A 229,677-nucleotide genomic window follows, 5' to 3' on the forward strand; every position below is an offset into this window, starting at 1 on the left:
ATTGCCTACGATCCGCTGCTTATCCCGACCAAGCCCCAGAATGATGATGACGCCTCCCGCCTGGTATTCTCCCAAAAAGCTGCCGGCAGTGCCGCCGATGATCAGCAGGGGGACTTTATCCTTGTAAGCTTTCATATGAATTCCGGCCCGGTATCCGGCATTGTTCCGTACAAAAAGCTGTCCGCCCCGCATAGCGTAACCGGCTGCGTCCCCGATGCTGCCCCGGACGATGATGCGGCCCTCGTTCATGGTGTCACCTACAGCGTCCTGAGCGTTGCCGTCCACAGTGATGGAAGCGCCGTTCAGGTAAGCGCCCAGGGCGTTGCCGGGGATTCCTTCAACCGTCAGCTCCGGCCCGGACATTCCGGCGGCGATGAACCGCTGTCCGCAGCAGCCGGTGAGGGTGACGGGACCGTCCGCCTCCCGCAGTTTTTCATTCAGGGACCTGTGATCCAGTCCCGTCACATCAATGAGCGTCATCTGATACCCTACCTTTCTTTTGCTTCCGGTCCTTTCACCCCGGTGTACTTTTTATGGGCAAATGTGCTGCCCCGGTGTTTTCAGTCAGCGAAGATGAGCGTGTCAAAAAGTTCGACACGCTTCCTGGAGGTATCAAATCCCCCCCAGGATACGCCGCTTGGTTTCTGACGAAACCAGCGGCGCTCCCCCGGTTTCGCGTCCCGGTGGGCGCGGGTCGAGGGATAAAAATCAGGCTTTTCTGCAGTCGTGATCTTCTGCCATGGCAGATTATAAAAGCCAATGCTGCCGCTTTTTTACTTGCTGCTGATGGAGTGTTTTACTCTCCGGCATGAGCAACGCCCAGCACAGACAATTCCCGTTCCGTCAGCCCCAGTCCCCGAAGCATCAGACGATTGCCCCGGAGGGCTTCAATGGAGTTGATGCCCATGCCTCCCATAAACTCCATGATCTCATGATGCCAGGCGGTCATCAGGTTCACCAGCCGCCGGCTGCCTGTGTCGGGATCCAGGCGGCTGACCAGCTCCGGCCGCTGAGTGGCAATGCCCCAGCTGCACTTTCCGCTTTGACAGGTGCGGCAGAGATGGCAGCCCAAAGCCAGTAAGGCCGCTGTGCCGATATAACAGGCGTCCGCTCCCAGTGCCACCGCTTTGACTACATCGGCGGCGCTGCGGATGCTGCCGCCCACCACCAACGAGACGTCACTGCGGATGCCTTCCTCCCGCAGGCGCTGGTCCACTGCCGCCAGGGCCAGTTCAATGGGAATGCCCACATGGTCCCGGATCATGGTGGGAGCAGCTCCAGTACCGCCCCGGAAACCGTCAATGGCAATGATATCGGCGCCGCTGCGGGCGATGCCGCTGGCGATGGCGGCAATGTTGTGGACCGCCGCCACTTTGACGATCACCGGCTTTTGATACCGGGTGGCTTCCTTGAGAGAATAGACCAGCTGACGCAGATCCTCGATGGAATAGATGTCATGATGGGGGGCAGGGGAGATGGCATCGGAGCCCTCAGGGATCATCCTGGTGCGGGAAACATCCCCTACGATCTTAGCCCCGGGCAGATGTCCGCCGATGCCGGGTTTTGCTCCCTGGCCGATTTTGATTTCAATGGCAGCGCCGGCGTTGAGATACCCTTCATGTACACCGAAGCGGCCGGAAGCCACCTGGACGATGGTGTTGGGGCCGTAACGGTAAAAATCCTCGTGAAGGCCGCCTTCGCCGGTATTATAGAGGATGCCCAGTTCCGAGGCGGCCCGGGCCAGGGATGCGTGAGCATTGTAGCTGATGGAGCCATAGCTCATAGCTGAAAACATCACCGGCATGGATAACTCAATCTGAGGGGGCAGCTGGCAGTTTAATTTCCCAGTTTCATCCCGGGTAATCCGCTGGGGCTTTTTCCCCAGAAAAACCTTGGTCTCCATTGGCTCCCGCAGAGGGTCGATGGAGGGATTGGTCACCTGGGAAGCGTTGAGAAGCAGCCGGTCCCAGTACACCGGCAGATCGTTGGGGTTTCCCATGGAGGAGAGAAGAACACCGCCGCTGTTGGCCTGCTTGTAAATTTCACGGATGGCGCTTTCCCGCCAGTTGGCATTGGGGCGGAAGGAGCAGTCGCTTTTGACGATTTTCAGCGCCCTGGTGGGGCAGAAGGCGACGCAGCGCTGACAGTTGACACATTTGCTTTCATCGCTGATCATAATACCCCGCTTGGGGTCGAAACGGTGTACCTCATGAGCGCACTGCTGCTGGCAGATCCGGCAATTGGTACAGCGGTCCCGATTGCGGACCACCTCAAATTCAGGAGCAAGATATTCCATTCCCATACTTAATAAGCACCATCCTTTACCCGGATCACCACCGGTTCGCCTCCCGCGGGAGCCCAAATATGTTCCGCCTCAGGCTCGACGGCCCGGATGGCGGCTTCTTCGCTGGCGATGTAGACCCGGTCCTCTTTTTCACCCACCACCATGGAGCGGAGCTTCAGCCGGTCATTGAGGGCCATCAGCCCCCCGGTGAAGCCCAGCACAATGGAGAAGGGTCCGGTAATGAGCAGACTGGAAAAGAGGGTTCGCAGATACAAATGCTTTTCCCGGTCCGCCAGATCGGTTTTCCGCTGTATGGTGCTCCAGAAGGGAGCGGCGATAACGCTGGCCGCTTCTTCCAAAGTCAGCCCCTGAACCCGTACCAGATAATCCATAATATAGGTAATCACTTCAGTATCGGTCTGGAGAGTGCATTTATAGCCGAACATTTCAATAAAGCGGCGGTTGGCATCGTAGGAGGAAATTTCCCCGTTATGGACCACCGAATAATCCAGCAGGGTGAAGGGATGGGCGCCGCCCCACCAGCCGGGAGTATTGGTGGGATAGCGTCCGTGGGCGGTCCAGGAATAGCCCTCATATTCCTCCAGACGGTAGAATTCCGCCACATCCTCAGGGAATCCCACAGCCTTGAAGGTACCCATATTTTTGCCGCTGGAAAAGACATAAGCGCCGTCCACGCAGGCGTTGATGTACATAACAGTGCGGGCCACAAATTCCTTTTCATCCAGCTGCATGGAGGTCAGCACCGACCGCAGGGGAGCGACAAAATATCTCCAGATCACCGGTTCGCCGGTGATGGCGGGAATTTTACGGGTGGGGATGATCTCGGATTTGATGATTTCAAAGCGTTCCTTGAGGAACACCTCACAGTTTTTTCTGGTGGCCCGCTGGTCAAAAAAGAGATGCAGGGCATAAAAATCCTTATATTCCGGATAGATGCCGTATCCCGCAAAGCCGCCGCCCAGACCATTGGAGCGGTCATGCATGGGTTTCATGGCTTCGGCCATCAGCCCGCCGGAGATGGGACGGCCTTCCCGGGAGATGACCGCGGCAATGGCGCATCCGGAGGGAATTCGTACTTGACCTTCTGGTTTCATGGAGCTTCTTTCCTTTCGGGGAGGATAAAGGCAAAAGGCGCTCATTCCAGCCCGCATCTTTTCGGGGCCGAAATGAACGCCTTTGCTCATTTGCAAGAATTGTACAATGCATCCTGCACTTTGTCAAGAGAATTTTCGCTTTTCCATCAATTCTGTAAAATAGGACAGACTGCTTATTAAAATTTTTGGTCTTTATCTATGTTTTTGATGATAAATGGAGCTTTTAAGAATGAAAGAATAAAAGTTTTTTGATGAATATCAGACGATTGGAAAAATATTTTGCCTGCCAAAAACCGCCTCGGCCACTGGGCTCAGGATGCGGTCAGACTCTTTTTTACTTATAACAGGCAGTGACCGGCACTGCTTTGTTAGGCCATGATTCTTGTCCCGACAGCAGCGCCGGATATAATAAGAGCGGCAGCGTCCGTCCGGTGAGAAGGTTCTTGCTCAGCTGTCCCGAAGGACAAGGCGCTTTGGGGCCTTCCTTTCGTCAAGCTGCCCACAGCGGAGCCGTTTCGGAATGGAATTTTCTGCCGATTTTCTGTTTTTTGCAGGATAAGAAAAAAATGCTGCAAAACCTCTTGACAAATCCCACAGGGGGGCGTATAATTCGGACCCATAAAGGCAAGGGCGTCTTTGAGCTGAATGGCTCAAGGACGCCTTTTCCCTTATCAGGAAAAATTTCAACTGCATATCCGTAAAAAGGCAAAGGCGTCTTTGGAGTATGAGGTACCCAAGGCGTCTTTGCCTTTTTCAGGAGGGCAAAGATGGAGGAAAAGGAGTTTTGAGTATGGCAAACGTACCGGAATATTTTGGAAGCCTGGTTTTTGATGACAGAGTAATGAAAGCCAACCTGTCCGCCCCGGTGTATCAGTCCCTGAAAAAGACCATTGACGAGGGAGCCCAGCTGGATCTGAGCGTTGCCAATGCCGTGGCCATCGCCATGAAAGACTGGGCGGTTGCCCATGGAGCCACCCATTACACCCACTGGTTCCAGCCCCTCACCGGCATCACCGCTGAGAAGCACGACAGCTTTATTTCTCCCTCTCCCGACGGCGGCGTGATCATGGAGTTCTCCGGTAAGGAGCTGATCAAAGGGGAGCCGGACGCATCTTCCTTCCCCAACGGCGGTCTGCGTGCTACCTTTGAGGCCAGAGGATATACCGCCTGGGACCCCACTTCCTACGCTTTTATCAAGGGCAAAACCCTGTGCATCCCCACCGCCTTCTGTTCCTACGGCGGCCAGGCGCTGGATAAAAAGACCCCTCTGCTGCGCTCCATGGAGGCCCTGAACAAGCAGGCGCTGCGGATTCTGCGGCTGTTCGGCAACGATACTGCCAAATGTGTCCGTTCTTCGGTGGGCCCGGAGCAGGAATATTTCCTCATCACCAAGGAGATGTACGATCAGCGTCCCGATCTCCGCTTTACAGGCCGGACCCTTTTCGGCGCCAAGCCTCCCAAAGGCCAGGAGATGGACGATCACTATTTTGGTGTCATCAAGCCCCGGGTGGAAGCCTTCATGGAGGACCTGAACGAGCAGCTGTGGAAGCTGGGAATCCTGGCCAAGACAGAACATAATGAAGTGGCCCCCGCCCAGCATGAGCTGGCTCCCATCTACACTACCACCAACATTGCCACCGATCAGAACCAGCTGACCATGGAGATCATGCAGAAGGTAGCGGCCAAACATGGCCTGGTCTGCCTGCTCCATGAGAAGCCCTTCGCCGGGGTCAACGGCAGCGGCAAACACAACAACTGGTCCATCGCCACAGATTCCGGCCAAAACCTCCTCTCTCCCGGTGAGACACCCTATGAGAACGCCCAGTTCCTGCTGTTTTTGTGCGCCGTTATCAAGGCGGTGGATGATTATCAGGATCTCCTGCGGCTGTCTGTGGCCACCGCCGGCAACGATCACCGGCTGGGCGCCAACGAAGCGCCTCCCGCAGTGGTTTCCATCTTTGTAGGCGATGAGCTGGGGGCTGTTCTGGAGGCCATCGAGACCGGAACACCTTATAAGGGAGCGGAAAAGACCCAGATGACCTTGGGTGTGGATGTATTGCCCGAGTTCAACCGCGACACCACCGACCGCAACAGAACCTCTCCCTTTGCTTTCACCGGCAACAAGTTTGAGTTCCGGATGCTGGGCTCCTCCAACAGCATCGCCTGCGCCAACATCATGCTTAACGCCGCTGTGGCGGAAAGCCTGCGGATCTACGCCGACCGTCTGGAGCAGGCGGAGGACTTTGAGACCACCCTCAACTCCATGATCCGCAAAACCATCAAGGACCACAAGAACATCATCTTCAACGGCAACGGCTATGATGAAAGCTGGATCAGAGAGGCCACCGAGAAGCGGGGACTGCTCAACTATCGCACCACACCCGACTGTATGCCTCACCTGATGGATAAAAAGAATGTGGAGATGCTCACCGCTCATGGTGTTTACTCCGAGGATGAGCTCCGTTCCCGGTGCGATATCATGCTGGAGAACTACTGCAAGACGGTGGTCATTGAAGGCAACACCATGGTGGATATGGCCAAAACCCAGATCATTCCCGCGGTGGAGACCTATGCCGCCGATGTGGCCAGATCGGGCGCCGCCAAAAAGGCTCTGGACCCCACCTTGGCCTGCAGCTATGAAGCGGGTCTGGTGAAAAAGCTGTCTGAGCTTACCGACAGCGCCGCCATGAGGACCCGTGAGCTGGAAGAGGCTCTGGCCCGGCTGAAGGTGGCGGAGGATGTAGTGGGAGAATCCATCCTCATCCGTGACACCGTCCTGCCTGCCATGGAGCATTTGCGGAAGGTCTGCGACGAAGCGGAGACCCTCACTGCCAGAAGCTACTGGCCCTTCCCCACCTATGGGGACCTGCTGTTCAGCGTTCGGTAAAGGACCGTTTCCCTCAGGCGCCGGGCTGTGTCACCAAAGGAAACGCAGCCCGGTGTTTCCGGCTCCGCTCCGGTAAAAGCGGAAAATCAAAGGCGTTTGAGAAAAGAAAAGTATCCCGGAGCGCCTGTCTCCAGCGAGTGGAGGAAGGTGGAAGCTCCATGACAGGTCCGGGGGAAGAACACTTTTCGAGCCGCAATCTGAACGGAAATTTTCTCAGTAGGTGCGCCGCACCGTCCCGCGTCAGTGGACAGAGCCTTGCTTGAGGCTTGGAAAAGGAGAACAAAAATAGGTGGCACAGCGAGCGCAGCACTTGCCCTATTAGGATGCTGAATCAAAAAATAACAACAGGAGGAACGATTCCATGTGTTCTATTATGGGTTACTGCGGCGAAAGTGCCAGCAGAGAGGTTTTTGAGAAGGGATTTGAGCGTACTGTATCCCGGGGTCCTGACGACAGCCGGGTGGTGGATACAGGAAAGGGACTGCTGGGCTTTCACCGGCTGGCCATCATGGGGCTGACCCCGTCGGGGATGCAGCCCTTCCGGCTGGGAAACAGCTATGTGGTGTGCAACGGGGAAATTTACGGCTTTGAAAAGCTGCGGGAAATGCTGCGGAAAAAAGGCTATACCTTCCAGAGCGACAGCGACTGTGAGATTCTGCTGCCTTTGTACCGGGAGTATGGGACGGGGATGTTCGCCATGCTGGACGCGGAGTTTGCCTGCATCATCTATGATGGGGAGAAACGCTCCTATCTGGCAGCCCGTGATCCCATCGGAATCCGCCCCCTTTATTATGGCTACGATCCCAAGGGTACTATCCTTTTTGCCAGCGAGCCAAAAAACCTGGTGGGCCTGGTGGGACAGATCATGCCTTTCCCTCCCGGCTGTTATTACGCAGATGGTGTGTTTCACCGTTATTGTGATATCGCCCAGGTGGACACTTACTGTCAGGACAGTCTGGAGACGGTGTGCGAGAACATCCGCAGGAAGCTCATCGCCGGGGTGGAAAAACGGCTGGTATCCGACGCCAAGGTTGGTTTTCTCCTTTCCGGCGGACTGGATTCCTCTCTGGTGTGCGCCATTGCCGCCCGAAAGACAAACACGCCCATCCGTACCTTTGCCATCGGTATGCGGCAGGATGCCATCGACCTGAAATATGCCAGAGAGGTAGCGGAATATATCGGCAGCCGTCATACGGAAGTCTACATGACCCCGGAGGAGGTAGTGGGCTCCCTGGAAGAGGTCATCCGCACCCTGGGTACCTTTGACATCACCACCATCCGGGCAAGTATCGGGATGTACCTGGTGTGCAAGGCCATCCATAAGCGGACCGATATCCGGGTGCTCCTCACCGGAGAGATCTCCGACGAGCTGTTCGGCTACAAATATACCGATTTTGCTCCTTCGCCCAAAGCTTTTCAGGAGGAATCCCAGAAGCGGGTGCGACAGCTCCATGTATACGATGTACTTCGGGCGGACCGATGCATTTCGGTCAACTCCCTGGAGGCCCGGGTCCCCTTTGGTGATCTGGATTTTGTCCGGTATGTCATGTCGGTGGACCCCTGGCTGAAGATGAACCGGTACGGAAAGGGAAAATATCTTCTCCGCCACGCGTTCGAAAAAGGAGGATATCTCCCGGCGGATATCCTGTGGCGGGAGAAGGCTGCCTTCTCCGACGCGGTGGGCCACTCCATGGTGGACTATCTGAAGGAATATGCCGAGACCCAGTATACCCAGGAGGAATTTGAGGCGGGATGCAGAAAATATTCCCATGCCCGTCCTTTCACCAAGGAATCTCTGTTGTACCGGGACCTTTTTGAGAAATATTATCCCGGTCAGGGGGATATGATCCCCGATTTCTGGATGCCAAACCGCTCCTGGAAGGGCTGCGATGTGGATGATCCCTCCGCCCGGGTGTTGTCCAACTACGGAGACAGCGGCAAATGAGAAAAACAGCCATCTGGAAAAAGCCCTGACGGCGGGAGGGTTATGAGAACAGCCTTTGGAAATCCATGTCTCAGGGGCTTGACCATTTGGCAGGGCAGATAAACTGCCTGCATGGTTTTGACAGGAAAAAGGGGATATTGTTGAGCAGCGCTGTACCGAAGGGAGCGGAATGGACGATAGTGAGAGCTGTCCGCTGCCAGGGGCGGAAAACTGATTTTCCACAAGCTCCATAATCTCTGAGAGCGGCAGTTATGCCCATAGATCGCTTTCTTTCCATGGATGTGGTAAAATAACCAGGATTCCAACAATGGAAAAACCAAGCTTTTTTATCTGCCTTTTGGGCGGCAAACAGCAAATCAGGAGGAAGTAGAATGCGCTTTACCAAAATGCACGGCTTGGGCAATGATTATTTATATGTCTATGGTCCGGTTCCGGAAAATGTGGAGGAGCTTTGCCGCAAACTGTCGGACCGCCATTTCGGCGCCGGCAGCGACGGAATGATTTATATTTCCCCCTCCTCAAAAGGGGACTTTCAGATGCGGATCTTCAATGCTGACGGCAGTGAAGCCAAAATGTGCGGCAACGGGATTCGCTGTGTGGGAAAGTATGTCTATGACAAGGGCTATACCGACCGGACCCAGCTGCGCATCGATACCCTGTCAGGAATCAAAGAGCTTCAGCTCCATCTTATGGGAGGCAAGGTCAAGTCGGTAGCTGTTGAGATGGGCCAGGCGGAAGCGGGAGAGGATCTGTCCCTGGAGGTGGATGGAGAGCAGGTGTGCTGCACTCCTGTTTCGGTGGGCAATCCTCACGCAGTCTTTTTCGTGGAGAGGATGGAGGAAGCCCCTCTCACCACTCTGGGCCCCAAGGTGGAGCGGCATCCCGCCTTCCCTGATGGGGTGAACGTGGAGTTTGTCCAGGTCCTTTCCCCCAATGAGCTGCGGATGCGGGTATGGGAGCGGGGCAGCGGCGTCACCATGGCCTGCGGTACGGGAGCCTGCGCCAGCGCGGCAGCGGCGGTACATAAGGGCCTGTGCCGGAGTAATGTCCCCATTTTGGTGCATCTGGACGGAGGCACGCTGGAAATACAGATAGCTCCCGACGGCACCGTCACCATGACCGGCCCGGCGGAAACTGTTTATGAAGGGGAGACAGACTGATGATCACACCCAACCTGCACTATGGGGATTTGAAAGATTCCTACCTGTTTTATCATATCAGCCAAAAAGTTCAGGCGTATCTGGAGGCGCACCCGGAGGCGGTTTTGTACCGGATGGGCATTGGGGATGTCTCCCTGCCCCTTTGCCCCGCCGTTATTGACGCCCTCCACCAGGGGGTGGCGGATCAGGGCAGTAAAAGCACTTTTCATGGCTATATGCCGGAGTGCGGCGCGCCATTTCTCCGCCAGGCCATTTCCCAGCATTATGGCCGCCGGGGAGTGACCATTTCCCCCGAGGAGGTGTTTGTCTCCAGCGGGGCCAGCGATGAGCTGGGGGATCTGCTGGACCTCTTTGACCGTTCCTCCTCCGCTTTGGTGATGGAACCGGCCTATCCTGCCTATGTGGACGCCAACATTATGGCGGGGCGGAAGATCATCCATCTGGCCGCCGGGGAAGAGAATGGCTTTCTGCCGCTGCCGGATGAACAGACAGAAGGAGATCTGATCTATCTCTGTTCCCCCAACAACCCAACCGGCGCGGTATTCAGCCGGGAACAGCTGCAAAAATGGGTGGATTTCGCCAACAGCCGTGGTTCCATCATCCTATTTGATGCCGCCTATGAGGCTTTTATCCAGGATAAAGCGCTGCCCCACAGCATCTTTGAGCTGAAGGGGGCGGAAAACTGCGCCATTGAGATTTGCTCCCTGTCCAAAACGGCAGGCTTCACCGGCACCCGTCTGGGTTATACCATTATCCCCAAGGGTTTGACCCGTCAGGGGATGAATCTTCATGAAATGTGGGTGCGCAACCGTACCACCAAGACAAACGGTGTCTCCTACATCATCCAAAAGGGCGCGGCGGCGGTATTTACTGCCGAGGGGCAGCGGCAGGTGCGGGAGAATATCCGGGTTTATCAGGACAATGCCCGGATGCTGATGGATGCCTTTGATCAGCTGGGACTGTGGTATTGCGGCGGCAAAAATGCCCCGTATCTCTGGGTCAAATGTCCCGACGGCATGGGCAGCTGGGAATTTTTTGACTATCTGCTGGAAAAAATTCAGGTAGTAGGCACCCCAGGGGAAGGCTTTGGAGCCTGTGGAGAGGGATATTTTCGTTTTTCTACCTTCGGCAGCCCCCAGGATACCAGGGAAGCGGCCCGCCGTTTGGTCAAATTGTTGGGGGGAAAATAAGTCATGCGGGATTATGAGGCTGAATTTGAAAAAAGAATCGCCTTTATCCGCTCTGTGTTGGAGCAAAGCGGATGTGGAGGTATCGTTTACGGCAACAGCGGCGGCAAGGATTCTGCTTTGGTGGGCATTCTCTGCAAAGCCGCCTGTGACAACACAGTGGGCTTGATTTTACCCTGCACCACCAAACGGAATTATGATGAGGACGCGGCAGACGCCGAAGAAGTGGCTCGGCGGTACCACATCGAAACCCGCACGGTGGACCTGACGCCGGTGAAGGAAGCGGAGCGGAAAGCCCTGGATGGGGTGACCGTTCTCAACGAGGGGGCGCTTGGCAACCTGGCTCCCCGGATACGGATGCTCACCCTTTACGCCGTGGCCGCCTCGGAGAATCGTCTGGTAGCCGGTACAGGCAACCGGAGCGAGGCCTATGTGGGGTATTTCACCAAATGGGGCGATGGAGCCTGCGATTTTAATCCCATTGCGGACCTGACCGTTACCGAGATTTATGAATTTCTCCGGTATCTGGACGCTCCCCGGCGGGTACAGGAAAAAGCCCCATCAGCGGCCCTCTTTGACGGACAGACCGACGAGGGGGAGATGGGGGTAACCTATAAGGCGCTGGACGCTTTTCTCAGGGGCGAGGAGCTGCCGGACGGTCAAAGGCAGCGGGTAGAGCAGCTGCACCGGAAGAGTGAGCACAAGCGTCAGGGCGTTATTTGCTATGGAAAAACAGAATAAACGGTAAAAGGGTAGCAATGAAAAACAGCAGTGTGCAGGCCGTCTGTAAGGGGCCACGCACTGCTGTTTTTTGTGGTAGGGAAGGGGAGAAGGGGCATATTTTCTGAAAGCGAAGGCACCGGGATGCTTTCAAACGCCTTCAAAGAGCGCAGCCCATTTGTTTAAAATGGAAAGCGAGAGGACAGCCACGACGTTGTTCCTTAGGGGATGAGAGTGAGCATCTCCCTTCCCGGGCAGGAAAAAAGAGGGATATCCGGTGCATCGGGGCACCATAGACAGGGAAGGGCTATTCAATCACTCTGATGGTGTTTCCGCGTGCGTCTGTAATTTCAGTGGGGACCAGTTCCACTGTGATGGGGACGCTGGATAATGGGTACACACCGGCATGGGAACGGAGGATGGCCCGCAGCTCATCCAAAGCCTGGGAAGGCAGCCGCAGCACCAGAGTATCATTCTCCATGGCAGCGGCGAATTCACCTGGCTGGAAGAAGACAGAAGCGTCCTCTCCCTGAAGATACAGATCACGTCCTTTGCCTACTCTGGCCTGGAGCATATTGAGCAAAGTCTGAATATGGCCGGCTCCAAAACGCAGCGTTACTGTTCCGGCACTGAGCTTTGCGCCGATTTCGTCCATGTACAGAAAACCGGTGGAGGAGCCGTCTTTTTCCACCCCCTGCTGCCATAGGCTGCGGAAAGAGGGGGATTCCATCAAAGATCCTCTGGCCAGATCTGCAATACAAAGGGGGATCTTCTCCTCCATCGCCCTGAGAAACTTTTCCCCATTCCAGCACATCAGCGCTTCCATCTCATCATGGGTGATGCCTACCGCCTGCAGAAAGATCATATGTCCATTGGGGGTATCAAGCTCTCCCAGCTCCGGATCTGTCCGGAAGGCAAGGGCGGTAAGCTGAGTGTCGCTTTCCAGAGCGATGGGGCCGTTGGCGTTCATATGATGTCCCGGACCAAAAACATTTCCGCTGGAAAATACATACCGGGCCAGGTTTTGCAGCAGGTTCACCGGCCAGACAGGAGGCTCTTCCTCCCCCTCCCTTTTCAGGCGAAAGGTCAACTCAAAACCATAGCCGCTTTCCTTAGGATCATCACTTTCCTTTTGGTACAGCTCGGTAAAGCCATAGGTGACATAATGCCAATGAGGGATGCCCCGCTCGCTTTTCCAGACCTCCACGCCATCCAGGGGATCATTGCCGCCCAGGAAAGCGGGAATGACAGTGCCATAGTAAAATCCCTTCTGTCCGGGGTAAAGCTGTCCCATGGCATGGGCGATGGCATCGAATCCTGCTTGGTTCAGTTCAGTTTCGTTACTCATTTTTTCCTCCTTGTTGTCAGGGAATAATTCGAATCAAAAATGCCGGATTCTGCCGGACGATCTCCTCAGGCAGTTTTGGGGGATTGACCATCAGATGCCAGACCCAGTTGGTTTCAGAGGTGGGTCAGCGCTTTCTCAAATATGTCTGACAGCCGCTTTTGCTCCATAACCTCTACCCTTGGCAAAATTCCGTCAAGAGTTCAGCGGATTGACCTCCGTTCCTCCAATGGAACCCGCATTTTCATCCTCCTCAAAAACCGAGTCAAAAATCCTCTTGGTTTCATCGCTCATTTTTCTTACAAAGCCGGATAAAGACATCACCGTCAGTTCACCTTTCTCATTGGTCCGCAGCGGCTTTTGCCTGGATTTGGTAGGACCAAATAAAAGCTGCGGAATCAGGTGCGGGGGAATGGGACGCGGCGCAATAGTGGAACCGTGATTGCCGCTGGCTGCTGTCTGGGTGCAGCAATTAAACGGCTCCTGATGGCAGAGGTGCGGGACCGGATTGCGAATATGTTCAATCCGAATTCCGGCAGGCAGATCCTCCTTTTTCTTTACTGCGCCTGATGCCATACTATACATTACAACATCTTCGCCGCGAAAGGGGCGACACTCCAGGGCAACCCCTTCAGGGATCAAAGCGCCGCTATAATCTCCGGTCTCCCGCAGAAGATAGTCAAATCCGGTCTCCACCCGCTCTACCGGCAACCGGGCCAAGACGATCAATGTTCCCCCGGATAATGTTACGGGATAAATCACATCTCCAACTTTTACCTTGGCGATGGAGGGCATTTTGGTGTGAACGCTGCCCAACACCACTTTGATTGGTCCGTAATCTCCGGCCTTTTTCAGCTTTCTCAGCTGTTCCTGAGGCCAGTATGTTATATAGCCTGCCATATGCGTTTCTCCTTAAAAATCCAGTAAAATCGGTGTCTGGTTTTGTTCCGCAAACCGCATCGCCTGCCAGAACATGGAAAAGGCGAACTTGGCCAATGATTGCGTATCATACTGGGTGTGCTCTTTGATATCAGCTTTGCTGATTTCTCCGCTTGCTGGGATAATGCCGTCTGTAGGATAGCCCTCCGTCTCGCTCCAGCGCAGGACGGTGTCCTCATCCGCCTGCCATGCCAATTGATTCAGCCATTCCAGCTCTTTGCGCAGGCCGCCTGTGGTGCTGAAAGTGGCCGGATTATTGTTGGGCATGGACCCCTGGAACATGATGGCATCTGACAGCGGCAGCCACCAGGTCGCGCCCCGGAACAAGGACCAAGTCCTCTCCGGATCCTCCGCCAGGCGTGCTACTGTGGGATGGGCAAAAAAATCCCAGTCTTTTTCCACAGTGGGCGGTACCGGTTCCCCATACACATGGCAGGCGGCTACCAGCAGCATGGCGCCGAAGGCGTCCCAATCCGGTTTGTCGGTGTAATAGGGGCGTTCGTTGTCCTCCGGCCAGGGGGTATAGGGTGTCTGTCTCGGCTGGCAAATGGCAGCCAGCACCTGATCCCGCCAGCTCTCCACCGCCGTCTGGATCTCTGCTGGGTTCATTTCCTCCTCTTCCACGGATTCTCCGTTTGGGGTGATTTTTTGGAAGGAGTAGCCGTTTGCCTCCGCCCATTGCTGAACAACCGTCTTCCAGTTGTGGGAATAGTATCGGGTCAGTGTTCCCGCATAAATATCAAGTCCCATAATGATGCCTCCTTTTTGCTTTATTAAAGCCATTTCAGGGTACAGTCGTGCCTGGAATTATCCGCATCCAAACTGATTTCCGTAATGGTGTCCACGGTCTCTTTGCTGGGATCATGGACGCTTTTTTCATAGGCCGGCCATTTATATGGATGAGCTGGCCGTATTTATGCCCACCAAAACCGCCCTGGAGGATATCATTGAAGGTGTTCAGGTTCCCGCCGATCTTCCGGTCCTAACCCAAGGTGAACACCCGCTCCAGCTCTTTACAGAAACCTTCCATACTGGAAAAGCGGCGGCCGCTGGTGGTGAGAGCCTCTCTCGTTGATTCCCTGTCTCCTTCAAAGTATTCCGCAAGGGAGCTTCTCTTCCTCATAACAGGCAATCAGCTTGTCCAGCCATTGGTCTGAGCAGTCCAGACGTCTGCTGTCCGCGATCAAACCAAAGTCATCAGAGATGTATCCAGCCAACTCATCATCCTCTGATTTTTCATAGACTGTAAGATATGCTTTCTCTTCAATTTCTTTGGTATCATCAACAACGTTTCCCGTTTTCAGTGCTTCAACGGCTTGATAAACCCGCATCCATTCTCCATCAAAAGGGTCATTGTCCCGCTGTTCCAGAAAATCATCTATGTCCAATTCTTCAAAATTGATTCTGCTCAGATGATCCAGCAGTTCCAACATCTGTTTCTCTATCACAAATTTCACCTCTCATTTCCACTGAAAGTGTTCTTTCAGATGGTGCTCCTGTATGATTCGATCTTCCGGTTTTTATATCAGCATCCATATCCTCCGCCTGGGCGGGGATGGCCTTCTGCCGGTGACAGTGCCCATAACAGATATGCGTCGCCCAGAAACAGCAATGTTCATGACTGTATGACCCAACTGTGGTGATATCATCGGAGGTACAGACAGCGGGGCCTGTTCCACCAATTGGGCGGCAGGCTCGTGGGAGATACCTGCCAGTTCCACCATCAGGTATTTAAGCAGCTCACAAAAGCGGTACGGGCTGAAGATAACTGTTCCTTCCCCGTCCTGCAGGACGATTCTTCCCGGAGGCTATTGCTCATTTGCTGAGTAAAATATTTTTGGTTCCTCCTGAGCAATGACATCCACAATGTGATTTTGTGTGTATATCCCGTAGTGTTTCCAGGGCGCTGGATAAAAGGAGCCGTCTTGTAGTTGCTGTGCATCGGTTACAGTGGACAGGTAGTCCAAAAAACGAGATTTTTCAAATTGTATTAGATATGTTCCGGTCCCTTTTTCTGACTCATCAAAAGAACAGTAGGACTCATTTCTGATTTGATAGATGATGTAGTTCTCAAATACAATATCAAATTTTTGGGACGTGTCAGGGACAATTGGCCTACACTGCGTGAGAATTTGGTCCATAATGGGATTTCCGCAAGAATTGCCGGTGTGGGGATTTTCGTCCACCACTGCGCTCAAAATGGTGATATGAAGTTCATTCTCAGCCCCTTCTTTCAGTTCTGCAAGAAAAGGCATCTGACCTGCTTGTGACAGAATATGATCAGCTTGTGTAAAATAAATGGATTTCTGCATATGCTTTTCCTTACGGGCGAACTGCTTTGATTGCCAGCTGCCCCCATAGCTCAAAATTGAGTTTTGAAATAAAGGTTTCAATTTTGAGCGTTTCCACTTTATCGACAGTATCGGTATTTTTGAAAAATGTTCGATACTTTTTGTGTCGTCGTACTTTTCCGCTTTATCTTGAACTGCGCTTTTTCCGGGCCAAAAGATGATGTCCCATAGTCCATTCCTCTGTTTCAGAGGGCACAGGAATAGATGCTCATGGCCCCATAATCGGTGTGCAGCACAAGAGCGCTCCCCGTAAAGGCGAAATTCACCTGCCGCACCACAAAGGGATCATCGATGGTGGCCAGCAGCTGGCCGCTGCCAAAATCCCACAGCTCTATGGGAGAGCTGCCACGATCCTGCTGAACGGCCATGAGATTGCCTCTTGTCCGCACGATGCAGGTATCTGAAAAGTTCAGTCCCTGTGGGACGGCAAAGGGGAAGGGATTGGCTGTTTCCTCTCCGGTCTGGGTCAGATAGAATTTCCCGCCAACGGAGAAGCACTGATCATCCGGGGAGAAGAAGGGATGCCAGCCCTCATTGGGAATCACTACTTTTTGGGCAGACTTGAGATCGACCAGCACATACTCCCCCTCAGTGACACGGTAGACCGCTTTGCTCTGCCGGGGGGAGAGCATCCCGAAGCAGTAATAGGCAAAATTCGGGTCTTTTGACTTCCTGCATTTTACCGTTTCCTGCCACACCTCTGTACCTCGCCCAAAGTCAAAGACGACGATCTCCTCGCCCGTGTACCACAGGGCCAGGTCGCCGCTCTGGTCCAGCATGGTTCTCATGCTGTTTTTCTTGTTGGCAAAGGGGGTGATCTCATGGGTACGGAGGGAGAACTGCTCCAAAAGATAGCCGTTGTTCAGCAGCAGGGCATCATTGGGGCAGAGGACCTGCTCATAGGTCATCCGCTTGGCACCCAGAGAAAACGTTTCCAGGACCTCCCCATTGCTGCTAAAGTGATAGAGGATCTCGTCCTCAAAATCTCCGGCTACCCTCGTCAGGAAGAAGTCACTCCTGGAGGGAGAGGATGCCAGAGGCATAAAGCTGTTACTGTCCTTTCCAACAAACCGGTGGCACCGAGCTTCTCCAACAGTGGCATCTGGATTCTGATAGACAAATCCTTTCCTCATCTGGCCCATCATGGCGCTGGCTGCCTTGATTTTGACCTGAAAGGCGGAGTCGCACAGGATTTCCTTGATCTTCCCGCCGCTCAGGCAGGTTCGGATGGTATGGCCGTCTATTTCAATCCGCCACTGTTTGTTTGTGGTGGGGTTGAGAAAGGTTTTTTCCATGGGCGCAGGCACCTCCTCAATCAAAATCCATCCAGAGCAGGTGCTTTCCGCAGTGGAGGCACTGGAACAGATAGCATTGCAGATGTCCGCCATTGACGGATTGGCGGATCATTTCCTTCTGCTCCTCATCCCACATGGGGTCATCCAGCACATCCTCCAGCACACCCAGGGCCCGCAGTTCTTTGGCACCCACATAGCCCAGAAAGGCGCAGTAGTCGCCGCAGTGGGCGCGCCAGTATTCCTGCTGCCAGCCCGAGTAACCGGGAGTTCGGTGGATGAGCTCATCCAGCTTCTCCGGATCGTCCACACCATCGTCCAATGAGTATTCATCCTGAAATTCGCCATCAAATTTTCGGGCCGCTTCACCGCTGGCGATGCACGACGGGCACAAATAATCCATGTCTTTTTCAGAGAAGAATGGACCTTTGTAATAGAAAATGTGGGTTGTCTTGCCGCAGCAGTCGCAGACAACACCATCTGCGGATTCCTTAAAAGCACCGGTTTCCACAGGGTTCGGGTGATACCGGAAGAAGGGCAGGCCCAGCTGGACCCAGCGCTCCTGCTCTTTCTGCTTTTCCTCCGGTGTTTCAGGCTTGGGCAGGGCATAATCATTGCCCCAGTGTTCGGCATATTCTTTCAAAACCCCCAGCCGCTTGAGAGTTTTTTTATCGGAGTGATTTCCAATTTGGCAGAGCAGCTCGTAGGCGTCCTTCTTAAAATCCAGCAGATCATATACATCCACCAGTACATCTTTGGCCTGTTTATCCCCGCTCTGTTCCAGTTCCACCTTAAAAGCGTAGAGGGCACGGACGCTGTCCGGATTTCCTTGTGTCTGGCAAAATTGCTTTTGGAGCTCAATGTATCGTTTTAAGTATTCATTCATGAACACATCCTCTTCATCAATCCCACCAGAAGTACCATACAGTGGACTGCCGCAGCACATCGGCCAGAGCGCCCACCGTGGCATCATCCGGATCCTGATCCACCACATCCGGACAGAAACCATACTGCTGCGCGGCTGCCTCCATAGCTTTCTCTTCCGGGACGGGGGCCGGGAGCAGGAACTCCAGCTCATCGTGGCTCATGGCGGCAGGCGCCGCGCTGTACTGTTCGAACCAGTATTTGGCCGCCGCCATCAGCTCAGGAGTATCAGGACACTCGTTCCAGTTTCCGAAAGGCAGCCAGGCGAAAATCTCCCAAGGGTCCTTCACCGGGATTTTTGCCAGAATGAGGGGATAGGTCATGCTGCTATCGGAATCCCAGTAGCTGGAAAAACGGTCATTGTCATAGCCGCCCTTCATTTCACCCAGGATTTCCTCGTCCCAGTCCATATCGTCATCCTCGGCATCTTCCTTGCGCTGGTCAATGAGCTCCTCCAGAACGGCTTTTCCATCCTTGACAGGGGCAGACAGCATCTTCTTCCGATATTCGGCCACCTTGTCCGGGTCAAAGGTATAGTCATCCTCGCCGTCGCTGTCCGGGTCGGAATTCATCACCAGGCACTCCCACAGGGTTTCGTCATCCGCCCTGATGAGTACCGGCACAAAGCCTTCCTGAATACTGTCCCGCTTGGCATAGCTGTAAGCCGCCATGATGGGATCATCATCCTTCATGGAAGGGAAATAGGTGCATTCACAGTCCAGATACTCCATCAAAGCCCTGGCCAGTTCCGAAGGCTCCAGCGTGTCCTCATCAAAGTCCTGCCCCTGCCAGTTGATAAAACGTTTTTCGATCACCTCTGCCATGGCCTGATAGTAGTCCTCGTCAAAGGGGATGAACAGGTAGGCTTCATCCTGGATCTCATCGGAGTAGTTGCGCTCCTGACCGATGACGCTGATGGCATAGTTGTCAATATCGCTGGGGAAATAGGGACTGTCCGGTTCTCCATAGTAGTAGGAGGCAAAGGCCCGGCCTTTCTGGTTGAACAGAGGTCCCACCAGCTGGCCGTCCAGCTCATCCCGGAGAAAGACCCGAAGATCCACACCGGCAGGATCGGACTTGACCTTCTGTACCACTTGGCCGTATTCCGCCAGAAATTCTTCTCCCATCAGGTCGTGCTCCATGCACCAGCGCAGATAGATGGCCATGTGATTGTAGGCGCTGATTTCCTCCACCGGAAGGTCTTTTTCCTCAATGGTTTCCAGATGCCAGGCCGCGTCGTCCATTTCCACAATATAATCCTCTTCACCGCCTGCCAGAGTGCCCATGGTGATGGCGTTGGGGCGGGCAGTGTCTGTAACGAAACTGATGCCTTCCATTTTGTCCAGCAAGGCGTCCGTGCCATGCTTCATCTTATACTCCAATTCCTCCCGGTAAAGGGGGAGCACCTGATAGAAGTTGACCTCCTCGCCGCTTGGCAGGGTACAGACCTCGCTGCCATCTTCGGCGTCCTGGGGACTGATCAGAATGGCGGCGCACAGCTTTGTGTCCTTTGCAAAGTCCTCCTCATTGTCCATGGTATGGCCGAAGCCCAGCCAGGTATCGCTGGCAATGGGCAGGCGGGCCAGGGTTTTCAGCAGACGGATGGGCCAGTACCACCGCTCCTTCTTCAGCTCTTCCTTTTTCAGCTTCCAGTCCTTCGGCAGGGCGATGGTCAGTTCCGCCCGCTCCAGCTTGTACTCCGCCAGTTCTGCCGGCACATTCATCCGGTGGGCGCCCATGCCCATTGTGACCAGAGTATAGTAGTCCCGATCCCCGGAGGGCGGCACCACGCAGATATCCACATGGATGTCCGGGGAAGACAGCTCATGGAACACATTCTCAAACTTGCCGAAGTACTGCTGGATGTGCCCTTCGATGACCTCCATCTCCTCCTGGGTGTAAACCTCGGAAACACCGGATTGTTCATTCTGGGGTTCCTCACCATCCGGGCCGTCCTCACTGTCATCACCCGGATCGCCGTCCGATGATGTCCAGGAGATTTTCAGGGTCATCTGCTCCTCCGGCAGGCCGACGCCGGGGCTGCGGGTGATGGTGTGCTTATCGTCTGCGGCAAAGCCGATAGTCTCGCCATCGTGGAGCTCCACATCGTTCTCCAGCACATAGGATACCAGGCTGGCCAAAAAGTCCCGCAGATCGCCGGGATTGGCATCGGCGCCCAACACCTCCATTTCATCTTTGCCAAATGAATCCATACCGTAGGTGTAGCCGTTCATGCCGTTCTCATCCCGCCACAGGCCGAACCAGATCCAGTTGAAGATAGGCAGCTCGTCCTCCTTCATCATATCGGCAAAGCCCTCATAGAAACGGGGCTCAAACACCACGCCGCTGGTATAGATGCCGGTGGCATAGTTCTGCCGGCAGCAGGCGGCCGCCAACTTTGTGAAGAGCTTGCCCTTCTCCAGCAGATCTTCCTCTTTGCCCAGCACCGCCACCATCAGGTGGGCGCGGTGTTCCCTGGCAATTTTGACCGCATCCTCCCACATATAGTTGTTTTCGGCATTGGCCTCCGCCTCGCCGCCTGGGATGGGGCAGGTCACCAGACTGACAGCGGCGATCATGTCGCCCACTTCAAACACCAGGGCATCGTCGCTCTTGTCCTCGCTTGCGTCATATTCATCCACGGTGATATCCCATTTTTCCTTCATGTCCCGGATGAACTGCTCCTTGTCCCACTTGCCCTTGGACAGCAGAACAAAACCGGTGAAAACGCCCCTGTGGTCCGTGTCATTCTCGTCCTCGTCCTCTGCCTCGGCCCGCTTTTCGATCTCCTCCTGACACGCCTGGATTACCGCTTGGGCGTCCTCGTCCTCCGGGTCCAGTTCCGCCCACCGCTGGGCGTAAGGGATGGCTTTTTCCTCCTGGCCGTGGAGATACTGATAGGCATAAGCCATCCGCATATTCCACTGGGCCTTGTCCTGACCTTCCTCCCGGACGGCCTCCAGCGCCTCAATGGCCCGCAGCAGGGCCTTGTCTCCCTTATAGTTGGGGGTGCCTTCCTGATGGTCGCCCAGGATGGCGTAGTTTTCCAGCGCCCGTGCCATGGCGTAGGCAATGCGGTAGTCCCGCCAATCCTCAGGGATGGCATTCAACGCCTGAATACAGCGGATGTACTCGTCCTCATCGTTCCACTGCTCGATCTGTGCGAAGAAGTCTTCCTCATTCTGTGGGGTGTAAGGGATATAGTCCATGCCTGTCAATGTTTCGTCCAGTTCGTCCTCCTGTTCATCGGCATCCTCAGGGTCCGGGTTATTGTTCTGGGGATTTTTCAGACTCACAGAGGCAGCCTCCCGACGGAAGGTGTGGAAACTGGCCCAGGGCATATCGCTGTCCTCAAAGAATTTCTTGGCCATCTGGAGCGCTGTGCGGATGTCCCAGGCGATAAAGTCCACATAGCCGCAGTAGAGGCCGGTGGCTCCGCCGGTGAGGGTGAGCACTTCCGGGCCGTCCCCGGTGGTGAACAATTCCTCCAGTTTGTCCCGGAAGTCGAAGATTTTTTCCGTTCCTTCCTCCTCCCGCAGGGTATCCAGGGGATAGCAGAAGAAGCCCCCCACCGCGCCGTCGGCATGGAGATCGTCCATAAAGTCGTTGTCGGCGTTCAGGTAACCGTTAATGAGCGGTACGCAGTTGGTGGAACCGGCAATCACATCCAGCCGCCAGTCGGCATCCGGGTCCTCATTGGGCTCCATTTTGTAGCCAGTGTAGGTTTCCAGATACGCCTCCGGGTCAGTGGAGAGCTCCAGCCCCTTTTCCCGCAGCTTGTCTGGCAGCTGAGACATGAGGACGGCCGGTTCTCCTTTGGGGGCCTTCAGTACATCAAAGCTGTCTATGTACCGCATATGAGGGATTTCCCCCAGCACCTGATCGGTGAGGGTGGTGAGCATCCACCAGACCCAGCTTTCCGCCTCCTGGAGCATGGGCAGCAGCTTTTCACAGTAGACGGAGATGGCAAAACGTTTTTCGTCCTGCTGTTCCAGCCAGACCTGTACATCATCGCCGGAGACATCCCACCCATCATAGGCACGAAGGCCGATGTTTTGGCTGGGCTGGCGGCCCACCAGGATGTTCCAGTGCTCCAGCACCTCCTTGGGAGCCTGCTTCTGGAAGTAGACCAGTTCAAACAGTTTGACCTTGTCGCTCTCTGGGGTAAGGATCAGCTCATACTTTTCGCCGTTAAAACCCATCTCAAAAGAGATGTCATCAAAAGCCAGGCGCAGAATCGCCTCGCACTGCTTAATCAGTTCCTCCCCCCGCTCATGTTTTTTGTCCTCATCCATGATGGTACGCAGCTGGACCTCCTGGGCGGTAAAAGTCTTCCATGCCGATTCTGTCCGCTCCCGGAAACACGCCGAGAACTGCGGCAGAGAAATGCCCTTCTTGCACCAGTCGATCAGTTCCTCAATGTCCTGACGGGTGTTGAGCTTGGGATCATCACCGGGATGCAGTTCCAGAGCTTTTTCAAAATACCGCAGAGCGCGGCCCTCCTGATCCAGATAATAATAGGCATACCCCATGCGGAAATTCCAGGAATAAGTGTCTCCCAGTGCCTCCTCATGGGACTGCATCAGTTCCAGTGCCTTTCGCAGCAGCTTTCTGCATTGCGGATTTCCAGGGTTCCCTAAATTATTATAGGCCCGGGCCAGTTCCATATCGATTTCCGGGGTATGCTCCTGGGCGGGGATGGCTTCCAGCGCGTCAACGATCTTCTGGTGTTCGTCCTTCTCATGCCATTTCTGGCACTGCTTCAAAATATCCATATCCTGGTCCTCCTCATCCTGTTCCGGTTTCCAGTCTTTGATTTGCTGAAACTCGCCGTTCTCATCCCGCTCGAAGGCGCAGGGAGCGGGCGTATGCAGCAGCGGAATGATGTCGGGATCGTCATTGCAGATTGTGTTCAGCTTGTAAAGCCCGGCATTGCTGGGGTCGTCCATGTACTCGTCGCTCTCATCGCCGGCGGTGAAGCGCCAGCCGCTGTCCCAGTCGCCGTCCGGCTCCTCCCGGTAGCAGTGGCCCACCTTGCATCCCTCCACCGTGATGCGGTTGGTGGCGATGCAGCCGTCGGCTTTCTCCCAGTCGGTCAGCAGATTTTTCATGTCTTCTGCCTTCACATGGTAGTTCCGGCTGCGGCCGGCGGCCTCGTACAGTTCCTTCCGCAGGGCCCCCACATCCCGAGCCATCTCCTGGATCTCCTCGTCATCCATCATTTCATAGAGATCATAGGACAGGGGATTCTGGGCGAAATCCGCCAGGGCTTTGTTCATGGCGCTGTGTTCCTCTGCCGTGGCGGTGATGCGGATACGGCGGGAGGGAGTGTTGTACTCGTCCAGATCGTGGAGGTTCACACTGCCGCTGACGCTGCACTCCAGGAGGATGGCGGCCAGATCGGTGATTACATCAATGGCAAAATGAAAATCCATCTCCACGCCGTCCGAATGGGTGAATTCCAGATACTCCACCGTTTGACGGAAGTCCCAGTTCTGTTTGTCCAGCCCGATTTTGGCAAAAATCTCATTGAGAGGGATCTCCTCTTTCTTCTGGTCCTCCAAAAAGGCCACAAGGTTCAGGCTGTCATCCGAGCCTCCGATGTAGTTGCCCCAGTATTTGCTGATATACATCATTTACGCCTCCTGTTCCGAAACCGCCCTGTGATGGGCCGGTGTGAATATGCCGACTGTTTCTGATGGAATTTTCCGCTGTTATTGTCAGAAAGGAAATCGGCTTGCGACAGATTCTGCCTCCGTACGATTTCCTCTCCCATCAGTTCAACGAACTCTGAAATCTATCGCCGAATGTTCCCATACATATTTCCTGAAAGTATGCTTGCGTTTTTCCTTGTCACTCCTCACTTTCTGCGAGAATTTGTATCTTTCTTTGTTTTCAGAAATAGCTGAACCAAAAAAGAAAACCCATGATCTTTAATATAGCGTACATTATGTCCCATAAAAATCCCTGTTTGGACTGTGCCGCCTCCATTTTTATGAGCGGAATTGTCCCGCATCCATTGATAAGATCAGGCCGCGGTTCGCCAGCAGCTCCTCCAGCTTTTGGGCCAGCGCTTCCACAATGGCGTGACAGGGATTTTCGTATCCCACAACCTCCAGCTGCTGCAGTTCCACGCAGTGGAGCGTTCCATAAAAGCTCAGCATAAAGTCCGTCAGTTGGCTGATCATTCGATAGCCATCCATATTGTCCGCATCTGTCTGTCCCTCTTTGGCGGTCATCAGCCCAATGATTCCCACCGCTACGGTGAAGGCTCCGCAGCAGGACTGCTCGGTTTGCATTCCCAGTCCCATAACAGAGAACATCTTCCGGGCTTCCTCTGACAGATTCAGCTGATAATACTCATTGCAGGCCATGAACATCGCCTCGGCGCAGGTCAGGCTTGTGCCGATGTGATAGCTGTTTACCAACTCATATAATTTCATGCTTTTCATACACTACTCCAATCACATGGCCGACAGACTTCTCCTGGCAGACTGCCGCCGTATTTTTCGCTGGGCGTCACACAGGTTTTTACCGGATCAGTTCCCAAAGGGATCATCTGTAAAAACGACAGAAATTCCTATGTGTAGGCAGGTGTATTCTAAGTTCATCATCTCTGCCGCTGCTCAGAAGACAAAAAATGCCCTGCGGCGCACTGTCACTTGGACAGGATGCCGCAAGGCGTGAAAAGGCCGCAAAAGGGGACCCCCCACCTGTCTGGGATGAGGGTTCCCCGGTGACCGCTCTTACTTTTTGATCTGGAGGGCAGTTGGAAAAATGCTGCCCGGAGCCGCTGTTCATCAAGATCATACCTCTTTGCCGCCCATGGAAACAAAAATTTCCCGGGAGGTTTCTGGTCTTATGCCGATGATCCTACGCTGCGCAGTGCCACGCTCAAAAAGAGGAGCACTGCAACAACCTGTTTTGTTTCCAGGCGCTTTCCCCTTGGCTGAAGGTGGGAAAAGATCCTGCCGGCGCAGCGTGATACCACAGAGATTACTTTTGTACAGATATGTTTGTTTTTAAGGCAAGTATAGCATACTGTATTGTAATTTTCCATAGAAACATTTAAATTTTATTGCTTATAAGCCTAAAAAAATACATATGTGCATTTCAACTTTTCTTTGAGGAATAGTATCCTTAAACAAAGAGGTGATGGGATGGCAGCGGAAAAAATCAACATTCTGTTTGGAAAGCATTTGAAAAAAATCCGGGCTCAGAAGGGGCTGAACCAGGATGACGTCGCCGCTATGTGTGGAATCGATCCCACCTCTATCAGCAGGCTGGAAAGGGGAGAAACCAACGCCACGCTGACCACATTGTTCCGGCTGTCAAAGGGCTTGTGCATTCCTATGCGTGATTTGGTGGATGTGGAACAAACCTGTTATACTGAAATGATCGATGATGATTTGATTTTTGAGCTGCGGATGCAGTTGGGGCAGCTGACCGACCAGGAGCAGCAATTTGTGCTGGAGTTTATTCAGCGCTTTGTTCAGCTTAAAAGCCGCTCATAGCGTGTGGCGGAAATTCTTTTGCGCCTTATTTGCGGGGGTTATTTTCCCCAGCTTTTGCAGTAAACAAATATAGAAGGGGTCTGTCATACGGAATGTACGGCAGACCCCTTCTGTTTTGATTTAGTGCTGGATGAAGTTATATCCCCGAATATGTGAAATCCAGCAGAACTTCCCATGGGCTCCTGTTATAATTTGCGTCAAAAGGCGGGAGTGCTGTTATGAAGCTGTGCCCCTGAAGAGGAGCGTTCTTCTGGGGGCAGGTATTTTACGCAGAGGTTGTTTTGATTGCCAGCTGTCAGAAAGCTGCTGAGGGCTTTGGGGAAATCTAACAGTCAAAGACAGCGCCAGGGTATCGGTGACGATTTTGGGGCCTGTCCCGCTCAAAGAAGGATTTTTCCGTCCACTGAAATGGTGATGACCTGCCAGGGAATCAGTTTGCCGCTGGCCTTCAGGGCTTTTTTTACAGCCGCTTCCAGACCACCGCAGCAGGGAACCTCCATACGCACTACCGACACGCTTTGGATGTTGTTGTTTTGGAGAATTTGGGTCAGTTTTTCGCTATAGTCTACGCTGTCCAGCTTGGGACAGCCGATCAGGGTAATTCTGCCTCTCATCATTTCCTGGTGAAGATTGGCGTAAGCGTAAGCGGTACAGTCTGCCGCGATCAGCAGATCTGCTCCGTTAAAATAGGGAGCGTTTACCGGAACCAGCTTGATCTGGCAGGGCCATTGTCCCAGCTGCGAGCTGCCGGAAGGGACAGCAGCAGGGGCGGGGGCGGGAGCAGTCTCCTGGTGATGGAGCAGCATAGAGCGGCTCCCGGGACAGCCGGAATGGCCGCCGCTTTGTTTCTGCCGCTCCAGTACCGCCTGCTGATCGTAAGCCGCAGCTTCCCGCTCCACAAATGTAATGGCTCCAGTGGGGCAGGCGGGCAGACAATCTCCCAAACCATCGCAATAGTCATCCCGCAGCAGCTTTGCCTTGCCATCCACCATACCGATGGCGCCTTCATGGCAGGCCTGGGCACAAGCGCCGCATCCGTTGCATTTATCCTCGTTAATATGAATGATTCTGCGTATCATATAATTGAACCTCCTTGTTTTCTTGACTGTAGTATAATACAATAGAAAATGAAAATATGTGGTTATAACCACAAAAAGGGGCTTTTTTAATGTTTCCACCACCTTATCCGGTCTTTCAGGATATTACAGCGGAAGAATATGAAGAAATGCTTTGCTGTGGCTGCATCCGTGCGGCGGAATATAAAAAGGATACCGTTGTGCTCCACATAGGAGACCGAACAAAGGAATTCGGGATTTTGGTTTCAGGTGAAATTTATATTGAAAATATTGATTTGTGGGGAAATCGTTTGATTCTGCATCAAATTTCTCCTGGAGGGGCTTTTGCGGAAACCTATGCCTTCTGCGATGTGCCCATGATGGTGGATGTAACCGCTGTACAGGATTGTACCATCCTGTTTGTCCATTTAGGCATCTTGCAGACCCCTTGTCATCAATCGAAATCCTGGTATAAAAAACTGATTTATAACTTGCTGATTTTATCCACAAACAAAAATCTTCTTTGGTCCAACCGGGTGTTCTGTATCACACCAAAGCACATCCGGGCAAAGGTGATGACCTATCTTTCCTCAGAGGCCATCAGGCGGGGACAGAGGGAGTTCACCATTCCTTTTGACCGCCAGCAGATGGCGGACTATCTGAATGTGGAGCGAAGCGCTTTATCCAAGGAGCTGGGGCGGATGAAAAAGGATGGTATCCTGACCTTTCGCAAAAATCATTTTTGTCTGCTCAAGCTGGATGATTATCATGGAAACAAATAGAGCTATCGGTTTGATACACAAAAAAGCGCTGCTCTGAGAGAAGCCGTCCATGATTTATACAGCGGCGCACAGAACCCAGTTTGGCCTGAATATGCCGGCTTTTTAAATGACCGGCACCATGGAAGAGACTGAAAGAATGTTGACTTGAATCGTAAATCTATGCTATAAGTGTAACAGTTCTTCATGGAAAAATGGGAGTAAGGCAGCCGGGGATGAAACGGTATAAAATTTGGGGACAGGTGAAGGGCACGGTCTGAAAATAAAAAATCCCGTAACCGAAGCACCGGAAACGAGACAAAGGAGGACAAATATGGACAGAAGAGAAATTTATCAAAGAGTGGATCATACCCTTTTAAAACAGTATGCCACCTGGGAAGAAATTCGTCAGATCTGCGATGACGCCGCGGCCTATCAAACCGCTTCGGTGTGTATTCCTCCCTGTTATGTCAAACAGGCTGCGGATTACCTCCAGGGTCGTGTCACTGTTTGTACCGTAGTGGGCTTCCCCAACGGCAATTGTACAACAGGCACCAAGGTTTATGAAACCAAAGAGGCTATTGCCAATGGAGCCGGGGAGATTGATATGGTGATCAATATCGGCTGGCTCAAGGAAGGAAACACCCAGGCGGTTTTGGAAGAGATCCAGGCTTTGAAAGCGGTCTGCGGAGAGCGGGTGCTCAAGGTGATCATAGAAACCTGTCTGCTGACCGAGGCGGAAAAAATCGAGATGTGCCGCATCGTTACACAATCCGGTGCGGACTATATCAAAACCTCCACCGGTTTTTCTACCGCCGGGGCCACCTTCGCGGACATAGAGCTGTTTGCCAAATATGTGGGGCCCGGGGTGAAAATCAAGGCCGCCGGAGGGATCTCTTCCTTTGAAGACGCGGAGCGTTTTATCCAGCTGGGGGCCTCCCGCCTGGGGACCAGCCGGATTATCCAGCTGGCCAAGGCGGAGACAGAGGCAGGGGCACCCCACAGCGGCAATGACTATTGAGTGCCCCGCATCTTCCATCCATTAAAAGCAGGGGAAAGCCCGCTGCTGTCAGGTTCAGAGCTTGACTTACAGGGTGCCTTTTTGGAGGATGAGACAACCATACAGGGAAGTCTCTCCGGTGGCTACCACGGCATAAGCGTGTTCGGCCTCTTTGTAAAAACCGAATCGCTCAACCATGCCGATGCAGTCGTCACCCCGGTCGTCATGGGCCGCCACAATGGCACGATACTCGTCCCAAATGGGAGTGGGAATATCCTTGTCGCACTCCTGCTTGTCAATAATCAGCACAGGCTTTGAAACGGAACGGTCCAGCGGGAAGAATTGCAGGATAGCGTCCAGAAGCTGTGTGGCTCTGACGCCGTCCGCCCGCACCACGATACTGTGCTTGGCGCTGGAAGCGGAGGGATAGAAAGCGTCGGCGATAACCAAGGTGTCTCCGTGGCCCATTTCAGCCAACACCTTCAGCAGTTCCGGGGAAATACAGGAGGGAATACCTCTTAACATGGAATAACCACCTTTCTGTTTTTTTATGATGTCATAGCATACGAACACGCCGAAAACGGTTCGATTGTACCGAATAAGCTGTGTCGGTTGTCCTCATGACCCGATTTTTGGATTTGAGGCGGCATCCCGACGAAACAGGTTTGCTCAAAAAAGAAAACTTTCATCATACTTGCATCGGGCGAGTAAGGAGAGATGCTTTTTTATGCTTTCAAACTTTTACGGAGGGATTTATAGAAAAAATAAGCCTGTCTCAAATGGCTTTCTGTCATGACGCTCCCTGGGGAAATGTTCTTGTACAGGACGTCATTAACCGCAAAAAATAAAACGAAATCCTAAAAATAAATAACAGACACCCCTTGATGCAGAAAAATGCTGTGTGAAGGGGTGTCTTTCTATGAGCCCAAAATGAAACGACAAAAGGTGATGAAAAAAGCACAATTATAAATCCGGCAGAAAACAGGAGCGCTGAAATGCTTTTGTGAGATGCAGGGGGGACACTTTCCGGCAGATGGCTCAGTATCTGCCGCGGAGATGATAAAAGCGGCCCCAATATTATTTTCTGTAATTTTTCCGCACTTCGTCCAGATAACCGTATACGGTCACCGAAGAAATATTCATTTTTGCGGCAACCTTTTCCACGCTTCCTTTAACCAGAAAAACACCCTTCTCATCCATAAAGGAAATGATTTCAAGACGTTCACGCTTGGTCATTTTTTGTGTTTCCACACTCTTCAGGATGCTGTCGATCAGATCGTCCAATACCTGACCAACACTGCTTACCACATTGTCCTTGGCTCCGTTTGCCGTCACGGATGTTGCGAGAAACTCTTCCATCGCGCTGTACAGGGTTTCCATAGGGGTGATGTCATAGTTGATGCAGAGCGCGCCGATCACCCTTCCCTGGGCGTTACGAATCAGGCTGGTGCTGGATTTGATTTTTTTCCCATCCTCCGTCACAAAGGTGTAGTTGCCCCGGTAGTCGTCAGACAGGCTTCCCGAAAGCAAGACGTCCTTGATCAGGTGATCAAAGCTTTGTCCGATGCTGCGTCCTGTAACGGTATTGTTGCAGACAAATACCACTGAATGTTGGGGAACAGCAAGATCATGGAGCACGACTTCGCAGTTGTTCCCAAAGGTGGAAACGATCATTTTGGCGGTGGGAATAAACTGCTTCAGTTCCGGACTGATGTTGTCGCTTGATATAAAATTCATACAGACCTCTCAATGTAGTCAAATAGTAAAACAGGTTCAATAAAATTTTTTATTTTCTTCATTATATCAAGGCCACTATAAAATGTAAAGTTTGGGGGAGAAGGCCTGCCGCTGAAATTTCATTGCGGCAGATACCTGTCTCCCCCAAAAAATCGTTGTGGAATTTAACGCTGTACGGTGTGAAAAGTGATGATGGATCTTGTACAGCACATATGAAACGGTAAAGAATTATTTATTTGGATTTTCCGCGGCAGTCTACAGGAATGGTTCCCACCACAGCCCCATTGGAGACCAGCACAGCCTCATCGTAAAGATTTACGGTGGGGCAAACATGACTGGGAATCACTTCGATTTTATCTCCTACCTGAACGGTTTTGGAAAATTCCGAATCATAAATCAGTCCATGCTCATCAAACAATCCGGCGATGCGGACATTGTTGGAATCTTTGACATACCCAAATCCCGCTGTGGCACAAATTCCGCTGTCACGGTTTTGGCTGACCAAAGCCTTGGCGCCGGCGTCCAGCACAACACGTTCCTCAGTAGGCTTGGAGATGATGGTGGTCAGCACCGTTGCGGCGCAGTGAGAGAAATCCCCGATGGCGCTGGCTTGTCCCAGATCGAAAAATATATAGGTACCCAGGCGCAGTTCGGTGATCCCTTCCAGAAAAGATCCGTTCATGATGGAAGGAGTAGCACCGATACTGACAGTGTCGATATCGGCGCCCAGCTGACGCATCCGGTCGGCGGCCCGCAGGGTGCGGCGGTATGCCTCTTCTGCTTTTTTGACACAATCATCCCGGTTGGAGGCTTTATAAGTATGTCCCTCGTGAGAGAAAATTCCTTTCAGAACCACATGCTTCTTGGTAAGAATATATTCCACCAATGTATCCAGCTGCTCATCGGTAATGATTCCGCTGCGGTTTTCTCCCACCTCATATTCCATCAGGACTTCCAAAGGCTTCTCTTCCTGCGCGAAGACCTTTTCGATCTGATCGATTTGATAAATGTTATCCACGCCTACACGGATATGAATCTTTTGGTGAAGCTGGCGGACCCTCTCATATTTGGATTCACCCATAATTTCGTTTGCAATAAAAATATCCTTGATTCCTGCCGCGGCCATCACTTCCGCCTCGCCGATTTTTGCGCAGGCAATACCTGCGGCGCCGGCTTCCATCTGTTTTTTGGCAAAGTAGGTCATGCGGTGGGTTTTGATATGGGGACGGAGATCAACTCCCAATTCATTGGCCCGCTGCTGCATCATCTGAATGTTTTCCATTGCCCGGTCCAGATCAATGATCAGGGAAGGGGTATCGATCATTTGGTACATCTGTTTCATAGTATCCTCCTTGGTTACCCACAATAGGAAAGGTGCGAAACGCCTTTCAGGTCCAGATGTATCCCCGGAAAGGTTTTTCTCTGCGATTAATACATCTGCCCATATAAAAATTTATGAGAGGCATACAGGAAGAGAAAAAACGGCGCCGTCAAGGCTGCGCAGCGAAGGCAAGCTGACGCTTGTCCAGGACGCAAACGCAGACAACGGCTGCTTTTTTTATTCCGTTCAGCGGTTTTGCCCTTTGTCCACTGGTGGGTATGATTGATAAATAATTTTCTTTATTTATATTAGCATTGAAAAGTCCAAAGTTCAATATTAAATTATCCTAAACTTAATAAAAGATTATATAAATTTGGCTGTCTTCTTTTATTTATTCTGCGAAAAAACCGGATATTTTAAAGAAAATCATATTTTTTTATTGACTTTCGGAAAAAATATTCTATTATTGAGATAAATTTATCTCACTTTCACCAGCGGTGAAGGGGTAAGAGAAATTGGAGGTGTAAAACGGTGGATTATTTTGAGATCGTCAAACAGTCTGTACACTCTCATCAGGAGATGCTCTGCCAGCTGAGTGACCACATCTGGGATTTGGCGGAAACAAAGTTCGAGGAATATCAGTCCTCAGATTTCTATTGCAGGGTTTTGGAAGAAAATGGATTTGCAGTACAGCGGGGCATTGGAGGCTTGCCTACAGCCTTCAAAGGCAGCTTTGGAACAGGAAAACCTGTAATAGGATATTTGGGAGAGTTTGACGCACTGCCCGGACTGGACCAGAAGGCGGGCAGCTGCATTCAGGAGCCTTCCGGAAACGCTCACACCAGCGGGCATGGATGCGGCCACCATATTTTAGGCGGAGGAGCGTTTGGGGCGGCCTTGGCGCTCAAGGACTACCTGATCCAAACCGGACGCTCCGGAACGGTTATTTTTTATGGATGCCCGGCGGAGGAAGGCGGTTCGGGAAAGGCCTGGATGGTACGGGAACACGTCTTTGATGAATGTGACGCTTTGTTCAGCTGGCATCCCGGAAACACCAATATGGTACTTCCCAGAATATTCCTGGCCTCCATCCAGTCTGTTTTTACCTTCAAAGGGGTAGCAGCTCACGCCGCCGCCTGTCCTCATTTGGGCCGGAGCGCTCTGGATGCTGTGGAACTGATGAATGTGGGCGTCAATTTCCTTCGGGAACATGTCCCCACCGACGTCAAGATGCATTATGCCATCACCGACGCGGGAGGCAACGCCGCCAATATTGTGCAGGCTCACGCATCGGTACTGTACCAGCTGAGGGCCCCCAGAATGTCGGAGGTCAACAGCGTCTACGAGCGGGTTAAACGAATTGCTCAGGGTGCAGCTATGATGACGGATACAACAGTGGAGGTGAAGTTTAACCGCTGCTGCAGTGATCAGCGTCTCATTCCAGCTCTGGATGAAATTGTTTATGAGAACCTGCTCCGGGCCGGACCGGTACCTGTGGATCAGCAGGATATTGATTTTGCCAGAGAAATCAGAAAGACCTTTGCTCCCGATGTTTTTGACTCTGACGCCCGTGACCTGGCCAAGCGCTATGGCAAGGAGGGCGCGAAATGCGGCCAGATGATTCAAGACCGGGAGATTGTAGATGTTATCCCGCCGCTGGAAACCGAGGCTGAGGTAAGCTTTGCATCATCCGATGTGGGGGATGTCAGCCAGGTAAAGCCTGTTTCTCAAATCATGGTGTCGTGTTTTGCCAAGGATACCCCTGCTCATTCCTGGCAGCTGGTTGCCCAAGGTAAAAAGCCATTGGCCCATAAGGCGATGCTTCACACCAGCTTGGTCCTTGGAGCAAGCGGAGCTCGATTGATGGAAGATCCCGCTTTGCTGGAAAAGATCCAGGAACAGTTTGATGAAAGCTGCCAAAAGGACCCCTATACATGGCCTATTCCAGCGGATGCACAGCCTCCGCTGCCCACCCGCTGAGAGCACTATTTTCATAGCAAGAAACGGAGAACAGAAATGCAGATTATCAGAAGCGTAGACAGACTTAAATGCAACGGGCATTATGCTTTGGCAGTGGTGGAAGGCGGGAATGTTTACATTTCCGGGCAATTTTCCACAGACCCTGATACCGGAGAGAAAAAGTTTGGTCCCATTGAGCAAGAGGCACGGCAGGTTTTGAAAAATATCCAGCGAATTCTGCAGGCGGCAGGTTCCGATAAAAGCAAGGTGCTCAAATCCACGATTTATTTGGACAGCCTGCAGAACTGGGAAAAAATCGATCAAATCTACTCCGACTTTTTCGGAGACTGTTATCATGCCCGCACCATTGCCTGCGTCAAAGAACTTCATTATGGATTCAAGCTGGAAATGGATGTGATTGCCTCACTGTAAAAAAACAGGAAAGCTGCGTCTGTTTATATGATTTCAACATTCCGGGAATATTTTGCGAAATGAAGCTGGAAGTCAAAAGCTGTACGACTGCGCAATAGTGAAGCGGAATAAAAGCTGCGGAAAAATTTTTGCCTGATGCAGAATTTTTCAAGGGGACAAGCCATTGCTGTCTTCAACATAAGCATTTGTTATTTTACATATTGCTGTCCGGGAGCAGGTGTGTAAAATAAATATTTTTACTGAGCTGACCACAATATAGGAGGGTTTTTTATGCAAGAAACGACCAAGAAAAAAATGTCGATTCCACATTCCCTGACGATTATTGTTGTTGTGATGCTTCTGGCGTCCGTTCTTACTTATGTCATTCCTGCCGGCAGCTATGACCGTGTCGTCAATGAGGCGGGACAGACTGTTGTGGACCCCAATAGCTTTTATTATGTAGAGGCATCGCCGGTCAATCCTCTCTCCATTTTCAATTATGTGTATATTGGTTTGGATAACGCCAGAAGCATCATCTTCGTTCTGCTTGCAGCAGGAGGCGGACTGGGCATTGTTCTGGATACAGGTGTTTTCCAGGCTGCGGCCGGTTTTCTGAGCAGACGGACAAAAGGTAAGGAATCTCTGGTGATCGCGGCGCTGATGACCATCTTTTGTCTGCTCTGTGTACCAATCAATCTCAATACCTTCATTCCCTTTGCTTCCCTGGGAGTATTGATTGCGGCAAGCTTGGGGTTTGACGCAATCGTGGGCGTCTCCATCATTCTGCTGGGAGGCGCGGTAGGATTTTCCTGCGGCGCAATGAATCTTTCCAATACTGGTACCGCCCAGCAGCTGGCCGAACTGGATATCTTTTCCGGTATGGCATACCGCCTGTTCTGCATGATCCCCTTCCTGATCGCCACTATTTTGTATGTGCTGTGGTATGCCAAAAAGATCAAAAAGGATCCCACCAAGAGCTATGTTTATGGTGCCAAGCTGGAGAACAATTTCGACACCTCCAATATTCCTGAATTTACAAAGGCACATATCCTGCCGTCAATTGTAACTGCTTTGGGCATTGGGTACATCATTTATGTCGCTATTTTTAAATCCCTTACCAACCAGACTTCCACCACCATCTTCATTTATCTGGGCTTTATTGTTGGTATCGTAGCCCGTATGCCCATCAATAAAATCTGCCAGTCCTTTGTCAATGGCGCAAAGGGAATGTGCAGCACCGCAATGCTGCTGGGCTTTGCCTATGCCATCAGCGCGATCCTCACCGCGGGCAACGTTATGGATACAGTGGTTTACGCTTTGGCAAGCGCTTTGTCTTTGGTACCTGAGATCCTGCAGGCTCCCGCTATGTTCATGATGCATGTCATTGTCAACTTCTTCGTTACCTCCGGCAGCGGTCAGGCAGCCATCACCATGCCCATCTTTATCCCCGTTGCGGATCTGGTCCATATGAGCCGCCAAACTGCCGTGCTGGCTTTCAATTTCGGCGATGGATTCTGCAACTTTATTCTTCCTCATGCCGCTGCCACCATGGGATTTGTCGGTGCCGCCGGGATTCCCTTCTCCCGTTAGTTCAAGTTTGCCATCAAACTGTTTGCCATCTGGCTTGTGATCGGTTCTCTGCTTCTGATTTTGGCGACGGTAATTGGTTATGCATAACAGACGTCCAAACAAAGCTGTGTCCCGATAAAAGATCGGTACAGAACAATTAATTTGTATGTGAAAAGAGGGCTCTGTCCAGCGACAGAGCCCTCAGACTATAGAAAAACCTATTTTAAAGGGTAAATAAAATTCAAAACCATAAAAATCAGGACATGTGCCTGATTTTTATCCCACGACCCGCGCCCACCGGGGCGCGAAACCGGGGGTATCGATTCTGGTTTTGTCAGGAACCAGAATCGTATCCAGGGGGTATTGGATACCCCCTGGAAGCGTGTCGAATTTTTTCGACACGCTCAGGGCTCTGTCCAGCGACAGAGCCCTTTTACTGCATAATGAGGGCGTTCCCAAAATTCTGCGGTTGCCACCGTCCCAAAGCTGTCTTTATTGGTGAATCGCATTACAAAGCCCGGCTTTTCAGCCCTCTCCCTGACCGTCGCCATAGCCTTATGGATGAAACCGTTGGGATTATCCAGCCCCGGAATTTTTGCGGCATATTTATCAGGAAAGCCGGCAGCTCCTGCCATGGAATCTTTTCATCATTTATCTCCATTTCTCCTTCTGTCAAATGCTCCATTGGGCTTGCAGAAAATTCCATAAAATGCAAGATGCTGCCTTGACAAGCCTTTTGAAAAAACATATACTATAATATTAGACTGCTTCTTGTAAGGAGGATACGGTTATTGCTGATTTGGTGATTCTGGGCTCCATGCGCAAGCGCTTTTTGTTCACACTGCTGCTTGTTTTGGCGCTCGCCTTGACACTTGCCGCGGCAGTGCGCTATACTGTCCCCCTTGCTGCTATTCCTGAGACACAGGTGCGGCAGCTGGATACCGGCTGGTTTTGTCAGGATGGCGATTCCCTGACGCCGCTGTCCCCACTTCCCTGTGAACCGGATTTTTCCGGCAATACACTTACCCTTGTGCGCAGCCTCGCCGATGGGTCCACGGAGGATATGCTGGCGGTGCAGACCAGGTACCAGTCCCTGCGGGTTTGGGCGGATGATACCCTGATTTATGATGCCGCTCAGGGCAGAGAACATGCTTTGGGAAGTATGTGGCATTTCATTCCTTGTGAGGATTATGCCGGAGCATCCACTCTTCGGGTGGAATTTACGAGGTATGACCAAGGGGACGACGGGAAAATTTCCTCTATATTGCAGGGTCATCCGGATGCCCTTCGCCTCTATCTTCTGTCGGCCCATCTGCCTGCCATCATTGTGTGGATGAGCTGTATGCTGTTCGTGCTGCTGCTGACCGCTATTGGAGGATTTATGGCACTGCGCAGGATTGACGGCGCCCCGCTGGCGCTGATTCTGGCAGCTTTTATATTCCTGTCCGGCACATGGATTTTATTGGATTCCAAAGTAACTACTTTGGACGGCGGCAACTATGCGCTTACCTACTTTTTCAGTTACTGCGCATTTTATCTTCTGCCTGTTCCGCTGCTGGCTTATTCACAGCTTCTGCTGCAGCTGAACAGTAAGCCGCTGCGGCTGCTTACCTGGTTTGCCGCAGGCAATGCCGCTTTCTGGATGCTGCTTCATCTTTTGGACGTAATACCCATCCGCAAAACAGCGGTGAGTGTCCATCTCATTATCCTGATATTTGTGGCGCTGTTGGCCAGAGAGCTTTTCTGTCGGCGGACAGATCGCTTCCAGAGGCGGCTCGTCTGCGGCGTTTGGGGTATTTCCATTGTACTGGCTGTGGCTCTGGCGTCTATTGTTCTGGATTATGTCGGCATCCTGCCCAACACCAACAGCTCCGCGCTTTTTGTCTGGGGCCTGCTTGCCTTGATCCTCTCCATGATCATGGACACCATTTTGCAGATTGGCCAGCTGTGGCAGGAACAGCAGAAGATGCGTTTTTACCAACAACTGGCTACCCAGGATCGAATGACGCTGCTGTCCAACCGCAATGCCTACGAACTGCGGATGCGGGAACTTGTTTCCAACCCGCCCGCTGAGGTGGCTTTTGTCCTCTTTGATATCGACAAAATGAAGACCATCAACGATACCCATGGCCACCACTGCGGCGATCAGGTCATCACTATGGCTGCCCAATGCCTTTTGGATGTATTTGGTCCTTTGGGTGACTGTTACCGCATCGGAGGCGATGAGTTCTGCGTGATCCTCACCACATCGGAACCCATTGCCGGAAAACTGGCAGTTTTTGATAAGCTGGTGGCTTCCCGCAATCCTCACTCGTTCCCGGTGCGGGTGTCCCACGGATGGGCAGCGTGCCGCTTTGCCAAAGGCACAGCAGTATCGCTTGAGAATGTGGAAGGGATCAAGTCGGCGGCGGATGCAGACCTATACCGCAGCAAAAGAGCCGGTGAACCCAGCGAGGAACAACAATGAATAAAAAATGGATGATCTTTCTTTTAGGTGCTGCGGCGGTGCTTGCCGCAGCGGGTCTGCTGTTCTGGCGGCAGAGCAGCAGGCTGGAGATGGATTTTTCTTACAGCGGCGAAGCGTTTGGCAACCCGCTGATGGGTTATGCCCCTTCTGCCTGGCATGACGAGGTAGCTGAGGATGTGACGCTGCTGTATATGGATATCACCTGGCGGGAGCTGGAACCTGAGGAAGGGGTGTTCGACTGGGCCGCCATTGAGGAGGAGAACCAGCTGGAGCGCTGGCGGGCGGAGGGCAAGCATATCGTGCTGCGCTTTTTGTGTGACCTGCCCGGCGAAGAAGACCACCGGGATATTCCAGACTGGCTTTGGGAAAAAACCGGCGGTGCCGGGGAGGCCTATGCCAACTCTTATGGCCGCGGTTTTTCGCCGGATTACAGCCACCCGGAGTTCATCGCCTGTCACCAGCGGGCGGTGAAAGCACTGGGCGAGCGCTACGGCGGCGATGACTTTATCAGCTTCATCGAGCTGGGCAGTCTGGGCCATTGGGGTGAATGGCACATACACACCTCTGACGGACTGCCTCCCATGCCGGATCAGCAAGTGAGGGCCCAATACGTGGAGCACTGGGTTGCGGCTTTTCCCAACGCCCGCATTCTGATGCGCCGTCCCTTTGCGGAGGCGCAGGAGCACGGTTTGGGCCTGTACAACGATATGTCTGGCTACCCTGAAGCCACAGCCCAATGGCTGGACTGGATTTACCAGGGCGGGGAATATGACCAGACCGGTGAGGCGGACGCCCTTGTGCCCATGCCCGACGCCTGGAAGACCGCTCCGGTGGGCGGCGAGTTCACAAGCTCCCTGCCTATGGAGCAGATGCTGGATGAGCAGCTGGAGACCACTATCGCCCTTTTGCGGGATTCACATACCACCTTCCTGGGACCAAAAATCGCGGATGAGGAGTACCGGGAGGGTTATGATGCGGTACTTTTGAATCTGGGATACCGGCTCTGGATCTCCCAGGCAGACCTTTCTCCCGGGCTGCTGAAGGGGGTGGAGATCACGCTGACCTGGCAGAATAGCGGCGTCGCGCCCCTGTATGCTGATTGGCCGGTGTATCTTCAGTCTGTGGACGGGGATGGCCGGGTTTTGGAACAGGCAGAGGTGACGCTGCCCCTGTCCCAGCTGCTGCCCGGACAGATTATTCAGACCTCGACCGTTTTGCCCGACACAAAGCTTCGGGGATCCCACCGCTGCGCCGCTTTGCAGCTGGTGATTGTGGACCCGATGACCGGCCTGCCTGCGGTCCGCCTCGCCAACGGGGAGGCGGCGGGGGAGGAACGTGTGATGGTTTTGTGGAAAGCATTGTAACACACGCCGAAACAAAGCAGGAAAAAACGTCACTTTGCCCAGAGGACAGGAGCTTCACAGTCGCCGGATTTTATGCTATGATGTTTTATGTTATCAATATAAAACGTTGGCAAACACGGGTAAATCCGTGGACGCAAAGCCTTAGTGCCTAAACAGAGTTTTTCTGCATGGTTGACTGGCCGCAACAATGCTTGTTGCGGCCAGTTTTTTGTATAGAGGAGATTGGCTATGCTCACCGAATACGATGCTCTGATCATGAAAGAGACCGGCGGCGTGATATCCTTTGTCCATACAAAGATTTCCGCCGACAAAATGCCCGACACAATTAACGGCGAGAGCGGCCACCACATCTGCTATGTGAAGGTTTTGACCGAACTGATCGCCCGGGAACTGGTGCGGCAGACCGACCGCTATGATCTGGATGAAGAAAAGATCCAGCGGATTGCCCTGGCTTCCTGCCTGCACGACATTGGAAAATCCCGCATCCCCAAAGCCATTCTGGAAAAACGGGATATTCTGAGCCCTGTTGAATACGATATCGTAAAAAAACACACCACCTTCGGCGGGGAGATGCTTGAGCGCTTCGGCGGTACATTGGACCCCCAGACCAGAGCCTACGCGATGGATGTGTGTCTGTTCCACCATGAGCGTATTGACGGTACAGGCTATCCCCACGGGCTCAAGGATGATGAAATCCCCATCTGGGCGCAGATCGTTTCCATCGCTGATGCTTACGAGGCCATCACCTCGGAGCGCAGCTACAAAAAAGCGCTCTCCCGGGACGTGGCGCTGGAGATGATTTCCAACGGTATGTGCGGTGTGTTTGACCCGCTGTTGATCCAGTGTTTGATCCGTGTGGCGGACCACCGCCAGCTGGAGGATATCCGCAGCAGCCTTATGGCTTCCAGGGCTTTGTACGTCGATCCCTATTCGCTGCCCCCTAAAAAGGTGCTGCTGATGGGCAACCTGCGCTATGTTACCCCGCAGTTTCTCCAGGACAGCTTTCCTGACGCTCACATCTCCATCATCGGAAAATGTGCGGTGGACCCGGGCCGGGGCGTGAAGGTCTACGACGTTGAGATGCCCAACTACAAGGCAATTCTGAGTACTTACGATTTTGATCTCATTATCTATTTTGCCAACGAGCTGACCTATGACACTATCGCCCCCAGCGATACCGAGACGCTGCGCCAGGTGATGAAGGCGGGCAAATATCTTTCCGGTGAGACCAAGTTTCTCTACCTCTCCTCCCTGGACGCCGTCTTTGACAGCTCCAGCGACCGGGGTATCATCTCCGCCGCCAAGGAGAATGTCTGCCTGTACTGGGCGGAGCAGAACCATATTAACCTCAAGATCGTACGCATTCCCTACCTCTACAACGGAGCCGCAGAGGACGACTTTCTCCACGACCTGTTTGAGCAAATGCGTATTCGCCGTACAGTGCGCCTGCGGGAGTCCGAGACCTCCCAGCTGCACTTTCTCTCCCTGAGCGACCTGTCCGCGCTGATCGTTCGGCTGGCTGATTTATGGGCGCCGGGAGAGGGCGTACTTACGGTGAACGATGATTTTCATATCACCTTCGGCCAGCTGTGCAAGGAGCTGTCCCGGCTGGCGCCGGGTGTGACCTTCGAATTCACCGGCAAAAACCCACCCAAGCGGCTGGATCTGAAAAACACTGCCCTCAAGCAGCAGTACAGCTGGTTTGCCGCCGTCTCGCTGCTCACCGACCTGCCGGACGAATACCACGCTTACAAGGCCAGCCTCGGGTCCGCCGGCTCCCCATGGAAGAAGCTGAAGGCTCTTTGGGGGCGGCATTCCGCCGCGCTGCGTATTGTGGAAACAGTGCTGTTGTTTCTCCTTTGTGAATTTCTGGTGCAGCTCACCGATTCGGCACTGTTTTTCTCCCTTGTGGACTTCCGCCTGGCATACATTGTCATCATTGCCACCCTCTACGGCCTGCCCTATGGCATGGGTGCGGCCACCCTTTGCTCCATTTCCTGGATCGCGGCAAAGGTGCTGGACGGCACCAACTGGCTGACACTGTTTTATGAGCCCACCAACTGGCTCACCTTCATCTTTTTCTACCTGGTGGGGGGCATCTGCGGATATGTGAAGCTGAAAAAGGATGATCAGATCCGTTTCACCACTGAAGAAAACCGTCTTCTGGAGGAAAAGCTGTCCTTTACCCGCCAGATCTATGAGGATACCTTCCGGGAAAAGCAGGATCTGAAAAAGCAGATTATCGGTTCCAAGGACAGTTTCGGCAAGATCTTTGATATTACCCGTCAGCTGAATACCGTAGATTCCCGGGAACTGTATCTCAAAATCGTGGACAGCTTCGAGGGCATTCTGGAAAACAAGACCCTCAGCGTATATTCAGTGAGCCAGGATAGCGCCTTCGCCCGGCTGGAGGTGGCCTCCCGCAGCATCATGCACGACGTCTCACGCTCCATCTCTCTGGACACTTACGCTCCGGTGATGGAGGTGCTCAACCGGGGTGAGGTGTGGCGCAACACCCGCTTTCTGCCCCATATGCCCATGTTCGCCTGCGGTATCCGCCAGGACGACAAGCCCCTGCTGCTGATTTTTATCTGGAGCGCCCAGACGCACCAGCGCTCCCTGTATTATGTGAATCTGTTTCGCATTCTGTGCGATTTGACCCAGATGTCCTTTATCCGCGCCCACGAATACAGCCGCGCTATGCACGACCGGCAGTATGTGAGCCATACCATCCTGCAGAACGCCCCTACATTCCGCAATTCGCTGAATGTTTTCCAAGAGCTGCAAGAGCGGCGGGTGTTTCAGTTTTTGCAGCTGAAAGTGGACGCCGGCGGCCGCTCAAAAGAGGAGATGAGCGAGCTGCTTGCCCGGTGTGTGCGCACCAACGATGTGGCGGGTATTTTGGAGGACGGCAGCATCTGGCTGCTTTTGTCCCAGGCGGGGGATGAGGACCTGAAGTTCATTCTGCCCCGTTTCCAGCGTTTGGGCCTTTCGGCGCAGGTGGCCCAGGTGCCCGACTGGTGCGATATGCCGGTTCAGGAGGCTGTTCTGACGGAAATCACGGAGACGCCGCTGGAAGAGATTACGGATACGCCTCTGACAAAAATCCCGGAATCTTCCACGGCAAAGGAGCAAAAGAATCTTCCGGCAAAATCTCCCAGGATCCCGCCGACAGAAAAGCGCCCTGTTCCGCCGGTCAGAAAGGCGGCTCCGCAGCCTGCCCGCCGGTTCGCCGCGGCCCGCCGGACCAAATCAGCGAAGAACAAGCTCCGTTTGGGAAATCTTCTTGATTCGCTGCTGGGCGGACGCCGGTGGTGACGGGCGTTCCACGGAAAACCATTGACTGCGCAGAGGTAACAAAACAAAATGATTAGGTACGAAGTCATTTTTGGGGGCCTGATGCTCCTTCATCTGATCTGCTGCATCCTTATTTTCATTGGTATCCGGACCAGGGTGCTGAAGGTGCGCCGTCTGATGGTTCCGGTAGCTCTTCTGGTACCCTTTTGGGGCGAGATACTGGTACTGGTGCTGCATTTTCAGATCCTGTTCGGGCAGACCGACCTCAGCGAGGCGGGGGTAGAGAAGTTCCAGGTGGACTCGGAGCTCTACAAAGCCATCCAGCGGGATGAGAGCCGTGTTTCCAACTCCACTGTCGCTATGGAGGAGGCGCTGATTGTAAACACCCCCAAGGAGCGCCGCGCCCTCATTATGGATATCCTCAACGACAACCCCAAGGCCTATGTGGAATTTTTGAAGATGGCCGGCAACAACGATGACACCGAGGTGGTGCACTACGCCGTTACCGCCATGGTGAACATTGCCAAGGAAAACGATCAGACCCTTTGGGAACTGGAGGAAAAGTACACCCAAAATCCCGATGATCCGGTGCTGCTGGCGGACTACTGCGACTTTTTGTGGCGCTGTCTGGAGCAGGGATTGATGCAGGGCCAGGTGGAGCGGATGAACCGCAATCTGTTTGATACCCTCATCCAGAAGAAGATGCGCAGCGGCCCCGCTGTCGCGGCTGATTATCTGCGCTGCATCCAGAACAACATGGCCCTGAAAAACTATGTCGCGGTCGCCTCTTGTCTGGAGAGTGCCCGCCGGCTCTGGCCCCGCAATGAGGATTTTCTGATCCAGCAGATCCAGTACCTGGCAGATCTGGAGCGGGGTGAGGAGCTGCAGAAGCTGCTGCGCCAGCTGGAGGAAAAGGACTTGTATCTCACTGCCAAGGTAAAAGAGGTGGTCGCGTTTTGGAAAGACTGAGGGCAAAATTTGCCTCATTTGAATACAAGGGCCTTGCGGCCATCGTCCTGGTGTTTGCTCTTATGGCGGTAGTTCTGTTCGCCGAACGCAGCGGTATCCGATATCAGTATAACACCTTTTCGCTGTCATTCCTGCCCGCAGGCTCCACCTTGTCCAAGGCGGAGGCACTGGCCGGGGTTCCGCGGGACTGCCTGCTTTTGTATAACAGCGAACGCGCCGACAGCTGTATGGCACTGGAGGAGTTCGAGGTCATCCTCACCGACATGAAGGTGGGCCATGATACGGTGGACCTGGCCCGCACGGACGCCTACGCCTTCAAGGACTACAAGACGGCGGTGCTGCTGCTGAGCAACCTGTCGGATCTGGGGGACAAGCTCACCGAGCTGGACGAATGGGTCTATAACGGAGGCGGGGCGCTGCTGCCTTTGACCCTTTCCAAGGAAACCTACTTCTCGGTCATGGCGCCCAAGTTCGGCATTGTGGAGTCCTCTTACGATTATACTCTGGTGGAAGGTATCTATGTGACGGAGAGTTTCATGGCAGGCGGCGGCCGGGGCTTTGCCATCACCGACCCATGGAATTCGGCCCTCACCGTGCAGCTGGCGGAATCCGACCAGGTGAAGGTACACGCCTGCACCGACAACGAATGGAAGCTGCCGCTGATATGGGAGAGCCGTTATGGCAGCGGCCGTTTTGTGCTGGACAACTTTGGCATCTTCACCAAGGAGATGCGGGGGTTGTATGCCGCGTCCTACAGCCTGCTGACCTCCATTACCGTCTATCCGGTGATCAACGCCTCCTGCTTTTATCTGGATGACTTTCCCTCTCAGGTGCCATCGGGCAGCAACGAGTACATCTGGCGGGATTACGGCACGTCCACCCGGGATTTTTATGTGAACATCTGGTGGCCGGACATGATGAATCTGGCCGACCGTTACGGCCTCAAATACACCGGCCTTGCCATCCAGTGCTACGACGAACGGGTGGATGGCACCACCACCGACTCGGCAGATAAGGAGACTTATTTGAACTTCGGCAATATGCTGCTGCGTATGGGCGGCGAGATCGGCTACCACGGCTACAATCACCAGCCCCTGTGCCTGGATGACTGTGACTACAACGGCGTTTACGACTATAAGACCTGGCAGAGTGAGGAAGCCATGGCCAGCGCTCTGGATACGCTGTTTGAGCTGTGCGACGAGCTGTTCCCGGGAGTGGAGATGTCGGTGTATGTGCCGCCCTCCAACATCATGTCTCAGGGGGCGCAGGAGTTTCTGATCCGGGAATATCCCCAGATCCGTTCCATTTCCGGCATCTATTTCGAATCCAATGACCTGGATTTCTACTGCACCCAGGAGTTTGATGTGGGCGAAAATGGAGTGGTGGAGCAGCCACGTATCATCTCCGGCTGTGCCCTGGAGGATTACATGAAGCTGGCGGCTCTCTCGGAACTGAACTTCCACTATGTCAACAGCCATTTCACCCATCCGGACGACGCGCTGGACCCGCAACGGGGTGCGGAGCTGGGCTGGGAGGAACTGAAGGCTCAGTTCACTTCCTATCTGGATTGGCTTTACACTGCCGCCCCCAACATCCGGAATTTCACCGGCAGCGAGATGGCTGCTGCTGTGCAGCGATACGCCAGTATCACTGTTTCCACCGAAATAAACGGCGATGTGCTGAAGGTCCACCTGGGCAACTTTATTGACGAGGCGCAGCTGATGGTGCGCTTCAATGACGCTGTCCCCCATACGGTGGAGGGCGGAACACTAGAACCGCTCACGGAAACCCTGTATTTTCTGCGGGCGGACCAGCCCGACGTGACCGTAACATTTGCATAGAAAGGCGGCTAGTATCCTTATGCGCATCTGTTTGGTGCTGGAGGGATGTTATCCCTATGTCAACGGCGGTGTTTCCACCTGGATGCATCAGTACATAACCGAAATGCCCCAGCATGAGTTCGTACTGTGGGTCATCGCCGCCAAGCGGGAGGACAAGGACAAATTTGTCTATCAGCTGCCCTCCAATGTCACCGAGGTACATCAGGTTTTTTTGGATGACGCGCTGCGCCTGAAGGGCGACGGCGTGATAGACCATACCTTCACCCCCGCTGAGACCCGGGCGCTGGAGGAGCTGATCGGCTCCGGCAGCCCGGACTGGGATCTGCTTTTTTCCATGTATCAGGTGCGGCGTATCGATCCCATGGCCTACCTGAAAAGTGAAGCCTTTCTGCGGGAGTTTGAGGAGAGCCTGGAGCGGCACTACCCCTATATTGCCTATGCCGACGCTTTTCACTCCACCCGCTCCCGGCTGCTGCCGGTGCTGTACCTGCTGGGGGTGGATGTGCCCAAGGCCGATTGTTATCACGCCATCTGTACAGGCTATGGCGGACTGCTGGCTTGTCTGGGGGCCCATCTGTACAAAAAGCCTCTGCTGCTTACTGAACATGGCATTTACACCCGGGAGCGGGAGGAAGAAATCATCGGCGCCCAGTGGGTGGGAAAAGCCTTCAAGCAGCACTGGATCCGTTTTTTCTATATGCTTTCCTCACTCATTTACACCCGGGCGTGGCGGGTCACCAGCCTCTATCGGGGGGCCATGGAGATGCAGATCGACATGGGCGCGGCCCGGGAAAAATGCTTGGTCATCGCCAACGGTATCAGCTACGAAAAGTTCTGCGAGATCCCCCGCAAGCAGGAGGACGGCATGGTGGACATCGGCGCCGTGGTGCGCTTTGCTCCCATCAAGGATATCAAAACCATGATCTACGCCTTCTATGAGCTGTGCAGCCGGATGGACAACGTACGGCTGCATATCCTGGGCGGTGTGGACGATCAGGAGTACGCGGATGAGTGCCTTACCCTTATCAATCAGCTTAGCCTGAAAGAAAAGGTGGTGATTCCCGGCCGGGTGGACGTGGCGGAGTATTTTCAGAAGCTGGACTTCACCATCCTGTCCTCCCTGTCAGAAGGGCAGCCGCTGTCAGTGCTGGAATCCTTCGCGGCGGGGCTGCCGGTGGTCACCACTGACGTGGGCTGCTGCAGTGAGCTGATTCTGGGTGTTCCTCCGGATGAGTTCGGCCGGGCGGGCTACTTCGTGCCTCCCATGCAGCGGGAAAAGATGGCTGACGCCATGGAGCTGCTGGCTGCCTCCCGCAAGACGCGGCTGGAGATGGGCCGGCAGGGGCAGCTGCGGGCCTGCACCTATTTCCGCTATAACATCATGCTCTCAAAATACTGCGCGCTCTACAAGGAGGTGGAGGAACTTGGCCGGCATCGGCTTCGAGCTGAAGAAACTGTTTAAGCGCACCGGTGTTCTGGCCTCCATGTGGGCCTTTGGTTACGCCACCGTCATCACCACCGGCCCCATGCTGCTGGGCATTGTGCTGCTGCTGGGCCTGATGACCATCTGTGTGTTGGGTGGTATTTCCACCTTTGACCGGGAACTGCTGGTGTGCATGATCACCTATGTGCTGCTGGCCTCGGTAACGATAACCTCCTTTTTCTCCATGGTGGTCACCCGTTTCACCGCTGATATGCTGTTCGAGGAGCAGAACGACCGGGTGCTGCCCTCCTTCTGGGGATCATCCCTTTTGATGCTGGCGGCGGGCGGCGCTTTGTGGGGGGTGTTTCTGGTCTTTTCCGGTGCCACCTTGGTACAGGGTGTGCTTTTATTCCTGCTGTTTCAGGAACTGGTGCTGGTGTGGAACGCCATGAGCTACCTCACTGCCATCAAAGACTACCGCAATATGTTCTGCTCTTTCTTTGCTGCCATCGGTGTGGCGCTGGTGCTGGGCTATGTACTGGTGATGGCGGGCGGGCCGCCTGTGGAATCGCTGCTGCTGGCGGTGTCGGCGGGTTATGGGGTGAAGGCCGTCTGGGATGCGGTGCTGCTCTATCGCCATTTCCCCAGGTCTGATGCACCGGCCTTCGCCTTCCTGGAATGGATGGACAAATTTTCCGCGCTGGCCTGGATCGGTTTTTTCACCAACATGGGTTTGTTTTCTCATCTGGTCATCATGTGGTTCAGCGAGGTGGGTGTGCGGGTAAAGGGATTGTTTTTCGGTGCGCCCTATCATGATATCCCCGCGCTGCTGGCTTTTCTGACCATCCTGATCACCACCGTGAACTTTGTGGTGTCGGTGGAGGTGAACTTTTACCCAAAGTATCGCAACTACAACAGTCTTTACAGCGATAAGGGCACAGGCCATGACATCCTCCAGGCGGAAAAGGAGATGCTGGCGGTGCTCAAAAGCGAGCTCTTTTACACCGCTCTCAAGCAGCTGCTGTTTTCCGCCCTGGCGATCTCGCTGGGCGGCTATCTGCTGGATCTGCTTCCCCTGGGCTTCAACGAGATGATGAAGGGCTATTTCCGTACCCTGTGCGTTGCCTATGGTCTGTACGCCATCGGCAATATGCTCATGCTCATCCTGCTGTATTTCATCGATTACCGGGGCGCTTTGCGGGCGACAGCGGCCTTTGCCGCCGGGTCTGTGGGATTTTCGGTGATCTCGCTGTTTTTTCCGTCAGTGTACTACGGATTTGGTTTTTTGCTGGCATCTTTGATTTTTCTGGTACAGCTGCTGATGAGGCTGAATTATTATATCAAGCGCCTGCCCTATTACATCCTCTGCGTGCAGCCGCTTGTGGAGGAAACATCCCACGGCCCCGGAAAAAGGGCCGCCGGCTGGCTGGAGCGACATTTTGGAGAGGAGTGAAAGGAATGAGGGCAAAACGAACATTGTGCGCTGTACTGGCTGCGGCGCTGATTATCTCGCTGGTGGGATGTGGAGGCAGCACACAGGACCCCAGCGCGTCTCAGAGCGCGATGGGCGGGAACAGCGGCCCTGTGGTGAAAGCAGAGCCTGCCACCCTGGATGAGCTGCAGCTGCGGGACAAAAAGCTGCTCTATGAGAATCTCGATCCCACCGAGGTGGTTACGATGTATCTGACGGTATCCACCGGCAACGCCGCTGAGAACACAGACCACACCTGGGAAGAGATCAACAGCTATTCCGTCTATGACTACGATGCAATGGGGGTGGATCGATACCAGGTGGCAGGGCTGCTTCAGGTGGGAGATGAGAACGGACCGCTGCCCGGCGAGCTGGGTTTCGGACAGTCCGCGCCCAACTGCACAGTACAGATTCGAGGTCAGACCTCCAGCAAGCTGCCCCAGAAGAATTACAAGATCAGCGTGAAGGACAACAAGGGGGAATGGAGGGGCCAGACCACCATTGCCCTGAACAAGCATCAGAGTGATGGCCTGCGTTTTCGCAACAAGATGGCCTACGACCTGATGGCGGGCATCGACGAGATGATGAGCCTGCGTACCACCTTTGTACACCTGTATGTCAAGGACACCACCGCCGGCGGCAGCGGCCAGTTTGTGGATTATGGCCTTTACACCCAGGTGGAGCAGCTGAACAAGACTGCCCTGAAGACCCATGGACTGGACAAGAACGGGCATCTCTACAAGATAAACCTTTTTGAGTTCTACCGTTACGAGGACGTTATCCGCATGGCAGACGATCCGCTCTACGACCTGGATGCCTTTGAGGAGCTGCTGGAAATCAAGGGAGATGACGACCACAGCAAGCTGATCCAGATGCTGGAGGCGGTCAACGACTACGGCAGACCGGCGGAGGATGTGCTGGAGGAGTACTTTGACATCGAGAACATGGCCTACTGGATGGCCTTCCATCTGCTGGTGGGCAACCGGGACACCCAAAGCCGCAACGTCTACATCTACAGCCCTCTTAATTCCAATAAATGGTATTTCTATTCCTGGGATAACGACGGCATGCTCAAACGCACGGAGTACGCCCTGGCTGACCGCTCAGATGGCCAGGGTTGGGAGGATGGAGTGAGTAACTACTGGGGCAACGTGCTGTTCCAGCGGGCACTGAAGACCGAGACCTTCCGCACAGCGCTGGACAATGCAGTGGAAGATCTGCGGGCCTATCTTTCTCCCCAGCGTATCGACGACATGACCGAGACGTACAGTGCCGTTGTGAAGCCCTACCTTTACCAGATGCCCGACATACAGTATGCCCCTCTCACCCAAACCCAGTACGATGAAGTGGCTACCGCACTCAATGGCGAGATCGAGACCAACTACCGCTCCTACAAGGAGTCCTACAAAAAGCCCATGCCCTTCTACATTGGCGTGCCTCGCAAGGAAGAAGAACAGATGGTTTATCAGTGGGATGCTGCCTATAGCTTCAGCGGTGAAGCCCTCACCTACACCTTCGAGCTGGCATCCGACTATACTTTTGCCGACCCCATCATCCGCCAGGAGGATCTGCTGCTGCCGGAATACAAGGGCGATCTTCTGCCCGAAGGACAGTATTTCATGCGGGTGACAGCCGCCAACGCCGGCGGCTATGAGCAATACGCCTTCGACTATTATGTCATCGAGACCGGAAAGGTGTACGGCGTCAAATGCTTCTATGTGGACCAGGACGGCGTCATCACGGAGGATGTGTATGTGGAAAACTGAGCGTTACCGCCACGAGTGGAAATACCTCATCGATACCGCCCAGAAGGAGGCTATATGCAGCCGCCTTGGACCGATGATGCAGCTGGACCCTCATGCTGTGAATGGAGGCTACACCCTGCGCAGTCTGTATTTTGAGGACTACTTCCATTCCGCCTATTCAGAAAAGGATGCCGGTGTTTTGCTGCGCAAGAAATACCGCATTCGCATTTATGACTATTCCGACCGCAGTATCAAGCTGGAGCGCAAAAAGAAGACCGGCAGCTACATCTTCAAGGAGTCCGCCAGGCTGACCCGGCAGCAGGTCTATCAGATTCTGGAAGGGGACTATGGGTTTCTGCTGGTAAGCGATCAGCCCCTTTGCCGGGAGTTTTATTACGAATGCGTCAGCAATGTAATGCGGCCGCGCACCATTGTGGACTACGAGCGGCAGCCTTGGATTGTGGACGCGGGCACTGTGCGCATCACCTTTGACATGGATGTTCGCGCGGCGGTGGGCAGTTTTGACATTTTTGATCCCACCCTGCCCGGTCTGTCGGTGCTGGAGCCGGGCAAATGCGTTATGGAAGTGAAGTTCACGGAGCTTTTGCCGGATTTTGTGCGGCAGGTGCTTCCTGACAGGGCCTCGGAGTTCACAGCCGTATCCAAATATGTGTTGTGCTATGAAAAGACCGCCTATCAAAACGATTTTGAACACTATTGGTTCAATAATTAGGAGCGTGTGAAATGAGCGTTCAAGATTTCATCAAAAAATCTATTCTGGAGTCGGGCGCCTTTGATCAGGCCACCGTGCTGGAAATCTCCGTCGGTTTGCTGACGGCTCTGCTGGTGGGTGCGCTGATCTATCTGGTCTACAGTAAGTTCTATGTGGGTGTGATCTACTGCCGCAGCTTCGCCATCACCCTGGTGGGTATGACGGTGCTTACCGCCATGGTCACCCTGGCCATCAGTACCAATATCGTAATTTCCCTCGGTATGGTGGGTGCGCTGTCCATCGTACGCTTCCGTACTGCCGTTAAAGATCCTCTGGATCTTTTGTATCTGTTCTGGGCCATCACCTCGGGTATCGCTTCCGGCGCCCAAATGTATGTGCTGGTTGCTGTGGCGGCCATCATCATGATCCTGCTGATCGCTCTCTTCCGAAAGCACCAGCTTAAGGGTCGCATCTATATCGCAATCATCCACTACACCGGTGAGGGAACGATGGAGAACGTGATCCGGGCCTTTGGCAAAATGAAGTATTTCGTCAAGTCTCAAACTGTCCGCAAGGATTCCACCGAGATGGCAGTGGAGTTGTTCTTCAAAAAATATGATCCGCTGTTCCTGGAGCGTCTGCGTGCTGTCAACGGGGTGCAGGATGCTACGCTCATTCAGTACAACGGCGAATACCACGGCTGATGTACTGCTGGCCGAACATCCCGTATCCAGAAAATTCGGATGGTTTGTCTCACTGCGTCCCGGGCTGGTTTTGCAGAAAACCGGCCCGGGGTTTTGCCTGGGTGTTTCAGCCTAAAAATCACCAGTCAGTAGTGTAAGCCTTACCTGAAAAGACAGAACAGTGCCAGCGTGTTGGTACCAGGTATTTTCTACGGAAAAATTCCTTTTGGCAGCGATAACGATAGGCCGCTGACAGCCCATACAGGGCAGATATTGCCCCATGATATTTTTCAACATATCCTCATTCGTATATGCTCTGTTTCCGGCCAGGCCCTCAGATCAAACAGGCAGGACGTTATTGCTTTCGTATTCTTCCTGTGCAGCCATGGGGCTTTTCTTCACCCAAAAGAAGGAAAATACATAAAAAGTGATGTGCGGCGGGGCCGAACCCACCGGCCGCGGCGATGAGCTCAGGCTCTGGAGGCTCCGCCAGCTGGATTTTCCCTGCTTTCATGACGGAGTGCTCGCAGCTGATGCAATGAACTCTGCGGCGTCAAAGTGTCCGTCAGTATGGGCCGGTACTGCTGTCCGGCAGGGAGAAGCATTTTGTTCGCTGCGGTTGTGCGCAAACCATTTCAGGTATAAAGGCTTTCAGAAAAAGCCAGAGCTGCAGTGGATACTGTGAGGCGTAAAAGTGTGGGCAGCTCTGGTGTACAATTTCGCCTTTACAAATTAAGGAAGGAACAATATAATAAACATGGTTATTGATAAAGTAAAGCTGCTTCGCAAAACGTTTCTGATGAGCGGTTGCCGGGCAAAATCATTTTACAATGGGGGATCGTGTGTCTGCCTTTTTTGACTACACCGCATCCTCTGTTGACCTGCCGGAGGTTCTGATCGGGTATATGTTTGATGGTGATGCTGCTGACCGGGCAGTGCCGCCACCGCCCTGCACAGCTGGCGGATGGGAAAATCTTCGCCTGGATCTGTCGGCTGTGCCTGCTTTTGTGTCTGCTGGAAGTGATGGGCTTCCTGCTGGACGGCCGCCAATTTTCCGGCGCCAGGTCTGCGGCTATGGGATGCAACGTGCTCCTGTTTATGCTGGGTACGCTGCCGGCCTATCTTTGGGTGTGCTGCCTCAACAGCCACCTGGGGCGGCACCAGCGTCTGCTTGCGGTACTGCCTGCCGCGGTGGTGATGGTGCTGTCGGTGGCCAATCTGTTCGCTGATGTGTTCTTCGGCATCACCGCTGACAATGTCTACTACCGGGGGCCGCTGGCTTGGTTTCCTTATGTGGTTACGGTGGGCTATCTTATCGGCGGAGCAGTGCTCATCAAGCTCAGACAACGGCGCACCGGCCGTTATATTTATATGCCCATAAGCGCGTTTTTGCTGCCGGTTTATTTGGGCATTGTTCTGCAGCTGCTTTTTTATGGACTGTCGTTTATATGGGGAGCGGCAGCGCTGGGGCTCACCAGCCTGTACATCAGCCTGCAGAGTGAGCTGGCCTTCCGGGACCCGCTGACCAACCTTTACAACCGCAGCTTTCTGCTGCACTATATCCACAACCAGAAGAAGAAGGTCACACTGACAGGTATCCTGCTGGATGTGAACAGCTTTAAAGCCATCAATGACACCTTTGGCCATCAAAAGGGCGACTGCATCCTGCAGGCTGTGGCCCATATGCTGCTGGAGGCTGCCACTGACAAAACAGTGGCGGTAGTGCGCTACGGCGGCGATGAGTTCGTGGTGCTGATGATGGACGACAATCAGGAACAAACGCAGCTGTTCCGCCAACGGCTGGATCTGTACCTGGATCAGTACAACCACACCCAGGGCGCCACAACCCCCATCTCCCTCTCAGCGGGCGTGGCCCGTATCGAGCTGGGCACAGGAGCTTCAGAACTGTTCTTCCAGGAAAGGGACCGGAAGATGTATGAGGATAAAGCGGCTTTTTATCAGCGTATGCAGGAAGACGTTGTCTGCGTGGATGAGTGGTATTAACATCGCACAGGGGGCGAAAGAAATGAAAATGCGCAGGGAACGTCACTGGATCAGTCTTGTCCTGAGCGGGGCGCTGCTGGTGTTCGTTGCGGCGCTGCTGGCAGTGACCGTGGCACTGGTGCGCACCAAGCTGCTGAAAAACGCCCAGGACTTCGGTATGGCATTGGTGCAGAGCTACGCCATCGAAGAGGCGATGAATATCGAGAATTTAAAGACCAGCGTGCGGATTGCCAGCCAGTATGTGGATGAGATTGTCAAGGACGGCGGTGACCCTGGGCAGGTACAGCAATGGCTGGCAGGCTATTTCCGCAAAATGGCCGATACCATCGGAGAAGGGCTGATCGATATTTACGCGGTGGTGGACGGCGGCATCGTGGCAGCCAACCCCTGGGAAGGGGACTTGGACGATGATTTTCGTCAGTCTGAGTGGTATACAGAGGCGATCCAGGCTGATGGTGAGCTGGTATGCGGCGAAGTGTACACCGACGCCATTACTGACCAAATGATATTCACCATCTCCGTGGCACTGGAGGATGAGGGAAATGTACTGGCGATGGATGTGTTCGTTCAGAATCCCCAGCTGCATACCACCCTCAACACCCTGCCGGAGAATTTTTCCTATTATCTGTGTGACCGAAGCGGTGATCTGCTCTATGCCAGCACCATCTGGCAAATAGATACCGAGCAGCTTCAAAAATTTGTCACCTATATGCTGGACGGTATTGAGGATGGCTCCCTCACTGGTTATGACAGTTTTTTCAACGACCGCAGCGGTGTGCCCCGCAGCCTGTACTACCACCATATGGAGAACGGTTGGACAGTGATCATCACAACACCGGTGAGAGACATTCTGATGGGCGAGACCAACGCGTTTGTGGTGTTCATAGGAGCCATTGCCCTGGGGCTGTTCTTGTTGCTGGCCTTCTTCACCATACAGGATTTCCTCCACAGCCGCAGTATGCGTATTGCCAACAGGACGGCTCAGCTGCTGGGTGATTCCTTCTATGCCATCTACCGGGTGAATCTGAAAAACGAAACTTACAAAGCGCTCAAATACCATGAATCCATGAAGGGTGTGCTGCCCCCACGGGGGAACTACTCTTTGCTGATGGAGACCATGAGCAAGGTGGTGCGGCCCAGTACTTTCCAGGCGGTGGAGACCAGCTTCTCCATTGAAAATATGCGCCAGCGGGTACATCAGGGTATCACCGATTATGGCGGTGACTTCCAGCGGCAGTTCGCCAGCGGATACCGATGGGTGAATATCCACTCGCTCTACAACGAGGAGCTGGCCCCTGATGAGGTCATCCTCTGTTTCCGGGATGTAGAGGACGAGAAAAAGCGATCGATGCAGCATACCGCGGTACTGCAGGCCGCACTGGACGCCGCCCGCAAAAGTGCCAAAGACCGCTCGGACTTCTTCAGCCGTATGTCACACGATATGCGTACCCCCCTCAACGCCATTTTGGGCTGCTGCAATCTGGCACAGCGCAGTCTGAATGAGGGCGATGCCCACCAAACTCAGGACTATCTGGGCAAAATATCTTTCGCTGGAAACCAGTTGCTGGATCTGGTCAATGATATCCTGGAACTCTCCCGCATGGAGGCTGGCAAGGGCGGCCTGGACCAAAAGCCCATGGACCTGTGCCGCCTGCTCAATGATACCGCCGACCTTTTCCGGGACCAGCTGCGGGAGGCGGGCAAGATCTTCGAAGTGTCCATCCAGTTTGAGCAGAATGAGGTTCTGGGCGATGAAAAGAAGATCAACCAGATACTCAACAACCTTCTGTCCAATGCGGCGAAGTATACAAACCAGGGCGATACCATCCGGCTGGAGGCCCGGCAGTTCCGTTTCCATCACAACAGCAAGTATCAGGTGGTGGTGGAGGATACCGGCATTGGTATGTCTGAGGAATTTCAGGAGCATCTGTTTGATCCTTACGCCCGCGAAACTTCCTTTTCCGCTCATCCCGTGCTGGGCAGCGGACTGGGTATGTCTATTGTCAAGATCCTTGTACAGCAGATGAGCGGCGAAATCTCGGTGGAGAGCAAGCTGGGGGAGGGGACCCGCATCACTGTGACGCTTCCCTTTGCCCCCGCCGGCAATCCGGTTGCCAAAGAGGAAGACGAAAGCCCGGCGTTTTGCTGGGAGGGCCGGTGTGTGCTGGTGGCGGAGGATAATGAACTTAACCGGGAGATGGCCACTGCCATGCTGGAGCAGATGGGCGCCCGGGTCATTACCGCTGACAATGGCGCCCATGCGGTAGAGGCATTCCTGGCCCAGCCGGAGGGCGTGATCGACGCTGTTTTGATGGATATGCAGATGCCGGTGATGGACGGCTGCGAGGCAACCCGCGCCATCCGTGGCCTGTCCCGGTCAGATGCTGCTGATGTGCCGATCATTGCTGTCACCGCCAATGTCTTTTCTGAGGACGTTGACCGCACCATGAGGGCGGGTATGAATAGCCACATCCCAAAACCTGTGGACATGGCCGTCCTGGGAAGGGTTATGCAGCGGCTGATGGCGGAGCGAGAGCGGGGAAAGGGAAGCGGCCGCGCTCCCCAGGACAAAACCGCCGAGGAGATGGAAACGTGAGTGCCGAAGAAAAAAACGCGCTCCTTATCGTGGACGATGAGGAGTTGAATCGGGCGATTCTGGCCAATATTTTTCAGACGGACTACGATATACTTGAAGCAGAGGACGGTCAGCAGGCGTTGGAGCTGATCGAGGGGACAAGCCGTCCGTTGAGCGCCATCCTGCTGGATGTGGTAATGCCCCGGCTGGATGGCATCCAGCTGCTTCGCATTTTGAATGAGCGTAAGCTTACGTCGGTGGTACCGGTGTTCCTTATCACCGCTGATCCCGGCGACGACACTATGCAGAAGGCATACGACCTGGGTGTTATGGACGTCATTGCCAAGCCGGTGGTGCCTTTTGTGGTACGCCGGCGGGTGCAGTCTGTGGTGGAGCTGTTCGCCGCACGGCGGCTGCTGGGCGCAGAGGTAGAGCGTCAGCGGGATCAGCTCCTGTTCCAGGCCGAACAGTTGGCTGAAATGAGCATGGGTATGGTGGAAGCGCTCTCCACTGCCATCGAATTCAGCAGCGATGAGTCGGGGGAGCATGTACGCCGTATCCACGATATTACCTGTATGCTGCTGGGAGAAACGCCGCTGGGTGACGGTCTCTCGGACAGTGAAATACGCCTCATCGGCATGGGCGCCGTTACTCACGATGTAGGCAAGATCTCTATTCCCGATGCCATTTTGAACAAAAAAGGCCGTCTCACCCCCGATGAGTATGAGCTGATGAAGACTCATACCACCCAGGGTGCGCAGCTTTTATCGCACATCCCGCAGATGCGGGAACATTCCGCCTACCGTTATGCTTACGACATTGCCCTGCACCATCACGAGCGTTGGGACGGCGGCGGTTACCCGGAGGGCCTCAAAGGAGATGAGATCTCCATGTGGACCCAGGTGGTCTCTCTGATAGATGTCTATGATGCGCTGGTCAGCGAGCGCTGCTATAAAAAGCCGATTCCTTTTGACCGGGCCACAGAAATGATTCTGGACGGAGAGTGCGGTGTGTTCAATCCCCGCATGCTGGAATATTTCCGCAAAGCGGAACCCTGGATGCGGCAGCTGTATAAAAAAGAGGAATCAAGCCGCTCATGGGTGAAGTGACCTGCCGCCGTTTGGTCAAGGTCAGCGTAAACACAGAGAGCATAAGCACTTTTGGAACAACTGGATGGTGCTGTTTTTTGATTGCATCAATAACGAAGCCGCACGTTACCCACCATCCGGCTGATCTGAGATAGGGGGAAACGGATGGAGCCTTTGATTTTTCGGCATGATGCTCGCCGGAGGAATTTTACAGTGAATAAATATCTTACAGAAGATATGAGTAAAATCAATGTTTTTTAGGACAGCGAAGAACGGGACAGATCCAAACAACGGAATCATCAGGCGTCAATAGGGTGTGATCAGGTATGACAGCGCCCTTTTCTGTTCCGCTGGCCAGGCCGCAGATTTTAAAAGAGTCTGCGGTTTTTTCCCTGAAAGCAGGAGGTGATGGTTTATATTATTACTTCCGGCAAACAATTGGGGTTTTGGTCTTGGCGATAGTAAAAACTTGAGATCACCTGGATATAAATTGCAATTTTGGACAAGAGAAAAGAACCTGAGGCACAATTTGGCTTCAGGTTCTTTTTTGATATAGTTGTTCAGTTTAGACTTGCTGGAATGCGGGCAAGGATTTTGGAAAAAAGAAAAAACCGGGAGCACGATTGAGCTCCCGGCTTTTTGCCTGGTGGGAAGGGTGGTCAGTTTAGATCTCCCAGCCAGCTATAAAGCAGCTCGCAGTCCAGCCCCGTCACATCCATCAGAGGGATGCTTGTGCCGTCCTCCAGGATCAAAGCACGCTCAGTATCTGAAAACTTTTTCAATATCCCGGTGGCAGTAACATAACTGCCCCCGGCCTTCTTTTTGTCAGGGGAAAACCATGTAGCAGTTATCATCGGGTGCTCATCTATCAATTTCCGAAGGATCTGCAGTTTATTATCCAGCAGGGTTTTTTCGTCTTCACTCAGCTCGATTCGTTCCTGAGTAACCCGTGAGGTTTCAGCGATGGCTGCGCCATGACCGGTAAGAGCCGCAAAGGGAGAAAACTGTGCCGCCCGGTCCATCATGGACATTCTCGGATGCCTGGCGGAAGTGGGATGCGGCAGATGGATGATGTCGTCATATTTTCCGTTCACTGCTGATGCCCTCCGATCTGCTGGTTCCGCTCCCTGGCGGTGGCCCCCTCCTCCAGATTCATGCCTTTGAGGATCGCGTTCTTTCCAAATTTCTTCTTGATCCCCAGCATGGCTTCCTGTATCTTTTTCTCCCGGGCATAGGCCGCGTCTTGTTCCGCCTGCTTCTGCTCCTGTGCTGTGTAGTCGGTGAACAGATCCAGCTGCTCCGGCTGCTGCCGCTGCCGTGCAGTGGCTTCGTCCGCCAGATGGTTGGCGCTGATGCTCAGCCGCCGGACCAGCAGAGCTGGGTCTGTGATCCGGTCATAAAGCTCGCTCACCGCTTTCATCAGATCCTGGGCCGAAGAGGAATATTGTCCCAAATTGGCAGTCCCATGGGCGTGCTTTGGGATCTTTCGCCCGTAGTGGTCGGTGGTAACCGGGCCGGTATAGTGTTTTTGGCGTTCCGGGTCGGTAAGGTTTTCAATGTCATACCCCACCGTGAGCACCAGCTGATCGGTGAGCAGCCCCTTGTCCACCAGGTCAAGGGCCAGGGAGTCTGCCATCTCCCGCACCACCAGCCGGGCCTGCTCAAAGGTATAGGGGTTCTGGAGCACCTGCCCGGAAACAATGCTTTTATTTTCCGGCTTGTAGGCTTTCACATCCGCTATGGTGCAGGGTTCCCAGCCCCAGGCGTGGTCAATGAGCAGCTCCGCGTTGACCCCAAACAGGCGGTAAAGCAGTTCCTCGTTGTAAACTTCATCGGGTTTCCCGAGGGAACACCGGGCGATATCTCCCATGGTATACAGGCCATGAGATTCAAGCTTTGAGGCGTAGCCCTTTCCCACCCGCCAGAAGTCGGTGAGAGGGCGGTGGCTCCACAGCTTTTGCCGATAGCTCATCTCGTCCAGCTCAGCGATCCGCACCCCATACTCATCTACCGAAACGTGTTTCGCTTCAATATCCATGGCGATCTTGGCCAGATACAGGTTGGTGCCGATGCCGGCCGCCGCCGTGATACCGGTGGTTTGCAGAATATCCAGGATGATGGCCCGGGCATATTCCCGCCCGGTCATTCTGAATGTCTCAAGGTAGCTGGTGGCGTCGATGAACACCTCATCAATGGAATAGACATGGATATCTTCCGGAGCCGCATATTTGAGATAGACCTGATAGATTCGGGTACTCCACTCAATGTAGTTCGCCATCCGGGGGGGAGCGACAATATAATCCAGAGCCAGGGAAGGATTTCCCTTCACCTCCGGGTCATGCCAGGAAGAACCGGTAAGTTCCCTGCCGGGAGCTTTCCATTTTCGCTGGGCGTTGACCTCGCCAACCCGCTGTACCACTTCAAAGAGCCGTGCCCGTCCCGAGATCCCATAGGCTTTGAGGGAAGGGGTTACCGCCAAACAGATCGTCTTTTCCGTGCGGCGCTTGTCCGCCACCACCAGGTTGGTGGTCATCGGGTCCAGCCCTCTCTCGATACATTCTACCGAGGCGTAAAAGCTCTTGAGATCGCAGCAGATGTAGCAGTTTTCTTTCATACCTCGGTCACTCCCTTCCTGTGGCGTATAATCCTGCGCCTTTTCTTCATTAGTATACCACAGGGGACGGGATTCATCGAGGGTGCTTTGCTCCAAATGAGCAGATTCTGCCAGTTTTTCTTTCAGGACTGTTTTCGTCCATCCGAACCGCAGAACAGCATTCAGATACCAAACCCGTTCCGCCAGCTCCAGATCCGCTTCTAAAATCAAAATGTTGTGTGTCCAGCCGATCTGCATGGCAAGTTCCAACAGGTCAGGATGATCCCCATATGTCTGATAGAAAGCCCGCATCCGCCGCAAATTCCGGGGAGAAAAGCCCGTGAGTTCCGGCCTGTTCTGCTGCAGATATTCCGCCGCTGCCACCGCCGCACCTTTTTCGGATCTCATGGAAACCGCTTTTCCGATGGCGGTATACTGCTCCATTTGGGCGACAGTGCCGGCGATGATCTCATCCAGCAGGGTATACAATTCTGTGTAGTCTACTGGTTTGCGCTTATTCATGGCTTTCCTCCCTTCTGATGCATGGCATCGTTTTACTATGTATTTTTCCAAAAGAAAAAACGCAGCCGAAGCTGCGTCCATCTTTTTCTGTCAAACCACTTTTACGATTTGCTCCCAAAGCAACACATATTTTTCCTCGAAGATCCGGTTGTCATGATAGTGACCGAACAGCCAGTAGTGGAATTTCGCCTTTTGACGAACATCCTCCAAAAAATTGGTCAGGGGATCATAGCCATAAGCGCCCCCGCTGAGTAAATCCACGATGTGATTGGGAGCTGCGTGGGTAATGATATAATCCACTGCCCATCCTGATTGTTCCAGGATCTTGTCCGCCTCCTGGTATTCCCCGCTGGATGGCATTTCCTCCTTCCACCAGCTGCGGTGGTTGACCCGGAACCGTGCCCCTATACTGCGGTAATACAGATACTGCTCCCAGAAATCTTCGCTGAAGGGACTTAAGATTCCATCCTCAATGTCGTGGCTCCTCCCGCCTCCCATGGTGAAGAAGCTGTGTCCCTGCAGCTGGAACACCTGGCTTCGCAGGAGATGGATTACATGGGGACGAATACGCTGTACCTTTCCACCGTTCCAGTCCTCTGCCGGGTATTCCGCCAGAAGGTCAAAGTTTTCATGGTTGCCGGAAACGAACAAGACCGTAAAGGGAAGCTGTTCCAACCAATCCAACCGTTTGTTTTCCTGTTTGCCTCCATCCCAAACCCCGCCAAAATCTCCGCAGATGATTACATAATCATCCTTCGTCATAGTTGCTTGCTCGGGGAAATATGCTTCCCGAAAGCGCTCAAATGTGCCATGGGTATCCCCGGTAGCATAAATCATGGTGATCCCCCCTATGTAGTATTATATCACTTCCTGCCGGATCTCTATGCCGCCCCGCAGGCAGACCAGGATCTCGTGATCCGACAGCACCTTTACTGTTTCCGCTGCCTGGCGGATCAGTTCTTCATCCCATTCTGTAATCTCCGGTGATGCCGAATTCAGCAGTTCCTCTGCCTGCTGAATCCGGCCATTTACTGCCAGATCAGCCTGTTGCGCCTCCAGTATCAATGCTTTTTGTTCCCGCAGATCCCCCATCTGCTCGCTGATTGCTTTAAACTTTTCCGCATAGTCCATGTACCCGCCATTCTCTGCGGCATATTGGAGCAGTTCCTGGAACTCTTGATCCAGCCGGGTCAGTTCTTTGTCGATAACTGCCGGTGTCAAAGATCCTGTGGCATCCGGTGCGAGTCCTGACCGGATAGCGTCGGAGATGGCGGCAACCAGGCGGGTTTTGTCTTCCATCATGGAGTTGACCGCTGCCATGATTGCTCTCTGAAGCGCCCCTTCCTCCATAGTGGGAGAATGCTTGCAGTACCTGCTGCCGTAGTCCAATCGGCTGCTGCAGCGCCAAACGATCTTTTTTCCGCCTTTACGGACCCAGGTACAGCGGCGGTAGAGGGTCCCGCATTCCCCGCAGACAAGCCGGTCACTGAGGGCGTACCGGGAGGTATAGCTGGATAGCCCGGTAGCGGCTGCCCGCTTGTTGGGGGAGCGGCGGGAACCGCGGCGTGCGAACTCGGCCTGAACCGCTTGATAGGTTTCCCGGCTGACGATTCCTTCATGGTGGTTCTCAATGAGGTACATGGGAAGCTGCCCCACATTCTTGATGACCTTCCGGCTGATGCAGTCGCTGATAAATGTCTTTTGCAGCAGCACATCCCCGCAGTACTTCTCATTTTTTAGGATATTCTCAACGGAGGAGAGCGACCATTCCTTACCCTTGCGCGGAGCAATCCCCTCCGCATCCAGCCATCCCTTGATCATCCGGATGCTCTGCCCCCGCAGGAAGCTTTTATAGATCCGGCGGACTACTTCCGCCTCGTCCGGAAGTGCTTGAGGCTGGCCGTTTTCATCTTCGGTGAAACCATAGAGTTGCTTGCAGCGGAGCGATATGCGCCCTTCCCGCATGGCTTGGCGAATCCCCCAGCGGACATTCTGACTGATGGATTCGCTCTCTGCCTGCGCAAAGGCCCCCAGAAGTGTGATAAGCATTTCTCCTTCACTGTCCAGGGTGTTGATGTTTTCCTTCTCGAAGATCACTGCGATACCCAGCTCTTTCAGCGCCCGGATATAGTGGAGGCAATCCACTGTGTTGCGGGCGAATCTGGAGATCGACTTTACCAGTACAAGATCGATTTTTCGTTTCCGGCACAGGCGGATCATCCGAAGAAACTCCGGCCTTTTTTCAGCAGAGGTACCTGTGATTCCCTCGTCTGCAAAGATCCCGGCCATACTCCACTGGGGATTCTGCATGATTTTATCGGTATAGTAAGTTTTCTGGGCCTCGTAGCTGGTCATCTGCTCCTCTGAGTCTGTGGATACCCGGCAGTAGGCAGCCACACGCAGCTGCCGCCGGATAGATTTCTTCTCGGCGAGTTCTGGATTTGCCGGGATAATAGTAAGCTTTGGTACAGTTTCATTCATGATGGATTACCTCCTTCTATGGTTTGTCCGTTTTTTAGCTTTAGGCTTAGAGATCCGTCTGGATGCAGATATACCGCTTTTACAATCATCCGGATCTGGTCAGTCTCCAGTGGTTGTTCTCCTTGCTTCTTCAACAGAGAGCAGATACGGATTGTTTCATACCGTTTCGAATCAATATCCGCCAGCTGCGCCTCAGCCAAGGCCAAGGCGAGTTCTTTGGCTCGGGCTTCATCTTGCCCTGGTTTGCTTAGCAGCTGCTCCAACTGGGTTTCCAGATCCCGGTGATCCCTGGGTTGCCCGGGAGGTTCCACAACCTGACCCGGTTCCCGTGCCAGTGGGAGCAGCAGGCTTTGGATACTTTCCAGCAATGCCTGATCCCGCAGCTTGACGGAGGGGGCGCCGCACTTCAGGCAGGACCAGTTATCGTGTAGGTTTTTAGTCAGACGGCTGCCGCAGCTGGCGCAGACTACCAATTCCCGCAGTTGGCGCATCTCCTTTGCATTTCTTGATGATCCTCCGGTTAAAGGCCGTTTCTGCTGGACTTCCTGGAAGAGATCCGGATCGACTACCAGAGGAAACTCTGTTGTGCCGGTATACCGTTCATCCTGCAGGATACGCGCCACCATGTTTTTGTTCCAGGGCTGGCCAGTTTCCCGGTATGGGATGGGCTGATTGCTGAGAATGCTGACAATCTGATTATAGGAAATGCCTTCACTGTACCTTTGAAAAATCAGTTTTACCAACTCAGCCTCTCGTTCTTTGAGACACATTTTTCCCATTCGCATCTCATAGCCGAAGGGAAGTTTCCGGTTTTTCATCTGCGCACCGACCTTTCAATCGTTTCCCGAAGTTTTATCCCATTCTTCAGGCAGAAACAGAGGGATGTGTTGCTTTCCACCGTGATTTGTTCTACTAATTCCACAAAGATCCCTTCGTCAAAATCGGGAAGGAATTCCGGCATGGAAGATAATGATTCCAGCAGTTCCTTGGTCTGTTCCAGCGTCTGGTCTTCGTTCTCTCCCAGCAGCCTTTCTTTTTGAGCCTGGGCTTCCCGGAGTTTTTGAGCGATCCCGTTTGTCTGGGATAAAAAAAGATCAGAATCGAGGAGGCCATGCTTTTGCATTTCGGCCAACATTCGATTCTGATCCATCAGGCTGCCTATTTGTTTGTTGAGCTCTACAATATCCACCCGCCAGAGAAACCGCTGCTCCCGGATTTTCCGCAGGTTGGCTGCCAATTGTTTTAAGACTGGAATTCCATTCATCCGCAGACGGTGGTAGGCCCGAAGGAAGGCAGCCTGTATCTCCCGCTCAGGAATTTGGGTAATAGGACAATTTGATTGGTTTTGCTCATGACTAACACAAGACCAATAGGTAATATTTCGACAGTTTTTCCTACGAAACCCCCCACCACATATACCACAATATAATTTTTTGTGTAGTGGTGTTATTGGGCCTATTCGTGACCCATTTTTCTGCAGACGATGCTGTTTAAGCTGCTGAACTTGTTGGAACATTTCTTTTGAAATAATAGGAGGATGTGTCTGTTCTGCATAATATTGCGGTTGCTCGCCACGGTTAATGTGCCTTATTCTGGGAAATGTATCGGTCCGATAAGTTTTTTGCCACAGCGAATCTCCGATATATTTTTCGTTAGAAAGAATATACGAAAGAGAATTTATTGTCCACTTTTGTTCAGGATCTGCGGATTTTACAGGAATGTTATCCGCATTGAGACGTTCAATAATGACTCTCATATTGTCCCCAGAAAGATACTCTTGGAAAATACGACGGACAATAGCTGATTGTGATGGATTGAGTTGAATTTTCCCATTGCAAAGCTCGTATCCATAAGGTAGTGAAGAGGGAATATATCCCCCGCTCTCCATCCGGCGCTGATAACTCCACTTCATGTTTTCAGAGATGCTTTCGCTCTCTTTTTGGGAGATGGCTGCAAAAATAGTGGTCAGGAGCTCCCCGCTCATCTGGGCAGTGTCGATGTTCTGCTCCTCGAAATAGACCCCGACACCCAGGTTCTTCAGCTCCCGGATGGTCTCCAGGCAATCGATAGTGTTTCGGGCAAAGCGTGAGATGGATTTGCAAAGTATCCGGTCAATGCGCCCTCGCTTACAGTCGGCGATCAGCCGCTGAAACTCGGTGCGCTTTTCGGCGGATGTTCCGGTGATCCCCTCGTCGGCATAGAGATCCACGAAGGTCCATTCCTCATGGGAGGTGATATAGGTGGTGTAATATCTTGTCTGGGCCAGGAAAGAATTCTGCTGGTCAGCAGAATCAGAACTCACCCGGGCGTAGGCTGCCACTTGCAGTTTTTGAGGGCGGGGTGCCTTATCCGCCTCGATGACGATGACTTGTTTTCTGGCTAAACTGCCCTCTGTCACCGGCCCTTTCCCCATGATTCTCACCTCCTGTCAGCAATACAACATACCACACTCTTTCTCATATAGCTATGTCAAATCGGGTAAAAAAACTTACAAAGATTCCGCTTTAAATTTTGCGAAGATAAGACACTTTATGCCGCTTGTTTCGGCTGGGAAAGGAATAACCCTCTCTCTGCTTCCAGCTCCAGATGGGCAGCGATCCTTTTCAGTTCCTTCTGAGTAAAGCCGTGACCTTCCAGTGCTTTCAAAAGCCGAAGCATTCCAAAGTAATTGATGATTCCTCTTGCATCCATTCCTGATCCTCCTCTATTTTTTGTGAAAGGGCGAAGCTCACAAGCAGCGCCCGGTCTACCTGTTCCTGCTTCTCTGGGGAAAGCACCCCTATCCGGTCCAACAACCGGGACTTGTCTATCGTTCTTATCTGCTCCGTAAGAATAACAGAGGGCTGCCGCAGGCCGCTGTCCCTTCCCACCAGTACATGGGTCGGCAAACAGGGTTTACTGCTTTTGGCAGTGACCGCGGCGACAATTACGGTGGGGCTGAACCAGTTTCCCACCTCGTTCTGCAGAATCAGAACCGGACGGATACCGCCCTGTTCTGAGCCAACCACCGGATTCAGATCTGCGTAATAGAGTTCTCCGCGATGGATAATCCTCTGCGGTCTATTCATAGGGCGGTTTCCTCCTCCCTTTGGGTATGTATCCGGGCCGGCCATCGTTGTCGTGTTTTCATTCTGAAAAAAATGAACCGGCCCGGTTTTATGATCTATTCAAACACCTGGTATTATTACCCGTCCCCCAAGCGGTGGGCAGTGACTGAACTGTGCCTGGCGGCACACTCCGGGAATCTCACCCCCCGAGGATCTCTCCGGGCTGCCCCCATTGGTTGTGTCTGTGGCTGGGCAGGGGTACCATTGTAGGCGGATCGGGTCATGGCGAAACAGCTTGCCAGTGCTGCTTTGGGATAGATGGGAACCGCTCGCCGCCTTCTTTGGCCGTCTTTGATGCAGGGTACCTGCACAGGCGGGTCTTGGCGCATCCTCCGCATCGCTTGTCCCCTCTCGGGGCCGGTCCGCTGATGTGATTCAGTCTGCTGGGTATTCAATTTTCAAAGTTCAGGCGGGGTCTAAAAATACCCCTCACTATTAAGCCGAGTTCAACAGGGGGTTGTACGAAACTTTTTTCAGTTTTCCAAGAGTTTTTTCAATCTTTTCACGACTCGTTCTTTGCGGTAATGGATTGTCATGGTCGGCAAACACAGCAATTGTGCAGCCTGACGAATGGTTTTTCCTTCGTAGTAAAGCATCCGGATCAGCCTGTAATCCTCCTCGGGCAACTGGGTCAGTGCCTTACGCAAAGCTTTCTGCATCACATGGGTAACCGCAACTGTTTCCACGTCGGGGGCATCCGGGTCATAAATCATTTCTTCACCCAATGTTTCCTCGGTGTCCAGGTCGCTGTACCAGACGGTTCCGTTTCGTGTATCTTTCTCTTCCAAAGTCCGCAGATGGCGTTCGAAGCCGTAGTATGCCTGATAGACCTCATGAGTCACCTGTACACGGGTTCCCTCGACAGGGATGGTATATACTTTTGCTTTTTTGGAATTTCGGTTGGATTTCTCTTTCATAGCCCTTTCCTCCAGCTTCAGATGATGGATGGTCGATCTGAGCCAGGGGTCAGGGATAAGCTGCGACAGCAGCCTGCCAGCCTTGCAAATACATGAAAGTTCCTTTCCCGAACAAGCCGGAAAAGGACTCTCATCTCCGTGTAAGGCAAATCGGGCAGCAAAAAAGCGCCGCAGAAGTCGGATAACAGAGATTACTCTGTTATCCGGCCTCACACGGCGCTTGGTAGTCTACGACCCTATAGGGGGTCGCCTCCGCTTGCTCGATTTGAGTGATAGGATGATTCAGTTTTTATGGTGGATTACCAGAGGTTCCATCTCCTGTGCTGCCGGCGGAAGTATGCCAGATTCAGCACTGAGACAGCTTTGCATTTTTGGCACTTGGCTTTGATATGCCCAGCGGAATCGGAGAAGACGATTCCAACCTTATAACCGCAGCAAGGACAATAGAGGACTCTTTCTGTCAGCCGCTCTGACTCCCTTTGGGAGCGGTCTGCTAAAGCCTTTCGCTTTTGCAAATCAGTTGTAGTGGCCATCCGCATCGAAGTCGCCTCCCACTCCAAGTTCCTTGAAAAGATATTCTGACAGGGGATGGCGGCTAAGCACACCCAGGGTTTGCAGCCGGATGACCAGAGCAGTATAGGATACCTCCATTGTTCGGGAGATTTCACTAAGGATTTCCTTTTCCCTGGGACGGAAAACCCGCTCCCCATAGACTGGCAGATATTCTCCGCCGGTGTACTTCTCCAATTCCTGCTTAATCAGAAAGCGAGGCATCAGTAAAGAGGCAGCTAAAGTATTGGCCTGCCACTCTGCTATGGAGAGCCGTTCCCGCAGTTCTCCAATATTGTAGATCCGAGCGGAGTCATAGGGACAATGGAAGCCTGCTGCCTGACTGGAACACATTCGGGACGCTAACACGTGTCCCGCTTCATGAGCCAGTGTAAACCGTCGCCGCCCCTGCTCATCCTCACGAAGCAGGTAACTTTCCAGCACGATGGCCTCTTTTGGGAAGACTATGGCCGCAGGTTTTCCGTTCCGGTATACCTGCAGAGGGGTTTGTCCATCCCCGCAGAAGCCGATCTTATCCAAGTCTTTCTCGGCAAACGACTCATAAAAAACTGGACAGCGTAATGCTTTTTTTACAAAGCTGTCGATATCCACGCGGGAGATCCCGCCTTCCCCACAGAATGGACGAACCAAGCTGTCGCACAACTCGTCCGCTTCAGTTCGGGACAGAAAATTTTTCATACATACCCTCCTTTTTCTGTCACTTCACCTGTTTGATAATATGCTGCGCCACGCCTTGAATATAGCAGTGGTCCACATAGATGTCCTCCATCTCACGGTTCTCTGGATGGAGCCGCACCTGTCGGCGCTTGCTATCCAGATAGAACCGCTTGAGAGTGGTTTCGTTCTCCACCAGGGCCACAACGATTTCTCCCTCTCGAGCGGTATTTTGTTTCCGCACCACCACCAGATCTCCGTCCTCGATTCCGGCCTCTACCATAGAGTTCCCTTGGGCGCGGAGGATAAAATGTGCGTCATCACCGAAGATGATTGTCGGTAAGGCCACATAGCTTTCGAAGTTCTCCTCCGCATATTGGGGCTGGCCACAAGCCACAGTCCCCAGAACCGGGGAAAGTTCTACTTCCGGAGACGCCTTCCGTGTAACAGGGGTCTCCAGGCGCTTTCCATCATACCGGATACGGCCCTCCTGATCCAGCTCCTTCAGGTAATAATAGACCCTCCCACGAGAGAGACCCGCTAAGCCGGTAAGCTCTGTTATTGTAGGTGTCCGGCGATGGGTTAAAAAGAAGGATTCAACGGACGAAATGATTTTTTCTTTCATTTCCTCGCTTTTATACCGCATGGCCTATCTCTCCTATCCAAAACAATTTGTTTCGTTTAGCTTTAGTATAGCAGGTAGAGGTAATGGGTACAAGAGGGTAAAATCAAGGTGGGCGTTTTAGCGCCCACCTTGAAATGAATTTTGAGCTATTTGTCCGCATTCAGGCAGGTCTGCAGCATCTGTTGGTATGCCTTTCGCACTGACTCTGGACTTTTGATTTGGATTCCTCCGCCGAAGGTGAAAACCCATGCATAGAATGTGGGACTGGCGGATAGGTTCACCCTGGCTTCAAAGGTTCCATCTCCAAGTTCCCGTGTATCAACATCTTCACCAAAGCGATCAATGATCTGCTTCATCAAACCACCGGCGCAGCGCAAGGTCACCTGACAGGGCTCCCCGTCATACATCTGGAACACCTGGCGGAAGTATGTTTCTACCGTATAGTCCTCCGGTGGCGTATGAAATGGTTTTTTCAGAAAATCCGGGTACAGCATCCGATCCACTCGGAATTTTACCACTTTTTGATGGCTTTCCGACCATCCTACTGCGTAGTACCGATCACTGTCCCAGACCAAGTCATAAGGGGAAAGCTGATAAACTCGGCCTTGATGCTTTGGGATTTTTTCTTTTTTGTTGGTATAGTCAAGATACTGGAACGATACCGGCTGCCTTTGCCGGATGGCAGTATGAAGCAGATCAATACTGTAGAGAACCGTTTCGTTGGTAGTTTTTGCCTTTCCTTGAACAAATAGCCGTCGGCGCATTTCCTCCTGATCGGAAGGACTGGCCATCTGGGTCAGTTTTTCCAGAATGATCTCTGTTCTGTGGGAGGAGATGAACCGGGCGGCTTGTACCGCATCGATAATGAGCTTGAGTTCCGGCAACTCCAAGCCCCGGTCTCCAATAAAGTATTGATTCTGGCGTCTCCGGTTGCAAACGATGTCCCACCCGCATTCCTGAAGGTCTTGAATGTCTGCCGCCACTGTTTTCCGGTTCGCACGAACACCTTGGGTTTCCAGGTAGGCCAAGATTTCTGTGATGGTAGCTGGGTGGAACTCATCTGTGTGATCCCAGAGGTACCGAAGGATGAGAAGGGGGCGGTTCTTGCTTGGCATAAGGCGGCCTCCTTTCCTGAGACTTTCCGCCTGATTTTCTTCCTGCCGCTGGGAGTTATGAGCGGCCTCCAGCAGCATATTCACCCATACAGATATCCAGCACTCCTCTGGGCGGCTGGATTAGGGCGTCCTCATACTGGCACTTCCACTGGATCTCCCGGCTCATCTGGCCGTTCTCTACACCATCTATGGTTTCCCCATCCTGAATCGGGTTATCATGCTCCAATATGTACGACGCCACATTATAAGCATGGTTTACCACCCAGTTGGGGTCCATACCATGGAAGTGGTACTGGAGATCAGGCAGAAACAGGGTGCTCATGCCCACCGTGTCGATGAGCATATCCTCGGTGCCCTCGATGTTGAAGAATCGGACATTGACGCCAAAGCGGATGAAGCGATCCGGGCCCTCAATCTGATGGGAGCGCACATCCTCTGCCAGAAACAGCTTACCACAGTTCTGAAAATAGAACGCCTCACAGGTGGGATACAGTTCCGCCAGAGCATCCAAAAAGTCGGCATCCAGGTTGGCCCGCTCCAGCGCCGGAAGCGCCGCTGCCAGCATATCGGTGGCCACGACCTGATACCGGCACTCCCGGAAGATCCGCTCCCGATCCTCCTGACAGTCCCACATCTGGCTCATCAGGAAGGAGTCAAAGCCTTTGCCCTTGAACTTGTCGCATTTCATCACCATTAGCTGCACCGGGCATTTGCCGTCCTTGAATTCCGCGATATGATCCAGGGCGGCAAATCCGGCCATTTTTTTATCACGGCAGAAACACTCTACAGCGCCGATGTGCTTTTCCATCACAGCGGTCATCTCATCCTTGTCCGGCATCTCCACCGGCTCTTTAAACAGCATCTGAATGAGATAGGGGCCTCCGGGCTGGGGGCCTTTTTTGTCATCCAGGTTTTGCTGGAACACTTGATTGCTCATTTGCTTTCCTCCTTCTTCTCCGGGAACAGCTTCCACCGGAACTCCAGTTCTTTCTGGACAAACTCTTTCGGCAGGCCCCGGGGATTGGCGATGAGATACCATACCCGAAAGGTGCGCTTCTTCGGATCTGTTTCCTGTTGGTAGAGCTGATAGCCCGCCTCATCCTCCTGCGTCCACTGTCCTGTCTGCCGCTTGGCCTGCACAAAGGGTTCCACCACCTGGTCCAGTTCCTCTTTGGTGCGGCTTGAGGCCCAGGCATGATCCACATCCTTGGCATGGGACTGGTAGAACAGCAGCTTTCCGGTATGGGTCTTCGCCTTGCACTCCGGCGTTCCGCGCAATTCTGCCTGACGGCGGTACTCCTCCATCTGCTCCGCCGTTCCGTACCGTTCCACCATCTGCTCCCGCACATAGATGAACCAGCTGTAGTCCTCCGCCTCGGTGAAGGGGGCGCAGACCGGCTGTAATGCCTCCACGGGGTCTGCCTCGAAGCGGTCGATGAAGTCGAGGTAGTTGGCTTTGACCAGAGGCAGAAAGGTGTCCAGCAGCCCGGTGTTCAGCCGCAGGTCCTCTGTCAGCATCCGAAAGAATGAACCGCCTGTTGTGGGTACAATTCTGAAAGAGTAGAGGTAGTCATCTCCCTGCTTTATGATACAGCTGAAGCCCACCTCCACATTTCCATGGCCGATTTCGTAGTCTATGTAGTTGTAGTGGCTCCGGTCAAACCAGATCTGATAGGTCAGCCCGTTTTTCGTTTTCTTTTTGAAGTCGCCTTTTTTCAGACGCTTCCAGCCCTTTTCCTCCAGGCCCAGGCCGTTCCACAGGTAGTCCAGAAGCTCCTGAAATATATCTGCCGGGCGTTTTTGCTCCACGGTCTCCACCTCCTTGCAACAACTTTTTCTGGGATTCAACTTCTGCCCTCACAGGTCGTCCTTGTTTTGCGCCATTGCTTGGGCGATCTGTTTCATAGCCATGTCGATATAGAGATACACCCCATCACGATCACAGTGGAACAGGTTGGAGTAACATGTGCTTTCGTTCGGGTGAAGGGGATTCGGTTCCACTACTTCGGTGGCTTCCAGCAGACCAGTACCCAATTCAGCCGCAGCAGTAAGAGCCTTTTTCAGAACAGCAAACTGCCCATCGCTCCAATGTCTCTCCAGATCTTCAAGCACTTTGGGGTCCTGCTCCATGTCTTTGAGAAGCTGCATAACTTGATCTGGAGACAGATATACACCGGAGCAATAGTTTTCGATGATTCGGTTCTGCATGGGGTTTGGAAAAGAAACAGGAGTCACTTGATCCCACGAGGTGAAGTACCGCTCATATTCCGGCTTTTCTTCCACCAGGAAAGAAAAGGCACTGCCTCTGGTGTAATAGTAATCCCGGAAAAAACCTTGGATCACTGCAATATAGAAGCCATGGCTTTTGTCAAACAGCTCGTCGGATTCTGTTCCAACCCCAACCCGCAGGGTATCCAGATATTTTTCTGCATAGAAATCTTCGATTCCATGCTGTACGGCAAGGGCCAGCACCTTTTCCTCCTGTCCCTGCCGTATCCAGGTTAGGGGAGTAAAATACCATTCCCGCATTTCCTCTGGTGAAATCGGGTGAAAACTTACATCATATCCCATAAAATTCCTCCTCAGTAATCCAGTAAAATGGGCACCTGCTGTTCCTCGGCAAACCGCATGGCCCTCCAGAACATGGAGAAGGCAAACTTGGCCAGGGATTGGGTGTCAAACTGGGTATGCTCCTGAATATCTGCCCTGCTGATTTTCCCATGCGCGGGAATAATGCCGTCTGTCGGATAGCCTTCCGTTTCGCTCCAGCTCAGAATGGTATCCTCATCGGCCTGCCATGCCAGCTGGTTCAGCTTCTCCAGCTCCTTCCGCAGTCCGCCCAGGGTGGCGATCATCGCCTGATTATCGGTGGGCAGAGGCGCCTGAAAGAAGAAGGAATCCGCCAGAGGCAGCCACCAGGTTGCCCCACGCAGCAGGGACCACACCCGCTCCTCGTCCGATGCAAGACGGGCGACCAGAGGATGCTCCCCGAAGTTCCAGTCCTTCTCCACAGTGGAAGGCACCGGCTCATTGTATGTATGGCAGGCGGCAACCAGCAGCATTGCGCCGAAGGCATCCCAATCCGGCTTGTCGGTGTAATAGGGCTTCTCATTATCCTCCGGCCAAGGAGCATAGGGAGGCTGGCCCGGCTGAGAAATGGCGCTCAAGATCTGATCCCGCCAGTTCTCCACCGCCGCCTGGACCTCAGCCGGGGACATTTCTTCCTCGTTATCAGCAGCTTCTCCATCCGGCGTGATTTTTTGAAAGCCCCATCCATTTTCTTCCGCCCACTGCTGAACAACAGTTTTCCAGTTGTGAGAATAGTACCGGGTCAATGTTCCGGCGTAGATGTCAAGTCCCATAGTGATGCCTCCTTTTGTGCTTGGTCAAAGCCGTTCCAGGGTACAGTCGTGCCCGGAATGGTCCGTATCTAAAATGATTTCCATAATGGTGTCCATAGTCTCTTTCCCGAGATTACGGACGCTTTTTTCATAGGCCAGCCACTGGATGTGGATGGGTTGTCCATACTCATGCCGCCCAAAACCGCCCCGGAGAATATCGTTGAAAGCGTTCAGGTTCCGACCGATCTTCCAGTCCAAACCGGATGTAAATACCCGCTCCACCTCGTCATAAAAGCCGGCCATGTTAGAAAAGCGGCGGCCGTCGATGGTGAACTTCTGCCGCTGTGGTTGCTCCGCTGTAAACACCCGGTCGATCTGCTCCAGATTATACTCCAAGATCCAGCCATGAAACTGATGGTAAAGCGGCAAAAGCAGTTCTCTGGAACTGCCCAGCACATCCAGCCCCCGGTCATCGTATAGGTGGTAGAGGTACGGTCCCGGCCCTGTCAGATAAACGCTGGACACAAAGCCGCTCCAGCCTCCGATATCCCCCAGAATGATCTCCCGCAGAAGTTGCTCCGGCTGAAAGGTAATCCCGCTGAGATCCCAGTAAAACTGCACTTGTGCATGGGTATCCCCATCTTCATCCAGCTCTATGGCTGGAAGTTGCTCATCGGGAACCGGAAGTCCCATTCGCTGCTGGATAACGGTCAGCAGGGACTCGGCAGGTTCTTCATCGGGATACCCGTCGATCCGCAGAAGGTCCGGCATCGCCGGAAGTGCCCGATAGATCGCGGCGGCCCGGTCCAGCGCACCCTGAACATAGGCGGGGTTGGGTCTCAGCTTCGCTGCACTCCTGTCCAGATAGATTGGTTCCTCCCCGCCGATCTCAAACCGAATGCCTACCGGCGCATGGTAGAACAGAGGGTGTTCCAGTCCAGCCATGCCCAGCTTATGTAAAATGTCTTCAAACCGCTTTGCCAGCATGATATCCCTCCGCCTTATAACATTTCATACAGCAGGGCAGCGTCGCCCTGCACCAGTTCCAGATGGGAGTGCAGCGTTTCAAGTCCGCTTTGCACCGCCTCGGCGGGCAGATCCCAGTCTGGGGCAATTTCAGCGGCCAGCTTCGGGAGGTCCTGCTCCCGAAGGGCTGCCAGCGCATTAGACGCCAGCTCTCCCTCCAGCAAAGCGCAGTCCAGGGTGTCCTCCGTCTGGGGAGCAGGAAAACGGACATCCAGATCCAGCTCGCTCTCACACCAGTCCCAGATGGCCATATAGACCGCGCCGGAGCAGTCGCCGTTGGACAGTTCCTGCCGCCGGCCGTCTTTGAGAAGATAAAAGGATGCGATCTGTGACATAGAGATTCCTCTTTTCTATTTCACCCCACATTAGGTGGAACACTGTTTTTTACATTATCTTTTTGTAAGTGTTGAATTAAAGCAATACTTCCTGCGGGCATAATCTCCTTCAATTCTTCCACTGTAAAATCTTTCATAAATCTGATATCACTTCTCTTTTTTGTCCCTGGAGTAAGGAATGCATCAACATAATCTTCCCTACAAAATCCGTCCCATGGCAAAAAACCAAACCACGCATTTAGCAAATGGTCGAAGTCCGTTGATTTGTTTTTATATAAACCAAGCGTTGGGGATATATCACTTTTATAGTTTGGAACATTTGTGTATGAAATAGTTTTATTCCCTATAAGATGTAATCCATATCCTCTTTGCGGGTGTCTATTCAGTGTTGTAATGATGATTGGCTTTGTTAAATTCAAGCTGTCAAGATTCTCTACCAATTCTTCCTCACTTGAAAACAGCACATCAAAGAATGCCATTGTATATTGTTTGTATTTTTGCCCTTCCAACTCAAAACGGCAGCAAAGTTGACCGATTGTCCATGCTGTTTCTTCCAATTGAATACTTAAGATTGCGCCTTCAGTGAGAGCTTTTGACAAGATAAATCCCTCCTTAATCCTCCATCAGCCCTTCTACCTGCATCCGGATCACATAGAAGGCCCGCACCCAGTCCAGCTCCTGCTCCATGGATTTCTCCAAAGCCAGCAGGCGGCGCTTTCCCAGCCTTCGATCCAGGAGAGCAAAGATGCGGACAAGAGGATTCTCGCTGACAAGGCTTTTCTCGATGCTCTGGTTGTCAAAGATCCCAAACGCCTCATAGAACACCTTTTGGTCAAAGGTGCCCTGCTCCAGCGCAAAGGCATGAGCCTGGTTGATGGCCTCTTTTGCGGAGTCGCAATCTTTCAGCGTTGTGGACCGCAGGTGATGAAATTTTGTCCACACATTCTCAAAATAGGTGTAGTAGTTGCTCCGCAGCACTTCCACACCGTCCATGCGAATGGCTGCCCGGCCCTCATGGTCAGCGCTTTTGCTGTAACTGGTGGCAAAATACTGGATGTGGCCCCGGAGCGCCGGGCACAGGTAATCATTTTCCAGCTTGTTCCGGATTCCGCTCCAAGTTGGCATAGCGACCGCCTCCTTTCGGCTGTGGCTGCGGGTAAGGTAAACTTCCCAATTGATTAAAATTTAAAGATTACATACAATCCTCGATATATGATCGTTCTATAAATTCTTTTACTGCAAATAGATCTGTAAACTCCACATACCGGGGAAATCCGTCCGCATTATGTGCTGAGTAAGTCAAATGGAACATATAGTAGATGTCCCTTCCTATTCCGCTTCTGACAACATATAGCACATCATCATTGGAATCACACTTCGCAACCGCCCGGATTTTTTTGCCGGATAAGAAGTGGCCTTGTCCTATTTCTTTGTTTAGTTCAACGACAAATGCTCCGTCCGCCTGTGTGAGGGGAAGCAGATACCAGTTAAAATCCTTACCATATTTATCGTACAGATCACAGAACATTTCTTCTAATGTCATTGTTCATTTTTCCTTCATCCATTTACAGTTCAGCTCTCAACCGCCGCGCTGTTTTTATTGCTCATTGAGATACCTCGCCAGTTTCTTCTCCAGCAGTTCTGTCATATCATTGCAGAGGCGCTTTACCTTGTCCTGCTCATGGGCGTAGTACCAGATGGTTTCCTCTCCGGGGCGGAGCAGGAGCTGGTCGCCGTCCGCTTCTTTCCAGAACTCGCCCAGCACACAATACCTCTCTCCATGGATGGTCAGATCAAACATCCCGGAAAGGGAAAGGATCACGCCTGTGGATGCCTGGATGCCTGCGGTCAGCAGGAAAAACTCCCTCACCTGGGACGGGAGCGTGAAGTCCAGCACGCTTTCTTGATTCCCGATCTGCTCCTCCGTGGCGGTGGGCTTGATCTCATCCGTGGGGTCCAGCACCTTTGCCAACGCCTTGGAGAACTTGGGATAGCGTCGAAACAGCTCCGGGTTGTCGGCCTTGAATTTCGCTTGCTTTTCCCGCTGCACCCGCTCCTGCTCCTTGCAGAAAGCGTCCAGCTCGGCCAAATACCGCTCCTGGTAGAGATTGCTGGCCTCAAATGCTGTGCCGCTCTTTTCCAGAATGGCGATGGCTCCCTTTTGGCTGCCAAACACCGGGACCCACTGAAAACCGTGTCGGCAGGGCTTCAGTTTCAGGAATTCACCCCGACTCAGCAGGGCTTCCAACTCCGTCTCATGTTCGTCCCACCAGTTCCGCCAGGTTTCAGGTGTTTCCCGTCCCTCAACCAAGTCCAGGAGTTTTTCAGTCAATGATTCTTTGTCCATAGGTGCGATTCTCCCTGATAAATGAAAAACTATAAATCCGTAAGAAAGATTTCCGCAGCTCCCTTTTTCCGCAGTTTATACTTCTGCACCTTGCTCAATGGAATTTCAAACGATGCATCTGTCTTAGGAAATCTGTTGTCTAAGATGTCTTCATATAGGACGGTAATAAATGGATTCCACTTTTGCAGCTTAGTTCTTTTCGCTGATTTTTCCAAGTATTCGTACCCGCCGGCCAAATAGAAAATCTCCAACGCCAATGCCAAATCGCAGTCCGGGTCAGCGAGGATTGTTCTTGGGACTTCGAACCCGTCATCCCAGTTATACTCATCAAGTTTATTCTTCAAATCAGCATACGCCATTTCCTCCGCCTCCGTTTCAGAGGGCGCAAGAATAGATGCTCATGGCCCCGTAGTCGGTGTGCAGGACAAGTCCACTCTTGGTAAAGGCAAAATTCACCTGCCGCACCACAAAGGGGTCATCAATGGTGGCCAGCAGCTGGCCGCTGCCGGTATCCCACAGCTCTATGGGGGAGCTGCCACGATCCTGCTGAACAGCCATCAGGCTGCCCCTTGTCCTCACCGCGCAGGTATCCGAAAAACTCAGCCCCTGCCGGACAGAAAACGGGAAAGGATTGGCTATTTCCTCTCCGGTCTGGGTCAGATAGAACCTGCCGCCCACCGAGAAGCACTGGTCATCCGGAGAGAAGAAGGGATGCCAGCCCTCATTGTGAATCACTACTTTTGGGGCGGACTTCAAATCGACCAGCACATACTCCCCCTCGGTGACGCGGTAGGCCGCTTTGCTCTGCCGGGGAGAGAGCATCCCGAAGCAGTAATAGGCAAAATTCGGGTCTTTTGACTTCTTGCATTTTACCGCTTCCCGCCATACCTCCGTGTTGCTGCCAAAGTCAAAGACGACGATCTCCTCGCCCGTGTACCACAGGGCCAGGTCGCCGCTGGCATCCAGCATGGTCTTCATGCTGTTTTTCTTGTTGGCGAAGGGCGTGATTTCATGGGTGCGGAGTGAGAACTGTTGGAGGAGATAGCTGTTGTTCAGCAGCAGAGTATCATTGGGGCAGAGAACCTGCTCATAGGTCATTCTCTTTGCGCCCAGGGAAACTGTTTCGAGGATCTCCCCGCTGCCATCGAAGTGATAGAGGGTTTCGTCCTCAAAATCTCCGACCACCCTTGTCAGGAAGAAGTCATCCCGTGTGAGGACGGCAGCCAGGGGCATAAAACCGTTGCTGTCCTTGCCGACAAACCGATGGCACCGCGCCTGCCCAACAGCGGCATCCGAATTATGGTAGACAAATCCTTTCCGCATCTGGCCCATCATGGCACTGGCGGCCTTGCTCTTGACCTGGAAGGCGGAGTCACACAGGATCTCCTTGACCTTCCCGCCATTCAAGCAGGTTCGGATGGTATGTCCGTCAATTTCAATCCGCCACTGCTTATTTGTGGCGGGGTTGAGGAAGGTTTTTTCAATCATGGTTTTGACCGTTCCTCCTTTCGGATCAGGATGCTTTTTCCTTCGGTGTTGATGCTATACAGGTCATCCAGATGGATGTGGAATCCATCCTCACGAGTGGTTTCTGCCATACCCAAAGCGGCTTTCGCCAATAGAAGCAGCCCCGCCCGGTTTCCCGTTAGCTCCAATTCATTTCCATCGGCATGAGTGGTAAAGGAGAGGTGGGCTTCCGGTTCCACTGGAAGGATGGGCAGTTGTTCATCATTCAGTTGAATGGTCAGTGTTTTGGGTTTCATCGCTTGTATCCCACCTTTTGAAAACTCCTCAATCAAAATCCATCCAGACCAGGTGTTTTCCGCAGTGGAGGCACTGGAACAGATAGCATTGCAGATGCCCGCCATTGACGGATTCCTGAATCATTTCCCTCTGCTCATCGTCCCACATGGGATCGTCCAGCACATCGTCCAGCACACCCAGCGCCCGCAGTTCTCTGGCACCCACATGGCCCAGATAGGCACAGTAGTCGCCGCAGTGGGCGCGCCAGTATTCCTGCTGCCAACCGGAGTAGCCGGGAGTTCGGTGGATCAGCTCGTCCAGGCGGGCCGGGTCCTCTACGCCATCGTCTACGGAGCAATCGTCCTGGAAGCTGCCGTCATATTTCCGGGCCGCCTCGCCGCTGGAGATACACTCCGGGCACAGGTACTCAATATCCTCCACAGCGTAAAAGGGGCCTGTATAGAAAATATGGGTCGTCTTGCCGCAGCAGTCGCAGGCAACGCCATCCGCGGACTCCTCAAAAGCGCCGGTTTCCAGCGGATTGGGGTGATACCGGAAGGTGGGCAGGCCCAGCTGGGCCTGCCGCTCCTTCTCTTTCTGCTTTTCCTCCGGCGTTTTGGGCTTGGGGAGAGCATAATGATTGCCCCAGTTTTCCGCATATTCCTTCAGCGTGCCCAGCCGCTTGAGTGTTTTTTTATCGGAACGATTTCCGATTTGGCAGAGCAGTTCGTAGGCATCCTTCTTGAAGTCCAGCAGATCATACACATCCACCAGCACCTCCTTGGCCTGCTTGTCTTCCGACTGCTCCAGTTTCTCCTTGAAGGTATAGAGAGCGCGGACACTGTCTGGATTTCCTTTTGTCTCTCGAAACTGCTTTTGGAGTTCAATATATTCCTTCAGATATTCGTTCATGGTCACAATCTCCCATCAATCCCACCAGAGATACCAGACAGTGGACTGCCGCAGCACATCCGCCAGAGCGCCCACGGTGGCGTCCTCCGGCTCCTGGTCCACAATATCCGGGCAGAAGCCATACTGCTCCAACGCTGCTTCCATGGCGTTCTCCTCAGAAACCGGTACCGGAAGGTCAAATTCCAATTCATCGTGGCTCATGGCGGCAGGCACCGCGCCATACTGCTCGAACCAGTATTTGGCCGCCGCCATCAGTTCCGGCGTATCCGGGCAGTCGTTCCAGTTTCCGAAGGGCAGATACGCGAAGATCTCCCAGGGGTTCTTCACCGGAATTTTCGCCAGAATGAGAGGATGGGTCATATCGGTGCCGGAATCCCAGTAGCAGGAGAAACGGTTATTCTCATAGCCGCCCTCCATCTCGCCCAGGACTTCCTCATCCCAGTCCATATCATCGTCCTCGGCTTCTTCCTTGCGCTGGCCGGTCAATTCTTCCAAAACCGCCTTTCCGTCCTTGACAGGGGCGGAGAGCATCTTCTTCCGGTACTCCGTTACAGTTTTGAGGTCAAATTCGTAAATGTCTGCTTCATTCTCCGGGTCGGCATTCATTACCAGACACTCCAACAGCGTTTCGTCATCCGCCTTGATGAGCACCGGCACAAAGCCTTCCTGGGCGCTGTCCCGCTTGGCATAGTTGTAGGCTGCCATGATGGGGTCATCATCCTTCATGGAGGGGAAATAGGTACACTCGCAGTCCAGATACTCCATGATGGCCTGAGCCACCTCGGAAGGCTCCAGTGTGTCCTCGTCGAAGTCCTGTCCCTGCCAGTTGGTGAAGCGTTCCTCGATCACCTTTGCCATGGCCTGATAGTAGTCCTCGTCAAAGGCAATGAACAAATAGGCTTCATCCTGGATCTCATCGGAGTAATTGCGCTCCTGCCCAATGACGCCAATGGCGTAGTCGTCGATGTCGCTGGGGAAATAGGGGCTGTCCGGCTCCCCATAGTAGTAGGAGGCAAAGGCCCGGCCGATCTTGTTAAACATCGGGCCCACCAGCTGCCCATCCAGCTCATCCCGGATAAATTCCCGCAGATCCACGCTGGCAGGATCAGCCTTGACCTTTTCTACCACCTCTCCGTACTCCGCAAGGAATTCTTCGCCCATCAGGTCGTGCTCCATACACCAGCGCAGGTAAATAGCCATGTGGTTGTAGGCGCTCAGCTCATCCACCGGCAGATTCTTTTCCTGAATGGTTTCCAGGTGCCAGTCAGCGCAATCCATTTCCATCACGCCGCCGTCCTCCACGCTGCCAAGTTTCCCCATAGTCATGGCATTGGGACGGGTATTGTAAGTCACAAAGCTGATGCCGTCCATTTTGTCCAGCAGAGCATCTGCGTCATGCTCCATCTTATATTCCAATTCCTCTCGGTAGAGGGGGATCACCTGATAGAAGTTGACCTCCTCACCACTCGGCAGGATGCAGACCTCGCTTCCATCTTCGGTGTCCTGGGGACCGGTCAGCATGGCGGCGCACAGCTTTGTGCCCTTTGCAAAGTCCTCCTCATTGTCCATGGTATGGCCAAAGCCCAGCCAGGTATCGCTGGCAATGGGCAGGCGGGCCAGGGTTTTCAGCAGGCGGATGGGCCAATACCACCGCTCATTCTTCAAATCCTCATGCTTCAGTTTCCAGTTCCCCGGCAGCGCAATAGCCAGCTCCGCCCGCTCCAACTTGTATTCCGCCAGTTCCTCCGGCACATTCATCCGGTGGGCACCCATGCCCATGGTGACCAGGGTGTAGTAGTCCCGCTCCTCGGAGGGCGGCACCACGCAGATGTCCACATGGATATCCGGCGAAGACAGTTCATGGAACACATTCTCGAACTTGCCAAAATACTGCTGGATATGCCCCTCGACGGCTTCCGTCTCTTCCTCGGTGTAGACCTCGGGAACACCGGTTTCTTCATCCTCGGGAGCTTCGCCGTCCGGGTCATCGTCACCATCGTCAGGGTCACCGTCCGATGACGCCCAGGAGATTTTCAGAGTCATCTGCTCCTCCGGCAGGCCGACGCCCGGGCTGCGGGTGATGGTGTGCTTATCATCTGCCGCAAAACCGATGGTCTCCCCATCGTGCAGTTCCACATCATTCTCCAGCACATAGGAGGTAAGGTTTGCCAGGAAGTTCCGCAGATCGCCCGGCTCGGCGTCGGTACCCAGCACCTCCATCTCGTCTTTGCCGAACACATCCAAACCGTAGGTGTAGCCATTCATACCATTCTCATCCCGCCAGAGGCCGAACCAGACCCAGTTGAAGATGGGCAGCTCGTCTTCCTGCATCATGTCGGCAAAACCCTCATAGAATTGGGGCTCAAACACCACGCCGCTGGTATAGATGCCGGTGGCATATTTCTGGCGGCAGCAGGCAGCCACCACCTTGGCGAACAGCTTACCCTTTTCCAGCAGGTCCTCCTCTTTGCCCAGCACCGCAACCATGATGTGGGCGCTGTGTTCCTTGGCAACCTTGACTGCATCCTCCCACATATAGTTATTTTCCGCATTGGCCTCGGCCTCGCCGCCGGGAATGGGATAGGTGGCCAAGCTGACAGCGGCCAACATATCGCCCACTTCAAACACCAGTGCGTCGTCGTCTTTCTCCTCGCTGGCGTCGTATTCCTCCACTGGGATGTCCCATTTTTCCTTCATGTCCCGGATGAACTGCCCTTTATCCCATTCTGCCTTGGACAGCAGCACAAAGCCGGTGAAGACACCTGTGTGGTCACTCTCGTCTTCGTTCTCTGCCTCGGCCCGTTTTTCTATCTCCTTCTGACACTCCTGAATCACCACCGGGGCATCCTCGTCCTCAGGGTCCAGCTCCGCCCACCGCTGGGCGTAGGGGATGGCCTTTTCCTCCTGCCCATAGAGATACTGGTAGGCATAGGCCATGCGCATATTCCACTGGGCCTTGTCCTGGCCCTCCTCCCGGACAGATTCCAGCACCTGGATGGCCCGTCGGAGAGCCTTATCCCCCTTGTAGTTGGGGGTTCCCTCCTGATGATCTCCCAAAATAGCGTAATTCTCCAGCGCCCGTGCCATGGCGTAGGCAATGCGGTAATTTCGCCAGTCCTCCGGGATGGCGTTGAGCGCCTGAATGCAGCGGGTGTACTCATCCTCGTCGTTCCACTGCTCTATCTGTGCGAAGAATTCTTCCTCATTCTGCTGTGTATAAGGGATATAGTCCATATCCGTCAGCGTTTCGTCCAGCTCGGGGACCTGATCCTCATCGTCCGGTTCCTCCTCGGGCGGTGTTTTCAGGTTCACAGTGCCTGCCTCCCGGCGGAAGGTGTGGAAGCTGGCCCAAGGGATGTCACTGCCCTCGAAGAATTCCTTGGCCATCTGGAGTGCCGAGTGAATGTCCCAGGCGATGAAGTCCACATAGCCGCAGTAGAGTCCGGTGGCTCCGCCGGTGAGGGTGAGTACCTCCGGCCCGTCGCCGGTGGTGAACACTTCTTCCAGCTTATCCCGGAAGTCGAAGATCTTATCCGTTCCTTCCTCCTCCCGCAGGGTATCCAAGGGATAGCAGAAGAAGCCCGCTACCGCTCCGTCGGCATGGAGCGCGTCCATGAAGTCATTGTCGGCATCCAGATAGCCGTTGATGAGCGGAGCACAGTTGGTGGAACCGGCAATTACATCCAATCGCCAGTCGGCTTCCGGGTCCTTGTTGGGTTCCATTTTGTAGCCAAGGTAGCTGTTCAGATAGGCTTCCGGGTCGGTGGAGAGGTTTACTCCCTTTTCCTTCAGCATATCGGGCAGCTGGGACAGGAGGAAGGACTGCTCTGCCTTGGGCTCTTCCAGCACATTGAAGTCATCAATGTACCACATGTGGGAGATCTCGCCCAGCACTTGATCGGTAAGGGTGGTAAGCATCCACCAGGCTCGGCCTTCCGCCTCCCGAAGCATGGGCAGCAGCTTTTCGCAGTAGGCGGAGATGGCGAAGCTGTTTTCACCCTGCTCCTCCAGCCAGATCTGCACATCATCCCCAGAGATATTCCATCCATCCTCGGTACGCAGACCGATGTTCTGGAGGGGTTGACGGCCCACCAGGATGTTCCAGTACTCCAGCACCTCCTTGGGGGCGTGCTTCTGGAAGTAAATCAGCTCAAACAGCTTGACCTTGTCCCCCTCCGGGGTGAGGATCAGCTCATACTTCTCGCCATTGAAGCCCATCTCGAAGGAAATCTCGTCAAAGACCAGATTCAGGGTTTCCTGCATTTGGGCCACGAGTTCTGCGCCGCGGGTGTGATCTTTGTCCTCATCCATCATCTGGCGCAATTCTGCTTCCATCTCGGCAAAGGTTTCCCACCAGTCCTCTGTCCGCTCCCGGAAGCACTCCGAGAACTGCGGCAGGGAGATGCCCTTCTTGCACCCGTCGATCAGTTCCTCAATATTCTGTCGGGTGTTGAGCTTCGGATCATCACCGGGATGCAGTTCCAGAGCTTTTTCAAAATACCGCAGAGCGCGGCCCTCCTGATCCAGATAGTAATAGGAATAGCCCATGCGAAAGTTCCAGGAATAAGTATCTCCCAGTTCCTCCTCATGGGACTGCATCAGTTCCAGTGCCTGGTGAAGCAGCTTCCTTCCCTCCGGCTCGCTGGAGTCCGCCAGATTGTTGTAGGCGCGGGCCAGCTCCATATCCATTTCCGGGGTACGCTCCTCGGCAGAGATTGCCTCCAGTGCGTCAACGATTTTCTGGTGTTTGTCCTCCTCATGCCACTTCTGGCACTGCTTCAAAATATCCATATCCTGTTCCTCCTCGTCCTCATCTGGTTTCCAGTCTTTGATCTGCTGGAACACGCCGTTCTCATCCCGCTCAAAGGCGCAGGGGGTGGGGGTGTTCAGCAGAGGGATGATGTCGGGATCGTCGTTGCAGATTGTGTTCAGCTTGTAAATCCCGGCGTTGTTAGGGTCGTCCATGTAGGTGTCGCTCTCGTCTCCGGCGGTGAAGCGCCAGCCGCTGTCCCAGTCGCCGTCCGGCTTCTCCCGGTAGCAGTAGCCAACCTTGCAGCCCTCCACTGTGATGCGGTTGGTGGCGATACAGCCGGTGGCGTCCTCCCAGTCGGGGAGTAGATTCTTCATGTCCTCCGCCTTTACATAGAAGTCCCGGCGGCGGCCGCCGGACTCGTACAGCTCCTTCCGCAAGGCCTCCACATCCCAAGCCATCTCTTGGATCTCCTCGTCGTCCATCATCTCACTGAGGTCATATTCCAGCGGATTCTGGGCAAAATCTGCCAGGGCCTTGTTCATGGCGTCGTGTTCCTCTGGCGTGGCGGTGATGCGGATGCGGCGGGAGGGGGGGTTGTACTCGTCCAGATCGTGGAGGTTTACACTGCCGCTGACGCTGCACTCCAGCAGGATGGCGGCCAGATCAGTGACCACATCAATGGCGAAGTGGAAGTCCATCTCCACGCCATCGGAGTGTGTAAACTCCAGATACTCCACGGTCTGGCGGAAGTCCCAGTTCTGCTTGTCCAGCCCGATTTTGGCGAAAATCTCGCTGAGGGGGATTTCCTCTTTCTTCTGGTCTTCTAAAAAGGCCACAAGGTTCAGGCTGTCGTCCGAGCCTCCGATAAAGTTGCCCCAGTATTTTTTGATATACATGACCATCCTCCTCACTTGCGTGTCAAAGTTCCGTTATCAATGAGGGCAGCTTCCCGGATGCGCCGGAGGGATTCCGGCTCCAACAAAAACTCCCGCAGGTTCGGGTCCTCAAAGAAGGACATGGGACGCACCTGTGTCGGCCCGGCAACCGCCCACAGCCGCGATGTTGCCAACCGCTCCGCTGTCTGGAGCGCCTTCTCCCGATTCCCCAGATAGAGATAGCGGGCGATTGCGTCCCGATAGGAGGAGTCAGCCATAGGCACGCCCTGAATCTCCTCAAACAGATCCACCGCATCTCTGGCTGTTCCGAACATACAGCAGTGGTTATAGAGCTTCCGTTTGGCATCGGGATCGTCCGGCGAGAGCTTTTTATTCTGTTCAACGAGTTTCGCCCAGAGCTGCTCCTTTGTCTGTGGTTCTTCTGGTTCATGGTAGGGATAGTTCTTGTCGTTGTCCGCGAAGGGCATAATGCCCCGCTTGAGGTAGTCCATCAGGATGTCACAGAAACGATCCCGCTGGGGAAGGCCATTCTCAGCCCGGATGCGCGCCTGTTCCTTCGTAAGCGCCTCTATCAGTTCCTGCTCCCGGTGCAGCTGGATAGCGGCTACCGTCATGGCGATCATGTGCTCGTCGCTTACATTGCTGTAATACCACTCTTCCAGCCAGGGAAGAACCGTCAGATCCAGATTCAGTGCTGTTTCATAGTCCAGATTGAAATAGGCAACCTCTGCCTTGATTGCTGCCACTTGATGCGGGTATTTGTCAGCGAAGGTTTCCAAAGCAGTGAGTGCTTCTTCTTTGCCATCCATGATCTCATAGCAGACCATGCGGAACTTTTTTGGCAGTTTGATTACTTCCATGTCTGTATCTCCTTTTACTTCAGTTTATCATCTTTTTTATTATCAGAACAGCACATTTGTGTTTGCTGTACATCATTTTTTGAGGGCTGAAAGTTCGATTGAACTTCTGAAAAATATGTTCCATATCGTCCCCAAAACTTGGTACCCAGATTTTCCTTTTTGATATCTGCCACCTGCCGAAAGACCGGATTGATTGCCTATCAGCAAAGACAGTCGAGGCTGTCAGCGGCGGCTCATGAAATGTGCAGTTCATCTTGACCGTTGCTGGCTCGGTTGGCTTTGCTATCTCCCCGATAAATGGGAAGTTATCGACCTGTTTTTGATAGTCTGTTCTGCAAGAAGATAACAGCGGCTTCATGTACTTCTTCTCTTAATTCGCCCTGTGTAGGACTTTTTGCAATCCTCTGTATATCTGAGAGAATACAATTTATGCTCTCATCGGAAAAAAGAGGTGCCAGACAGGTGATAATCCAATACTTCCATATGTCGTCTTTTTCATGTGGACTTAAAACTCTATGAATTAAAGGAACAAGGGCTGATTGGTGTAAAGCGAGCACCGGCAAAATATCACCAGCAACAGGCCAATTACAGTCCTGTATCCACTCCAAAAGAGAGGGTAATATCGGCTCAATCTCATTGTCAGTAAGGTGTTTTAGCCTCTCTATATTTGAACTATCAAATTTATTTTTTGGCACTAAGTCGTGAATATCTGTCATATTAGCTCTTAATCTCCATCTCAAATATTATTTTGTCGTTCTCCAAATACTTTTTTCTTTCTTAAAGAAGACGGAGCGTGTTGTTCACCTTGTCTGTACCATACGCGGTACGCATGGCATTCACTCCTCTAAGCGTTTCAGGTACGGAGCAGGGACCACCTTTGTCAGCCACACTCCATTGGCGGATAAATAAAAGAGATATCCGTCGCGGTGCATCTGTCCGGCATCCACCAGGTAAATCACAGGCTGGCCGTGCCGTTGGCCTACTTTTTCGGCGGTTTCGGGATCTGGGGACAGATGGACATACAGGCGGCTTTGGGGAAGCAGTCCCTGGACCTCGATGGAGGCGGCAAACCGCTGGGCTGTTCCGTGGTACAGCGTCTCCGGTGGTTCAGTCACGGGGAGTTCCACATCCACCTGAATGGAGTGGCCCTGGTTGGCCCGGATTTTTGTCCCGTCCTCGCTGAAGGAATACCGCTGCTTTTCATCACTCCGCACGATTTCCTCCAGAATGTCCCGGTTGATGGGGTATTTTCTGCTGATACCCGCCAGCAGCGTATTGACATCCGCCCAGCCATGGGTATCCAACTTGATCCCAATAACCTCCGGCTTGTGCCGAAGGATCAAGCTGATATACTTGCTGATCCTTGTAAGATCGGGTGTTGTTTCTCTCATGGTGCCCTCCGCATTCTCAAATTGCCTCCACCCGGATAATAGGTCGGTAGAAGTCATAGTCGCCGTTCAGTTCCTTCTCCTCCTGCATTTCCGGCTTGCAGTGGGGCGAACAGGGCAGGAAACCGAGGAAGATTCCCAGTCCGCCGCAGATGCTGCGCCCGCCATCACCGCCACAGGTGGTAAACTGCTCGGCCTTCACGACCTCCCGCATATAGGGGTCATAGGCAATGGACAGGCCGAAGAAATTGGACTCCTCCATATCGAAGGGCTTGTCCTCATTCTCCGGGCTTTCGAAGTGGTGCAGGTGCATGGAGTAGTCCATTCCATCTCCCCAGGGAAATAGGGTGCGGCACCCGCCGCCGCACAGATAGGCCCACTCATCCGCCGTAGGCAGCGAAAGCCCCTGCTTTTCCAGCCCGGCAAGAAGTGCATCGTAGTCTGTGCGGTTATAGATACAGATCTGAAAGCCCTTTTCCGTCCGTTCAATGCGGGCTGACTGGTGCATAGTAAGGCTGTCAAGGTCGCTCCAGGCAAACTCCCGGAACTGTTTCAGCCAGTCAGGGTGGGCGGACAGTCTGGGATCGTCCATTGTGACCGGCTCCCAGCACAGTTCCTCCAGTTCCCGGCCCACCAGCATGGGGCCAATGGCTGCCTGCCGAACAGGAGCCATGCTTTCCTGGATCATCTCCTCCGGGTCCTGTTCCATCTCCCATTCCTGGAACAGATAGTCCAGTTCCTCTCGGCTCTCCTGATTCAGCCCTACGGCAAATTGTTCCCAGCCCAGGGTGACGGTATCGCCGGGGACAAAGACGAACTCCCGGCCGTCCTTTTCAAACACGCCGGTGGTGCAGCTCTGCCCCCAGCGGTCAAAGGTATGTAGACCGAGAAAGTTCATATCATAACGAGCGGCCAGGCGCTCCATCAGAGCCTGCTTCTCGGTGGTTTCCATTTGATCGAATTGGGTGCGGAATAAATTTTCGTTCACAGCAGTTCTCCTTCAATCCTTTTTGCGTGTTCCAGCAGATAGCGCCGGCCATCCTGCTTGGCCTGCTCCAAGTATTGTGGAAGCAGGTCGGAATGGATGGCGTCCAGTGAGACCAGAACGGCGATCCGCTGGTATTCCTGAAGTTCAGGAGAGTAACAGTTGCGCTCCCAAAACAGCGGAGCGAACTGCTCCACACAGTCAGGACGCAGAGCGGGCATCGCCAGAAGCGCCCGACGGCTCACATATTCATTGGGGTCCTTTGCAAAGTCCAGGATCATATCTTTGACTTCCTTGCCGCATGGGCATTCCGGCAGATACGCGGCAAACTGCCACTTGGCCTCATTCTCATTGGAGGCTGCGGCCCTGCGGCAGAGGCGCTCGAACCATCGGGGATGGGAGGTGGTCTCCTGTATAAACCCCTCCGCTTCGTTGTCCCTGGCGATCAGATAGACCATCTCATCCAGTAAGACGCTATCTGCTGTTTCTGCATCCATTTGGGTCAACACATGGCAAAAGGCACTGTAAGTATCATTCCAGTATGGATAATCGACTTCCCACTCACCGCCGAGCTCCTCGCTGGTTTTGCCGGGATAAGTGGCTTCCTGCCATTGATGGAACTTTATTGCCTGCTCCAGCAGGCGTTCACGAATGCCCTTTGCCATGTGCTCACCTCACAATTTTCCGAAATGGTCCAGATATAAATCCCGCACAGAATAAGGGCCTACAAGGTTCGTTTCCTGCCGGCCATCCCAGGAATACACATGAATTTTGCCCTCGTCCCCAATGTACTGCTGCTCCTCAAAGGGTGCGGGAAAGGGAAATCTCTCTACCACGCTCCAGTCAATCTTGGGTTTCAGCCCATCAAACTCCTCGCGCTTGAGCCTTTTGAAGTTAAACACCAATGCTGCCCCGATCCCATCAAACAGCAAGTCTGCGTATTCTCTGGGGGTGATGCTCTCGCTCACATTGGCGGCATCAACATTCACATCCAGAACCTTGTTGCCGCAGTTTGTCCAGATTTTATCGGGGGAGAACCAGGTGGCGCGTTCCTCAGAGTCTGCAAAGTCCTCAAGGGGATACCATCCGTTTGCGCTGTCCGGCTTGACGCCTTCCCGAAGCTGCCCGTTGTACGGGGAAAGCGGATAATACCGGTGCCGCACCGGATCAAATCGGCCAAAGGCAATTTTCAGCAGATACCTATGCTTTTCGCTGCGCATGAGCTTATGGGGCTTCACGATATGTTCTTCGATCAAGCTCCAAATGTACTCATCTACACGGATGGATACACGGGGACGGCTGAATAGTGTGATTTTGTTGGTGTCTGTATCCACATTGAGCCAGACACGATTGATCTCAACCATTGTCATTCCTCGCTTTCACCAAGTACCCCGCCATAGAGAACGTCGTTTTTTCCGAGGAACAGCATCTGGCTGCGAAGCAGGCTGCACTGCACCACAGCGACCTTGTTTCCGTCACAGGTGGGAATAGTCTCCTGTTTTTGCCCAAGGTGATCACCATGAGCGGTAAGGAAGTAGAATTTGTCCCGTTGCTGGTATCCGCCTTGAAACAGGAAGGCATTGCCGGACGGGGCAACAGAAAAAGCTCCACTTCCTTCGATTGGCAGTTCAAACACAAGATCCTCTTTGAAGTTCGTCCGCACCAGCTGGAATTCATCGTAATAATAGAACCACAGGTTTTCTTCTTCGTCCAGGCTGATGGCATAGCAGTCATAGATGGAATACTTCTCATTCTTCCAGAGAGGAGTTCCCTCCGATGTCCATGCAATCAGGCCGCAAGCACCCAGAGGTTCATCCCAACCGTAATTACCAAATACACCTTCATCAAAGTAGCTGGTAATGATGGTGCCATCTTTTTTTACCACACAGTCTTGAATGCCATCCCCCAGGCAGAAACGGGACAGCACAGTTCCGTCCCGGCTGACGATCCAGGCGTTCTGGTCGGGGCCGTTTTCCCGATAGGCGCATCTTGCCCCCAGCAGGAGGAAGTGATCACCTGCGGGCCGCAAATAATGGAACTGGAACTTCAAGAGGCCAAGAGGAAACAGCGTCGTTTCCAGCACCCGCTGTTCCGCCCAATCCAGCTGGATCTCCACTGCGGTATAGGTGGAAGGAGTGCTGAGCCAGTCCTTACCCTGTGTTTCGGACGGCTGTTCCATGAGAAGATAGACTTTTCCATCCCTTGCCGTGAAAAAGTCTGTCACTTCTGTGCCCTCCAGATGGTTTTCTCGGCGCAGCTGGTCCAGGTCAATGATGGAGAACAACGGCAGATTTTTTGCTTTTAAGGATTTGTTCATTGGGTCTCCTCCTGGTTACTTTCATGCTCCATCATAGGTGTGAGTTTCCCAGATGGCCTCAAATTCCGCCTGCTCTATGATGCAGGCGTGGAATTCCTCGCCCCAGACATGGGCGTTCAATTCCTCCACAGTGGGGATCGGCGTGATCTCGATGGCACCGTCGTAAAGGTCAGGGATGTTGCGGGTGCGTCCATCCGCAGAGATGTCAATGGAGCGGAGGGCCAGCCGCTCATTTTCGGTATCCACTTCATAGAGGATGACCGATGGTTCACCCTCCGGTGCGCCCTCCCAAAAGAGCTTGATGTACTCGATCTTGCCAAGATAAGTCCGCATCGTTTTTTCATCGGCACAGGCCGCCCGGATCATTTTGGCCAGCATCATCAGGTCGTCGATGTATTGGGAATAGACGCAGAACACATCCTCGTCGGAGTCAAAGTGAAACAGATCCTCACCACTATTGTTTTCCTCAAACTCCCGGATCACGCCCCGGACCAGCCGTTCCCAGTCTCCGCTGCTGCCGGTCAGTCCCAGCCGACGGAATTCTTCCGTCCGGAATCCATCGTTGATTTTCAGCAGAAGGGAGATGGCATAGGGGTGGTGGGGAATGAGGAAGAATGGCGCGATCTGCTCCGGCTTCACCCAGATTTTGAAAGGCGGACGCGGATCGGGTATCCAGGGCAGCATCTCCCACTGGTTGTCCGGTCTGTTTCCGTATTGGGAAAAGTCTTTCATGTAATCCCTCGCTTTCCGGCACATCAGCAGCTCAGTTGTCCTCCGTTTGCCGGACAGAAGATCCTGCGGTTCGCCAACAGTTCCTCCAGCTTTTTGGCCAGCGCCTCCACAATGGCGTGGCAGGGGTTTTCGTAGCCCACGATCTCCAGCCTTTGCAGCTCGACACAGTGGAGCGTTCCATAGAAGCCCAGCATAAACTCCGTCAATTCAGCAATCATCCCATAGCCTTCCATGTTGCTCACATCCGTCTGACCTTCTTTTGCGGTCATCAGCCCAATGATCCCCACCGCCACGGTAAAGGCACCGCAGCAGGACTGCTCAGTCTGCATCCCAAGACCCATGACGGAGAACATTTTCCGGGTCTCCTCGGACAAATTCAGATGGTAATATTCATTGCAGGCCATGAACATCGCCTCGGCGCAGGTCAGTTCCGTGCCGATGTGGTAGTGGTTCACCAGTTCATAGAGTTTCATTGTTGCCATACCATACTCCAATCGCAAAGCATTTCATTCTGTGTCACCCGGCGCAGCTCGTCCCGCACTTCCATCAGCGCAAAGCCAAGCAGATTTTGTCCCCGCCACTTCATGGGGTCCTGGGCCTCCGGGGAGCTGGCCGCGAGGCGGATACCCCAGATGGCATCATAGGGGCTGGCCTCCACCAGCACGCTGTCCCCGGTGGAAAGGAGAAACTCCCGCAGTTCGCGGTTCTGGCTGAATTTGTGCCAGTTGCCAAGCAGCACAATGGCGTACTTGAACTTGTCCCATACCTTCTGGTCAAAGCCCCGCACCTTACGGCCCAGGGCCTTGATCTGCTTTTGGTCGCTGCATTTCAAAATCTGGTCTCGGATCTCTTTGTCACCGAACAGCTCGGCCTTGGCAGCCATCATATACTGCTCCATGCAGAGGTAGGAGTCAGCCGTCGTATAGAAGTCCTCCATCCACCACTGGCTGAGGCAGCTTTTTGTCAGCTGGCCGTCCTCGGATAGCTGATGGCCCCAGAACAGGCACAGCTCCCGCTTCCGCCCGGCGGCAAACTCCTGCTGGAGCCACTGGCGGGTGTACTTTGGCTGGCCTTCCGGCTGCCACGCATCCACCAAGAAGTCACCATGCTCCAGTACCTCGCTGCTGTCCTCGTCATCCCACCAGCCCTTCCAGGTCACCGGCTCGGGAAAGAGAGTGCGGTATTCCGTCCGCTCCTCCGGGGAGAGGGTGTCCAGCCAATCGCCAAATCGGTATATGTAATCCTCCCCATAGCCCATGCGCCAGCCAATGGAGTATCGCTCGATCTCCCGGTGGGCCAGCCAAGGGGGAGGCATGATTTTCTTATCTTGTAGTGCCATAGGGTTCGCCCTTTCCTGTCAGATATCGCTCAGTTCTTTTTTCATATCCAGTGGGGCGCCATTCAGAGATGTGATCTGTGCCAGCTCTGATTCCGTCAGATTTTTCAGGAAAATGCAGTATTCGTCCGGGTGGCCTCCCACAAATTCCATTTTGGGCATCCCGATTTGCTCTGGGTCGGTGATCCACAGGCAAGGCTCTCCCGTCGCCCAAAACCGAGTCAGGGTAAGAATTTGGCCATTGTAAATTACTGTCTGGTCCATCCTCACCCCGCCTCAAAAATCACGAAGTTCATCAAACTTCTCAATCAGGGCATCTTTCTGGAGCGCATCACCCGGCAGGGCATCCAGGATACCCCGCAGGGCCATGTAGATTTCATCCCGTTCCTCGGTTTCGATAAAGCCCATCTTGTTGAAGGTCTGGGTATAGGCTGTCACCGCATCAAGCGCCTGGGCCTGGGCGTCCTCACCCGGCGCAGCGGCCAGCTTCATCAGCTGGGAACGGGTCTTGCGGTATTGATTGGCTGCCTTTTTCGCAGCGGCGGCAGGGATATGCTCCGCACCGTCCCAGCCCCGGAAGGGATTGTCCAGGTTTTGCGCCAGCCACTCCGGTTTCCGGGCCTTAGTGATCCGCAGATCCATTCCCGGCTTGCTTTTCCAGAGCTGCTTTGCCGCTTTTGCCGCCGTCTCCGGCAGGCTGGTCATCCAGAACCAGCGAAGCTCCGGCGCCTGTTCCGGGGTGGGGATGTCAGCTGCGCCGAAGCCGAACAGGTCGAAGGTGGAGAGGTTCGTCAGTTCCCGGAACCCTCCCACGGCGGAGAAGTTCCCCAGGTTTCCCGGCGCGCCCCAGAGCCGCAGTTCCTTCAGGTGGGGATGGGCAGCAGCCAGCCCGGTCAGATCAAAGTCCTTCAGCTCGATGCCATGCAGCCCCCGTAGGTTCGGCAGTTCCGTGTGCGGGCAGTATTCCCCGATAAATTGGAGGGTCAAGCTGCTGCCATCTTCGGGGGCATGGATGGTACAGGCGTCCAGCCCCTTGTTCTGGAACAGGAGCTGCTCCGTTCCCTCACACAGCCACAGTTCCTCCAGCCCGGTCATGTCCAGCATCAGCTTTCTGATGCTGGTGCCCCGCAGATCAAGTGTCCTCTGACCGTGGTTCAGCAAAGTCACTTCATCAACAAAGGGGTTTTCCCGCAAAAACTCCAGCAGATCCGGGTGCCACCGCTCGCAGATGAGGGTAGAGAGGCAAGGCAGCGCCTTTAGTTCCAGCGCCGAATCGAATGGTTCGTACTGGTCCGTCACCCGATGGCTGCTGACCTTCACCGGGATACCGCCGATCTCCGTTTTCTCTTCGCTCTCCATGGCCTCCTTGAAGGCCCGCCGCCGTTCCTCCGGAATGGCCTGCCACCGGATCTGGAGATACACATCATAGCCGTCACTCCAGCCGCCATAGGAGCGGCAGGGCTGGTCGGTGAAGGGCGGCAGTGTGCCTACCAGCGTGTACTGGGGCGGGACCTCCAACGGCACCCGCAGCAGGTGGAGGTCGCGGGACCAGTACATGAAGTCCTTGTAGAGCGGGCGGAGATGGGGCAGTTCCTCCGCTGTCAAAGGGGCGTCTCCCACCCAATCCAGAGAGAGGATCACCGCCCAAGATTCTTTGCTCACCGTGTCCGGCGGCGCAATATAGGCCACCTGACAGGCGGTGTAGCGTTTCAGATATTGGTTGTAGACTGTATAGACCTCTCCGGCGCTGGCTTTCATAGCGCCACGCTCCTCTCATCCGTTCTTTTCCAGATAGAATCCCCATACGCAGTTGGAGAACTCTCCAGCAGCAAAGCGGTGGATCTGCCCGTCAATCTCCACCTGCCAGACCTCGAAGGTATGGTCTTGGTGATAGATCGGGTCTTGGACTTTTACTCGCTTTCCGGTGGTTTGCCAATCGTAGTTAAAGATGTTCACACCGAACAATTTGCATTGACCGTCTGGGCCAAAGGTTTCATATTCCCAAGCCATGTGATGCCTCACAATCCCGTGCGCTGCCAGCCGTCCAGCCGCTCCTGAACCCCGTCGATCATCCAGTTATCGCCCACACGCTTCATGAGAAAACGGCGGTCAAAGCCGGTATTTTTCTCTCTGGTGTAGATGTAGAGCTTGTTCTTGGTGATCTGCTCCGCGTCAAGGAATTCTTCCCCGTTGTAGGTGCCCTGGGCACTGTATGAGATGCCCAGAGGCCGGTAGCCCGGACGGGGCTTTTCGCTCACATACTTTTCCCAGATCGCCAGCAGGCGGGGCACAGCCTCGGCATCTTCAAACCCGGCATACTCCATGTACTGCTCCCACTGCGTCATCTCGGCAAAGAAAGCGGACAGCACCCTGCGGCATTCTTCCGCCGCCTGCTCATCCAGCTGGACGGGCTTTTTGGCCTTTTCCCGCTGGAGCTGGGAGAAGTGTTCCATCTGCTCCTTGGTGAATTGCACATGGGCCACCGGCTCGATGCGGTTGTTACCGGCGATGGCCAGCAGGCCCTCATAGGTAACGGCGGTATGGTCGATCTGGATGTGGGAGAGCTTGGGGATGGAGGCCGCCTGGAGAAGACCGGCATCGTCCAGCCCGGTGCGGTTGAGAGTGATAAGGTCCAGCTTGCAGCCTTGCAAGGCGGACAGACCGCTGCCGTGGATGGCGGCATTGCCGTCCAGCAGCAGATAGCGCAGCTTGGGCATAGCGGAAAAGACAGGGAAACAGGCGTCGGTGAGTGCGCCGTCCTCCACGCCGAAGTTGGCCATACTTTTATGTCCGGCAAAAGGGGTAAGCAGTTCATCGGTCACCGGATAGCCTTTCACATGGAAGCCCACCAAGGTGTAACCGGCCAGCTGCTCCATGATCTCTTCGGTCAGCTCCGGGACTTCCAATTGCTTCTCTCTATCTAAGGTCAGGACACCGCTCTCCCAGTTCACTGTCCGCGCCCGTTTCGGCCATTCCATCGCTGTTTCCCTCCTTACGCCTGCTCCTTGTAGCTGGCTTCAATGTCGATGAAGCGCACATACACGGCGCAGACTTCGCCCTTTGCATCATAGCCGAAGTAGACGGGATAGTAGCCGTCACCCCAGCCGGAAGCAAAGATGGGCAGATTGCAGTCCGTGTCCGGCACCGTCCAGTTGAGCCAGTCGCCGTAGTCTCCCTGATATTTAGGGTGGGCTTTGGCGTTTTCCTCCAGAAGATCGCAGAACAGGTCGTTGTAGGGGTCGATGTCCGGATCTTCCTCCAGCCGCTTGGCCCAGTATGTTTTGAAGGCCGCCTGGGTCTGGATGTCCGCAACGCAGCCCATCCCGGCGTCTACGCCAAAGCCAAAATAATCGTCCTCGCTCAATTCCTCGTCCAAATTCTCTTTGCCGGTCATGCCCAGCTCATAGCGGACAGGCTTTTCTCGGCTGACCTCCACCTTGACACAGGCGTAGCGGTCGCCGTATTTCTCACTGGGTACCACGCAGATCTTTACCGGATAAGTCCCGGCGGGGATCGTCTGGATAAAGGGCTGCGTGTCCTCCAGCTCCACCATCGGATCGCAGGCGAAGATCGTTCCGGTGGGAAAATGGACGGTGCCAATGTCCAGCACATCCACGCCCATGGTTCCGATCACTTTCTCTGTGAAATGAGCGTCCAGGTCTGTTTTGCAGGCCAGTTTGTCTTTGATGGATTCGTATTTGTTCAGCCATTCTGTTGTCGGCATGGTAGTTTCCTCCTGTTTGTCGTGTTTCTGGATGTACTCGCTCTTAGAGCCGTCCCAGTAGCAGTTCACACACCGGCCATTCAGGAAACGATGGGGACAATTTGGGTAGCCATAGAGAACATGGGCGCATTCCGGGCACAGCCCCATCATCTGTGAGGAGCCTTTCAAAAACAGGCTGCCGCACTCATCACAGACGGCCAGTTCTTTTTCTGCCATGGATATTACCAGTCTCTTTCCCGGATAGCTTCCTCCATATCAATGGGAATGCCAAACCACTTCAAAATGTAGTCCACGGTTACACCGATGCAGTCCCGTGCCACCGTTTCGATCTCGCTGTCGTTCTCGTCAAACTCCTCCTGGAGATCATTGATGCCGCAGACCGCCTCATCCAGCGTTTCCTGTATTACTTCGGTGTCGGTTTCGCCGCTCTCCAGCAGGTCGATGACCTTCTGGAGTTCGTCCTTTACCTTGTCTACCAAAAAAGCAGGATAGTAATCGTCCTGATACATCTCGTCCAGCAGTTTGTAATTGGGGTCAAATGCTTTCATAGGGATTGCTCCTTTCTCATTCAAACATCAGGCCGTATGATTCGGTCAGGCTGCCATCATCCTCATGGAACATACACTGATACAGAGGCTGGCGCTGTGTTGCTTTGCGGAACCGCTCCAGAACCGGAGCCAGCGGCTCATCGGTAGGGATGCCGAGCGCATCAGCTACCCGCCGCCAGCTGTCCATATCCATATCTTCCAAGTTGATGTTGCGCTGCCTCTGTCCGTATTCCTCCAGTGTTTTGGAGTCCGCATACTCCTTTGCGTCACAGCAGTCGTGCCAGCAGATGCAGCTCACGATCAGTGAAAAAAGGTCATCCATGCTCTCAGCCAGACGGCCTGCCTCACCTTCGCTGCTGTAATAGCCGATGGAGCCATCTTCCAACAGGTGGTATTCTCCGCCGGAGCCATCTCTGGCGAAAGCCATGCCGGGCAGTGTGAAGGTTGCTCGGCCGTCCGCCTCATCCCTCGGAGACAACTCATCCAGCAGGAAGAAGTCAAAAAGGGAATCAAACTCCTCTGCCAGATCAGGGTCATCACGCAGTACTTTCAAATAATCCATAGCCGTATTCCTCCGTCTACTGTTCTGGCTTTAACTCATGCAGCCTTTCCAGCCACAGCGGTTCTTCAATCATTTCATCGTTTTGGTAAAAATGTTCCTTGTCACGGGCCAGATGATCGGCAAGCGGTGGTGCGTCTGGCGGGGTGCATACCGTAAAACTGTCCCGATCCGCCCCCTTGATCTCCCGGTTGAGGTAGTACACCCGCTTGGCATCGCGGGAATACCAGTGACCGAGCAATTCCCATGAGGGCAGATCCGCCTTGGAAAGCTGCTTGCCGTAAGCATAGATTCGTTTCTCATCCCTGGCAAAATAGGTGTCGCCCAACGAGCGGAAAGAGGAAACTTCCGCGCCTTTGATGATCTTCACCTTGCCGTCTCCGTTGTGGAAGTAGACCTGCCGGCTATCCTTTGCATATCCTTGGGGCGCACCCGAATCGTTCTGGCCGTTGTCTAATACCTGGAAGGCTGCTGGCTCTACATCTGGGATTCTCCCGCTGGTGGTGTAGACGGCTGTTTTGTCCATTGCGTAGGAATAGTTTAACACCCGAAACGATGCCGGGTCTGCTACACGCAGGCGAATCCCACCGAGAAAGCAGGCCGTAGAGGATTTGCCCCAGTAATGCCAGCAGCAGAAGTCTTTGGGCGAAACACCCTTCAACAAGCCGTTTTCATATAGGCCAGAGAAATAAACGGCTCCATCTTGAAGGAAAAACTCATTGTCCACCGGCTCTGTGCCGGTGATCGGTTGCAGCAGTTCTTCGTGTATGCCAGTTATGCTCAGTTCGATCTCATCGTCGCTATAAATCAAATAGAGCCCATGAGAGGCCTTTCTATCGAAATGCAGTTCAATGTCATGAAATTTGAGGATCAAAGGTTTCCTGTCGCTTCTCATGGTGGAAACAGCATCGGGATTCCCGAAGATTTCTATGACCTCATCCTGTGACATACCAAATTTCAGCGGTGAAATGTTCTGGGGATTCTGCAATATTTGATTGCGCCAAATAGTAAAGTCCTGTTTCATATTTTTAACAGCACTGGAGGATCAGCCAGATCCGGTCAAAGCGGCGGGCTGCCAGATCCTCTTTGGTGATATAGAAATAGATGTGCCCGCAGTCTCCGAACATCAACTCGAAGTCACCCTGCTCCACGGTATCCAGCTGGAACAGCAGCATCCAGCGGTCACGGGCCGTTTCTTCCGCCTGTTGGCGGATATCTTTCGGGATTCTATTCCAGTTTTCGGGATTGCCCAGGCGATAGCCCTGGGATACCAGGTCGCACTCGTCGAACATACTGTTCTGGATCACATCGGGCCAACCCAGCAACTGGGAACGGTCATCCGGGTCCTCTGAGTCCTCGCCGGTCAGTTCCTCCCATGCATCGTCGAAAGCGTCGTCATCCTCCTCATCCGGGAACACCTCGCTGAAGTCCTCCCAGGAAGGATAGGAGCATTTCGATTCCATCCTGATCTTGACCATTGGAAACTTGAAGTCTTCCTCCATATCCGCCGGGAAGTCAGCGGCGGACAGCGCCGAAAGATCCTCAAACCAATAGACACGCGCACAGCCTTTGTCCTCGGGGTCATAGCCCCAGCACTGGGTGTCCGTCTCATAGAAGAAGGAGAGCAGGCCGTGATCGGGCAGAAGATGCTCTTTGTCAAACTGGGCCAGCTCCGCACAGTTGAACTGAGCCAGGAAAGTGAGAGGACGATCCTTCACCACATGGTCATAGTTCTCGCCCTCATAGGTGGGCCAAACGAAGTCCGGCGGCACATCCGGCTTCCCGCCGAAGCGGGTGGCGCCCAGCTTGTATGTTTCTTTTCTGGCAATTTTCAGCTGAATGCTGTTTCTGCCCAACGACTCCAGTTTTTCTTTGATGCTCATGTCAGTTCCTCCTTGAAGAGTTCTTACAGCTTTCCATCCAGTGCCTCAACCGTTTTCATGGCAGCGGAATCAAATTTACACTGCCGCAGGTCCCGTTCGATCAGGGCAAACACATCCGGAAAGCACTCGATCTCATCCTGATACTCATATTTCGCATACAGTTTCCCGTATTCGGAGATCCAAACCTCCGCCGGGTAGTAGTAGCCGATATGACCGATAGGCTGGCATTTTTCACCGGCAGCCTGTTCTACCTCTGCCAGTTCACAGCCGGACATATCCCGAAAATAGGCTTCTTCCAAATGGTTTTTGATCCCGTTGACCAGGTAAGGGAACAAAGCGAATTGGAAGTCAGCCGCCCAGTTCAGTTTTTTTTGTTCCAGGTACCACTCACAGCACAGGCCGAAATACTTGCGGTAAAACCGCTGGGTGGACTTCATCATCGGGGCACCATGCTCGGCGTAATACTTTTCCGCAATGGAGATGTCCACTTTTCGCCCTTCCTGCCATCCGGCGTACTCCATCAACTGCTTGACCTTGCTTTTGAAATCGCCGGAAATGGGGATGCGTTCTTTCACCATGGTGGTTACCTCCATTAACATATTTCTGGCATTTACAACTCTGCTACAAACTCATAGGAAACCGCAATGATGTTGTAAACTACATCGTATGTAAACATCCGGTAGTGCCGATAGATGCCTTTGTCAAAGTCCTCCCGAACTGGCAGAGACTTCAGCCATGTGCTGTCCTCGATCAAATCGAAGGAGCTGCGGTTCAGAGGCTCCGTTTCAGTCAGGTTTTCATAGGTGTCCAGTTCGCAGGCAAAATAGGCCAGCACCCGCCGGAAGGTGAGGATATAGGGAAACCAGTCTTTTTCGTCTCTGTGCTGGGAGATCAGATGGCCATTGATGTCCCCCGTAAAGGTCAGATTGTTCAGAGCATCCTGTTTCACCTGATCCAGATAGATGCAGTCCCGTCCCTTCAAAACACCTAAGCAGGTATTAACAGCAGTCGCTTTTTCCATAGGCAATTCTCTTTCATCAGCTTTCATGGGTAATACAGAAAATCTCCTGGTTTAAGTCAAAGTAGATTACCATCAACTCGTCGGTGATCTCCGGGTTGAAGGACAGATCCATAATGAAAACTTGTTGTTCCATCTCGTCATCCACCAGACTGCCGAACCGCTTGAGCTTCAAAAAGTCCACCATCTCGGCAAAGGACAGCTTGGATGGGTCGGTTCCCGGAAAAAGTTCCGCCGCAATATCCGGGCCTACATCGTCCCGGTGGAACTCCATGAAAAATGTCACAACGCTATGGTAGCGGCTGTCCTCGTCCGCCAGCGCCGCTTTGATAGCGGCTTTGGCCTTCTCCGCCAATTTCTCCGCCTCATCCAGCATTTTTCCCACCGCATCCATGGCAGCAGGATCGCCGGTCAGTTCTTCCTCTACATCGAAGATAAAGGGTAGTCCCGAATCATCGGGAAAGGTGAAGATTTCCTCGCCAGGGGTATATGTAAAATCAATACGTTTACAGCTCAGTTTCATAATGTTATCCTCCTTACCCCTCAATGTTGGCAGTTTTGAGGCCCTTTTTCAAGGAGCCGTAGACCGTCACCGCATGGTCGGTGAACATCTCGTCGCAGTCAAACCAGGCAGTGAAGCTGCCGCCGGAGGTGACGGACAGACTCGTCAGGCTGATTCGCCGGGCAAGTTCGTCCTCTGTGATGGGGTCGGTTTCCGGATTGCGGGGGTTTTCCTCATCTTGGGAGAGCCAGTTGTTGGCCAGCTCGGTCAGGTTCTTGGCTGCAAGCTCCCGCATGGCCTTATCCCAGGTGTCACAGTCGGCCAGCAGCTTCTTGGCGGCGCTGCGGGCGCGGGTCCAGGAGGGCTTGCTTTCTGCATTGATCTCCAGAGAAAGGCTCACATCCTTTCCGCACCACTGGATTTCGCCCTCGAAGGTATCATAGTCCTTGTCCAGTGTCAGTTCTCCCAGCACCTGGTCCTGGATCACCACTGGCTTGTGGTACTCGTCCAGAACGGCCTGGAGTTCCGGGCAGTCCTCGTGGGCCTTGACCACCTGGGAGATACACCAGGGGCGCACCACCAGATCCTTTGCCAATTCTTCTTTCATCTGGCGGATCTTCAGGCGGCAGATCTGCTCCTTGCCAAAGCGTCCCCAGCCCTTGTCGCTATTGCGTTCCTCCTCGGTGACCGGCCATTCCAGCCGCTCCTCTTTGGTACTGACCTTGCCGGTGTCACAGAACACCATACCCAGTGTCACAACGGTCATTTCCCAAAACTTGCCTTTCCAGTTATATCCGCCCCCAATGCAGCGATTGATCAGCGCGACCACTTCCTGCTCCTCGGGCTCGTACATCTCATAGAAATCCTCAAACATTGCGTATCCCCCTTATCCCGTGATCTGGCTGCGGTACTCCTTCTCCAGCGCGGTGTACCACCGTTTCAGCATGGTTTCCAGACTGGTTTTCCCGCCGCGGTCGGTAAAAACAAGGAATTTTTCCAGCAGTCTGGGGAACAGAATTTTGCCCGCTGTTGTCAGGTCCTGATTGAGATAGACCATCCGCAGGATGCGGCCCTGCCGGTCCAGCGGGTTCTTTTTCAGCAGTTCCTTTTCAAAGCAAAATCGCAGAAACACCACATTCTCGTCGTAGAAGTCCTCCACCACAGCCGCGCCAATGCTGGTGTAGGTGATGTCGTACACCAAACGGCTCCAGTCGAATTTCTCGGCATAGAGCAGCTTCAGCGCCTTCGCCCAGTGTTCCTCCGGGATCACCAGCATCCGATGCTGGGCGGTGCTGGAGTAGCCACGGTAGACGGGTTCCGGCTGCCCCAGCAGTTCACTCACACTGTCGGCGTAGACGAAGCACAGTTCCTCATCGAACAGGCCGCCGATGAAGTTGCCATTGCAGTACAGCATATAATTCTTGGACTTGGCCGGAGAATAAGAGAGGCTATATTCCTGCGAGTCCAGGCTTTTATGTACCTTGTTCAGAAAGTCTATGGATGTCATGGCTTTACTCCTCAAACTCACCCTCGATCATCCCGTTCAGATACCGGCCGGGATCTGCGATGAAGTCATCCCATTTGGCCAGAGGGTGGAATTCCTCATGCTCGATATCCAGATACCACAGCTTTTTGTCCCTGGGGCTCCACAGCAGCAGATAGTCGCTGTAGTTATCCATCTGCACCATCAGAGAGAGCAGCTTTTTCCGTTTCCAGGTCATCTCCTGCACATCCATGAAGGAGTAGAGCTCCGCCCACTTCACCCATTCCTGATCCGGGAACTCCAGCCCCAGGGGGCCGGTCTTCAAGTATTCCACCAGCTTGGCAGGCAGCTTGTAGGGCATGAGCTGCCGGATCTTTTCCTGCTCGTTGTGCCATTCCTCCGGCTCCAGGGCCTTCAGGTAGTCGGCCATCTCCTGATTCTTGTTTTGAACTGCCACACTGTAGGGACGGTCGCCGTATTTGTCAACAAGGGTGATATCCGCTCCCTGTTCCACCAGCCAGCGCACCATGGAGAAATTGTTGGAGCGGGCGGCCTCGGTGACAGGGGTGGAGGCGTAAGGGAACACCATGTCCGGCTTGTGGTAATTGATATCCGCCCCTTTTTCCAGCAGCAGTTTGGCAAGCTCGGCCTGTCCATCGGACACCGCCGCCCGGAATGCCTCGCTGCCAAACTTGTCCACAGTGATCCCGGCTTGCTCCAGCACCTGGATATTCTCCGCTCGCTGTCCCCAGCGCACTTCCTGGAAGGCCCGCTCTTTCTGCTTCGGGCTGAGTTTTGTGGCCTGTCCAGCAAAGAGGGAGACAACCTCCGGCCCACAACAGCGGGCAGCGGTGAGCAGCAGGGGCTGTTCCTCTGCCAGACCGGGATCAGCTCCATGCTCCAGTAGGAAGTGAATCATGGGCACATCATTCCGAAAAACCGCGATCTCCAATGGCATCAACTTGATGTATTCGCTGAGCTGGATGGGAACATCTAAATCCAGACCGCCCTGGAGCAGCGCCTCCAGCTTGGGAGTGTCATGGTCACAGATGGCGGCAGCCGTTTCCGGGATGGTCTCCCAGCGGCCAATATATGCAATTTGGTACATAAGGCACCTGCTTTCTCGACTTGTACTCATTCATCTCCGAACCGCTCAGCAGCATCTTTGTAAACAGTAATACTTTCTTCCACTTTCACTTTTTCGCTGCGAATATGGAAGTATTCCCGCAGAATGCGCTTCAGTTCCGGGTTTTCCACCTTGCGGGGCAGCAGGCTGATGAACATTTCGTCGTAGCTTCCATATAGCACACCGCCCCGGTTGTAGGTCTGCCATGTCACCGTAGGTTTGCGGCCCTCTGGGTCCTTGGCCAAATCAAAGAGCCACCGCTCATCCAGATCCACATAGCGTTCAATCATAAACCTTGTGTCATAGGTTCCATAGCTATAATCCCCCCAGAAAATCAGAGCGATCATTCCATCCGGGCCCAGGCGTTCATAGGTCCAGTCTTCCGGATAACAGCGGTAATGGAGCATTCCCAGCGCATGGAACAAATAGCCTTTTTGCGGCGTAGTCAGAAGGGGCGAATAGGTTTCATACACCTGCTCCTTGGGCTGGGTGATGATCGCCTTCATAAAGACCGGCATCAGCCAGCTGCCGCCGTAGTGTTCATTCAGTTCATCAGCCAATGCTTGCAGTCGCTCATCCGGGTTGCGGATCAGGGAGGCGGTCAGCACCACAGCGGGAATTTTCTCTTTTTCCTTGGGTGTGGCATCCCAAATGCGAAGCCCGTCCGTAATCCACCAGGAGGTACAATCATCATCAGAATAAACAGGCGTGCGTTTCAGCTGGGCGATCCGCTGGGTGTTTTCCGCCAGGAAGCGGTAGACCTCCAGCATTTTAGGCGAGGCTTTCCCTAACATCAAATGGAAACAGAAGTTCAGTTGTTCTATATCCAGTGGCTTTGTGTCCCCCTCGTCCAGCAGATGGGAGAGAGTCTTCAGAATTACTGGGGCAATCTGCTCCGATACACAGTCGGAACAGGCATCCGACATGATATTGCTGCCCATCCATTTGCCCTTGACCAGCTTGGCCCACAGTGGGGCAGCAGGGGCATACTCCAGCTGCGCCAAAGCCTTTTGAGCAGCCGTTTTGCATTTGCCCTTTTCTGTATTCACAAGCTGGAACAGCAGTTCGCCATTTGCTTCATCCTTGCCCAGCTCTAAAATGGCCTGTTCTCGCTTTACGCCCTTGGGAGGCAGTTGTTCCAAAGTCATCATTCATTTTCTCCTATCCCACAATGGTGGTTTCCTTGACGGCCAGATTGTCGTAATCCATGGCGATCAGTTTCTCGGCGGCCTCTGGGGTACACATGAACCAAGTGCTCACACCCCAGGCATCCATCCTTGTGACGGTGAAAAAGTCGGTCTCGGCGGGAGTGGGATTTCTGGCATCAAGATAGCAGTCGGAGTAGAGGTACACCAGATCCACCTCCCGCTCCGGCAGCCACTTGGCCCGGCGCGCACGGGGTTTTCCGTTTTTCAGAGTCTTTTCTCTGGGGTTCTCAAACCACGCCAGTTCCTTGAGCTTCAGGCCGGTGAAGGTATCCATGAGCCGCTGGGCAATCTCCCGGTGGGTAAATACTCCACAGTCCCAGGAGCCCATCAGCCATGTCTGTATAAAGTCGCCCACCTTGCTGCCAGGAGCAGGCGGCCCATAGACGCTCTCGTCCGCCCACATGACCTCCATCTTTTCACATTGATCTGGCCGGGGACAGGACTTCTTGTTGCCGTGTCGGTACATGATATTCACATAACCGAAGTCCTTGCCAGTTCGGTCGTGACCGACGGCTTCCACTTTATAGGCAGTTATGGACATTGCAGTTCCACCTCCTGAGCCAGTACAAATCCACACAGTCCAAGGGAAGAGTCGATGACAAATACCCGGATGTGCTCCCGGTCCATGCGCTTTCGCAGTTCCTCGATGCTGCAGCAGGCGGGAAAGCCATAAGAAATGGTCCCGCCCAGCAGGTCTTCGTACTGCTGGAAAAACCCGTCCACGGTGATCTCGTCCATGCCGAAGAGGATGTTGTCCTGGATCACATTCTCAAACCAGTGGGCCAGCAAGCCGGTAAAGCGAACGGATACTTTCTCTCCAGCCTCGGTCCGGGTATCCATGTGCAGGGTATGGGCTTCAAAGTCAGCGCAGTAGCGCAGGACTCTGTTGTCGTGCAGGCCATCAAAAGAGCAAATCAGCGTACTCATAGGGATTCCTCCTCGTCCGTGAGCTGCTCCTGGACCTCTTTGGGCAGGTCGTTCCATAAAATGTCGTATGTAAAATCCCGAATCTCCGGGTAACACTCCCGCGCGGTCTTTTCCGCCGTTTCCCGATCCAGGTAGTGCATCTCTTGGTGGAAAAACCAGTTGAGCTTTTCCATCAGCCGATAGAGGCGGATCTGTTCTTCTTGGGTCATGGGATCGCTCCTTTTATTGCAATTTCAGCACAAATCCCCAGATGCTCACCACGATCAGAAGGACACCAAGCAGGAAGAAAACCACCCGCCGGTATCCTCTGCTGTGGCGGTAGGCATCCCGTGTCCCGGTGGGGTCGCAAAGCCAGTTCCAGTTGCGGATCGCTCCAATCAAAATCACGCCCCCAATGATCACTGAGGCAATATACCAATGTTCCTGCAAAAAAGCTGTGATCTGCTCGCTGTTCATTTAGGTTTCCTCCTTCCAGTCATCCTTTGCCTTTTTTGAAGTGTCCACTGCCTCGCCATGTGTTGACTACGCAGGTGAAGATCTGGCCGCAGTGCTTGCACCTAATCATGTGAGCCATAATTTCGTCTGTCCATCCATCCTCAGTCTTTACCTTCTCCAGCGGACAGGTGGATTCCTCTGCTATCAGTTCAAATTCGCCTTGTTCCACCAACTGCTGGATATAGGCAATACAGGCCAGGTAGTCCTTGGGGGCATCAAATTTTCTCCATGTTTGAATGTTTCGGCAGTGCTCGCACATAATTGATGCCTCCTCCTGTAAACGGTTGTTGTCAGCCCTGTATATCAGCGTCAACGGGGCCTTTTTTCAGCGTTCCATCCACAGTGATCACATGGCCCCAGAACATATCGTCGTCCTCGTACCAGGCGGTAAAACGGCCGCCGGGAGATACTGTAAACTCGGTGAGGAGGATGCGCCGGGCAAACTCATCCTCGGTGATGGGGTCTTTTTCCGGGTCACGGTCGGTCTGGTCATTGTCCGCCAGCCATTCGTTGGCCTGAGCAGTGAGCTTCTGGGCAGCCATCGCTCGCAGGGACTTATCCCAGGTTTCCTGGTCTGCCACCAGTTTCTTCATCACATTGGTGACACGGGTCCAGGACGCTTTCTTTTCAATCTCCACATCCAACGAGATCCGGACATCTTTTCCCATCCACTTACAGGTCCCATCGAATGTGCTCATCTCACGATCCAGCGTGAGGGTTCCCAGCACTTCGTCTTTCAGAAGAATGGGCTTTGTGTATTCCGCCCAGATCTCCTCCAGTGCTGGACAGTGGATACCTTCCTCCAGTACCTCTGTGACATACCACTGAGGTTCGCTGAGGGCATCACCTTTCCAGCAGCGGGCTTTGATCCGGTAGATCTGGCCCTTGGCAAACCGCTTGGAATAGTCGCCGGCTTCCCGCTCCTTGTCCGTCAGCGGCCAGCTCAGGTAGCATCGGCCAGAGATCACCTCTCCGGTCTGGACATCCGCCATGGCGAGGGCATGGGTATGCGCAGCCCAAAAGGTATCCAGAAAGGTTTTGTCCGCGCTGATACCGTCCTGAATTAGTACCAGTTTTTCCTCATCTTCCGGGGCGTACAGGGCAATAAAGTCCTTGACCGTTCTCTTTTTCATGGCGTTCTCCTTACGCAAATACCTGCTGGTATTTCTCTTTCAGTTCCTTGGGCGCCGACTTGATGACCTTGCTGCCGCCGTTTTCGGAGGCTTGCCCCCAGATGGCCCAGAGCACCTCCCGCCACAGGTAGTCCCGGGCCTGCAGGTCATGCGCTCCTTCTTCGGGCAGATAGTCCTCCAGATGCCCCTTGATCTCCAGCAAGGCGTCCAGGCTCTCCTCATTGGCGATCAGGGTGCGGAACTCCTTTGCGGGCTTCAGATTCTGCATGGACTGAACGCCGTGGACCAGCACCGGCAGGGACTGGGCGGTAAAGCCGTATTTCTTGAAAAGCGCGTGGATGAACTTTTCTTGGAGCGAAGAGTGCTCGTCGTCGCAGCGGTCCAGATAGTCGCACACCAGTCCCCACCACTTCGGCCCCTCCAGTCCCAGGGCAAACACGGCGAAAGTTCCGGGCAGGGCGCAATGCTCATCGGAGAGGTTTTGATACCACTCGTCCTCCCGCATGGCAAGTCGGGCATAATTTTCCATCTGCACATGGAGGCGGGGGTACCGCACCGCGCAGGCAAAGAGCTGGTTGACGCCCTTCTTGGGCAGGCCGGGGATGGGCAGGTAGATCTTCTCCGGCCCACGGAACTCGATGGAGTAGCTACGGGGGAACTCCGGCTGCTCCAGCACCTCCACCAGATAGCTCAGCGCCTCGTCGCAGCACCCCTCGGTGCAGTCCCTGGCGGTGATGCGGATGGTGGCAAAGGCGTCGTTGGCCGAGGCGGTCAGGTGCTTCGTTTTCCGCTTTTGAATGTTGGGCGGCAGTTTGCCGGTGCCGCTGGTTTTCAGCTCCTTCACCATGTCGGGGCGGAGCTGGGAAACCAGGCCGAGGATGTGTTCAGTGGTGAGGTACTCAAAACTCAGCCCATACACGGTATAGCAGACCGCCACATAGCAGGCGAAGCGCAGCAGCCCTTCGTCCACATCCTCCGGGCGCAGCTCCGGCCACACGGTGCAGGGAGGAAAGGCCGAAAAGTAGTCCTCCTTCTCTCCAACCTCAAAATATCGCTCCTGTACCTGCTTTTCGATGTACTGCCGCAGTGTGTGATCGATCTCCTTCCAGCCCGCCAGCCGCCGCAGGGCATCGCAGAAGGCGACCGCGTCCTCATAGGGAAAGCCCTTCAAAGGCAGTTTGGACAGATACCGCTCCAGCAGTTGACTGGAGAGAAAGGGCGTCCCGTTGTGATTCCGCACCACGGTCGGGTAGGCGGAGTGATTTTCACGAGCGGTTCCGTTCAGCACATCCTGAATGCAGAGATCCGCCTCCGCCAGCACTTCGGGGTCCGTGTCCGGTTTGTGGATCAGATAATAACGGCCATGCACGCCATCGCGTTTTGGTAAACTCATATCGGTTCTCCTCTCAGGTCTGCTGGTGCTGCATGGATACGATCTGGCAGTCCGGGCAGAACTCGATGTAGAGCGTGCCCTCCGCGCAGTCAAACACCGTATCCCATTGGATCTGAGCCAGGTACTTCATGGGCTTTCCGCAGCGGGGGCAGGCGGTGTACTCCGCGTCCTGCACCCAGTTGCCAAAGCCGCCGATGGTGTTCACATCCTGACAGGCCGCGCCGTAAAACAGGGGCACAGGCATCTTGCCCAGCACAAAGGGATTTTCCGTGAGGGCCTTGTAGTCCTCGGGACTGACATAGCAATCCGTCTTCTCCGCTCCGTCAAAGAGTTCGGAGGGAAAGACCTCCACGCCGCCATCCAGAGCGAACCGGTTGAAGGCGGGGCCTTTGAGGAATCCCACGCAGCTGGGGCAGCAGGTGGCAGTCAGGACACCATCCAGCCCCAGGAACCTCAGCCGCTCATCCCGGCCATCCAGCACCAGCATGTCCACCATCCGCCCGCCACAGTGGGGGCAGGTGTCCTCCCGGGGCCGACCGATGCGGACGGGAGATTTCTCGCCAGCGGTTCCCTTGACCATAGGATAGCAGGTATCGAAGTTGAGTTGCATTCTCTGGCCCTCCTTGTCGAAGGTCCAGCCGCCGATCTGTGCATAGCTGGATGGGTCCACATAGAGGCCCTTGCGCCAGGGCCGGGGATTTCGCTCCAGCTCCAGCAGCGTCTCCATTGCCTTGTCATCTCCCTGCATAGCAAGGCAACTCATCAGGTTAGAAGCCGCGCTGGAATATTCCGCAGACAACAGCGCATGAATCAGACCATCCCGCACATCGGCGGGAGCGTGATAATAGATTTCACACGGCCAGAACACCTCTGCGGCCAGTGCCGCCCGCTGAATCTCCGGAGTGATGGCATTATGGTAGCTAAGCAGCTGCCAGAAGTCGGTGAACTCCGGGTCTTCCATCTCCGCCAGCCGCTGGATGTTCTGAATCAGGTTTCTTTGTTTTTCGACAATTTGTTCCGGCGTCCAGGCTAGCGCAGCATTTCGCTCCTGCTCACACTTGCATTTCCAGCATAATCCTTCGTACCCCAGGGGTGTCCCACAGCCGGGGCAGGTGTATTTCAAACTCATATTCTTTAACTCCCTTCGGAAGATAAAAAAATGCCCTGCGACGCTTTGTCACTGGGACAGGCTGACGCAAGGCATAAAAAGAACATCAAAATAAAACCGCATCCCAGCGGATGTAGTTTTTTCAATTGGTTTCATGTTTTTTTCTATCCAAAAGATGGCGTACCATCCAAAATGATTGCTCATCAAATCCTCGCCTTACATTTGCAAAAAGTACAGAAACAAATGGACTGATCAAGTTCTTTTTACGGAGAGGCAGCATTTTTATCATCTTTTCTCGTAAAAGTACTTGTTTTTAATGCAAGTATACCATACCATAAAGCAATTTGCCATAGAAACATTTATAAAATTATGTGTATATGCAATTTATTAGGCGTATACACATTTCAACTTTTTTCTGAGGAATAGTATCCTTTAAGAAAAGAGGTGATGGAATGGCCGCAGAAGACATCAATATTGCATTTGGAAAACACCTTCGGGAAATTCGCCACCAACTTGGTATGAACCAGGATGACGTTGCTGCGGTCTGTGGGATTGATCCTACTTCCATCAGTCGCTTAGAACGCGGTGAAACCAATGCTACTCTTACCACATTGTTTCGGTTGTCCAAAGGATTGAAGATTCCATTGCCCGATCTTATGGATATAGATCGGTTTTATCAAACCCCTTATATTGAAGACGATATGCTTGAAGATTTACGGATGCAACTACAACGGCTCAGTCAGCAAGAACAGCAATTTATTCTGAATTTTATTAAGAACTTTGTATCATTGAAAAATAGTTCCGATGACTGACCCGACTCAATCCATTTCACCTTTTGCTTGTTTCCTTTATTTCTGAAATTAGAAGGGAAGCTCTCCTCATCTGCTAAGATGAAGGGAGCTTCCCTTTTCGACTTGATATAACTGTGTCTTTTCAAAAAGTTTTCAGTAAAGCATCCACCACAGCGCAGACCTCTTTACGCTGCTGTGCAGAAAGGCCGCTCAGTTTCTCGGAAAGTAAAGACTCCTTGACTCGATAACCCTCCGCCAGTACATCTGCGAGAATGAAATCAGCCGAGGCACCAAGACAATTTACGATTGTGATGAAGGTTTCCAGAGAAGGCAGTTTTTCTCCCCGTTCAATGGCTCCCATATAATTTGTGCTCAGGCCAACCATTTCTGCCAAATCTTCCAGGCGATAGCCCCGCTCTTTCCGGAAGCGCCGGATATTCTTCCCTATTGATTCAAGTTTCACATGGCACCTCCTGTCAGTTTGAAATCCATATCAATAGTATAGGTGTCAGTTTTTAAGAAATACACAATCTATTAGGAATAAATCAACGCTATTAGTGTTTATATTTTGAAAACTTTATCCTATAATCTCTCAAAAAAGGAGTGAATCAGGATGAAGGAAAAGACAGCGACATTTATTGGTCACCGTCAGTGTACAGGGCTCGATACCGAAAACCTGCGCAATGAAATAGAGGGCTTGGTTCAAAAAGGGGTATGTAACTTTTTGAACGGAGGCATGGGGTCATTCGATTGGACCTGTGCCCGCATTGTCCATGATATGAAGGGAAAGTATCCCCAGATCCGCAGCTATTTGGTTATTCCATACCTGTCTTTTCAAATTTCCGAACCTCGGTATTTTGATGAGATCATTTACCCGGAGGGGTTTGAAAAATACCATTTCAAAGCCGCCATTGTCAAGCGGAATCAATATCTTGTGGATCATTCCTCTTACGCATTGTGTTTTGTTACCCACAATTGGGGAGGTGCGGCAAAAACCTATCAGCGCGCAGTAAAAAAGGGGCTGACCATCCTGAACCTTGGCGAAATGGCGTAGAGGGGAGGCTGATTTGTCTATCCTCTGTACACTGGTACTGTTCCAGTGGGTTCTTCCCCTTCTCGTTCCATCATGACCTATCCCATATGCCACACCAGGGCGCAGTTTACCCCTGGCGTGGCTTTTCATTTATTTCAGCAGCCGGAACAGCAGGCTGCTTTTTCCGCCGTTTTGACGCCACCGCTGCCGGGTTTCCAGGTATCCCTGCTCCCGGAGATCCTGGATGGCCCGCTGCACCGTAGACCTGGAGAGGGACAGTTCCCGGGCAATGGTGCCAATGGAAGGCCAGCACTGACGGAGCGTGTCCGCCCGGTCCGAGAGATAGATGTAGACCGCTTTGGCCCGGTGGGTGAGATTCTGGTCATCATAGATTTCCTGCAGTTTCCGCAATATTTCAGCCTCCCTTGGTCAGTCGGTACGGGGAATAACCTTCCGAACAGAGTTGTCCTGATCCTGCCGCTCCAGAGCCTCCTGTTTCGCCTGGAAAGCCTTTTGGATCTCCTGGAATAGTTCTTCCCGTCCCGCGTATTCCACCGCTCTGGCGGCGTTTTCCCGCAGGGTGAACGGTTTGCCGAAAGTGATGCCCCAATCCAGGAACAGGCGGAAGGTTGTTTTCATCGGGTGCATCCCTGTTTTCATGGTGATGAAGGTACCCTTGGGCATGGACTTCAGTTCATCCGGGGTCATCAGCCGCCGCCCCATCATCTGCAGGCTGCGGGAATTCTGATCCTTCCCTCTGCTCACCGAGCCTGAGAGGACCGTCTGCTCCCCCAGGTCCTTGGACAAGGTATCTGCTGTTTCACTGCCCGGCGCAAAACCGCCGAAGATGGTCAGCTGGCAGTTATCGCGAATCACCTGCGCTCCTTCTTTGCCATAGTTTTTGTCCAGCTGGATCAGGCCCTGGACGATGGCCACGATGGAGAGCCTGCGGGATCGGGCAGCGGAGAAGAGCATCTCCGCTCCCTCCAGCTTTGGAATGGTACCAAACTCATCCGCGAAGAAGATCACCCGGCTGGGCAGCTTTCCGCCATGCTCGTCCGCAACTGTCATCAGTTCTCTATAAAGCTGCTGAATAATGAGGCTCACCAGGAAGTACGCAGTGGGATCTTCCTCCGGCATTACAATAAACAGAGCTGTCTTTTGAGTGCTGAATTTCTCTGCGTCCACCGCACTGCCAAAACACAGAACCTGTTCCAACTCCGAATCCAGAAAAGCATTGAGCCGGCTCATGGCAGTGGAGAGGACGCTCATCATCGCCTGTTCACCGGTGTTCAGCGCAGCTCCTGCCATCCATCGGGCTTTGTGCTCCTCCGGCAGCTGTTCCACCAGCAGCTGAAACTGGTTTTTCCCTTTCACCTTGCTGGGAGCCAGCAGATCCTGCAGGAGTTTGAATACCGACACGATATGCTGCTTCTTTGGAGGGAAGAATTCGGCAACCAGCAGGATCACACTTGCCAGCAGCCCTTCCGCCGCGTCGTAAAAGTAAGCATTCTGGCCATAGTTGCTTTCCCCGCCCGCCTGGATGATGGTCTTGGCGGTAATTTTTGCGTACTTCTCCATCTTTGCCCTGGCCCGGAGGTTGTCCGGATCTTTCTTTACCTGCGCGGCGTACTTGGAAACCAGGTGCAGCATATTGGCCCCATCTGAGCGGGTGGGGTTTCGCAGGTCGATGACCGAGACCTGATACCCATAGCACTCCTGAGCGATGGCTCCGTAATTCCGGTAGACATCGCCCTTGGTATCGGTCACCAGAAAGCTGATCCCCGAAGCGCAGGCATACTCCAGATTGGGATACAGGTAATGGGCGGTCTTGCCCACACCGGAGGCGCCGATCATCAGGCAGTGGACATCTCCGGGATCGATCAGAGCGATGGTCTTTTTCTTCTTCACATCAGAACCAACCACCAGCCCCTGTGCTTTGGGCAGATTCTGTCTCTTACGCCATAGCTGCGGCGTAAACGGAACCTGGAGGTAGGCGTCCCGTATTTCCTGCGGTGTGGCCCACCGGGCGGTGCCATGCTGCCCATCCCCCACAGGCCGGGACTTGAAGCTGTCCAGACTTCCTTGCTTCTCCAGCAGAGGGATCACAGCGAAAATCGCAACAATCGCTCCGGCGGTCAGAAGAATATAGGGGAGATTGGCAATTTCAAAGGGCAAGACTCATTCCTCCTTCCTGATTTTGCTCCTGAGAGAAAGATTCCCGCAGGTCATCGTTCCAGTCTTTGTTCTGGGGGCAGAGCCGTTCCACCTTCCAGCCACCCTGTTCACGCAGCTGTTCTGTCAGCCGGGCACAGGCAGTATGTCCTGCCTTGTCGTTGTCCAGGCACAGGAACACCTTATGGACTTCCAGCTGCTGTTCCAACTGCTTCATCATCGCCTGCCCTGACACACCACAGAGTGCCACATAGCTGTTTTCCTTCCATCCTTCCGGATAGAGGGAGATGTAGGACAGCAGGTCGATGGGCGCCTCGAACACATAGAGTTTCCCGCTGTGGCCGTTCCAGTGAAAACTGTATGCAGGGTCACATCCCTCCACATTGAGGCGGATCTGTTTCCCATCGCTGTTGGTACTGCGCTTATGGGCATGGCGGGCAACGCCTTTTTCATCCGTTCCCACAAAGACCGCGTTGTGATAAGGCAGATCCTCATAGATCAGCTTCTCCCGGACAAAAGCAGCCAGCACCTCCCGATCCAGCTTGCGGGTTCCCAGCAGATAACCAAACACCCGCCGCATGGAACTGCTGGTGGGTGGAAGTACAAATTCTTTCGGCGGATCATTCTGGGGCTTCGCAATGGGGAGGGGAGCCTGCCCCTTCTCGCCGGTCAGCAGCTCCATAGCCTCATTGAAGGACAGATGGTAGTGCCTGCGCACAAAGCTGAGAGCGTATCCTCCCTGATCCGAAGCATGGTCAAACCACCGGTTCCCCCGGATGGTCACGCTGTGGTCACTCTCCAGCCGGTGATCCCGGCCAGAACGGATCAGCTTTTCCCCCTGGCGGCGGAGCAGCTCCTCCAGATCCACCTGATTGGCTTTGTCAATCTGCTCCCTGGTGTATTTTCCGTAATAGAGAATCCCTCCCACATAAACGCTCCTTCCTATCGCATCTCCGGGCCGCCTTGTTTAAGGCCCAGAGCCTTTTTCTTCTCCTGTATTTTCCGTCTCAGCTTCTGGTCTACCAATCGGGGAGCCGGCATTGCCGAAACAGGAGCCTGCTCCCGAAAGAGATTTCCCAGATGCCGCAGAAGCTGTACCGCATTCCGTTGGGCAGCTGACCTATACCGATCCTGGCTGGCCCATCCCGTATGTGTGGACGCTTCCGGTATCGGATCTGGCCCTGCTCTCTCACTCCGGGATTCCGCTTCCTCCTGGATTTCCTTCCCCAGCTGCATTGCCTGGCGGATCACCAGATTCTTGATATTCTTGAACTCCTTCTGTCGGGAGAGAGGCAGCCTTTCCGGAAGGTCATCCCGGTAGCTGCGCAGCACTTCCTCCCGTAGTTCGTACCAACACCCATACGCTTCTTTCACCACCGGTTCTTTTTCCAGCTCATCTACGATCTCATCCACCAGGGATTTCAGCGGCGCCTTGAGGTATCCATACTGTTTTTTCCCACTGGTGAACCGCAGGCGGTCAGATAACTGGAGAAGCAGATCAGCCAGATGAGAATTTCCCAGACTATGAGCTTCCTGCAGATTTTGAACCAACTGCCCTAAAACCTGCTTTGTCTCTTCTGCAAGGTGATTCCGCTTTTCGGTTTGCTGCTCATAAATCTCCAGCAGTTCATTGCGGAACATATCCTTCACCAGTGCGGACTTGATCTGAGCAATGCCCGTTTTTGTGAGATAGCCCTTAGATGGGTCTGTGCTGTAACAGATCATGTGGACATGGGGATGGTGGCCCTCATTGTGAAATGCCGCGTACCAGCGAAAATCCTTGAGAGGGATTTTCATGGCCTGTGCCATTTCCGGCGCGTGACTGGTCAGCAGCTTCCGCCAGCTTTCCGCGTTGTCGTACCCGAGCCGCGCGGCATCCTCCCGCCGAAGGGAGAGGATGGGGAGCCAGATCGGGCCGGTATGCCGGGACACCTCCTGCGCTGCCTGTGAGAGAATGACCGGACGATCCTCACCGGTAAAGAGGCCATGGGCGCCATGCAGCTCCACCCTTGGACGCTGGGCGATGTACTCCATGTATCGTTCTTTCCCCGACACACTCAAAAAGTGATCCTCCAGAACACGATCAATCAGCTCTGCCGCATTTTTCCGGGTGGGGGATTCCCGGTAATCCTCGTACTCAAACAGCGTCCGGGCGGAAGGGAAGTCCTGGTTTATCTGACGGATCAATGCCTTCTGCTTTTGGGTTGCAGGCCAGTCCGGATGTTTCAGGAGCAACTCGACCCCTTCCCGGGTCGCGATGTAACGCAGATAATTCTCACGCTGCACGGCGGTGTGACTGCCGCCCTTGAGATAGGGACACTTGAAAATCAACCTCGGCACCGGCAGTCACCACCTCTCCCTACGATTTGTCCGCTCCCTGCTGGTACAGAACAACATCTTCCAGGCGGACCATACCATTTGACTTTTTGATTTCCCGGACACAGACTCCCCGCAGCTTATCCAGAATCGCCGGATCAATTTCCACAGCACTGGCCAGCACGTGCATCAGGATGTCTACCTCCACTGCCAGCTTGAAAAGGAGTCGGCAGATATGATTTTCCGAATCACGCAAGGTTGCTCGGAAGGCTGCCACCAATGCCTGCGGAAGATACTCACCAGCCTCATTGCCGGAAAGATACCCCACATAGAAACGGATTGCCTTTTCAATGAACTCGTTTTGTGTCTGGCAGTTATCTCTGTCCATAAACTCTTTCACCTGCTGCATGGTTTCCGGAGAAACCCGCAGTGCAAATTTAATTTTCTGCCTTGGCATTCTCTCATCCTTTCTTTGTCATATCCCCGCTTGGAACCCCAAAAAATGGCTTCACATCGGGGTTCTTTGCTATTTTGATCCCCGCCTTGACCCCACCCCCTGATTTTTGACCCCCGCCTAAATCCTTCCCGACCCGCATTGCGGGGCGATGTACGGGGCGCGGCAGGGGATTTTGACCCCCGCGCTTTATCCTGCTTCATTTTCGACCCCATGTGTCACCCCCTTTTCTCCCAGAATCCCGCTTCTCCACACACCCCGCAAAAACGCCCCACAGCCGCGTCGGGCTGCAGGGCCGGGGTGTTTGTCTGCCTGCCGCCCAGTCCGGCCACACAGGGCGAACCAGGGGTTCTCAAGGCGCAACTCAGGCATTTCTGTAAGGTCGTACCGGAAACGGTGCATACCTTTTTTCTTTACCATTCCCTGCAGGGGTGTACACATAATTGGTTTCATTTCATCAGCGTACCAACAAAAAAATCAACGGCGGTCCAATTTCATATCGAGGGGGTGCTTCTTTATTGTTTTCCCTTCCAGGCAGGGAAAACAACACTCGGTATAGGAGAGCCCATGCCCCTGAACCAGCCGATCCAGCACATCACACATACCATCCTCATTCAGACATACTGTCTCTTCTGGGTTATCATAACAGACCCATTCGGTAGCATTTGGGTGATCCTTGACAAACAGATCATACGCCAAACGTAGCTCATTCCCCTCGCGATAGAGTACTGCGTCCAGCCGGACATATCCAGCAATGAGAGACGCAGCAGTCTGATTTGTAACCCAGGATGGATTCTCCTTTTGTAGCTGGCGCACCTCGTCACTTGTAAGTCTCTGTCGGTATTGATAGCTGCTGCCTAATGTCTTTTTGAGTTTTTCTTTGCTCACAGAATTGCCTCCTCATAGTTTAGGCCCCTCGGAAAAGTAGAATGGATCGGACTCATCCCACTCCTCAGCTATATCAGGTACGTCTTCCTCCAGCACCTTCTCCTAGTGAGTAAACAGAAATTCCTGATAGTTCTGTCGGATGCCATCGGCAAAATATGCTTTCGCACTCTCCATAACAGCATGATCAAGGATCTCCAGATCGAATCCACAATCCTTATACCCTTTCTGCACTGTCTGGTAGTATTGGAGGGAGGGTGCCCCAAACCCCTGTTTCAGATCCATGATATAGGCCATGGTGGTAATTACTATCCCATCTATCTGGACAGGAATATCCTGTTTGAAATAGTGGGAGGGATATCCCTCATACCAATCCAAAGCCTGTTCGTCCTGTTGCTGCAGTTCCCACACTGCTACAGGTACCATTGCCCCTTTTTTAGGGGCAATGGTGGCAAAAGCGCCTTGGGGTCTCCCTTTGAATTGCAATTCATAATCTTGGATAACGCCTGTTCCCACCAACTGAGCGGTGGGGCACCGCATCGCCATCTGGTCGAGATTGAGATTACTTCCATAGGCAGTGTAAAGTCGTTTTTTCATTCTGTCACCTCAAATTCTTTACATCGAAAGGAAAACGGGCGGCTCTGCGTCCTCTACCATCATCTCAGTTTCTGCTTCCGGCTCCTGAACTAACTGTACAGCATCCTCCAGCCTTTGTTTTGCCAACCGCTCTTTCTGCGCCTGGGCTTGTGCAGGGTCTTTCCAAGCAATGTTTCCCTCCAGGTTTTTTAGCAGATGACCGCGAGCAGTTTTGAATTCATCTCCAATGAGTCCCAGTCGCAGCAGCCAAGTGCGGAAAGTGTACTTCTCATTATCACTGTGGGTTTTGGTATAAGAAGCGCGCTTTTGCACCAATGCCTGGTGGCTGATGGCCAGACACAGTTGGATGTAGGATTTGATCTCTCCCGCATGAAGGGTTGAGTTGAACAGTCGGAATTCAATGGTGCCTTTAGAGAATACACTATGAAGGTTCAAGCCGTGATACCGCGTGTAGTCATAGTGGTGATATCTTCCGGTTGGGCCATCGTACCAGATCGATTCCAGTTCTTCAATCGTGGATGGCCGTTTCTGATTCATCTCATCCAGAAAACGAGTATCCGCTTTCTGACAATAGTTTTCTCGTTCCACTTTTACTCGCAGGGCTTTATAGAGCAGGTCTTCTTTGGCCGCCATGATATTGACGATATTCCGCAGGGTGGTGACAGTATGGGGTGCGGCATCCACATGAACATGGATGCCGCAGGAGTCGTTGACCTTAGCCCCTGCGCTCCGCAGCTTTCTCACAATCTCCTGTATAGTGGGAATATCGTCATACCGGCAGATAGGGGATACCACCTCTACCGCATAGGTTCGTCCGGCAACCCCAGTCCTTCGGCGTAATTCGCATTGGATGGAGGCATCGCTCACGACCTTCCATTGCCTCTCCTCTGCATCTCGGATAGAATAGGCGTCGTAGGTTCCACCCACATGAGTTGCGGTAGTGGAAAAATGACCGGCAATCACCCGTGCCGCAGCGGCACGGGTGATACCAGTCATCTCAATTTCAATTCCAAATCGCTGATTTTTCACAGAGACTCAACCTCCACCGGAGCGGGAGATTTGGGAGGTGCTGCCTTCGACGGGCGACGGGGACGATCCCGGACAGGTGACGATCTGCTGTCCAGGTATTCCCGTACTGCTTCAGGTACGGTCTGCTCGTACAGCAAAGCCAATGCCTCATGCATTTTCTTTTGTGCGGTTGTATTCTCCTTTCTCAGCCAAAAGTTCAGCGCCTCCATCTTTTCTGATTCCATTGTGAGGGTCAGTTCCATTTTCTCCATTGATGTTCCTTCCTTTCCAGCAATGAAAAAAGGAGCCGTTGCATGGCTCCTTTTTACTCGGGGTTCAGTGTTTGGTTGGTTAATCAACCATTTCTGCACGTGCAGCATCTTCTGCATCCATTTCTCTGTCTGTGAGTACGATGCAATCGTCTAAGGTCTGAATTTCAGCTGACTCCATTGCCATATTGTACAGTGCCGTTCGTTCCTCTGCGCTGTCCAGCCGGATTGCAGTTTCAAATAAGCCCTTTATTACTTTGACACATTCTCGTCCTGACCATCCTTCATATAACTCGTCCTCTGGCAGAATATGATCAGCTTTATTTCCCTTTTCCAGTTCCATCATAGCTTCCCGCTCCTTATGGATCAGCAGAAGACTTTTCTCTGTGTCTTCTTCTGTCAGACTCCAGGCTTTACCGATCAGCCTGATGGTATGCTCGAAGAACTGTGTATCATGTTTGCTCCCAGTAAACCGAAGCATCATAGCGGCTTCATGCGCAAGCTTGATCTGCATCTCTATTGCGTTTTCTTTTCTCAAGGTGTGTTCCTCCTTGTCGGGGTCTTGGGGTTTATATTTACCAACAACACAATGCCACAGTTTGGAGCGGAAAGCCATTATCAGTACCACATAAACTGTCTTGCCAAAACTGTGAGAAATGGACAGTCTAAAAAGTGTAAAATTCCATCCATGGCTCCAGTTCCGGCTCATCACCGGTAAACTGTTCCGGCTCCGCAAAGGTTTCCATTCCCAATGCCAGCTGATCGTCCGTCAGGGAAACAAAATTGCCGGACTCACTGTCCCCCACAAGGAAAAAGGGGCCGCAGACGATATCGTTACCCAGCCGGCGGTTGGGTTCCATGCCATTGAGCTTTCCCTCCTCGTTGCAGCAGAGCACAATTCCTTCACCAACATACAGTGGTTGGAACAAACCGCCGCCCACTTCTGCCTGGATGCTCTCCAGCGTATTGGGGATCTCCTTTTCATAGGGAATCTGTCCCGGCTCTACTTTCAAAATGCGCATTGCCGATACTCCTTTCGTCGCTGCAAAATACAGCTCGCAGCTCCCAGCCAAATGTACTTCATTCATATCCAGAAAGCGATCTCCCATCATTTGTATGATTTTTAGGTCAAAGTCAGTGGCATTTCTCAGGCTAATAGGCAGATCAGATTTTCCGCAGAAATAGGTCACGCAGATAGCCGGCCATTTCTCCACCATTGGATTTTGCGCAGACAGTTCAGTGTACAGCTTGGTGGCCATAACCTGTTCCGGGGAATTAACTGCACCAGAAACATAAGCAGTTCCATTGGGCCCTTTCTCACCGCCAATCAACAGGCGGGTAAAACGGATCGGCTGCAAGGCGGTCAATCGCGGCAGTATAGATTCCAGATGTCCCATAAGAGGGTACAGACCGTTTGAAAGGTTGCTCCACTGCAGATGGGAAACCATATCCTCCAAAAGATTATAAACCTGCATCAGCTTCTCTCTTGGATCACCACTGCACAGTTCCAATTCGGCTGTGTACCTGCCCAGGCATCGGATTGTGTATTTCTGCAAATTAAGCGGAAGGGGTTCCGCAGCAAAAGACTTGCGGGCTTGATCCAGGCGATGATCTATCCGTTCCAGATAGCTCAGGGCCATGGTTTCTCCATTCAGTTCTGCCATGCCGCAGAGAATGCCATTGATCCACAGGCGCCGCATCACTGACCAGGGAGGCGTATTCAGAGGCTGGTAACGCTCCGCGCCATTTTGGCGTTCTATGGCATAGGAAATGAGTCCTTCAAAGATTTTGTCCAAGTTGTATTTCCGATTCAAAGGTATCTATCGTATCCTTTCTATAAATAATTTCTTGGGTTCTGCGGCACACCGTCCTGGATCACTTCCAGATGCAGATGAGGCCCCGTACTTCGCCCTGTGCTGCCGCTTCTGGCGATCACCTGACCGGCTGTGACTGTCTGCCCCTCTGTCACCAGGATCTCGGAACAGTGGCCGTAAAGGGTTACCAGACCGCCGCCATGGTCAATCGCTACATGGTATCCATATCCCGTTTGCTTATACCGGACAAACAGAACCTTGCCATCCTTGACCGCACGCACTTCTGTTCCCAGAGGAACACCCATATCCAGTCCGGTATGCCCCTCACTGCCAGCGCCGGTAGGATTCTGCCGGTACCCAAACTCAGAGGTAACCTTGTCCTCCCAGCCACCAGGCAGAGGACTGACAAAGCCGCCTTCCGAGGGGATCACGTCGGAATCCTTGACCATCTCAGCGATGAGGTCATGGGTACTGTTTCCGCCTTCCAGTGCCATGTCCGCTCCTACATCAAAATTACGGTACACCACCCGCAGATAGATTTCGGTGATGTTAGCCATGTCATCCGATGTGACCTGCCGCCCAACCTCCGCGGATACATTGGCGTAAATGGTGGGGAGATCATTGATGGGATAGGCTCTGGTGTGGGTATAACTGTGTTCCTCGCCATCCTCATCCGTCCAGGTGTGGGTACAGTCCCGGTACTCCACGAAGCAGTCCACAAACTCCCTGGCTTTGGCACGGCGAAGGGACAGATTTTCTGTGCCAAAATTCAGCGCATAAAAAACAGCCTTGATCCGGTTGGAATCAAGGCTGTCTTCGTCTTCCATCATCTCCTCCACAGCGGCAATGGCGCCATCCAGAGAGGAGAAGCAGGAACGCATTTCGGTGATATAATCCCGGTACTCTCCCGGCATAGTGACGGGAATACTGCCTCCATAAAAGGTCAGTTCCACCGCGGCATTGTTATGGCTGGCTGTTCCATAGAGCATGGCGCCCACCATGATGATGATCAGAATAAACGGGGTCAGAATGGCGGCAAGGGCGATCCCCACCGCTTTCCATGTCCGCTTATCCGTTGCCAGCGCAATCGCCGCTTTGATGAGAAGAGGGTTTGCCATAACCGCTCACCTCCCCAGCTGCGGGTCAGCCTGATAGGTCCCCAATAGCTTGCGGCGGCCAAAGCTCTCCATCTCTGTGAGATAGTCCTGGGTTTCCGGGTCGAATTGTTTTTCAAATTCCTCCGCCCAATCCAGCACCAGATAGAACAGTTCCCGGGAGTCCTCCACGGTGATGCTGCCGATGATCTGCAGTTCCTCTGCCATCGCAGAGAGTTCAAAAACATTTTCGCAGAGCAGTTTTGTCCTCTGATCCACTCCTGCACCCCCTTCAGAGAACAGAAAAAGCATCGGAAACCCGATGCCTTCCCATTCTTTTTTATGCTTCAGTTTTTTCCCGCAGGCCGGAATGGTTTTGTATCGATCACCCGGCTGTAAACGATTGTCCCGCAGCTTTTACAGAAATAGTGCTGTATGATACTGCCCACGATTCCCATAGTGAATTTCCGGGGCATCATCATGCCATCTGATCTCTGGTATCCTTCCAGCAGCTCGGTGCAGCCGCAGCAGGGGCATCTCCATGAACGGTCTGTATTCATCAGGCTCCCTCCTTTGTACCAACATACCACATCCTGTTCTTCGTAAGCTATCATCAGAACCGACAAAACAGCCGCCAGATTTTATCTTCCTCCTCCTGTCCCATACAGCGCTGCCTTGTGTTCCGGCGACCGCACCACCAGATTGTAGCGTTCCGCGCCGCAGCGATAGAGGCAGGTTCCGGTCTGGCACACCTGGATCAGCTGATATTCGGTTTCCTCCAGCTGGAGGGCATCCATATAATCCTTCTTGTCGATGGTCCCAGGGTGGAACAGGAAGTGATGGGTGGGAATCGAGAAAAGGGGCTTGGTCATCTCCGCCACACCCGGCAGCAGAAAGTCCTCGATATTCTGGCTGGCCAGAACCACCATACTATTTCGCTTTCGCACCCGCTTCATGGCGTTGCGGATATAGGAAACTGCTGTGGGGTTGGAGAGGAATACATGAAGTTCCTCAAAAACTCCAGCGGCATTTCCTCCTGAAATCAGCGTGTGGCTGATATAGGAAAGGACGTTGAACAGCATGGCATCCTTGATGTTCTTTCCACCCTCCATCAGATCCTTGACATTGAAAAAGACCAGCCGGTCTGACTGGAGGTTGGTATGTCCATTGAAGAACTTGGCGTCAGCTCCCACACACATGGAATGAAGGCCCAGGCAGGCGGACCGCAGCAGTTCCGGCGTATAAAGTTCTCCCCCCTCGGTGCTGCGGACGCGCTGGTACTCCTCCTCCATCAGCGCATGGAGATCTGACAGGACGGGATAGTCCTTGGGACCAAGCAGGGAGAAGTCTGTCTGATTATTGATCCCCCACATTTCGTACAGCTTTCCCAGCATCATCTCAATGGTGTCGACCTGTGCCTCATCAAATGGCTTGTAGCTGCGGAAAAAGTCCCGCAGGAAGGAGATGTGCTGGGAGAGGAGGGAACCCTGCCGGAAGGCTGCCGGAGAATCCGGATCGGATTCCTCCTCTCCGGTGTTCCACATCCTGGGCTCCAGAACATTGATCCGGTACTCGCCGCTGGTCAGATCCAGGTAGGAGCCACCCAGCTTTTTGACAATCTCCTCATACTCACCTTCCGGGTCCAACCCAACTACCCGCTTACCGCTCTCCAGAATGTTGCACAGCAGCAGTTTCAGAAAATAGCTTTTTCCCTGACCGGAGTTGCCCAGAATCAGCACATTGGCGTTGGACTTATCCTGGTCCCGCCGGTCCAGGTCCGCAATGATGGAGCTGCCGTACTTGTCATAGCCCAGATAAAAGCCCTGTGGGTCGGTTTTACCGGTGTAGGAAAACGGGAACAGGTTGGCCACACTGGACGCGGGAAGCATCCGCTCGAATTCTTCCCCCAGGGCGTTATACCCGCTGGGCATCACCGAGAGGAATCCCTCCTGCTGGCAGAGGTGGAGCCGGTCCACACTGATCTTGGCCCGTCCCAACTCGGTTTCAACACTGTCCCGCAGCTCGGTGAACTCCTGCTCGCTTCTGGCGATCAGTTCAATATAAACTGCTGTGTGGAAGAAAGGCTCCCGGTTGCGCTGGGCAGAACGGATCATAGAGGCCACATCTTCCAGATTGCTCTGGGCCTCTACAATATCCCGAATATCTGTGCTGCCGGATTTGAAACGATTGGCCTTGTCCGCTGCCTGGAGGATTTTCCGTTCCTCCGCCGGAGAAACCAAACGGGTGTAGATCCGCAGGGTAACGCCTGCCCGTTCTCCCAGCCGCTGGAGGATTGCCTGTTCCTCTGTGGAGGTGGGGTATCCCCGGACAGCCCATACACACCGCCAGGTATTTCCCAACAGATACCGATCCACCTCGAAACGGACTGCGGCAGGCGCGATGAGATCCAGGAAGGTCTGCAGGACCTGTTCCTCATCCATCACAGATGCGGATTTGTAATCACTCCTGCCATCTTTCATGAGCCATCGCTGCCCGTCAAAGTCATCATAGCTTTCACTGATCACGTCCCCGGCAAAGTAGACTGCCAGAATCCGCTTGATATCCTCACGGTCAGCCCGGCGTACCACAAATCTCTGTTCCCGGATCATCTTTTCCAGCCGGGACAGGTAAGGGTACATTTCCCGTTCCCCGATGTTCCGGGGACGGATGACCAACATAAACTCCCTGGCAGTGGCTGTACGGCTCTGGATCTCATCCAAGTGCCGCAGATCCTGTTCCAGAAGTGCTCGGATCTGCGGGACAGGTTCCTGCTCGATCCGCCTGGTCAGGTACTGTTTGTTGTGCTCAAAACTCTCTCGGGAATTGAGGCAGAGCAGTTCCACCTCCGCAAAGCCCTTGAGAACATTCATCAGCGCATTCACTCTGGCCCGAAGCCCTTCTCTGGACAGCACCGAAACATTGGTGGGCTGCAGCAGGAAGAGGATCACTTCCTCGCCTTGCGGAGTAATCATGCTTCTCTCGGTGATGGACTGAATGTTCATCAGTCGGCGGGTGCTTTTATCTCGCCGCGTCTTTCTTCTTTTTTCTGCTGAAAAAATTGTTTTGATGATCTTTCACCTCCATATGAAAAGGGGACACCCAGCGGTACTTCTGCGGCCTGAACAGGAAATAGATGCTGGCCTTCCGGATAAAATCCAGGATGCAGGCATCGTCAATCCGGATGGTCAGAAACAGATAGATGCCCGCTGCGGCTGCCAGAGGATAGAATTCAAACTGTGCCAGCAGCACCGCTCCCAGCACCGCCAAGGTACCTCCAATGGTAATATCCCGAAGCCGCCATAACCAAAGGGTTGGAGCGGCCTTCAGATTTTCAGGATAGATATACATATCATTCCTCCAAAGAAAAAGAGGCTGAAATTCAGCCTCCTCTGAAACCTCTTGTTTGGTTTATTCAGCTTCGCCTTCCAATTCTTCTCCCGCCATATTGGCTGCCTGCGATACTTCCCACTGTTCCAGGGCCTTCTCAATCAGTCCTACAACAAACTCCTTCTGCTTCAGCTTATTGGCTGTCAGGTAGGCTTTCAACCGCTCAAACAGTTCTTCCGATACCTGAAATGCCAGGGTTCTGCTATTTCCGCTCATGGTTTTTCCACCTTTCTGCTGCTCAAAATACTGCTCCAGGATCTCACCCACATACTCGCTCAATGTTTTGCCCAGCCGTTCCTGCTCCTCGCGCACTTTGGCGTGGAGTTCCTCCGGGATCTGAGCGCAGAGGTTTCGTGTTTTACTCACTGCTTTTCCTCCTCTCTGGTTGGTAAGCAAAGGATACTCCAAAGCAAACGCAATAGCTATTCACCAAATGCAACGAAGAAGATGCAAAAAGCTAAGCGGAATATACATCCGCCGGCAGCAAGGTCATCTTCTGTCCATGACACCACGCCAGGTTTTTGAAAACAAATTCAAAGCAAGGCACAGCGATGCTGTTGCCCAGCGCCCGGTAACGGGCGGAATCTGTTGCCCCGGGGATCGCTGTCCAGTTGTCCGGGAACCCCTGGAGCCGCTCACACTCTATGGGCATCAGCCTGCGGATATACAGTCCCGCCGCTGCGGGGTCAAGAACGATATCTGTGGCGCTTTTGCCCTGCCTGGCGCTCTGGGTAGAGGCCACAGGGCTGTCCTGATAGTGGTCGCTCCTTTGCTGGGAAAAAAGCTGGCAGACACAATGCTCATCCGTCGCGGTAAGAGTATATCCTGTTTCCTCCGAGTACCCAATTCCATTGCCCCCGTTTTCCGGCTGCCTTCCCACAGCTGTTGCCGCGATTGCGTATGCCCCTACCAGTGGGGTATTATTGCCTCCGGTCCCATATCGGGCAGACATGGTTGGCGCAACAGGATGTGGTCCGGTATAGCGGCTGTCAATCCCATGGTTTTCATACAGCACTAACGGCTGATGTCCATGCTCCTGCGCCCGCAGCGTCCCCGCAAGTTCCCGTTGGCAGTCCATGATACTTCCTCCCTGATCGGTCAGACAGAGAACAGAGGGCATACAGTTTCCGCTCTCCGAACCCTTTAGGGTAGGGGAGAGTTCCTCGGTGTATCCGGTACTGCCTGCGGATGCACCCGCTCCCGCGCTGAATCCTGCGGTATAGGTATTGTTTACTCGTCTGGAATTCCTGGTAATGAAGGTTTGGGCTTTCATTCCAGGCTCCGCGGTCAGCGCCGCGGAAACACTGTGAAGATCCCGCGTCTCATCTCTCTGGTTGCAGGCAAATGCCTGGGGCAAATCTCCTGCCTGAATGGATGCGTTTGGGCGGAGCCCGGACTGGATCTCAAGTGCTTGCCGCAAGGCTCCGGGCAATGGCTTCTGCCGTACTTTGGCCCTGTGGATAATACCTCTGCAGGCCGTTTTCGATAAATAATACTTCAGGGGCGCAAAGTCCTGCAAAATCTGCGACAAGAGCGATTCTTCTGCGTCTCTGGGGGACTCCGAAAAACTGTGCATCGACTGTTCTCCACGCAATGGAAAAACAGTCTGCCAGAAGATACCCAGAACCCAGCCACTTTCCTTTCGCTGGTCGAGGCACATGGCAGGCTGGGTCCACCACTCCGGCCGTTTCCTCAAGGACCGCCCGGAAGTCCTCCCCTCTGGGCTGTCCGCTGGAGAAGGCTCCCGGGACATTTTCCCAGAGCATCCATCTTGGGCGAACAAACTCAGCTGCCCGTCCACGTCGTATGTCCGCATCTCTCATCTCCTTTATGATCCGGATCTGGTGCAGAAAAAGGCCGGAGCGGTCTCCGGCTAACCCGGCCCGCGCTCCAGCCACTGAAAGATCCTGGCAAGGGCTTCCGCCGCAGATAATATCCACTGGTGGAAGATCCGCCCCACATAGTTTTGTAATGTCGCCAACCTGCTGTATCTCCGGAAAGTGAAACTGACTGACCGCTATGGGGAATGGTTCAATCTCGCTGGCCCATATCGTTTCAATTCCCGCTTTGCTGGCTGCCAGCGGGAAACCCGCAATCCCATCAAACAAACTTCCCAAAGTCATAGGGAAAGCCCCCGTTCCATACCTGCCTCCGGCCCCCACTGCCGTATAGGGATACCACGCTCCTGGGCGAACTGAATTTCCCGGCTCATGCCCGGTGAGATCTGCTCTCCAAAGACCCACATTTCTTCACAGCGGGAAAGCAGCTCCAGCCCGGCCCGCAGGCCGAGGTTTCGCTCTGCCGGATCGCTGTCCTCCAGGAATTGCGGGTACAGCAAGTGCGGCGCCACCGGGATCACCCCCTGTTCCAGCGCCTGTTTGCAATACTCTTTTGCCCGTTCCACATTGTTCGGGATGTCCCCGGCGTAAGGCGATGCGATATACACAAGTTTCATCTCTGTTCCTCCTTTTGATAGCAAAGAAATTATGTATTCACCGCCGAAATTTGATTCGGCGGCTTTTGTGGGATACTGCTGCGCTATTTGACAGCAGCGGCAATATTCCGGGTCAGATTCACAATGGTCTGAGTAGCATACACCGCAGACATGATATTGGCTCTGGTTGTGGTTTCCAGGCCGAACTGCTGGGCTACTCTGGGGATCTCAGAAGCGGAAAGCATTAGCCCACAGCCCAGGAGCATATTTTCATTCCAGACCATTAGTCCCGCAATCAGAATGGTGGTCTGCAGGAACGCTGTCAGGCAAAGTCCCGCAATCTGTCGGCACCAGCTGTAAAATCCGTCCGCATAGCCTCGGGGAAGGCTGAACAGATAAAGGCTTCCCACCGCGATCTGAATCAGCAGGATTCCGCCTCTCTTGAGATTAGCAAAAAAGATTTTGATGACACTGTATCCCATCAGAATGAGCAGAAAGATCGCAATAAAAACGCCATATCCATTCAAGGCTCCCAGCGCGGCTCGGGCCATATTGCTGATCCCTTCGGTATGGGAGGCTCCTGCAATTTCAGAAGAGAGGCTTCCCTGGAGATCAATGCAGAGCTTATACAGTTCCACCGGCACTGTGGTAAATAAACTGGCGGCAAGAAATCCCTTCAGACTTCCCAGGGCCAGATCCCGGATCGCTGTGGTCCGCCCGGACTGGTACTCCAGCGCAGCCTCAAACACGGCGACCACGAGGCCCACACCATAAAGCGCCCAGCCGAAGTAGCGAAAGAACTCCACCACTGCCTGCACCCACACAAATTCGAACAGTTCGCTTCCCATCCCGTTCATCATGGAAAAGAATTCTCCCAGGAATTCCACAATCTTTCCATAGACCCAGTCGAAAATCTGTCCAAGAACGGTATCCGCTACAAAGTCCCAGATGAACAATAAAACCACCTCCCTCGTGTTGCTTTCTCTTTTCCTTCGATGCAAGGTGCGGAAAGCATTTTAACTGCAATACAAATTTTTTTACAGCCGCTTTTAGCCCATTTGAAGGAATCCTTCTTCCTTATCGTTTATGATGGTGCCATTTTCGATCAGCTCAACAATATCTTCCAGTGAACCGCCATTCTGTAGGCATTTGGCAGCCTCAATCATTTCAAATGGATACAAGCACTGGGGTACTGAGGCAAGTTCACACACTTTCTGGGCTGCATCCAGCCCAATGGTATTTCGGACGTGTATCAATCCTGCCAGGGTTGCCTCCATCCAACGGTTTTTTTCAGCAGCGCCATTGGTAATTTGCTGAAACTCCACATATTGGCTTTCTTTCACACATTCTTCGGCAAATTGTATCCATCGACTGGCTGCTTGCTCACTGCAACTGAACTGTTCCTGCAGTTCACGAACAAAAGTATCCTGAGTGATTCCAAAAAAACTTGTTTGCATCATCTCTCCTTTTTGTATGCTTGGTGCGGAACACAGATCTACTGTGCCTTCTGATCGGACAAGAAGTCCGTCGAGGCATTGTATCAGCGATCCCATATGTTCCTGCCAGTTGTGCCAGTCCTTATCCATAAAACCGTCTCCGCCTATCAGTTTTTTCGACGTCAGAACATATTTCCTGGCATAATATAGCGAATCGCAAAGATAATCACGCAACCGCAGAATATCCTTTTTCCCGGCTGTGAAGGAGGTGATGGATTGGGATTTTTGATGTTGTCCCATCCCTTTTTTCTCATCATCCAGGCCGCTTAGATCATCATGAAGACATCTCATTACAATTTCCGCCACTGCCATCATCTCAAAGCACGAATCGCCTTCCCGGACATCAGATGGCGTGCTTTCTCTCTTTTGAACATCCTGCAAAAGAGCAGCCAGATCCAGTTCCCCGTTTTCGGGAAGATGTTCCCTGATGTAAGTAACCACATCCAATTCTTTATTGGTACGGGAAAGGATCATTTCCCAGCGTTCCATTTTTTCTACCTCCTGCTCAGATCCCGAGGATGGTCCAGATATAGGTGGGCGCAGTCAGAGAAAAGATAAGTCCCGCGAAAAGGATCGCAATGGGCGCCCATTCCATCTGCCCATGCTTGCGGTAGTCCATATAGGCGCTGGCGATTTTGACGAACAGCAGCACCACCAGGATCATATCCAGAGCAGGAAATACCACACTGTTGACCACTGTCTTGATCTGGGTCGCCGCGCTCTGCCATGTCTGCTCAATCACTCCAGAAACATCCCCCGTAGGCGCCGCCAGTGCGGGGACCGTCATCAGAGCGGCCATCAGAGCGACAACCGCTCCCTGAATGCAAATTTTCTTTTTCATATCGTTCCTCCTCCATCCATCACATCTGCATACCAATACCGGAGGCAGGCTCCGGTTCTTCCGGTTCCGCCTGGCTCTGTGCATCAGCCTCCGCCTGGTGCCGGTCCAGTACCTGACGATATGCTGTCACTGCCGCATCGGTCATCTGCTGGCGCAGCTGTGCGGAAACCGGGAAACAGATGTCCTGATACCCATTGCCGTTTTTGTAACTGGGAAAGTTCAGGAACGGACCGTTCTTTCCCTCCGTCAGACGAAGGCCCCGCACCGCAAAGACGCCTCCCAGAGTGACGGAAAGATGGGCCAGGCAATGGCCATCTCCCGTACCCAGACGATTCACACGCATCTCCACGGCAGGGAGCTGCTCCTGCGAAGGATTCATACCATTCTTCTGCTCTTTCTGTTTCATTCTTCCGATTCCTCCTTGTCAAATTCCACAGGGATAAACCCACTCAGATCCAGATACCAGAATTCCGAAGTATCCTCACCAACCAGCTCCAACAGATCCGAAATGGACAACCGGTGTCCCTGGTATCCCTTCGGCAGCTTTGCGGCATTGAACCGCTCATACAGTTCGTCCGGATCATCTGTATCCAGCTGACCGCAGAATACTTCCCGATATTCTTTCAGGGCTGGACCTCCAGACAACTCCTTCAGCTCCTGGTAACCGATAAATTTCCTGGCCGGATCAACATCCGGCTTCAGCTGATAAACCCGCACCCGGCGCACAGAGGGCACGTTCTGTTCCAGGTTCCTCAGCTTTTCCGCCAGGCCGTTCTGCCAGCGTACCGCCCGGCCTTCCCGGACCAGGCACCGGCCGGTATCACAGCCGATGAATGCGGCATCCATCACCGCGTTTTCGCCATCAAAATACCCGATGGGCATTCCGCCCTGTCGGATGAGATCTTTCCTGTTCATTGGTAACTCCTCCTTTATACTCATAGCTTCCCAAAGTGGGATTGTAGGCCAGGCCGAAATCGGACGCTTTGGCCCCCAGGATATCCAGGGCTTTTTCAATAGCCGCCCGGCTTCCCGGAGCAGGGATAAATTCGATCAGCGCCTCGCCATCCCGGTACTGTGCCGCACCCACCAGGCTGCCCACATCTTCGCTGGCCCACAGGTAATCCAGATAGAGGTCTTTGAACACCAGCGACAGTTTGCGGATCAGTTCCCTGACATCCCGATCCGCTGTCTGAAACCGGACGGAGGTTCCTCCATCGTACTCCCTGGCGCTTTTCTGTGGGCGCAGGGTGTTCTGGTCCACTCCCCAGTTCTGCAGGCACCAGCCCCGGGAACAGTTTTCTTCTCCGTATTTCGCCAGGAGATCCAGATTGGTTGGCTGACGATAGACCCAGGGCGGCATAGGAGTGATCCGGCCCAGGTCCACCGATCCCCGCCCATACCGTCGGTCCGCGATAAAATCAAAAAGGGCAGCAGCCTGCGCGCTGCCGCCCTGGACATGGAGGATATTCTGGACAATCGGCATATGCTCCTCCTTTCTTCCAAAATAGGTTGTATTTATCCTATATTTTGCGTATACTATAGTTGAGGTGGTTCCTGTGATGATCAGTACCAATGCATTGGTTACCATGACCGAAGCAAACCAGAATTTTTCCAAGGTAGCCCGCCTGGTGGATGAGCAGGGAGCCGCCGTTATCCTGAAAAACAATAAACCCCGGTATGCCGTTGTGGACTTTTCCGAGTATGACAGCTTCCAGGCATACCGCCGCTCTTTGGTGGACCGGGCTGCGGATCAGCTGATTGAGGAAAATCCCGAAGCGTTTCGGGAACTGGCAAAATGATTCCCGCCGGCGCTTTCGGAATGTTGTATTTGCCTGCCGTTTACGGTATACTGTTTTTAGAAAAGCTATGGAAAGGGGGATATCCGTATGTGCAGCCAGGCCAATCTGCATCAGCTTCTGTCTGAGGTGCTTGCCCATGCCCAGGATTGCTTTGGCAGCAATCTGGATGGGGTCATCCTGTATGGTTCTCACGCCCGCGGGGATGCGGATGAGGAATCGGATGTGGACATCATGATCCTGGTCCGGCAGCCTGCGGAACAGCTGGCGCGGCAGCGCCGGGAATGGAGCCGGTTCGGCACCGGCCTGGATTTGAAATATGAGGTTTTTACCTCCCTCAAGCTGCAGGACGCGGACACATTCTACGCCTGGCAGGATACCTTGCCCTTCTTCCGAAATGTGACAAAAGAGGGGGTCCGGATCAGTGCTTGAACCATCGAGACAGGCCCTCTCCCAATACAGGCTTTCAAAAGCGGAGGAGTGCTACATTGCCGCCAAATGCCTTCTGGACGATGGCCTTTACACCGACAGCGCCAACCGCTCCTACTACGCCATCTTTCACGCTGTGCGGGCGCTGCTTGCGTTGGAAGGCGTGGATTTCAAAAAGCATTCCGGCGTTATCTCCCACTTCCAGCAGCACTATATCAAGACGGGAATGTTTGACCGGGAATATTCCGATGTGGTCCGGGACGCTTTCAGCATCCGTCAAAACTGCGATTATGAAGATTTCTTCATCATCTCCCGGGAGGATGTTGTTCAGCAGCTGGCAGACGCAAGACGTTTTCTGGATGCAGTCACAACCTATCTGAACTTCCAAAAATAGGGGCAGCGGCGGGAAATCCCGCCGCTGCTTTTTTGCGTTAAACGCCCGTCTTGGGCAGATCCCCCTTGGGCTTGCCCCAGACTACCGTAATCCAGGTATCCTTGGCGACGATCCACTCCTCTCCGATGCGGCCTCCCACATCGGTGCGGTTGATGATCCGGTACCCATCATCCAGGTTTGCCAGTGTCGTCACATAGAGAACCGGTCCGCTCTCCTCATGGAAGCCGGCCTGCACCGTACCGAAATTGAAGCGGATCTCGGTGACATATTCACCGGCTGCCAGATCCAGCGCCTCTCTGCCGCAGTCCAGTGTATAGCTGGTTTTGCTGGAAAGTCCGGTCTTCAGCGTCTTCCAGCCGCTCTTTTTGTTGGTCTTGTATTCCACTGAGTAGGTGAGCCGCTCCGACCAGGTGCCGGTGATGATCTTGCCCAGCCGCACCTCCGAAGGCAGCTTGTCGTGCCAATAGAAATCGTCCAGCGGTACATTGGAGTCATTGCGGATCTCAGAGAACTCATAGGACATAATGTCCCCGGCCAGTACCTCCACATTGCCCCGTTTTTCCACGGTCACGTTCACATCGACACTTTCATTGAGCACCTCAAAGCGTACCAGGTCATCTGCCACCTTGAGTGTGGCATAGAACACCTTGCTGTCCGTCCGGTAGTATTCCGGGCTGGAGGTCTCCTTGATAGCATAGGTGCCCAGAGGGAGCGTTTTGCTGGTGGCTGTGCCGTTTTCGGTGACGATCACGTCCACCACTTCCAGCTTGTCGTTGTAGATGGTAAACTCAGCTCCATCCAGGAGCGCCCCCGCTTTGTCCTTGGTAATGGGGTTATCGTCCGCCGCCTTTTTGACGATCTGGATCTGACCCCGCATCGGACGGTTCTCCACGGTGATCTCAGTGGTTTCCCCGGCCTTCAGCTCTACGGTACGGATGGTGGGGTCGACCACATAACCATCGCACTTGATTTCCTTCAGTTTGTACCTGCCCTCCGGCAGTTCCCGGGGAAACTCGATGATACCATCCTGATTGGTCTCATACTCGCCAAGCAGATTGTTTTTAGCGTCATAGAGGTTGAACACCGCTCCAAAGATCGGTTCTTTGGTTTCGCTGTCGATCTTAATGAGCCGCAGGGTGGAAAGCGGCTCATTGAGCAGCTCCACCGTACTGGTTTGGCCCCAGGCCAGGGTGACCTCATGGACAGTTTCGTCCAGTTGGTATCCCGGCAAGGGCTCCACCTCCTGCAGATAGAGGGTTTCGCCTCCATCCACACCGGAGAGCAGGATCTGCCCCAGTTGATTGGTGGTGTAGGTTCCAACCTCCCGATGGAACTTATCATACACCCGGATCTTTACGCCCTCCATCGGCTGTCTGGTATCCGCGTCCAGCTTGATAATTTTCAGGATGGGGTAAGGCTGGTTGCGAAATTCCAGAATATTCAGCTTTCCGCTTTCCAGTTTTATGGTTCTGGGGGTGGGATCAGGCTTGTATCCATCCGCCGGCTGAATCTCAGTTACCCGTACCCAGATCTCCTCCTGATCGGAGATGTTGATGACACCTGCGTCATCAGTGTAAAAGGTTCCAATGGTCCGGCCATCGATCTCCTCGATATAGAATCCTACATCGGGAATGGGCTCGCCTGTGACGTCGTCCACCTTACGGATCTGCAGCCCGGTACGGGGTCGGTTCTCAAATGTGACCATGGCGGTGGCTCCGTACTTCAGCTCCACCAGTTTTGCTTCGCCTGTGGCGATATAGGCAGGGTTGGCCCGCACTTCAGTCACCAGGTACCAGCCCGGGACAACATCCTTTCCAGTGACCACTGCCATGCCGTTTTCGCCGGTTGCAACCTCTCCCACCATCCGTCCATCCGAGTGACGCACCTCAAATACAGTGTCTGGGATCGGATCGCCGGTGATGGCATCCTTCTTGGAGATGATCAGAGGATTCTCCGGGGTGTTTTTCAGCTTCAGAACCGGATTTTCGGCAGCATCCAGCTTAATCTCATGGACCGTTTCATCCAGGAGGTACCCAGGCAGCGCCCTTTTTTCTTTTACTTCATAAATTTGACCGGGCTCCAAAGGTTCAACGACAATCCTTCCGCCTGCATCGGTTGTAAAGTCTCCAAGGCTTTTCCCGTTTTTGACGGAAACCTCAAAAACCACCCCTTCCAGCGGCTGGAGGGTCACGCTGTCGATTTTCTCAATGGTAATCGTTGATTTTTTGTCGTTGGGGATATCCAAAGTTTTGTGTTCACCCTTGGCAACCGTCACATCATAGGTGTTTTTCTCGGCCATCACATAGCCTTCCGGCGCAAACAATTCCTCGACAATCAGCGCGCCTTCCGCCGGCAGCGGAAGGATGATCTCGCCCCACCGGTCCGTTGTCTGCGTCCATACCTGGGCAGATACATGAGGGTCCGCATACCGGATGCGGAAGGTTGCACCCTCCAATGCAATATCCCGGTTTCCTGTTTCATGCTTGTAAATGGTAAGGCTGCAAGGCATGGCGGTGTTGGTGAACGTCATGGTGGTTTCCCGGTCACCGGCAATGAAATCGGTAAACTCCTCCACCTGGGGATCGCTTTCCGTTTCCGCGGAAGAAGAGGATTCCGACTCTGCCACTACCTCACCGCTCTCAATCTCGATGACTGTGCTGGAAGTGGTTTCGGTGACGATGGTCACCGTCCAGGTCTCCACATGGGTGACACGGGTATAGGTTGGGGCAACTACCGCCGTCTGAGGGGTGGGGTCCAGAAGGTATCCTGCCGGGGCCTTGACCTCCTTTACAGTCACAGTGGCCGGATCGTGGTTATTTTGGGGATGAGTCCAGGTAAAAAGCCTCGCTCCGTTGTCCACTTCCCAGTTTTCCACCGTTGTGTGGGTGCCATCTGAAAAGGCCACATCAATGTCAAACAGCGCGCCATCCAGGCTCTCATCCTTCTCATCGTGCTTGCGGATCGTGATCTGGCCTATGGCATCGCTGTATTCATAGGTTTTCCGGTTGCGGACCTCCGTTTCGGTCTGGGTGTCGGTTTCCACCTCGATGCGGTATTGATCTTCCGGGTAGTCATCGGGGTCGATCTCCGGGTCAGGGCCGGGATCGGGATTTTCTTCTGTGTTGTAGGTAATCAGGTCCTGGGTGCCGCCGGTCCAGGAGAGATAGTTGTACTTGAGGCTGCTGGTATCGGCGTTTCCATTAAAGATTTCATCCGCGGAGGATGCGCCGGGGCAGCCGCCCCAGGAGCTGACGGAAGTACCCATGATATGGGCCCAGATCGCCGCCTGTGCCGCGGCATAGTCCGCATTGCTCTTGCCGGATTTGTCGTAGTTGGCAAGGATCTGCTTGATGGTGGAGTCATTTCCCTGCCCGGACTGGATATAGTCACCTGCCGGGGTTTCTCCATTCCATTCTCCGCAGAAGGCAATTTCTCCATTCAAATAAATTTTGGGCATGGGGCTGCCCAGGTACGCTCCATTGGCAAATTCCAGCTGGCCTCCGCTCCAGGTAATCATGGAATAGGACGGGGAAGCCGAAGATGCCCGGGCGGATCGGGACCGCAGCATGGTCATACCTGACGCCGCCAACGCTGCCTGCTGGTATTGCTGCAGCCAATGTGCCGAAGCGTCATCTTCCGGCAAGGCCGGAGAGTTTTCCCCATTGGAGGCTCCAATTGTAAGTTCAGAATCGGGGTCTTTCTCCGGTGCCTGCCCGGCATCCGGGCCTGCGCTGTCGGTATTGTTTTCGTCCGGATTCTTTTCTTCTTCTGCATCCGGTTCCGTTTCCCCCGGGACAGCGCCATCGGCAGAAGTCTCCTTTTCCTCCTCGGCAGAGGCGCTGGGCGGCGATTCCGTTTCGCCATCTTCCGGCTCTGCCGGAGGGCTGATGATGACCGTATCTTCCGGCTCCCCGTCCGGGGTGGCGCCGCTGTCTGACACCTGCTGGGGAGCAAGCAGGCCCGCCGTATCCGCTGCGCTTGCGGCAAATGCCTGGGTGGGCATGACGCCCAGCAGCATGACAACGGAAAGGGACATGGCAAGAATACGCTTTGCTTTCTTCCTCATAGTGCGCTTCCTTTCTTGTTAAAATAAAAATAGGTCCCCTTTCGGGGACCCGGTCCGCTTGATGTTTTCGATTTGTGTTTACCGGCAGAAGAGCATACACCAGTAGGTGATACCATCAGAGCCCTGCCAGCAGGCGATTCCCGCGCTGTGGTACCGCTCCGCGAGGATCATATCCCGGTGCCCCGGGGAATCCAGCCAGGACGACACTGCAATTTCTGGTGTAGACGCCCGGCGGTTGATGATTTCGCCGTAGCAGTAGGTTCGGGAGATCCGGCTCCCATCCGGTCTGGTGTGGCTGTACAGCTCCTCCAGTTCAGGGACTCGTATCTTCGCCAGTTCCATTGCCTCCTCATTGACCGTTACCTCATGCAGGCCGTTCTCTGCCCTGGCCTCGTTGATGAGGTCAAAGGCTTCCAGCGCGAGCGCATCCGCATCTGCCTGCTCCGGTTCTGCTGCCGGCGGCACCTCCTGGGGGATCAGCTTTTCTTCATTGATCTGTTCTGGATTTGGCTGCGGCTGTGTTTTGTCCTCCCCGGCGCTGTACAGCTTCCGGTAGTCGTTAAACGCCTCCGCCAACCAGAACTCCCATTGGGTCCCATCAGCAGGCTCTCCTTGGGACAAGTCCTTTACTGAATCAGCAGGGATACTGCCCAGCACCTCTCCATTTTCTCCGTAAAAATACCATACTGCGATGGGCCAATCCTTTCCGGCTGCAAAAACCGCGGGGGTATCCCAGTCCTGGATGTCGACAGGCAATCCTTTCATCCCGGCGGATGCAGCATAAGCGGTGACAGTACTGGCTGCAGCCATAATGGCGGCAAGGGTGGCGATCAGGCTCTTTTTCATTGTAGAAAACCTCCTTTCGCCACCAAGGATACCAGCAATGACATACGAAAGCTATCACCAAAGTCAACAAGGAAATAGGTTCAGGATTCTACAGCCTGTACCATCAGGCGCATATCCGGTTTCCCAGTGATGCAGGTGATCATGGTGATCCGGTTGAGGCCATCCTCATACCGCATCAGGTAACTCCAGTCATCCTGCTGGATCTCCTTCTTTTCCGTTACCTGATACTCACGCTCCCCCTGCGCTGTCTTATAGGTGAGGCTGTCCCCCAGCTCCAGCAGGTGCAGGTCACCGAAATAGGCCGTTGCCCCTGCAGGCGCCACATTGTGGCTGCTGAGGCCAATGTTTCCGTCCCAGGCGGAGGTGATGGCAAAATGGGCAATTCCCTTGGTCATACTCTCCATCTCGCCGCCATGCTGAGCCGTTTCATAGACCGGTGCTGTGAGATTGATTTTGGGAATCACCAGGGTTCCAATGGTCCCATCCTCCAGTGTGATTTCTTCCGGAAGGGTGAAGGTCTCAGTAGAAAGGGGGACGGCTTCTTCCCACACAGTTTCCGGCTGATCGGTCCGGATCAGTTGGTTGCTGTCGCTAACGCTTCCATCCATTTCCGCTGCCGATGAGCCGATGACCACAACCCCGTCTTCCGAGGTATAGGCCCGGTTCTTATCCAGATCGAAGGTCACCTGGCTTTCAGCAGGCGGGTCCGCAATGGTGTGTTTGGAAGCCTCGTATGCCTGATTTGCCTGCCATGCTGCCGCTCCAATCAGCAGGGCCGCCAGGGGCAGGCCGAGCAGGAACCACTTGCCGGACTGGTTCCAAAGATTCTTCATCCATTCTTTCATCGCTCATCCTCCTCCAATCCGCGATCCATTTCATCGAGCAGATCCGGCAGATCCATTGGCGGACGCCCGCTGTAGGGGTCGTTCTGCCTGCGGGCCTTCTCGCGTTCCTTCATGGACTCCTTTCCTCGCTGAATCAGCCAGATCATTCCATACACAGCGCCGGCTGTCGCGCCGATCCCCAGGAGAAGGACCAGGACACCCCGCCAGTTGATCGGACTGCCGCTGACAGAAAACAGGCCGGCAGAGGGAACTTCCTCATAGACGATGCTCACCATCTTGCTGCCCTGCGTAGTGCGGGTCGCCTCCCCGGTATAGTCCGCGCTCACAAGGTATCCGTCCGCTTTGCTGCCCCAGGCGGTCCCAGTATAGACCGCTGTGGCCCGAAAAAGGGAGGGAACCTCGCTGTTGTCAGCGGCGCTGGCCATAGGGGTCCACTGGACATCTGCCAGGGACAGTGTCACACCATTTTTCTCCGCTGTCTTGGGAATATAGTAGGGGTCGTTCCGGTCAAGTCCGGTATATTCCCGGGTGTCCTTCAGGGTATAGGCATAGCTCTGGGTTCCATCGGCTTTGGAGCGGATCGAATCCTGATCCAGGGTCAGCGTCCCGGTAAATCCATCCTCACTGTACTCCAGTGTGGGAGAGAGCAGGGAAAGCAGCTCCTCGCTCTCATCCGTTTCTGCCGATGTGGTTACTGTCTTGGACACCTCCTTTCGTTCCGTCTCACCGGGCAGTTCCCGGCAGAGGATATCGGAAACCTGATAGGAGATCCCCCGGCGGATCAGCCCTTCCTCGAGGAGCGTCTGGGGGTCTGTATCCTGCGGCACAAGGAAGGTTTTGACCAGCAGCTGGGTATCGCCGTCCTGCAGGGTCTGTACTTGGATGGGGTAGCAGCCCCCTGTCTGAAATCGGGTTTCCGTTTCATCTTTCTTCTCCTCTCTGGGTGTAATATCGGTAATAGTGATGCTGGTTTCTCCGTTTTCTCCGGTCCCCACCACGGTCTGAGACTCCTGGGCAAACGCGGTTGTCCCCATAGAAAGCATCAGGGTGCAGGCCAGCAGCGCGCCGATTTGTCTTTTCATATAAATCCTCCCTTCACATCGAAAGCTGGGGTTCCTGGGCCGATGGCCGCAGCTGCTCCAGCTTTTCCTTCGCCCAATCGGGCAGATATTCCTCTTTGAGAATACCGATCAGTTCGGTCCTGTCCCAGCTCGTGATCTCATCATCCCATAAGCAGACGCACCGCACCGCATCGTCTTTCCAATTCTCCAATGCCAGCCACAGCTGGTTTCCACGGCTCCAACAGCCACCGCGCAGGATATCAGGTGAAAGGACCAATACCTTTGCTTCACAATTTTGTGAAGCAAAGGAGTCTGTTTCGCATTGCTCCATACCAAACAGGCCGGATCTTTGAAGAACCTTTCGATATTCTGAAACAAAGCCATCCAATATTGCCGGATGGCTTTCCACCAGATAATCTGTTCTGCGGCCCTCTTTGGGAAGAGACATCTTTTTTGCCCATTCCTTGTTCTGCGGCGAAAAACGACCATCCCACTCCTTCTGCTGCAAGGTGTTGGAAAGCACCCAGGCAATCCGCAGAAATCCAAAGTCCCGAATCATCAGCTCGATGCAATCAAACCGCATATGCATTCCGTCGAAATTCATTCGGATTGCTTCCTCAATGGCATTTTTGCATCTGATATTTTCCTGCAGGCTCTCCCTCCACAGGCTGATCTGATTCCTCCGCCTTGCCTCAGCCAGCGATCCTCGGTAGAGATAAGGGTAATCCTTCACTGCTTTTCCTCCTCCCGGAGAGAATTCAAAAGCCGGGCAGCCAGTTCCATCTGGCTTTCCCGGCTCATAGCGGATGCGGCAGCGTGAACAAAAGCCTCCACGGCTTCCGGGGATTTATCCCCCATTTCGATGAGATGGACCTTCTTGATCTGAACCCCGTCTTTGACCGGGATCAGCTTGATGATATCCCCCCGCTGGATTTCCATTTCACTCTGGAGTTCCCTGGGCAGGTAGATCCGCCCATTCTTTCCCAACACCTTATAGACCGACTGGCTCAAAACTCATACCCTCCTTCCACAATCGCATCCCGAACCGAAGCCGGATGGATTCCGATGCTTTTCAGCAGTTCCTGAAGCCCCACCGGTACCCTGGAAAGAACAGCATCCTCCCGGGCTTCGTCCCAGGCATCCTCCAGCAGTTCTTCCTCAAATCCCTCCAGCGGTTCAATGACAATCCTTCCATCCTCCAGGTACATATCCAGCAGATCCGGATCGCAGGGCAGCCCCGCCTCCATCAGCATTTCTTCGGGCAGGTACAGGCCCTCCGATTCCAGGGGGATCTCCAGATCCTCGGAAAACCCCCACAGGGCTTCCCCGATTTTTTCACGCTTCGTTTGATCCAGGTTCCTGGAGGTAATCAGGATCACCTCCGGCGCCATCCCAATCAGGACATCGGGCTCCTGGTTCAGCCCCGCCGCCTCCAGAATTTCTTCCGGGATCTGCAAACAGCTCTCTTCATACTTCATTCTTCTCATCGCCTTTTCCTCCTTCGCAAATCAGGGTATATTCATACTCCGGTTGTTCTTTATCTGTCTGATCAAACAAGGTCATCTGCCGATCCTTGGGATGGTCCCTGGGATCGTAGTTGAGGATGATCAGCTCCCCGTACTCGTTCTTTTTCTCCGGGTGTTTGGACGCGTACCGGTTTGCCATGGTATTCTGCCGGGTCACAGAAAAAATCCAGAAGCCCTTGTAGAGCTCCCGGATAAAGGGGTGGTCATTATACGAAAGCACCGCGTAGCAGCCACACTCTCCAAACAGCTCCCGCAGCCGGTAGTGATCCCGCATCCCAAAGGCTACCTCATAGCATTCCGCCTGGTAGTAAGGCGGGTCAAAATACAGGAGCGTCCCCGGCGCGTCATATTTGGGAACAATGGCCTCATAGCTGAGATTTTCAATCACCACATTCTGCAGCCGCCGGGAGCAGGACCAGATCAGGTGCAGACCCCGGCGGATATCGATTGGCTTCCCTCCATAGGAAGTCCCGCTGCCGGCATAGCTGTACCGGATCACCTTGTAGAAAGCGGCAGCTTTCCGCACATCTCCCAGTTCCGTTTTCTCGGTCAGCAGCTCCAGAAGTTCCTCCCTCTCAGGCGGCTCGAAACATCGTTTACACAGCTCCATCTCCTCCTTCAGATAATCATCGGTAAATTCCTCCTCCCTGAGAAACTTCCGCAGTACTTCAAATTCCTGTCTGGAATTGAGCGGTAGAAAGCCGATCTCCCGGATCAGAGCCAGAGGACGGTTCCTGACACACCAGAACAGATTGACCAGATTGCTGTTGTAGTCGTTGTACACTTCCTCACAGCGATCCGGTTCCCGGCCAAAGGTAACTGCCGCGGCGCCGCCGAACACCTCCACCAGCCTGGTATATCCGTTGGGGAATAACCGGTAGAGAATCGGGCGCAGCGCGGTCTTGCCCCCTACCCAGGGGATAAACGGTTTCAGGATAGACGCTCCCTCCTCTCCGAGAAACAAAAAAAGGCCGCCCTCTCCGTTTCCGGAAAGGGCGGCCTTTTTCATCTTCTTTTTAGCTCATTGTCACACCGGGTTCTGCCCGGGGCGCCGTATGTTCAAAATGGAATTCCTGGCTGTTGCGGCGGATATAAGCTGTCCCTTCTGCATTCAGGACATATCCCTCCCGTTCCAGCAGATAAAGCCCATACTCCTCCAGATGGGCACAGGCCGGTGTGAGAACCGGATCGGCAGGCTGGTTCATCAGCTTTTCTATCCCTTTCAGCCCATACTCTTTCTCCTGGCCCGCGAGAACCATGTCATAGCAGTTCAGGTTCTGGGCGATGTCCAGCGCCATCGCAATGGTGTCGCACCGCTCCAGTTCCATGGCCGCAAAATATTTCTCAAGGAAGTGCGGCTGTCCCTGCCCCTGTTCATCCAGAACATATCCAAGGTCGTTTCCGTCTCGGATCAGCTGCTCCAGATCCTCATACTGCTCCGCCGACTCCTGAAGTTCCGGGATGATGCACCGGGCTTCCAGCAGGGTGCAATCCCGGGGACTGTCCACCGATAACGCTTGCAGGGCCATTTCCACCTCGCCAGGCATCCAGCCGTTCAGGGGAGAGTAATCCGGCAGACGAAGCCAGACTCCCTCCGGATTTGCGGGGGAGGCCAGCCTGAGACGCAGGCTCCAATCCCCTCTGGGAAGAGACTCCGGATTGGTTCCACGATACAGCCGCTCCGGTTCCTGCCGGGGATAGGACACATAACAGCCGCCGATAAAGAGGCCGGGATGGCAGGACTCATAGTTTTCTCCGATCTGCTCCAGGTCCATAAACAGCCAGGCTTCCGGGGGGATATCGGTGTAGTATTTCAGATAAAACCGTCCCAGGCTCTCATAGCTGCCCGCGGGACAGAGCACACCATATTCCTCCAGGGACAACAGGCAGTTGACCGCCTCTCGCGCGAGATCCTCCGGCTTTTGCCGCAGTACAGATGCCATCCGTTCGGCGCTGCCCTGGCTGGCCAATCCGGATAACCTGTCGGATCTCCAGATAGCTACTGCCAGCTGGTATTCCTCCCGGACCGAGAGAGCCCGCAGGCGTTCTTCCATCCATTCCCGCTCTTTGCTGTTCAGCGGAAGGCTCAGCAGCAATTCTTTTTCATCGTTCATCGGCACACCTCCATTCCCATCCCCTGATCCTCTTTCTGCCGGCTCGGAATCAGTTCTCCATCCTGCCGGTGGAGCAGGCCATAGGGTGTCAGCACCTCGTGGTCAGCGGCGATCAGTTCCTGCCCATATCCATCCAGGTCAAGATGACGAAGTAGACTTTTTAGATTGTCCCCGTCAAAAAATGCTTGAAGTTCTACCAGGGCAGCGTCTTTGGGGGAATCAATCGCGGGGGAAAATACCATCTCCTTTACAGAATCCACCAGTTCCAGAGCGTCCTGCAGATCCTCACAACCGGTGGCCAGCAGAAGGGCTTTGTACTTTGGGAGCTGCCCCTGCCGCTGAAGCTGATCGAGTTTCTCGGCAAAGGGCCGGATGGTGCCGAGATCCTCCTCGTCTTCGATCCACTCCCTTGCCCATGGGACAGCACAGTCCAGACAGGCATAGCCGCATTCTTCCCAGCTTGCCACGTCCAATTGTTCCAGCGTCTTGTCCAGATCTTCCTCCGAAGCAGGCAGACGGATCGTAACAGAGGGACCATCCTCTCGTCCATCGTTAAAATATCCACGGCTGACTTTCAGCAGGACGGTATAGTCGGGTTTCGGCGGTGGATCATCGGGGAGAGGGATCTGCTCCAGTTCGGTATTCTGTACCACATAGCCGCCCCTGGTAAAGACACCGCCCTCCGCCTGGCGCTGTTCCCGCCCGATCCGTTCAAAATCCAGCAGCTCAAACACCTTGTCCGGAAGATCTGCCAGCTCCTCCAGAAAATCATTCTCCGCATAGAATCTTCCCAGCTGGGAATCATTGCGGGCTTCTCCCAACACATGGCAGCAGTCCGCGTTGTGGGCAAGTTGGATCAGCGTATGGATGGGGATTTGCCCCTCATTTTTTTCCTGCTCCATCCTGAGCAGCCCTTCAAAGGCAATGCTCTGCCTATCGTCCAATCCAGACAGCTTCTCCGCCAAAGCGTTCAGATGATTCAGGGAACAGTCAGGGGAGAGTACGGATTCCAGGTACTCAAAGTCCAGGTACTCCTCCACCTGAAAGTACACATCCTTTGTGCTGTGGCAGCCCACCCGCTCCAGCGCATCCTGCATTTCGTATGGCGTGGCCGGCAGGGAGAGGGCGGCATAGCGATCCTCATCTCCCTGCACGTTTGCGAGATACAGCTCAAAGACTTTGTTCAAGTTCCACCCCTCCTGTCCGGGCTTCATCCTGTTGGTACCATGCAGGGTCTGCGCCGGGGACATCCCAGCCATGCATACTGCCGGTCACCATTGCTTCCACCTGCTCCGGTGTGATCCCACGCTTCTGGTTGCTGTAGTCAGCGATGCGCCGGTTCTGTTCCCGGTCTCCGGTGTCCCAACCGCTGGGATAGTAGCCGCTTTCTCCTTTCTTGATGCAGATCAGGGCGCCGGTACTGGGCAGCACCGACCAGCAAAGATCCGGAAGCCGGTCCAGGAAATCGGGGGAGAACCGCTCCTGTTCTGTCTGGATGGTCCAGTTTCCGGCATTCCACAGGCTGACATACAACTCGCCTTCATTGACCCGGATCTCCCGCTGCTCGAAACCTTCTCCCCATCCATCCGACGCCTGCCCGGAAATGTAGTCGGCCAGGATCTCTTTTTCCTCCGGGGAAAGGGTTCCATCCACCTGACAGCGGGCCACTCCCCAGAGCTGCCTGTTCCGGCTTTCCACGTCAAATACCACCGATTGGACCTTCCCGTTGACTCCATCCGTTTTATCATACCAGCGCATCAGACCCCGTTCTTTTTCCTCCGGCATCTGGTTTTCCCGGATTGCTTCCCGAATGCTGGCTTCATATTCCATCAGCTCCTGGCCGGTCAGATCACTGCCGTACTCCTCCAGATTGCCCCAGTCATCATAGCCATAGAAATTTCCCGTCAGGGGCATATAGAACTTCAGCTCCTGGAGTTCCGGGGGAAGAACAGTGAAATGGTCCACCCCAATGACCAGGGCCAGCGTCCTCCCATTGTCCCAATTTACATGGAACCGCCCCATATCATCGATCCATCGCAAAGTGCCCATGGTTCCAGGTTCTACAGGATGATACGGGTCATTCATTTCCTTCAGCCGGATACGGCTCCCTTCAGGGTACTGTTCCCGCAGGAAGTCCAGCCATTCTTTTGTGATTCTCTGCATCCTACATCCCTCCCATTGTCATACCCTGTACGGGATTCTCCTCTCCCAGTGCCTGATGAAGCATCTGGACCGCCTGCAGGATCACAGGATCATCCTTGAAACAGTCCATAGCCTGGTAGTCCCCAAAGAACCTCTGCTCATGATCTGCCAGATGGACAAGATCCACTGTAGCGATTTTGTCCTTGGCAACACCCAGCCGTTTTTCTTTTTCATCGGTATCCTGGTATACCCGGATGGCCTCCTCCAACGTCATATCCTGTTGGATTTGCTCCTTCGGGCTTCCACAGTTTGTTATCACATACCAGTTATAGGTATGGGGCAGCTCAGGGGCGGCAACAGATGTCAGAGGAATTGACAAACTATATCGTCGGCAAAAATCAATGAGCGTGAGTCCTTCTCCAATAAAATTGAGCTTATTTTTCACAGAGCGGTAATTTTTGCCTTTTAAAAAAGGGATTTGCTCTGGTGTAAGAATCGACCCAGCATGGTTTACGATAACCTTTGTTTCAAGGGCAACGGGTATACCAGGATCATTGCCTCCACCACGCAAATCGTAGACAAACCAGTTCTCGGGCACAGTATCTGGAGCTATGCGATAGTTCGTAAAGAGAACTGGCTTTCCAAATAATTCTATGTGCTCAAATTTTTCTTTCATGGCATTAACATACATCTTATATCTCCTATCTGGGGAGTTATAAAACAATATCCCCTGAAAACTCTGACAGGTGAGGAGCATATTTTCCGCATCCCCTGCGTTCATATTTCCATTATCCTGATATCCTCTTTTTGCTCAGCGTCATCTTCTGAGAAATCGTCTTCATCGACCAAGAGATCTATAAATTCTTCCAATTCAATGGGTGGTGTTGCAAATTTAACTGTATCTGCATCCAAATCTTCTTTCAGATTGCGCATTCCATATTCAGCCTCCCCAATGGGGAAATATAGCCAATTTCCTTGGTCGTAAACGAAACTGTACTCCACACCATCGGACAACCAATCATTTAATTCGTCCAGGGACATTATTACAGCACCACAATTGGTCATTCCTTCATCTCTTTGGTATGCAATTGTCACCCCCTTCTGCGGATGAGTAGAATTATGGGGATAATTGGGATCTGGGGCTATCCTTTTACCCAGAGAATGCAGATCCCCAAGCGCCAATAGCTGATCAAGTCGATCCGGTGTGTTATAGTACTTTACCAATATCTCTCCATTGTCGTCAGGATAACCGTTATAGTGGCAAAAAATGGTCAAGTACTGGTCTTCTCCTACTCGCTTTGCAATGTAGCTCCTCGTGCTCATAATATTTGTTCTCCTTTTAATTCAAATTAAATTGTTTGTAACCCACTGTTCCCAGCGCCTCGTCTTCCTCTGGTGTCAGGGCATAGAAAAGCCCCGCTTCCTCCGGGAAAGCGGGGCGGAGATGGAATCCTGGCTCACACTGCTGTTCACTTGTTTTGCGCCGGTTCACAGCCATAAATCTCGCTCCTCCTTTCACAGTTTATAGCAACAACTAATACCACATTTCCAGCAGAATAGCTACCAGAAATTTGAGCCTTTTTACATGGTGAGTTCTGGTTCTTGTTTCAGCTCCAAATCCAGAGCAATGTCCTCAAGATACTTTGGGTCCAGGACTACTTCTGATTCATTTCTTCCAGTTAACAGGGCAAAAATGTGCTCTTTCTTTATTTTCGCTTGATAAACCATCCCATCTTCTCCAAAGCGGTGAGCAAACCACGCAGCCGTGTCATAATCCAGTGTCCAGGATAAAGCACGAATATTTTTGGCATTGTAATCGGTCACGCCTCTGTACACTGTGACGGGGTCTGCAAGGGCATCCAACTGAGTCCGTTCCACCTCATTCATTAACTTGGTTCGATCTGCCTGTTTGAACATAGAAACCAGTTGTTCTTTGCTGACATTTGAGTCCCGGTTTGCATACTCCGACATCATCCAGGCATCCGCCAGGATGGAGGAGAAGTCTTCTTTAGACAGATATGGTTCCGAAAACCTGAGAAAAGCCAGAGCATAGGGTGAGTTAATCAGACTGTAGATTTGATATGATGTTTCGGCATTTTCAATTTGCTGCCGCACACTCTGCCTCCATATATTTAGGTCTTCCGGCTTTTCCAAAAGATTCAGAAGCTGAAAAGAGCCATCAGCGGAAATCGCTGCAATGCCAGTATTGGTGAAAGGGTGCTGCACGACCATTGGAGAATACTTTGTCTTCTCAATATCAGTGAAGAGCAGAGCAGAGGCTACCTGCTTGACCCCATTAAGATCGGTTTGCTTCTTCATTAAGCCTCCCTCACATTCCGCCCGTTGATTGCCCCTGTTCGGCCCCGTATTTCTCTGCAGGGTCATCCGTCATCAATTCCTCCAGTGTAAGCGTCCCCTTATAGGAGACATATCCACTTTCAACAAATTGACCGATTTCCTGAAACAGAAGGCTCTGCCCAAACCGTTCGTAATCGATATACCCCTCCAGCCCGGCATCATAGTGATAGTCACCGGATTCCTGAACCATGTACTTCCCATATTCCTGGGCGGAATGGATATGTGGAATAAAGTCGAACTGCTCTAGATTCCGGCACAGCTGGATTACTTCCTCTACGGCAGCAGGCTGGACCCAGGCAGTGACCGCTCCCAACTTTGCCCGGCCAGACTCGTCCAGCTTGTCCACCTCCTGGGCCAATCTGTTGAGTTTCTGAGGAAGTTCGTTTTCCAGATCCAGAGAACGGCTGACTTCACCGGGCAGATTGTTGTCCATTACAAGGAAGCTGATCTCGCTTCTTTTGGTAATTCCTGCTCTGGTTAAGGCACGTTCCAGGCGTTCCTCACTGCAGGGCAGATACAGCCAGGTGATATTGGCGCCCTTTTTGAGATCTTCATCTGATGCCAGCGCAAGTGTGAGGACGGAGTCCGCATAAAGGTACTGCGGGAAATATCTTCCGTCATAGACCGGCTCCAACCGCATTCCATTATCATAGAAAACTCCATAGGGAGTAGTGGTTCCCGGATGTTCGTTTATGAGGAGGAGGGCTGTTTCATACCCATCCAAACTCTCCATTTCCTCCCTTGTCGCTCCACCATTCAGAGTAAGGTAATGGATTCGCCCTACTTGTTCAAGATCCGAAAAATCCACAATCACTGTTGCCTGGTCACAGCAAAAAGTCAGGTTGATGAGATCAGTCACCTGCGTGAGGCTGTATCGTTCCGTTGCGGCCTGGAACTGTGCCTTTTCATATGGAGAAAACCCATTCAGGCGTTTTGCAAGATAATCCAACTCATCCAGATTGATTTCCTGACCTGTCAAGGCGTTCAAAACAGGCCAATCACCTTCAACACTTTCCACCATGCAGTCTGGGGAAAGTTCACTTCCTATATGGAGCGCTTCCAGCCTCCTTGTAATATCAGCGTACTGATCCTCTGGGATAGGGAAGGGAACCGTTACCACCCCATATTCCATATGATCCTTATTGGACAAAACTGTTTGAAACATCTTCGCTGCCCCCTGTCATTGATTCATTATGAGAGGTAAAAATTTTCCGTTTCTGCTGGCCCCGGCAGCACTGCCACCGGGAACTGATCAAAGTTCTGGTTATCGCCAAACACCTCCAGGATTTCCCGCTGCTTTTCCTCGGTAAGATCGTCCCAATAGATTTCAACCATTTAGCATGACTCCTTTTCTCGAAAGTTCTTCCAGTCCAGCTGTTCCATATCTGTCCGGGTACAGGTTCCATCCGCGCCGTAACAGGTAATCCCCACCTTTGGATAGGGGCATCCGACACATCGGGCTGGAAGCGGCACAGCCTCCCAGCCAGTCTTTTCCTTGCTGCTCTTTTGAGACTTTGTCATTTACATTCCTCCTGTTCCTCCCAAAACGCAAAAAGGGCGCCGGAACTCTTCACGAAATTCCGGCGCCCTTTTTGAACTCTGAAAATAAAAAACACCCATCTACCGGTATCAAACCCAGCGGACAGGTATCCTTTTCTCTCTATGCGTTTTTAGAAAATAAAAACAGCGCCCTTTTTGAAATATTGGAGAATCAAAAAGGGCGCCTTGCTTTTCAAGGAAGCGTATCGGTTCGAATCCTGTCAGTTCCTAAAAAAGCCATTTTCCGATCTTTAGTTTTTTTCTTGAAATTGAGGTTGAAAAAATCCCTAAAAAGGCCAATCGGATGCGCTTTTACACGCATCCGATCTAAACTGACCTTCATAGATGGTGCGCCCGACTGGATTCGAACCAGCGGCCTTTAGAGTCGGAGTCTAACGCTCTATCCAACTGAGCTACGAGCGCATATGAAATTTTTACCTTGCGTTTCAGAACGCTATATTATTATAGCGGCTTTCCCTCTGATTTGCAAGCTTTTTTTCAGATATTTTTATTTTCTTTCTTTTGGGGAGTGGGAGAACCTTCCTGAAAACCCCTGATCCCCAGGGGGGAGAATGCCTTGTTTTGTAAAATTCTCTGGGGCTTGGGGGGATCCGGTGAAAATGGATTGCCAATCATTCCCACATCAGATATAATAAGTACAAAATGACAAAAAACTGTCAATGTAAAGAAAAATTTCCGGCGAAGTTCTATTCCTCCGGCCTGCTTCTCAGCTTTGGCACCAGCGGTAAAAGAGGATGGATTTTCGCTGTTGTAAGGGGTTTTTTTATGCCCATGATCTATTTGGTGCGCCATGGCTATCCCGCCTGGCCCCAGGGAAAATATTGTTTCAGCCGCACGGATGCTCCGTTGAATGAGGTGGGGAAGGAGCAGGCCCAGGCGCTGCAAAACTGGTTTTTGGATAAACCCGCAGCATCGGTATGGACCAGCTGCGCCAAACGCTGCCGCCAGACCGCCGCTCTTGCCTTGTCCCAGTCGGCGTGGCCCCTGCCATTTCTGGAGGAGGTCTGTGTGGGCCAGTGGGAAGGCTTGTCCTTTGATGAAATTAAAGCCCGATATCCGGAGATCTACCAGGCCAGGGGAGAAGATCCCGCAGGAGTGGCCCCACCGGGAGGAGAAACCTTTCTGGAGGCAGGTGAACGGCTGCGGAGGGTGATGGATGAGCGGTGCGATGCACAGGGTGATACTGTTTTGGTATGTCACGGCGGTCTCATCCGGGGGCTGTTGTGTCTGCTGGGGGCGGTGCCCCGGGAAAAACTGCTGGACTGCTGTATTCCCTATGGCAGTATCACCATATTGCAAAAAGAACAGCAGGAAATCAAGGTTCTTGCTATAGGCCGCAAGCCCTGCCGTTATCCCGGTACTCTGGAAGAAAAGCAGCTGGTCGCCCAGTGCCGGACGCCGGAAAAGGTGCTGCGCCATTGTCAGGCTGTTGCCGCCTGTGCGGCCCGTCTGGCGGAAGGAAGAGGGGTGGATCTCACCTTTCTCATGTGCTGCGCCAGACTTCATGACCTTTGCCGGGAACAGGGTCGGCAGCATCCTCAGCAGGCAGCCCGTTTGCTGCGAAGCTGTGGATGGTGGGAGATGGCCGAAGTGGTGGAACAGCATCACGATCTGGGCGTATCTCCCTCAGTGGAAGCAGAGCTGCTTTGCCTTGCAGACCGCATGACCGAGGGGGAACAGATCGTGTCCCTGAAAGCCCGGTTCCAGGCTTCCCGCCAGAAATGTGATTCCAAGGAGGCGCTGGAGGCATGGCAGCGGCGCTGGCAGGAGACTTTGGAACTGGCGGAAAAATACGGACTGGACCCGGATGCGGTGTACGCTCCCTGAGAGGAGCAGGAAGAGCAAGGGGAACGGTGGAAGCGGCCAAAGGGACTCGTCCTTTTGGAATCCCATCGTTGAGGCTGTAGTGAGCGAGTGAGAGCGCAAAACTGCCTGCCGCTGTTTTGGCCTGTACTTTTGAGTTTTAAGGGGGACGAATGGGGTCTTGGTTTTATGCCTACTTGCTGGTATGCCGAAGGTGCCCGCTCGCTATTTGCCCGGGTAAAGCCGGACAAAGCCGCTCGCTGTTTTTCAGCGGGGGGAGTTTTGGGGCAATCAGTTTGTTTAGAGTGGCAGGACATAGGCACTATAAAAATTGCAGCGGAGAGAAGGGGAGAACGGGGGAGACGGCCAAGGGGACTCGTCCCTTTGGAATCCCATCGTTGAGGCTGTAGTGAGCGAGTGAGAGCGCAAAACTGCCTGCCGCTGTTTTGGCCTGTACTTTTGAGTTTTAAGGGGAGCGGACTGGGCATTGGTTTTGTGTCTGACCGCTGGTGTGTTAGAGTCGCCCGCTCGCTATTTGCCCGGGTAAAGCCGGACAAAGCCGCTCGCTGCTTTTCAGCGGGAGCTTAGATTTTTTATCATGAATAGTTTAAGGGACGGCAATACTTTGATGTACTGCCGTCCCTTTTGTTTATATCTGAAAACCCTGGTGTGTTTCACTGATTCCCGAAAGCCCGTTAACCGGGATTTTGTATTGTACCCGGTGGATCTCCCTGAAAAGAGCAATCATGAGGACAGACAGTGGTTTTTTACTGTCCCAGCAGGACTTCCCGCAGCTGTTCCACCGTGTCCACAATCACTTCCGCGTTCGCTTCTTCCAGCTCACCCGGCTGCCCATAGCCATAGGCTACGCCGATCTGATGGAGCCCCAGGCTTTTTCCTCCCAGGATATCAAATTTCCGGTCCCCGATCATGACAGTGTCCGCCTTGTCCTCCGGCCGGGTCAGCAGCTGCCGCACAGCCTCTGCAACCACTTCGTCCTTTTCCACCCGGGCGCCGGAAAGCTCACTGCCCACTACCACCTGAAAGCAGTCCGCGATCTGGAAATGCTCCAGGATCTGCCGGACAAAGACGGTGGGTTTGCTGGAGGCGATGGCCAGACGTGCCCCTCCATCCCGCAGTTCCCGCAGCAGCCGGTCCATGCCCGGATAAAGCTCATTTTCATACAGCCCCACAGTGGAGAATCTTTCACGGTACTTCTCTACCGCCGCCTGAGCCTGCCGGTCATCAAAGCTGTAGAACTCCATGAAACTGGCCTTTAAGGGGGGGCCGATGAAGGGCTCCAGCTTGTCCAGATCCGGTTCATGGATGCCGAAGCTGTCCAGAGCGTATTGAACGCAGGTGGTGATGCCCACCTTTGGATCGGTGATTGTGCCGTCCAGATCAAAAAGCAGATAACGATAACGCATAGTGGCTCCTTTCTGGCAGAAAACCTCCTGTAAAAAGCCGGATTCGGCTGGTGGAGGGAATTTTTATCACAGTGGCCGTACAGGGAAAAGCTCTTGTACAGCCGTCAGGCTATTTTACCACACAGAACGCGAAATGAAAAGAGAGGATAAAGTCTGGGGGAGAAAAGGGGGAATGGCAGGGACAAAAAGTTTTGCAAAAAGAAAAAGCCCTCCGCGCATACAACCGCCGGGAAGGCCATAGAAATGGAGGGAAGGGGCTTTGTCCATTTTTGATGGGGAAAGTCAAAGAGCTGCGGGAAATTGCGTTAAAGCCGGCTATACCGCTGCAATTTTTCTTCATCCAGAATGGTGACATAATGGTTGCCTGTGTCGATCACCTTTTCTTTTCGCAGCTGCGCGTACATTTTGGTAATCTGCGCCCGGGAGACATTGATGCAGGAGGCGATTTCCTGCTGGGTCAGCAGGATCTTATGATTTTGCTGATAGTCCGGCGTGTCAATGAACAGCAGGAAAAAGGAGGCCAGACGCACCATCAGATCGGCATGTCCCAGACTGCCCACCATAAAGGAGACCTGCCGCAATACCTCACCATAGTAGACCACCAGATCGAAGCCCAGCTGGGGATTGTCCAGGATTATCCGCCGAAGGATTTCCGGAGTGAAGGGGAGCACCCGCATTTCGGTCACACTGGCGATGCTGACGACGGATTTTTTCTCATCATCGATGCAGTCCATGCCAATGAGGGTATCCCGCATCATAAAGTCGATGATCTGTTCGTTGCCGTCGCTGGTGGTGATGTAGACCTTGGCCAAGCCGTCCAGAATGTAATACAGCCATCCGTGGGTGCAGCACTGGGTACAGAGGGTTTGCCCCTTGGGGATGGTCATGGGGGCAGGACATACCTCTTCAAACAGAGACCTGTATTTATGCAGGGAACCCTCCACAAAAAAGTGAATACCTCCCATGGAAATCTCACCTCAGACCTTACAATTTCATACTTAATTAATAGTTTATCACCCATCACGTTAAAAAACAAGAACAAGGCGCACAACTATTGTGAAAAAATGTCTATCCGTATACAAAAAAACAGCGGCATTCATCTCACGGTAGGCAGAGAAAAGGACAGGATCATTGCTAAAATAATAACACAATCATGTGCTCATGGAAAGGAGTAATGTTGGATGAGCAAGGAATTGACGCTGCACATCAATGGTCAAACTTATCAGTTTACCATTGGCCGGAGGCTGGGACAGATCCCGGAATCCGAAACGCTGCTGGAAACGCTGAGAGAACGTCTCGGCCTGACCGGTACCAAGCTGTCCTGCGGCGAGGGAGCCTGCGGCTGCTGCGCCGTGCTGATGGACGGCAAAGCGGTGGCCTCCTGCGTGACCCTGACCGCCGAATGTGAGGGCAAGGAGATCACCACCATCGAGGGCCTGAGCGATCCCGTTACCGGGAAGCTGGACCCCATCCAGGAGGCTTTCCTGGAGCACAACGCTTTCCAGTGTGGCTTCTGCACACCGGGCATCATCATCGCGGTAAAGTCCCTGCTCAATCAGAATCCCAATCCTTCCGAGGATGAGATCAAAGAGGCCCTCAGCGGTAACTTCTGCCGCTGCATCAGCCACTATCAGGTGATTGAAGCCGTCAAATCTATTGTCAAGGGAGGAAATGAGGCATGAGCGAGTTCCGGCATATCGGTAAAGTACGCCGCCGTCAGGATGGCCGCGCCATTGTAACGGGCACCGCCCTTTACTGCGACGACCTCCCCATCAAGAATTGCAGCTATGCCAAAGTGCTGCACAGCCCTTATCCCCATGCGGAGATTATTTCCATCGACACCACCGAGGCGGAGAAGCTGCCCGGCGTTCACTGTGTCATGACCTATAAAAACGCTCCCGCCTGGAAGACCGGCGTTCCCGCCCATCGTCCCGTCATGAGCCAGCATCTGCGCTTTGTGGGCGACCCGGTGGCCGCTGTAGCCGCTGTTTCCAGCCAGATCGCTGAGGAAGCGCTGGAACTGATCAAGGTGGAGTACAAGCAGCTGACCCCTGTTTACGATGTGGAAGACGCCATCAAGCCCGGCGCTCCCGAGGTCTACCGAGAGGAGGACCAGATCGAATCCAAAGGTTATCACTATGAGCGCAACTGCCTGCCTCCCGGCAGCTGGTTTGAGGGGAACGATCCACCCTTCTACAAAATCCAGGACGGCGATGTGGAGAAAGGCTTTGCGGAAAGCGACGTTGTGGTGGAAGGAAAAGTGGCCTACACCTGGACCTTCCCCGGCGCTCCTGAAAGCCCCTTCGTGGCCGCCGGATGGGATGACGACACCCATGTGAATGTCTGGGCTTCCTCTCAGGGCCCCAACATGGTCTGCCGTCCTCTGGCCTACACCATCGGCGCCCATATCAACGTCACCACCCCCAACGTGGGCGGCAGCTACGGCAACAAGGACGCTCTGGGCTATGTCACCATGCTCACCGTCGCTCTGGCCAAGCTGGCAGGCTGCACCGTCAAGTATGCCCTGACCAAGGAAGAGCACCTGCTGTTCTATGAGCGCCGTCTGGACAACAAGTTCATCGGCAAGATCGGTATCACCAAGGACGGCCAGATCAAGGCTCTCCAGGGCGACTGGCTGGTAGGCACCGGCGCGGGCTCTGAGCTGACCCAGGGCCAGGTGGCCGAGGGTCTGGGCGAATTACATATTGCCCTGAACAAGTGTCCCAACTGGGATATCGTCTCCAAAGTGGTAGTCTCCAACAAGATCCCCGTGGGTATCGCCCGTGGCTTCGGCGGCCAGGAACTGAAAGCCTGCGCTCTCCATCTGCTCACCCGTGCCCTGCGGCAGATCGATATGGACCCTGTCACCTTCTACAAAAAGAACTTCTGCCAGGCGGGAGATCAGTACTACTGGCGTACCGGCCATAAGTACAGCAACCCCGTCATCAACTACGACAAGTGCTTTGACGTGGCGGCTGAGAAGTTTGGATGGTTCGATAAGTGGAAGGGCTGGGGCGTTCCCACCCGTGTGGAAGGCAGCAAGGCCTACGGCGTAGGCTTCAGCCTCCACAGCAGCGGCGACCCTCAGAGTGACGAGACCTTCGCTTATGTCCGTCTGGAAAACGATCAGGTCATGGTCCACTGCGCCGTTTCCCAGTTTGGTAACGGTCAGCGTCTGGCTCTGGCCAAGATCGCGGCTGAGATCCTCAACGTTCCGCTGGAGAATGTCACCATCAACTCCTCCGACACCCGTACCGATCCCGCCGACTTCGGCGCGGCTGGTTCCCGTGAGACCATCACCGCCGGCGGTGCTGTAGGTTCCGCTGCCAAGGCCGCCAGAGAGAAGCTGCTGGAGGAAGCGGCTGTGAAGCTGGGCTGCAAGGCCGAGGATCTGGACACCAAGGACATGATGGTATTCCGCAAGGACGATCCTTCCGTCTGCCTGCCGTGGATCGCCATCTGCCCCATGTACTATTCCATCACCGGTCAGGGCATGGTGGAAGGCGACTTCAACCACAACAACTGCGTGATGAACTTTGTGGAAGTGGAAGTGGATCTGGAGACTGGTCTTGCCAAGATCGTAAACGCCCTGAGCGCCTCCGACGTAGGCCGGATCATCAATCCCTTCGAGCTGAAGATGCAGTTTGAGGGCGGCCTGGGCTCCGCCGGTATGGACACCGGACATCTGGAAGAGATGGTGCTGGACCCCGTCATCGGCCGTGTCATGACCCACAACATGATCGATTACAAGTGGCGGCCCTTCAATGAACTACCCAAGTTTGATACCGCTATCCTGGAATCTGTCTGGCCCACCGCCAACCCCTACGGCGCTATCGGTATCGGTGAGATCACCGGCGCTGCTGGTCCTGCCGCTGTGCTTATGGCTATTGAGAACGCCATCGGCGGCGCGGAGATCAACGAATATCCCGCCACACCGGACAAGATTCTGAATGCCCTTGGTAAGGCCAAAGGAGGTCTTGGAGAATGAAAAACTTTGAACATATCAATGCCGGCAGCTTCGCGGAAGCCACAAAAGAGCTGAAAAGCGCGGGATACGCCCAGCCCATCGCCGGCGGTACCGATCTGGTGGGTACCCTCAAGCAGGGCATCCTTCCCAAATTCCCCGATCTGGTGGTCAACCTGAAAACCATTCCTGACGGGGCCTACATCCGGGACGAAGGGGATCAGGTGTCCATCGGTGCCCTGACCACCCTGGCCTGTGTGGAATCCGACGCCGCTTTCGCCGGTGAGCTGAAAGCTGTAGCCGAGGCTGCCCACAGCGTCGCCACCCCCATCATCCGCAACTCCGCCACCATCGGCGGCAACCTGTGCCAGGATGTCCGCTGCTGGTACTACCGTTATCCCGATTCCGTGGGCGGACGTCTGATGTGCGCCCGCAAGGGCGGCGACCAGTGCTACGCCGTTCAGGGCCGCAACCAGTACCATTCCATCATGGGCGGCATGAAGACCGGCAAGAACTCCTGCTCCAGCCAGTGTCCCGCCGGAACCGATATCCCCGGCTATATGCAGAAGATCCGGGAAGATAACTGGGACGCCGCCGCTGAGATCATCATGCGGGTCAATCCCATGCCCATGCTCACCTCCCGTGTCTGCCCCCACGGCTGCCAGACCGTCTGCAACCAGTGCGAGCACGGCGATTCCGTCAGCATCCACTCTGTGGAGCGGGCCCTGGGCGACTACATCCTGGCCCACGCCGACAAGTTCTACAAGGCTCCCGCCACTGCCACCGGCAAGAAGGTTTCCATCGTCGGCGGCGGCCCTGCCGGTCTGACCGCGGCTTTCTATCTGCGCAAAGCGGGTCATGACGTGACCATCTATGAGAAGATGGAGGAAGCGGGCGGCGTCATGATGTACGGTATTCCCGAGTACCGTCTGCCCAAGCACTATGTCCGGGATCTGGTCAAGGCCCTCACCGGTATGGGTATCGTCATCAAGGCCAACACCGAGGTGGGCAAGGACATCACCCTGGAGGAGATCAAGAACGCCAGCGATACAGTGCTGCTGGATACCGGCGCCTGGAAGCAGCCCATCCTTGGCATCGACGGCGAGAATCTGACCCAGTTCGGTCTGAACTTCCTGGTGGAAGTAAAGAAGTTCATGTCCAAGCAGATCGGCAAGGAAGTGCTGGTCTGCGGCGGCGGCAACGTGGCCATGGACGTGGCCCTCACCGCTGTCCGCCTGGGCGCTCAGAAGGTGAAGCTGGTCTGCCTGGAGCAGCGGGAGGAGATGCCCGCCTCCGCTGAGGAGATCGCCAGAGCCGAAGAGGAAGGCGTAGAGATCTTCAATGGCTGGGGCCTCAAGCGGGTCCTGTCTGCCGATGGCGGAAAGATCACCGGCCTGGAGAGCATGAAGTGTGTCTCCGTCTTTGATGAAAACGGCCGTTTCAGCCCCAAGTATGGTGATGAGACCCGGGTCTTTGAATCCGACTGCATCATTCTGGCTACCGGCCAGAAGGTGGACACCGACTTCCTGGGTGACAAGTACAAAGAGCAGCTCAAGAGCCCCCGCGGCCTGATTGAAGTGGGCGAGGACAGAAATACCAGAGCCCCCGGCATCTACGCCGGCGGTGACGCGGCCTACGGTCCTTCTGTGGCCATCAAGGCCATCCGTGACGGTGGTATTGCCGCCAGAAGCATGAGCCGTTACATGGGCTTCCCCCTGGAGGCTCCTGTGGCCGAGCATGGATTCCTGAAATTTGACACCGAAAAGGTTCTTGTCACCAAGGGTGCGGTGGAGAAGGACACTCCTGTGGGCGAGCGCAGCCTGAGCAAGGAGGATTCCACCAGCCTGACGATGGAGGAGGCCAAGGCTGAGGCGGGCCGCTGCATGAACTGCGGCTGCTATTCCGTCAACGCTTCCGATATGGCCAACGTCATGGTAGCGCTGGATGCTGGAATCAAGACAACCGGACATCAGTTCAAGGCCTCTGAGTTCTTCAGCGTCATGCATTCCGTGGACCTGCTGGAGCCCGGTGAGCTGGTGACAGAGATCACCATTCCCAAACTGCCCGGCTACCGCACCGGATACCTGAAGATGCGTCTCCGTGAGTCCATCGACTTTGCCGTTACCGCTCTGGCTTATGCCTATAAAGAGGAAAACGGCGTGATCGTGGACGCCAAGCTGGCCGCCGGCGGTATCGCCCCTGTGCCGGTCCGTCTGACCGCTGCCGAAAATGTGCTCATCGGTCAGAAGAAGTCCCTGGATCTGGCGGAGAAGGCTTTTGCCGCCGCCATGAAGGATGCTAGCCCCATGAAGGAGAACGCCTACAAGCTGCAGGAGGTCAAAGCCCAGCTGATCCGTTCTCTGGAGCTGTAAAAGCTTGATTTTCCAGAAGCGACTGGAGGACTTCCGGAGCCTGCGCCAAAAGGTCTGGCTCCGGAGGTCCCTGCCCCTGAGTTTCCCATAGAGGAAAAGGAAGTGTTTGATGAAAGCTGCCCTTTCCCGGGGGAAACGGGGAAATGAAAAGTTTCCCCCAAAAATTCTTCTCTTCCTGATGATACAGCCTGTGCCCGGTCTGAAACGGAAAGGGCGCAGGCTGTTTCTGAAAGGAACGATTCTGTGACCAGGGAGAAGGAGAAAAAGGAACCCCCCGCTCCCTTTCACAAAGATGGTCCTTTCCTCTTTTGACGGCGGAAAGGATGGCTTTTTTGTCGGAGGATGACGATGATGTGCAAGCCCACAAAAGGAATTACGGAACTGGAAGATATTCTCCGGCTGGATGCCGGTGTGACGATAAATGAACTGCTCTGCTCCTCTCTGCTGGCCCGGGAGGCCAGAGCGGTGGCGGAGGGATTGGCTTTGGACCTGGAAGCAGGTGTTGTGACCGGGGACGAGACGGTGGAAAGTCTGCTGCAAAAGGATGTCCTTTGTTCCTGCTGCGGACAGGAAAAGGCCTGTTTGAAAGAGGGAGGGAGCCTTTGCCCCGCCGTACAGGGAGAAAACAGCCGCCATTCGGTGATGGGTGGTAAACGGGTGGGAAATATTTCCTGTATGTCCGCCTGCCCCATCGGAGTGGATATCCCCGGCATCATGCAGCTGATGCGGGAAGGCTCCCTGCTGGAGGCCCGCCGCACCCTGATGAAATATCTGCCCATGGCGCAAACCGTCTGCCTTGTCTGCGGCAGATGCGGGGCCAACTGTGTCCGGCGTGGGGAAGGAGCCGGAGTGGCAGCCCATCAGGTGATTCACTGGCTGGGGGAGACCATCAGCAGCCATCCGGAAATTTTCTTCATTCAGCCCTCGGGGGACAGCGGAAAGTGGATCGCCATGGAGCGGCCCACCATAGCGGGGCTGTCAGCCGCCTACTACCTGCGGCGGATGGGTAACCATGTGGTCTTTTTCGGCAGCGCCGCCCCGGAAGAACTTCTGGCCCCTTACGGTCATCCCGTGGCTGACGCCATGGCGAAGCCTTTGGGGCGGTATCTGGACAATCTGCGGTATATGGGGGTTCTTTTTGAGGACGTGGCCATGGAAGAAGCGGCCGGAAAGTATTCCTTCCATCAGACCCTTTGCCTGGAACTGCCGGGGGAGAAGAACCTGGACGGTCTGCTGCGGGAAATCGCCCTGGGGGTGGAGGAGGCCCGAAAGGTGAACCTTTCCTACGGCCTGAAATCCTTCCTGGAACCGGGAAGTGATTTCTGTACCTTTGACCGGTATGGGATCACTCTGCCGCCAGAGGACTGGACCAATACACCGGAGGACGGCGGCGAGGAGCGGGCATTAAAGGAGGCTTCCCGCTGTCTCAATTGCAGCTGTCAGGGAGTGAGCGCCAGCAGCGCCGCAGCCGCCCTGCTGATGCTGGAAACCGCCATTCAAACGGACAAGCGGACCATCCGGGCGCAGGATTATTTTGCTCAGATCCAGCCATGGAAGCAGTTCCAGCAAGGGGAGCGCCTGATCAGTCTGGAAGTGCCCATGAGTGGAGATTTTCTCAGCGGATGTCTGGGTCAGGGGGAGATCACCCTTTGCTATGCCTTCTTCCTGTCCGGGGGAAGGATTTTGGACCTGCGGCTGATCTTTGGGGGCGTGGCCCCTGTGCCGGTGCGTCTGGCAAAAGGAGAACGGCTGCTCAAACGCAAGGAGACTGCTGCTTTGGACCCTGCTGGGGAGGCGGCGGAGCTGATGAAGCTTCTGAAACCGGAAATCTCTCTGATGAGCCGGAATGACTGCAAGCTGGAAGTAATGGAACAGCTGCTGAAAAAGAGCCTTGAGCGGCTGACCGGCGGGGAAGAATAACAGCCGGAAACGGGCGGGGAAAACTGTCGGGCAGAAGAATGAAAGCCTGGGTTTATCCGGGATTTTTGCCCTTATGAAAACTGCTTTCTCTTTGCCCATCCCCTTAAAAGCATGAAATAAAAGGACCGGGATACCGGGAGACCTTGATTGAAACCAAGGTTTTCCGGTGTTCCGGTCCTTTTTTGCGGCAGTTTTTACTCCCGGCGACAGGGAAAGGGAATTTTTCTTAAAATGGAGACCTGAGAAAAATCCGTAGTTATCCCTCCCGGCTTCCGGTCAGGGAGAGAGCGGCTTCCAACGCGTCCAAAGCGGGCTGTGCGGTGTATTGAGGATCAGTCCGCTGGACCACCGCCTCCACAAAGGCGTGCATCACGCCGGAGCCATGGGGCCAAAGGCTTTTGGGAATGGAAGGCTGGGTGAAAACGCTGCCGTCAGCATAGCGGATTTCCAGCGCCGTGTCTGGGTTGGGGTACAGATGGAGCACACCCTTTTGGCAGTAAAGGGTGATGGGGGAGCGCCAACCCTCCTGACAGCACCAGGACGCCCCCAGTGTGCCGATGATGCCGGAAGGGGTGCGGAAAAGCCCCAGACAGGTATCCTCCACCTCAATAGGCGCACCCAGAGAGGTCTTTTTATCCAAAGCCGCCGCCAGATGGGAAACAGGCGTCAGCGGTTCCTCCAACAGCCATGAGATGGCATGGGCGCCGTGGACCGCCAGATCCAGACTGGCGCCCCCTCCCGCTTTTTCTTTCTGAAAGAACCAAAGCTTTTCCGGAAAAGGCTGATCCTGGCCCTCCGGCCCCTCACAGGCGATAAGCCCCTGGAAGAACAGCACCCGTCCCAGACTGCCATCGGTCAGATACTTTTTGGCGAGGGAAAAGGCCGGTTCCAGCACCAGATTGTGAGCAATCATCAGCACCTGCCCGGTCTCCTTGGCGGTACGCAGCATTTCCCGCCCTTCCTCCATGGAAATAGCCATGGGCTTTTCGCACAGCACATCCTTTCCCGCTTTCATGGCGGCGATGCTTTGGGAAGCGTGAAAGGTGTTGGGGGAGGTGATGACCACAGCGTCCACCGCAGGATCCTGGAGCATATGGTCAAAAGAAGAGTAAGAGACAGCCGTGGGGGGCAATTCATCCCCGCACTTCAGGGGGCTTGGAACATAGTATCCCTGAAAAGCGGCATCCTTTTCTGCCAGCAGTTCCGGCAGATGGCGGCCACGGGCGATGGAACCCATGCCGCAGAAGGCAATACGAATCATCACACATCCTCCTTTGAGGGATCGGCATTGGGGGCGGCGGAACGGAACTCCGATGGAGCCAGGCCGGTGGTGTTGCGGAAAATCCGGGAGAAATAATGGGGATCGTCATATCCCACCAGCTGTGCCACCTCATGCAGCGGGATATCCGGTTGGGAGCGGATCAGTTCCTTGGCCCGTTCCACCCGGATGTTCAGCAGATATTTCATCGGCGTCATGCCGTACTGCTTTTTGAACAATGTGCTCAGATAGGTGGGGGAGATGCCGAAGGAGCAGGCGAGATTTTGCAGCTCCACCGGTTCCCGGTAGTGTTCCAGCAGATAGCGGGAGATTTGCTGGACGGCCTGATCCACCGAGGAGCTGGCAGGGGCCAGACAGTCGCAGGAAATGAGGAAGTGCCGCAGCCGGCGCACAAATTCTTCCCGCAGGGCTTCCGGCGGACAGGACAGCAGCAGTTCCCGCAGCATCAGGTCCAAATTTTGAATCCTGTCATCAGACAAGCCGAACAGATAGGTTTTCAGTGACAGCAGCACCGAATCCATCAGTCCGCAGGCGGCTTGCTGTGTGCAGTTCTGGGGAAGCTGCTGATGCATAATGGCAGAAAGAGTTCTGGAAAAACGGGATACATCCCCCTGGTCCAAAGCGTCAAAAAGATTCTTTTCATCCCCTTTGGTAAGCACTGGGGAGGAGAGCCGGGACAAGGGCAGGGAAGCATCCAGAAATTGTCCCCGCTGTGGGATCACGGCGGCTTCCATCCACCGGCGGCAGCTGTTGACCGCTTCTCCCAAGTGTGTGGAAGGTGCGCACAAATATCCTGCAATTGTCACTTGCTGGCGCAGCGCATTTTCTCCCAGCAGTTGAGCGGCATTTTCCGGAATGAAGGGATTCTCTCCGGCGAAGGCCAACACATATAGCATCTGGTTAGGGGCTCCGCAGCCCAAACACCAATGATCGTCAGCTTGGGTTGTTATCGCGCCGGGCAGAAGACAGCGTTCCTTTTCTATGGAATGTATCAGCTGATAAGGAAAAGAAGAATTGTAGAAAAAGCCCTGATTGAACAGAAAAACATGATAGTACTTCAGTTCCTCCGGCAGCGGGCAGGAAGAAGTATGGTGGGCGATACATTCTTTCAAATACCGTTCCACTGCCTGATGAGAGGACTGAATCAGAGAGAGGATCATTTTGCACAGCACAGCTTTCAGATCCTCGGGATTCAAAGGCTTGAGCAGATAGTCGGTCAACTGATATTGAAGGGCCTTGCGCACATAGTCAAAATCCTGATACCCGCTGAGCATGGCTATGCGGATCTGGGGATATTGCAGGCGCACCTTTTCCACCAGCGCAAAACCATCCATCACCGGCATACGAACATCGGAAAGAATGATGTGGGGGTTCGTTTTTTCAATCAGTTCCAAAGCTTCCACACCGTTGGCAGCTTTTCCCACCACAGCGATGTTTTTGATTCCGCTTTGTTGGATACACCGCTCAATGCGGCGCATGGACGGAGGCTCATCCTCCACAATGATAATCCGATAGATCATAACACTTCCTCCTGAGGTGCGGGATTGCTTTCCGCCGGCAAAATGATTGTCACAACAGACCCCCGGGGCAGGCGGTTTGCAAGCTCCATGCGGATTCTGCCCCTGTATCTCAAGTATAAACGGGAATAGGTGTTGAGCAGGCCGACATTATCAGGACGTGATTCTTTCAATTGAGCCAGCATCTGCCCATCTGCTGAAAAGGTGGAAATACGCCGGCGCAGCTGTTCCAGTATTTGCGGGGAGAAACCGCAGCCGTTGTCCATGACCCGTATGGTGATCCACTGGCTGGCGATACTGATTTCCACGAGAATTTCCCAGGGAGGACAGACAGCGCACAGCCCATGTTTGTAGCAATTTTCCACCAACGGCTGCAAAATCAGCCTTGGCACCATAACAGAAGCGGGATTTCCCGAGACCTCAATGGAAAAGGAGAGATTGCTTTCATACCGGGTCTGCATCAGTACCAGATATTTTTGTGTATGGTCTATTTCCTGTTCCAGAGTGACCAGGGGATTGTCGTAATCCACCACATACCGCAGCATATCCACCAGATAGCGGCAGCTTTGCTCGATTTCCGGCTGTTCCTTTTCATCAGCCAGGGCGGCAATGGTGTTGAGGGTATTGTACAGAAAATGGGGATTCATCTGTGACTGCAGGGCAAGAAGTCTGGCCTTTGTTTCTTCTTCCTGCATTTGGGTACGCTGCTGAATGGACAGGTCGATTCTGGCCAGCATTCCCTCAAAGGCCTGCTGCAGCAGTTGGATTTCATCATCATTATTTTCCAGTTCCAGGGACAGATCCAGCCGGTCCGCGTCAGTAGCCTCGATGGATTGCCGCAGTTTGCGCAAAGGTGTGGTCAGGTTTTGGGAAATGATGGTCACCGCTGTCAGGGACAGCACCAAAATTACGACCAGCGCGTAAAGGATGAACTGGAACAGCAGGGCGGTACTGTGATAAATTTCTTCCTGGGGCCACAGAACAGTGGTTTTCCATCCGCTGTATTCTGATGTTGTGGAGGAGTAAAAATAGGTGGTGCCGCCAAGAAACAGATTACCCTGAGGCTGGCTGAGAGATTGGACCTTTTCAATCACAGCCTGGACCTCCTCACTTTCCAGCGGATAGATGACAGCCCCTTTTTCATCTGTAACGACAGTATATCTGGCGTCTCCCACAGGAGCACAGATATCCTCAATATTGGAAAAATTCTGCTGCACTTCCAATGTTCCCAGGTATTGTCCTGTACTGGTCATCACTGCCCGGGCCACGGAAAAAACCAGATCCTCCTGCCTGGACCACTCATTTTGGCGGGGAGGAAGGATGACCCTGGCTCCAGCCTGCTGCCGTACCGGTTCCTGCCAGGGGATGTTCTCTAAAACCTCTCCGATCCGCGGCTGATCCAGGCCATCGATGCTCCAACCGAAGAAATAGCCTTTTTCAGGCTGAAAGACGGATACCATGGGGGAAATAAATACGGGTGTGTTCAGTGTGAAGATCAGCCTGTCCACCAGGTTTTGAAATTCATATTCCTCCAGTGAAAGTGAAGAGTGGTGAGCGGGGCGGTTGTTCAGAGAGGTGAGAGCGTCCGTAAAATCCTTGTTTCCCAGCATGCCCAGAGCAATACGGTCCAGATTGGCAATTTCACTGTCAAGCTGGTTGCTGACGCTGTTTGCCACCTCCACAATGTTCTCCTTCATGCTGCCCCGAACCGACTGCTGCACATAGAAGTAAAAAAACAGGGTAATGACAAAAAAGGAAACCAATATAATGGCGGCGTAGGAGAAAATCAGTTTTGTGCGGAGATTATTTTTCCTGAGCATGGCTTCACCTTCCGGAGACAAAAAAGATAGTAATATTATAACATTTACGGGAGACGGATGAAATAGAAAGATAAAAAATAGAAAAAATAGCAGCGATTATCACAAAAAATAAAATAGCCAGATATTTATTATGTACAACATTCTAAAAATATCTACTTTTTTTCGAAAAACAGTCCATTTGCTTCTGAGAAAGCTTCCTTTATAATGATGCCATTGGGAAAAGCCCCAATAGACTGGAAAGGAGAAGAGGTTATTGCTTATGAAACGGAACATGAAGAGGCTTCTTGCGCTGACACTATCTATGATGCTGATGATTCTTTCCGCTTCCTGCGGGGCGTCTGACGCCCAGAGCGGACAGAGCGGCAGCGACAGCTCCGCGGAGGAGGCGAAGAAAGACGTATCCATTTCCATTATGATCAACCAGACCTGGAACAAGCCTTCCATGGAAGCTCTGGCGGAGGAGTATGAGGCTCAGAACCCTGGCGTGACCATCGATTATCAGGTCATCCCTGACAACGAGTTCAGTCAGCTGCTTAAATCCAAGATCGCCTCCAAGGAAGTGCCCGAGATTGTGATGGACAACTATCAGTCCCTGGCCAAATCCGTCAGCATGGCGGATACCTTTGTGGACATGAAGGATCGTGAGTGGTATCCCAAGCTCATCAACAAGGATCAGATCCTCATTGACGGCGGCGCTTATGTTCTGCCCATCAACGGTTCCGGCGATCCCTTCGGTATGATCTATAACACCGATGTTTACGAGCAATACGGCATTGAGATCCCCACCACCTATGAGGAATTCCTTGCCGCCTGCGAAACACTTAAATCCAACGGTGTCACCCCCATTGTACTTACTGGTAAGGATGACTGGACCATCGGTATGTGGACTGTTACCATGTTCCCCAACGTCATGTACGGTGTGGAGAATGGATGGGATGACCTGAACACCGGCAAGATGAAATTCTCTGAGGTACAGGGCTTCAAGGATGCTCTGGATGTCCTCAATGAGCTGGTTGCCAAGGGCTATGTCAATGATGACTTCCTGGCCTGCACCTACGATATGGGTCAGCAGATGATTTCCGAGGGACAGGCTGCCATGACCCTCCAGGGTTCCTGGTTTATCAATGAGTGCACCAGCAAATATCCCGACGCTAAATTCAGCATGTATCCCTTCCCCTTCAAAGAAGATCCTAAATTCGCCTCCGGTCAGTATTCCGGTTTCCATGTATTCAAGGATTCCAAGAATGTGGAAGAGGCCCTGAAGTTCATCGACTTTGTGGCTCAGCCTGAGAACATGACCAAGATCTGTGCGGACTGGAACTATATTCCTCCCTTTACCGAGTGCACCAACGAGCTGCCCTACTGGATCGAGGAATATATGACCAACTACATGGAAAAGGGCGAGATGCCTATTGAAGAGATGGCCATCACCTGTGCGGTGGAATGCGGCTATCTGACCACCCTGACCATTGATATGCTCGCTGGCGGGCAGACATCGGAGGAAGTGCTGCAGAACTGGGATGCGAAATTCGCAGAGCTGGCAACCTCCCGTAAACTTCCCGGTTGGGAATAAACAGCGATTGGCCATGGGATTTTCGGGACGCCCGGCACCGTTGTCGGGCGTCCTTGTTGTGTAAAGAAAACCACGCGATAGTCGCGTGGTTCAAAAGAGCTTAAGCGGTGAAAAAGATAAAAAAACTCCTAATGTGTTAAAGTAAAAACGTGACCTGCCAGTTACGCTGAAAAACACATTAGGAGGACATTAAAATGCCAGAGCAAAATAACGTCACAAACAGTCTAGCACATACGAAAGTACAGTTTACAAGGGACTACACAGGGTAACGGTCTGACGGGAGGATTACCGCCCGTCAGATTTTCCATGTAATGTTCAAGCTGTCGCTTGTGGCGGCAACGGTGGTAATCATCAAATCCACCACCCGCCGCTTGTCGTCAAAGGATACATCGTCCCATGTGTCGAGGTAGCCGGAAATCTGGTTGACCTGTCCCGGGCTGATGGTTTCCACCGTCAGCTCGGCTATCTGCTTCACAAGTTCCTGCTTGCGCCCGTCCAGTTCCGCTATCTTCACATTCACATAGGAGAGCAGGACATTGTTCGCGCCCGTCAGACTGTCCACCAGCTTTTCAATCTCGCTGTCCACATGGAGAAGCTCTACTTGCAGGGCGGCGATTTTGGGATTGGCCTTTGCCGCTTTCTTCCTGCCCGTCAGCGTCTTGTGCTTTTCCAGCTTCTTCACCATCTGCTGGTAAACCACCGCTTCCAGTTCGGAAGTGATGATTTTCCCACAGCCCGGACAGCTTTTATTGTCCAGCCGTTTCGTACAGCGGAGATATTGCCTGCCGGACGGATTGAAGATACTCATAAGCGCATATCCGCAGTTCCCGCACTTGATTTTCCCCGCCAGCCATGTGTGGGTGGCTTTTCGGGCGGACTGGATTTTCATGTTGTTCATCAGCTTCTTGCGGCAAGCCAGCCATATATCCGCCGGAACAATGCCCTCATGGGGAGCCAGCACCAGCATTTGGTCTTTCAAGTCGTTTTTCTTGCTGGGCTTCACATCCCGCCCCTGATACAGATAACAGCCGTTTGTCCCCGTAAAGTCGGCGGCGTCATTGACGATAACCGTACCCTGGCTTTTGAAAAATTCGTACACATCCAAGTCCGCCTGCACATAGACGGGATTGCGTAACATCTGCGCCAGTGTGGGGCGTATCAGTTCCTTGCCGTAGAACAAAATCCCCTGTTCGGCAAAGTACCGGGTAATGTCCCCGTAAGAGGTTGTGGGCTGGGCGTACATCTCAAATATCAGCCGGATATTGGCCGCTTCGTCCGGGTTTACCACCAGCTTCTTTGTGTTGATACCGTCCATTTTGATAGGCTCGGTGTGGAAGCCGTAAGGGGCTTTCCCGCCCATCTTGAAGCCCCGCTGACTGCGGGAGTAGTAAGCGTCTGTCACCCGCTTCTGTATCGTTTCCCGTTCAAGCTGGGCGAACACGATACAGATATTCAGCATAGCCCGCCCCATCGGGGTGGAGGTATCAAACTTCTCCGTAGAGGACACAAACTCCACATCGTACTGCTGGAACAGTTCCATCATGTTGGCAAAGTCCAGAATGGAACGGCTGATACGGTCAAGTTTGTAAACAATGACCTTTGCAATCAAGCCCCGCTTAATATCCCGCACCAGTTCCTGAAACTTCGGGCGGTCTGTGTTCTTGCCGCTGTACCCTTTGTCTGTGTATTCCTTACAGTTCCCGCCTTTCAATTCGTATTTGCAAAACTCAATCTGGCTTTCAATGGAAATGCTGTCCTTTTTGTCTACCGATTGCCTTGCATAGATCGCGTCTATCCTGTTATTCATTTTGTCGCTCCTTTTCTTAAAAAGAAACGGAGCTGCTGACAGTTCTATTATACCGCCAGCAGCCCCGCAAATCAACGATGGCTTCGGGATTTATGCCCCGGCTTCCTCTTTCTGCCGCTTATCGGCATATTTGCGGAACACCTCATAAAGCTGCTGCTCCAGTTCCCGGCGTTTGGTCGCTTCCTGCTCCGGCGTGAACACCGGGGAGAGGTTTTCCAGCGTGATTTCCTTTCCCTGAAAAGTCACGACTTCTGTTTCCTTTTTGTATCTGATATTGTTACTTATAAAATCACCTTTCCTTTCCATACTGCCGCTGCTGCCGTTTCAGTTCCGCCAGTATATCCGGCGGGATACGGTCAACCAGCCTTTGCATATCGTGCAGTTCGCTTTCCAGCTTTGCCCGCTCCATGCGGTCTTTGATTTTGCCGCTCTCGCTGGCTCTGGCTCGTGCTTCCAGCTTCTCATTTTCTGCCAGCAGGTCATTGATTGTGACCTTGTACTTTTTCAACTGCCCGGAGAAATTCTCCATCTGCGGGAACCACTTTTTCAGCATGGAGAGGGCTTCCTCTTTTTTCTTTCCGGCGTTCAGCGGGTTAATGCCGTCCAGTGTGGCTTCAATGGCTCTTGCCTGCCGGGAGAGGGAAACCGCCTGTTTGAAAAGCCGGGTGGGGATATGCTTCCGGCCTGTCTTGCTGGCGCTTTCCCCACGCTCCAAGTCGGGATATTTCTCCACCATGTAGGCGTGAAAATCATCCTGCCACTTCGTCAGGTTTGCCCGGTTGCCGATAATCTCCTTAGCGCACAGGCGGTTGTCCTTTGTCAGCGGAACAAAGGTCAAATGCAGGTGGGGCGTTTTCTCGTCCATGTGTACCACCGCCGACACGATATTTTCCCGCCCTACCCGGTGGGTGAGGAAATCCGCCGCCCTCTGGAAAAACGCCTGTATCTCCTTTGGGGATTTCCCCTTGAAAAACTCCGGGCTGGCGGTTATCAGCGTATCGACAAACCGTGTGCTGTCCTTGCGGGTTCGGCACCCGGCCTGCTCAATCCGGCTCTGAATGAAGTGGTAATAGCGTCCCTCCGGCTTGACGATATGGAAGTTGTATTTGCTCCGGCTGGTGTCAATATCAGGGTTGCTGGCGTATTGGTCTTTCTGCCGTTCGTGATGGGCTTCCAGCGGCCTTGCCGGGTTGCCCTTGTGCTTCTCAAAACGCAAAATTGCGTGCTGTGCCATTCTGCTCCTTTCCCCATTCCTTTCCTATCCGGGGTTTTCCACAGGGAAAATCCCGCAGAAAATAGCTCGGATAGGATTGGAATGGATAGAATATAAATCAATCTTTTTAATCTTTGTATTTCTATATACCGTCCGGTTTTCGTACTTCTCAGGAGTGATTTCCGTACTTCATGGGTACGGTTTTCAGCCCTCCGGCGTACCAGAACGGGATTTCTTGAAGTCGGTGTTCGGAACCGCTTCATAGGATTTTGGGAAAATGCGGTTGGGTTTTCCACAGCCCTGCTTCTGGATCTCCACCAGTCCGGCATATTGCAGTTCCCGCATGGTATTTACCGCTTTCTGCCGCCCACAGCGGAGCAGGTCAACTACCTCGCAGATGGGATAGTACAGGTAAATCCGCCCGTACTCGTCCGCCCACCCATTCTTGCGGGATAACTCTGTCCGGCGCAGGATAAAGGCGTACAACACCTTTGCCTCGTTGGACAGGGGCTTGAATGTAGGGGCTTCAAAGAGAAAATTCGGGAGCCGGGTGAAGCTGAACGCCTGTTCCGGCTGGTGAATGTAAATCGTGTTTGTCATATCGTGTTTTGTGGACGGTTAGAAGCCCGTTTTCCGGGGCGGGCGATACTTTATACCACCTGCCCCGGTTTGGGGCCTGCGAAGCCTTATAAATCAAGGCTTTTCCGCTCCTAACTGTCCACAGAAGACCTCCTTTTCCGTTCACTTTCTGTTTTCTGCCGCCTGTGAACTCTGGCGGCGCAGTCCGGGCAGTATTTAGCCCGGTTGGATTTGGGGACGAACACGCCGCCGCAAACCGCACAGCGTTTCATGTCCTTATCCCGGAAAATCTCCGCTTTCAGCGTCCCGTCCAGCGGCAAGACCGCCCAGCGGAACCACTTACAGCAGACCGAGAAAGAAACCGTCTGCGGGCAGGTGCAGGCGTCCCCATCGTCAAGGACAATGCAGTTGCCGTCCTCACAGCAACAGCACTCCCGGCGTATCAGGCTGGCCGCCTGTTTCTTCTGCGCCGGTGTCATGCGGTAAAGGGAACCGTCCGGCCTGCGTTCCAGCGGCGGCAAGTCTTTATAGGGGTTATCTCTCATGCGTTCCCTCCATTTTGCTTTCCATTGCCGTTCTCCCCGAAAAGGTTTCCTGCCTCGTCGTCGCAAGCTGCGTATCGCTCGTTTCGCCGCAAGCGGCAAAACTCACTCGCTCCGCTGCTCCTCCTCTCCCCACAAAGCCATGCGGCTTTGCGGGGGCCCCGACAATAGCGGCGTATTCCGGCGTTGGCACGCTCCCCGCAGCTTCGGGACGTTTTGTCCCGAAGTGACCTCTGGACAAAGTGTCCAAAAGTCCGGCTCCTGGCGGTGCTTCCCCAGCCGTGGTATTCTCTTTTCGGACGGTCATTCTGTTTTCAAGGTGCTGTCCATCGATGAACTACCCTAAGTCTACACGAAAAAAATGCAAATCCCGGCTTTTTGCGAGAATTGCATTTTGATGAAGTTTACACTTTGGAAATTGCATTTTTGCAATTATCTTGTATAATGGAAGTATGCGGAGGAGGTGCGTGTCTATGGCTTTACCCGGAACACCCGGACAGCGGATTTCCGATTTATGCAACGGGAACCACATCACACAAAAGGAACTTGCGGAGAAGATAGGCGTTTCCGCTTCCCAATTGAGCCGCATTGTCAGCGGCGAAACAAGAACGGTAAGCAGTGATATTCTCATAGGTGTGGCAAAGGAATTTAAGGTATCGACAGACTACATACTGGGCTTGTCTACCGTGAGCGTCCGTAAAAGTTACGATATTTCTGAATTAGGCTTGTCAGAGGGGGCCGTGAGGGGGCTTGTGACGGGTGCTGTTGATGTGCAAATCCTCAACCGTCTGTTGGAACACAGGAATTTTCCCAAGCTGATAGATTTGATACGGATTTATTTTCAGGATACGGCGGCAAAGGGCATAACAGCAAGAAACCAGCTTATCGAGATGGCAACGGCTTCCCTGTCCGACCTGATGAAAGAACACCCGGAACACCGGGCAGAAGCGAAGCAGGATTTACAGCTTTTGAACGCCCAAAAGATGGGGGAACATGAAGCGGAGATTGAAAAAATCAAAAATGTGTTCCTGGCTATCCTGCGGGACATTAAGAAAGACATAGACAACGGGGAACAGCCGGGAGAAGCTGTGACCGCCGCTATGTTCCAAGCCATGCGGGACGCACTGGCGGAACAGAAACAAAAACCGCTTTCCATTGACGATGTAACGGCGATGATAGCCGGACAGATTGGACAGCTTGCGCCGATGGACGAGGAAACCGCCGACCTGTTTCAGCGGTTAGTAAAGAAAATGATTGAACAGGCAGAGAAATAAATGTAGGAGAATATTAGAAAATGGGAAAAAGCAACTCGTACTATATGCAGCTTCATGTAGAAGCACTGTTTACAATGAATGAAAAGAACGAACTTATGACTATAAGGGAACCATGGGACTCCACTTCACAGCCGGCTCCCCGCTTCTATTTGACAAGACCACTTTACGAAAAACCACATACTTATTTTCGTGCTGACGTACCGAAAGAATTATGATATAATGAGTTATCAACAAATCAAAATTTGTGGAGGTAAAATATAGATGAATCAAGGAAGAATTATTGTGATTACAGGCTCACCGGGGACAGGAAAAACAACAACTGCGTCAATTGTCGCAAAGGAATCAGATATGGATAAATCAGTGCATATGCACACCGATGACTTTTTTCATTACTTAAGCAAAGGCGCAATACCACCACATTTGCCAGAATCCAACGAGCAAAATCTGGTTGTCATTGAAGCCTTTTTAGAAGCTGCAAAGCGATATGCTCGTGGCGGATATGATGTAATTGTAGATGGGATTGTCGGGCCATGGTTTTTGGAGCCATGGAAAGCTCTTGTTCGGGAACATTATGAGGTGCATTATATTATTTTAAGGGCAAGTAAGGAAGAAACCTTAAAGCGGGCTGTTGAACGCTCAAAGTTAGACCGAAAAACAAATATCGAATTGGTAGAAACAATGTGGGAGCAATTTTGCAATCTGGGAATATATGAATCGAATGTTGTAGATACGACCAATTATTCCATTCAAGAAACTGTTTCCGCAGTACAAGAAAAAATCGCAAGTAGGGCAGCATTGTTGTCTTAGATTGTTTTGGTGCAATTCCCATTTATCGAGCAGATGAAGTTGGGGAGCCGCCTGGAGGCGGCGGTGCCGAAGGATAAAATAGGAGATGTTAAGGTTATGAATAATGAATACGATAATGAGAAGTTTTTTGAAGAATATGCAAAGATGTCCCGCAGTAAAGAGGGGTTAAAAGCTGCTGGTGAATGGCATCAATTAAAACCTTTGTTTCCTTCGTTAGAAGGAAAATCTGTTCTTGACTTGGGGTGCGGATATGGCTGGCACTGCAAGTTCGCAGAAGAACAAGGAGCTACAAAAATATTAGGGATCGATTTAAGTAAGAAAATGATTGAGGAAGCCCAAAAGCGCAATTCAGGAAATCAAATTGAATATCGTATTAGCGGATTAGAGGAATATGACTATCCAGAAAATGAATGGGATTGTGTTATATCTAATTTAGCTCTGCACTATATAGAGGACATAGTGGAAATATTTCAAAAAGTGTATAGGACATTAAAACCAGGTGGAATTTTTCTTTTTAATATCGAACACCCTGTTTTTACCGCAGGAGTTGGGCAGGATTGGATTTATACAGATGATGGGAAACCGCAATATTGGGCGATTGATAATTACTTTATAACAGGAGAACGAAATACACATTTTTTAGGATGTGATGTAGTAAAACAACATCACACACTTACACAGATTATAATGGGATTGCTGAACAATGGGTTTGAGCTTAAAGTTGTAGAGGAAGCAGACTTTTTAGAAGAATTTGATCCACGCTATAACGAAGAAGGTGTATCAGAACTTGATGAACAATTTGAGCGGTTGCCAGACGGACACGAAGCAAAACGCAGTTACTATTTAGGCTTCCGACAAGCACAAAGTGAAGCAAGACCAAACATTGTTATTAGTCTATTGAAGTTAAATTAGATGCTAAAAATTTGTAATTAAGAAGGAGTGATTACATGAACAAAAATATAAAATATTCTCAAAACTTTTTAACGAGTGAAAAAGTACTCAACCAAATAATAAAACAATTGAATTTAAGGCAATACCGCACAGAAAAAAGTGCCAGATACCGCCAAGTGTGATATAATAAACCTATGGATAAACAGATGACGATTTCCGCATTCAGTGACGAATTGGCACAGGTGCGGACGAAGAAAAAGGAATTTCTCAGTCAGATTGAACGGATTGTCCCGTGGAAGGAATGGCTTGCCATGATTCAGCCGTGCTATTACAAAGGAGAGCGCGGCAACAAACCCTATCCGCTGGAGATCATGCTCCGACTGTATCTGCTGCAAAACCTCTATGACCTGAGTGATGAGGCCACAGTGGCAGAAGCCATCGACAGCCGCGCATTTTCGGAGTTCTGCGGTGTCGATTCCAGCAACCAGGTTCCGGACGGGGATACCCTTGGCCGGTTCCGGAACTTGCTGATCAAGAACGGACTGCAGGAAAAGTTGTTCGCTCAGGTGGTAGCTGCGCTCATGGAACGTGGCCTCATTCTGAAAAAGGGCACCATTGTAGATTCCACCATCATTTCCGCCCCCTCTTCTACCAAGAATAAGGAAAAGAAACGGGATCCGGATGCCCATCAGGTCAAGAAGGGCAACACCTGGCACTTTGGGTACAAAGCACATATCGGCGTGGACAAGGACAGCGGACTGGTTCACACAGTGGAAGCCACACCGGCAAATGTCCACGACGTTGCGGAAGTGCCGAAATTGTTGACGGGAGAGGAAGAAACAGTCTATGGAGACAGCGGTTATCTCGGCGCAGGTAAGCGCGAAGATGCCGTAGTCCGAAACAAAGCTGGCCGGAAAATCAAGTACAAGATCAATCGTCGTCCATCGCAGATGAAGAAACTGAGCAAAAGCGGACAGTACGCAGCAAAGAAAGCGGAACGGGCGAAATCTTCCGTCCGGGCAAAAGTAGAGCATGTATTCGGTGTCGTTAAGAAGCAGCTGCGTTTTCGAAAAACACGATACCGAGGGCTTGAAAAGCAGCAAGCCAAATTCAATATCATGTTTGCGTTAGCAAATCTGATTCTGGCTGACAGACCCTGTCTGGCAGCTTGAGTTAGTGCGCCTTTGCGGACAAAAACTTCCGAGGTTATCCACAGTTTTTACTTGGCACCTGTTGTATAATGCGGATTGTGGCATTTATGCGGTATTGCCCTAAAAGAAACCGATACCGTTTACGAAATTGGAACAGGTAAAGGGCATTTAACGACGAAACTGGCTAAAATAAGTAAACAGGTAACGTCTATTGAATTAGACAGTCATCTATTCAACTTATCGTCAGAAAAATTAAAACTGAATACTCGTGTCACTTTAATTCACCAAGATATTCTACAGTTTCAATTCCCTAACAAACAGAGGTATAAAATTGTTGGGAGTATTCCTTACCATTTAAGCACACAAATTATTAAGGCAATACCGCACAGAAAAAAGTGCCAGATACCGCCAAGTGTGATATAATAAACCTATGGATAAACAGATGACGATTTCCGCATTCAGTGACGAATTGGCACAGGTGCGGACGAAGAAAAAGGAATTTCTCAGTCAGATTGAACGGATTGTCCCGTGGAAGGAATGGCTTGCCATGATTCAGCCGTGCTATTACAAAGGAGAGCGCGGCAACAAACCCTATCCGCTGGAGATCATGCTCCGACTGTATCTGCTGCAAAACCTCTATGACCTGAGTGATGAGGCCACAGTGGCAGAAGCCATCGACAGCCGCGCATTTTCGGAGTTCTGCGGTGTCGATTCCAGCAACCAGGTTCCGGACGGGGATACCCTTGGCCGGTTCCGGAACTTGCTGATCAAGAACGGACTGCAGGAAAAGTTGTTCGCTCAGGTGGTAGCTGCGCTCATGGAACGTGGCCTCATTCTGAAAAAGGGCACCATTGTAGATTCCACCATCATTTCCGCCCCCTCTTCTACCAAGAATAAGGAAAAGAAACGGGATCCGGATGCCCATCAGGTCAAGAAGGGCAACACCTGGCACTTTGGGTACAAAGCACATATCGGCGTGGACAAGGACAGCGGACTGGTTCACACAGTGGAAGCCACACCGGCAAATGTCCACGACGTTGCGGAAGTGCCGAAATTGTTGACGGGAGAGGAAGAAACAGTCTATGGAGACAGCGGTTATCTCGGCGCAGGTAAGCGCGAAGATGCCGTAGTCCGAAACAAAGCTGGCCGGAAAATCAAGTACAAGATCAATCGTCGTCCATCGCAGATGAAGAAACTGAGCAAAAGCGGACAGTACGCAGCAAAGAAAGCGGAACGGGCGAAATCTTCCGTCCGGGCAAAAGTAGAGCATGTATTCGGTGTCGTTAAGAAGCAGCTGCGTTTTCGAAAAACACGATACCGAGGGCTTGAAAAGCAGCAAGCCAAATTCAATATCATGTTTGCGTTAGCAAATCTGATTCTGGCTGACAGACCCTGTCTGGCAGCTTGAGTTAGTGCGCCTTTGCGGACAAAAACTTCCGAGGTTATCCACAGTTTTTACTTGGCACCTGTTGTATAATGCGGATTGTGGCATTTATGCGGTATTGCCTTAAAAAAGTGGTTTTTGAAAGCCATGCGTCTGACATCTATCTGATTGTTGAAGAAGGATTCTACAAGCGTACCTTGGATATTCACCGAACACTAGGGTTGCTCTTGCACACTCAAGTCTCGATTCAGCAATTGCTTAAGCTGCCAGCGGAATGCTTTCATCCTAAACCAAAAGTAAACAGTGTCTTAATAAAACTTACCCGCCATACCACAGATGTTCCAGATAAATATTGGAAGCTATATACGTACTTTGTTTCAAAATGGGTCAATCGAGAATATCGTCAACTGTTTACTAAAAATCAGTTTCATCAAGCAATGAAACACGCCAAAGTAAACAATTTAAGTACCGTTACTTATGAGCAAGTATTGTCTATTTTTAATAGTTATCTATTATTTAACGGGAGGAAATAATTCTATGAGTCGCTTTTGTAAATTTGGAAAGTTACACGTTACTAAAGGGAATGTAGATAAATTATTAGGTATACTACTGACAGCTTCCAAGGAGCTAAAGAGGTCCCTAGCGCCTACGGGGAATTTGTATCGATAAGGGGTACAAATTCCCACTAAGCGCTCGGGACCCCTTGTAGGAAAATGTCCTAAGTGTGGCAACAATATTGTATTAAAAAAATCGTTTTATGGTTGTTCAAATTATCCTGAATGTACCTTCACTTTAGCTGAACATTTTAGAAAGAAAAAACTCACCAAAACAAATGTAAAAGAATTACTAGAGGGAAAAGAAACCCTGGTAAAAGGAATCAAAACGAAAGATAGAAAGTCCTACAATGCCGTTGTAAAAATCGGAGAAAAGGGATATATTGATTTTATCTATGTATGAGAACGTATTTTTTGAAATGCTTGAGCGAATCATTCAATTAGAAAACGAAAAAGAATAGAATCACAAATCACAAGTGATTAATCACAAATCACTTGTGATTTGTGATTGTTGATGATAAAATAAGAGTAAGAAGAAATAGAAAGAAGTGAGTGGTTGTGGGAAATTTAGGCGCACAAAAAGCAAAACGAAATGATACACCAATCAGTGCAAAAAAAGATATTATGGGGGATAAGACGGTTCGTGTTCGTGCTGACTTGCACCATATTATAAAAATCGAAACAGCAAAGAATGGCGGAAACGTAAAAGAAGTTATGGATAAAGCCTTAGAAGAATATATTCGGAAATATTTACCTGACAAACTTTAAAAGGAGTGAAAATGAAATGGCAGTTACTTATGAAAAAACATTTGAAATAGAGATCATTAACGAATTATCGGCAAGCGTTTATAATCGAGTATTAAACTATGTTTTGAATCATGAATTAAATAAAAATGACTCTCAATTATTGGAAGTCAATTTATTAAACCAATTAAAGCTTGCAAAACGTGTAAATCTTTTTGATTATTCTTTAGAAGAATTACAAGCCGTTCATGAGTATTGGCGGTCAATGAATCGCTATTCAAAACAAGTTTTGAATAAAGAGAAAGTGGCTTAATATGGCAAATATAGTCAATTTTACTGACAAACAATTTGAAAATCGCTTAAATGATAATTTAGAAGAATTGGTTCAAGGAAAAAAAGCGGTTGAATCGCCAACCGCTTTTTTACTTGGTGGGCAACCAGGGTCAGGGAAAACGAGTTTGCGATCAGCAATTCTTGAAGAAACACAAGGGAATGTTATTGTCATTGATAAAGAGGGGTTAAAAGCTGCTGGTGAATGGCATCAATTAAAACCTTTGTTTCCTTCGTTAGAAGGAAAATCTGTTCTTGACTTGGGGTGCGGATATGGCTGGCACTGCAAGTTCGCAGAAGAACAAGGAGCTACAAAAATATTAGGGATCGATTTAAGTAAGAAAATGATTGAGGAAGCCCAAAAGCGCAATTCAGGAAATCAAATTGAATATCGTATTAGCGGATTAGAGGAATATGACTATCCAGAAAATGAATGGGATTGTGTTATATCTAATTTAGCTCTGCACTATATAGAGGACATAGTGGAAATATTTCAAAAAGTGTATAGGACATTAAAACCAGGTGGAATTTTTCTTTTTAATATCGAACACCCTGTTTTTACCGCAGGAGTTGGGCAGGATTGGATTTATACAGATGATGGGAAACCGCAATATTGGGCGATTGATAATTACTTTATAACAGGAGAACGAAATACACATTTTTTAGGATGTGATGTAGTAAAACAACATCACACACTTACACAGATTATAATGGGATTGCTGAACAATGGGTTTGAGCTTAAAGTTGTAGAGGAAGCAGAACCGCCTAAAGAGATGATGGATATTCCGGGTATGGAAGATGAACTTCGCCGCCCGATGATGTTACTTGTAAAGGCGATAGCGAAAAAATAATATCTCTATTAGGAAAACTGATATACCCCAATTTAGAGAATGGCATAGTAATTCCTAGTGATAAAGAGAAAATGATTGCACTGGCAAATAAATACATTGAAAAAGAAAATGTAGATGCACTCATTCTCGCCTGTACGGAGCTGCCACTTGCCATAAAGCCCGAAGATGTTAATGTGCCAATCGTGAATACAACCCAAGTACATATCAATGCAATTTACCAATATGCAATTCGATAAAAATAGCAAAGCCAGCCGAGCCAGTCAACGGTCAAGATGAACGGCGCATTTCATGCGCCGCCGTTGACAGCCCCGCCCGTCTTTGCTAAAGGGTAATCAAGGCGGGAAAGCCCTAAAATGGCTTCACACCTATTTCAATAATTGGAGGAGATAAAAATGAGATCAGAAAAGGAAGTTTATGATATTGTTTTGAATTTTGCAAAAACAGACAAACGCATTCGCATGGTTACTTTGGAAGGATCTAGAACAAATACAAATATTCCGCCTGATGATTTTCAGGATTTTGATATTACTTTTTTTGTTACGGATATGGACAGCTTCACAAGTGATGATAAATGGCTAGATATATTTGGTGAAAGGTTGATTCTGCAAAAGCCGGAAGATATGGAATTATTTCCAGCTGTAGAAAAGGGATTTTCATATTTAATGCTGTTTACTGATGATGTTAAGATAGATTTAACTTTGCTGCCGCTGGAACTGATAGACGAGTATTTTACATGGGATAAACTGGTAAAGTTACTGTTGGATAAAGACAACCGTATCGTAAAGCCGCCAATACCAACGGATATAGACTACCACTTGCAGAAGCCTACTCAAAGAATGTTTGACGATTGCTGTAATGAATTTTGGAATACTACAACATATGTAGTAAAGGGCTTATGCCGCAAAGAAATTCTTTTTGCTATTGACCATATGAATGATATAGTACGAAAAGAATTGCTTCGCATGATTTCCTGGCTGATTGGTATCAAACAGGGATTTCATTTCAGTTTGGGAAAAAACTATAAATTTATGAAGCAATATGTCCCAGAGGAATTGTGGGAACGACTTATGTCCACTTATAATATGGATTCCTATCCCCATATGTGGGAATCCTTTGAACAATGTATGGCATTGTTCCGGGAGGTTTCGTCAGAAGTGGCATGCCAGTTGGATTACCAGTATCCACTATATGATGAAAAAATCAGTAATTATGTGATTCGGCAAAAGAAAAAATATGGCATTGAAGATGATAACAAATAAAATTTTTTCAATCGAAAAAATTTATTTTGATTATTCAATTTTGAAAAACTGAATACCTCAAAATCAGAAAGAGCGCGGACAAGCACTTTGAGGGATTGGCCGCCTTGTCCACCCATCCAGCGGGGCGGCGGGCGGCGGTCAAGGCCGGGTGTAACCCCGTTCATTTCAGCCTTGACGGTTGCCCGCTGTCCTGCTACTTTTCCGGGAGTGTGGCCACAACTTCGGGACACTTTGTCCACAAGTCGGAGCGTAGGACGAGGGACGGGGGCTTTCATATACCTGCCGCCGTTCTCTGAAAACAGGCCGATTTTTTGCTCATTCCCATTCGCAAAAATTCAGCCTGTTTTCCTGCCGGAGCAAACGGGGCGCAAGAAGCACCGCACCCCGTTTCCCCCGTCAGCCACGCCAGCAGGTATAACACACTACACTTTGCAAGCAAAGTCGTGTGCCAAAGGGGGCACCCCTTTGGAAACCCCGGACAACAAAACAGGCGGTATGCTGCCCTCTCCGGGAGCATACCGCCGTTTGTTGTCAGCAGCCCGTTTCACGGTCTGCGTGTAGTTCCTTGTAAACTGACCTAAGTGGAATTGTAAATATCATGTGGTATTTGCGCCAAAGTATAGAAGAAAAGTATTCTATAACGAAAAAAGAGCAGCAATAAGAGATATCATCAGAACACTGTGTCAATGGAAGGGGGTTGAGATTATAGAGGGAGAAGTATGTCCAGATCACATCCATCTGCTTCTAAGTATCCCCCCAAAAATGAGTGTATCGGGATTTATGGGATACCTCAAGGGAAAAAGCAGTTTAATGATATTTCAAAAGTTTGGGAATATGAAGTTTGCATATCGGAACCGTGAATTTTGGTGCAAAGGATATTACGTGGACACAGTAGGAAAGAATACAAAAGCAATAAAAGAGTATATCGAGAACCAATTAAAGATGGATCGAGAAAGTGATCAAATAAGTCTTTACGATCCCAGAGACCCGTTTACGGGTAGCAAGTAATCCTATGCGTGGCTGGCAGGCCAATAAAAAACGCACTTGTGCGTTGCCTGTAGTATTAGGGCTATGCCCGAAACGGAAATACCCCCCGCTTTGCGGGGGGATATTTATTTTATGCCGGAGCCGCCGAGAGGCGGGCCCGGCGGCAGCGGGAAAGGAGTGCAGGTGATGAATCGTCGTCTCAAGGGCGGATATATGGACAGGTTTTATCATCCGTTGTTTATCGCGCCGGGTTTGATCATCTTTTTTATCTTTTTTATCTTACCGGTGGTATTTGGCTTCGGATTTTCCTTTACGGATTGGAACCAATACCTGACTGAGATCAACTTTATTGGACTGAAAAACTTTCAGGAAATTTTTGAGGACCGCGTCTCCATGCTGGCGCTGAAAAACACCCTGATTTTTGCCTCTGTGACCACTGTGGGCAAAAATGTGCTGGGTCTGGGTCTGGCGCTGATCCTCAACACCAAGCTGCGGGGGAGAACCGTTTGGCGGGCCATTTATTTCTGTCCGGCCATCCTCAGCACCATTGTGGTGGGCCTGGTGTTTTCGGCGGTGCTCCATCCCACAGGTCTGCTCAATGACGCGCTGACCTTTGTGGGTTTGGAATCCCTCACCCGCAGCTGGCTGACCGACAAGGATATTGTGATGTTCACCATCAGCGCTGTGGAGATCTGGATGTATGCTGGTTTCCATATGGCCATCTATCTGGCGGGATTGCAGAGCATCCCCTATGATCTGCTGGAGGCTGCCCGCATTGATGGCGCTTCCCCCTGGCAGCAGTTCCGGTACATCATCTTCCCGCTGATCATCCCCTCCTTCAACATCAACCTGATCATGTCTCTGATCGGCGGATTCAAGGTATTTGACATGGTGTATGTTTTGACAAACGGAGGTCCCGGTTTCGCCAGCCAGGTGGTCAGCACCATGGTGTATGAAGCCTTCGGAGAGGGCAGATGGGGCTATGGCACTGCGCTGAATCTGGTGCTCTTCGTCATTATCTCCTTTATTTCCCTGGTGGTGCTGAATTTCTTCCGTAAGCGGGAGGTGGAGTACTGAGATGAAACCGATGAATTATACCCTCAGAAAGCGTTTGACACAGATCTGTTTCCAGCTGCTGCTGCTGTTTGGCAGCCTGTTTATTCTGGCGCCTCTGGCCATCATGGTACTGGGCTCCTTCAAGGATGTCAAGGAGGCGGCAGAGCTGAGCCTGAGCCTGCCCAGCGTCTGGCATTTTGAAAACTACCAGGTGGTCTTTGAAAAGGGAGAGATCGGTCAGGCCATGATCAACAGCACCATCATTACCGTTTCTTCGGTGGTGGTGACACTGATTTCCTCCTCTTTGGCTTCCTTTTATCTGGCCCGCTGCAACAATGCCTTTTCCAGACGCATCATGTCGGTGTTCATGATGGGACTGATCGCGCCTATTTCGCTCATTCCAACCATCACCCTGCTGCAAAAGCTCCATATCAACAATACCTATTTTGGCGTGATCATGGTCTTTTGCTCCCTGAATATGGCCTTTTCCGTACTGCTGTTCACCGGCTTTATCAAAACCATCCCCAGACAGCTGGATGAGGCGGCGGTTATGGACGGCTGCGGACCGATCCGGACCTTTTTCCTGGTGATCTTCCCGCTGCTGCTGCCGGTAATCGTGACAGGTATCATTGTGGTGTTCATGAATGTGTGGAATAACTTTATGATCCCCCTGTATTTCCTCTCCGACAGCTCCAAATGGCCCATGCCGCTGACGGTCTATAATTTCTTCGGCAAATATCAAAGCAGCTGGAACCTGGTGTTTGCTGATCTGGTGATGACGGCGCTGCCTATTTTGCTGGTTTATCTGCTGGGTCAGAAATACATTATCGACGGCATGACAACCGGGGCTGTCAAAGGTTGACGGCTCCATGGCAATATGATATTATGAATATAATGTTATAACAAATAGTTCTATAACAAAGGAGGTCCTTCAGCATGATTCCATTGGATCAGTTTCGTCCCATTACCCGTCTGGAGCTGCCGCAGCAGCAGCGTTTGCGTCCAAAGTTTCCTGTCATCGACGCCCACAGCCATTTGACCAGAACAAAGGATGTGGCCAAGGTTTTGGACGATATGGACCGCTATGGCATCCGTATGATCGTGGATATGGATGGCTTCTGGGATGAGCGGATGGATTACCAGCTCAAACATTATGTGGAGCCTCATCCGGACCGCTTTACCATCTTCGGCCGGGTCAACCTCTGCGGCATTGATGAGCCGGATTTTGAACGCAAGGCCCGTCAGCGGGTGCTGGAATGTGTGGAGCGGGGAGCTACGGGGCTGAAATTCTCCAAGTCCCTGGGCGTAAAGCTGACTGACAAGAACGGCGTTTATCTGAAGCCTGACGATCCCCGTCTCCAGGTCATCTGGGCCACCGCCGCGGAGTGCGATCTGCCTGTGACCATCCATATTGCAGATCCACCCTCCTTCTTTGACAAGGTGATCGACGAGACCCATGAACGCTATGAAGAGCTGGCGGGACATCCTAACTGGTCCTACGGCAACCGCCCCTGCCCCCGCTTTCCGGAGCTGATGGAGGCCCAGGAGCGTCTGCTGGCGGCAAACCCCAATACCCGCTTTATTGTGGCCCATGTGGGTTCCCACGCGGAGAACCTGGCAGAGGTCTCCCGGATGCTGGACACCTATCCCAATATGTTTGTGGATACGGCGGAGCGGATCTCTGAGCTGGGACGGCAGCCTTATACATCCAGAGACTTTTTGATCAAGTATCAGGACCGTGTGGTATACGGCACCGACCTTTTGCCCACCCCCTCCAACATCAGCGGCAATTACCGCTTCTTTGAGACCAGGGACGAGTATTTCCCCTACAACTCCCTGGACGAACACAATCAGGGCCGCTGGAACATTTACGGGGTCTACCTTCCCGATGATGTGCTCCAAAAGATCTACTATAAAAACGCCCTGCGGCTGATTCCCCGCCTGGCAAAGCTGCTCCCCGACCTTGCGCCGTAAAAGGAGGAAAATGATATGAGTTCCGTTCTGCAAAGTCTGATCTACCCCCGAAAGGGAAATACCGGCCGTCAGTCCAGCTGGGACCGCACAGGAGGCAACCAGGATTATGTCCCCATCCCCCAGGGGGAGGAAAAGGTCATTTTCGATCTGGAAGGGCCGGCAAAGATCACCCATATCTGGTGCACCGTCAGCAGCCCTCAGCCCTATTATTACCGCAGTATCCTGCTGCGGATGTACTGGGATGACGAGGAAACTCCTTCGGTGGAAGTGCCGCTGGGGGATTTCTTCGGCGTGGGCCACGGCGTTGCCAGCCATTATATGTCCCTGCCGCTGAATATGGTCACCAGACAGGATGGCCCTCAGCCCTACAGCGCCATGAACTGCTATTTTGCCATGCCTTTTTCCAAGCGGGGGAAGATCGTGGTGGTCAACCAGACGGGGGCGGATATCCCCAATTTCTACTATGCAGTGGATTATGAAACGCTGGAGGAGCTGCCGGAAAACACCCTCCGGTTCCATGCCCAGTGGCGGCGGCAGAACCCGACTGACGGTGTTCTGGACATGGAGGAGCTGAAAAGAAAGCACACTCGGTTCAAAGGTCCCCTGGAGGAGATCTCCAGCCTGAAAAATCTGGACGGAGCGGGCAACTATGTGATTTTGGAAGCCAAAGGGGAGGGCCACTATGTGGGCTGCAACCTGAGCATCGACCATATCAATCCTGTTCCCAATGTCACCTGGTTCGGCGAGGGAGACGATATGATCTTTATTGACGGACAGTCCTGGCCCCCCACCATCCACGGTACCGGAACAGAGGATTATTTCTGTGCCGCCTGGGATTATCCCTCCTACAAATACGATGGCCCTTACCATGGAATTTCCCTGGCGGAGATTTGTAAGGTCAACGGCGCATGGGAGACGCCCGGAGCCTGGGGCGGCGGTTCCTTTGGATATAGCGGTAAGTGGACCAGTTATCGCTTCCATCTGGAGGACCCGGTGATTTTCCACCAGTCCATTAAAGTGACTGTTGAGCACGGTCACGCCAACAGCCTGTCCAACGACTATTCATCCACCGCATATTGGTATCAGTCGGAGCCGCACCAGCCGTTCCCGGAGATGCTTCCTGTGGAGCTTCGGATGCCTCTGACCACCAAGGAAAGCCTGTCGGCGTACTGCAAGTCCATCTGAGGAGGAATACCTATGGAAGACCGGCCGATTTTTCAGCTTTCTCAGGGACGGACGGAGCAGCTGACCACCTTTGATCCCGCTACAGGAGACAAGACTGTCTTTGTGGCGCCGGGGGAGAGAAAAACCATCTTTTCCCTGGAGGGCAGGGGGATGATCGCCCGCTTCTGGATGACGCTGCCGGGATGGTTCTGGCGGTACTGGGACCCTGACGCCGCCGTGGACCCTACAGTCCTGCGGCTGACCATCCTGCGGCTGTATTTTGACGGCTGCCCGGAGCCTTCAGTGGAAGCTCCGGTGGGGGATTTCTTCGGTGTAGGCCACTGTGAGTTTCAGCATTATACCTCCCGCTATCTGGGGATGAGCAGCGGCGGATTTTACTGCTATTTTCCCATGCCCTTTGACCGGGGCTTCCGGCTGGAGGTGGAAAACCTCCACCAGCAGGAGACAGCGGAGCTGTTCTTCAACATCACCTGGCAGCGTCTGAAGCAGCTGCCGGAGCAATCCGGACGGTTCCACTGCGCCTTCCGGGCGGGGGAGAACGCCGGGGGAGATCCTTTGGAAACGGCGAATATTCAGGGACAGGGCCATCTGGCTGGATGCGCCTTGTCCATTCAGGGCAGCGTTCCCAACAATCTGGCTTTTCTGGAAGCGCCGGAATACATCTGGGTGGACGGGGAAGAACCTCCGGCCCTGGTGGGAACCGGATTGGAGGATTACTTCAACGGCGGCTGGTATTTTCGCGACGGCCCCTTCTGCGCCGAAACCCACGGCGTACCGCTGAAGGACCCGCTCCGTTCCATGATCAGTATGTATCGCTTCCATGACGGGGATCGGGTCAACTTCCAACGTTCACTGCGGATGTGTTTCCTCAATCCCTGGAAGAAGGAACGCCTGAAACCCTTCCGCTATTCCTCCACGGTTTATTATTATTTGTCCGAGGCGTCGCCGGCCTGTTTCCGTATCCCGCCCGCCAAAGACCTGCTTTGCCTTTATCGTGTCAGGGACAGGGATTTCCAGGCCATACCCTGACGCCGGTGCCGGGAGACAGGAGGAAAAATCATGTTTGTCACCCCTTCCTATCTGAGAAAGAGCCTTTTGGCATCCTTACATACCCTGGAGACGCAAGGCTTTGATATTACCGGCCAGGAGCAGCGGCTGGCCGCTCTGCCGGACAGCCAGGACGCACTGACGGATTTTGCCCGGCAGCTGCTCCGGCTCCCTCTGCGTAAGGATTGGCCTTATGCAGAGCCGGTGTCCTGGGAGGAGATCCAGCGGGAGATGACCCCCGGCCGGGAGCGCTTTTGCCGTCGGGGGGATGCCGCCTGGTATGGACGCAAGGCGGAAACCGCTTTTCTGGCCTCGGTTCTGGGCTGCATTCTGGGAAAGCCTTTGGAGGTAAACCCGGATCTGGACAGTTTGCGCCGGGCCGGGGAGGCAGTGGGCCAGTGGCCCATTGAGGACTTTATCACCCCGGAATTTCTGGAGGCTTTGGGCCGCAGGCATTTTTCCTGGACGGAAACCACCAAAGGCAATATCCGTTACGCCGCGGCGGACGACGACCTCAATTATACGGTTCTGGGAATGCTGGCGCTGGAAGAACACGGCCTGGACCTGGATCTGGACGGTATGAAGCGGACCTGGCTGCGGCATCAGGCCATGGGCTTCGCCTTTGGTCCCGAGCAGCATATTACCGCCTGCATCGCGGCGAACAGGCTCCAGGAGGACGAAATGGAGCCTCATCATCCTGATGAGGACTACAGCTGGTGGGCGGATCTGTTCAACCCCATGAACGAGGAGTGCGGAGCCATCATCCGCATGGATGCCTATGGCTGTGCCTTTGCCGGCAGGCCGGATCTGGCGGCGAAATACGCCTGCATCGACGCTTCCTTCACCCACCGCAGGACCGGTGTTTACAGCGCCATGTATGTGGCGGCGGTTCTGGCGGGGATGTTTGCCGCCAGGGACCCGGTGGAGCCTTTTGTGGAGGCGCTGCATTTCATCCCCAGCCGCAGCCGATTTTACCGGGCTTGTCAGGTGGCGCTGCAATGTGTACTGTCCTCAGACAGCTTTGAGGAAGGCTATGAAAAGATCCACCATCGCTTTGGCCAGTATGGTCATTGTATGGTGTACCAGGAGATCGGTACGCTGATCAATACCATGCGCTGGGCAAAGGATATCTGGCATGGTGTGTGCCTGCAGGTGATGCAGGGCAATGATACCGATAGCTTCGGCTGTACGGCAGGGTCGCTGCTGGGAGCATATTTCGGTCCTGAGGGACTGGACCGCTGTCGGCTGGAACCCTTCCGGGATACCATTCACATTTCCCTGGCTGATTTTTATGAGACTTCTTTAAGCGGTCTGGCCCGGCGGATTGGGATGCTTCCGGAACGCTTTTTACCCCTTGCGGAGGAGGAAAAGGGATGAATTACTACATTGGCGTGGACGGAGGAGGAACCAAGACCGCCTTTGCCCTGTGGGATGAGCGGGGCCGTTTATGCGCCCGCAGGACAGCCGAAGGAAGCTCCTATCGGGAAAAGGGAACGGAGGCTGTGGCAAGGCTGATGAAGGATGGTTTCACAGCCATGCTCAGGGAACATTCCATCAGCTTTTTTCAGCTCAAAGGAGCCGTTATGGCGCTGCCCTGTGTAGGGGAAAGCGAGGAAGGCGACAGGATCTTGCGGGAAGAGCTGGAAAAGACGCTGACCCCGGTCCCCATTCTGGTAGTCAATGATGTAGTGGCCGGCTGGGCAGGTTCCCTCAAGCTGCGCTGCGGAATCAACATTGTATCGGGCACCGGTTCCATTGCCTACGGCAGAAACGCGGCCAGAAAGCAGGCACGGTGCGGCGGTTGGGATGAGTTTTTTTCCGATGAGGGTTCCTGTTATTGGCTGGGGAGAAAGATGCTTCAGCTGTTCTCCTGGCAGTGCGACGGCCGTTTGGATCCGGGACCGCTGCGGGAGATCGTACGGCAGGAGTTTAAGCTGGAAAATGATTTTCAGATCATTGAGCGTGTTGTGCCCCAGATCAGCAGCCATCGGGACACCACCGCCGCTTTACAGCGGCTGCTGCTGAAAGCCGCCCAGGAGGGGGATCCTTCCGCGGTAGCGGCCTATGAAGAGGCTGCGGAACTGTTGGCGGCAATGGTTTTGGGGGTCCAGAAGGAGTTGGGGCTGGAGCGATGCCCGGTATCTTATTCAGGAGGGCTGTTTCATGCCGGGCAGCTGATACTCAGGCCCCTGACAAAGCTGCTGGAGGGACGGGGCTGTACGCTGGAAAAGCCTGCGCTGGAGCCTTGGCAAGGGGCAGGACTGCTTTGTTTTGAGACCTTTGCTCCCGACAGCCTTCATCAGATGATGGAGAAAATTTGAAAAGACAGGGGGAAGCTGTGATGTTGATGACCACAAAAAGGATGCTGCGGGCAGCCAGCCAGAACGGATACGCGGTAGGTGCTTTCAATGTGGAGAACGCGGAGATGCTTCAGGCGGTGTTGGCAGCGGCGGAAGAAATGGAAGCGCCGGTGATCATTCAGACAACACCTGGAACGCTGCGGTATCTGCCGCCGGAATATTTTGCGGGAATGCTCAGGGAAAAAGGTGCCGGTGCACCGGTAGCCCTTCACCTGGATCACGGTTCCAGTTTTGAACTGGCCGTCAGATGTATGGAGGCGGGATACACTTCAGTAATGATCGACGGTTCTGCTCTTCCTTATGAGGAGAACATCCGCCTGACCGCCCGGGTATGTGCCAGTGCTCAGGACCATGGTGTTCCTGTGGAAGCGGAACTGGGTAAGGTCGGGGGCAAGGAGGACGATCTGGAGTGCAGCGATGCCCAGTATACCGATCCTGATCAGGCCGCGGATTTTGTGCGCCGCACCGGTGTGGATTCTCTGGCGGTGGCCATTGGTACCGCCCATGGCTTTTATAAGGTGGAGCCCCGGCTGGATCTGGACAGAATCATCCGCATCAGGGAAAAGGTGGATGTTCCGCTGGTGATGCATGGTGCTTCCGGCGTGCCGGATGAAAAAGTGCGCCGGGCGGTAGAAAACGGTATGGCAAAAGTAAATTTTGCTACTGAACTGCGGGCGGCTTTTTCACAGGGGGTTAAGGAATATCTGGAAAAGGACCATGGGGTGTATGACCCTAAAAAGTATCTGAGCAGCGGCGCTCAAAAGGTGCGTGAGCTGGTAAAGGAGAAAATCTGTTTGTGCGGTTCCCAGGGCAAGGCCCGGGATCTGATGGCCCAGGTGGAATAAGGGCGGATAGCTTTGGGAATGGGAGGTGAACGGATGATCGGAACAGTGAACCTCAACGCTGCCATTGACCAGTTCTATCTGGTGCCCCGGCTGAAATCCGGTTCGGTCAACCGTGTGACGGAGAGCCGTGCCGCGGCCGGAGGCAAGGGAATGAATGTGGCCCGGGTCATCAGTCAGTGCGGATATTCCGCTGCCGCTGCCGGCTTTCGGGGAGGCGCGTCGGGTGAGGTGATCCGCCGGGAGCTGGAGCGGCTGGGAATCAGGGATTTTTATACCGATACCGGTTTGGAATGCCGCCGGTGCCTGAACGTCAAGGATGCCTCTGACGGCAGCCAGACGGAACTGCTGGAGCCTGGTCCTCAGATCCCCTTGCAGCTGCAGGAGCAGTTTTTGCAGGACTTTGACCGCATGGCAGTGTTATGTCAGGTGCTCACTTTCTCCGGCAGCGCCCCGTCCGGGGTGGAAAAAGATGTGTACAAAAAGCTGGTACTGCGTGCCAAAGCCGCAGGCCGTCCCGTTTTGCTGGACGCTTCGGGGGAGCTGCTGCGGTATGGTCTGGAAGGCGGTCCAGCCCTTGCCAAACCCAATCGGGAGGAATTGTTTCAGCTGTTGGGGGAGGAAGTGGAGCAGCAAAAACTGCCCCGGGCACTTGAACAGCTCCGGAGCAGATATGGGGTAGGAATTATGACGGTGTCCCTGGGTGCCCAGGGGGTAATGGCGGCGGATGGTACCCAGACGCTGCTTGCGGCCCCGCCCAAAGACCTTCCGGTGGTCAACACCGTGGGCTGCGGGGACAGCATGATGGCGGCTTTTGCCATCGGGCTTCACGAAGGCTTTTCCCTGGAGGAAACGCTCCGGTACGGTGTTGCGGTCTCAGCAGCCAATGCCCTGACGGAACAAACCGGCAGCTGCGATCCCCAAACGGTCAGGGAGCTGCTGCCGGCGGTGGAAGTTTTCCCGGTGTAAGAAAGTAAGCAAGCTCAGATTTGATGCAGCTCCACATGATAGGTGATCCGGTCCCCCCGGACGATGGTGTCGCAGTATTCCACGATCTGTTCATCCACATAGGTGATCCGGTCGATGTGCAGCCCCGGCTGGGTGCTTTTCCCCTGAAGATATTTGGCGGCGTTTTTGCCCAGCAGTACAGCGTTGAACTGCTCTGTTGCCAGATTGGGTGAGAGCCCGGAATATTTTTTCAGAGAGTTGTACAGCCCGATTTCAGCGATACTGTCCCCGTTGAGCTGAGGGCAGAGGACGCAGGGAATATAGGAAAATTCATAAGCGAAGGGGATCGTTCCTACGCTGCGGATGCGTTCCATTTTGAAAACAGGCTCTCCGGCTGATATTTTAAGGCGCTGAGCGATTTTTTCAGGACATGGAATGGCCTCAAAGCCCAGCACGGTGCTCTGACGCTTTTCATCAGGGTGATCGATGTTATCGCTGAAACTGTAGAAGTAAGCCAGCTTCTGCTCGATCTTGGGCCGGGTGACAAAGGTGCCCCGCCCCTGCTTGCGGTACAAATAGCCCTGGCTGTTGAGTTTGTCCATCGCCATGCGGACGGTGATGCGGCTGACACCATATTGCTGGCAAAGCTCCGCCTCGGTGGGCAGTTTGAATCCATCCTGCCACAGGCCGGAGGTGATGTTCTCCAGCATTTTCTGATAAAGTTGGCTGTACAGCGGGATACTGCTTTTTTCATCCAACATGATTTTTCGTCCTTTCTCTTTTCAAAAGTGTCTGATCCATGGTGCAGCATTTTGGATTGAGCAGCAGTGAATAGATAAAACAAGGAGGTACGCGTACGATGTTTGAGTATCTGACGCAGCAAGAGGTATATTCCCAACCGGAAGCGCTGAAAAAAACTTTGGATTATTTGCTGGAAAACCGGGAAAAAATCACCGGATTTTTCCGCAGCTACAAAGGAAGAAGAATTGTGGTCATGGGCTGTGGCTCCAGCGCTATGCTGGCCAGAAGCGCCCGGATGATTTTTGAAAAAAGCGGAGAACCGGTAAGCTCCATCACCGGCGGAGAATATCTGGTCAAGCCGGAAAGCTACGCTCATCTGATCAAAGACAGTATTGTAGTCATTCTTTCCCGCTCCGGTATGACCACTGAGATTTTGCGCGCGGCACGGACGATGTCGGAGAACAGCAATGCGGTCTTCCTGTCGGTAACAATGAAGGAGGAAAATGACCTCCTCCCTGTATGCCAACTGAATTTACTTATGCCGTGGGCCTACGACCACAGCGTTTGCCAGACACGCACCGTAAGCAACCTGTATCTGACAATTTTGCTGCTCCAGGCTTTTCGCAGTGAGGACAGCAAGCTGGAAGAGGCCGCCATTCAGGCGGTAGAAGACAGCAGTGTTTTCCTCAATGAAAACCGGGCATTGTTGGAAAATGTTGCAAAGCGGGATTTTGACCGGGCGGTGGTTCTCTCCGACGGCCCGATGGGAGGAATCGGAGAAGAAGCGGCTCTGGCTTTCACAGAAATCTCCATGCTGCCGGGAGCTCATTTTGGTGTATTGGATTACCGCCATGGCCCCATTGTGCTCCATGGTCCCAAAACACTGACGCTGGTGCTGCTTCGTCCGGCAGACAACAGCTATCAGCAGGATATGCTGGAAGACCTGAGCAAAACCGGATGCATTCTTGTGACAGTAGGCGGAGAAGGGGAAAACAGCCAGCTGAACCTGCCGGTGAAGACAGTAAAGGATGACTGCGCATTGGGCCTGTATCTGATCTGGACCGCTCAGGTTCTGGCATTGGCAAAGGCGCTGGAATGCGGTAAAAACCCCGACCAGCCGGCAGGACTGGATGCGTATATTGCGCTGAAATAAAATCCATCCTTTTGGAGGTGGGGGTATTCTTTGCTTTAGTTTATCACAACACTTGCCGCAGGCGCAAGGCTCAAAGCAAAAGAGCCCCCAACCTTCTCACAGGACAACAGGGCCTTTTCCTTCAGGCGTTCATCTTTTATAGAACATATCATAACATATTGACAATAGACAAGCAATCAGTTGGCGGCGCGGATAGGAACAAGAGTGGCGCTTCAAATTTGTCATAACATTATATTGACATATGTTATAATGATATTATATAATAAACTTAAACACAAAGCTCTGGTTTTGTGTGAATTGAACGGAAGGGAAAAGGAGGAAGCAAGTTATGTTCCTAAGATCAAAACGCATCATATCCTGGATATTGGTAGTATTGGCAGCCGTTTCGTTGGCAGCGTGTTCATCTCAGGATGCGGCATCCGCACCGGCGGGCAGTTCGGGCGATGCTTCTGGCGCGGTCGAAGAGGTCACGCTGACGTTTCTCAATGTATTTCCCATGGATGAAACAAATCCGCATTTTGAAAAGTACATCGCTCAGTTCGAAGCAGATCATCCGGGGGTGACGGTAGAATATACCACAGTGCCTTGGGATGAAGCGTTTAAAAAGGTAGTGGCAATGTCCACCTCCAATACGCTGCCCGATGTGCTGACAGGAGATGTCAGCTACTTGTTGGCGCTGGCTCCGGACGATAAGATCTTGGATCTGACCGATACCTGGAAAGCCAGCGGATATTATGATGATCTTTGCACTGCCTGTGTGCAGTCCTCGGATCTGTTTACTTATGACGGTAAGGTCTATGCCATTCCCGACGGATACGGTGCTCAAGGCATCTATGTCAATGTTCCCATGCTGGAAAAGGCAGGCTACGATATTGAAGAGCTTCGTCAGGACTGGACCTGGGACAAATACATCGAGGTGGTCAAGGCCACCAATGATCCCGCCAACAATGTTTACGGCATGGCCTTCCGCGGCGGTCAGAACGGATTTATGAGATTTTACGAGTATCTCTGCAATAAGATCGGTTCCGACAGCATGTTCCCCGATGGTACCAACAAGTCCATTCTGGAGCATCCGGATGCGCTGAAGCATTTCCAGGATTTCTATGGTTTGTATGTAGATGGTTACGCACCCAAGGATTCCATCAACTGGGGCTTTAAAGAAATGGTGGAAGGCTTTGTCAGCGGACAAACCGCCACTCTGAACAATTCAGCGGAAGTTACTCTTACCTGCTCCCAGCGGATGGAGGATGACGACTGGACCGTTCTGCCCTTCCCCAAAAACGCCGACGGCAGCAAGACGCTGATGGTTTGGGGACATTCCGCAGGTATGATGGTTTCGGCCAATTCGGAGCATCCCGACCTGGCTAAAGAGCTGGTTATGTATCTTTCCTCCCCCGAGGTCAACGCGGATTATTGCAAAGCGTTGGTAGCTCTGCCCATTTATAACCAATCCCTCACCGACCCGTTCTTCCAGGAGGGATATCTCAAAGGCTTTGCTGATACGCTGATGGACCCCAATCTTCAGTACCTGACCCAGCCCACTGAGCTGACCCAGTGGGGATACTTCATCTCCGAATACGCCACAGGTGAATGTCAGAAATATATGTCTGGTTCCCAGACCGCTGAGCAAACGCTGTCCAATATGGCAGCGTGGCTGAGCGCGGAGTACGATAAGGACATCGGGCAATAAAGCACTGGAATGAGGGGCGCCGGCGGGCGGCGAAAAAAGTACCGCCGGCGCCCTGTTTTTCTGGACCAAGCATTGAGAACAGGGGTGAAAGGGTATGAAAGGGAACACAAAGAAAAGAAAATGGGACCGAAGGTGGGAGCCGTATCTGCTGCTGTCCCCGGCGCTGCTGATTGTATTGGTTGTTATGGGATATCCGCTGCTGTACAGTGTTCGGCTTTCTTTTCTCAACTACAATCTGATGCGGCCGAAGGATATCTACTTTACCGGTTTTTCCAACTATGCCAGGATCTTTCAGGACCCGGAAATCCCCAAGGTCATGTGGAACTCCGTAAAATGGGTGGTGATCGTGGTATCCGCCCAGTTCCTGCTGGGATTGGTGCTGGCGCTGCTGCTCAACAGCAAATTCCGCTTCAAAGGCGTTTATCAGTCAGTGGTCTTTCTGCCCTGGGCAGTGTCCAGTTATCTCATTGGATTGGTTTTTAAATTCATTTTCAATGAACGCAATGGACTGTTCAACTTTATCCTGGAGAGCCTGGGCCTGATCGACGGTCCCATTTCCTGGTTGGGTGATACAGGCCGTTCCATGATCGGACCAATGGTGGGTATGATTTGGTACGGCATTCCCTTTTTCGGCATTATGATCCTGGCGGCACTGCAATCCATTTCCACAGATGTGATTGAATCTGCCCGTATTGACGGGGCCAGCTCCACCGGAATCTTTTTCCGCATCATGCTGCCCTATATCAAACCTACCATTCTCACTACACTGCTGCTGCGGGTCATCTGGGTGTTCAATTCCTCGGATATGCTGTATGTGATGACAGACGGCGGCCCCGCCTACTCCAGTTCCACATTGCCGCTGTATGTGTTCAATCAGGCATTTGCCAGTTTGGATTTCGGCTACGGCTCCGCAGTGGGAATTTTCATTATGCTTTTGCTGACGGTCTATGCACTGATCTATCTGAAAGTGACCAAGTACCATGAGGCAGGTGATTTTTAATGAAGGCAAAACAGTTGCGGATATTGAAGCGGGTCATGTTGTGGATTCTGTTGGCAGTGTTCCTTATCTGGACGATCTTTCCGCTGTTCTGGCTGGTGTCCACTTCCTTTAAGGGGGATAAGGAGATCCTTTCCAATAACGAGCTGCATCTGCTTCCTCAGCAGCCGACGCTTCAGCATTATGAGAACGCTTTTGGCAAAACCCACTTCGGTACTTACATCAGCAACAGTGTCAAAGTGACGCTCATCAGTTCCACTCTGGTTCTTGCCGCCGCAATCATGGGGGGATACGCCCTGGCACGGTACCAGTTCAAAGGAAAAAAGGCCATTATGGTCATCATGCTGGCATCCCAGATGGTTCCTTTGATTACAGCCATCATTCCCATGTTTGTGCTGTATTCCAAACTGCAGCTGATAGATACGCTGGCTTCCCTCATCATTACATATACCGCCACCAATATCCCTTTCTGCATGATCACCATGTCCTCCTTTTTCACCCGTATCCCTGTATCGCTGGAAGAAGCGGCACAGATCGACGGCTGCAACCGTTTTCAAAGTGTGGTACGGGTGGTGCTGCCGGTGATGCTGCCCAGCATAGTGGCTGTTTTTGTTTTTGCCTTTACCGGTTGTTGGAATGAGCTGTTCTATTCCATTATGATGATCAATTCCGAAAAGCTGCGGACCATTCCGGCAGGACTGATGAATTTTGTACAGAAATATGACATTGATTGGGGCCAGATGTCTGCGGCGGCTTCCGTTACACTCATCCCTGTGGTGGTGATGTTCTTCGCAGTACAGAAGTACATTGTGGCCGGATTGACAGCGGGAAGTGTGAAGGAATAAAAGCTGAAAAATATTGCCTGCCACAGAAGCAGACAGCGGCAGGCACAAAGACATACAACTTTGCAAGGTGCAAAGAGGAAGGAGAACAATGTGAAAAAGCCTCAGATTCTGGTGGTGGGAAGCTGCGTCATGGACCTGGTGACCCGCCTGAAAAAAATACCCGGCAGCGGTGAAACCGTTCTGGGAGAGCATTTTACCACAGCCTCCGGAGGAAAAGGAGCCAATCAGGCGGTACAGGCCGCCCGTTTGGGTGCCTGTGTCACCATGGTGGGCAAGGTGGGAGATGACGCCTTTGGCCGGGAGATGAGAAGTTCCCTGGCGGCTTCCGGCGTGGATGTGACATATCTGATGACCCAGCCCGATCAGGCCAGCGGAGTAGGAAATATTTTGCTGGAAACCGGCTCCAATGGCGCAAGTCAAAACAGGATCACTGTCGTGCCGGGAGCAAACATGACCATTTCTCCCCGGGAGGTGGAGTTCCTGGAGGAGCAGATCAGCGGGTATGATCTGGTGATGCTTCAGCTGGAGATCCCCATGGATATCAACGTTTTGATTTCCCGTTATGCCAAGAACAAGGGCGTCCCGGTGATGCTTAATTCGGCGCCATCGGCACCGCTGCCCCGGGAGCTGGTAGAGAACCTCACCTATATTTCTCCCAACGAGCATGAAGCGGCAGACCTGACGGGGATTCCCATCCGGCAAGGTCCGGAAATGATGGATGATGCCAGACGGGCAGTGTCCCGCTTGCTGGAAATGGGAGTGGAAAATGTCATCATCACCCTGGGGTCCAACGGAGCGGTACTGGGCAATAAAAGGGAATGGATTGCCGCGGACTGTGTAACGATGCCCAAAGTGGAGGACCCCACCGCCGCCGGAGACAGTTTTGTTGCCAGCTTCTGCACCGGGGTATGCGCGGGGCTGGATCATCGCCAGGCGCTGACGTTCGCCAGTTATACGGCGGCGCTGACGGTTTCCCGTCTGGGGGCGCAGCCCAGTCTGCCCACACTGGCGGAAGTAATATCCCTGATGAAACAGCGTGGCTGTGAAACGGTCCAGTGGGAAAAGCTGGATGCTTTGATGTAAAACGGTGGAAGGAAGGACACAGTTATGTTATCGGAAAAAAATATCCGACACTTGGAGGATTACCGGCAAACAGTAGCAGATGAGATGAGCGACGCGCTGGAGCAGGTGAACGCGGAAACCTATCAGCAGGCAGTGGATTTGATTTTGGATTGCCGAAAAGCCGGAGGGCGCATCCATGTTACAGGTATTGGCAAGCCTGCCCATATCGGCGGCTATATCGCTTCTTTGATGAGTTCCACAGGAACCCCCTGCTATGAGCTGCATGGCACGGAAGCGGTCCATGGCTCCTCCGGCCAGGTGGTGCCGGGAGATGTGGTGATTGCCATCTCCAACAGCGGCGAAACAGCGGAGCTGAAAGCGACCGTTACAGCGCTGAAGAAAAATGGAGCGAAAATCATTGGCGTTACGGGAAACGCTTCTTCCTGGCTGGCAAAGGCCAGCGACGCCCACCTGCTGGCCCATGTCTCGGCGGAAGGCGGTCCCCTGAACCGGGCGCCCAGAGCTTCCATTCTGGCTGAGGTGATCGCGCTCCAAGGACTGAGTGTACTGCTGCAAAGCGTGGCGGATGTGACCCCCCAGCAGTATGTTTCCTGGCATCCAGGCGGAGCCTTGGGTAAGCTGCGGGACAATGAGAAATGAAGACCTTATCGGGAAGCTGATTCCACTCCAAATATTATTGCCGGCTGACAGTTATAAGTCAGCCGGCAATTGATATGTGGGAAAAATCCCATATGTTTTCAGTTTTACACCGCAGTGGACACGGCCTATGGTATGAAAATCGGACATATGCCTTGATTTTATCATTTCAAATGGGAGGCCTTCTCAATAAACAGATTTTTCTGCGGTCTGCAATTCCGGTTCAATCAGCCGGAACTTTTAGCCGCAAGAAAATAGGGCGGTTCGCCCGGATGCTGGCAATCAGTATTGCACACTGCCTTCCCGGGTGACAGCGCTGTAGCAGTGAGGACGCCGGTCCCGGTACAGCCCCCAGTCCAGCCGCAGGCGGGCAGCGGCATCCAGGTCCACTGTGGCCAGCAGCACCTCTTCCTGATCCCGGCCGGCGGAAGCGATCAGTTCACCGGTGGCGTCGGTAATGAAAGAGGAACCGTAGAACAGCAGTCGGGAGGATTGTCCGCCATTATCCTCAGTGGGGGAGATCACCTCCAGACCGATGCGGTTTGCGGCGGCCACCGGGAGAATATTGGCAGCAGCATGGCCCTGCATCACCCGCCGCCAGTGAGGCATACTGTCCCGCTGAAGGATGGGCTCGCTGCCGATGGCGGTGGGAAACAGAAGCATTTCAGCTCCCATCAGTGCCAGACAGCGGGCCGTTTCGGGAAACCACTGATCCCAGCAGATCCCCACGCCCACCCTGCCGAAGCGTGTCTGCCATACCTGAAAGCCGGTGTTTCCGGGAGAAAAATAGAATTTTTCCTGATAGTAGTGATCGTCTGGAATGTGGGTTTTGCGGTATACGCCCAATACGCTGCCATCAGCATCCACCATGGCTGTTGAATTGAAGAGAAGGTTGCCGTCCCGTTCATAAAAGCTGACCGGTATGACGACCCCAAGTTCTTTTGCCAATGCAGACATCCGGATCACAGCCGGATTATCCTGGGGGGAACAGGCCAGGTCATAAAAGAAATAGTTTCGCTCCTGGCAGAAATAGGGATGTTCGAACAGCTCCGGCAGCAGAATGACCTGTCCGCCCTGGCTCGCTGCCTGACGGACCAGCTTCTCGGCTTTGCTGAGATTTTTATCGGGGGTGCCGCCGCAGGCCATCTGGACAGCGGCGATGGTAACATTTCTCATAGGAAACCTCCATATCATTGGGGTGGAAAGGGTTTTGGATTTTTCACAGTGCCGCCAGGCAACATCCCCGCACTGCTGGAAAAACAGCGGTGAGAAGCCGTGCTCCCGTTGAAGAGGGGGCGGGCAGTTGGCGGCATGGGCCGGAAAAACGCTTTGGTTATTGTACCATAAACTGTTTGCCCATGAAAACCTCCCTGAGGCTTTGGAGCAATATTTTCTTTCAGGGGACCCGCCAAGGGGGAAAAATGGATGTTTTTGCAGTTTCCTCAGGGAAAAAGGGACAAAAGGTTGCCGCCGCAGCGAAGAAACACCCATCAAAAGGCGGTTTTTTTCGAAAAAGTCTTGCATCATGGCAGGAAATATGGTAGTATACCTAATAGTATAGCAGTTTAGTTAAAAGAGTGGGGCCACCCGCTCTTTCCTTTATGTATGGGGTTTTTTGCTTTTTGACGGCAAAAAAGCAGGAACTTCCGGACACAACAGGGGGGAAAAGAATTTTGGCAGAAGGAAAGAAAAGTACGGTCCAGATCGCCGCGGAGCTGGCGGAACCGGTACTCAGCCAGATGGGGCTGACGCTGTGGGACGTTACGTTCGCCAAGGAAGGCAGCGTCTGGGTGCTGCGTTATCTGGTGGATAAGGAAGGCGGCATCAATATCAATGAGTGCGAGGAGTTCAGCCGGGCCGTGGAAGAGCGGCTGGATCAGGCGGACCCCATCCAGCAAAGCTACACGCTGGAGGTTTCCTCTCCCGGTGTGGAGCGGGAGCTGACCCGGGACTGGCACTTTGAGGCACTGATGGGACAGCTGCTGTCGGTACGGCTGATCCGTCCGGTGGAGGGAGTGCGGGATTTTGTGGGTACTCTCACAGGCTACCAGGATGGCGAGATCACCCTGCTGCTGGATGATGATCTGGAGATGACCTTCCGCAAATCAGAGGCTGCCTATGTCCGGCAGTATTTTGAATTTTAAGGAAGGTTTACATGATTTCCGGCAAAAGGTACATCCTGTTAATCTATCAGCATAAAAGTATAAATGAATGTAAGCATATTCAAGCGCAGAGATCATGACAGTAAGGAGAAAAGGAAATGAACCAGGAGTTTTTTGACGCCCTGTACCTGATGGAGAAGGAAAAGGGCATCCCGGCGGAGTATCTGGTGGAAAAGATCAAGGTGGCCATCGGCATCGCCGTCAAAAAGGACCCGGCGGGCAGCGAGGACAACATCGTGGAGATCGATCCTGTTACCAAGAAGTTTTATGTAGCCATGCGCAAGACGGTGGTGGAGGAGATCGATGATCCTTACACCGAGATCGTCCTGGCGGAGGCGCAGAAATACAACAAGCTGGCCAAGGTAGGGGATGTCATCGAGATCCCTCTGGAACCCAAAAAGTTCGGACGCATTGCCGCGCAGTCCGCCAAGCATGTGATCCGGCAGGGCATCCGGGAGGCGGAAAAGGGTCTGCTGCTCAAGGAGTATCAGAGCCGCCAGCACGATATCGTTACCGCCACCGTCCTCAAGTCTGATCCCAAGCGGGGCAGCGTCACCCTGGAGATCGGCAATTCCGAAGCGCTGCTGCCCAAGAGCGAGCAGGTGCCCACCGAGGAGCTGAAGGATGGTCAGAAGGTGCGTGTCTATGTGGTGGATGTCCAGAACGGAGAGAAGGGCCCCCGCCTGATGATCTCCCGGACCCATCCCGGCCTGGTCAAGCGCCTGTTCGAGATGCAGGTACCGGAAATCTACGACGGTGTTGTGGAGATCCGGGCCATTTCCAGAGAAGCCGGCAGCCGCAGCAAGCTGGCGGTATACAGCCGGGACGAGAATGTGGACCCTGTGGGCGCCTGCATCGGTCCCAAGGGCTCCCGTGTTTCCAGCATCGTGGAGGAGCTGGGTGGCGAGAAGATCGATGTCATCAAGTACAGCGATGATCCCGCCGAGTTTATCTCCGCCGCGTTGTCTCCCGCCAATGTACTGTCGGTGGAGATCGTGGACGAAGCCCTCAAGAGCTGCCGGGTCACCGTTCCGGACCATCAGCTGAGCCTGGCTATTGGCAATAAGGGACAGAATGCCCGTCTGGCTGCCAAGCTCACCGGCTGGAAGATCGATATCCGCCCTGAAAGCGGATTCTATGGCGAGGATGAGGAGGAGCATCCCGCGGACACGGCCAAAGCCGAAGAGGCGGACCAGTGAGTCTGTAGTCAGCCGTTCCGGCCCCCTCTGTTTCCACCGGTACGGCTTTTCAATACATTGCTGACATTGGAGGATAAGGATGCAGAATAAAAAGATACCGATGCGGATGTGCACCGGATGCGGGGAACATTTTCCCAAAAAAGAGCTGGTCCGTGTGGTGCGCTCCAAGGAGGGCTATATTTCCGTGGACCTGACGGGAAAGAAGTCCGGCCGGGGAGCTTATGTCTGCAAAAGTGTGGAGTGCCTCAAAAAAGCAAGAAAGACCAAACGCTTCGAACGTGCATTTGAATGCCAGATCCCCGATGAGGTCTATGACAGATTAGAGGAGGAAATGGAAAAAGGTGACGAATGATCGAGCGCTTGGAATGCTTTCCATCTGCCGCAAGGCCGGGAAACTGATTTTCGGCTTTGACGCGGTAAAGGAAGCGGTTGCGGCAGGAGAGGCCCGTCTGATCCTCTATGCGGCGGATCTTTCGGAAAAGACCCGGGCTTCCATGGACCGGGTCGCGGCCAGGGTGGAGCCCGCTCCCCCCTGTGTCAGGACCGAACTGACCATGTATGATTTTTCCCTTTTCTGTCCCAAGCCGGCCGGTGTGCTGGCAGTGACCGATGAGGGACTGGCAAAGGCCGTACTGAAACGGATAACGGCGGAACATGAGGAGGAGTAATATGATCGAAAAATACAGAGTAAGTGAAGTAGCCCGGGATCTGGGCGCCGCCACCAAGGACGTGATCTCCATGCTGGAGAAACGGTTCCCCGGCGAAGCGAAAAAAAGTATGACTGTGCTGAGCAAGGAAGAGCTGGACTATGTTTTTGAGCATTATACTCAAAATAAGGCTTCCTCCGATCTGGACAGCTATTTTAAGATGAAGCATCCCGTGGCCTCCAAGGCCCCCGAAGCCCCCAAGGCAGCGGAAGCGCCCAAAGCTCCCAAGGCGGCGGAAGCCCCTAAGGCCCCCGAGACTGCCAAGGCGGCAGAAGCTCCCAAAGCTCCTGAGGCCCCCAAGGTAGTGGAAGCCCCCAAGGCTCCCGAGGCGCCCAAGGCGGTGGAAACACCCAAGGCCCCTGAGGCTCCCAAGGCGGCAGAAGCTCCCAAAGCTCCTGAGGCCCCCAAAGCAGTGGAAGCCCCTAAGGCTCCTGAGGCCCCTAAGGCAGCGGAGACTCCCAAAGCCCCTGAGCAGGCCAAGCCCGCCCAGAATCAGGGCGAAGCACCCCGGAGCAATGGTTTTTCCGGGGAGCGGAGAAACAACGGTCAGGATGGTCAGCGCACCTTCGACCGGAATAACGGCCAGGGCGGCCAGCGCACCTTCGACCGGAACAATGGCCAGGGCGGTCAGCGTCCCTTCGACCGGAACAACGGCCAGGGTGGTCAGCGTTCCTTCGACCGGAACAATGGCCAGGGCGGTCAGCGCACCTTTGACCGGAACAGCGGCCAGGGCGGTCAGCGCACCTTTGACCGGAACAACGGCCAGGGCGGTCAGCGCACCTTTGACCGGAACAACGGCCAGGGCGGTCAGCGTTCCTTCGACCGGAACAATGGCCAGGGCGGTCAGCGCACCTTTGACCGGAACAATGGTCAGGGTGGTCAGCGTCCCTTCGACCGGAATAACGGCCAGGGCGGCCAGCGTCCCTTCGGCGGACCCCGGGGCGCTCAGCAGACTCCTCCCAAGCCGATGCCTGCGCCTCCGATTTTCGACGACAGCAAGCCGGTGGAAATCAAGATGCAGCAGCCCAAAAAGAAGGCTCCCAAAGCGGAGCGCCCTGTTCACACCACTTCCGCTCCTTCCGCGCCTGTGGTAGTGGATATGCGTTCCTCTGAGGTCAACCTGGATAAATATAATGAGCGTTATGAAAATATCGCTCCCGCCACCGCTCCCCGGGACAACGGTGTGAAGAAGCAGAAGCTCAACCAGCGCTCCGCCAAGAAGGGCAAGGCCTTCATGAGCCGCAAGGAGCGGGAGGAAGAGAAGATGCGCCGCCTGGAGATGGAGCGTCAGCGCCGTCAGCGTCTGGAAGTGACCCTGCCCGAGGAGATCTCGGTGGGTGATCTGGCCGCTCTGCTGAAAGTTCAGGCCAGCGAGATCATCAAGCGCCTGATGCCTTTGGGCGTGATGGCTTCCATCAGCGATATCATCGATTACGATACTGCCGCCCTGGTGGCCATGGAGATCGGCGCCAAGGTCTCCAAGGAAGTGGTGGTCACCATTGAGGACCGCCTGTTTGAGCAGGAAGATACCGAGAGCGATACCACACCCCGTCCTCCTGTCGTGGTGGTCATGGGCCACGTGGACCACGGCAAGACCTCCCTGCTGGATGCCATCCGCAACGCTCATGTGGTGGAAGGTGAAGCCGGCGGTATTACCCAGCACATCGGCGCTTATCAGGTACAGATCAACGGCCGTCCCATCACCTTCCTGGATACTCCCGGACACGCCGCCTTTACCGCTATGCGTGCCCGCGGCGCCCAGGCTACCGATATCGCGGTGCTGGTGGTAGCGGCGGACGATGGTATCATGCCTCAGACCATTGAGGCCATCAACCACGCCAAAGCGGCCAATGTGGATATTATCGTAGCCATCAACAAGATGGATAAACCCCATGCCAATCCCGACAAGGTCAAGCAGCAGCTGACCGAGCACGGTCTGGTGCCTGAGGAATGGGGCGGCGACGTCATCTGCGTTCCCGTTTCCGCCAAGGCCCGCACCGGTATCGACAATCTGCTGGAGACCATTCAGCTGGTGGCCGATCTGAAGGAACTGAAAGCCAATCCCAACCGTATGGCAAAGGGTACCGTCATCGAAGCCAAGCTGGATAAGGGCCGCGGTCCTGTGGCCACCGTGCTGGTGCAGAATGGTACTCTCCATGAGGGTGACGTCCTGATTGCCGGTACTGCCGTGGGCCGTGTCCGTGTGATGATCAACGATAAGGGACAGCGGGTCAGTGAGGCTCTTCCCTCCACTCCTGTGGAGATCACCGGTTTGGCAGAGGTTCCTTCCGCCGGCGATACCTTCAACGCTGTTGAGGATGAGCGTCTGGCCAGAGAGCTGGTGGAGAAGCGCCGGATGGAAGCCAAGGAGGAGATGTTCAAGTCCTACCAGAAGGTAACGCTGGATAATCTCTTCGATCAGATCTCCGAGGGCGAGATGAAGGAGCTGCCCATCATCGTCAAGGCGGACGTTCAGGGCTCTGTGGAGGCTGTGACACAGTCTTTGGAGAAGCTGTCCAATGACGAGGTTCGGGTACGGGTCATCCACGGTGCCGTAGGCGCTGTCAGCGAATCTGATGTGATGCTGGCCGAGGCTTCCGGAGCCATTATCGTCGGCTTTAACGTCCGTCCCGATCCCATCGCCAAGGAAAACGCCGAGCGGGTGGGCGTGGATATCCGGCTGTACCGGATCATCTATGACGCCATCGAGGAGATGGAGTCCGCCATGAAGGGTATGCTGGCGCCCAAGTTCAAGGATGTGGATCTGGGCCGTGCCGAAGTGCGTCAGGTGTACAACATCACCGGCGTGGGCAAGGTGGCCGGCTGCTATGTATTGGAAGGCAAGATCTCCCGGGGAGCCAGCATCCGTCTGGTACGGGATGGCATCATCATGTGCGATGTCAAGCTGTCCAGCCTCAAGCGTTTCAAGGACGACGTCAAGGAAGTGGCCGCCGGTTACGAGTGCGGCATGACGCTGGAGCGCACCACCGACCTGAAGGTGGGAGACATCTTCGAAGCCTATGAAAAACAGGAAATCAAGGAGTAATTCTTTCCGGCTGTAGGGGAGGGCCCCAGGCCCTTTCCCGCACCGGAATGGCGGCTCCATAAAGGAGGTTTTCTCTCATGGTCAATTTTAAAAACCAACGTCTGAATGAAGACATCCGGCGGGAGCTGACAGATATTTTCCGGTCCCTCAAGGATCCCCGGATCGATCCGATGCTTTCCATCGTCAAGGTGGATCTGGCGAGGGATCAGTCCTACTGCAAAGTTTATGTCAGTTCCCTCAGCGGAATGGAGCGGGCCCGGGAATCTGTTCAGGGTCTGGTGAGCGCTACAGGTTTTATCCGGCGGGAGCTGGGGATACGCCTGGAAATGCGCCGCAGTCCGGAGCTGAAGTTCGTTGCTGACGATTCCATTGAACACAGCGCGGATATTGCACGCAAGCTTAACGAAATCCATTCCAGGGAAGAGTGATTCTTTCCCGTAAAACTGCGGAAAAAAGCTGCCATTCCCACCGCAGTTTTGAATGGCACACTGGAGGAAGGTTCCTCATTCCCAAGAAAGTACGGTGAAACATGGAAATCACATTGCAACAAGCCGCCCGGCAGCTGCTGGAGCAGGACCACATCACGATCCTTTGCCACCGTAAGCCGGATGGAGATACCACCGGCAGCGCTCTGGCACTGTATGAGGCTTTGAGCGGTTTGGGCAAAAAGGTGCGCATCCGCTGCGGCGATCCTTTTCCGGAACAGTTCAGCTTTCTGACACAGGCTTATGAAGAACCCGGAGAGTTTCAGGAACAGTTTATAGTGGCGGTGGATGTGGCCAGCGCTCCCTTGCTGGGAAGCCTGGAGGCAGAATACGGCAGCAGAGTGGATCTGTGCATCGACCATCATGGTTCCAACAGCCGCTACGCCCGGCAGCTGCTGCTGGATGGCGGCGCGGCGGCAGCGGCGGAGCTGGTTTATCGGCTGATTGGTCAGCTGGAGGTGCCGCTGACTGCTCATATGGCCCTTTGCATCTATACCGGAATCGCCACAGATACCGGATGTTTCTGTTTTTCCAACACCACGCCGGCCAGTTTCCGCATTGCCGCGGAGGTATTGGAGACGGGAGCGCCGGTAGCGGAGGCCAACCGCCGTCTCTTTGAATCCAAAAAGCCCGGCCGGGTGGCATTGGAAGCCCGGGTATTGAGCGGATTGGAGTATTATTACGGCGGCCATTGTGCCGTGATTGTCATCCCCTCCGCGCTTCGGGAAGAATTTGGTGTGGACGACAGCGAACTGGATGGCCTTTCCTCCATCCCCCGGAAAATCGAAGGGGTTTGGGTAGGGGTGACCATCCGGGAACAGGAGGGCTGCTGCCGGGTTTCACTGCGGACCACGGCGGAGGCAGATGCCTGTGCCATTTGTGCCGCTTTTGGAGGCGGCGGACATGTGCGGGCATCCGGCTGCACCATTGAAGGAACGCCGCAGCGGGCCAAAGAACTGCTGCTTCGGGAGATTGGCTGTCAGGTATTTTCGGGAATGTCCCCTGAGGCCGGTGAGTGAGGGGAGGTTCCATGACCGACGGTATTATTTGTATCGACAAACCGGAGGGTTTTACCTCCTTTGATGTGGTAGCGAAAACCAGGGGCATCACCAAATGCCGCAAAATCGGCCACGGCGGGACCCTGGACCCCATGGCTACCGGTGTGCTGCCCCTCTTTTTCGGACGGGCGGCCAAGGCGATGTCCCTGATGCCGGTACAGGAAAAACGGTATACTGCTTCCTTCCAGCTGGGGATCGTCACCGACAGTCAGGATCTTTCCGGCACAGTATTGGAAAGATTGCCGGCCCATGTCACCAGAGAGCAGCTGGAGCAGGCCCTCATCCCCATGCGTGGAGAGCAAAAGCAGCTGCCGCCCATGTTTTCCGCTGTTTGGGTGGATGGGCAGCGGCTGTATAATCTGGCCCGTCAGGGCAGGGAAGTGGAGCGCCCTCTGCGGGATGTGGTGATCCATTCTCTGGAGCTGCTGGATTTTGATGAGGAGCGTCAGACCGGCGTAGTGGATATCCGCTGCTCCAAGGGGACCTATGTGCGAACCATCTGTCATGATATTGGACAGACTCTGGGCTGCGGAGCGGCATTGTCGGCTCTGCGGCGCACCGAGACACTGGGCTATGGCATTCAGTGCTGCCATACGCTGGATCAGCTCCAGCAGCTGGCGGACGAGGGGCGGCTGGATGAGGTGACGCTGCCGGTGGAGAGCGCTTTTACAGCTTATCCCCGGATTTATCTGTCTCCCAAGCAGGCGGGAATGTTCCTCAACGGCGTTCGTTTGGATACCAAGCGTATCCGTTGTCCCGCTCAGGAAGATATGGTGCGGGTGATGGCGGATGGAAAGTTTTTGGGTCTGGCCCGGATCGACCGCCAGGCAGAAGAGCTGATCATCGTAAAGCTGTTTGTGCTGGAGCAGGAATAAAAGCGGCTGAAATTATAGAAAGCCGTGATTTTCTGTGGAGAGCGCAGCGCCGGCGCGCCGGGAGTGCCTGATCATTTCTTTGTCGTTAAACGCAAAGGCCCGCACAAGGGCAGGGAGGTTTATCCTTGATACGTTCACAAGATATCACCCAGCAGCGGCAGCAGGAAGCCGCAGTCGCACTGGGCTTTTTTGACGGGGTCCATTTGGGTCACCGGGCCGTCATCGGCGCGGCGATTGAAGAGGGGCGTAAACGGGGGCTTGCGTCCCGGGTATTTACCTTTGATCCGGCAGGGGACAAGCCTGCCTCCAAAAATGCCCTCACCCTTCTCCAAACCGAGGAGCAGAAGGACCGGGTTCTGGAGGCTATGGGAGCAGATGAAGTGGTATGTCCGCCCTTTTCCAGCTTCAAGAATCTGTCTCCGGAAGATTTTTTTCATCATTTGCTGATGGATACCCTGAGGGCCAGAGTACTTACCTGTGGTGAAAATTACCGCTTTGGTCATTTTGCCGCCGCAGGGGTTGACCAGCTGCGGGAAATGTGCTGCCAGGCAGGTGTACAGCTGGTGGTGGTGCCTCCGGTAACGCTGGATGGAGAGATGATTTCTTCCACCCGGATCCGGCAGGCGCTGCGTGACGGCGATGTGGAGCTGGCAAACCGGATGCTGGGGGCGCCCTTTACGCTGGAGGCTCCGGTTGTTCACGGCAAGCAATGGGGACGTACAGTTTCCTGTCCCACCATTAATCAGCTGTTTCCGGAGGGCTTTACTGTTCCACGGTATGGCGTATACGCCGCAGAGGTGATGGTGGATGGCCGTCGGTATCGGGGCGTGACCAATATCGGCGTCAAGCCCACCATGCAGGACAATTATCTCACCTGTGAAACCTATCTGCTGGATTTCAGCGGTGATTTATATGAGAAAACTGTGGGGGTATCGCTGATTCATTTTCTGCGGCCGGAAACCAGGTTTTCTTCAGCGGCGGAGTTATCGGAGCAGATCCACAGGGACATTCGTCAGGTGGAGCAAGCTTTGCCGGCAGGCTGCTGACAGAGGTTGAAAGGGCAGCCGGTTGTTTTTAGAGGAGTTGGAGATTCGGGATAAAAGTCAGGTGCGTGTCCTGATTTTTACCATATTTGATTCAGGGCATGCTGTTATGGGAGATGCCCGCAATCTGAATACGCAAAGGAGCATCCGTAATGAAAAAGAACAAGCATCATTCTGTTGAGTTCAAGCGTACTGAGGCAAAAGACACTTCCGCACTTTCCAAAGCGAAGATGAAAAAAACCATTATCGTTGTAGTGGTGATCATCGCGGTGATCGTTGTGGCGGCTTTGATCGATCATTCCATCCGTCATCCCCGGACCCAGGATGAAACTGACGCCATGAATCAGATTTTTGGACAGGGCGTAATCTCCAACAATCCCGAAATCGAATATGATACTCCTGTCACCATCAATGTTCTGGAAATGGAGACTATCGATGGGAAAGACTATTATCCTGTAGAGGTCATCGCCGGAGATGAAGGCAGCGAAAAGCTGTATGGTCCTTATTATGTGCGTCTGAGCGATTCCCGCATCTTCCTCAAGGACAGCACCACCGGCCAGCTGGTTCCCTACGGCGTATAACAACAGGCAGATCCGGTTTTCCGCTATGCCTTGGGGAAAAGGAAAAGTTTTCCCTTTCTTCCATCGGCAGCTCTTTACATTGGCGGTATCTTATGCTATAATACCGTATTGTGAACTGCGCTTCGCAGTTTGTGACATCGACCGCTTCTCAGCCGGAGGGAAAAGCCCCTGCCCGGGGATCTTCACCCGCCTCCCGCTTGGATGCCGGCGAAATATCAAATGAGGTGAAAGATATGATCGCAAAAGAGACAAAAACTGAAATCATTACCAAGTATGCCACCCATGAGGGCGACACCGGTTCTCCCGAGGTACAGATTGCTGTCCTCAGCGCCCGCATCAATGAGCTGACCGAGCACCTGAAGGTTCACAAGAAGGACCATCACTCCCGCCGCGGTCTGCTGAAGATGGTTGGTCACAGAAGAAACCTGCTCAACTACCTCCAGAAGAAGGACATTGAGCGGTATCGTGCCATCGTTGCCAAGCTGGGTCTGCGTAAGTAAACAGTTTTTTGCCGGAAGGCAGGCGGGCGTTTGTCCTGCCTGCCTTCTGCCTGCATAATGCGGACCTGCCGCGGCAGGCAGGGCAAGGGCCATTTCCCGGCGGAAGGTTCCGCCATGAACGACTTCCGGTGGGGTGCTTCAGTGTTCAGCAGTGAATCGAGAGCCTGTTTTGTGTAACAGGAGCTGGATTAATTGCTTAACACAGCAGTATCCGCCGGAAAACCGAGGCTGCGGTAATCAGCCAGAAGTGTAGACTGGAGGAAACTGTCATGTTTGAAAATTTCCGAGTGTTCGAAACCGAATTCGCAGGAAAAAAGATCTCCTTCGAGACCGGTAAAATGTGCTGCCTGGCCAATGGCTCTGTGCTGGTGCGTTATGGCGAGACCACTGTGCTGGTCAACGCCACCGCTTCCGCCAAGCCTCGTGACGGCATTGATTTTCTGCCCCTTTCTGTAGATTTTGAGGAAAAGCTGTATTCTGTGGGCAAGATCCCCGGCTCCTTCCTCAAGAGAGAGGGCCGTCCCACCGATAAAGCGATCCTCTGCTCCCGTCTGGTGGACCGTCCCATCCGTCCCCTGTTCCCCAAGGACATGAGAAACGATGTATCCGTTGTGATGACCGTTCTGTCTGTGGATCCTGACTGCCTGCCGGAGATCGCCGGTATGCTGGGCGCTTCCTTTGCCCTGTCCATTTCCGACATTCCGTGGAACGGACCTATCGCCGGCATCAATGTGGGCCTGGTGGATGGCGAGATCATCCTCTGCCCCAATGCTGAGCAGCGGGCCAAGAGCGACCTGAACCTGACTGTGGCCGCCACTGAGAAAAAGGTGTGCATGATCGAGGCGGGCGCCAACGAGGTGGACGATGACACCATGCTGGAAGCCATCATGAAGGGCTTTGAGGAAGCCAAGAAGATGGTCATGTTCATCAAGGGCGTGCAGGCTGAGATCGGCAAGCCCAAGTTTGAGTTCCCCTCTCAGGAGGTAGATCCCGATCTGTTCGCGGCAATCAAGGAGTTCGCCGAGGACCGTGTGAAGGAAGCTCTGGACACCAACGACAAGAATGTTCGGGAAGCCCGTCTGGCTCCTATCGTGGCGGATATCCACGAAAAGTTTGACGAAACCCATCCTGAGCAGATCGCCATGATCGACGAATGCATCTACAAGCTGCAAAAATATATCGTCCGCCGCTGGCTGCTGGATGAGCAGAAGCGCGTGGACGGCAGAGGTATGGATGAGATCCGTCCTCTGGCCGCTGAAGTGGGCCTCATTCCCCGTGTACACGGCAGCGGTATGTTCACCCGCGGCCAGACCCAGGTGCTGACTATCGCCACCCTGGGCACCATCCGGGAAGCCCAGATGCTGGACGGCATCGACGGCGAGACCACCAAGCGCTATATGCATCAGTACAACTTCCCCTCCTACTCGGTGGGTGAGACCCGTCCCAGCAGAGGCCCCGGCCGTCGTGAGATCGGCCACGGCGCTCTGGCGGAGCGTGCTCTGGAGCCTGTGATTCCTTCCGTTGAGGAGTTCCCCTATGCCATCCGTATGGTTTCCGAGGTTCTTTCCTCCAATGGTTCCACCTCTCAGGGCTCCATCTGCGGCTCCACTCTGGCGCTGATGGATGCCGGCGTGCCCATCAAGGCTCCTGTTGCCGGTATTTCCTGCGGCCTGATCACCGAGGGTGACCGCTGGATGACCATGGTGGATATCCAGGGCCTGGAGGACTTCTTCGGCGATATGGACTTCAAGGTGGGCGGTACTCACAAGGGTATCACCGCCATCCAGATGGATCTGAAGATCGACGGTCTTACTCCTGAGATCATCAAGGAGGCCTTTGCCAAGACCCACAAGGCCCGGGATTACATCCTGGATGAGATCATGCTCAAGGCGATTCCCGAGGTTCGTCCCGAGCTGTCCAAATATGCCCCCAAGATGCTCACCATGACCATCGATCCCGATAAGATTCGCGAGGTGATCGGTTCCGGCGGTAAGGTGATCCAGAAGATCTGCGCTGAGTGCGATGTCAAGATCGACATTGAGGACGACGGTCATGTGTTTGTTTCCGCCATCGATATGGACAATGCCCGCCGCGCTGTCACCGTCATTGAGACCATCGTCAATGATCCTGAGGTGGGCGCCATCTACAAGGGCGTTGTCACCCGTCTGATGACCTTCGGCGCTTTCGTGGAGATCGCCCCCGGCAAGGAGGGCCTGGTCCACATCTCCAAGCTGGACAGCAAGCGTGTGGAGAAGGTGGAGGATGTGGTCGCCGTTGGTGACGAGATCCTGGTAATGGTCAGTGAGATCGATCAGCAGGGCCGCATCAATCTCTCCCGCAAGGATGCCATTGCCGCCATGGAGGCCAGAAAGCATCAGTAATCAGTAACATGGACGCCGGCGAGACGGCCGACGCCTTTCCCTCCGGGGACAAAAACGGAACAAGGAAAGCGAAACGGCAACGTCTCAGACTTTGGGCTTCCAGGGTCTGGGACGTTTTCTTGCTGAGGATTTCAGCGCGGCTCCCACAGGATGAAGAATGAATAAATAACAAACATTTTGTCGTGGAACTTGTGAGTTGGGCTGGATTCTGTTACAATGTATGATAACATCCGGCATTCCGGGTGTTGCTCCGGCGGCGAGAAGCCGGAAATCAATAAATTTAAAAAAGAAAGTGGAGTTGGTTTTTTCTTGGGCAGTATGGACTTATCAACCATCATTATCGTGATCCTGTTGCTGGCGGCTTCCGCCTTTTTCTCCGCCAGTGAGACGGCTTTTTCTTCCGTCAATCTCCTGCGTCTGAAAAACATGGCCGAGGAGGGCAATCAGAAGGCGCGTACCGCAACAAAGATCGCGGCTGAGTTTGATAAGATGCTTTCTACCATTCTGATCGGTAATAACCTGGTGAATATCGCCATTTCCTCTTTGGTGACTGTGATTGCCACCACCTATTTCGGCGGCAGCGGTGTGGCGATCGCCACCGGTGTGGCCGCGATTCTGATTTTGACTTTCGGCGAAATCATGCCGAAAAGCCTGGCGAAGGAAAACAGTGAGACGGTTGTGCTGTTTACAGCGCCTATTCTTCATTTTCTGATGAAGATCTTTACCCCCATCAGTTTTATTTTCATCAAGCTTCGCGGCCTGTTCAGCAAGGGGGATCAAAATGGCAAGCAGCCCACCATTACCGAGCAGGAACTGCTGTATATGCTCAATACCATTGAGCAGGAGGGTGTGCTGGAGAGCCAGGAAAAGGATCTGGTCCAGTCGGCGCTGGAGTTTGACGAGACCACCGTTCAGGAGATCCTTACCCCCCGGGTGAATCTGGTGGCCTTTGATATCGAGGACAGTCAGGAAGAAATTCTGAAGATCATCACTACCGAACGTTATTCCAGAATCCCTGTTTATGAGGAAACCATCGATAATATCGTTGGACTGGTTCAGTCCCGGGATATTCTGGAGGAGATGCTCCAGGGGAAAAAGGCTGATCTGCGCAAGCTGATGACCGATGTGATGTTTATCCATCGCACCATGAAAATTTCCAAGCTGCTGGGTGAGTTTCAAAAGAAAAAGAGCCATCTGGCTGTGGTCATCGATGACTACGGCGGTACCCTGGGCATTGTCACCATGGAGGACTTGCTGGAAGAGCTGGTGGGTGAGATTTGGGACGAGGATGACGAAGTAGTCACGGAGCTGACCAATCTGGGAGACAATACCTACCTGGTCAGCGGCGATATGAATATTCACGAGTTCTTTGACGAGATTGGTTACGCGCCCAAGGGCTTTGACAGCAGCTACAACACCATGAACGGCTGGGCGCTGGAGCAGCTGGAGCATATTCCTCAGGTGGGCGAGAGCTTTACTTATGCCGGGCTGACAGTTACGGTGAAGGAAATGGATGACCAGCGGGTGACAAAGCTGCTGGTGAAGCGGGAAATAGCGGAGCCGATGGAAGAGGAATAAGGCTGCGGAAGCAGGCCATGGGGAAAAAATCTATTCTGGGAACAGATGGCTCCTTCTTGCTTTCGGAAGCGGGAGCAGAGATTCTGAATTTATTTCTGCGAAAACTTTTCTCTTAGGACCGGCACCTGTGTGATTCCTTATTTCAGAGAAGCAACTACACAAAGCAAAGGAAGCTGTGGCAATGGAAATCCAAAATGCTCATCGGGTAGTGGTTAAGGTAGGCACTTCCACATTGACCCATAAAACAGGACATATCAATATCCGCCTGATGGAACGGCTGGTGAAGGTACTGGCTGACCTGAAAAATCAAGGCTTGGAGCTGGTGCTGGTCACTTCGGGAGCCATAGGCGTCGGTGTGGGAAAGCTGGGACTGCCTTCCAGACCATCGGATATCCCAGGCAAGCAGGCTGCGGCCGCGGTAGGCCAATGCGAGCTGATGTATTTATATGATAAATATTTTTCCGAATACAATCATACGGTAGCGCAGGTGCTTTTGACCCGCTATTCTCTGGCCAAAGAGGATGGGGAAGAAAATGTCCACAACACCTTTGAGGCGCTGCTGAGAATGGGTGCGATCCCTGTTGTCAACGAAAATGACACCGTAGCTACCGATGAGATCCGCTTTGGCGACAATGATACTCTTTCCGCCTATGTGGCCCGGTTTATTTCCGCCGACAGTCTGGTGCTGCTCACTGATATTGACGGACTGTACACGGCCAATCCGGCGCTGGACCCCAACGCCACACTGGTGACTGAGGTGACAGAGGTGGATGATCAGCTGATGGAAACAGCAGGAGGCGCAGGCAGCAGCCTGGGTACCGGCGGCATGGTCACAAAGCTTCAGGCGGCACGGATCGCCACCCAGGCAGGGACGGATATGTATATCATTAATGGCAAAAATCCGGAGGGCCTGTATGATTTGTTGGAAGGCAAACAGGTGGGGACCCATTTTGCAGCCTGCGCGGCTATGAGCTGATAGGAAAGGAGCGGGGCAGATGGATGCCAAGGAAGCAATGAAACTGCTGGGACAGCGGGCCAAAGCCGCATCCCGGCAGCTGATGATTACCGGTTCTGCGGCGAAGGACCGGGCTCTGCGGCAGATCGCGGAGGATCTGCTGATCCATCAGGAGGAGATTCTGGCTGCCAACCGGCAGGACCTGGACAACGGAGAAGCCAACGGCATCCGTCCGGTGATGCTGGACCGTCTTCGCCTGACAAAGGAGCGGCTGGAAAGCATTGCCGCCAGTGTGCGCGAAGTAGCGGCGCTCCCTGATCCTGTGGGAGAGGTGCTGGATGGCAGTGTCCGTCCCAACGGACTGGAGATCCAAAAGGTGCGGGTCCCCATGGGGGTCATCGGCATTATTTATGAATCCCGGCCCAATGTGACAGTAGACGCGGCGGCTCTCTGCCTGAAATCAGGTAATGCCTGTATTCTTCGGGGCGGTAAGGAAGCTATTGCCACCAACACCGCTTTGGCTCATGTGATGGGCCGGTCCCTGGAAAAGGCGGGACTGCCTGGGGATTCTGTGCTGCTGGTGGAGGATACTTCCCGGGAGTGTGCCAGGGAGATGATGCGCCTCAATGGTCTGATCGATGTGCTCATTCCCCGGGGCGGCGGCGGCCTGATCCGATCTGTGGTGGAAAACGCCACCGTTCCGGTGATCCAGACGGGCGAGGGCAATTGCCATATTTATGTGGATAGCCCCTGCGATCTGGAAATGGCGATACAGGTGACAGTCAACGCCAAATGTTCCCGGCCCTCGGTGTGCAACGCAGCTGAGACGCTGCTGGTCCATCGGGATGTGGCGGAGGCATTCCTGCCCCGGTGCAAAAAGGAGCTGGACCGGTATCATACCCAGCTGCGGGGCTGTTCCGAGACCTGCCGTATTCTGGGGGAGGATGTGATCCCCGCCACAGAGGAGGATTACGCCACCGAGTATAACGACTATATTTTGGCGGTGCGGGTGGTAGACAGCCTGGAACAGGCCATGGAGCATATTGCCCGGTATTCCACCGGCCACTCTGAAGCTATTCTCACCAGTGATTACAGCCACAGCCGGAAATTTACCGCCGGTGTGGATGCGGCTGCGGTTTATGTCAACGCTTCCACCCGCTTCACTGATGGTGGGGAGTTCGGCCTGGGGGCGGAGATCGGTATTTCCACCCAGAAGCTGCACGCCCGGGGGCCTATGGGCCTGCGGGAGCTGACCACCGTCAAATATCTTGTTCTGGGCAGCGGACAAATCCGCTGAGCCTGATGAACAAAGGAGGTTCCCATGAGTTCCAACGCATCCAACAAAAGCAGACGCAATCGTTATGCCGCACCCATCGGCGGGGTGTTCATCATCCTGTGTATCGTGGGCTTTTTCACCGTGGTGGCGGCTTGTTTCAATCTTACCCGCAGCATTTTGGATAATTCCAGCCAGAAGCAGGAGTATGAGGAAATGCTGCTGCCGGTGGTCATGTTTGACCCGCCTCCCTTTGAGGACCCGGTGAATCTGCGGGATACCGATCTGCTCCAGTACAGCATCTGGGCTACTGTTTTAGGGGAAAAGCGAGATACTTATGAATATGATGATGACCTTTCCCTGGTGGTCCCTTCCAGCGATGTGGACATGACAGCCTATCATCTGTTTGGGCCTGATGTCACCCTCAAGCATGATTCCTTTGGTGACTATGAGATCAGCTATTATTATGAGGAAGCTACAAAATCCTATCATGTGCCGGTAACGACAATGACCGGATTTTACATTCCCAGTGTGGAAGAGATCGTCAAAAAGGGTGATGTGATCCAGCTGAAGGTAGGCTATATCCCTCCCAACAACGCCTTGAATGTGGATTTCAGCGGCAAGGGCAACAGTGAACCTGCCCCGGATAAATATATGACCTATGAACTGCATAAGGGTAAAGATGGTTACTATTTGTATGCCATCAAGGATGTGGAAGGAGCCACATTCCTCACCGGCAGCGATGCAGTGCTTCCTGACGATCTGCTGGCGCAGTCGGAGACCGGAGATGCCGCAATGCCCGAGGATCCCACCGTTTCTGATCCCGGCAGCAGCCTGACGGAGGACGGCAGTTCCTCAGACGGTGAGGAGAGCGCCGCCGAAAATGAAGAGGAAACCGAAGAGGAAAGCGGCGAAGGCGAGGAGGAATCCTCAGAGGCAGAGGAACAGTCTGATTCTTCTGAAGATGAGGAGAGTGAAGATGGTTCCTCGGAATCGGTATTTTCCGGTCCTGTAGAGGGCTGACAGCCATTTTACGGAGGCTATGAGAAGAAATCTCAAAGTTCTCCCAGCTTTCAAAATGACCCTATAAATTGCACAAACGCCATGAAAGGAGCAGATTCTTTCATGGCGTTTGTATATATACAGAATGGTGGAAGAGGAAGGAGACGAACAGAAAATATTTTCGCTTTGCCCTCTGTGCCTCTTTACAAAAGGACAAAAAAAGAGTAGAATCTGATTTATAATTATTCGATAAAAAAGAATAACTAATCATTATATTCAGGAAAGAATGTGACGGAAATGATAAAACCCAGAAAAGCTGCCATTGTTGGCATTGGTCATGTGGGCAGCCATGTGGCGTCTGCGCTGGTGACCCAGGGATTGGTCAGCGAATTGGTACTTATTGATACGGACCGGGCCAAGGCGGAAGCCCATGGAGCGGATCTGGCGGATACCATCTGCTGGATGCCCCATTCAGCCCGGGTGTGGGCGGGAGATTACAGTGACTGTGCCGACGCGGAGCTGATGATCATCTCGGCCAGCGGTCCCATTTTTAAAGAGGATCGTTTGGAGGAGCTGGCGGGCAGTCTGGATACCATGGATGAGATTGCGCCCCATATTCTGGAATGCGGCTTCCAGGGACTGATCATGGTTATCACCAATCCTGTGGATGTGGTGGCTTCCTATCTGCGGCGGAAACTGGGCTTTGGACCGGACCGCGTTTTTGGCAGCGGTACCACCTTGGATTCCGGTCGTCTGCGGCGGAATATCGCCCAGGCTTTGGGTGTATCTCCCATGAGTGTGGAGGCCTGGGTGCTGGGGGAGCATGGGGATTCTCAGATGATTCCCTGGAGCCGGGTCACAGTAGGGGGACAGCCGTTGGAGCTGGCGCCGGGAGGAAAGGAACTGGACCGGCAGGAGATTTGGGAAAAAACCATGAAAGCGGGCTGGAACATCGTTTTGGGCAAAGGCTCCACCGAGTTTGGTATTGGGGCTGCCGCGGCGCAGATCGTTCGGGCCATCTTTTTTGATGAGAAGCGGATTTTGCCGGTATCGGTGCTGCTGGATGGGGTCTGCGGACAGCAGGGTATCCATGCCAGTGTTCCGGTATGCCTTGGCGCTGGGGGACCGGAGCGCATCTGTATGCCCATCATGGCGCAGGAGGAAGAGCAGGCATTTATTCATTCCTGTGAGCGCCTGCGGGAGTTTGAACCTGCGCTCATCAACCGCTGAGAGAAAAGGGAGGAAAAAATCATGCGTTCACCGCTTATTGCCCGCCGCTACTGGGATGAGGAGCTCAATCCCATGATGACGGTGTTTGCCAGTAAGGGAAAATATGATGATGTCATTGATTTGAGCATCGGGGACCCGGATATTCCCACCCCGCCGGGAATTATCGAAGCAGCCTTTGCCGATGCCCGCCTGGGCCATACCAAATATACCGATCCCAGAGGTTATCTGGAACTGCGGGAAGAAATCTGCCGCTTTTATGGGGAGGAGTACGGGGTACCGGTGACCCCGGACCGGGTGTTCGTCACCGCTTCCGGCTGCGCGGCCATGTATCTGGTGCTCCAGGCCATCCTCAACGAAGGGGAGGAAGTGATCATCCCTGAGCCTTACTTCTCCATTTATCCCGATCAGGTGCGTCTGTGCGGCGGTGTACCGGTAACGCTTCCCACCTACCAGTCGGAAGGGTTCCGCATTGATATTCCCCGTCTGGAACAGCTGCTCACCCCCAAAACCCGGGCTATCATCCTTAACAGCCCCAACAATCCCAGCGGCGCCTGCCTCACCACAGAGAATATGGAGGAGATTGCGGCTTTCTGCAAGGCCCACGATGTGCTGGTGCTGGCGGATGATATTTACACCAACTTCTGCTATCAGCAGCCCTTCACCCCAATTTTGGCTTTGCCGGGGATGGCGGAACGGACGGTAGTGATCAACAGTTTTTCCAAGAACTTTATTATGACCGGCTTCCGGATCGGCAATATTGTCGCTCCCCCGGAGATTGCTTCCACTGTCCAGCGGATCAACGAGAGCGTTATTTACTGTGCTCCTTCCATTTCTCAGCGGGCAGCTCTGTGGGCGCTGCGCCACCGCAGTGAGATTGAACCGGAGATTCTGGAAATTTTCCGCCGCCGGATCACCTCTGCCGCCGGGCAGATGAACGCCATGAACAAGATGTCGGTGCTGCCCCCTCAGGGAAGTATCTACCTGTTTCCGGATGTTTCCGCCACAGGATTAAGCAGTATGGAGGTGTGCCGCCGGCTGCTGGATGAAGCCCATGTCCTCACCCTGCCTGGTATCGCCTTTGGTGCCTCGGGAGAAGGACATCTGCGTATCGCCTGCACCGTATCGGAGGAGCGTATGACCGAGGCTTTGGAACGGGTCCGCCGTACCGGTCTGATGGATTGACCATTTTTTCTGACCATCATAAAGAAACAGCGTTGTCGCCCCGGTTTCAAGCCGGAGTGGACAGCGCTGTTTTTGGTATCTTTTTCAGTGAAACATGGCAAGAAGGTGCGGCGGGATTTTTGTGTATGGAGCCGTCCCGCTTTATAGGCTGCAGTCAAGATCATTTTTTCCAGATTTGGATGGCGCTGAGCAGCAGGTTAACGATCCCCAAAGCAAAGGTGATCCAGATGGCTTTGGCAAAGGCAAAAAAGAATGTTCCCCTGGTCCAGCTGCTTCCAAATACCCCGAAGGTGGACTGAAGGATGCTGTAGGAGGGGATGCCGTCCTGGAACTCCGGGATGAGGGTGTACAGAACATTCAGCCCCAGATCGATGGAAACAAAAAGGGAAAGGGCCAAAGCAGCCAGGAAAAAAATACGGATGGCTTTTAGTTTCAATATCAGCACGTCCTTTCTGATGTTTTGAGAGATTGATTTCACCTGTTAAAATAACGACGAAAAAGGGACATATATTTGTACATACATCGGTTTTATTCTGCACAAATTCGAGAGGATTTGTTTACAGGGAATTTACTTGCAGGTTTTTGGGTGATGTGCTATGATTTAGGCGTTGAAAGTTAGGCAACATGATGAAAGGAGAATTTGCCATGGAAACTTTACGCAGTAAAAAAGGCTTTATTTGCGATATGGATGGCGTGATTTATCACGGAAATCGTCTTCTTCCCGGTGTTCGGGAATTTGTACAGTGGCTTTATGCAGAAGATAAGCGCTTTTTGTTCCTGACCAATTCCAGTGAGCGTTCTCCCAGGGAATTGCAGCAGAAACTGGCCCGGATGGGGCTGGAAGTGGATGAAAGCCATTTCTATACAAGCGCTTTGGCTACCGCCCGGTTTATCAGCAGTCAGGCGCCAGGATGCAGCGCCTATGTGGTGGGCGGCCCCGGCTTGGTCAATGCCCTCTATGAGGCGGGCATCACCATGAACGATGTCAATCCTGATTATGTGGTGGTGGGGGAGACCCAGAACTACCATTACGATAACATTGTCAAGGCGGTGGAACTGGTGCGCAAGGGCGCCCGTCTCATCGGCACCAATACCGATTTGACCGGTCCCACCGAGAACGGCATCGTTCCCGCCTGCCGTGCGCTGGTGGCGCCCATTGAGCTTGCCACCGGCAAGTCCGCTTATTTTGTAGGTAAGCCCAACCCTCTGATGATGCGTACCGGACTGCGGATGCTGGGGGTCCACTCCGCCGAAGCGGTGATGATCGGCGACCGGATGGACACCGATATGATCGCTGGTATCGAAACCGGCCTGGACACGGTGCTGGTCCTCTCCGGCGTCACCACCAGGGAGGAGATTGAAAGCTACCCCTACCGCCCCCGTCTGGTGCTGGACGGCGTGGGAGATATCCCTCCTCACGATCAGGAACAAGCCCAGTAAAAGAAACCGTCCTCCGACGGGCCGAGATTGCTGTAAAAAAGACTGTGCCGGTTTTGTATCAGATTCCGGTATGGTCTTTTTTGCTGTTGAGCAAAGCGGATAATTCCTCCGGTTGGGGCTGCCAACGGCATTTCTCCAGATCCACCCGGCCGTTTCCTAAAAAAGGGATGCCTTCCTTTTTCAGGAGCGCAGCCTGTTCAGGCCAATGGGGCGCGGTGCGTCCATCGGAAGCCACCACCCGATGACAGGGGAGATGAAGAAAAGCGGGAGCACGGCTCATGGCCTGTCCCACCATTCTGGCCCGCCGGGGATAGCCCAGCATTGCTGCCAGCTGCCCATAGCTGACAGCTTTTCCTTTTGGAATGAGAGCTGTCAGTCCATAGACTTGCCAGAAAAAATCCTCCCGGGCCAAAAAAATCCCTTCTTTCTCCATACTTTTCTTTATCATATCATGGTAGAGGAAAGGCCGCAATAAGCAATAAAGGAATACAGGGAGCCTTCCGCGCGAAGCGAAAAGCCCCCTGTATTCTTGTATGAGATCAATGTTTAAGAAGAACTCAGCTGAGATAATCGATGATGCTGTCGCCAATGGCATTGGCGGTGTCAAAAATACCCCGTTTGCTGCACATATTGTCATACTCCTGGGGATGGCTGATAAAGCCCATTTCCAGCAGAACAGCAGGGGAGAGGGTACTGAGGGTCACACGGAAGTAATTCCATTTCTCTCTCCGGTCGGTGCGTCCCGTACCGGCAGCCACATAGCTGGAAAGAATGTCGGCAAAGCTCTTGGAACGGCTCTCGTAATAATAGGCCTCCACACCGGTGGCCCGCAGGCCGTTGCCTGCCACACTGTTGCAGTGGAGAGAGAGGAACAGGTCGGCCTTTTCATCCTGAGAAGCCTGCATCCGGTCCACAGCGCTGCTCTTGGTGTCCTTCTTTTCCGGCATCAGCACAGTGGCGCCCAGGGATTCCAGCCGTTTTTTCACCGCCAGGGCAGTTGCGTAAGTAATATCCTTTTCCACCGGTCCCATCAGCTTGGCGGTGCCGAAAGCGCCGGGGTCGGTGCCGCCGTGTCCCGCATCCAGTCCCACAATGATGCCCTCCAGAGGACGGCTGGGATTACCGGTCAGCTCCGGTTTGTATTTACAGTAGAGGGTGGTCACGCCGTCCTCATATTCCAGCACATAGCCCCAAAGGGTTTTGTCAGGGGCAATGGAAAATTCCAGAATCACACTGTCTGTCCCCTCAGAGATGGAAACATCAGTAAAAATATTGCTGTTTGCCACCGGGATACTGTCGATACCGGCGGTGTTGTGCAGCTCCACATGAAGTACGCCGTTGCGCTGCCAGGTGGTGGCAATGGGATTGCCGGTACCATGGAAGATGTATCGCTCCCCATAAACAGTGCTGCTGAAAGTGACGTCGGACACTTGGTTGTGGGCGGAACCGACGCCATAGGGGAGAACGTTTTCCTTCACCACCCAGCCTCCCATAGCAAGCTCATAGCGCAGTTCATTTTGTCCCACCACTTCGGCAACAGCGCCGATTTTGGCAGTGGTGACAAAGTTGGAGGTAGTGGTGCCGTCAGCGAAGACGGGAACGGAGGTATCCCGCATCTCAATGAGGAGTGTTTCCCCTTCGGGATAAGCGTACAGGCTTTCCGCAGAGGTAAAGCTTTTGGTGGAACCATTCCAGGTCATGGTATAGGTGACCACACCCAGTTTCACCAGATCATTCACAGCGCCAATGCGAACCTCACCCTTGAAACGGGCAGGAACCCCTTCCACCGCTGTGGCAGCCACCTGTTCCAGCTGGATGTGAGCGCCTGCCACCGAAGCGGTCACCTGCGCGCCGGATGGGGCCACACAGCTAAGGGTGACAGTGGACCCCGCCTCATGAGCGCTTTTGTAGGAGGGGAACATGGAGGTGATGGTGTCCGTGGTAGTCACCGAACTGGCAGAGCTTTTGGTGATGACCACCGTTTCCTCCTGCCCGCCCTGGGCAAAGGTAAAAACATTCTCACCGGAGGAAAGGGTGACATAGACGCCGAAACTTCCGAAAATGCCCCGACCGGTCACTTCCTCCCCGTTGAGGGTCAGTGTCTGGTTGGGATCACTGGTGCCGGTAATATAATAAGCGTCCGATGTGGTGGTAATGTCTCCAGAGGGTCCGGTAACAGCCAGCTCCTGAGGGACATAGGTATCCACATGACTGGTGATGGCTTCAAAATCATCATACTGACGCAGCTGGGCTGACGCTGTCACCACGGGGGAAGAAAGGGGCATGGCCAGTGCCGCTGCAAGAGCCAAGGATAAGGTTTTGGAAAAAATCTGTTTCAAGAAGGGGCCTCCTATGGATCTGTCGCTGAAAATATACCTGAAAGGATTCGTTCTTTTTTACCAGTCTACCACAGAATGCGACAGGTAATTGTGAAGAAATCTTTAATTCTGAAAATTTATTAATTTTTTAGCGTTTTTACACAGAAGCTTCAGGAAGATTTTGGAAGCAAAGCCTGAGACAAAGGAAAAATCCTCCAACTTATCCCGCCTCCAGGCTTGGAAGAAAAACAGTGCCCATGATAAAGAGTACCAAATTTATGGTAAATGGACGATGGAAGAAATCAGAATAAAACGTGTCCGCTCAGTGACATATCTGGAAACAGGGAGTGAAATGCGCTGGTGACTTTGGTGCTGGTAAAAGATACATGAACAAGGGAGAATATCTCTGACGGAAAGCGTGTTGGGATAAAAAACGGGCGGCAATACTGGTGTACTGCCGCCTGGTGGGATATTTTTATTGGGCTGTGGGTGAAAATAAAATCGAGTTCTCCTTTCCGGATCTTTCTCTGAGAAAGGTCTTTCAAAGGAGATGGGGGAAGAAATGGGATACCGCCTCAGTCAAAGGATTGCTGCCGCTGGGGGCGCTTTGATGGAAGCCGAAAGCCTTCATCCCCTCTTCGCAGGAAGCGGGAACCACTGGCATCCCCACTGCTTTGAGCATGGGCAGGTCGTTGAAATAATCCCCCAAAGCCAGGGTGTTTTCCAGAGAAAAGCCCTGTCGTGCCGCTGCTTCCTTCAGGGCATTGCCCTTATTGACCCCGGCGGCGTTTATCTCCAGAAAATTGGCGCTGGAATAAGCGGTTTCCAGCTGGTACTGCCGGATAAAATCCTGTTCCCGCAGCCGGGCCAGCATGGCGGGGATACAACCGGATATCATGAATTTGGTGACAGTGTAGGGGGTGGGGTCAAAGTCCGGCGGAACGATCTCAAACTCTTTCGCGCCATCCCCCTCCATATCCCGCAGTTCCTCCTGGAAAAAGGGACGGTTTTCCTTATTGAGATAAAAATAAGATTTGCGGTCGCTGTAGAAGTAGTAGCGCAGACGGTGTTCCAGACACCAGCGCCAAAGCCCTGCCACTGCCGCCACAGGAAGGGGGCGGACCCAAAGAGGACGCTCCTCCATAAAATCATACAGCACAGCGCCGTTGGCGGTGATGGCAGGCAGCTGAATTCCCGCCAGGCGGACATATTCCCGGGTGACGCATTGATGCCGCCCGGTGGCAATGAGGACCGGGATGCCCTTTTCCATCAGTTTGCGGATGGTTTGACGATCCCGAAGGCCCATCTGCCGATTGGCATCCAGCAGGCTGCCATCCAGATCGGTAACAACACATTCCAGTACTCTGTTTTCCACCGAAACGCCTCCCTCTTTATACCTTATTTCAGTTCCACCACCGTCACACCGGCCTCGCCCTCCCCGTAAACGCCGGGACGGAAGGATTTGACGCTCCGGTGCTTCCGCAGATGGTTCTGCACAGCGGTACGCAGCACGCCGGTACCCTTGCCGTGGATGATGGTGATGGTATTCAGGCCCATCATCAGGGATTGGTCGATGAACCGGTCCACCTCCATGATTCCCTCGTCTGAGGCCATACCCCGGATATCCAGTTCGGTTTTGGCGCTGGCCACCGATTTGCTCTGGCTGGGCTGGATGCGCCTGTGGTTGTTGAAGGTGACCTTCCGGCCATTATCCTCCACCAGCCGCAGTCGGTCCTTCTTTACCTTGGTTTTCAGGATGCCCGCCTGAATCAGGTAGTTTCCGCTGCCGTCCGGCCCGGAGATAACGGTCCCTTCGGTGTTGATATCAGTGATAAGCACAGTGTCGCCGGATTTGATAGCTCTGGGGGGCGTATATTTTTCCTCCCGGCGGGTGGCTACAGGGTCCGCCAGATCCCGAAGCTTTTCCACACGGCCCTTGTAACCGCTGCGCACCTTGCCCACCTGCTGGGAGAAGTCCTCTTTGTCCTTCTGCTTTTTCAGCTCCTCCAGCTCGTTGAGCAGGGCGTCAGTCTGGCTCTTGACCCGTTCCACCAGGGTCTGGGCTTCCTCCCGGGCCTTGGCCATCTGAGCATCCATTTCCTTCTGCAGCCGCTTTTTCTCCTGTTCCAGCTGCTGCCGGATATACTCCGCCTGCTGCCGGTTGGACATGGCGGCGGATTGCTCCTTCTCCAGCTTCTGCCGGGTGGCCTCCAGCTGGTCCACCACATCCTCAAAGCGGGCGCTGTCGGTGTTCACCAGTTCCCGGGCCCGGTCAATGACCTCCTGGGGCAGCCCCAGGCGCTGGCTGATGGCGAAGGCGTTGCTTCGGCCCGGTACGCCGATGAGCAGCCGGTAGGTGGGGGAGAGGGTCTCCACGTCGAACTCGCAGCTGCCGTTCTCCACCCCCGGAGTGGTCAGGGCGTACATTTTGATTTCGGCATAGTGGGTGGTAGCCGCCACCAGCGCACCTTTCTGCCGGAAGTTTTCGATAATGGACACCGCCAGCGCCGCCCCTTCCACAGGATCGGTTCCGGCCCCCAGCTCATCCACCAGCACCAGACTGTTCTGGTCGGCGGCAGAGAGGATGGAAATGATATTGGTAATGTGGGCGGAGAAGGTGGACAGGCTCTGTTCAATGCTCTGCTCGTCCCCGATATCCGCCAGCACCCGGTCAAAAACCGGTACACAGCTGTTGTCCGACACTGGCAGCAGCATACCGCAAGCGGCCATGAGGGCCAAAAGCCCCAGTGTTTTGAGGGCCACGGTTTTACCGCCGGTGTTGGGACCGGTGATCACCAGGGTGTCAAAGGTATCCCCCAGGGTGATATCCACCGGCACCACCTTCTTTTTATCAATGAGGGGATGCCGTGCTTTGTTGAGGCGAATGACCCGTTCCTTGCTGATCTGCGGCACCGAGGCTTTCATCTCGTCCGCCAGACGGGACTTGGCAAAAAGCAGGTCCAGCTCCACCAAAGCATCGAAGCTGTCGGCGGTGGGGCCGGCGATGTTCCCCACCATGCCGGAAAGCTCCAGAAGGATTCGGTCGATCTCCTGGCGCTCCTGGCCTTCCAGCATGCGGATCTCGTTGTTGGCATCCACCACCGCCACCGGTTCGATAAAGACAGTGGCGCCGCTGGAGGAAACGTCGTGGACAAGGCCCTTCATCTCATTTTTGCACTCCGCCTTCACCGGTACCACGAAGCGGCCGTCACGGAGGGTAACAATATTTTCCTGAAGGATTTTGGCATATTGAGGGGAACGGATGATGCTGTCCAGCTGCTCCCGGATTTTCAGCTGAGTGCGGCGGATCTTCCGGCGAATATCCCCCAGCTCATGGGAAGCCTCATCCGCCAGTTCATCCTCCGAGAGGATGGCCCGGTCCAGCTCCTGTTCCAGGCTGCGGCAGGGGGTGAGGGCATAGAACAGATCATCCACGTGGGTGGACCCCTCATGCTGTCCCCGCCAGTCCTTGACATTGCGGATGACTTTCAGCCCCCGCCCCCCCTGGATCAGCTGGGGAATGGACAGCCGCCCCCCCCGCGGGGCCCGCCACAGGGCGTCCCGGCAATCCTTGATGCCACCAAGGCCGGGGGTGCCATAGCGGACGGAAAGGCTGTTGATATCGGCGGTTTGGGCGATAGCCTCGCTCACATCCCGCCAGTCGGTCAAAGGCGTCAGTTCCCGGGCTCTGGCGGCGGAAGCTTCGCTGGTGGTTTTGGCCGCCAGCAGCTCCAGCACCTTGTCCAGTTCCAGGGCGCGCATATGTTTATCCAGTGCCATGAGGCGCCTCCTTTTCAAATTTTGCAGGGGTCTGTTCCTTCTGAGGAGGACAGACGGTTTGATAAAAATGAAGGGCCGGAAGCATCCGCTCCACCTGGGCCAGCAGGTAGCTTTCGCACACCCGCCCCAGCTCCGCTGTCCCCTGGTCGGACAGCCGGAAGCGGAACAACCGGTCAAAATCGCTGTAAATGATGTGCCGCATTGCCTGAAACACCCCGGGGCTTAGAGGAATGGGGTCCGGGATATCCTGAGTGCGGCAGCCGGGGCAGCAGATGACCCCCAGCTGGGGAGAAAACAGCACCCCGCCTTCCGGAGGATTGCCGCAGTGGCAGCAGGCCACCAGATCGGGCATATAACCGGACATGGACAGACAGCGCAGTTCGAACAAAGGCTTGAGCAGCCGGGAGGGCATTTTATCCCGTTCCAGCTGGAACAGGGAATTGAGCAGCAGCCGCAGATATCCCTCGTCGCAGTCCAGTTCCGGCACCAGTTCGCAGCAAAGCTGACAGAAATATGTAGCCAGGGAGAGCTTTTCCAGGTCCTGGCGCACCCCAAAGAATACCGCTTCGCTTTCCGCCCGGTCCACCGAGGTCCGGTCCCGGTTCTGGAACAGCTGGAAGTGGGAATAGCATAGAAATTCCGTGGAAGCAAGAAGGCTGCCCCGCAGCTTGCCGGCTCCCCGGGCGTAGGCGGTGATGACCCCCTTATCCCGGGTCAGCAGGGTCAGCAGCCGGTCATGCTCCGCCAGCTTCTTCTCCCGGATGACGACCGCGTCGGTGCTCAGCTGCATGGTTCTCCTCCTCTGCCGGTGGTGTTGCGGTGGTATTTGTTCCCTGGCTGCCCCGATAGAGGAGGTAATCCTCCACCCGTCCGCTTTGCCAAAACCGTTCCCAGGCCCGATCTCTGTCCTCCATTTCCAGCGCTCCTTTCACACAGGCTTGTGTGATTTAATGTGCGCCGGGACACGTTGGATATGAATGGAAATGAGCGGTGAAACTGGCAAAACTTTAGGGCTTGACAAAGAGCGCAGGGAGTAAAAAGGTCCAAAAGCCCCTTTGAAATTTTTGGTGGAAAATCTTCCCGTTCAGGCAAAGGCTGACCGGCAGAAAACAGCACGATCCCGCCTGCTTGCAGCGTTTGCCCATTGGGAAACTCAAAAACGGTGACTTTTCTGACTTTAATTGAAGCCGAAATTGCGGATAAAGCGCTCCTGATTGCGCCAGTCCTCCTTCACCTTGACCCAGCACTGGAGGTTGACCTTGATTCCCAGGAAGGCTTCCATATCCTGCCGGGCTTGGGAGGCGATGGTTTTGAGCATCTGTCCGCCCTTGCCGATGACCATACCCTTGTGGCTCTGGCGCTCGCAGTAGATGACCGCCCGAATATCCACCAGCTCCTGGTTTTCCCGCTCTTTCATCTCTTCGATGGTGACGGCGATGCCGTGGGGCACCTCCTCCTGCATGTTCAGCAACACCTTTTCCCGGATGATTTCGGCGCAGATGACCCGCTCCGGCTGATCGGTGAGGGTATCGTCAGGGAAGAAGTGGGGACCGGGCTGGGCGGCATCCAGGAACAGCTTCATCAGTTCCTCCACCCCGTCGCCGTTGAGGGCGCTGATGGGGACGATGGCCTCAAAGGGATAGGCTTCGCTGAGAAGCTGCATTTTGGGGATCATTTCCTCTTTGTTCTGGAGCAGATCGATCTTGTTGAGCACCGCCACCGCAGGCAGCCGCTGACGGCGGAAGTCCTCCACCAGCTCCATTTCCGCCTTGGTCAGGGCGCCGGTAGGCTCCACCACCAGCACCGCCAGGTCCACATCCGCCACCGAATCGGTGATCTCCTTGAGCATATGCTGGCTCAGAGCGGTTTTGGGCTTGTGGATGCCGGGAGTGTCCAGAAACACCAGCTGAGTTTCCCCCTTGGTCAGCACGCCGGTGATGCGGGTGCGGGTGGTTTGGGGCTTGTTGGTGACGATGGCCACCTTTTCCCCGATCAGGCGGTTGAGCAGGGAGCTTTTGCCCACATTGGGCTTGCCCACCAGGGCGATAAAAGCGGACTTTTCTTCGCCCGCCGGATTGATTTCATGGATGGAAATATTGCTCAAAGCGGTTCTCCTTTTTAATCTTCAGTATCCTTGTGTTCCGTCCGCTGCCGTGAGCAGGGGAGGAAAATGAACAGCGCCGACAAAGCGGCGGCACCCGCCAGCAGAATAACCCGCAGCGGGGAAGCAAGAGCCAGCCGGAACAAAGCCCCCAGCCTGTCCGGACGGCCAAACAGAACGATCCCTACAGCGGCAGCGGTGACAGCGGCCATCAGGACCCCGCCCGCGGCGGCATCCTTGGCGGCTTTGGCCAGGGGATGAGGTTTGGGGCAGCAGAGGTCCACCGTAAATTCCATAGCGGTATTCATCAGCTCCAAAGACAGCACCAGCCCGCAGCAAAGCAGCAGTGCGGCCAGTTCGCCGCCGGACAGCTCCAGTGCCAGCGCCGCGGCTATCACCCACAAAGCGGCCGCCAGTTCCAAACGCAGGTTCCGCTGGGTTTTCAGACAAAGCAAAAGCCCCCTGAAGGCATATCGGAAGCTGTTCAGCAGGCTTTGCAGATGATAAAGCATCATCCTTATTGTTCCTTTTTCACCACATAGGTCACATCCCGGGTCAGGCCAAGGCGGGAGAGGATCTCCTCCTCTTTTTCCCGCATGAGAGTAGCTTCCAGGCCGCCGTTTTCATGGTCGTAGCCCAGCAGATGGAGCATGGAATGGACCGTGAGGAAG

The 229,677-nt window shown here is 53.4% G+C and carries 226 protein-coding genes, 1 tRNA gene, 5 pseudogenes and 1 riboswitch (2 of these 233 only partly in view); of the genes and pseudogenes, 85 read left to right on the forward strand and 147 right to left on the reverse strand.

Annotated features, from left to right (window positions below; genetic code table 11):
• From BQ5383_RS13030 to BQ5383_RS13045, 3 genes are all read right to left on the reverse strand, one after another.
• On the reverse strand, positions 1–480 hold the 5' portion of the coding sequence (locus BQ5383_RS13030) for a GltB/FmdC/FwdC-like GXGXG domain-containing protein (RefSeq protein WP_071432619.1). Its footprint begins 243 nt before the window's first position; the window shows 480 of its 723 coding nt (coding positions 1–480); its start codon is at positions 478–480; its stop codon lies off the left edge, out of view.
• 316 nt (positions 481–796) lie between these two features.
• Positions 797–2,302 (reverse strand): glutamate synthase-related protein, encoded by a 1,506-nt coding sequence (locus BQ5383_RS13040; protein ID WP_071432623.1) that lies wholly within the window; start codon positions 2,300–2,302, stop codon positions 797–799.
• 2 nt (positions 2,303–2,304) lie between these two features.
• Positions 2,305–3,399 (reverse strand): class II glutamine amidotransferase, encoded by a 1,095-nt coding sequence (locus tag BQ5383_RS13045; RefSeq protein WP_071432625.1) that lies wholly within the window; start codon positions 3,397–3,399, stop codon positions 2,305–2,307.
• 790 nt (positions 3,400–4,189) lie between these two features.
• Between BQ5383_RS13045 and BQ5383_RS13050 the strand changes: the two genes are divergently transcribed.
• From BQ5383_RS13050 to nadE, 5 genes are all read left to right on the forward strand, one after another.
• On the forward strand, positions 4,190–6,286 hold the full coding sequence (locus BQ5383_RS13050; RefSeq protein ID WP_071432628.1) for a glutamine synthetase III family protein: 2,097 nt from the start codon (positions 4,190–4,192) through the stop codon (positions 6,284–6,286).
• A 361-nt stretch (positions 6,287–6,647) separates the two neighbouring features.
• Positions 6,648–8,231, forward strand: a complete 1,584-nt coding sequence (gene asnB, locus BQ5383_RS13055; protein ID WP_071432630.1) for an asparagine synthase B — start codon at positions 6,648–6,650, stop codon at positions 8,229–8,231.
• A 371-nt stretch (positions 8,232–8,602) separates the two neighbouring features.
• Positions 8,603–9,391 (forward strand): diaminopimelate epimerase, encoded by a 789-nt coding sequence (gene dapF, locus BQ5383_RS13060; protein WP_071432632.1) that lies wholly within the window; start codon positions 8,603–8,605, stop codon positions 9,389–9,391.
• The gene (locus BQ5383_RS13065; RefSeq protein WP_071432634.1) at positions 9,391–10,581 is read left to right on the forward strand and encodes an LL-diaminopimelate aminotransferase; all 1,191 of its coding nucleotides are present in this window, start codon (positions 9,391–9,393) and stop codon (positions 10,579–10,581) included. Before dapF ends, BQ5383_RS13065 begins: the two co-directional genes overlap by 1 nt.
• A gap of 3 nt (positions 10,582–10,584) precedes the next feature.
• Positions 10,585–11,319, forward strand: coding sequence for an NAD(+) synthase (gene nadE / locus BQ5383_RS13070; RefSeq protein ID WP_071432636.1), 735 nt, complete (start codon positions 10,585–10,587; stop codon positions 11,317–11,319).
• 286 nt (positions 11,320–11,605) lie between these two features.
• Here nadE and BQ5383_RS13075 read toward each other — a convergent pair whose 3' ends face one another.
• The 3 genes from BQ5383_RS13075 to BQ5383_RS13085 form a co-directional block, all read right to left on the reverse strand.
• Complete coding sequence (locus tag BQ5383_RS13075; RefSeq protein ID WP_071432637.1) at positions 11,606–12,646, reverse strand: suppressor of fused domain protein; 1,041 nt, start codon at positions 12,644–12,646, stop codon at positions 11,606–11,608.
• A gap of 192 nt (positions 12,647–12,838) precedes the next feature.
• The gene (locus BQ5383_RS13080; protein WP_071432639.1) at positions 12,839–13,543 is read right to left on the reverse strand and encodes a hypothetical protein; all 705 of its coding nucleotides are present in this window, start codon (positions 13,541–13,543) and stop codon (positions 12,839–12,841) included.
• A gap of 12 nt (positions 13,544–13,555) precedes the next feature.
• Positions 13,556–14,332 (reverse strand): hypothetical protein, encoded by a 777-nt coding sequence (locus BQ5383_RS13085; RefSeq protein ID WP_071432642.1) that lies wholly within the window; start codon positions 14,330–14,332, stop codon positions 13,556–13,558.
• 145 nt (positions 14,333–14,477) lie between these two features.
• Here BQ5383_RS13085 and BQ5383_RS21355 point away from each other — a divergent pair, with 145 nt between their 5' ends.
• Positions 14,478–14,657, forward strand: coding sequence for a hypothetical protein (locus tag BQ5383_RS21355; protein ID WP_071432643.1), 180 nt, complete (start codon positions 14,478–14,480; stop codon positions 14,655–14,657).
• A 13-nt stretch (positions 14,658–14,670) separates the two neighbouring features.
• Here BQ5383_RS21355 and BQ5383_RS13095 read toward each other — a convergent pair whose 3' ends face one another.
• From BQ5383_RS13095 to BQ5383_RS13120, 6 genes are all read right to left on the reverse strand, one after another.
• Positions 14,671–15,030, reverse strand: coding sequence for a hypothetical protein (locus tag BQ5383_RS13095; RefSeq protein WP_139193432.1), 360 nt, complete (start codon positions 15,028–15,030; stop codon positions 14,671–14,673).
• Between the two features lie 360 nt (positions 15,031–15,390).
• Entirely contained in the window at positions 15,391–15,975 is a 585-nt protein-coding gene (locus tag BQ5383_RS13100) for a hypothetical protein (RefSeq protein WP_139193433.1), read from the reverse strand.
• 143 nt (positions 15,976–16,118) lie between these two features.
• Positions 16,119–17,228, reverse strand: a complete 1,110-nt coding sequence (locus tag BQ5383_RS13105; RefSeq protein ID WP_071432649.1) for a hypothetical protein — start codon at positions 17,226–17,228, stop codon at positions 16,119–16,121.
• Between the two features lie 16 nt (positions 17,229–17,244).
• A complete protein-coding gene (locus BQ5383_RS13110; protein WP_071432652.1) occupies positions 17,245–18,111 on the reverse strand; it encodes a CbrC family protein in 867 nt (288 codons plus the stop codon).
• Between the two features lie 16 nt (positions 18,112–18,127).
• Entirely contained in the window at positions 18,128–23,782 is a 5,655-nt protein-coding gene (locus BQ5383_RS13115) for an immunity protein Imm33 domain-containing protein (RefSeq protein ID WP_071432654.1), read from the reverse strand.
• A gap of 360 nt (positions 23,783–24,142) precedes the next feature.
• Positions 24,143–24,601: a C-GCAxxG-C-C family protein gene (locus BQ5383_RS13120; RefSeq protein ID WP_235821984.1), complete on the reverse strand. Its 459-nt coding sequence runs from the start codon at positions 24,599–24,601 to the stop codon at positions 24,143–24,145.
• Between the two features lie 708 nt (positions 24,602–25,309).
• Between BQ5383_RS13120 and BQ5383_RS13125 the strand changes: the two genes are divergently transcribed.
• Positions 25,310–25,663 (forward strand): helix-turn-helix domain-containing protein, encoded by a 354-nt coding sequence (locus BQ5383_RS13125; protein WP_071432656.1) that lies wholly within the window; start codon positions 25,310–25,312, stop codon positions 25,661–25,663.
• A 380-nt stretch (positions 25,664–26,043) separates the two neighbouring features.
• Here the strand turns inward: BQ5383_RS13125 and BQ5383_RS13130 are convergent, their stop codons facing one another.
• A complete protein-coding gene (locus tag BQ5383_RS13130) occupies positions 26,044–26,742 on the reverse strand; it encodes an ATP-binding protein (RefSeq protein ID WP_071432658.1) in 699 nt (232 codons plus the stop codon).
• 89 nt (positions 26,743–26,831) lie between these two features.
• Here BQ5383_RS13130 and BQ5383_RS13135 point away from each other — a divergent pair, with 89 nt between their 5' ends.
• Together BQ5383_RS13135 and deoC are read left to right on the forward strand one after the other, a co-directional pair.
• Positions 26,832–27,500, forward strand: a complete 669-nt coding sequence (locus tag BQ5383_RS13135) for a Crp/Fnr family transcriptional regulator (protein ID WP_071432660.1) — start codon at positions 26,832–26,834, stop codon at positions 27,498–27,500.
• 310 nt (positions 27,501–27,810) lie between these two features.
• Positions 27,811–28,497: a deoxyribose-phosphate aldolase gene (gene deoC / locus BQ5383_RS13140; RefSeq protein WP_071432662.1), complete on the forward strand. Its 687-nt coding sequence runs from the start codon at positions 27,811–27,813 to the stop codon at positions 28,495–28,497.
• 66 nt (positions 28,498–28,563) lie between these two features.
• On the opposite strand, the gene BQ5383_RS13145 is transcribed toward deoC, so the two are convergent.
• The 3 genes from BQ5383_RS13145 to BQ5383_RS13155 all read right to left on the reverse strand — a co-directional run bounded on the left by BQ5383_RS13145 (position 28,564) and on the right by BQ5383_RS13155 (position 31,555).
• Complete coding sequence (locus tag BQ5383_RS13145; RefSeq protein WP_071432664.1) at positions 28,564–29,001, reverse strand: RbsD/FucU family protein; 438 nt, start codon at positions 28,999–29,001, stop codon at positions 28,564–28,566.
• Positions 29,002–29,553: 552 nt separating this feature from the next.
• On the reverse strand, positions 29,554–30,213 hold the full coding sequence (locus BQ5383_RS13150; RefSeq protein ID WP_071432666.1) for a helix-turn-helix transcriptional regulator: 660 nt from the start codon (positions 30,211–30,213) through the stop codon (positions 29,554–29,556).
• Positions 30,214–30,445: 232 nt separating this feature from the next.
• Positions 30,446–31,555, reverse strand: coding sequence for an alanine racemase (locus tag BQ5383_RS13155; RefSeq protein ID WP_071432667.1), 1,110 nt, complete (start codon positions 31,553–31,555; stop codon positions 30,446–30,448).
• Between the two features lie 510 nt (positions 31,556–32,065).
• On the opposite strand from BQ5383_RS13155, the gene BQ5383_RS13160 reads away from it, so the two are divergent.
• The 3 genes from BQ5383_RS13160 (at position 32,066) to BQ5383_RS13170 (ending at position 35,494) form a co-directional block, all read left to right on the forward strand.
• Positions 32,066–33,514 carry an amidohydrolase gene (locus tag BQ5383_RS13160; RefSeq protein ID WP_083389969.1) on the forward strand — a complete coding sequence of 483 codons (1,449 nt, stop codon included), beginning with the start codon at positions 32,066–32,068 and terminating at the stop codon, positions 33,512–33,514.
• A gap of 36 nt (positions 33,515–33,550) precedes the next feature.
• A complete protein-coding gene (locus BQ5383_RS13165; protein ID WP_071432669.1) occupies positions 33,551–33,925 on the forward strand; it encodes a RidA family protein in 375 nt (124 codons plus the stop codon).
• Between the two features lie 270 nt (positions 33,926–34,195).
• Entirely contained in the window at positions 34,196–35,494 is a 1,299-nt protein-coding gene (locus BQ5383_RS13170; protein ID WP_083389970.1) for a YfcC family protein, read from the forward strand.
• Between the two features lie 383 nt (positions 35,495–35,877).
• Here BQ5383_RS13170 and BQ5383_RS13175 read toward each other — a convergent pair whose 3' ends face one another.
• Positions 35,878–36,108 (reverse strand): hypothetical protein, encoded by a 231-nt coding sequence (locus BQ5383_RS13175; RefSeq protein WP_071432671.1) that lies wholly within the window; start codon positions 36,106–36,108, stop codon positions 35,878–35,880.
• A gap of 167 nt (positions 36,109–36,275) precedes the next feature.
• Here BQ5383_RS13175 and BQ5383_RS13180 point away from each other — a divergent pair, with 167 nt between their 5' ends.
• The 13 genes from BQ5383_RS13180 to BQ5383_RS13245 all read left to right on the forward strand — a co-directional run bounded on the left by BQ5383_RS13180 (position 36,276) and on the right by BQ5383_RS13245 (position 57,133).
• Positions 36,276–37,940: a GGDEF domain-containing protein gene (locus BQ5383_RS13180; RefSeq protein ID WP_235822035.1), complete on the forward strand. Its 1,665-nt coding sequence runs from the start codon at positions 36,276–36,278 to the stop codon at positions 37,938–37,940.
• Positions 37,937–39,304, forward strand: coding sequence for a DUF4832 domain-containing protein (locus BQ5383_RS13185; RefSeq protein ID WP_071432675.1), 1,368 nt, complete (start codon positions 37,937–37,939; stop codon positions 39,302–39,304). Before BQ5383_RS13180 ends, BQ5383_RS13185 begins: the two co-directional genes overlap by 4 nt.
• Before the next feature lie 98 nt (positions 39,305–39,402).
• A riboswitch (cyclic di-GMP riboswitch) is annotated at positions 39,403–39,491 on the forward strand.
• 41 nt (positions 39,492–39,532) lie between these two features.
• Complete coding sequence (locus BQ5383_RS13190; protein ID WP_071432677.1) at positions 39,533–42,622, forward strand: HD-GYP domain-containing protein; 3,090 nt, start codon at positions 39,533–39,535, stop codon at positions 42,620–42,622.
• Positions 42,623–42,670: 48 nt separating this feature from the next.
• The gene (locus tag BQ5383_RS13195; RefSeq protein WP_071432679.1) at positions 42,671–43,570 is read left to right on the forward strand and encodes a hypothetical protein; all 900 of its coding nucleotides are present in this window, start codon (positions 42,671–42,673) and stop codon (positions 43,568–43,570) included.
• Positions 43,558–45,411: a DUF2194 domain-containing protein gene (locus BQ5383_RS13200; protein ID WP_235821985.1), complete on the forward strand. Its 1,854-nt coding sequence runs from the start codon at positions 43,558–43,560 to the stop codon at positions 45,409–45,411. Before BQ5383_RS13195 ends, BQ5383_RS13200 begins: the two co-directional genes overlap by 13 nt.
• Positions 45,412–45,430: 19 nt before the next feature.
• Positions 45,431–46,873 carry a GT4 family glycosyltransferase PelF gene (pelF, locus tag BQ5383_RS13205; RefSeq protein ID WP_071432681.1) on the forward strand — a complete coding sequence of 481 codons (1,443 nt, stop codon included), beginning with the start codon at positions 45,431–45,433 and terminating at the stop codon, positions 46,871–46,873.
• Complete coding sequence (pelG, locus tag BQ5383_RS13210; RefSeq protein WP_071432683.1) at positions 46,836–48,287, forward strand: exopolysaccharide Pel transporter PelG; 1,452 nt, start codon at positions 46,836–46,838, stop codon at positions 48,285–48,287. The genes pelF and pelG overlap by 38 nt, the downstream gene beginning before the upstream one ends.
• Positions 48,288–48,292: 5 nt before the next feature.
• Positions 48,293–50,071 (forward strand): CotH kinase family protein, encoded by a 1,779-nt coding sequence (locus tag BQ5383_RS13215; protein WP_071432684.1) that lies wholly within the window; start codon positions 48,293–48,295, stop codon positions 50,069–50,071.
• Positions 50,058–50,783, forward strand: a complete 726-nt coding sequence (locus BQ5383_RS13220) for a polyphosphate polymerase domain-containing protein (RefSeq protein ID WP_235821986.1) — start codon at positions 50,058–50,060, stop codon at positions 50,781–50,783. The genes BQ5383_RS13215 and BQ5383_RS13220 overlap by 14 nt, the downstream gene beginning before the upstream one ends.
• A gap of 11 nt (positions 50,784–50,794) precedes the next feature.
• Complete coding sequence (locus tag BQ5383_RS13225; RefSeq protein WP_071432689.1) at positions 50,795–51,466, forward strand: DUF4956 domain-containing protein; 672 nt, start codon at positions 50,795–50,797, stop codon at positions 51,464–51,466.
• Positions 51,467–52,357: 891 nt separating this feature from the next.
• Positions 52,358–53,449, forward strand: a complete 1,092-nt coding sequence (locus BQ5383_RS13235; protein ID WP_071432694.1) for a GGDEF domain-containing protein — start codon at positions 52,358–52,360, stop codon at positions 53,447–53,449.
• A 22-nt stretch (positions 53,450–53,471) separates the two neighbouring features.
• Entirely contained in the window at positions 53,472–56,045 is a 2,574-nt protein-coding gene (locus tag BQ5383_RS13240) for a hybrid sensor histidine kinase/response regulator (protein WP_071432695.1), read from the forward strand.
• Positions 56,042–57,133 (forward strand): HD-GYP domain-containing protein, encoded by a 1,092-nt coding sequence (locus BQ5383_RS13245; RefSeq protein ID WP_071432697.1) that lies wholly within the window; start codon positions 56,042–56,044, stop codon positions 57,131–57,133. The genes BQ5383_RS13240 and BQ5383_RS13245 overlap by 4 nt, the downstream gene beginning before the upstream one ends.
• A gap of 638 nt (positions 57,134–57,771) precedes the next feature.
• Here the strand turns inward: BQ5383_RS13245 and BQ5383_RS13250 are convergent.
• From BQ5383_RS13250 to BQ5383_RS13550, 62 genes and pseudogenes are all read right to left on the reverse strand, one after another.
• Complete coding sequence (locus BQ5383_RS13250; protein ID WP_071432699.1) at positions 57,772–58,206, reverse strand: hypothetical protein; 435 nt, start codon at positions 58,204–58,206, stop codon at positions 57,772–57,774.
• The gene (locus BQ5383_RS13255) at positions 58,203–59,726 is read right to left on the reverse strand and encodes a Y-family DNA polymerase (protein WP_071435100.1); all 1,524 of its coding nucleotides are present in this window, start codon (positions 59,724–59,726) and stop codon (positions 58,203–58,205) included. The genes BQ5383_RS13250 and BQ5383_RS13255 overlap by 4 nt, the downstream gene beginning before the upstream one ends.
• Before the next feature lie 111 nt (positions 59,727–59,837).
• Positions 59,838–60,308 (reverse strand): annotated as a pseudogene (locus tag BQ5383_RS21590) (DUF1016 N-terminal domain-containing protein); the annotation flags it as partial.
• Between the two features lie 9 nt (positions 60,309–60,317).
• Positions 60,318–61,064, reverse strand: a complete 747-nt coding sequence (locus BQ5383_RS13260) for a metallophosphoesterase family protein (RefSeq protein ID WP_071432701.1) — start codon at positions 61,062–61,064, stop codon at positions 60,318–60,320.
• A 21-nt stretch (positions 61,065–61,085) separates the two neighbouring features.
• Positions 61,086–62,708, reverse strand: coding sequence for a recombinase family protein (locus tag BQ5383_RS13265; RefSeq protein WP_071432703.1), 1,623 nt, complete (start codon positions 62,706–62,708; stop codon positions 61,086–61,088).
• Positions 62,705–63,526: a recombinase family protein gene (locus BQ5383_RS13270; protein WP_071432705.1), complete on the reverse strand. Its 822-nt coding sequence runs from the start codon at positions 63,524–63,526 to the stop codon at positions 62,705–62,707. Before BQ5383_RS13270 ends, BQ5383_RS13265 begins: the two co-directional genes overlap by 4 nt.
• Positions 63,523–65,121: a recombinase family protein gene (locus BQ5383_RS13275; RefSeq protein ID WP_071432707.1), complete on the reverse strand. Its 1,599-nt coding sequence runs from the start codon at positions 65,119–65,121 to the stop codon at positions 63,523–63,525. Before BQ5383_RS13275 ends, BQ5383_RS13270 begins: the two co-directional genes overlap by 4 nt.
• Before the next feature lie 116 nt (positions 65,122–65,237).
• On the reverse strand, positions 65,238–65,399 hold the full coding sequence (locus tag BQ5383_RS21175) for a hypothetical protein (protein WP_172724631.1): 162 nt from the start codon (positions 65,397–65,399) through the stop codon (positions 65,238–65,240).
• The gene (locus BQ5383_RS13280; RefSeq protein WP_139193434.1) at positions 65,351–65,776 is read right to left on the reverse strand and encodes a type II toxin-antitoxin system PemK/MazF family toxin; all 426 of its coding nucleotides are present in this window, start codon (positions 65,774–65,776) and stop codon (positions 65,351–65,353) included. The genes BQ5383_RS21175 and BQ5383_RS13280 overlap by 49 nt, the downstream gene beginning before the upstream one ends.
• A gap of 512 nt (positions 65,777–66,288) precedes the next feature.
• Entirely contained in the window at positions 66,289–66,945 is a 657-nt protein-coding gene (locus tag BQ5383_RS13285) for a sigma-70 family RNA polymerase sigma factor (RefSeq protein WP_172724632.1), read from the reverse strand.
• 303 nt (positions 66,946–67,248) lie between these two features.
• Complete coding sequence (locus tag BQ5383_RS13290) at positions 67,249–67,980, reverse strand: ImmA/IrrE family metallo-endopeptidase (RefSeq protein ID WP_071432711.1); 732 nt, start codon at positions 67,978–67,980, stop codon at positions 67,249–67,251.
• Positions 67,981–67,999: 19 nt separating this feature from the next.
• Complete coding sequence (gene lexA / locus BQ5383_RS13295) at positions 68,000–68,602, reverse strand: transcriptional repressor LexA (RefSeq protein ID WP_071432713.1); 603 nt, start codon at positions 68,600–68,602, stop codon at positions 68,000–68,002.
• A gap of 125 nt (positions 68,603–68,727) precedes the next feature.
• A complete protein-coding gene (locus BQ5383_RS13300; protein ID WP_071435104.1) occupies positions 68,728–69,696 on the reverse strand; it encodes a helix-turn-helix transcriptional regulator in 969 nt (322 codons plus the stop codon).
• A 55-nt stretch (positions 69,697–69,751) separates the two neighbouring features.
• Positions 69,752–70,633: a DUF4261 domain-containing protein gene (locus tag BQ5383_RS13305; protein WP_071432715.1), complete on the reverse strand. Its 882-nt coding sequence runs from the start codon at positions 70,631–70,633 to the stop codon at positions 69,752–69,754.
• On the reverse strand, positions 70,630–71,514 hold the full coding sequence (locus tag BQ5383_RS13310; protein WP_476726770.1) for a spondin: 885 nt from the start codon (positions 71,512–71,514) through the stop codon (positions 70,630–70,632). The genes BQ5383_RS13305 and BQ5383_RS13310 overlap by 4 nt, the downstream gene beginning before the upstream one ends.
• 39 nt (positions 71,515–71,553) lie before the next feature.
• A complete protein-coding gene (locus BQ5383_RS13315) occupies positions 71,554–72,267 on the reverse strand; it encodes a hypothetical protein (RefSeq protein ID WP_071432719.1) in 714 nt (237 codons plus the stop codon).
• A gap of 11 nt (positions 72,268–72,278) precedes the next feature.
• A complete protein-coding gene (locus tag BQ5383_RS13320; RefSeq protein ID WP_071432721.1) occupies positions 72,279–73,058 on the reverse strand; it encodes a hypothetical protein in 780 nt (259 codons plus the stop codon).
• A gap of 24 nt (positions 73,059–73,082) precedes the next feature.
• Complete coding sequence (locus tag BQ5383_RS13330) at positions 73,083–74,024, reverse strand: DUF3885 domain-containing protein (protein ID WP_076944482.1); 942 nt, start codon at positions 74,022–74,024, stop codon at positions 73,083–73,085.
• Between the two features lie 14 nt (positions 74,025–74,038).
• Entirely contained in the window at positions 74,039–74,398 is a 360-nt protein-coding gene (locus tag BQ5383_RS13335; protein ID WP_071432722.1) for a hypothetical protein, read from the reverse strand.
• Positions 74,399–74,418: 20 nt separating this feature from the next.
• Entirely contained in the window at positions 74,419–74,997 is a 579-nt protein-coding gene (locus BQ5383_RS13340; protein ID WP_071432724.1) for a hypothetical protein, read from the reverse strand.
• Between the two features lie 13 nt (positions 74,998–75,010).
• On the reverse strand, positions 75,011–75,523 hold the full coding sequence (locus BQ5383_RS13345) for an SF0329 family protein (protein ID WP_071432726.1): 513 nt from the start codon (positions 75,521–75,523) through the stop codon (positions 75,011–75,013).
• A 67-nt stretch (positions 75,524–75,590) separates the two neighbouring features.
• The gene (locus BQ5383_RS13350; protein WP_071432728.1) at positions 75,591–75,941 is read right to left on the reverse strand and encodes a hypothetical protein; all 351 of its coding nucleotides are present in this window, start codon (positions 75,939–75,941) and stop codon (positions 75,591–75,593) included.
• 54 nt (positions 75,942–75,995) lie between these two features.
• Positions 75,996–76,745, reverse strand: coding sequence for an SMI1/KNR4 family protein (locus BQ5383_RS13355; RefSeq protein ID WP_071432730.1), 750 nt, complete (start codon positions 76,743–76,745; stop codon positions 75,996–75,998).
• A gap of 29 nt (positions 76,746–76,774) precedes the next feature.
• Entirely contained in the window at positions 76,775–77,104 is a 330-nt protein-coding gene (locus BQ5383_RS13360) for a DUF4274 domain-containing protein (RefSeq protein WP_071432732.1), read from the reverse strand.
• 16 nt (positions 77,105–77,120) lie between these two features.
• Positions 77,121–78,233, reverse strand: a complete 1,113-nt coding sequence (locus BQ5383_RS13365) for a hypothetical protein (RefSeq protein ID WP_071432734.1) — start codon at positions 78,231–78,233, stop codon at positions 77,121–77,123.
• Positions 78,230–78,508 carry an Imm32 family immunity protein gene (locus BQ5383_RS13370; protein WP_071432736.1) on the reverse strand — a complete coding sequence of 93 codons (279 nt, stop codon included), beginning with the start codon at positions 78,506–78,508 and terminating at the stop codon, positions 78,230–78,232. The genes BQ5383_RS13365 and BQ5383_RS13370 overlap by 4 nt, the downstream gene beginning before the upstream one ends.
• A gap of 28 nt (positions 78,509–78,536) precedes the next feature.
• Entirely contained in the window at positions 78,537–79,400 is an 864-nt protein-coding gene (locus tag BQ5383_RS13375; protein WP_071432738.1) for a CbrC family protein, read from the reverse strand.
• 15 nt (positions 79,401–79,415) lie between these two features.
• Positions 79,416–85,049, reverse strand: coding sequence for an immunity protein Imm33 domain-containing protein (locus BQ5383_RS13380; RefSeq protein ID WP_071432740.1), 5,634 nt, complete (start codon positions 85,047–85,049; stop codon positions 79,416–79,418).
• 11 nt (positions 85,050–85,060) lie between these two features.
• Positions 85,061–85,909, reverse strand: coding sequence for a hypothetical protein (locus tag BQ5383_RS13385; RefSeq protein ID WP_071432742.1), 849 nt, complete (start codon positions 85,907–85,909; stop codon positions 85,061–85,063).
• Positions 85,910–86,214: 305 nt separating this feature from the next.
• Positions 86,215–86,625: a DUF5071 domain-containing protein gene (locus BQ5383_RS20175; protein WP_074026303.1), complete on the reverse strand. Its 411-nt coding sequence runs from the start codon at positions 86,623–86,625 to the stop codon at positions 86,215–86,217.
• Positions 86,626–86,745: 120 nt separating this feature from the next.
• A complete protein-coding gene (locus BQ5383_RS13395; protein WP_071432746.1) occupies positions 86,746–87,300 on the reverse strand; it encodes an RNA 2'-phosphotransferase in 555 nt (184 codons plus the stop codon).
• 16 nt (positions 87,301–87,316) lie between these two features.
• Positions 87,317–88,285 carry a hypothetical protein gene (locus BQ5383_RS13400; RefSeq protein WP_071432748.1) on the reverse strand — a complete coding sequence of 323 codons (969 nt, stop codon included), beginning with the start codon at positions 88,283–88,285 and terminating at the stop codon, positions 87,317–87,319.
• Entirely contained in the window at positions 88,282–88,947 is a 666-nt protein-coding gene (locus BQ5383_RS13405; protein WP_071432750.1) for a hypothetical protein, read from the reverse strand. Before BQ5383_RS13405 ends, BQ5383_RS13400 begins: the two co-directional genes overlap by 4 nt.
• A gap of 9 nt (positions 88,948–88,956) precedes the next feature.
• Positions 88,957–89,652, reverse strand: a complete 696-nt coding sequence (locus BQ5383_RS13410; RefSeq protein WP_076944483.1) for a hypothetical protein — start codon at positions 89,650–89,652, stop codon at positions 88,957–88,959.
• Positions 89,649–90,599 (reverse strand): hypothetical protein, encoded by a 951-nt coding sequence (locus BQ5383_RS13415; RefSeq protein ID WP_071432753.1) that lies wholly within the window; start codon positions 90,597–90,599, stop codon positions 89,649–89,651. The genes BQ5383_RS13410 and BQ5383_RS13415 overlap by 4 nt, the downstream gene beginning before the upstream one ends.
• Before the next feature lie 21 nt (positions 90,600–90,620).
• Positions 90,621–91,331, reverse strand: coding sequence for an immunity 51 family protein (locus tag BQ5383_RS22075; protein WP_071435109.1), 711 nt, complete (start codon positions 91,329–91,331; stop codon positions 90,621–90,623).
• 23 nt (positions 91,332–91,354) lie between these two features.
• Positions 91,355–91,813: a C-GCAxxG-C-C family protein gene (locus BQ5383_RS13425; protein ID WP_235821987.1), complete on the reverse strand. Its 459-nt coding sequence runs from the start codon at positions 91,811–91,813 to the stop codon at positions 91,355–91,357.
• Positions 91,801–92,670 (reverse strand): NADAR family protein, encoded by an 870-nt coding sequence (locus tag BQ5383_RS13430; RefSeq protein WP_071432758.1) that lies wholly within the window; start codon positions 92,668–92,670, stop codon positions 91,801–91,803. The genes BQ5383_RS13425 and BQ5383_RS13430 overlap by 13 nt, the downstream gene beginning before the upstream one ends.
• A gap of 18 nt (positions 92,671–92,688) precedes the next feature.
• On the reverse strand, positions 92,689–92,931 hold the full coding sequence (locus BQ5383_RS13435; RefSeq protein ID WP_207646816.1) for a hypothetical protein: 243 nt from the start codon (positions 92,929–92,931) through the stop codon (positions 92,689–92,691).
• A 12-nt stretch (positions 92,932–92,943) separates the two neighbouring features.
• Positions 92,944–94,425 (reverse strand): hypothetical protein, encoded by a 1,482-nt coding sequence (locus BQ5383_RS13440; RefSeq protein WP_071432762.1) that lies wholly within the window; start codon positions 94,423–94,425, stop codon positions 92,944–92,946.
• A gap of 15 nt (positions 94,426–94,440) precedes the next feature.
• Positions 94,441–94,677, reverse strand: a complete 237-nt coding sequence (locus BQ5383_RS13445; RefSeq protein ID WP_071435111.1) for a hypothetical protein — start codon at positions 94,675–94,677, stop codon at positions 94,441–94,443.
• Between the two features lie 8 nt (positions 94,678–94,685).
• Positions 94,686–95,645: an NTF2 fold immunity protein gene (locus tag BQ5383_RS13450; protein WP_071432764.1), complete on the reverse strand. Its 960-nt coding sequence runs from the start codon at positions 95,643–95,645 to the stop codon at positions 94,686–94,688.
• A gap of 14 nt (positions 95,646–95,659) precedes the next feature.
• Complete coding sequence (locus BQ5383_RS13455; RefSeq protein WP_071432766.1) at positions 95,660–96,607, reverse strand: DUF4241 domain-containing protein; 948 nt, start codon at positions 96,605–96,607, stop codon at positions 95,660–95,662.
• 5 nt (positions 96,608–96,612) lie between these two features.
• A complete protein-coding gene (locus BQ5383_RS13460; RefSeq protein WP_071432769.1) occupies positions 96,613–96,939 on the reverse strand; it encodes a DUF5713 family protein in 327 nt (108 codons plus the stop codon).
• A 16-nt stretch (positions 96,940–96,955) separates the two neighbouring features.
• The gene (locus BQ5383_RS13465; RefSeq protein WP_071432771.1) at positions 96,956–97,501 is read right to left on the reverse strand and encodes a hypothetical protein; all 546 of its coding nucleotides are present in this window, start codon (positions 97,499–97,501) and stop codon (positions 96,956–96,958) included.
• A 16-nt stretch (positions 97,502–97,517) separates the two neighbouring features.
• Complete coding sequence (locus BQ5383_RS13470) at positions 97,518–98,522, reverse strand: DKNYY domain-containing protein (RefSeq protein WP_071432773.1); 1,005 nt, start codon at positions 98,520–98,522, stop codon at positions 97,518–97,520.
• A gap of 4 nt (positions 98,523–98,526) precedes the next feature.
• Positions 98,527–99,381, reverse strand: coding sequence for a YwqG family protein (locus BQ5383_RS13475; RefSeq protein WP_071432776.1), 855 nt, complete (start codon positions 99,379–99,381; stop codon positions 98,527–98,529).
• Positions 99,382–99,404: 23 nt separating this feature from the next.
• Complete coding sequence (locus BQ5383_RS13480; protein ID WP_071432777.1) at positions 99,405–99,959, reverse strand: SUKH-3 domain-containing protein; 555 nt, start codon at positions 99,957–99,959, stop codon at positions 99,405–99,407.
• 32 nt (positions 99,960–99,991) lie between these two features.
• Positions 99,992–100,402 (reverse strand): hypothetical protein, encoded by a 411-nt coding sequence (locus BQ5383_RS13485; RefSeq protein ID WP_076944516.1) that lies wholly within the window; start codon positions 100,400–100,402, stop codon positions 99,992–99,994.
• Positions 100,403–100,418: 16 nt separating this feature from the next.
• On the reverse strand, positions 100,419–100,922 hold the full coding sequence (locus tag BQ5383_RS13490; RefSeq protein WP_071432781.1) for a DUF2004 domain-containing protein: 504 nt from the start codon (positions 100,920–100,922) through the stop codon (positions 100,419–100,421).
• Between the two features lie 13 nt (positions 100,923–100,935).
• A complete protein-coding gene (locus BQ5383_RS13495) occupies positions 100,936–101,775 on the reverse strand; it encodes a DUF2262 domain-containing protein (RefSeq protein ID WP_071432783.1) in 840 nt (279 codons plus the stop codon).
• Between the two features lie 12 nt (positions 101,776–101,787).
• Entirely contained in the window at positions 101,788–102,408 is a 621-nt protein-coding gene (locus tag BQ5383_RS13500; RefSeq protein WP_071432785.1) for a hypothetical protein, read from the reverse strand.
• A 4-nt stretch (positions 102,409–102,412) separates the two neighbouring features.
• A complete protein-coding gene (locus tag BQ5383_RS13505; RefSeq protein WP_071432788.1) occupies positions 102,413–103,492 on the reverse strand; it encodes an ankyrin repeat domain-containing protein in 1,080 nt (359 codons plus the stop codon).
• A 26-nt stretch (positions 103,493–103,518) separates the two neighbouring features.
• On the reverse strand, positions 103,519–104,661 hold the full coding sequence (locus BQ5383_RS13510) for a hypothetical protein (RefSeq protein WP_071432790.1): 1,143 nt from the start codon (positions 104,659–104,661) through the stop codon (positions 103,519–103,521).
• Positions 104,662–104,671: 10 nt separating this feature from the next.
• The gene (locus BQ5383_RS13515; protein ID WP_071432793.1) at positions 104,672–105,259 is read right to left on the reverse strand and encodes a hypothetical protein; all 588 of its coding nucleotides are present in this window, start codon (positions 105,257–105,259) and stop codon (positions 104,672–104,674) included.
• Positions 105,250–105,645, reverse strand: a complete 396-nt coding sequence (locus BQ5383_RS13520) for a hypothetical protein (protein ID WP_071432795.1) — start codon at positions 105,643–105,645, stop codon at positions 105,250–105,252. The genes BQ5383_RS13515 and BQ5383_RS13520 overlap by 10 nt, the downstream gene beginning before the upstream one ends.
• Complete coding sequence (locus BQ5383_RS13525) at positions 105,642–105,854, reverse strand: hypothetical protein (protein ID WP_057571440.1); 213 nt, start codon at positions 105,852–105,854, stop codon at positions 105,642–105,644. Before BQ5383_RS13525 ends, BQ5383_RS13520 begins: the two co-directional genes overlap by 4 nt.
• A gap of 13 nt (positions 105,855–105,867) precedes the next feature.
• Positions 105,868–106,101 (reverse strand): immunity 17 family protein, encoded by a 234-nt coding sequence (locus BQ5383_RS13530; RefSeq protein ID WP_057571441.1) that lies wholly within the window; start codon positions 106,099–106,101, stop codon positions 105,868–105,870.
• Positions 106,102–106,120: 19 nt separating this feature from the next.
• Entirely contained in the window at positions 106,121–106,399 is a 279-nt protein-coding gene (locus BQ5383_RS13535; RefSeq protein ID WP_071432798.1) for a hypothetical protein, read from the reverse strand.
• Positions 106,400–106,430: 31 nt separating this feature from the next.
• Positions 106,431–107,273: a DUF2262 domain-containing protein gene (locus BQ5383_RS13540; protein WP_071432800.1), complete on the reverse strand. Its 843-nt coding sequence runs from the start codon at positions 107,271–107,273 to the stop codon at positions 106,431–106,433.
• Positions 107,274–107,283: 10 nt separating this feature from the next.
• Positions 107,284–108,666: a DUF6138 family protein gene (locus BQ5383_RS13545; protein WP_071432803.1), complete on the reverse strand. Its 1,383-nt coding sequence runs from the start codon at positions 108,664–108,666 to the stop codon at positions 107,284–107,286.
• Between the two features lie 13 nt (positions 108,667–108,679).
• The gene (locus BQ5383_RS13550) at positions 108,680–109,795 is read right to left on the reverse strand and encodes a hypothetical protein (protein ID WP_071432805.1); all 1,116 of its coding nucleotides are present in this window, start codon (positions 109,793–109,795) and stop codon (positions 108,680–108,682) included.
• A 431-nt stretch (positions 109,796–110,226) separates the two neighbouring features.
• On the opposite strand from BQ5383_RS13550, the gene BQ5383_RS13555 reads away from it, so the two are divergent.
• On the forward strand, positions 110,227–110,586 hold the full coding sequence (locus BQ5383_RS13555; RefSeq protein WP_071432807.1) for a helix-turn-helix domain-containing protein: 360 nt from the start codon (positions 110,227–110,229) through the stop codon (positions 110,584–110,586).
• Between the two features lie 121 nt (positions 110,587–110,707).
• Here the strand turns inward: BQ5383_RS13555 and BQ5383_RS13560 are convergent, their stop codons facing one another.
• The gene (locus tag BQ5383_RS13560) at positions 110,708–111,028 is read right to left on the reverse strand and encodes a helix-turn-helix domain-containing protein (protein ID WP_071432809.1); all 321 of its coding nucleotides are present in this window, start codon (positions 111,026–111,028) and stop codon (positions 110,708–110,710) included.
• A gap of 150 nt (positions 111,029–111,178) precedes the next feature.
• Here BQ5383_RS13560 and BQ5383_RS13565 point away from each other — a divergent pair, with 150 nt between their 5' ends.
• Positions 111,179–111,619, forward strand: a complete 441-nt coding sequence (locus tag BQ5383_RS13565; protein ID WP_071432811.1) for an SLOG family protein — start codon at positions 111,179–111,181, stop codon at positions 111,617–111,619.
• A gap of 129 nt (positions 111,620–111,748) precedes the next feature.
• On the opposite strand, the gene BQ5383_RS13570 is transcribed toward BQ5383_RS13565, so the two are convergent.
• The 26 genes from BQ5383_RS13570 to BQ5383_RS13690 form a co-directional block, all read right to left on the reverse strand.
• A complete protein-coding gene (locus BQ5383_RS13570) occupies positions 111,749–112,009 on the reverse strand; it encodes a helix-turn-helix domain-containing protein (RefSeq protein ID WP_071432812.1) in 261 nt (86 codons plus the stop codon).
• A gap of 18 nt (positions 112,010–112,027) precedes the next feature.
• A complete protein-coding gene (locus BQ5383_RS13575) occupies positions 112,028–113,764 on the reverse strand; it encodes a VirD4-like conjugal transfer protein, CD1115 family (protein ID WP_139193509.1) in 1,737 nt (578 codons plus the stop codon).
• Position 113,765: 1 nt separating this feature from the next.
• On the reverse strand, positions 113,766–114,701 hold the full coding sequence (locus tag BQ5383_RS13580; RefSeq protein ID WP_071432814.1) for a DUF3991 and toprim domain-containing protein: 936 nt from the start codon (positions 114,699–114,701) through the stop codon (positions 113,766–113,768).
• 14 nt (positions 114,702–114,715) lie between these two features.
• Positions 114,716–116,113 carry a MobP3 family relaxase gene (mobP3, locus tag BQ5383_RS13585; protein WP_076944484.1) on the reverse strand — a complete coding sequence of 466 codons (1,398 nt, stop codon included), beginning with the start codon at positions 116,111–116,113 and terminating at the stop codon, positions 114,716–114,718.
• 19 nt (positions 116,114–116,132) lie between these two features.
• Positions 116,133–116,546, reverse strand: a complete 414-nt coding sequence (locus BQ5383_RS13590; protein ID WP_071432818.1) for a hypothetical protein — start codon at positions 116,544–116,546, stop codon at positions 116,133–116,135.
• A gap of 474 nt (positions 116,547–117,020) precedes the next feature.
• Positions 117,021–117,431, reverse strand: coding sequence for a hypothetical protein (locus BQ5383_RS13595; RefSeq protein ID WP_071432820.1), 411 nt, complete (start codon positions 117,429–117,431; stop codon positions 117,021–117,023).
• 102 nt (positions 117,432–117,533) lie between these two features.
• A complete protein-coding gene (locus BQ5383_RS13600) occupies positions 117,534–118,025 on the reverse strand; it encodes a gamma-glutamylcyclotransferase family protein (RefSeq protein WP_071432822.1) in 492 nt (163 codons plus the stop codon).
• 18 nt (positions 118,026–118,043) lie between these two features.
• Positions 118,044–119,054 (reverse strand): amidoligase family protein, encoded by a 1,011-nt coding sequence (locus BQ5383_RS13605; RefSeq protein WP_076944485.1) that lies wholly within the window; start codon positions 119,052–119,054, stop codon positions 118,044–118,046.
• Positions 119,051–119,305: a DUF6103 family protein gene (locus tag BQ5383_RS13610; RefSeq protein WP_071432824.1), complete on the reverse strand. Its 255-nt coding sequence runs from the start codon at positions 119,303–119,305 to the stop codon at positions 119,051–119,053. Before BQ5383_RS13610 ends, BQ5383_RS13605 begins: the two co-directional genes overlap by 4 nt.
• A gap of 79 nt (positions 119,306–119,384) precedes the next feature.
• The gene (locus BQ5383_RS13615; RefSeq protein WP_071432826.1) at positions 119,385–119,840 is read right to left on the reverse strand and encodes a hypothetical protein; all 456 of its coding nucleotides are present in this window, start codon (positions 119,838–119,840) and stop codon (positions 119,385–119,387) included.
• Positions 119,841–119,967: 127 nt separating this feature from the next.
• On the reverse strand, positions 119,968–121,098 hold the full coding sequence (locus BQ5383_RS21900; RefSeq protein ID WP_338061419.1) for a DUF3846 domain-containing protein: 1,131 nt from the start codon (positions 121,096–121,098) through the stop codon (positions 119,968–119,970).
• Between the two features lie 38 nt (positions 121,099–121,136).
• Positions 121,137–122,234, reverse strand: coding sequence for a M23 family metallopeptidase (locus BQ5383_RS13625; protein WP_071432828.1), 1,098 nt, complete (start codon positions 122,232–122,234; stop codon positions 121,137–121,139).
• A 6-nt stretch (positions 122,235–122,240) separates the two neighbouring features.
• Positions 122,241–122,489: a hypothetical protein gene (locus BQ5383_RS13630; protein ID WP_139193436.1), complete on the reverse strand. Its 249-nt coding sequence runs from the start codon at positions 122,487–122,489 to the stop codon at positions 122,241–122,243.
• Positions 122,490–122,557: 68 nt separating this feature from the next.
• Positions 122,558–122,770, reverse strand: a complete 213-nt coding sequence (locus BQ5383_RS13635; RefSeq protein ID WP_071432834.1) for a hypothetical protein — start codon at positions 122,768–122,770, stop codon at positions 122,558–122,560.
• Between the two features lie 81 nt (positions 122,771–122,851).
• The gene (locus BQ5383_RS13640) at positions 122,852–125,212 is read right to left on the reverse strand and encodes a VirB4 family type IV secretion system protein (protein WP_420835667.1); all 2,361 of its coding nucleotides are present in this window, start codon (positions 125,210–125,212) and stop codon (positions 122,852–122,854) included.
• Positions 125,213–125,228: 16 nt separating this feature from the next.
• Positions 125,229–125,558: a hypothetical protein gene (locus BQ5383_RS13645; protein ID WP_071432836.1), complete on the reverse strand. Its 330-nt coding sequence runs from the start codon at positions 125,556–125,558 to the stop codon at positions 125,229–125,231.
• A 60-nt stretch (positions 125,559–125,618) separates the two neighbouring features.
• Positions 125,619–125,963: a hypothetical protein gene (locus BQ5383_RS13650; protein WP_071432838.1), complete on the reverse strand. Its 345-nt coding sequence runs from the start codon at positions 125,961–125,963 to the stop codon at positions 125,619–125,621.
• A 91-nt stretch (positions 125,964–126,054) separates the two neighbouring features.
• Positions 126,055–126,954, reverse strand: coding sequence for a DNA cytosine methyltransferase (locus BQ5383_RS21905; protein ID WP_083389976.1), 900 nt, complete (start codon positions 126,952–126,954; stop codon positions 126,055–126,057).
• 46 nt (positions 126,955–127,000) lie between these two features.
• Positions 127,001–127,720: a DNA cytosine methyltransferase gene (locus BQ5383_RS21910; protein ID WP_083389977.1), complete on the reverse strand. Its 720-nt coding sequence runs from the start codon at positions 127,718–127,720 to the stop codon at positions 127,001–127,003.
• Positions 127,717–128,052, reverse strand: a complete 336-nt coding sequence (locus tag BQ5383_RS13660) for a DUF7768 domain-containing protein (RefSeq protein ID WP_071432840.1) — start codon at positions 128,050–128,052, stop codon at positions 127,717–127,719. Before BQ5383_RS13660 ends, BQ5383_RS21910 begins: the two co-directional genes overlap by 4 nt.
• Positions 128,053–128,135: 83 nt before the next feature.
• A complete protein-coding gene (locus tag BQ5383_RS13665; protein WP_071432842.1) occupies positions 128,136–128,987 on the reverse strand; it encodes a conjugal transfer protein TrbL family protein in 852 nt (283 codons plus the stop codon).
• A gap of 93 nt (positions 128,988–129,080) precedes the next feature.
• On the reverse strand, positions 129,081–130,016 hold the full coding sequence (locus BQ5383_RS13670; RefSeq protein ID WP_071432845.1) for a hypothetical protein: 936 nt from the start codon (positions 130,014–130,016) through the stop codon (positions 129,081–129,083).
• Positions 130,017–130,032: 16 nt separating this feature from the next.
• The gene (locus tag BQ5383_RS13675) at positions 130,033–130,368 is read right to left on the reverse strand and encodes a DUF3852 domain-containing protein (RefSeq protein WP_071432848.1); all 336 of its coding nucleotides are present in this window, start codon (positions 130,366–130,368) and stop codon (positions 130,033–130,035) included.
• A gap of 19 nt (positions 130,369–130,387) precedes the next feature.
• Positions 130,388–130,774, reverse strand: a complete 387-nt coding sequence (locus tag BQ5383_RS13680; protein ID WP_071432850.1) for a SpoVG family protein — start codon at positions 130,772–130,774, stop codon at positions 130,388–130,390.
• Complete coding sequence (locus BQ5383_RS13685; RefSeq protein ID WP_071432851.1) at positions 130,771–131,283, reverse strand: YodL domain-containing protein; 513 nt, start codon at positions 131,281–131,283, stop codon at positions 130,771–130,773. The genes BQ5383_RS13680 and BQ5383_RS13685 overlap by 4 nt, the downstream gene beginning before the upstream one ends.
• Positions 131,231–131,851 (reverse strand): DUF1281 family ferredoxin-like fold protein, encoded by a 621-nt coding sequence (locus tag BQ5383_RS13690; protein ID WP_071432853.1) that lies wholly within the window; start codon positions 131,849–131,851, stop codon positions 131,231–131,233. Before BQ5383_RS13690 ends, BQ5383_RS13685 begins: the two co-directional genes overlap by 53 nt.
• A 76-nt stretch (positions 131,852–131,927) precedes the next feature.
• On the opposite strand from BQ5383_RS13690, the gene BQ5383_RS13695 reads away from it, so the two are divergent.
• From BQ5383_RS13695 to BQ5383_RS13705, 3 genes are all read left to right on the forward strand, one after another.
• Positions 131,928–132,167: a type II toxin-antitoxin system prevent-host-death family antitoxin gene (locus BQ5383_RS13695; RefSeq protein WP_338061420.1), complete on the forward strand. Its 240-nt coding sequence runs from the start codon at positions 131,928–131,930 to the stop codon at positions 132,165–132,167.
• Positions 132,168–132,254: 87 nt separating this feature from the next.
• Positions 132,255–132,596 carry a nucleotidyltransferase domain-containing protein gene (locus BQ5383_RS13700; protein ID WP_071432857.1) on the forward strand — a complete coding sequence of 114 codons (342 nt, stop codon included), beginning with the start codon at positions 132,255–132,257 and terminating at the stop codon, positions 132,594–132,596.
• The gene (locus tag BQ5383_RS13705; RefSeq protein ID WP_071432859.1) at positions 132,589–132,987 is read left to right on the forward strand and encodes a HEPN domain-containing protein; all 399 of its coding nucleotides are present in this window, start codon (positions 132,589–132,591) and stop codon (positions 132,985–132,987) included. Before BQ5383_RS13700 ends, BQ5383_RS13705 begins: the two co-directional genes overlap by 8 nt.
• 37 nt (positions 132,988–133,024) lie before the next feature.
• On the opposite strand, the gene BQ5383_RS13710 is transcribed toward BQ5383_RS13705, so the two are convergent.
• From BQ5383_RS13710 to BQ5383_RS21190, 20 genes are all read right to left on the reverse strand, one after another.
• The gene (locus tag BQ5383_RS13710; RefSeq protein WP_071432861.1) at positions 133,025–137,053 is read right to left on the reverse strand and encodes a SpaA isopeptide-forming pilin-related protein; all 4,029 of its coding nucleotides are present in this window, start codon (positions 137,051–137,053) and stop codon (positions 133,025–133,027) included.
• A gap of 78 nt (positions 137,054–137,131) precedes the next feature.
• Positions 137,132–137,899, reverse strand: a complete 768-nt coding sequence (locus BQ5383_RS13715; protein ID WP_071432864.1) for a CAP domain-containing protein — start codon at positions 137,897–137,899, stop codon at positions 137,132–137,134.
• A gap of 80 nt (positions 137,900–137,979) precedes the next feature.
• Positions 137,980–138,744 carry a class D sortase gene (locus tag BQ5383_RS13720; RefSeq protein WP_071432866.1) on the reverse strand — a complete coding sequence of 255 codons (765 nt, stop codon included), beginning with the start codon at positions 138,742–138,744 and terminating at the stop codon, positions 137,980–137,982.
• Positions 138,741–139,826: a hypothetical protein gene (locus tag BQ5383_RS13725; protein ID WP_071432868.1), complete on the reverse strand. Its 1,086-nt coding sequence runs from the start codon at positions 139,824–139,826 to the stop codon at positions 138,741–138,743. Before BQ5383_RS13725 ends, BQ5383_RS13720 begins: the two co-directional genes overlap by 4 nt.
• Positions 139,827–139,839: 13 nt before the next feature.
• Positions 139,840–140,538: a DUF3849 domain-containing protein gene (locus tag BQ5383_RS13730; RefSeq protein WP_071432870.1), complete on the reverse strand. Its 699-nt coding sequence runs from the start codon at positions 140,536–140,538 to the stop codon at positions 139,840–139,842.
• Positions 140,535–140,816: an AbrB/MazE/SpoVT family DNA-binding domain-containing protein gene (locus tag BQ5383_RS13735; RefSeq protein WP_071432872.1), complete on the reverse strand. Its 282-nt coding sequence runs from the start codon at positions 140,814–140,816 to the stop codon at positions 140,535–140,537. Before BQ5383_RS13735 ends, BQ5383_RS13730 begins: the two co-directional genes overlap by 4 nt.
• A complete protein-coding gene (locus tag BQ5383_RS13740; RefSeq protein WP_071432875.1) occupies positions 140,813–141,292 on the reverse strand; it encodes a hypothetical protein in 480 nt (159 codons plus the stop codon). The genes BQ5383_RS13735 and BQ5383_RS13740 overlap by 4 nt, the downstream gene beginning before the upstream one ends.
• Positions 141,273–142,295 (reverse strand): DNA adenine methylase, encoded by a 1,023-nt coding sequence (locus BQ5383_RS13745; RefSeq protein WP_235821988.1) that lies wholly within the window; start codon positions 142,293–142,295, stop codon positions 141,273–141,275. Before BQ5383_RS13745 ends, BQ5383_RS13740 begins: the two co-directional genes overlap by 20 nt.
• Positions 142,296–142,347: 52 nt before the next feature.
• Complete coding sequence (locus BQ5383_RS13750; RefSeq protein ID WP_071432877.1) at positions 142,348–143,445, reverse strand: hypothetical protein; 1,098 nt, start codon at positions 143,443–143,445, stop codon at positions 142,348–142,350.
• A complete protein-coding gene (locus tag BQ5383_RS13755; protein ID WP_071432879.1) occupies positions 143,442–144,632 on the reverse strand; it encodes an antirestriction protein ArdA in 1,191 nt (396 codons plus the stop codon). Before BQ5383_RS13755 ends, BQ5383_RS13750 begins: the two co-directional genes overlap by 4 nt.
• Positions 144,616–145,608 carry a DUF4314 domain-containing protein gene (locus BQ5383_RS13760; protein WP_071432881.1) on the reverse strand — a complete coding sequence of 331 codons (993 nt, stop codon included), beginning with the start codon at positions 145,606–145,608 and terminating at the stop codon, positions 144,616–144,618. Before BQ5383_RS13760 ends, BQ5383_RS13755 begins: the two co-directional genes overlap by 17 nt.
• A 1-nt stretch (position 145,609) precedes the next feature.
• Positions 145,610–146,368: an LPD28 domain-containing protein gene (locus tag BQ5383_RS13765; RefSeq protein ID WP_071432883.1), complete on the reverse strand. Its 759-nt coding sequence runs from the start codon at positions 146,366–146,368 to the stop codon at positions 145,610–145,612.
• Positions 146,365–146,910 (reverse strand): hypothetical protein, encoded by a 546-nt coding sequence (locus tag BQ5383_RS13770; RefSeq protein WP_071432885.1) that lies wholly within the window; start codon positions 146,908–146,910, stop codon positions 146,365–146,367. Before BQ5383_RS13770 ends, BQ5383_RS13765 begins: the two co-directional genes overlap by 4 nt.
• A 16-nt stretch (positions 146,911–146,926) precedes the next feature.
• Positions 146,927–147,085 carry a hypothetical protein gene (locus BQ5383_RS21180; RefSeq protein WP_172724633.1) on the reverse strand — a complete coding sequence of 53 codons (159 nt, stop codon included), beginning with the start codon at positions 147,083–147,085 and terminating at the stop codon, positions 146,927–146,929.
• An 83-nt stretch (positions 147,086–147,168) separates the two neighbouring features.
• A complete protein-coding gene (locus tag BQ5383_RS13775; RefSeq protein WP_071432887.1) occupies positions 147,169–147,906 on the reverse strand; it encodes a hypothetical protein in 738 nt (245 codons plus the stop codon).
• A gap of 10 nt (positions 147,907–147,916) precedes the next feature.
• Positions 147,917–149,110, reverse strand: a complete 1,194-nt coding sequence (locus tag BQ5383_RS13780; protein WP_071432889.1) for an antirestriction protein ArdA — start codon at positions 149,108–149,110, stop codon at positions 147,917–147,919.
• Between the two features lie 26 nt (positions 149,111–149,136).
• Positions 149,137–149,280, reverse strand: coding sequence for a hypothetical protein (locus BQ5383_RS21185; RefSeq protein ID WP_172724634.1), 144 nt, complete (start codon positions 149,278–149,280; stop codon positions 149,137–149,139).
• Positions 149,281–149,466 carry a hypothetical protein gene (locus tag BQ5383_RS13785; RefSeq protein ID WP_071432891.1) on the reverse strand — a complete coding sequence of 62 codons (186 nt, stop codon included), beginning with the start codon at positions 149,464–149,466 and terminating at the stop codon, positions 149,281–149,283.
• Between the two features lie 364 nt (positions 149,467–149,830).
• Positions 149,831–149,907 (reverse strand) — tRNA-Arg (locus tag BQ5383_RS13790).
• 75 nt (positions 149,908–149,982) lie between these two features.
• Complete coding sequence (locus BQ5383_RS21190; protein WP_172724635.1) at positions 149,983–150,297, reverse strand: hypothetical protein; 315 nt, start codon at positions 150,295–150,297, stop codon at positions 149,983–149,985.
• Here BQ5383_RS21190 and BQ5383_RS13795 point away from each other — a divergent pair.
• Positions 150,271–151,332, forward strand: a complete 1,062-nt coding sequence (locus BQ5383_RS13795) for a histidine phosphatase family protein (protein WP_172724636.1) — start codon at positions 150,271–150,273, stop codon at positions 151,330–151,332. The genes BQ5383_RS21190 and BQ5383_RS13795 overlap by 27 nt on opposite strands.
• 743 nt (positions 151,333–152,075) lie before the next feature.
• Here the strand turns inward: BQ5383_RS13795 and BQ5383_RS13800 are convergent.
• The gene (locus BQ5383_RS13800) at positions 152,076–152,735 is read right to left on the reverse strand and encodes an HAD hydrolase-like protein (protein ID WP_071432895.1); all 660 of its coding nucleotides are present in this window, start codon (positions 152,733–152,735) and stop codon (positions 152,076–152,078) included.
• Positions 152,736–153,040: 305 nt separating this feature from the next.
• Positions 153,041–153,700 carry a Crp/Fnr family transcriptional regulator gene (locus tag BQ5383_RS13805; RefSeq protein WP_071432896.1) on the reverse strand — a complete coding sequence of 220 codons (660 nt, stop codon included), beginning with the start codon at positions 153,698–153,700 and terminating at the stop codon, positions 153,041–153,043.
• A 216-nt stretch (positions 153,701–153,916) separates the two neighbouring features.
• Here BQ5383_RS13805 and BQ5383_RS13810 point away from each other — a divergent pair, with 216 nt between their 5' ends.
• From BQ5383_RS13810 to BQ5383_RS13825, 4 genes are all read left to right on the forward strand, one after another.
• Positions 153,917–154,417: a (2Fe-2S)-binding protein gene (locus tag BQ5383_RS13810; RefSeq protein ID WP_071432897.1), complete on the forward strand. Its 501-nt coding sequence runs from the start codon at positions 153,917–153,919 to the stop codon at positions 154,415–154,417.
• Positions 154,414–156,723, forward strand: coding sequence for a xanthine dehydrogenase family protein molybdopterin-binding subunit (locus BQ5383_RS13815; RefSeq protein ID WP_071432899.1), 2,310 nt, complete (start codon positions 154,414–154,416; stop codon positions 156,721–156,723). Before BQ5383_RS13810 ends, BQ5383_RS13815 begins: the two co-directional genes overlap by 4 nt.
• Complete coding sequence (locus BQ5383_RS13820; protein ID WP_071432901.1) at positions 156,720–159,071, forward strand: FAD-dependent oxidoreductase; 2,352 nt, start codon at positions 156,720–156,722, stop codon at positions 159,069–159,071. The genes BQ5383_RS13815 and BQ5383_RS13820 overlap by 4 nt, the downstream gene beginning before the upstream one ends.
• Before the next feature lie 348 nt (positions 159,072–159,419).
• Positions 159,420–160,991, forward strand: coding sequence for a hypothetical protein (locus BQ5383_RS13825; RefSeq protein ID WP_172724637.1), 1,572 nt, complete (start codon positions 159,420–159,422; stop codon positions 160,989–160,991).
• A 256-nt stretch (positions 160,992–161,247) separates the two neighbouring features.
• Here the strand turns inward: BQ5383_RS13825 and BQ5383_RS13830 are convergent, their stop codons facing one another.
• Genes BQ5383_RS13830 through BQ5383_RS13840 form a run of 3 tightly spaced genes read right to left on the reverse strand, consistent with a single transcriptional unit; the run spans position 161,248 to position 165,607 of the window.
• The gene (locus BQ5383_RS13830; RefSeq protein ID WP_071432905.1) at positions 161,248–162,252 is read right to left on the reverse strand and encodes a Gfo/Idh/MocA family protein; all 1,005 of its coding nucleotides are present in this window, start codon (positions 162,250–162,252) and stop codon (positions 161,248–161,250) included.
• On the reverse strand, positions 162,252–163,790 hold the full coding sequence (locus BQ5383_RS13835; protein WP_071432906.1) for a response regulator transcription factor: 1,539 nt from the start codon (positions 163,788–163,790) through the stop codon (positions 162,252–162,254). The genes BQ5383_RS13830 and BQ5383_RS13835 overlap by 1 nt, the downstream gene beginning before the upstream one ends.
• Positions 163,787–165,607, reverse strand: a complete 1,821-nt coding sequence (locus tag BQ5383_RS13840; protein WP_071432908.1) for a cache domain-containing sensor histidine kinase — start codon at positions 165,605–165,607, stop codon at positions 163,787–163,789. The genes BQ5383_RS13835 and BQ5383_RS13840 overlap by 4 nt, the downstream gene beginning before the upstream one ends.
• 259 nt (positions 165,608–165,866) lie before the next feature.
• On the opposite strand from BQ5383_RS13840, the gene BQ5383_RS13845 reads away from it, so the two are divergent.
• A complete protein-coding gene (locus BQ5383_RS13845) occupies positions 165,867–167,180 on the forward strand; it encodes an ABC transporter substrate-binding protein (RefSeq protein ID WP_139193437.1) in 1,314 nt (437 codons plus the stop codon).
• Between the two features lie 295 nt (positions 167,181–167,475).
• Here BQ5383_RS13845 and BQ5383_RS13850 read toward each other — a convergent pair whose 3' ends face one another.
• From BQ5383_RS13850 to BQ5383_RS13870, 5 genes are all read right to left on the reverse strand, one after another.
• Positions 167,476–168,987: a recombinase family protein gene (locus tag BQ5383_RS13850; RefSeq protein WP_007215987.1), complete on the reverse strand. Its 1,512-nt coding sequence runs from the start codon at positions 168,985–168,987 to the stop codon at positions 167,476–167,478.
• Between the two features lie 90 nt (positions 168,988–169,077).
• On the reverse strand, positions 169,078–169,293 hold the full coding sequence (locus BQ5383_RS13855) for a hypothetical protein (RefSeq protein WP_007215986.1): 216 nt from the start codon (positions 169,291–169,293) through the stop codon (positions 169,078–169,080).
• Positions 169,277–170,221 (reverse strand): MobV family relaxase, encoded by a 945-nt coding sequence (gene mobV / locus BQ5383_RS13860; RefSeq protein WP_007215985.1) that lies wholly within the window; start codon positions 170,219–170,221, stop codon positions 169,277–169,279. Before mobV ends, BQ5383_RS13855 begins: the two co-directional genes overlap by 17 nt.
• A 183-nt stretch (positions 170,222–170,404) precedes the next feature.
• Positions 170,405–170,800, reverse strand: a complete 396-nt coding sequence (locus BQ5383_RS13865; RefSeq protein ID WP_007215984.1) for a replication initiator protein A — start codon at positions 170,798–170,800, stop codon at positions 170,405–170,407.
• Between the two features lie 110 nt (positions 170,801–170,910).
• Entirely contained in the window at positions 170,911–171,324 is a 414-nt protein-coding gene (locus tag BQ5383_RS13870) for a cysteine-rich VLP domain-containing protein (protein WP_071432912.1), read from the reverse strand.
• A gap of 470 nt (positions 171,325–171,794) precedes the next feature.
• On the opposite strand from BQ5383_RS13870, the gene BQ5383_RS13880 reads away from it, so the two are divergent.
• From BQ5383_RS13880 to BQ5383_RS13980, 24 genes and pseudogenes are all read left to right on the forward strand, one after another.
• Positions 171,795–172,595, forward strand: coding sequence for a helix-turn-helix domain-containing protein (locus BQ5383_RS13880; protein WP_007834095.1), 801 nt, complete (start codon positions 171,795–171,797; stop codon positions 172,593–172,595).
• A gap of 261 nt (positions 172,596–172,856) precedes the next feature.
• The gene (locus tag BQ5383_RS13885; protein WP_007215980.1) at positions 172,857–173,402 is read left to right on the forward strand and encodes a P-loop nucleotide/nucleoside kinase family protein; all 546 of its coding nucleotides are present in this window, start codon (positions 172,857–172,859) and stop codon (positions 173,400–173,402) included.
• Between the two features lie 96 nt (positions 173,403–173,498).
• Entirely contained in the window at positions 173,499–174,314 is an 816-nt protein-coding gene (locus BQ5383_RS13890) for a class I SAM-dependent methyltransferase (protein ID WP_021416142.1), read from the forward strand.
• 35 nt (positions 174,315–174,349) lie between these two features.
• Positions 174,350–174,445, forward strand: a pseudogene (locus BQ5383_RS20835) (rRNA adenine N-6-methyltransferase family protein); the annotation flags it as partial.
• A 54-nt stretch (positions 174,446–174,499) separates the two neighbouring features.
• The gene (locus tag BQ5383_RS13895; protein WP_083389760.1) at positions 174,500–175,465 is read left to right on the forward strand and encodes an IS5-like element ISBian1 family transposase; all 966 of its coding nucleotides are present in this window, start codon (positions 174,500–174,502) and stop codon (positions 175,463–175,465) included.
• 99 nt (positions 175,466–175,564) lie between these two features.
• Positions 175,565–175,825: pseudogene (locus tag BQ5383_RS20195) on the forward strand (rRNA adenine N-6-methyltransferase family protein); the annotation flags it as partial.
• 61 nt (positions 175,826–175,886) lie between these two features.
• Complete coding sequence (locus BQ5383_RS13900; RefSeq protein WP_083389760.1) at positions 175,887–176,852, forward strand: IS5-like element ISBian1 family transposase; 966 nt, start codon at positions 175,887–175,889, stop codon at positions 176,850–176,852.
• 98 nt (positions 176,853–176,950) lie between these two features.
• Positions 176,951–177,361: pseudogene (locus tag BQ5383_RS13905) on the forward strand (rRNA adenine N-6-methyltransferase family protein); the annotation flags it as partial.
• A 145-nt stretch (positions 177,362–177,506) separates the two neighbouring features.
• Positions 177,507–177,785 carry a topoisomerase C-terminal repeat-containing protein gene (locus BQ5383_RS21915; RefSeq protein ID WP_074118312.1) on the forward strand — a complete coding sequence of 93 codons (279 nt, stop codon included), beginning with the start codon at positions 177,507–177,509 and terminating at the stop codon, positions 177,783–177,785.
• 155 nt (positions 177,786–177,940) lie between these two features.
• A complete protein-coding gene (locus tag BQ5383_RS13910; protein WP_000527317.1) occupies positions 177,941–178,150 on the forward strand; it encodes a peptide-binding protein in 210 nt (69 codons plus the stop codon).
• 16 nt (positions 178,151–178,166) lie between these two features.
• A complete protein-coding gene (locus BQ5383_RS13915; RefSeq protein WP_000301765.1) occupies positions 178,167–178,439 on the forward strand; it encodes an antitoxin in 273 nt (90 codons plus the stop codon).
• A gap of 1 nt (position 178,440) precedes the next feature.
• Positions 178,441–179,307 (forward strand): methyltransferase domain-containing protein, encoded by an 867-nt coding sequence (locus tag BQ5383_RS13920; protein ID WP_007857419.1) that lies wholly within the window; start codon positions 178,441–178,443, stop codon positions 179,305–179,307.
• 44 nt (positions 179,308–179,351) lie between these two features.
• Entirely contained in the window at positions 179,352–179,543 is a 192-nt protein-coding gene (locus BQ5383_RS21925) for an aspartate/glutamate racemase family protein (protein WP_370751961.1), read from the forward strand.
• Positions 179,544–179,699: 156 nt separating this feature from the next.
• On the forward strand, positions 179,700–180,566 hold the full coding sequence (locus BQ5383_RS13930; protein WP_001255868.1) for an aminoglycoside 6-adenylyltransferase AadE: 867 nt from the start codon (positions 179,700–179,702) through the stop codon (positions 180,564–180,566).
• A 579-nt stretch (positions 180,567–181,145) separates the two neighbouring features.
• A pseudogene (gene tnpA, locus BQ5383_RS13935) lies at positions 181,146–181,574 on the forward strand (IS200/IS605 family transposase); the annotation flags it as partial.
• A 165-nt stretch (positions 181,575–181,739) separates the two neighbouring features.
• Positions 181,740–182,630, forward strand: coding sequence for a carbohydrate ABC transporter permease (locus tag BQ5383_RS13940; protein WP_083389982.1), 891 nt, complete (start codon positions 181,740–181,742; stop codon positions 182,628–182,630).
• 1 nt (position 182,631) lies between these two features.
• The gene (locus BQ5383_RS13945; protein WP_083389983.1) at positions 182,632–183,471 is read left to right on the forward strand and encodes a carbohydrate ABC transporter permease; all 840 of its coding nucleotides are present in this window, start codon (positions 182,632–182,634) and stop codon (positions 183,469–183,471) included.
• 74 nt (positions 183,472–183,545) lie between these two features.
• Entirely contained in the window at positions 183,546–184,583 is a 1,038-nt protein-coding gene (locus BQ5383_RS13950; RefSeq protein WP_071432917.1) for an amidohydrolase family protein, read from the forward strand.
• A 15-nt stretch (positions 184,584–184,598) separates the two neighbouring features.
• Positions 184,599–185,768: a glycoside hydrolase family 172 protein gene (locus BQ5383_RS13955; protein WP_071432919.1), complete on the forward strand. Its 1,170-nt coding sequence runs from the start codon at positions 184,599–184,601 to the stop codon at positions 185,766–185,768.
• Between the two features lie 12 nt (positions 185,769–185,780).
• Entirely contained in the window at positions 185,781–186,797 is a 1,017-nt protein-coding gene (locus tag BQ5383_RS13960; protein WP_071432921.1) for a glycoside hydrolase family 172 protein, read from the forward strand.
• Positions 186,798–186,827: 30 nt separating this feature from the next.
• Complete coding sequence (locus tag BQ5383_RS13965) at positions 186,828–188,192, forward strand: ADP-ribosylglycohydrolase family protein (RefSeq protein ID WP_071432923.1); 1,365 nt, start codon at positions 186,828–186,830, stop codon at positions 188,190–188,192.
• Entirely contained in the window at positions 188,189–189,136 is a 948-nt protein-coding gene (locus BQ5383_RS13970; protein ID WP_071432925.1) for an N-acetylglucosamine kinase, read from the forward strand. Before BQ5383_RS13965 ends, BQ5383_RS13970 begins: the two co-directional genes overlap by 4 nt.
• Before the next feature lie 20 nt (positions 189,137–189,156).
• On the forward strand, positions 189,157–190,020 hold the full coding sequence (locus BQ5383_RS13975; protein WP_476726763.1) for a class II fructose-bisphosphate aldolase: 864 nt from the start codon (positions 189,157–189,159) through the stop codon (positions 190,018–190,020).
• A gap of 33 nt (positions 190,021–190,053) precedes the next feature.
• Positions 190,054–190,986 carry a 1-phosphofructokinase family hexose kinase gene (locus BQ5383_RS13980; RefSeq protein WP_071432927.1) on the forward strand — a complete coding sequence of 311 codons (933 nt, stop codon included), beginning with the start codon at positions 190,054–190,056 and terminating at the stop codon, positions 190,984–190,986.
• 14 nt (positions 190,987–191,000) lie between these two features.
• Here the strand turns inward: BQ5383_RS13980 and BQ5383_RS21815 are convergent, their stop codons facing one another.
• Positions 191,001–191,726 carry a GntR family transcriptional regulator gene (locus BQ5383_RS21815; RefSeq protein ID WP_071432929.1) on the reverse strand — a complete coding sequence of 242 codons (726 nt, stop codon included), beginning with the start codon at positions 191,724–191,726 and terminating at the stop codon, positions 191,001–191,003.
• Between the two features lie 98 nt (positions 191,727–191,824).
• Between BQ5383_RS21815 and BQ5383_RS13990 the strand changes: the two genes are divergently transcribed.
• The 6 genes from BQ5383_RS13990 to BQ5383_RS14015 all read left to right on the forward strand — a co-directional run bounded on the left by BQ5383_RS13990 (position 191,825) and on the right by BQ5383_RS14015 (position 198,113).
• Positions 191,825–192,859: an SIS domain-containing protein gene (locus BQ5383_RS13990; protein ID WP_071432931.1), complete on the forward strand. Its 1,035-nt coding sequence runs from the start codon at positions 191,825–191,827 to the stop codon at positions 192,857–192,859.
• A gap of 328 nt (positions 192,860–193,187) precedes the next feature.
• A complete protein-coding gene (locus tag BQ5383_RS13995; RefSeq protein WP_083389985.1) occupies positions 193,188–194,549 on the forward strand; it encodes an ABC transporter substrate-binding protein in 1,362 nt (453 codons plus the stop codon).
• 94 nt (positions 194,550–194,643) lie between these two features.
• Entirely contained in the window at positions 194,644–195,549 is a 906-nt protein-coding gene (locus BQ5383_RS14000) for a carbohydrate ABC transporter permease (RefSeq protein WP_071432935.1), read from the forward strand.
• Complete coding sequence (locus tag BQ5383_RS14005; protein ID WP_071432937.1) at positions 195,549–196,391, forward strand: carbohydrate ABC transporter permease; 843 nt, start codon at positions 195,549–195,551, stop codon at positions 196,389–196,391. The genes BQ5383_RS14000 and BQ5383_RS14005 overlap by 1 nt, the downstream gene beginning before the upstream one ends.
• Positions 196,392–196,481: 90 nt before the next feature.
• A complete protein-coding gene (locus tag BQ5383_RS14010) occupies positions 196,482–197,474 on the forward strand; it encodes a ribokinase (RefSeq protein WP_076944487.1) in 993 nt (330 codons plus the stop codon).
• 24 nt (positions 197,475–197,498) lie between these two features.
• Positions 197,499–198,113 (forward strand): KpsF/GutQ family sugar-phosphate isomerase, encoded by a 615-nt coding sequence (locus tag BQ5383_RS14015; protein WP_071432939.1) that lies wholly within the window; start codon positions 197,499–197,501, stop codon positions 198,111–198,113.
• 279 nt (positions 198,114–198,392) lie between these two features.
• On the opposite strand, the gene aguB is transcribed toward BQ5383_RS14015, so the two are convergent.
• Positions 198,393–199,286, reverse strand: a complete 894-nt coding sequence (gene aguB / locus BQ5383_RS14020; RefSeq protein WP_071432941.1) for an N-carbamoylputrescine amidase — start codon at positions 199,284–199,286, stop codon at positions 198,393–198,395.
• A gap of 497 nt (positions 199,287–199,783) precedes the next feature.
• Between aguB and BQ5383_RS14025 the strand changes: the two genes are divergently transcribed.
• From BQ5383_RS14025 to BQ5383_RS14110, 18 genes are all read left to right on the forward strand, one after another.
• Entirely contained in the window at positions 199,784–200,254 is a 471-nt protein-coding gene (locus BQ5383_RS14025) for a ribosome maturation factor RimP (protein WP_071435128.1), read from the forward strand.
• Between the two features lie 116 nt (positions 200,255–200,370).
• Complete coding sequence (nusA, locus tag BQ5383_RS14030; protein ID WP_071432943.1) at positions 200,371–201,471, forward strand: transcription termination factor NusA; 1,101 nt, start codon at positions 200,371–200,373, stop codon at positions 201,469–201,471.
• A 79-nt stretch (positions 201,472–201,550) separates the two neighbouring features.
• Positions 201,551–201,823 (forward strand): RNase P modulator RnpM, encoded by a 273-nt coding sequence (gene rnpM / locus BQ5383_RS14035; RefSeq protein ID WP_071432945.1) that lies wholly within the window; start codon positions 201,551–201,553, stop codon positions 201,821–201,823.
• Entirely contained in the window at positions 201,813–202,139 is a 327-nt protein-coding gene (locus tag BQ5383_RS14040) for a L7Ae/L30e/S12e/Gadd45 family ribosomal protein (RefSeq protein WP_071432947.1), read from the forward strand. The genes rnpM and BQ5383_RS14040 overlap by 11 nt, the downstream gene beginning before the upstream one ends.
• A 1-nt stretch (position 202,140) precedes the next feature.
• On the forward strand, positions 202,141–205,224 hold the full coding sequence (gene infB / locus BQ5383_RS20215; RefSeq protein WP_076944488.1) for a translation initiation factor IF-2: 3,084 nt from the start codon (positions 202,141–202,143) through the stop codon (positions 205,222–205,224).
• 77 nt (positions 205,225–205,301) lie between these two features.
• Complete coding sequence (gene rbfA / locus BQ5383_RS14050) at positions 205,302–205,652, forward strand: 30S ribosome-binding factor RbfA (RefSeq protein WP_071432949.1); 351 nt, start codon at positions 205,302–205,304, stop codon at positions 205,650–205,652.
• 101 nt (positions 205,653–205,753) lie between these two features.
• The gene (locus tag BQ5383_RS14055) at positions 205,754–206,728 is read left to right on the forward strand and encodes a DHH family phosphoesterase (protein WP_071432951.1); all 975 of its coding nucleotides are present in this window, start codon (positions 205,754–205,756) and stop codon (positions 206,726–206,728) included.
• A gap of 11 nt (positions 206,729–206,739) precedes the next feature.
• Positions 206,740–207,642 carry a tRNA pseudouridine(55) synthase TruB gene (gene truB, locus BQ5383_RS14060; protein ID WP_071432953.1) on the forward strand — a complete coding sequence of 301 codons (903 nt, stop codon included), beginning with the start codon at positions 206,740–206,742 and terminating at the stop codon, positions 207,640–207,642.
• A 125-nt stretch (positions 207,643–207,767) separates the two neighbouring features.
• Positions 207,768–208,688 (forward strand): bifunctional riboflavin kinase/FAD synthetase, encoded by a 921-nt coding sequence (locus BQ5383_RS14065; protein WP_071432955.1) that lies wholly within the window; start codon positions 207,768–207,770, stop codon positions 208,686–208,688.
• 149 nt (positions 208,689–208,837) lie between these two features.
• A complete protein-coding gene (locus BQ5383_RS14070; protein WP_071432957.1) occupies positions 208,838–209,266 on the forward strand; it encodes a hypothetical protein in 429 nt (142 codons plus the stop codon).
• A 233-nt stretch (positions 209,267–209,499) separates the two neighbouring features.
• Entirely contained in the window at positions 209,500–209,766 is a 267-nt protein-coding gene (gene rpsO / locus BQ5383_RS14075; protein ID WP_071432959.1) for a 30S ribosomal protein S15, read from the forward strand.
• Positions 209,767–210,035: 269 nt separating this feature from the next.
• Positions 210,036–212,147, forward strand: coding sequence for a polyribonucleotide nucleotidyltransferase (locus tag BQ5383_RS14080; protein WP_071432962.1), 2,112 nt, complete (start codon positions 210,036–210,038; stop codon positions 212,145–212,147).
• Positions 212,148–212,465: 318 nt separating this feature from the next.
• Complete coding sequence (locus tag BQ5383_RS14085; RefSeq protein WP_071435132.1) at positions 212,466–213,725, forward strand: hemolysin family protein; 1,260 nt, start codon at positions 212,466–212,468, stop codon at positions 213,723–213,725.
• A gap of 181 nt (positions 213,726–213,906) precedes the next feature.
• The gene (proB, locus tag BQ5383_RS14090) at positions 213,907–214,701 is read left to right on the forward strand and encodes a glutamate 5-kinase (RefSeq protein WP_071432964.1); all 795 of its coding nucleotides are present in this window, start codon (positions 213,907–213,909) and stop codon (positions 214,699–214,701) included.
• Between the two features lie 19 nt (positions 214,702–214,720).
• Entirely contained in the window at positions 214,721–215,977 is a 1,257-nt protein-coding gene (locus tag BQ5383_RS14095; RefSeq protein ID WP_083389988.1) for a glutamate-5-semialdehyde dehydrogenase, read from the forward strand.
• A gap of 24 nt (positions 215,978–216,001) precedes the next feature.
• The gene (locus BQ5383_RS14100; RefSeq protein WP_071432966.1) at positions 216,002–216,976 is read left to right on the forward strand and encodes a hypothetical protein; all 975 of its coding nucleotides are present in this window, start codon (positions 216,002–216,004) and stop codon (positions 216,974–216,976) included.
• A 276-nt stretch (positions 216,977–217,252) separates the two neighbouring features.
• The gene (locus BQ5383_RS14105) at positions 217,253–218,185 is read left to right on the forward strand and encodes an L-lactate dehydrogenase (protein WP_071432968.1); all 933 of its coding nucleotides are present in this window, start codon (positions 217,253–217,255) and stop codon (positions 218,183–218,185) included.
• A 21-nt stretch (positions 218,186–218,206) separates the two neighbouring features.
• On the forward strand, positions 218,207–219,367 hold the full coding sequence (locus tag BQ5383_RS14110) for an aminotransferase class I/II-fold pyridoxal phosphate-dependent enzyme (protein WP_071432970.1): 1,161 nt from the start codon (positions 218,207–218,209) through the stop codon (positions 219,365–219,367).
• Between the two features lie 160 nt (positions 219,368–219,527).
• Here BQ5383_RS14110 and BQ5383_RS14115 read toward each other — a convergent pair whose 3' ends face one another.
• Positions 219,528–219,803, reverse strand: coding sequence for a hypothetical protein (locus BQ5383_RS14115; RefSeq protein WP_071432972.1), 276 nt, complete (start codon positions 219,801–219,803; stop codon positions 219,528–219,530).
• A 209-nt stretch (positions 219,804–220,012) separates the two neighbouring features.
• On the opposite strand from BQ5383_RS14115, the gene BQ5383_RS14120 reads away from it, so the two are divergent.
• Complete coding sequence (locus BQ5383_RS14120; protein WP_071432974.1) at positions 220,013–220,807, forward strand: HAD-IIA family hydrolase; 795 nt, start codon at positions 220,013–220,015, stop codon at positions 220,805–220,807.
• Positions 220,808–220,865: 58 nt separating this feature from the next.
• On the opposite strand, the gene BQ5383_RS14125 is transcribed toward BQ5383_RS14120, so the two are convergent.
• From BQ5383_RS14125 to ybeY, 8 genes are all read right to left on the reverse strand, one after another.
• Positions 220,866–221,240 (reverse strand): MGMT family protein, encoded by a 375-nt coding sequence (locus tag BQ5383_RS14125; protein ID WP_071432976.1) that lies wholly within the window; start codon positions 221,238–221,240, stop codon positions 220,866–220,868.
• Positions 221,241–221,364: 124 nt separating this feature from the next.
• Positions 221,365–223,146 carry an N-acetylmuramoyl-L-alanine amidase gene (locus tag BQ5383_RS14130; protein WP_071432978.1) on the reverse strand — a complete coding sequence of 594 codons (1,782 nt, stop codon included), beginning with the start codon at positions 223,144–223,146 and terminating at the stop codon, positions 221,365–221,367.
• Positions 223,147–223,666: 520 nt separating this feature from the next.
• Positions 223,667–224,500 carry an HAD hydrolase family protein gene (locus tag BQ5383_RS14135; protein ID WP_071432980.1) on the reverse strand — a complete coding sequence of 278 codons (834 nt, stop codon included), beginning with the start codon at positions 224,498–224,500 and terminating at the stop codon, positions 223,667–223,669.
• Positions 224,501–224,523: 23 nt separating this feature from the next.
• On the reverse strand, positions 224,524–226,905 hold the full coding sequence (locus BQ5383_RS14140) for an endonuclease MutS2 (RefSeq protein ID WP_071432982.1): 2,382 nt from the start codon (positions 226,903–226,905) through the stop codon (positions 224,524–224,526).
• The gene (recO, locus tag BQ5383_RS14145) at positions 226,892–227,695 is read right to left on the reverse strand and encodes a DNA repair protein RecO (RefSeq protein ID WP_071432984.1); all 804 of its coding nucleotides are present in this window, start codon (positions 227,693–227,695) and stop codon (positions 226,892–226,894) included. Before recO ends, BQ5383_RS14140 begins: the two co-directional genes overlap by 14 nt.
• Before the next feature lie 387 nt (positions 227,696–228,082).
• Entirely contained in the window at positions 228,083–229,009 is a 927-nt protein-coding gene (gene era, locus BQ5383_RS14150) for a GTPase Era (protein ID WP_235821989.1), read from the reverse strand.
• A gap of 14 nt (positions 229,010–229,023) precedes the next feature.
• Positions 229,024–229,521, reverse strand: coding sequence for a diacylglycerol kinase family protein (locus BQ5383_RS14155; protein ID WP_172724638.1), 498 nt, complete (start codon positions 229,519–229,521; stop codon positions 229,024–229,026).
• A gap of 2 nt (positions 229,522–229,523) precedes the next feature.
• Positions 229,524–229,677 carry the 3' portion of an rRNA maturation RNase YbeY gene (gene ybeY, locus BQ5383_RS14160; RefSeq protein WP_071432986.1) on the reverse strand. 353 nt of this gene lie beyond the right edge of the window, so only the last 154 of its 507 coding nucleotides appear in the window; its start codon lies off the right edge, out of view; it ends in the stop codon at positions 229,524–229,526.

The sequence above is a fragment of the Angelakisella massiliensis genome (genome assembly GCF_900104675.1).
Taxonomy (GTDB): Bacteria; Bacillota; Clostridia; order Oscillospirales; family Ruminococcaceae; genus Angelakisella; species Angelakisella massiliensis.

What these genes read in the sequence shown, in the direction of transcription:
- BQ5383_RS13040 (WP_071432623.1), bottom strand. Translation starts at nt 2,302, where the DNA reads ATGGGAATGGAATATCTTGCTCCTGAATTTGAGGTGGTCCGCAATCGG.
- BQ5383_RS13045 (WP_071432625.1), bottom strand. Translation starts at nt 3,399, where the DNA reads ATGAAACCAGAAGGTCAAGTACGAATTCCCTCCGGATGCGCCATTGCC.
- BQ5383_RS13050 (WP_071432628.1), top strand. Translation starts at nt 4,190, where the DNA reads ATGGCAAACGTACCGGAATATTTTGGAAGCCTGGTTTTTGATGACAGA.
- asnB (WP_071432630.1), top strand. Translation starts at nt 6,648, where the DNA reads ATGTGTTCTATTATGGGTTACTGCGGCGAAAGTGCCAGCAGAGAGGTT.
- dapF (WP_071432632.1), top strand. Translation starts at nt 8,603, where the DNA reads ATGCGCTTTACCAAAATGCACGGCTTGGGCAATGATTATTTATATGTC.
- BQ5383_RS13065 (WP_071432634.1), top strand. Translation starts at nt 9,391, where the DNA reads ATGATCACACCCAACCTGCACTATGGGGATTTGAAAGATTCCTACCTG.
- nadE (WP_071432636.1), top strand. Translation starts at nt 10,585, where the DNA reads ATGCGGGATTATGAGGCTGAATTTGAAAAAAGAATCGCCTTTATCCGC.
- BQ5383_RS13075 (WP_071432637.1), bottom strand. Translation starts at nt 12,646, where the DNA reads ATGAGTAACGAAACTGAACTGAACCAAGCAGGATTCGATGCCATCGCC.
- BQ5383_RS13080 (WP_071432639.1), bottom strand. Translation starts at nt 13,543, where the DNA reads ATGGCAGGCTATATAACATACTGGCCTCAGGAACAGCTGAGAAAGCTG.
- BQ5383_RS13085 (WP_071432642.1), bottom strand. Translation starts at nt 14,332, where the DNA reads ATGGGACTTGATATTTATGCGGGAACACTGACCCGATACTATTCCCAC.
- BQ5383_RS21355 (WP_071432643.1), top strand. Translation starts at nt 14,478, where the DNA reads ATGGATGAGCTGGCCGTATTTATGCCCACCAAAACCGCCCTGGAGGAT.
- BQ5383_RS13105 (WP_071432649.1), bottom strand. Translation starts at nt 17,228, where the DNA reads ATGGAAAAAACCTTTCTCAACCCCACCACAAACAAACAGTGGCGGATT.
- BQ5383_RS13110 (WP_071432652.1), bottom strand. Translation starts at nt 18,111, where the DNA reads ATGAATGAATACTTAAAACGATACATTGAGCTCCAAAAGCAATTTTGC.
- BQ5383_RS13115 (WP_071432654.1), bottom strand. Translation starts at nt 23,782, where the DNA reads ATGTATATCAGCAAATACTGGGGCAACTACATCGGAGGCTCGGATGAC.
- BQ5383_RS13120 (WP_235821984.1), bottom strand. Translation starts at nt 24,601, where the DNA reads ATGAAAAGCATGAAATTATATGAGTTGGTAAACAGCTATCACATCGGC.
- BQ5383_RS13125 (WP_071432656.1), top strand. Translation starts at nt 25,310, where the DNA reads ATGGCAGCGGAAAAAATCAACATTCTGTTTGGAAAGCATTTGAAAAAA.
- BQ5383_RS13130 (WP_071432658.1), bottom strand. Translation starts at nt 26,742, where the DNA reads ATGATACGCAGAATCATTCATATTAACGAGGATAAATGCAACGGATGC.
- BQ5383_RS13135 (WP_071432660.1), top strand. Translation starts at nt 26,832, where the DNA reads ATGTTTCCACCACCTTATCCGGTCTTTCAGGATATTACAGCGGAAGAA.
- deoC (WP_071432662.1), top strand. Translation starts at nt 27,811, where the DNA reads ATGGACAGAAGAGAAATTTATCAAAGAGTGGATCATACCCTTTTAAAA.
- BQ5383_RS13145 (WP_071432664.1), bottom strand. Translation starts at nt 29,001, where the DNA reads ATGTTAAGAGGTATTCCCTCCTGTATTTCCCCGGAACTGCTGAAGGTG.
- BQ5383_RS13150 (WP_071432666.1), bottom strand. Translation starts at nt 30,213, where the DNA reads ATGAATTTTATATCAAGCGACAACATCAGTCCGGAACTGAAGCAGTTT.
- BQ5383_RS13155 (WP_071432667.1), bottom strand. Translation starts at nt 31,555, where the DNA reads ATGAAACAGATGTACCAAATGATCGATACCCCTTCCCTGATCATTGAT.
- BQ5383_RS13165 (WP_071432669.1), top strand. Translation starts at nt 33,551, where the DNA reads ATGCAGATTATCAGAAGCGTAGACAGACTTAAATGCAACGGGCATTAT.
- BQ5383_RS13170 (WP_083389970.1), top strand. Translation starts at nt 34,196, where the DNA reads ATGCAAGAAACGACCAAGAAAAAAATGTCGATTCCACATTCCCTGACG.
- BQ5383_RS13175 (WP_071432671.1), bottom strand. Translation starts at nt 36,108, where the DNA reads ATGGCAGGAGCTGCCGGCTTTCCTGATAAATATGCCGCAAAAATTCCG.
- BQ5383_RS13185 (WP_071432675.1), top strand. Translation starts at nt 37,937, where the DNA reads ATGAATAAAAAATGGATGATCTTTCTTTTAGGTGCTGCGGCGGTGCTT.
- BQ5383_RS13190 (WP_071432677.1), top strand. Translation starts at nt 39,533, where the DNA reads ATGCTCACCGAATACGATGCTCTGATCATGAAAGAGACCGGCGGCGTG.
- BQ5383_RS13195 (WP_071432679.1), top strand. Translation starts at nt 42,671, where the DNA reads ATGATTAGGTACGAAGTCATTTTTGGGGGCCTGATGCTCCTTCATCTG.
- pelF (WP_071432681.1), top strand. Translation starts at nt 45,431, where the DNA reads ATGCGCATCTGTTTGGTGCTGGAGGGATGTTATCCCTATGTCAACGGC.
- BQ5383_RS13215 (WP_071432684.1), top strand. Translation starts at nt 48,293, where the DNA reads ATGAGGGCAAAACGAACATTGTGCGCTGTACTGGCTGCGGCGCTGATT.
- BQ5383_RS13220 (WP_235821986.1), top strand. Translation starts at nt 50,058, where the DNA reads ATGTGGAAAACTGAGCGTTACCGCCACGAGTGGAAATACCTCATCGAT.
- BQ5383_RS13225 (WP_071432689.1), top strand. Translation starts at nt 50,795, where the DNA reads ATGAGCGTTCAAGATTTCATCAAAAAATCTATTCTGGAGTCGGGCGCC.
- BQ5383_RS13235 (WP_071432694.1), top strand. Translation starts at nt 52,358, where the DNA reads ATGGTGATGCTGCTGACCGGGCAGTGCCGCCACCGCCCTGCACAGCTG.
- BQ5383_RS13240 (WP_071432695.1), top strand. Translation starts at nt 53,472, where the DNA reads ATGAAAATGCGCAGGGAACGTCACTGGATCAGTCTTGTCCTGAGCGGG.
- BQ5383_RS13255 (WP_071435100.1), bottom strand. Translation starts at nt 59,726, where the DNA reads ATGAAAGAAAACTGCTACATCTGCTGCGATCTCAAGAGCTTTTACGCC.
- BQ5383_RS13260 (WP_071432701.1), bottom strand. Translation starts at nt 61,064, where the DNA reads ATGATTTATGCTACCGGGGATACCCATGGCACATTTGAGCGCTTTCGG.
- BQ5383_RS13265 (WP_071432703.1), bottom strand. Translation starts at nt 62,708, where the DNA reads ATGAATGAAACTGTACCAAAGCTTACTATTATCCCGGCAAATCCAGAA.
- BQ5383_RS13270 (WP_071432705.1), bottom strand. Translation starts at nt 63,526, where the DNA reads ATGAAAAACCGGAAACTTCCCTTCGGCTATGAGATGCGAATGGGAAAA.
- BQ5383_RS13275 (WP_071432707.1), bottom strand. Translation starts at nt 65,121, where the DNA reads ATGGGGAAAGGGCCGGTGACAGAGGGCAGTTTAGCCAGAAAACAAGTC.
- BQ5383_RS21175 (WP_172724631.1), bottom strand. Translation starts at nt 65,399, where the DNA reads ATGGATGCAAGAGGAATCATCAATTACTTTGGAATGCTTCGGCTTTTG.
- BQ5383_RS13280 (WP_139193434.1), bottom strand. Translation starts at nt 65,776, where the DNA reads ATGAATAGACCGCAGAGGATTATCCATCGCGGAGAACTCTATTACGCA.
- BQ5383_RS13290 (WP_071432711.1), bottom strand. Translation starts at nt 67,980, where the DNA reads ATGAAAAATTTTCTGTCCCGAACTGAAGCGGACGAGTTGTGCGACAGC.
- lexA (WP_071432713.1), bottom strand. Translation starts at nt 68,602, where the DNA reads ATGCGGTATAAAAGCGAGGAAATGAAAGAAAAAATCATTTCGTCCGTT.
- BQ5383_RS13300 (WP_071435104.1), bottom strand. Translation starts at nt 69,696, where the DNA reads ATGCCAAGCAAGAACCGCCCCCTTCTCATCCTTCGGTACCTCTGGGAT.
- BQ5383_RS13305 (WP_071432715.1), bottom strand. Translation starts at nt 70,633, where the DNA reads ATGAGCAATCAAGTGTTCCAGCAAAACCTGGATGACAAAAAAGGCCCC.
- BQ5383_RS13315 (WP_071432719.1), bottom strand. Translation starts at nt 72,267, where the DNA reads ATGGGATATGATGTAAGTTTTCACCCGATTTCACCAGAGGAAATGCGG.
- BQ5383_RS13320 (WP_071432721.1), bottom strand. Translation starts at nt 73,058, where the DNA reads ATGGGACTTGACATCTACGCCGGAACATTGACCCGGTACTATTCTCAC.
- BQ5383_RS13330 (WP_076944482.1), bottom strand. Translation starts at nt 74,024, where the DNA reads ATGCTGGCAAAGCGGTTTGAAGACATTTTACATAAGCTGGGCATGGCT.
- BQ5383_RS13335 (WP_071432722.1), bottom strand. Translation starts at nt 74,398, where the DNA reads ATGTCACAGATCGCATCCTTTTATCTTCTCAAAGACGGCCGGCGGCAG.
- BQ5383_RS13345 (WP_071432726.1), bottom strand. Translation starts at nt 75,523, where the DNA reads ATGCCAACTTGGAGCGGAATCCGGAACAAGCTGGAAAATGATTACCTG.
- BQ5383_RS13350 (WP_071432728.1), bottom strand. Translation starts at nt 75,941, where the DNA reads ATGACATTAGAAGAAATGTTCTGTGATCTGTACGATAAATATGGTAAG.
- BQ5383_RS13355 (WP_071432730.1), bottom strand. Translation starts at nt 76,745, where the DNA reads ATGGACAAAGAATCATTGACTGAAAAACTCCTGGACTTGGTTGAGGGA.
- BQ5383_RS13360 (WP_071432732.1), bottom strand. Translation starts at nt 77,104, where the DNA reads ATGGCGTATGCTGATTTGAAGAATAAACTTGATGAGTATAACTGGGAT.
- BQ5383_RS13365 (WP_071432734.1), bottom strand. Translation starts at nt 78,233, where the DNA reads ATGATTGAAAAAACCTTCCTCAACCCCGCCACAAATAAGCAGTGGCGG.
- BQ5383_RS13370 (WP_071432736.1), bottom strand. Translation starts at nt 78,508, where the DNA reads ATGAAACCCAAAACACTGACCATTCAACTGAATGATGAACAACTGCCC.
- BQ5383_RS13375 (WP_071432738.1), bottom strand. Translation starts at nt 79,400, where the DNA reads ATGAACGAATATCTGAAGGAATATATTGAACTCCAAAAGCAGTTTCGA.
- BQ5383_RS13380 (WP_071432740.1), bottom strand. Translation starts at nt 85,049, where the DNA reads ATGTATATCAAAAAATACTGGGGCAACTTTATCGGAGGCTCGGACGAC.
- BQ5383_RS13385 (WP_071432742.1), bottom strand. Translation starts at nt 85,909, where the DNA reads ATGGAAGTAATCAAACTGCCAAAAAAGTTCCGCATGGTCTGCTATGAG.
- BQ5383_RS20175 (WP_074026303.1), bottom strand. Translation starts at nt 86,625, where the DNA reads ATGACAGATATTCACGACTTAGTGCCAAAAAATAAATTTGATAGTTCA.
- BQ5383_RS13395 (WP_071432746.1), bottom strand. Translation starts at nt 87,300, where the DNA reads ATGAGAGAAACAACACCCGATCTTACAAGGATCAGCAAGTATATCAGC.
- BQ5383_RS13405 (WP_071432750.1), bottom strand. Translation starts at nt 88,947, where the DNA reads ATGGCAAAGGGCATTCGTGAACGCCTGCTGGAGCAGGCAATAAAGTTC.
- BQ5383_RS13410 (WP_076944483.1), bottom strand. Translation starts at nt 89,652, where the DNA reads ATGACAATGGTTGAGATCAATCGTGTCTGGCTCAATGTGGATACAGAC.
- BQ5383_RS13415 (WP_071432753.1), bottom strand. Translation starts at nt 90,599, where the DNA reads ATGAACAAATCCTTAAAAGCAAAAAATCTGCCGTTGTTCTCCATCATT.
- BQ5383_RS22075 (WP_071435109.1), bottom strand. Translation starts at nt 91,331, where the DNA reads ATGAAAGACTTTTCCCAATACGGAAACAGACCGGACAACCAGTGGGAG.
- BQ5383_RS13425 (WP_235821987.1), bottom strand. Translation starts at nt 91,813, where the DNA reads ATGGCAACAATGAAACTCTATGAACTGGTGAACCACTACCACATCGGC.
- BQ5383_RS13430 (WP_071432758.1), bottom strand. Translation starts at nt 92,670, where the DNA reads ATGGCACTACAAGATAAGAAAATCATGCCTCCCCCTTGGCTGGCCCAC.
- BQ5383_RS13435 (WP_207646816.1), bottom strand. Translation starts at nt 92,931, where the DNA reads ATGGACCAGACAGTAATTTACAATGGCCAAATTCTTACCCTGACTCGG.
- BQ5383_RS13440 (WP_071432762.1), bottom strand. Translation starts at nt 94,425, where the DNA reads ATGAAAGCCAGCGCCGGAGAGGTCTATACAGTCTACAACCAATATCTG.
- BQ5383_RS13445 (WP_071435111.1), bottom strand. Translation starts at nt 94,677, where the DNA reads ATGGCTTGGGAATATGAAACCTTTGGCCCAGACGGTCAATGCAAATTG.
- BQ5383_RS13450 (WP_071432764.1), bottom strand. Translation starts at nt 95,645, where the DNA reads ATGGAATGGCCGAAACGGGCGCGGACAGTGAACTGGGAGAGCGGTGTC.
- BQ5383_RS13455 (WP_071432766.1), bottom strand. Translation starts at nt 96,607, where the DNA reads ATGGCAGAAAAAGAACTGGCCGTCTGTGATGAGTGCGGCAGCCTGTTT.
- BQ5383_RS13460 (WP_071432769.1), bottom strand. Translation starts at nt 96,939, where the DNA reads ATGAAAGCATTTGACCCCAATTACAAACTGCTGGACGAGATGTATCAG.
- BQ5383_RS13465 (WP_071432771.1), bottom strand. Translation starts at nt 97,501, where the DNA reads ATGGATTATTTGAAAGTACTGCGTGATGACCCTGATCTGGCAGAGGAG.
- BQ5383_RS13470 (WP_071432773.1), bottom strand. Translation starts at nt 98,522, where the DNA reads ATGAAACAGGACTTTACTATTTGGCGCAATCAAATATTGCAGAATCCC.
- BQ5383_RS13475 (WP_071432776.1), bottom strand. Translation starts at nt 99,381, where the DNA reads ATGAGCATCAAAGAAAAACTGGAGTCGTTGGGCAGAAACAGCATTCAG.
- BQ5383_RS13480 (WP_071432777.1), bottom strand. Translation starts at nt 99,959, where the DNA reads ATGGTGAAAGAACGCATCCCCATTTCCGGCGATTTCAAAAGCAAGGTC.
- BQ5383_RS13485 (WP_076944516.1), bottom strand. Translation starts at nt 100,402, where the DNA reads ATGGAAAAAGCGACTGCTGTTAATACCTGCTTAGGTGTTTTGAAGGGA.
- BQ5383_RS13490 (WP_071432781.1), bottom strand. Translation starts at nt 100,922, where the DNA reads ATGAAACTGAGCTGTAAACGTATTGATTTTACATATACCCCTGGCGAG.
- BQ5383_RS13495 (WP_071432783.1), bottom strand. Translation starts at nt 101,775, where the DNA reads ATGTTTGAGGATTTCTATGAGATGTACGAGCCCGAGGAGCAGGAAGTG.
- BQ5383_RS13500 (WP_071432785.1), bottom strand. Translation starts at nt 102,408, where the DNA reads ATGACATCCATAGACTTTCTGAACAAGGTACATAAAAGCCTGGACTCG.
- BQ5383_RS13505 (WP_071432788.1), bottom strand. Translation starts at nt 103,492, where the DNA reads ATGTACCAAATTGCATATATTGGCCGCTGGGAGACCATCCCGGAAACG.
- BQ5383_RS13510 (WP_071432790.1), bottom strand. Translation starts at nt 104,661, where the DNA reads ATGATGACTTTGGAACAACTGCCTCCCAAGGGCGTAAAGCGAGAACAG.
- BQ5383_RS13515 (WP_071432793.1), bottom strand. Translation starts at nt 105,259, where the DNA reads ATGTCCATAACTGCCTATAAAGTGGAAGCCGTCGGTCACGACCGAACT.
- BQ5383_RS13520 (WP_071432795.1), bottom strand. Translation starts at nt 105,645, where the DNA reads ATGAGTACGCTGATTTGCTCTTTTGATGGCCTGCACGACAACAGAGTC.
- BQ5383_RS13525 (WP_057571440.1), bottom strand. Translation starts at nt 105,854, where the DNA reads ATGACCCAAGAAGAACAGATCCGCCTCTATCGGCTGATGGAAAAGCTC.
- BQ5383_RS13530 (WP_057571441.1), bottom strand. Translation starts at nt 106,101, where the DNA reads ATGAACAGCGAGCAGATCACAGCTTTTTTGCAGGAACATTGGTATATT.
- BQ5383_RS13535 (WP_071432798.1), bottom strand. Translation starts at nt 106,399, where the DNA reads ATGTGCGAGCACTGCCGAAACATTCAAACATGGAGAAAATTTGATGCC.
- BQ5383_RS13540 (WP_071432800.1), bottom strand. Translation starts at nt 107,273, where the DNA reads ATGAAAAAGAGAACGGTCAAGGACTTTATTGCCCTGTACGCCCCGGAA.
- BQ5383_RS13545 (WP_071432803.1), bottom strand. Translation starts at nt 108,666, where the DNA reads ATGAGTTTACCAAAACGCGATGGCGTGCATGGCCGTTATTATCTGATC.
- BQ5383_RS13550 (WP_071432805.1), bottom strand. Translation starts at nt 109,795, where the DNA reads ATGAGTTTGAAATACACCTGCCCCGGCTGTGGGACACCCCTGGGGTAC.
- BQ5383_RS13555 (WP_071432807.1), top strand. Translation starts at nt 110,227, where the DNA reads ATGGCCGCAGAAGACATCAATATTGCATTTGGAAAACACCTTCGGGAA.
- BQ5383_RS13565 (WP_071432811.1), top strand. Translation starts at nt 111,179, where the DNA reads ATGAAGGAAAAGACAGCGACATTTATTGGTCACCGTCAGTGTACAGGG.
- BQ5383_RS13590 (WP_071432818.1), bottom strand. Translation starts at nt 116,546, where the DNA reads ATGCCAAGGCAGAAAATTAAATTTGCACTGCGGGTTTCTCCGGAAACC.
- BQ5383_RS13600 (WP_071432822.1), bottom strand. Translation starts at nt 118,025, where the DNA reads ATGAAAAAACGACTTTACACTGCCTATGGAAGTAATCTCAATCTCGAC.
- BQ5383_RS13610 (WP_071432824.1), bottom strand. Translation starts at nt 119,305, where the DNA reads ATGGAGAAAATGGAACTGACCCTCACAATGGAATCAGAAAAGATGGAG.
- BQ5383_RS13625 (WP_071432828.1), bottom strand. Translation starts at nt 122,234, where the DNA reads ATGGCAAACCCTCTTCTCATCAAAGCGGCGATTGCGCTGGCAACGGAT.
- BQ5383_RS13635 (WP_071432834.1), bottom strand. Translation starts at nt 122,770, where the DNA reads ATGAATACAGACCGTTCATGGAGATGCCCCTGCTGCGGCTGCACCGAG.
- BQ5383_RS13640 (WP_420835667.1), bottom strand. Translation starts at nt 125,212, where the DNA reads ATGAACATTCAGTCCATCACCGAGAGAAGCATGATTACTCCGCAAGGC.
- BQ5383_RS13645 (WP_071432836.1), bottom strand. Translation starts at nt 125,558, where the DNA reads ATGTATATCTATCCTGAAAATCTGAAGGCCGCTCCAACCCTTTGGTTA.
- BQ5383_RS21910 (WP_083389977.1), bottom strand. Translation starts at nt 127,720, where the DNA reads ATGACTTTGGGAAGTTTGTTTGATGGGATTGCGGGTTTCCCGCTGGCA.
- BQ5383_RS13660 (WP_071432840.1), bottom strand. Translation starts at nt 128,052, where the DNA reads ATGAAACTTGTGTATATCGCATCGCCTTACGCCGGGGACATCCCGAAC.
- BQ5383_RS13670 (WP_071432845.1), bottom strand. Translation starts at nt 130,016, where the DNA reads ATGGAACGCTGGGAAATGATCCTTTCCCGTACCAATAAAGAATTGGAT.
- BQ5383_RS13675 (WP_071432848.1), bottom strand. Translation starts at nt 130,368, where the DNA reads ATGAAAAAGAAAATTTGCATTCAGGGAGCGGTTGTCGCTCTGATGGCC.
- BQ5383_RS13680 (WP_071432850.1), bottom strand. Translation starts at nt 130,774, where the DNA reads ATGAAACAGAAAGAGCAGAAGAATGGTATGAATCCTTCGCAGGAGCAG.
- BQ5383_RS13685 (WP_071432851.1), bottom strand. Translation starts at nt 131,283, where the DNA reads ATGAACAGGAAAGATCTCATCCGACAGGGCGGAATGCCCATCGGGTAT.
- BQ5383_RS13690 (WP_071432853.1), bottom strand. Translation starts at nt 131,851, where the DNA reads ATGCCGATTGTCCAGAATATCCTCCATGTCCAGGGCGGCAGCGCGCAG.
- BQ5383_RS13695 (WP_338061420.1), top strand. Translation starts at nt 131,928, where the DNA reads ATGATCAGTACCAATGCATTGGTTACCATGACCGAAGCAAACCAGAAT.
- BQ5383_RS13700 (WP_071432857.1), top strand. Translation starts at nt 132,255, where the DNA reads ATGTGCAGCCAGGCCAATCTGCATCAGCTTCTGTCTGAGGTGCTTGCC.
- BQ5383_RS13710 (WP_071432861.1), bottom strand. Translation starts at nt 137,053, where the DNA reads ATGAGGAAGAAAGCAAAGCGTATTCTTGCCATGTCCCTTTCCGTTGTC.
- BQ5383_RS13715 (WP_071432864.1), bottom strand. Translation starts at nt 137,899, where the DNA reads ATGAAAAAGAGCCTGATCGCCACCCTTGCCGCCATTATGGCTGCAGCC.
- BQ5383_RS13720 (WP_071432866.1), bottom strand. Translation starts at nt 138,744, where the DNA reads ATGAAAGAATGGATGAAGAATCTTTGGAACCAGTCCGGCAAGTGGTTC.
- BQ5383_RS13725 (WP_071432868.1), bottom strand. Translation starts at nt 139,826, where the DNA reads ATGAAAAGACAAATCGGCGCGCTGCTGGCCTGCACCCTGATGCTTTCT.
- BQ5383_RS13740 (WP_071432875.1), bottom strand. Translation starts at nt 141,292, where the DNA reads ATGAGAAGAATGAAGTATGAAGAGAGCTGTTTGCAGATCCCGGAAGAA.
- BQ5383_RS13750 (WP_071432877.1), bottom strand. Translation starts at nt 143,445, where the DNA reads ATGAACGATGAAAAAGAATTGCTGCTGAGCCTTCCGCTGAACAGCAAA.
- BQ5383_RS13760 (WP_071432881.1), bottom strand. Translation starts at nt 145,608, where the DNA reads ATGCAGAGAATCACAAAAGAATGGCTGGACTTCCTGCGGGAACAGTAC.
- BQ5383_RS13765 (WP_071432883.1), bottom strand. Translation starts at nt 146,368, where the DNA reads ATGAACGCAGGGGATGCGGAAAATATGCTCCTCACCTGTCAGAGTTTT.
- BQ5383_RS13770 (WP_071432885.1), bottom strand. Translation starts at nt 146,910, where the DNA reads ATGAGCACGAGGAGCTACATTGCAAAGCGAGTAGGAGAAGACCAGTAC.
- BQ5383_RS21180 (WP_172724633.1), bottom strand. Translation starts at nt 147,085, where the DNA reads ATGGCTGTGAACCGGCGCAAAACAAGTGAACAGCAGTGTGAGCCAGGA.
- BQ5383_RS13775 (WP_071432887.1), bottom strand. Translation starts at nt 147,906, where the DNA reads ATGAAGAAGCAAACCGATCTTAATGGGGTCAAGCAGGTAGCCTCTGCT.
- BQ5383_RS13780 (WP_071432889.1), bottom strand. Translation starts at nt 149,110, where the DNA reads ATGTTTCAAACAGTTTTGTCCAATAAGGATCATATGGAATATGGGGTG.
- BQ5383_RS21185 (WP_172724634.1), bottom strand. Translation starts at nt 149,280, where the DNA reads ATGGTTGAAATCTATTGGGACGATCTTACCGAGGAAAAGCAGCGGGAA.
- BQ5383_RS13785 (WP_071432891.1), bottom strand. Translation starts at nt 149,466, where the DNA reads ATGACAAAGTCTCAAAAGAGCAGCAAGGAAAAGACTGGCTGGGAGGCT.
- BQ5383_RS13795 (WP_172724636.1), top strand. Translation starts at nt 150,271, where the DNA reads ATGCCCATGATCTATTTGGTGCGCCATGGCTATCCCGCCTGGCCCCAG.
- BQ5383_RS21190 (WP_172724635.1), bottom strand. Translation starts at nt 150,297, where the DNA reads ATGGCGCACCAAATAGATCATGGGCATAAAAAAACCCCTTACAACAGC.
- BQ5383_RS13800 (WP_071432895.1), bottom strand. Translation starts at nt 152,735, where the DNA reads ATGCGTTATCGTTATCTGCTTTTTGATCTGGACGGCACAATCACCGAT.
- BQ5383_RS13805 (WP_071432896.1), bottom strand. Translation starts at nt 153,700, where the DNA reads ATGGGAGGTATTCACTTTTTTGTGGAGGGTTCCCTGCATAAATACAGG.
- BQ5383_RS13810 (WP_071432897.1), top strand. Translation starts at nt 153,917, where the DNA reads ATGAGCAAGGAATTGACGCTGCACATCAATGGTCAAACTTATCAGTTT.
- BQ5383_RS13815 (WP_071432899.1), top strand. Translation starts at nt 154,414, where the DNA reads ATGAGCGAGTTCCGGCATATCGGTAAAGTACGCCGCCGTCAGGATGGC.
- BQ5383_RS13820 (WP_071432901.1), top strand. Translation starts at nt 156,720, where the DNA reads ATGAAAAACTTTGAACATATCAATGCCGGCAGCTTCGCGGAAGCCACA.
- BQ5383_RS13825 (WP_172724637.1), top strand. Translation starts at nt 159,420, where the DNA reads ATGATGTGCAAGCCCACAAAAGGAATTACGGAACTGGAAGATATTCTC.
- BQ5383_RS13830 (WP_071432905.1), bottom strand. Translation starts at nt 162,252, where the DNA reads ATGATTCGTATTGCCTTCTGCGGCATGGGTTCCATCGCCCGTGGCCGC.
- BQ5383_RS13835 (WP_071432906.1), bottom strand. Translation starts at nt 163,790, where the DNA reads ATGATCTATCGGATTATCATTGTGGAGGATGAGCCTCCGTCCATGCGC.
- BQ5383_RS13840 (WP_071432908.1), bottom strand. Translation starts at nt 165,607, where the DNA reads ATGCTCAGGAAAAATAATCTCCGCACAAAACTGATTTTCTCCTACGCC.
- BQ5383_RS13845 (WP_139193437.1), top strand. Translation starts at nt 165,867, where the DNA reads ATGAAACGGAACATGAAGAGGCTTCTTGCGCTGACACTATCTATGATG.
- BQ5383_RS13850 (WP_007215987.1), bottom strand. Translation starts at nt 168,987, where the DNA reads ATGAATAACAGGATAGACGCGATCTATGCAAGGCAATCGGTAGACAAA.
- BQ5383_RS13855 (WP_007215986.1), bottom strand. Translation starts at nt 169,293, where the DNA reads ATGGAAAGGAAAGGTGATTTTATAAGTAACAATATCAGATACAAAAAG.
- mobV (WP_007215985.1), bottom strand. Translation starts at nt 170,221, where the DNA reads ATGGCACAGCACGCAATTTTGCGTTTTGAGAAGCACAAGGGCAACCCG.
- BQ5383_RS13865 (WP_007215984.1), bottom strand. Translation starts at nt 170,800, where the DNA reads ATGACAAACACGATTTACATTCACCAGCCGGAACAGGCGTTCAGCTTC.
- BQ5383_RS13870 (WP_071432912.1), bottom strand. Translation starts at nt 171,324, where the DNA reads ATGAGAGATAACCCCTATAAAGACTTGCCGCCGCTGGAACGCAGGCCG.
- BQ5383_RS13880 (WP_007834095.1), top strand. Translation starts at nt 171,795, where the DNA reads ATGGCTTTACCCGGAACACCCGGACAGCGGATTTCCGATTTATGCAAC.
- BQ5383_RS13885 (WP_007215980.1), top strand. Translation starts at nt 172,857, where the DNA reads ATGAATCAAGGAAGAATTATTGTGATTACAGGCTCACCGGGGACAGGA.
- BQ5383_RS13890 (WP_021416142.1), top strand. Translation starts at nt 173,499, where the DNA reads ATGAATAATGAATACGATAATGAGAAGTTTTTTGAAGAATATGCAAAG.
- BQ5383_RS13895 (WP_083389760.1), top strand. Translation starts at nt 174,500, where the DNA reads ATGACGATTTCCGCATTCAGTGACGAATTGGCACAGGTGCGGACGAAG.
- BQ5383_RS13900 (WP_083389760.1), top strand. Translation starts at nt 175,887, where the DNA reads ATGACGATTTCCGCATTCAGTGACGAATTGGCACAGGTGCGGACGAAG.
- BQ5383_RS13915 (WP_000301765.1), top strand. Translation starts at nt 178,167, where the DNA reads ATGGCAGTTACTTATGAAAAAACATTTGAAATAGAGATCATTAACGAA.
- BQ5383_RS13920 (WP_007857419.1), top strand. Translation starts at nt 178,441, where the DNA reads ATGGCAAATATAGTCAATTTTACTGACAAACAATTTGAAAATCGCTTA.
- BQ5383_RS13930 (WP_001255868.1), top strand. Translation starts at nt 179,700, where the DNA reads ATGAGATCAGAAAAGGAAGTTTATGATATTGTTTTGAATTTTGCAAAA.
- BQ5383_RS13940 (WP_083389982.1), top strand. Translation starts at nt 181,740, where the DNA reads ATGAATCGTCGTCTCAAGGGCGGATATATGGACAGGTTTTATCATCCG.
- BQ5383_RS13945 (WP_083389983.1), top strand. Translation starts at nt 182,632, where the DNA reads ATGAAACCGATGAATTATACCCTCAGAAAGCGTTTGACACAGATCTGT.
- BQ5383_RS13950 (WP_071432917.1), top strand. Translation starts at nt 183,546, where the DNA reads ATGATTCCATTGGATCAGTTTCGTCCCATTACCCGTCTGGAGCTGCCG.
- BQ5383_RS13955 (WP_071432919.1), top strand. Translation starts at nt 184,599, where the DNA reads ATGAGTTCCGTTCTGCAAAGTCTGATCTACCCCCGAAAGGGAAATACC.
- BQ5383_RS13960 (WP_071432921.1), top strand. Translation starts at nt 185,781, where the DNA reads ATGGAAGACCGGCCGATTTTTCAGCTTTCTCAGGGACGGACGGAGCAG.
- BQ5383_RS13965 (WP_071432923.1), top strand. Translation starts at nt 186,828, where the DNA reads ATGTTTGTCACCCCTTCCTATCTGAGAAAGAGCCTTTTGGCATCCTTA.
- BQ5383_RS13970 (WP_071432925.1), top strand. Translation starts at nt 188,189, where the DNA reads ATGAATTACTACATTGGCGTGGACGGAGGAGGAACCAAGACCGCCTTT.
- BQ5383_RS13975 (WP_476726763.1), top strand. Translation starts at nt 189,157, where the DNA reads ATGTTGATGACCACAAAAAGGATGCTGCGGGCAGCCAGCCAGAACGGA.
- BQ5383_RS13980 (WP_071432927.1), top strand. Translation starts at nt 190,054, where the DNA reads ATGATCGGAACAGTGAACCTCAACGCTGCCATTGACCAGTTCTATCTG.
- BQ5383_RS21815 (WP_071432929.1), bottom strand. Translation starts at nt 191,726, where the DNA reads ATGTTGGATGAAAAAAGCAGTATCCCGCTGTACAGCCAACTTTATCAG.
- BQ5383_RS13990 (WP_071432931.1), top strand. Translation starts at nt 191,825, where the DNA reads ATGTTTGAGTATCTGACGCAGCAAGAGGTATATTCCCAACCGGAAGCG.
- BQ5383_RS13995 (WP_083389985.1), top strand. Translation starts at nt 193,188, where the DNA reads ATGTTCCTAAGATCAAAACGCATCATATCCTGGATATTGGTAGTATTG.
- BQ5383_RS14000 (WP_071432935.1), top strand. Translation starts at nt 194,644, where the DNA reads ATGAAAGGGAACACAAAGAAAAGAAAATGGGACCGAAGGTGGGAGCCG.
- BQ5383_RS14005 (WP_071432937.1), top strand. Translation starts at nt 195,549, where the DNA reads ATGAAGGCAAAACAGTTGCGGATATTGAAGCGGGTCATGTTGTGGATT.
- BQ5383_RS14015 (WP_071432939.1), top strand. Translation starts at nt 197,499, where the DNA reads ATGTTATCGGAAAAAAATATCCGACACTTGGAGGATTACCGGCAAACA.
- aguB (WP_071432941.1), bottom strand. Translation starts at nt 199,286, where the DNA reads ATGAGAAATGTTACCATCGCCGCTGTCCAGATGGCCTGCGGCGGCACC.
- nusA (WP_071432943.1), top strand. Translation starts at nt 200,371, where the DNA reads ATGAACCAGGAGTTTTTTGACGCCCTGTACCTGATGGAGAAGGAAAAG.
- rnpM (WP_071432945.1), top strand. Translation starts at nt 201,551, where the DNA reads ATGCAGAATAAAAAGATACCGATGCGGATGTGCACCGGATGCGGGGAA.
- infB (WP_076944488.1), top strand. Translation starts at nt 202,141, where the DNA reads ATGATCGAAAAATACAGAGTAAGTGAAGTAGCCCGGGATCTGGGCGCC.
- rbfA (WP_071432949.1), top strand. Translation starts at nt 205,302, where the DNA reads ATGGTCAATTTTAAAAACCAACGTCTGAATGAAGACATCCGGCGGGAG.
- BQ5383_RS14055 (WP_071432951.1), top strand. Translation starts at nt 205,754, where the DNA reads ATGGAAATCACATTGCAACAAGCCGCCCGGCAGCTGCTGGAGCAGGAC.
- truB (WP_071432953.1), top strand. Translation starts at nt 206,740, where the DNA reads ATGACCGACGGTATTATTTGTATCGACAAACCGGAGGGTTTTACCTCC.
- BQ5383_RS14070 (WP_071432957.1), top strand. Translation starts at nt 208,838, where the DNA reads ATGAAAAAGAACAAGCATCATTCTGTTGAGTTCAAGCGTACTGAGGCA.
- rpsO (WP_071432959.1), top strand. Translation starts at nt 209,500, where the DNA reads ATGATCGCAAAAGAGACAAAAACTGAAATCATTACCAAGTATGCCACC.
- BQ5383_RS14080 (WP_071432962.1), top strand. Translation starts at nt 210,036, where the DNA reads ATGTTTGAAAATTTCCGAGTGTTCGAAACCGAATTCGCAGGAAAAAAG.
- BQ5383_RS14085 (WP_071435132.1), top strand. Translation starts at nt 212,466, where the DNA reads ATGGACTTATCAACCATCATTATCGTGATCCTGTTGCTGGCGGCTTCC.
- proB (WP_071432964.1), top strand. Translation starts at nt 213,907, where the DNA reads ATGGAAATCCAAAATGCTCATCGGGTAGTGGTTAAGGTAGGCACTTCC.
- BQ5383_RS14095 (WP_083389988.1), top strand. Translation starts at nt 214,721, where the DNA reads ATGGATGCCAAGGAAGCAATGAAACTGCTGGGACAGCGGGCCAAAGCC.
- BQ5383_RS14100 (WP_071432966.1), top strand. Translation starts at nt 216,002, where the DNA reads ATGAGTTCCAACGCATCCAACAAAAGCAGACGCAATCGTTATGCCGCA.
- BQ5383_RS14105 (WP_071432968.1), top strand. Translation starts at nt 217,253, where the DNA reads ATGATAAAACCCAGAAAAGCTGCCATTGTTGGCATTGGTCATGTGGGC.
- BQ5383_RS14110 (WP_071432970.1), top strand. Translation starts at nt 218,207, where the DNA reads ATGCGTTCACCGCTTATTGCCCGCCGCTACTGGGATGAGGAGCTCAAT.
- BQ5383_RS14120 (WP_071432974.1), top strand. Translation starts at nt 220,013, where the DNA reads ATGGAAACTTTACGCAGTAAAAAAGGCTTTATTTGCGATATGGATGGC.
- BQ5383_RS14125 (WP_071432976.1), bottom strand. Translation starts at nt 221,240, where the DNA reads ATGGAGAAAGAAGGGATTTTTTTGGCCCGGGAGGATTTTTTCTGGCAA.
- BQ5383_RS14140 (WP_071432982.1), bottom strand. Translation starts at nt 226,905, where the DNA reads ATGGCACTGGATAAACATATGCGCGCCCTGGAACTGGACAAGGTGCTG.
- recO (WP_071432984.1), bottom strand. Translation starts at nt 227,695, where the DNA reads ATGCAGCTGAGCACCGACGCGGTCGTCATCCGGGAGAAGAAGCTGGCG.
- BQ5383_RS14155 (WP_172724638.1), bottom strand. Translation starts at nt 229,521, where the DNA reads ATGATGCTTTATCATCTGCAAAGCCTGCTGAACAGCTTCCGATATGCC.